General features: G+C 68.0%; 201 protein-coding genes, 1 tRNA gene and 9 pseudogenes (1 of these 211 only partly in view). 64 read left to right on the top strand and 147 right to left on the bottom strand.

Annotation, left to right across the window (positions count from 1 at the left end):
• The 6 genes from WS91_RS14835 to WS91_RS14805 all read left to right on the top strand — a co-directional run.
• Positions 1–94, top strand: partial view of an inorganic phosphate transporter gene (locus WS91_RS14835; protein ID WP_059647511.1) — the 3' end only. The gene continues 1,493 nt to the left of window position 1, outside the view; only the last 94 of its 1,587 coding nucleotides appear in the window; its start codon lies beyond the left edge, outside the window; it ends in the stop codon at positions 92–94.
• A gap of 127 nt (positions 95–221) precedes the next feature.
• A complete protein-coding gene (locus WS91_RS14830; protein WP_038743798.1) occupies positions 222–1,016 on the top strand; it encodes a 2OG-Fe(II) oxygenase in 795 nt (264 codons plus the stop codon).
• 598 nt (positions 1,017–1,614) lie between these two features.
• On the top strand, positions 1,615–3,222 hold the full coding sequence (locus WS91_RS14825; RefSeq protein WP_059670493.1) for an acyl-CoA ligase (AMP-forming), exosortase A system-associated: 1,608 nt from the start codon (positions 1,615–1,617) through the stop codon (positions 3,220–3,222).
• Positions 3,223–4,067: 845 nt separating this feature from the next.
• A complete protein-coding gene (locus tag WS91_RS14820; protein ID WP_038743794.1) occupies positions 4,068–4,745 on the top strand; it encodes a LuxR family transcriptional regulator in 678 nt (225 codons plus the stop codon).
• A 324-nt stretch (positions 4,746–5,069) separates the two neighbouring features.
• Positions 5,070–5,678: an acyl-homoserine-lactone synthase gene (locus tag WS91_RS14810; protein WP_038743790.1), complete on the top strand. Its 609-nt coding sequence runs from the start codon at positions 5,070–5,072 to the stop codon at positions 5,676–5,678.
• 505 nt (positions 5,679–6,183) lie between these two features.
• Positions 6,184–7,509 (top strand): NADH:flavin oxidoreductase/NADH oxidase family protein, encoded by a 1,326-nt coding sequence (locus WS91_RS14805; RefSeq protein ID WP_059670491.1) that lies wholly within the window; start codon positions 6,184–6,186, stop codon positions 7,507–7,509.
• 300 nt (positions 7,510–7,809) lie between these two features.
• Here WS91_RS14805 and WS91_RS14800 read toward each other — a convergent pair whose 3' ends face one another.
• From WS91_RS14800 to tauA, 3 genes are read right to left on the bottom strand one after another with little or no spacing between them, the layout of a single operon-like run.
• A complete protein-coding gene (locus WS91_RS14800) occupies positions 7,810–8,661 on the bottom strand; it encodes an ABC transporter permease subunit (protein ID WP_038743786.1) in 852 nt (283 codons plus the stop codon).
• Between the two features lie 2 nt (positions 8,662–8,663).
• Complete coding sequence (locus WS91_RS14795; protein ID WP_059576046.1) at positions 8,664–9,446, bottom strand: taurine ABC transporter ATP-binding protein; 783 nt, start codon at positions 9,444–9,446, stop codon at positions 8,664–8,666.
• Positions 9,447–9,466: 20 nt separating this feature from the next.
• Positions 9,467–10,477, bottom strand: coding sequence for a taurine ABC transporter substrate-binding protein (gene tauA, locus WS91_RS14790; RefSeq protein ID WP_038743780.1), 1,011 nt, complete (start codon positions 10,475–10,477; stop codon positions 9,467–9,469).
• On the opposite strand from tauA, the gene WS91_RS36850 reads away from it, so the two are divergent.
• The 4 genes from WS91_RS36850 (at position 10,476) to WS91_RS14770 (ending at position 14,132) form a co-directional block, all read left to right on the top strand.
• Entirely contained in the window at positions 10,476–10,793 is a 318-nt protein-coding gene (locus WS91_RS36850; RefSeq protein ID WP_231752028.1) for a hypothetical protein, read from the top strand. The genes tauA and WS91_RS36850 overlap by 2 nt on opposite strands.
• 36 nt (positions 10,794–10,829) lie before the next feature.
• Complete coding sequence (tauD, locus tag WS91_RS14785) at positions 10,830–11,666, top strand: taurine dioxygenase (protein ID WP_059670490.1); 837 nt, start codon at positions 10,830–10,832, stop codon at positions 11,664–11,666.
• A gap of 688 nt (positions 11,667–12,354) precedes the next feature.
• A complete protein-coding gene (locus WS91_RS14775) occupies positions 12,355–12,783 on the top strand; it encodes a helix-turn-helix transcriptional regulator (protein WP_059670531.1) in 429 nt (142 codons plus the stop codon).
• Positions 12,780–14,132, top strand: a complete 1,353-nt coding sequence (locus WS91_RS14770; RefSeq protein ID WP_059670530.1) for a type II toxin-antitoxin system HipA family toxin — start codon at positions 12,780–12,782, stop codon at positions 14,130–14,132. The genes WS91_RS14775 and WS91_RS14770 overlap by 4 nt, the downstream gene beginning before the upstream one ends.
• Positions 14,133–14,489: 357 nt before the next feature.
• On the opposite strand, the gene WS91_RS14760 is transcribed toward WS91_RS14770, so the two are convergent.
• Together WS91_RS14760 and WS91_RS14755 are read right to left on the bottom strand one after the other, a co-directional pair.
• Positions 14,490–14,933 (bottom strand): hypothetical protein, encoded by a 444-nt coding sequence (locus WS91_RS14760; RefSeq protein WP_038743769.1) that lies wholly within the window; start codon positions 14,931–14,933, stop codon positions 14,490–14,492.
• Positions 14,934–15,219: 286 nt separating this feature from the next.
• Positions 15,220–16,134: a LysR family transcriptional regulator gene (locus tag WS91_RS14755; RefSeq protein ID WP_059576058.1), complete on the bottom strand. Its 915-nt coding sequence runs from the start codon at positions 16,132–16,134 to the stop codon at positions 15,220–15,222.
• Positions 16,135–16,286: 152 nt separating this feature from the next.
• Between WS91_RS14755 and speB the strand changes: the two genes are divergently transcribed.
• Together speB and WS91_RS14745 are read left to right on the top strand one after the other, a co-directional pair.
• On the top strand, positions 16,287–17,243 hold the full coding sequence (speB, locus tag WS91_RS14750; protein ID WP_038743765.1) for an agmatinase: 957 nt from the start codon (positions 16,287–16,289) through the stop codon (positions 17,241–17,243).
• Between the two features lie 838 nt (positions 17,244–18,081).
• Positions 18,082–19,491, top strand: coding sequence for a hypothetical protein (locus WS91_RS14745; protein WP_038743762.1), 1,410 nt, complete (start codon positions 18,082–18,084; stop codon positions 19,489–19,491).
• Between the two features lie 762 nt (positions 19,492–20,253).
• Here WS91_RS14745 and WS91_RS36845 read toward each other — a convergent pair.
• Positions 20,254–20,595 carry a hypothetical protein gene (locus WS91_RS36845; RefSeq protein ID WP_059576478.1) on the bottom strand — a complete coding sequence of 114 codons (342 nt, stop codon included), beginning with the start codon at positions 20,593–20,595 and terminating at the stop codon, positions 20,254–20,256.
• A gap of 81 nt (positions 20,596–20,676) precedes the next feature.
• Between WS91_RS36845 and WS91_RS14735 the strand changes: the two genes are divergently transcribed.
• Entirely contained in the window at positions 20,677–21,477 is an 801-nt protein-coding gene (locus WS91_RS14735) for a hypothetical protein (protein WP_059670529.1), read from the top strand.
• A gap of 252 nt (positions 21,478–21,729) precedes the next feature.
• Complete coding sequence (locus WS91_RS14730) at positions 21,730–21,960, top strand: hypothetical protein (protein WP_038743759.1); 231 nt, start codon at positions 21,730–21,732, stop codon at positions 21,958–21,960.
• A 106-nt stretch (positions 21,961–22,066) separates the two neighbouring features.
• Here the strand turns inward: WS91_RS14730 and sctC are convergent, their stop codons facing one another.
• The 10 genes from sctC to WS91_RS14680 all read right to left on the bottom strand — a co-directional run bounded on the left by sctC (position 22,067) and on the right by WS91_RS14680 (position 33,647).
• Complete coding sequence (sctC, locus tag WS91_RS14725) at positions 22,067–23,872, bottom strand: type III secretion system outer membrane ring subunit SctC (RefSeq protein WP_059670488.1); 1,806 nt, start codon at positions 23,870–23,872, stop codon at positions 22,067–22,069.
• A 121-nt stretch (positions 23,873–23,993) separates the two neighbouring features.
• A complete protein-coding gene (pilV, locus tag WS91_RS14720; protein WP_059670487.1) occupies positions 23,994–25,679 on the bottom strand; it encodes a shufflon system plasmid conjugative transfer pilus tip adhesin PilV in 1,686 nt (561 codons plus the stop codon).
• Positions 25,679–26,158, bottom strand: a complete 480-nt coding sequence (gene pilM / locus WS91_RS14715) for a type IV pilus biogenesis protein PilM (protein ID WP_059670486.1) — start codon at positions 26,156–26,158, stop codon at positions 25,679–25,681. Before pilM ends, pilV begins: the two co-directional genes overlap by 1 nt.
• Before the next feature lie 39 nt (positions 26,159–26,197).
• Positions 26,198–26,749, bottom strand: a complete 552-nt coding sequence (locus tag WS91_RS14710) for a type 4 pilus major pilin (RefSeq protein WP_038743749.1) — start codon at positions 26,747–26,749, stop codon at positions 26,198–26,200.
• A 32-nt stretch (positions 26,750–26,781) separates the two neighbouring features.
• Positions 26,782–27,858, bottom strand: coding sequence for a type II secretion system F family protein (locus tag WS91_RS14705; protein WP_038743747.1), 1,077 nt, complete (start codon positions 27,856–27,858; stop codon positions 26,782–26,784).
• Positions 27,848–29,458, bottom strand: a complete 1,611-nt coding sequence (locus WS91_RS14700) for a GspE/PulE family protein (protein ID WP_059670485.1) — start codon at positions 29,456–29,458, stop codon at positions 27,848–27,850. Before WS91_RS14700 ends, WS91_RS14705 begins: the two co-directional genes overlap by 11 nt.
• On the bottom strand, positions 29,455–29,958 hold the full coding sequence (pilP, locus tag WS91_RS14695; RefSeq protein ID WP_059670484.1) for a type IV pilus biogenesis protein PilP: 504 nt from the start codon (positions 29,956–29,958) through the stop codon (positions 29,455–29,457). The genes WS91_RS14700 and pilP overlap by 4 nt, the downstream gene beginning before the upstream one ends.
• Before the next feature lie 13 nt (positions 29,959–29,971).
• Positions 29,972–31,261, bottom strand: a complete 1,290-nt coding sequence (pilO2, locus tag WS91_RS14690; protein ID WP_059647611.1) for a type 4b pilus protein PilO2 — start codon at positions 31,259–31,261, stop codon at positions 29,972–29,974.
• 11 nt (positions 31,262–31,272) lie between these two features.
• On the bottom strand, positions 31,273–33,021 hold the full coding sequence (gene pilN, locus WS91_RS14685) for a PilN family type IVB pilus formation outer membrane protein (RefSeq protein ID WP_059576088.1): 1,749 nt from the start codon (positions 33,019–33,021) through the stop codon (positions 31,273–31,275).
• The gene (locus WS91_RS14680) at positions 33,021–33,647 is read right to left on the bottom strand and encodes a toxin co-regulated pilus biosynthesis Q family protein (RefSeq protein WP_059670483.1); all 627 of its coding nucleotides are present in this window, start codon (positions 33,645–33,647) and stop codon (positions 33,021–33,023) included. The genes pilN and WS91_RS14680 overlap by 1 nt, the downstream gene beginning before the upstream one ends.
• A 311-nt stretch (positions 33,648–33,958) precedes the next feature.
• Between WS91_RS14680 and WS91_RS14675 the strand changes: the two genes are divergently transcribed.
• A complete protein-coding gene (locus tag WS91_RS14675; protein ID WP_038743733.1) occupies positions 33,959–35,065 on the top strand; it encodes a type IV pilus twitching motility protein PilT in 1,107 nt (368 codons plus the stop codon).
• A 1,135-nt stretch (positions 35,066–36,200) separates the two neighbouring features.
• Here the strand turns inward: WS91_RS14675 and WS91_RS38185 are convergent.
• The 4 genes and pseudogenes from WS91_RS38185 to WS91_RS14655 all read right to left on the bottom strand — a co-directional run.
• Positions 36,201–37,439 (bottom strand): annotated as a pseudogene (locus WS91_RS38185) (secretion protein); the annotation flags it as partial.
• On the bottom strand, positions 37,436–38,185 hold the full coding sequence (locus tag WS91_RS14665) for a response regulator transcription factor (RefSeq protein WP_038743729.1): 750 nt from the start codon (positions 38,183–38,185) through the stop codon (positions 37,436–37,438). The pseudogene WS91_RS38185 and the gene WS91_RS14665, both read right to left, overlap by 4 nt.
• Positions 38,186–38,236: 51 nt before the next feature.
• The gene (locus tag WS91_RS14660) at positions 38,237–39,277 is read right to left on the bottom strand and encodes a sensor histidine kinase (RefSeq protein ID WP_059670528.1); all 1,041 of its coding nucleotides are present in this window, start codon (positions 39,275–39,277) and stop codon (positions 38,237–38,239) included.
• 169 nt (positions 39,278–39,446) lie between these two features.
• Positions 39,447–40,094 carry a hypothetical protein gene (locus WS91_RS14655; protein WP_059670527.1) on the bottom strand — a complete coding sequence of 216 codons (648 nt, stop codon included), beginning with the start codon at positions 40,092–40,094 and terminating at the stop codon, positions 39,447–39,449.
• Positions 40,095–40,285: 191 nt separating this feature from the next.
• Between WS91_RS14655 and WS91_RS14650 the strand changes: the two genes are divergently transcribed.
• Positions 40,286–40,774: an HrpB1 family type III secretion system apparatus protein gene (locus WS91_RS14650; RefSeq protein ID WP_038743725.1), complete on the top strand. Its 489-nt coding sequence runs from the start codon at positions 40,286–40,288 to the stop codon at positions 40,772–40,774.
• A gap of 780 nt (positions 40,775–41,554) precedes the next feature.
• Here WS91_RS14650 and WS91_RS14640 read toward each other — a convergent pair.
• From WS91_RS14640 to sctU, 12 genes are all read right to left on the bottom strand, one after another.
• Positions 41,555–42,991: a helix-turn-helix transcriptional regulator gene (locus tag WS91_RS14640; RefSeq protein WP_059576104.1), complete on the bottom strand. Its 1,437-nt coding sequence runs from the start codon at positions 42,989–42,991 to the stop codon at positions 41,555–41,557.
• Positions 42,992–43,312: 321 nt separating this feature from the next.
• Entirely contained in the window at positions 43,313–43,768 is a 456-nt protein-coding gene (locus WS91_RS14635) for a CesT family type III secretion system chaperone (RefSeq protein ID WP_038743717.1), read from the bottom strand.
• 90 nt (positions 43,769–43,858) lie between these two features.
• Positions 43,859–44,050, bottom strand: a complete 192-nt coding sequence (locus WS91_RS14630; RefSeq protein ID WP_038743714.1) for a hypothetical protein — start codon at positions 44,048–44,050, stop codon at positions 43,859–43,861.
• 176 nt (positions 44,051–44,226) lie between these two features.
• Entirely contained in the window at positions 44,227–44,478 is a 252-nt protein-coding gene (locus WS91_RS14625) for a hypothetical protein (protein WP_059670480.1), read from the bottom strand.
• 27 nt (positions 44,479–44,505) lie between these two features.
• Entirely contained in the window at positions 44,506–45,504 is a 999-nt protein-coding gene (gene hrpD5 / locus WS91_RS14620) for an HrpD5 family protein (RefSeq protein ID WP_059670479.1), read from the bottom strand.
• A gap of 186 nt (positions 45,505–45,690) precedes the next feature.
• The gene (locus WS91_RS14615; protein ID WP_059670478.1) at positions 45,691–46,617 is read right to left on the bottom strand and encodes a hypothetical protein; all 927 of its coding nucleotides are present in this window, start codon (positions 46,615–46,617) and stop codon (positions 45,691–45,693) included.
• Positions 46,614–46,877 (bottom strand): type III secretion system export apparatus subunit SctS, encoded by a 264-nt coding sequence (gene sctS / locus WS91_RS14610; RefSeq protein ID WP_038743708.1) that lies wholly within the window; start codon positions 46,875–46,877, stop codon positions 46,614–46,616. Before sctS ends, WS91_RS14615 begins: the two co-directional genes overlap by 4 nt.
• Before the next feature lie 54 nt (positions 46,878–46,931).
• Positions 46,932–47,582, bottom strand: a complete 651-nt coding sequence (gene sctR, locus WS91_RS14605; RefSeq protein ID WP_038743706.1) for a type III secretion system export apparatus subunit SctR — start codon at positions 47,580–47,582, stop codon at positions 46,932–46,934.
• On the bottom strand, positions 47,569–48,837 hold the full coding sequence (gene sctQ / locus WS91_RS14600; protein WP_059576113.1) for a type III secretion system cytoplasmic ring protein SctQ: 1,269 nt from the start codon (positions 48,835–48,837) through the stop codon (positions 47,569–47,571). Before sctQ ends, sctR begins: the two co-directional genes overlap by 14 nt.
• Before the next feature lie 178 nt (positions 48,838–49,015).
• The gene (sctP, locus tag WS91_RS14595; RefSeq protein WP_059670477.1) at positions 49,016–49,624 is read right to left on the bottom strand and encodes a type III secretion system protein SctP; all 609 of its coding nucleotides are present in this window, start codon (positions 49,622–49,624) and stop codon (positions 49,016–49,018) included.
• Positions 49,621–51,693: a type III secretion system export apparatus subunit SctV gene (sctV, locus tag WS91_RS14590; protein ID WP_038743699.1), complete on the bottom strand. Its 2,073-nt coding sequence runs from the start codon at positions 51,691–51,693 to the stop codon at positions 49,621–49,623. Before sctV ends, sctP begins: the two co-directional genes overlap by 4 nt.
• Positions 51,690–52,772 carry a type III secretion system export apparatus subunit SctU gene (sctU, locus tag WS91_RS14585; RefSeq protein ID WP_059576118.1) on the bottom strand — a complete coding sequence of 361 codons (1,083 nt, stop codon included), beginning with the start codon at positions 52,770–52,772 and terminating at the stop codon, positions 51,690–51,692. Before sctU ends, sctV begins: the two co-directional genes overlap by 4 nt.
• A gap of 235 nt (positions 52,773–53,007) precedes the next feature.
• Between sctU and WS91_RS14575 the strand changes: the two genes are divergently transcribed.
• The 8 genes and pseudogenes from WS91_RS14575 (at position 53,008) to sctT (ending at position 59,037) form a co-directional block, all read left to right on the top strand.
• Positions 53,008–53,595 (top strand): HrpB1 family type III secretion system apparatus protein, encoded by a 588-nt coding sequence (locus WS91_RS14575; RefSeq protein ID WP_059670476.1) that lies wholly within the window; start codon positions 53,008–53,010, stop codon positions 53,593–53,595.
• Positions 53,596–53,608: 13 nt separating this feature from the next.
• On the top strand, positions 53,609–54,040 hold the full coding sequence (locus tag WS91_RS14570) for a type III secretion protein HrpB2 (protein WP_038743692.1): 432 nt from the start codon (positions 53,609–53,611) through the stop codon (positions 54,038–54,040).
• Between the two features lie 2 nt (positions 54,041–54,042).
• A pseudogene (sctJ, locus tag WS91_RS14565) lies at positions 54,043–54,846 on the top strand (type III secretion system inner membrane ring lipoprotein SctJ); the annotation flags it as partial.
• Positions 54,847–54,992: 146 nt separating this feature from the next.
• The gene (locus WS91_RS14560) at positions 54,993–55,685 is read left to right on the top strand and encodes a type III secretion protein HrpB4 (RefSeq protein ID WP_059670475.1); all 693 of its coding nucleotides are present in this window, start codon (positions 54,993–54,995) and stop codon (positions 55,683–55,685) included.
• Positions 55,670–56,386 (top strand): type III secretion system stator protein SctL, encoded by a 717-nt coding sequence (gene sctL / locus WS91_RS14555; RefSeq protein ID WP_059670474.1) that lies wholly within the window; start codon positions 55,670–55,672, stop codon positions 56,384–56,386. The genes WS91_RS14560 and sctL overlap by 16 nt, the downstream gene beginning before the upstream one ends.
• The gene (sctN, locus tag WS91_RS14550; protein ID WP_059670473.1) at positions 56,383–57,711 is read left to right on the top strand and encodes a type III secretion system ATPase SctN; all 1,329 of its coding nucleotides are present in this window, start codon (positions 56,383–56,385) and stop codon (positions 57,709–57,711) included. The genes sctL and sctN overlap by 4 nt, the downstream gene beginning before the upstream one ends.
• Positions 57,708–58,214, top strand: coding sequence for a type III secretion protein HrpB7 (locus tag WS91_RS14545; protein ID WP_059670472.1), 507 nt, complete (start codon positions 57,708–57,710; stop codon positions 58,212–58,214). Before sctN ends, WS91_RS14545 begins: the two co-directional genes overlap by 4 nt.
• 16 nt (positions 58,215–58,230) lie before the next feature.
• A complete protein-coding gene (gene sctT / locus WS91_RS14540) occupies positions 58,231–59,037 on the top strand; it encodes a type III secretion system export apparatus subunit SctT (RefSeq protein ID WP_038743681.1) in 807 nt (268 codons plus the stop codon).
• A gap of 232 nt (positions 59,038–59,269) precedes the next feature.
• Here sctT and WS91_RS14535 read toward each other — a convergent pair whose 3' ends face one another.
• The gene (locus tag WS91_RS14535) at positions 59,270–61,303 is read right to left on the bottom strand and encodes an SMI1/KNR4 family protein (RefSeq protein ID WP_059670471.1); all 2,034 of its coding nucleotides are present in this window, start codon (positions 61,301–61,303) and stop codon (positions 59,270–59,272) included.
• Positions 61,304–61,384: 81 nt separating this feature from the next.
• Positions 61,385–62,488 (bottom strand): NucA/NucB deoxyribonuclease domain-containing protein, encoded by a 1,104-nt coding sequence (locus tag WS91_RS14530; RefSeq protein WP_226377281.1) that lies wholly within the window; start codon positions 62,486–62,488, stop codon positions 61,385–61,387.
• Positions 62,489–62,516: 28 nt separating this feature from the next.
• Between WS91_RS14530 and WS91_RS35870 the strand changes: the two genes are divergently transcribed.
• Positions 62,517–63,116 (top strand): hypothetical protein, encoded by a 600-nt coding sequence (locus WS91_RS35870; protein ID WP_156432368.1) that lies wholly within the window; start codon positions 62,517–62,519, stop codon positions 63,114–63,116.
• Here WS91_RS35870 and WS91_RS14520 read toward each other — a convergent pair.
• The 5 genes and pseudogenes from WS91_RS14520 to WS91_RS14500 form a co-directional block, all read right to left on the bottom strand.
• Positions 63,037–64,062: pseudogene (locus WS91_RS14520) on the bottom strand (thiamine pyrophosphate-dependent enzyme). The gene WS91_RS35870 and the pseudogene WS91_RS14520 overlap by 80 nt on opposite strands.
• Positions 64,063–64,074: 12 nt before the next feature.
• Positions 64,075–65,406 (bottom strand): acetyl-CoA hydrolase/transferase family protein, encoded by a 1,332-nt coding sequence (locus WS91_RS14515; RefSeq protein ID WP_059576149.1) that lies wholly within the window; start codon positions 65,404–65,406, stop codon positions 64,075–64,077.
• A gap of 32 nt (positions 65,407–65,438) precedes the next feature.
• Positions 65,439–65,966: a (R)-specific enoyl-CoA hydratase RipB/Ich gene (gene ripB, locus WS91_RS14510; protein ID WP_038743674.1), complete on the bottom strand. Its 528-nt coding sequence runs from the start codon at positions 65,964–65,966 to the stop codon at positions 65,439–65,441.
• 31 nt (positions 65,967–65,997) lie between these two features.
• Entirely contained in the window at positions 65,998–66,867 is an 870-nt protein-coding gene (locus WS91_RS14505) for an aldolase/citrate lyase family protein (RefSeq protein WP_442854974.1), read from the bottom strand.
• Between the two features lie 103 nt (positions 66,868–66,970).
• Complete coding sequence (locus WS91_RS14500; RefSeq protein ID WP_059670469.1) at positions 66,971–67,882, bottom strand: LysR family transcriptional regulator; 912 nt, start codon at positions 67,880–67,882, stop codon at positions 66,971–66,973.
• 562 nt (positions 67,883–68,444) lie between these two features.
• Between WS91_RS14500 and WS91_RS14495 the strand changes: the two genes are divergently transcribed.
• Complete coding sequence (locus tag WS91_RS14495; protein WP_152611606.1) at positions 68,445–69,182, top strand: hypothetical protein; 738 nt, start codon at positions 68,445–68,447, stop codon at positions 69,180–69,182.
• 88 nt (positions 69,183–69,270) lie between these two features.
• On the opposite strand, the pseudogene WS91_RS14490 reads toward WS91_RS14495, so the two are convergent.
• Positions 69,271–69,885: pseudogene (locus tag WS91_RS14490) on the bottom strand (response regulator); the annotation flags it as partial.
• 146 nt (positions 69,886–70,031) lie between these two features.
• Positions 70,032–70,232: a hypothetical protein gene (locus WS91_RS35865; protein WP_156432367.1), complete on the bottom strand. Its 201-nt coding sequence runs from the start codon at positions 70,230–70,232 to the stop codon at positions 70,032–70,034.
• Between the two features lie 84 nt (positions 70,233–70,316).
• Between WS91_RS35865 and WS91_RS14485 the strand changes: the two genes are divergently transcribed.
• The 3 genes from WS91_RS14485 to WS91_RS14475 are packed head-to-tail and all read left to right on the top strand — an operon-like array spanning position 70,317 to position 73,808.
• Positions 70,317–72,737 carry an RICIN domain-containing protein gene (locus WS91_RS14485; RefSeq protein WP_059670468.1) on the top strand — a complete coding sequence of 807 codons (2,421 nt, stop codon included), beginning with the start codon at positions 70,317–70,319 and terminating at the stop codon, positions 72,735–72,737.
• Complete coding sequence (locus WS91_RS14480) at positions 72,734–73,207, top strand: hypothetical protein (RefSeq protein ID WP_059670467.1); 474 nt, start codon at positions 72,734–72,736, stop codon at positions 73,205–73,207. Before WS91_RS14485 ends, WS91_RS14480 begins: the two co-directional genes overlap by 4 nt.
• Entirely contained in the window at positions 73,194–73,808 is a 615-nt protein-coding gene (locus tag WS91_RS14475) for an SCO family protein (protein ID WP_059670466.1), read from the top strand. The genes WS91_RS14480 and WS91_RS14475 overlap by 14 nt, the downstream gene beginning before the upstream one ends.
• Positions 73,809–73,882: 74 nt before the next feature.
• Here WS91_RS14475 and WS91_RS14470 read toward each other — a convergent pair whose 3' ends face one another.
• Positions 73,883–74,884, bottom strand: a complete 1,002-nt coding sequence (locus WS91_RS14470) for a patatin-like phospholipase family protein (RefSeq protein WP_059670465.1) — start codon at positions 74,882–74,884, stop codon at positions 73,883–73,885.
• A gap of 715 nt (positions 74,885–75,599) precedes the next feature.
• Positions 75,600–77,966 carry a cytochrome P450/oxidoreductase gene (locus tag WS91_RS14460; RefSeq protein ID WP_059670463.1) on the bottom strand — a complete coding sequence of 789 codons (2,367 nt, stop codon included), beginning with the start codon at positions 77,964–77,966 and terminating at the stop codon, positions 75,600–75,602.
• A gap of 164 nt (positions 77,967–78,130) precedes the next feature.
• Between WS91_RS14460 and WS91_RS14455 the strand changes: the two are divergent.
• Positions 78,131–78,615, top strand: a pseudogene (locus tag WS91_RS14455) (helix-turn-helix domain-containing protein); the annotation flags it as partial.
• Between the two features lie 42 nt (positions 78,616–78,657).
• Here WS91_RS14455 and WS91_RS14450 read toward each other — a convergent pair.
• Positions 78,658–78,855 (bottom strand): annotated as a pseudogene (locus WS91_RS14450) (integrase core domain-containing protein); the annotation flags it as partial.
• Positions 78,856–78,884: 29 nt separating this feature from the next.
• Here WS91_RS14450 and WS91_RS14445 point away from each other — a divergent pair.
• Positions 78,885–79,439, top strand: a complete 555-nt coding sequence (locus WS91_RS14445) for a tyrosine-type recombinase/integrase (protein WP_226377280.1) — start codon at positions 78,885–78,887, stop codon at positions 79,437–79,439.
• Positions 79,440–79,517: 78 nt separating this feature from the next.
• Here the strand turns inward: WS91_RS14445 and WS91_RS35860 are convergent.
• From WS91_RS35860 to fdnG, 7 genes are all read right to left on the bottom strand, one after another.
• Positions 79,518–79,613 (bottom strand) — tRNA-Sec (locus tag WS91_RS35860).
• Positions 79,614–79,694: 81 nt separating this feature from the next.
• Positions 79,695–81,620, bottom strand: a complete 1,926-nt coding sequence (selB, locus tag WS91_RS14440; RefSeq protein ID WP_059670462.1) for a selenocysteine-specific translation elongation factor — start codon at positions 81,618–81,620, stop codon at positions 79,695–79,697.
• Positions 81,617–83,059, bottom strand: a complete 1,443-nt coding sequence (gene selA, locus WS91_RS14435) for an L-seryl-tRNA(Sec) selenium transferase (RefSeq protein ID WP_059670461.1) — start codon at positions 83,057–83,059, stop codon at positions 81,617–81,619. The genes selB and selA overlap by 4 nt, the downstream gene beginning before the upstream one ends.
• Entirely contained in the window at positions 83,056–84,015 is a 960-nt protein-coding gene (fdhE, locus tag WS91_RS14430; protein WP_038743646.1) for a formate dehydrogenase accessory protein FdhE, read from the bottom strand. Before fdhE ends, selA begins: the two co-directional genes overlap by 4 nt.
• Before the next feature lie 165 nt (positions 84,016–84,180).
• The gene (locus WS91_RS14425) at positions 84,181–84,807 is read right to left on the bottom strand and encodes a formate dehydrogenase subunit gamma (protein ID WP_038743643.1); all 627 of its coding nucleotides are present in this window, start codon (positions 84,805–84,807) and stop codon (positions 84,181–84,183) included.
• Positions 84,804–85,718, bottom strand: coding sequence for a formate dehydrogenase subunit beta (gene fdxH / locus WS91_RS14420; RefSeq protein ID WP_038743641.1), 915 nt, complete (start codon positions 85,716–85,718; stop codon positions 84,804–84,806). The genes WS91_RS14425 and fdxH overlap by 4 nt, the downstream gene beginning before the upstream one ends.
• 10 nt (positions 85,719–85,728) lie before the next feature.
• Positions 85,729–88,800 (bottom strand): formate dehydrogenase-N subunit alpha, encoded by a 3,072-nt coding sequence (gene fdnG / locus WS91_RS14415; protein WP_082717702.1) that lies wholly within the window; start codon positions 88,798–88,800, stop codon positions 85,729–85,731.
• Between the two features lie 526 nt (positions 88,801–89,326).
• On the opposite strand from fdnG, the gene WS91_RS37340 reads away from it, so the two are divergent.
• Complete coding sequence (locus WS91_RS37340) at positions 89,327–89,746, top strand: hypothetical protein (RefSeq protein WP_231752027.1); 420 nt, start codon at positions 89,327–89,329, stop codon at positions 89,744–89,746.
• A 37-nt stretch (positions 89,747–89,783) separates the two neighbouring features.
• Here the strand turns inward: WS91_RS37340 and WS91_RS14395 are convergent, their stop codons facing one another.
• The 17 genes from WS91_RS14395 to gvpA all read right to left on the bottom strand — a co-directional run bounded on the left by WS91_RS14395 (position 89,784) and on the right by gvpA (position 103,311).
• A complete protein-coding gene (locus WS91_RS14395) occupies positions 89,784–90,551 on the bottom strand; it encodes a YdcF family protein (protein WP_059647595.1) in 768 nt (255 codons plus the stop codon).
• A gap of 194 nt (positions 90,552–90,745) precedes the next feature.
• Entirely contained in the window at positions 90,746–91,684 is a 939-nt protein-coding gene (locus tag WS91_RS14390; protein WP_038743882.1) for an ABC transporter substrate-binding protein, read from the bottom strand.
• A 352-nt stretch (positions 91,685–92,036) separates the two neighbouring features.
• On the bottom strand, positions 92,037–94,241 hold the full coding sequence (locus tag WS91_RS37335) for an amino acid ABC transporter permease/ATP-binding protein (protein WP_231752026.1): 2,205 nt from the start codon (positions 94,239–94,241) through the stop codon (positions 92,037–92,039).
• A 112-nt stretch (positions 94,242–94,353) separates the two neighbouring features.
• Positions 94,354–95,676 (bottom strand): LLM class flavin-dependent oxidoreductase, encoded by a 1,323-nt coding sequence (locus WS91_RS14370; RefSeq protein WP_059670460.1) that lies wholly within the window; start codon positions 95,674–95,676, stop codon positions 94,354–94,356.
• Between the two features lie 63 nt (positions 95,677–95,739).
• The gene (locus WS91_RS14365; protein ID WP_059670459.1) at positions 95,740–96,741 is read right to left on the bottom strand and encodes an LLM class flavin-dependent oxidoreductase; all 1,002 of its coding nucleotides are present in this window, start codon (positions 96,739–96,741) and stop codon (positions 95,740–95,742) included.
• Positions 96,742–97,088: 347 nt separating this feature from the next.
• Positions 97,089–98,036: an ABC transporter substrate-binding protein gene (locus tag WS91_RS14360; protein ID WP_052144977.1), complete on the bottom strand. Its 948-nt coding sequence runs from the start codon at positions 98,034–98,036 to the stop codon at positions 97,089–97,091.
• Between the two features lie 78 nt (positions 98,037–98,114).
• Positions 98,115–98,666: a GNAT family N-acetyltransferase gene (locus WS91_RS14355; protein WP_038743627.1), complete on the bottom strand. Its 552-nt coding sequence runs from the start codon at positions 98,664–98,666 to the stop codon at positions 98,115–98,117.
• A 587-nt stretch (positions 98,667–99,253) separates the two neighbouring features.
• Positions 99,254–99,574, bottom strand: coding sequence for a gas vesicle protein (locus tag WS91_RS14350; protein ID WP_038743625.1), 321 nt, complete (start codon positions 99,572–99,574; stop codon positions 99,254–99,256).
• Positions 99,575–99,585: 11 nt separating this feature from the next.
• On the bottom strand, positions 99,586–99,948 hold the full coding sequence (locus tag WS91_RS14345) for a gas vesicle protein K (protein WP_038743874.1): 363 nt from the start codon (positions 99,946–99,948) through the stop codon (positions 99,586–99,588).
• Positions 99,945–100,202 carry a gas vesicle protein gene (locus tag WS91_RS14340; protein ID WP_226377278.1) on the bottom strand — a complete coding sequence of 86 codons (258 nt, stop codon included), beginning with the start codon at positions 100,200–100,202 and terminating at the stop codon, positions 99,945–99,947. The genes WS91_RS14345 and WS91_RS14340 overlap by 4 nt, the downstream gene beginning before the upstream one ends.
• A complete protein-coding gene (locus tag WS91_RS14335) occupies positions 100,199–100,426 on the bottom strand; it encodes a gas vesicle protein GvpG (protein ID WP_059670458.1) in 228 nt (75 codons plus the stop codon). The genes WS91_RS14340 and WS91_RS14335 overlap by 4 nt, the downstream gene beginning before the upstream one ends.
• Before the next feature lie 8 nt (positions 100,427–100,434).
• Positions 100,435–101,184, bottom strand: coding sequence for a GvpL/GvpF family gas vesicle protein (locus WS91_RS14330; RefSeq protein ID WP_059576212.1), 750 nt, complete (start codon positions 101,182–101,184; stop codon positions 100,435–100,437).
• On the bottom strand, positions 101,171–101,404 hold the full coding sequence (locus tag WS91_RS14325; protein WP_038743616.1) for a hypothetical protein: 234 nt from the start codon (positions 101,402–101,404) through the stop codon (positions 101,171–101,173). Before WS91_RS14325 ends, WS91_RS14330 begins: the two co-directional genes overlap by 14 nt.
• Positions 101,405–101,414: 10 nt before the next feature.
• Positions 101,415–101,690: a hypothetical protein gene (locus tag WS91_RS14320; protein WP_038743613.1), complete on the bottom strand. Its 276-nt coding sequence runs from the start codon at positions 101,688–101,690 to the stop codon at positions 101,415–101,417.
• Positions 101,691–101,693: 3 nt separating this feature from the next.
• Complete coding sequence (gene gvpN, locus WS91_RS14315) at positions 101,694–102,641, bottom strand: gas vesicle protein GvpN (RefSeq protein WP_226377277.1); 948 nt, start codon at positions 102,639–102,641, stop codon at positions 101,694–101,696.
• Between the two features lie 92 nt (positions 102,642–102,733).
• Positions 102,734–103,015, bottom strand: a complete 282-nt coding sequence (locus WS91_RS14310) for a hypothetical protein (protein WP_038743608.1) — start codon at positions 103,013–103,015, stop codon at positions 102,734–102,736.
• A 74-nt stretch (positions 103,016–103,089) separates the two neighbouring features.
• The gene (gene gvpA, locus WS91_RS14305) at positions 103,090–103,311 is read right to left on the bottom strand and encodes a gas vesicle structural protein GvpA (protein ID WP_010109838.1); all 222 of its coding nucleotides are present in this window, start codon (positions 103,309–103,311) and stop codon (positions 103,090–103,092) included.
• Between the two features lie 77 nt (positions 103,312–103,388).
• Here gvpA and WS91_RS35855 point away from each other — a divergent pair, with 77 nt between their 5' ends.
• The 7 genes from WS91_RS35855 (at position 103,389) to WS91_RS14275 (ending at position 109,989) form a co-directional block, all read left to right on the top strand.
• Positions 103,389–103,574 (top strand): hypothetical protein, encoded by a 186-nt coding sequence (locus WS91_RS35855; protein WP_145986863.1) that lies wholly within the window; start codon positions 103,389–103,391, stop codon positions 103,572–103,574.
• A gap of 213 nt (positions 103,575–103,787) precedes the next feature.
• Positions 103,788–104,390, top strand: a complete 603-nt coding sequence (locus WS91_RS14300) for a hypothetical protein (RefSeq protein ID WP_038743605.1) — start codon at positions 103,788–103,790, stop codon at positions 104,388–104,390.
• A gap of 13 nt (positions 104,391–104,403) precedes the next feature.
• On the top strand, positions 104,404–105,804 hold the full coding sequence (locus WS91_RS14295; RefSeq protein ID WP_059670457.1) for a sigma-54-dependent transcriptional regulator: 1,401 nt from the start codon (positions 104,404–104,406) through the stop codon (positions 105,802–105,804).
• Positions 105,788–106,297: an Hsp20/alpha crystallin family protein gene (locus WS91_RS14290; protein WP_038743601.1), complete on the top strand. Its 510-nt coding sequence runs from the start codon at positions 105,788–105,790 to the stop codon at positions 106,295–106,297. The genes WS91_RS14295 and WS91_RS14290 overlap by 17 nt, the downstream gene beginning before the upstream one ends.
• A gap of 7 nt (positions 106,298–106,304) precedes the next feature.
• Positions 106,305–108,446 (top strand): CDC48 family AAA ATPase, encoded by a 2,142-nt coding sequence (locus tag WS91_RS14285; protein ID WP_038743599.1) that lies wholly within the window; start codon positions 106,305–106,307, stop codon positions 108,444–108,446.
• Complete coding sequence (locus WS91_RS14280) at positions 108,443–109,243, top strand: GvpL/GvpF family gas vesicle protein (protein ID WP_059576215.1); 801 nt, start codon at positions 108,443–108,445, stop codon at positions 109,241–109,243. The genes WS91_RS14285 and WS91_RS14280 overlap by 4 nt, the downstream gene beginning before the upstream one ends.
• Positions 109,231–109,989, top strand: coding sequence for a GvpL/GvpF family gas vesicle protein (locus WS91_RS14275; protein ID WP_059670456.1), 759 nt, complete (start codon positions 109,231–109,233; stop codon positions 109,987–109,989). Before WS91_RS14280 ends, WS91_RS14275 begins: the two co-directional genes overlap by 13 nt.
• 299 nt (positions 109,990–110,288) lie before the next feature.
• Here the strand turns inward: WS91_RS14275 and WS91_RS14270 are convergent, their stop codons facing one another.
• On the bottom strand, positions 110,289–111,311 hold the full coding sequence (locus WS91_RS14270) for a succinylglutamate desuccinylase/aspartoacylase family protein (RefSeq protein WP_038743872.1): 1,023 nt from the start codon (positions 111,309–111,311) through the stop codon (positions 110,289–110,291).
• A 731-nt stretch (positions 111,312–112,042) separates the two neighbouring features.
• Here WS91_RS14270 and WS91_RS14265 point away from each other — a divergent pair.
• From WS91_RS14265 to WS91_RS37325, 3 genes are all read left to right on the top strand, one after another.
• Entirely contained in the window at positions 112,043–112,276 is a 234-nt protein-coding gene (locus tag WS91_RS14265) for a DUF7661 family protein (RefSeq protein WP_059576226.1), read from the top strand.
• Positions 112,277–112,502: 226 nt separating this feature from the next.
• A complete protein-coding gene (locus tag WS91_RS37330; RefSeq protein WP_059670455.1) occupies positions 112,503–113,450 on the top strand; it encodes a YihY/virulence factor BrkB family protein in 948 nt (315 codons plus the stop codon).
• 459 nt (positions 113,451–113,909) lie between these two features.
• Entirely contained in the window at positions 113,910–115,064 is a 1,155-nt protein-coding gene (locus WS91_RS37325; RefSeq protein WP_038743590.1) for a porin, read from the top strand.
• A gap of 2,189 nt (positions 115,065–117,253) precedes the next feature.
• Here WS91_RS37325 and WS91_RS14250 read toward each other — a convergent pair.
• Positions 117,254–117,697 (bottom strand): HU family DNA-binding protein, encoded by a 444-nt coding sequence (locus WS91_RS14250; protein WP_038743586.1) that lies wholly within the window; start codon positions 117,695–117,697, stop codon positions 117,254–117,256.
• Positions 117,698–117,971: 274 nt separating this feature from the next.
• Here WS91_RS14250 and WS91_RS14245 point away from each other — a divergent pair, with 274 nt between their 5' ends.
• Complete coding sequence (locus tag WS91_RS14245; RefSeq protein ID WP_052144976.1) at positions 117,972–119,099, top strand: acyltransferase family protein; 1,128 nt, start codon at positions 117,972–117,974, stop codon at positions 119,097–119,099.
• 831 nt (positions 119,100–119,930) lie between these two features.
• Here WS91_RS14245 and galU read toward each other — a convergent pair.
• Entirely contained in the window at positions 119,931–120,818 is an 888-nt protein-coding gene (gene galU / locus WS91_RS14240; protein ID WP_038743581.1) for a UTP--glucose-1-phosphate uridylyltransferase GalU, read from the bottom strand.
• A 275-nt stretch (positions 120,819–121,093) separates the two neighbouring features.
• Complete coding sequence (locus tag WS91_RS36840) at positions 121,094–121,237, bottom strand: hypothetical protein (RefSeq protein WP_009915643.1); 144 nt, start codon at positions 121,235–121,237, stop codon at positions 121,094–121,096.
• 218 nt (positions 121,238–121,455) lie between these two features.
• Between WS91_RS36840 and WS91_RS14235 the strand changes: the two genes are divergently transcribed.
• A complete protein-coding gene (locus tag WS91_RS14235; RefSeq protein ID WP_059670454.1) occupies positions 121,456–122,628 on the top strand; it encodes an acyltransferase family protein in 1,173 nt (390 codons plus the stop codon).
• A gap of 263 nt (positions 122,629–122,891) precedes the next feature.
• Here the strand turns inward: WS91_RS14235 and WS91_RS14230 are convergent, their stop codons facing one another.
• The 3 genes from WS91_RS14230 to WS91_RS14220 are packed head-to-tail and all read right to left on the bottom strand — an operon-like array spanning position 122,892 to position 129,028.
• Positions 122,892–125,354, bottom strand: a complete 2,463-nt coding sequence (locus tag WS91_RS14230; protein WP_059670453.1) for a glycosyltransferase — start codon at positions 125,352–125,354, stop codon at positions 122,892–122,894.
• Complete coding sequence (locus WS91_RS14225; RefSeq protein WP_038743574.1) at positions 125,351–126,817, bottom strand: oligosaccharide flippase family protein; 1,467 nt, start codon at positions 126,815–126,817, stop codon at positions 125,351–125,353. Before WS91_RS14225 ends, WS91_RS14230 begins: the two co-directional genes overlap by 4 nt.
• Positions 126,818–126,865: 48 nt before the next feature.
• Positions 126,866–129,028, bottom strand: a complete 2,163-nt coding sequence (locus WS91_RS14220) for a hypothetical protein (RefSeq protein WP_059670452.1) — start codon at positions 129,026–129,028, stop codon at positions 126,866–126,868.
• Positions 129,029–129,585: 557 nt separating this feature from the next.
• Here WS91_RS14220 and WS91_RS14215 point away from each other — a divergent pair.
• The 3 genes from WS91_RS14215 to WS91_RS14205 are packed head-to-tail and all read left to right on the top strand — an operon-like array spanning position 129,586 to position 132,680.
• Positions 129,586–130,647 (top strand): acyltransferase family protein, encoded by a 1,062-nt coding sequence (locus WS91_RS14215; protein ID WP_038743570.1) that lies wholly within the window; start codon positions 129,586–129,588, stop codon positions 130,645–130,647.
• A gap of 34 nt (positions 130,648–130,681) precedes the next feature.
• Complete coding sequence (gene gmd / locus WS91_RS14210; protein ID WP_059576252.1) at positions 130,682–131,725, top strand: GDP-mannose 4,6-dehydratase; 1,044 nt, start codon at positions 130,682–130,684, stop codon at positions 131,723–131,725.
• Positions 131,712–132,680, top strand: coding sequence for an NAD-dependent epimerase/dehydratase family protein (locus tag WS91_RS14205; protein ID WP_038743565.1), 969 nt, complete (start codon positions 131,712–131,714; stop codon positions 132,678–132,680). The genes gmd and WS91_RS14205 overlap by 14 nt, the downstream gene beginning before the upstream one ends.
• Here the strand turns inward: WS91_RS14205 and WS91_RS14200 are convergent.
• The 14 genes from WS91_RS14200 to asd all read right to left on the bottom strand — a co-directional run bounded on the left by WS91_RS14200 (position 132,665) and on the right by asd (position 148,503).
• Positions 132,665–133,042, bottom strand: a complete 378-nt coding sequence (locus WS91_RS14200) for a cupin domain-containing protein (RefSeq protein WP_059576255.1) — start codon at positions 133,040–133,042, stop codon at positions 132,665–132,667. The two genes, WS91_RS14205 and WS91_RS14200, sit on opposite strands and share 16 nt — an antisense overlap.
• A 234-nt stretch (positions 133,043–133,276) precedes the next feature.
• Complete coding sequence (locus WS91_RS14195; protein WP_197422242.1) at positions 133,277–134,548, bottom strand: O-succinylhomoserine sulfhydrylase; 1,272 nt, start codon at positions 134,546–134,548, stop codon at positions 133,277–133,279.
• Positions 134,549–134,724: 176 nt separating this feature from the next.
• The gene (purF, locus tag WS91_RS14190; RefSeq protein WP_038743561.1) at positions 134,725–136,260 is read right to left on the bottom strand and encodes an amidophosphoribosyltransferase; all 1,536 of its coding nucleotides are present in this window, start codon (positions 136,258–136,260) and stop codon (positions 134,725–134,727) included.
• Positions 136,261–136,312: 52 nt separating this feature from the next.
• Positions 136,313–136,807: a CvpA family protein gene (locus tag WS91_RS14185; RefSeq protein ID WP_038743559.1), complete on the bottom strand. Its 495-nt coding sequence runs from the start codon at positions 136,805–136,807 to the stop codon at positions 136,313–136,315.
• Between the two features lie 6 nt (positions 136,808–136,813).
• Positions 136,814–137,638 carry an SPOR domain-containing protein gene (locus WS91_RS14180; RefSeq protein ID WP_038743558.1) on the bottom strand — a complete coding sequence of 275 codons (825 nt, stop codon included), beginning with the start codon at positions 137,636–137,638 and terminating at the stop codon, positions 136,814–136,816.
• Between the two features lie 29 nt (positions 137,639–137,667).
• Entirely contained in the window at positions 137,668–138,981 is a 1,314-nt protein-coding gene (gene folC / locus WS91_RS14175; RefSeq protein WP_059670524.1) for a bifunctional tetrahydrofolate synthase/dihydrofolate synthase, read from the bottom strand.
• Positions 138,982–139,093: 112 nt separating this feature from the next.
• Positions 139,094–139,966 carry an acetyl-CoA carboxylase, carboxyltransferase subunit beta gene (accD, locus tag WS91_RS14170; RefSeq protein WP_038743556.1) on the bottom strand — a complete coding sequence of 291 codons (873 nt, stop codon included), beginning with the start codon at positions 139,964–139,966 and terminating at the stop codon, positions 139,094–139,096.
• 83 nt (positions 139,967–140,049) lie between these two features.
• Positions 140,050–140,865: a tryptophan synthase subunit alpha gene (gene trpA / locus WS91_RS14165; RefSeq protein ID WP_059576484.1), complete on the bottom strand. Its 816-nt coding sequence runs from the start codon at positions 140,863–140,865 to the stop codon at positions 140,050–140,052.
• Positions 140,866–140,906: 41 nt separating this feature from the next.
• On the bottom strand, positions 140,907–141,755 hold the full coding sequence (locus WS91_RS14160) for a DNA-methyltransferase (protein WP_059670451.1): 849 nt from the start codon (positions 141,753–141,755) through the stop codon (positions 140,907–140,909).
• 9 nt (positions 141,756–141,764) lie between these two features.
• The gene (gene trpB / locus WS91_RS14155; RefSeq protein WP_038743549.1) at positions 141,765–142,958 is read right to left on the bottom strand and encodes a tryptophan synthase subunit beta; all 1,194 of its coding nucleotides are present in this window, start codon (positions 142,956–142,958) and stop codon (positions 141,765–141,767) included.
• Positions 142,959–143,027: 69 nt separating this feature from the next.
• On the bottom strand, positions 143,028–143,759 hold the full coding sequence (locus tag WS91_RS14150; RefSeq protein ID WP_038743547.1) for a phosphoribosylanthranilate isomerase: 732 nt from the start codon (positions 143,757–143,759) through the stop codon (positions 143,028–143,030).
• Positions 143,756–144,568: a tRNA pseudouridine(38-40) synthase TruA gene (gene truA / locus WS91_RS14145; protein ID WP_059576273.1), complete on the bottom strand. Its 813-nt coding sequence runs from the start codon at positions 144,566–144,568 to the stop codon at positions 143,756–143,758. Before truA ends, WS91_RS14150 begins: the two co-directional genes overlap by 4 nt.
• Entirely contained in the window at positions 144,568–147,246 is a 2,679-nt protein-coding gene (locus tag WS91_RS14140) for a FimV/HubP family polar landmark protein (protein WP_059670450.1), read from the bottom strand. Before WS91_RS14140 ends, truA begins: the two co-directional genes overlap by 1 nt.
• A gap of 135 nt (positions 147,247–147,381) precedes the next feature.
• Positions 147,382–148,503, bottom strand: a complete 1,122-nt coding sequence (gene asd / locus WS91_RS14135) for an aspartate-semialdehyde dehydrogenase (protein ID WP_038743541.1) — start codon at positions 148,501–148,503, stop codon at positions 147,382–147,384.
• Between asd and WS91_RS14130 the strand changes: the two genes are divergently transcribed.
• A complete protein-coding gene (locus WS91_RS14130; RefSeq protein ID WP_038743539.1) occupies positions 148,502–148,660 on the top strand; it encodes a hypothetical protein in 159 nt (52 codons plus the stop codon). The genes asd and WS91_RS14130 overlap by 2 nt on opposite strands.
• A gap of 171 nt (positions 148,661–148,831) precedes the next feature.
• Here WS91_RS14130 and leuB read toward each other — a convergent pair whose 3' ends face one another.
• The 5 genes from leuB to WS91_RS14105 form a co-directional block, all read right to left on the bottom strand.
• Positions 148,832–149,899, bottom strand: a complete 1,068-nt coding sequence (gene leuB, locus WS91_RS14125; RefSeq protein ID WP_059576279.1) for a 3-isopropylmalate dehydrogenase — start codon at positions 149,897–149,899, stop codon at positions 148,832–148,834.
• A 91-nt stretch (positions 149,900–149,990) separates the two neighbouring features.
• Positions 149,991–150,641, bottom strand: a complete 651-nt coding sequence (gene leuD / locus WS91_RS14120) for a 3-isopropylmalate dehydratase small subunit (protein ID WP_038743535.1) — start codon at positions 150,639–150,641, stop codon at positions 149,991–149,993.
• A gap of 77 nt (positions 150,642–150,718) precedes the next feature.
• Entirely contained in the window at positions 150,719–150,868 is a 150-nt protein-coding gene (locus WS91_RS14115; protein ID WP_198170049.1) for an entericidin A/B family lipoprotein, read from the bottom strand.
• Positions 150,865–152,274 (bottom strand): 3-isopropylmalate dehydratase large subunit, encoded by a 1,410-nt coding sequence (leuC, locus tag WS91_RS14110; protein ID WP_059576282.1) that lies wholly within the window; start codon positions 152,272–152,274, stop codon positions 150,865–150,867. The genes WS91_RS14115 and leuC overlap by 4 nt, the downstream gene beginning before the upstream one ends.
• A 203-nt stretch (positions 152,275–152,477) precedes the next feature.
• Positions 152,478–153,005 (bottom strand): Lrp/AsnC family transcriptional regulator, encoded by a 528-nt coding sequence (locus WS91_RS14105; protein WP_059642276.1) that lies wholly within the window; start codon positions 153,003–153,005, stop codon positions 152,478–152,480.
• A 161-nt stretch (positions 153,006–153,166) separates the two neighbouring features.
• On the opposite strand from WS91_RS14105, the gene mdeB reads away from it, so the two are divergent.
• Positions 153,167–155,890, top strand: a complete 2,724-nt coding sequence (mdeB, locus tag WS91_RS14100; protein ID WP_059576286.1) for an alpha-ketoglutarate dehydrogenase — start codon at positions 153,167–153,169, stop codon at positions 155,888–155,890.
• 120 nt (positions 155,891–156,010) lie between these two features.
• Here mdeB and WS91_RS14095 read toward each other — a convergent pair whose 3' ends face one another.
• The 3 genes from WS91_RS14095 to WS91_RS14085 all read right to left on the bottom strand — a co-directional run bounded on the left by WS91_RS14095 (position 156,011) and on the right by WS91_RS14085 (position 158,477).
• Positions 156,011–157,255, bottom strand: coding sequence for a DUF1479 domain-containing protein (locus WS91_RS14095; RefSeq protein WP_059670449.1), 1,245 nt, complete (start codon positions 157,253–157,255; stop codon positions 156,011–156,013).
• A gap of 294 nt (positions 157,256–157,549) precedes the next feature.
• The gene (locus WS91_RS35845; protein ID WP_059576488.1) at positions 157,550–157,792 is read right to left on the bottom strand and encodes a hypothetical protein; all 243 of its coding nucleotides are present in this window, start codon (positions 157,790–157,792) and stop codon (positions 157,550–157,552) included.
• A gap of 295 nt (positions 157,793–158,087) precedes the next feature.
• The gene (locus WS91_RS14085) at positions 158,088–158,477 is read right to left on the bottom strand and encodes a VOC family protein (protein ID WP_038743521.1); all 390 of its coding nucleotides are present in this window, start codon (positions 158,475–158,477) and stop codon (positions 158,088–158,090) included.
• A gap of 75 nt (positions 158,478–158,552) precedes the next feature.
• Here WS91_RS14085 and WS91_RS14080 point away from each other — a divergent pair, with 75 nt between their 5' ends.
• Positions 158,553–159,524 (top strand): helix-turn-helix domain-containing protein, encoded by a 972-nt coding sequence (locus tag WS91_RS14080; protein ID WP_059670448.1) that lies wholly within the window; start codon positions 158,553–158,555, stop codon positions 159,522–159,524.
• Positions 159,525–159,615: 91 nt separating this feature from the next.
• On the opposite strand, the gene gltA is transcribed toward WS91_RS14080, so the two are convergent.
• From gltA to WS91_RS14045, 7 genes are all read right to left on the bottom strand, one after another.
• The gene (gltA, locus tag WS91_RS14075; protein ID WP_038743515.1) at positions 159,616–160,917 is read right to left on the bottom strand and encodes a citrate synthase; all 1,302 of its coding nucleotides are present in this window, start codon (positions 160,915–160,917) and stop codon (positions 159,616–159,618) included.
• A 52-nt stretch (positions 160,918–160,969) separates the two neighbouring features.
• The gene (locus WS91_RS14070; protein WP_004528990.1) at positions 160,970–161,242 is read right to left on the bottom strand and encodes an FAD assembly factor SdhE; all 273 of its coding nucleotides are present in this window, start codon (positions 161,240–161,242) and stop codon (positions 160,970–160,972) included.
• Position 161,243: 1 nt separating this feature from the next.
• Positions 161,244–161,945: a succinate dehydrogenase iron-sulfur subunit gene (locus WS91_RS14065; RefSeq protein WP_038743513.1), complete on the bottom strand. Its 702-nt coding sequence runs from the start codon at positions 161,943–161,945 to the stop codon at positions 161,244–161,246.
• Between the two features lie 21 nt (positions 161,946–161,966).
• Positions 161,967–163,742 (bottom strand): succinate dehydrogenase flavoprotein subunit, encoded by a 1,776-nt coding sequence (gene sdhA / locus WS91_RS14060; RefSeq protein ID WP_059576296.1) that lies wholly within the window; start codon positions 163,740–163,742, stop codon positions 161,967–161,969.
• A gap of 3 nt (positions 163,743–163,745) precedes the next feature.
• Positions 163,746–164,114, bottom strand: a complete 369-nt coding sequence (gene sdhD, locus WS91_RS14055) for a succinate dehydrogenase, hydrophobic membrane anchor protein (RefSeq protein ID WP_038743509.1) — start codon at positions 164,112–164,114, stop codon at positions 163,746–163,748.
• A gap of 4 nt (positions 164,115–164,118) precedes the next feature.
• Positions 164,119–164,535, bottom strand: coding sequence for a succinate dehydrogenase, cytochrome b556 subunit (sdhC, locus tag WS91_RS14050; protein ID WP_038743506.1), 417 nt, complete (start codon positions 164,533–164,535; stop codon positions 164,119–164,121).
• Positions 164,536–164,734: 199 nt separating this feature from the next.
• Positions 164,735–165,535, bottom strand: a complete 801-nt coding sequence (locus WS91_RS14045) for a GntR family transcriptional regulator (protein ID WP_081989283.1) — start codon at positions 165,533–165,535, stop codon at positions 164,735–164,737.
• Between the two features lie 298 nt (positions 165,536–165,833).
• On the opposite strand from WS91_RS14045, the gene WS91_RS14040 reads away from it, so the two are divergent.
• From WS91_RS14040 to acnA, 5 genes are all read left to right on the top strand, one after another.
• The gene (locus WS91_RS14040; RefSeq protein WP_038743502.1) at positions 165,834–166,817 is read left to right on the top strand and encodes a malate dehydrogenase; all 984 of its coding nucleotides are present in this window, start codon (positions 165,834–165,836) and stop codon (positions 166,815–166,817) included.
• Between the two features lie 200 nt (positions 166,818–167,017).
• The gene (locus WS91_RS14035; RefSeq protein ID WP_059670447.1) at positions 167,018–168,037 is read left to right on the top strand and encodes an HpcH/HpaI aldolase/citrate lyase family protein; all 1,020 of its coding nucleotides are present in this window, start codon (positions 167,018–167,020) and stop codon (positions 168,035–168,037) included.
• Between the two features lie 148 nt (positions 168,038–168,185).
• Positions 168,186–168,695, top strand: a complete 510-nt coding sequence (locus tag WS91_RS14030; RefSeq protein ID WP_038743498.1) for a hypothetical protein — start codon at positions 168,186–168,188, stop codon at positions 168,693–168,695.
• Positions 168,696–168,773: 78 nt separating this feature from the next.
• Positions 168,774–170,225 (top strand): bifunctional 2-methylcitrate dehydratase/aconitate hydratase, encoded by a 1,452-nt coding sequence (locus WS91_RS14025; protein ID WP_059670446.1) that lies wholly within the window; start codon positions 168,774–168,776, stop codon positions 170,223–170,225.
• Between the two features lie 47 nt (positions 170,226–170,272).
• Positions 170,273–172,990 carry an aconitate hydratase AcnA gene (acnA, locus tag WS91_RS14020; protein WP_038743494.1) on the top strand — a complete coding sequence of 906 codons (2,718 nt, stop codon included), beginning with the start codon at positions 170,273–170,275 and terminating at the stop codon, positions 172,988–172,990.
• A 242-nt stretch (positions 172,991–173,232) separates the two neighbouring features.
• Here the strand turns inward: acnA and WS91_RS14015 are convergent, their stop codons facing one another.
• From WS91_RS14015 to WS91_RS13985, 7 genes are all read right to left on the bottom strand, one after another.
• Positions 173,233–173,775 (bottom strand): AidA/PixA family protein, encoded by a 543-nt coding sequence (locus WS91_RS14015; protein WP_197422241.1) that lies wholly within the window; start codon positions 173,773–173,775, stop codon positions 173,233–173,235.
• A 130-nt stretch (positions 173,776–173,905) separates the two neighbouring features.
• On the bottom strand, positions 173,906–174,406 hold the full coding sequence (locus tag WS91_RS14010; protein WP_059670444.1) for an inclusion body family protein: 501 nt from the start codon (positions 174,404–174,406) through the stop codon (positions 173,906–173,908).
• Between the two features lie 294 nt (positions 174,407–174,700).
• Positions 174,701–175,075, bottom strand: coding sequence for a DUF2784 domain-containing protein (locus WS91_RS14005; RefSeq protein WP_059670523.1), 375 nt, complete (start codon positions 175,073–175,075; stop codon positions 174,701–174,703).
• A 489-nt stretch (positions 175,076–175,564) separates the two neighbouring features.
• Positions 175,565–175,999, bottom strand: a complete 435-nt coding sequence (locus WS91_RS14000; RefSeq protein WP_059642306.1) for a hypothetical protein — start codon at positions 175,997–175,999, stop codon at positions 175,565–175,567.
• 122 nt (positions 176,000–176,121) lie between these two features.
• On the bottom strand, positions 176,122–177,741 hold the full coding sequence (locus tag WS91_RS13995) for a tyrosinase family protein (RefSeq protein WP_059670443.1): 1,620 nt from the start codon (positions 177,739–177,741) through the stop codon (positions 176,122–176,124).
• A gap of 51 nt (positions 177,742–177,792) precedes the next feature.
• Positions 177,793–178,542: a DJ-1/PfpI family protein gene (locus WS91_RS13990; protein ID WP_038743485.1), complete on the bottom strand. Its 750-nt coding sequence runs from the start codon at positions 178,540–178,542 to the stop codon at positions 177,793–177,795.
• A complete protein-coding gene (locus WS91_RS13985) occupies positions 178,529–179,236 on the bottom strand; it encodes a hypothetical protein (protein ID WP_059670442.1) in 708 nt (235 codons plus the stop codon). Before WS91_RS13985 ends, WS91_RS13990 begins: the two co-directional genes overlap by 14 nt.
• A 368-nt stretch (positions 179,237–179,604) precedes the next feature.
• Between WS91_RS13985 and WS91_RS36835 the strand changes: the two genes are divergently transcribed.
• Together WS91_RS36835 and WS91_RS13980 are read left to right on the top strand one after the other, a co-directional pair.
• A complete protein-coding gene (locus WS91_RS36835; RefSeq protein ID WP_186448674.1) occupies positions 179,605–180,210 on the top strand; it encodes a hypothetical protein in 606 nt (201 codons plus the stop codon).
• A gap of 360 nt (positions 180,211–180,570) precedes the next feature.
• The gene (locus WS91_RS13980; RefSeq protein WP_059670441.1) at positions 180,571–182,319 is read left to right on the top strand and encodes a S53 family peptidase; all 1,749 of its coding nucleotides are present in this window, start codon (positions 180,571–180,573) and stop codon (positions 182,317–182,319) included.
• A 126-nt stretch (positions 182,320–182,445) separates the two neighbouring features.
• Here the strand turns inward: WS91_RS13980 and WS91_RS13975 are convergent, their stop codons facing one another.
• The 4 genes from WS91_RS13975 to WS91_RS13960 form a co-directional block, all read right to left on the bottom strand.
• Positions 182,446–183,285, bottom strand: coding sequence for an ABC transporter permease (locus tag WS91_RS13975; protein WP_038743860.1), 840 nt, complete (start codon positions 183,283–183,285; stop codon positions 182,446–182,448).
• Between the two features lie 28 nt (positions 183,286–183,313).
• Complete coding sequence (locus WS91_RS13970) at positions 183,314–184,573, bottom strand: ABC transporter permease (protein WP_059670522.1); 1,260 nt, start codon at positions 184,571–184,573, stop codon at positions 183,314–183,316.
• Between the two features lie 108 nt (positions 184,574–184,681).
• A complete protein-coding gene (locus WS91_RS13965) occupies positions 184,682–185,728 on the bottom strand; it encodes an ABC transporter substrate-binding protein (RefSeq protein ID WP_059670440.1) in 1,047 nt (348 codons plus the stop codon).
• A gap of 74 nt (positions 185,729–185,802) precedes the next feature.
• Positions 185,803–186,915, bottom strand: a complete 1,113-nt coding sequence (locus tag WS91_RS13960) for an ABC transporter ATP-binding protein (RefSeq protein WP_059670439.1) — start codon at positions 186,913–186,915, stop codon at positions 185,803–185,805.
• 108 nt (positions 186,916–187,023) lie between these two features.
• On the opposite strand from WS91_RS13960, the gene pdxR reads away from it, so the two are divergent.
• Positions 187,024–188,553, top strand: a complete 1,530-nt coding sequence (gene pdxR, locus WS91_RS13955; RefSeq protein ID WP_038743473.1) for a MocR-like pyridoxine biosynthesis transcription factor PdxR — start codon at positions 187,024–187,026, stop codon at positions 188,551–188,553.
• Between the two features lie 129 nt (positions 188,554–188,682).
• Here pdxR and WS91_RS13950 read toward each other — a convergent pair whose 3' ends face one another.
• The 5 genes from WS91_RS13950 to WS91_RS13930 form a co-directional block, all read right to left on the bottom strand.
• Positions 188,683–189,717, bottom strand: coding sequence for a lipase secretion chaperone (locus tag WS91_RS13950; RefSeq protein ID WP_038743470.1), 1,035 nt, complete (start codon positions 189,715–189,717; stop codon positions 188,683–188,685).
• A 3-nt stretch (positions 189,718–189,720) separates the two neighbouring features.
• A complete protein-coding gene (locus tag WS91_RS13945; protein WP_059576334.1) occupies positions 189,721–190,815 on the bottom strand; it encodes an esterase/lipase family protein in 1,095 nt (364 codons plus the stop codon).
• A 329-nt stretch (positions 190,816–191,144) separates the two neighbouring features.
• On the bottom strand, positions 191,145–193,337 hold the full coding sequence (locus tag WS91_RS13940; RefSeq protein WP_059670438.1) for a TonB-dependent copper receptor: 2,193 nt from the start codon (positions 193,335–193,337) through the stop codon (positions 191,145–191,147).
• Positions 193,338–193,424: 87 nt separating this feature from the next.
• Positions 193,425–193,814, bottom strand: coding sequence for a DUF2946 domain-containing protein (locus WS91_RS13935; RefSeq protein ID WP_038743464.1), 390 nt, complete (start codon positions 193,812–193,814; stop codon positions 193,425–193,427).
• Positions 193,815–194,109: 295 nt separating this feature from the next.
• Positions 194,110–194,646, bottom strand: coding sequence for a cytochrome b (locus WS91_RS13930; RefSeq protein ID WP_038743462.1), 537 nt, complete (start codon positions 194,644–194,646; stop codon positions 194,110–194,112).
• Between the two features lie 275 nt (positions 194,647–194,921).
• Here WS91_RS13930 and WS91_RS13925 point away from each other — a divergent pair, with 275 nt between their 5' ends.
• Complete coding sequence (locus WS91_RS13925; RefSeq protein WP_038743460.1) at positions 194,922–195,557, top strand: Pr6Pr family membrane protein; 636 nt, start codon at positions 194,922–194,924, stop codon at positions 195,555–195,557.
• 99 nt (positions 195,558–195,656) lie between these two features.
• On the opposite strand, the gene WS91_RS13920 is transcribed toward WS91_RS13925, so the two are convergent.
• The 4 genes from WS91_RS13920 to gndA all read right to left on the bottom strand — a co-directional run bounded on the left by WS91_RS13920 (position 195,657) and on the right by gndA (position 199,405).
• On the bottom strand, positions 195,657–196,406 hold the full coding sequence (locus WS91_RS13920; RefSeq protein ID WP_186448652.1) for a peptidoglycan DD-metalloendopeptidase family protein: 750 nt from the start codon (positions 196,404–196,406) through the stop codon (positions 195,657–195,659).
• A gap of 322 nt (positions 196,407–196,728) precedes the next feature.
• Positions 196,729–197,040 carry a cupin domain-containing protein gene (locus WS91_RS13915; protein WP_059576346.1) on the bottom strand — a complete coding sequence of 104 codons (312 nt, stop codon included), beginning with the start codon at positions 197,038–197,040 and terminating at the stop codon, positions 196,729–196,731.
• A gap of 417 nt (positions 197,041–197,457) precedes the next feature.
• The gene (locus WS91_RS13910; protein WP_038743454.1) at positions 197,458–197,790 is read right to left on the bottom strand and encodes a DUF4148 domain-containing protein; all 333 of its coding nucleotides are present in this window, start codon (positions 197,788–197,790) and stop codon (positions 197,458–197,460) included.
• 199 nt (positions 197,791–197,989) lie between these two features.
• The gene (gene gndA, locus WS91_RS13905; RefSeq protein ID WP_038743453.1) at positions 197,990–199,405 is read right to left on the bottom strand and encodes an NADP-dependent phosphogluconate dehydrogenase; all 1,416 of its coding nucleotides are present in this window, start codon (positions 199,403–199,405) and stop codon (positions 197,990–197,992) included.
• Here gndA and WS91_RS33150 point away from each other — a divergent pair.
• Positions 199,394–199,528, top strand: a pseudogene (locus WS91_RS33150) (6-phosphogluconate dehydrogenase); the annotation flags it as partial. The gene gndA and the pseudogene WS91_RS33150 overlap by 12 nt on opposite strands.
• Before the next feature lie 255 nt (positions 199,529–199,783).
• Here WS91_RS33150 and WS91_RS13900 read toward each other — a convergent pair.
• The 3 genes from WS91_RS13900 to WS91_RS13890 are packed head-to-tail and all read right to left on the bottom strand — an operon-like array spanning position 199,784 to position 202,800.
• Positions 199,784–200,419, bottom strand: a complete 636-nt coding sequence (locus tag WS91_RS13900; protein WP_059576350.1) for a DUF938 domain-containing protein — start codon at positions 200,417–200,419, stop codon at positions 199,784–199,786.
• Positions 200,420–200,449: 30 nt separating this feature from the next.
• Complete coding sequence (locus tag WS91_RS13895; RefSeq protein ID WP_059642341.1) at positions 200,450–201,379, bottom strand: NAD-dependent protein deacetylase; 930 nt, start codon at positions 201,377–201,379, stop codon at positions 200,450–200,452.
• Positions 201,376–202,800 (bottom strand): purine-cytosine permease family protein, encoded by a 1,425-nt coding sequence (locus WS91_RS13890; RefSeq protein WP_059642344.1) that lies wholly within the window; start codon positions 202,798–202,800, stop codon positions 201,376–201,378. Before WS91_RS13890 ends, WS91_RS13895 begins: the two co-directional genes overlap by 4 nt.
• 752 nt (positions 202,801–203,552) lie before the next feature.
• Here WS91_RS13890 and WS91_RS13885 point away from each other — a divergent pair.
• The 3 genes from WS91_RS13885 (at position 203,553) to WS91_RS13875 (ending at position 207,583) form a co-directional block, all read left to right on the top strand.
• Positions 203,553–205,541 carry an acyltransferase family protein gene (locus WS91_RS13885; RefSeq protein WP_063889427.1) on the top strand — a complete coding sequence of 663 codons (1,989 nt, stop codon included), beginning with the start codon at positions 203,553–203,555 and terminating at the stop codon, positions 205,539–205,541.
• A gap of 618 nt (positions 205,542–206,159) precedes the next feature.
• Positions 206,160–206,990 carry an SAM-dependent methyltransferase gene (locus tag WS91_RS13880; protein ID WP_059576362.1) on the top strand — a complete coding sequence of 277 codons (831 nt, stop codon included), beginning with the start codon at positions 206,160–206,162 and terminating at the stop codon, positions 206,988–206,990.
• A 242-nt stretch (positions 206,991–207,232) separates the two neighbouring features.
• A complete protein-coding gene (locus tag WS91_RS13875; protein ID WP_059670437.1) occupies positions 207,233–207,583 on the top strand; it encodes a hypothetical protein in 351 nt (116 codons plus the stop codon).
• Between the two features lie 382 nt (positions 207,584–207,965).
• On the opposite strand, the gene WS91_RS13870 is transcribed toward WS91_RS13875, so the two are convergent.
• From WS91_RS13870 to WS91_RS38175, 8 genes and pseudogenes are all read right to left on the bottom strand, one after another.
• A complete protein-coding gene (locus tag WS91_RS13870) occupies positions 207,966–208,721 on the bottom strand; it encodes a tail fiber assembly protein (protein WP_082758188.1) in 756 nt (251 codons plus the stop codon).
• 15 nt (positions 208,722–208,736) lie between these two features.
• A complete protein-coding gene (locus WS91_RS13865; RefSeq protein WP_059670436.1) occupies positions 208,737–210,695 on the bottom strand; it encodes a phage tail protein in 1,959 nt (652 codons plus the stop codon).
• Positions 210,695–211,276, bottom strand: coding sequence for a phage tail protein I (locus tag WS91_RS13860; protein ID WP_059576370.1), 582 nt, complete (start codon positions 211,274–211,276; stop codon positions 210,695–210,697). Before WS91_RS13860 ends, WS91_RS13865 begins: the two co-directional genes overlap by 1 nt.
• Complete coding sequence (locus tag WS91_RS13855) at positions 211,269–212,420, bottom strand: baseplate assembly protein (RefSeq protein ID WP_038743437.1); 1,152 nt, start codon at positions 212,418–212,420, stop codon at positions 211,269–211,271. Before WS91_RS13855 ends, WS91_RS13860 begins: the two co-directional genes overlap by 8 nt.
• Complete coding sequence (locus WS91_RS13850; protein ID WP_059670435.1) at positions 212,417–212,770, bottom strand: GPW/gp25 family protein; 354 nt, start codon at positions 212,768–212,770, stop codon at positions 212,417–212,419. Before WS91_RS13850 ends, WS91_RS13855 begins: the two co-directional genes overlap by 4 nt.
• 199 nt (positions 212,771–212,969) lie before the next feature.
• Positions 212,970–213,407: a phage tail assembly chaperone gene (locus WS91_RS13845; RefSeq protein ID WP_231752025.1), complete on the bottom strand. Its 438-nt coding sequence runs from the start codon at positions 213,405–213,407 to the stop codon at positions 212,970–212,972.
• 2 nt (positions 213,408–213,409) lie between these two features.
• Entirely contained in the window at positions 213,410–213,718 is a 309-nt protein-coding gene (locus WS91_RS38180) for a gp53-like domain-containing protein (RefSeq protein WP_442854583.1), read from the bottom strand.
• Positions 213,719–214,327: 609 nt separating this feature from the next.
• A pseudogene (locus WS91_RS38175) lies at positions 214,328–215,305 on the bottom strand (gp53-like domain-containing protein); the annotation flags it as partial.
• Positions 215,306–215,598: 293 nt separating this feature from the next.
• Between WS91_RS38175 and WS91_RS37755 the strand changes: the two are divergent.
• Positions 215,599–215,733, top strand: a complete 135-nt coding sequence (locus WS91_RS37755) for a hypothetical protein (RefSeq protein WP_269435050.1) — start codon at positions 215,599–215,601, stop codon at positions 215,731–215,733.
• A gap of 13 nt (positions 215,734–215,746) precedes the next feature.
• On the opposite strand, the gene WS91_RS13825 is transcribed toward WS91_RS37755, so the two are convergent.
• The 12 genes and pseudogenes from WS91_RS13825 to WS91_RS37320 form a co-directional block, all read right to left on the bottom strand.
• Entirely contained in the window at positions 215,747–216,349 is a 603-nt protein-coding gene (locus WS91_RS13825; protein WP_038743429.1) for a phage baseplate assembly protein V, read from the bottom strand.
• Entirely contained in the window at positions 216,346–217,566 is a 1,221-nt protein-coding gene (locus tag WS91_RS13820) for a phage late control D family protein (RefSeq protein ID WP_059670432.1), read from the bottom strand. The genes WS91_RS13825 and WS91_RS13820 overlap by 4 nt, the downstream gene beginning before the upstream one ends.
• The gene (locus tag WS91_RS13815) at positions 217,554–217,760 is read right to left on the bottom strand and encodes a tail protein X (protein ID WP_038743426.1); all 207 of its coding nucleotides are present in this window, start codon (positions 217,758–217,760) and stop codon (positions 217,554–217,556) included. The genes WS91_RS13820 and WS91_RS13815 overlap by 13 nt, the downstream gene beginning before the upstream one ends.
• A complete protein-coding gene (locus WS91_RS13810; RefSeq protein ID WP_038743424.1) occupies positions 217,760–218,662 on the bottom strand; it encodes a phage tail protein in 903 nt (300 codons plus the stop codon). Before WS91_RS13810 ends, WS91_RS13815 begins: the two co-directional genes overlap by 1 nt.
• Position 218,663: 1 nt before the next feature.
• Positions 218,664–221,222, bottom strand: coding sequence for a phage tail tape measure protein (locus WS91_RS13805; protein WP_059670431.1), 2,559 nt, complete (start codon positions 221,220–221,222; stop codon positions 218,664–218,666).
• 416 nt (positions 221,223–221,638) lie between these two features.
• Complete coding sequence (locus WS91_RS36830; protein WP_162836167.1) at positions 221,639–221,788, bottom strand: hypothetical protein; 150 nt, start codon at positions 221,786–221,788, stop codon at positions 221,639–221,641.
• The gene (locus WS91_RS13800; RefSeq protein WP_038743850.1) at positions 221,769–222,098 is read right to left on the bottom strand and encodes a phage tail assembly protein; all 330 of its coding nucleotides are present in this window, start codon (positions 222,096–222,098) and stop codon (positions 221,769–221,771) included. The genes WS91_RS36830 and WS91_RS13800 overlap by 20 nt, the downstream gene beginning before the upstream one ends.
• Before the next feature lie 467 nt (positions 222,099–222,565).
• Positions 222,566–223,090: a phage major tail tube protein gene (locus WS91_RS13795; protein WP_038743421.1), complete on the bottom strand. Its 525-nt coding sequence runs from the start codon at positions 223,088–223,090 to the stop codon at positions 222,566–222,568.
• Position 223,091: 1 nt separating this feature from the next.
• Positions 223,092–224,525 (bottom strand): phage tail sheath subtilisin-like domain-containing protein, encoded by a 1,434-nt coding sequence (locus WS91_RS13790; protein ID WP_038743419.1) that lies wholly within the window; start codon positions 224,523–224,525, stop codon positions 223,092–223,094.
• 4 nt (positions 224,526–224,529) lie between these two features.
• Positions 224,530–224,772 (bottom strand): hypothetical protein, encoded by a 243-nt coding sequence (locus WS91_RS13785; protein WP_059642369.1) that lies wholly within the window; start codon positions 224,770–224,772, stop codon positions 224,530–224,532.
• Entirely contained in the window at positions 224,769–225,233 is a 465-nt protein-coding gene (locus WS91_RS13780) for a Gp37 family protein (RefSeq protein WP_059670521.1), read from the bottom strand. The genes WS91_RS13785 and WS91_RS13780 overlap by 4 nt, the downstream gene beginning before the upstream one ends.
• Positions 225,234–226,087: 854 nt before the next feature.
• Positions 226,088–226,416, bottom strand: a pseudogene (locus tag WS91_RS37320) (hypothetical protein); the annotation flags it as partial.

The following is a 226,416-nucleotide window of genomic DNA, read 5'->3' as shown; positions in this document are numbered from 1 at the left end:
CGTGCGCAGCCTCGTGCTCGCCTGGGTGCTGACGCTGCCCGCCTCGATCGTCCTCGCGGGCGCGCTCTACTGGGGCTTCCACGCGCTGGTGTGACGCCGGATGACGGCTCGCCGCGCAAGCGCTCCGCATGAATTGCGGCGCAAGATTCGGAGCGCGACGCATCGACCGTTTCGCTAGACTGGCCGCATCGATCCATCCACGATGCAGCGAGGAAACGCCGATGAATGCGACGTTCGAACCACCCGCGACGCCCGCCCGCGCACACGACTCGGCGCACGCCCCGGTTTTACCCGTCGCATCGCGCGAGGCCGCGCTCGCGCAGCGAATCGACGCGCTCTCGTGGCGGCCGATCGAACAGGCCCTCGATCGCGACGGCCACGCGATCGTCCGCGGCCTGCTCGCGCGCCGCACGTGCGAAGCGCTCGCCGCGCTCTATGCGCGCGACGCGCTGTTCCGCAGCCGCGTGACGATGGCGCGGCACGGATTCGGGCGCGGCGAATACAAGTACTTCGGCTATCCGCTGCCGCGCTTGATTCAGGCGCTGCGCACGGCGCTCTATGCGCACCTCGCGCCGATCGCGAATCGCTGGCACGCGCAGATGCGCATCGATGCACGCTTTCCTCTCGAGCACGAACGATTCATCGAGCGCTGTCACGCCGCCGGACAGTTGCGCCCGACGCCGCTGCTATTGCGCTACCGCGAAGACGATTACAACTGCCTGCATCAGGATCTGTACGGCGAGCACGTGTTTCCGCTGCAGGCGGCGATCCTGCTGTCGGAACCCGGCGCCGATTTCACGGGCGGCGAATTCGTGATCACCGAGCAACGGCCGCGCATGCAATCGCGCGTCGACGTCGTGCCGCTCGAGCAAGGCGACGCGGTCATCTTCGCCGTGCACCATCGTCCGGTGCAAGGCGCGCGCGGCCCGTACCGGGTGAATCTTCGGCATGGCGTGAGCCGCTTGCGCGCCGGGCAGCGGCACACGCTCGGGATCATCTTTCACGACGCGTTGTGACACCCGCCGCGGGAAAGCACGCCGTATCGGGCCATGCATGCGCATCGATGCGCATGCCCCTCGACCTTTCCGATCTGCAAACGCAAAGCAGCCGACTCGAATGAATTGGTTGCGCACGCATCCATTTACCGGGACGCATGCGCATCGCACGAACATTCGATGCGACGGCGCAACCGCGTCGCCCGCACACGATTTCGCCATCGCGCCGACATGCGCCACGCGATCGCGCGGCATGCCCGCCCGTAAGAAACGCGCAACAGATTCGAAAGACTGTAACCATCGACAAGCGAGATTCGACAAGCGAGATTCATCAGGACAATTGACGATAGCGTCGAGCGGACGATCTCCTCCACGAAGGCGCACACGCATTTCGAATGTGCTAACGCGCCGTCGAGAAACGAAGCAAACGCGCCCGTCAGTGTTCGGCATCACCCCGTTCGGCAATTTGCCTCCATTCGCTGCCGCCGCTCGCGGCACCTATTCGCTACTCTTTCGGGCAGCCAGGATCGGCCGCGTTCGCGCGACGATCGTTAGCCACCGAAAGCCTCGCAGCATCGCTCGACGTGCGCCGCCCGTGTTTCTGAACGAAGGTGGAACCATGCGAAATTTCTTCGATCTGGTCGGACAAGCGGCGTGCCGCACGCCCGACGCCGAGGCACTCGTCGCGCGCGACGCTCGGCTGACCTATCTGGCGCTCGCCGCGCTCGGCCTGTCATTCGCCGAGCGATTGCGGGCGCTCGATATCGCGCCGGGCGAGCGGCTCGCGATCTTTCTCGACAAGCGCGTCGAGGCGGTCGTCGCGATGCTCGGCGCGGCCGCCGCGGGCGTGGTGTTCGTGCCGATCAATCCGGTTCTCAAGCCCGAGCAGGTCAATCACATCCTCGTCGACAGCGGCGCGCGCTGCCTCGTCACGTCGTCGCTGCGCGCGCGGATTCTCGGCGACGGCGTGCCCGCGAACATGCCGTACGTGATCCTGACCGACGCAAAAACGCAAGCGCCCGCGCCGCCGTCGCGCACGACGTATCTGCGATGGATACAGGCCGACGCGCCGCCCGAATCCGCGGCGCTCGCGCGCGCCAACGCGCAAACCTCGCTGCAAGCTGACACGATCGATACCGATCTCGCCGCGCTCCTCTACACGTCGGGCTCGACCGGCCGCCCGAAGGGCGTGATGCTGAGCCATCGCAATCTGCTCGAAGGCGCATGGAGCGTCGCGCAATACCTGCGCCACACGGCGGAGGATCGCATTCTCGCGGCGCTGCCGCTCAGCTTCGATGCCGGCCTCAGCCAGCTCACGACCGCGTGGGCCGCGAGCGCGACCGCCGTGCTGGTCGACTATCTGATGCCGGCGGACGTCGTCGACGCCTGCGTGCGCGAACGCATCACCGGCTTCGCGGGCGTGCCGCCGCTGTGGGCCCAGCTCTCGCGCGCCGCATGGCCCGACGACGCGCGCGCGCGACTGCGCTATTTCGCGAACACCGGCGGCCGCATGCCGCAACCGGTGCTGCGCGCACTGCGCGCGCTCTTCCCGAATGCGTCGCCGTATCTGATGTACGGGCTCACCGAAGCGTTCCGCTCGACCTACCTCGATCCCGCCGAAGTCGATCGCCGCCCCGATTCGATCGGCAAGGCGGTGCCGAACGCGCGGGTCCTCGTCGTGCGCGACGACGGCTCGCCGTGCGCGCCGAACGAGGTCGGCGAGCTGGTTCATGTCGGCGCGTGCGTGACGCTCGGCTATTGGAACGATTCCGAGCGCACCGCGTTTCGCTATCGGCCGTCGCCCGAGACGAAGCCGGGCGGCGCACGGCGTGAGACGGCCGTCTGGTCGGGCGATCTCGTGCGCCGCGACGACGACGGCTTCCTCTATTTCGTCTCCCGTAACGATGCGCAGATCAAGAGTTCCGGCTACCGGATCAGCCCGGAGGAGATCGAGGACGTCGCGCACGCGAGCGGTCTCGTCGCCGAAGCCGTCGCGCTCGGCGTGCCGCACGACGAGCTCGGCGAGGCGATCACGCTCGTCGTCGTGCCGCTGTGCGCCGAATCGTTCACGCCCGACGCGCTGCGCACGTGGTGCGCGAAGCAACTGCCGCCATACATGGTGCCGCACACGATCGCGGCGCGCGCGTCGCTGCTGCGCAATCCGAACGGAAAATTCGATCGCGTCGCGCTGCGCGCGGATGCCGCAAATCTCGTCGAATCGCTCTGACGGCCGGCCGCGCCGAGCGACCGTCGACGCGCGGCGCTTCGGGCGGTCGCGCCGCGCCGACCACGCCTCGCCGCGCCGCGCCGCGCGGTTCGATGCACGATGCGCGGGGCACGACCGTTGCCCGCCGCCGCATTCCGCCCGCCCGGCGTGCTGCAGCGCAATCACGGCCCGCAAGCGCACGCTCGGCAGCGGTGGCGTGGTCGCATCCCGATCGCTTCGGGTCCCGCCATTTCCCGGCGCCGGCTTGCGTTCCGCCACGAATATATTCGCTCCGCCATATTCCGGCGGAAAACAAGAATTCACCGCGCATCTAAAATCCTGATTCCACTCGAATATCCACTCGACACCATCCTTCACTGACAGCGAGTTGCCGAAACGATACGGCACTTACTGACGCATGCACAAAGACTTGTTCATGCGAAAATGAAATGAACTCGTCTATTGCATCGCACCAACGGTTTAAATTTCCGGCCGCCGAACCGGACGCGTCATGCCCCGCGGCCTCTCCTGCCGGATCGTTGCAGGCAGCGAAAAATATCCGAGCCGTTGAGATAAAAATATCGAACGTCATGCCGGAATAAATCTCAGATAATCCGAACGCCGCTCTTGCAATCGTTATTGCATTTGATATTATTTCCGGACAATTTCTACGTCATTGCGTTATCCGATTTTCATTGGCGACGCGTCCCCAACCCGGTACACGGCACTTCCGAAAGTCTTGATTTTCAATAACGGGGGCATGCAAATTGAGCAGGCTGCTTCAACGCGAATATCGAACAGGTGGAGACGACGGTGCGGGGTCGTCGTCCGGAGAAAGCGCTTCGACACCCACGTTCTCCGCCACCTTGCCGGAATCGCGCGACGTCCGCACGCTGATCGAGACTTTCAGGCAGGCGGCGCTGCAGATCGGCTATCAGCATCATGCAATCGTCGAGCTGACGGGCGCGTCGCATCCCGCGTCGATCAACGTCATCTCGCTGCACTATCCGTCCGAGTGGGTCGAGCACTATACCCGCAACGACTACTTCAACATCGATCCGGTGCATCGCGCGGCGTTCCGGTACAGCACGCCGTTCTCGTGGAGCGACATCGCGACGTCGAATCTGCGCGAGCGGCATCTGCTGACGGAAGCGGAGGACGCGGGCCTCGACCACGGCATCAGCATCCCGCTGCACCAGCCGCTCGGGCGCGTGCTGCTGGTCAGTCTGTCCGGCACCGCGCCCACGCACGACGCCGAGGCGAAGTGGCGCAACGCCTATCTGCTCGGCATGCAGTTCAATCTGCAGTTCCAGAGCATGCGGACGTCCCGTCCCATTCCGCCATCCGTTCACCTGACGGATCGCGAGCAGATATGCCTTACTTGGGTCGCGCGCGGCAAATCGTCGTGGGTCATCGCGAACATGCTCGACATCTCCAAGTACACGGTCGACTTCCACATCGAGAATGCGATGGACAAGCTCAACACGCGCAGCCGCACGTTCGCCGCCGTGAAGGCGACGCGGCAAGGGCTCATTTTTCCATGAACGCGCGCCTCGCCCCGATGCGTTAGCGCCGCCCGCATCATGCGCCGCCTCGCGCCGACGCGATGCAATCGATCAATTGCATCGCATTCCTGATCGAGCCGCGGCCGCCGTCTTTCCGAACGCCATCGCCGTCGCCATCGCCGCCGCCGTGCAGCGGCGAGGCCGGCCCGCATTCGTCGCCTGCAAGACGAGCGCGGCGAATCGCGGCGTCGCGGAACGGCCGCGGCCGCCGCACGCGCGTTCCTCGCAACCGCCACCGTTCATACGCGATCGCACGGGCCCTCCCTTCACCCCGGCGATCGATTCATCGGAGAACCAAGCGCCATGTCATACATCATCGCGGGCCGATTGGACGAACTGCCGCCCCACGTCCAGACCGATCTCGGCGCGTATCGCTACGACGTGTTCGTCCGTCGGCTCGGCTGGACGATCGCCGGCCACGCGCACGACGATCGTGCGGAATGGGACGAATTCGACGGTCCTTCGACGATCCACGTCGTCGCGCTCGACGATGCGCGCGGGATCTGCGGTTATGCGCGCTTGCTGCCGACGACGGGCCCGTATCTGCTGCGCGACGTATTTCCGCATCTGCTCGGCTCGGCGCCCGCGCCGCAATCGCCCGCGGTCTGGGAGATGTCGCGCTTCGCCGCATCGCGCCGGCGCCGCCGCACGACGGAGCGCCAGCCGCTCGGGATGGACTTCTTTCCGTCGGTGCTCGCCGTGGCCGCGTCGCTCGGCGCGACGCGCGTGGTCGGCGTGATGTCGCTGTCGATCGAGCGCCTTTACCGGCGCTCGGGCATCGCGCTGCAGCGCCTCGGCAACGCTGCGCCGTCCGCCGACGGCGGCGTTTCCGCATGCTCGGTCGATTTGCCGCGCCTCGCGTTCGCGCCGTTCGGCCGGTCGCAGTGCGCGTCGTGTCTGTCGATGCATTGACGTCGACGCGAGCGCGTCGCGGCGAGACGCGCGTCTTGTCGTTTTTGCCGATTTCTGCGCGCTCGACGCCCAATACGCGCGTTTGCGCCACGGCTCGCCGTTCGATGCCGCTTCGACGCGCCGCGATGCCACGCGCCGTCGAATTCGATGAACGCCTCTAACTTCGCCGGCCGCCAGTCGCGGCCGGCGACCGCGAACCCGCCGCGCGCTCCATGAATGCGCGGCGCTCGTCTTCCAGCGAGCCGCGCGCCCATGCGCCGCTGCCGCGCCGCCTCCGGCGCGAGTTCGCGCGTTGCGCGCAACCGCGCGTTATCGCACTGCGCACCACGCGAGCGACGCCTCGCGCCCAGGTTCCGCTCCGCTAGCGATCCAGCACCCCATCGACGTCCGCGTCACTCCGTCTTGACTCGGTTCCGATTTTGAACCTACGATCCAATCAATACATCACGCGATGTAACATTCGTCGATGGATAACTGACCGTCGACCCAACCGGAGCGTCACGACATGTCCCATCCGAATCCCGCTGCGGGCGCGTTGCTCGCCGAGCCGCTCACGTTGCCGAACGGCACCGTGCTGAAGAATCGCGTCGCGAAATCGGCGCTGAGCGAAGCGCTTTGCGGCCACGACGGCCGCGTGACGCCCCAGCTGATCGCGCTTTACCGGCGCTGGTCGAGCTCGGGCGCGGGGCTCCTCGTCACCGGCAACGTGATGATCGACAGCAAGGCGCTCGGCGAGCCCGGCAACGTCGTGATCGAGGACGAACGCGACCTGCCGCGGCTGCGCGAGTGGGCCACGGCCGCGAAGGCGCACGGCAGCGAGATCTGGATGCAGATCAATCACCCGGGCAAGCAGGCGATGCGCGGGCTCAACGAGCAGACCGTCGCGCCGTCGGCGATCGGCTTCGGCCCGAAGCTGGCTCGGTATTTCGCGGTGCCGCGCGCGCTGACGAGCGCCGAGATCGACGATCTGATCCGGCGCTACGGGACGGCGGCCGCCGTCGCGCAAAAGGCCGGCTTCACCGGCGTTCAGTTGCACGGCGCGCATGGCTACCTGATCAACCAGTTCCTGTCGCCGAAGCACAACCAGCGCACCGACGAATGGGGCGGCAGCGCGGAGAACCGCCGCCGCTTCGTGCTCGCGGTGTACGCGGAGGTGCGGCGCCGAGTCGGCCCCGACTTTCCGGTCGGCATCAAGCTCAATTCCGCCGACTTCCAGCACGGCGGCTTCACCGAGGACGAATCGCTCGACGTGATCCGCGCGCTCGCGCAGGCGGGCATCGATCTGATCGAGATCTCCGGCGGAACCTACGAGGTGCCCGTGATGCAGCTCGGCGACCGCAAGGCGTCGACGATCGCGCGCGAGGCGTATTTCCTCGCTTTCGCCGAAAAGGTGCGCGCGCAAGTGAAGGTGCCGCTGATGGTGACGGGCGGCTTCCGCAGCCTCGCCGGCATGGAAGCGCCGCTGCGCGGCGGCGCGCTCGACCTGATCGGCCTCGGGCGCATCCTCGCGATCGAGCCCGACGCGCCCGCGCGCCTGCTGCGCGGCGAGGAAACGCTGCACCGCGTGAAGCCGCTCAGCACCGGCGTCAAGTACTTCGACAGCCTCGGTTCGCTCGAGGTGACGTGGTACACGCGACAGCTCCACCGGATCGGCAAGGGCCGCAATCCGATTCCCGACGAGAACGCGCTGAAGTCGTTCCTGTTCGATCTGTCGTCGAAGGGCTGTGCGATCTTCAAGGCGCGCCGCCTGCGTGCTTCGTCATCCGAAACGTCGGCGGCGCACCGCTCGGGGACGTCGGTCGTCGGCGGTCAGCGGCACGACGCGCATTGAGCTGTACGACGCGCATTGAGCGGGGCGAGTCGCGTCGCGCGGCGTCGCCGGTCGGCGCGATGACGATACCGATTGACGATGCCGATGACAATTGCGATGAGATGACGATGACGCGCGGCGCTGGCCGCAGCGCTTGCGCGTCAGACATCGCGATCACGCGCGCAATCGGGTCTTCACATCAGTGTCGCTCGACGCTCGAGAACGGCGCCTCGCGAGCGGCGATCACCGCGCGGCATCGCCCCGTATCGCCCCGCATCGCCGGAACGAACGCGCCGCGCCGCCACGCCCGCACGAACCGAGCTATTCCGCCCGCCACGGCGTCAAGCGCCGCTGCAGCGCGCGCAAGCCGATTTCCAGCGCGAGCGCGATCGCGCCGATCACGAGAATCCCCGCGATCACGACGTCCGTCACGAGGAATCGCGACGCCGAGTACACCATGAAGCCCAACCCGCGCGTGGCCGCGATCAGCTCCGCCGCGACGAGCGTCGACCAGCCCGCGCCGAGCGCGATGCGCACGCCCGTCAGGATGTCCGGCAGCGCGCTCGGCAGCACGACGTGGCGCAGCAGCTTCACGCGCGTCGCGCCAAGCGAAGCGGCCGCGCGCAGGCGGCTCTCCGATACGCCGCTCGCGCCTGCGGCGGTCGCGATCGTCAGCGGCGCGAACATCGTCAGAAAGATCAGCAGGATCTTCGACGCATCGCCGATTCCGAACCAGACGACCATCAACGGCAAATACGCGAGCGGCGGAATCGGCCGGTAGAACTCGACGATCGGATCGACGACGCCGCGCACGATCCGGTTCGTCGCGATCAGGATGCCGGCCGGAATCGCGGTGACGACCGCAAGCGCGAACGCCGTCGCGATCCGCGACAGGCTCGCGAACACGTGCTGGCCGAGCGTCGCGTCGTCGAAGCCCTCGGTGCTCAGCGCGACGAGCTTGCGCAGCACCGCCTCGGGGCCCGGCAGCAACGCGGCCGACACCCATTCGAAGCGCGCCGCGAGCCACCAGCCGAGAACGAGCGCGGCCCATGTCGCGAACGCGGCCGCGTGGCCCGCGTGCATGCGCGGCCTGCGACGCGCTCGCGATGCCGCGGGCACGCCCGTCGAAGCATGCGGCACAGGAAAATCCCGATGCTGTTCGGTCGCGGCCAAAGTCAGACCTCCTCGGTTTCTCGCATCAATTGCTCGACGAGCGCGAGATGGATTTCGGTGAAGCGCGGATCGCTCTTGATCGAGCGCATCGATTCGCCGTTCGCGTAACGCCGCGCGAAGTCGAGCGAATGGCGCGCGACGATGCGCCCGGGCCGCGGCGACAGGATCAGCAGCTCGGTCGCGAGCAGCACCGCCTCCTCGACGCTGTGCGTGATCAGAAAAATCCCCTTGCCGGTCGCGCGCCACACGTCGAGCAGCAGCGTCTGCATGTGCTCGCGCGTGAGCGCATCGAGCGCGCCGAGCGGCTCGTCCATCAGCAGGAACGACGGGTCCGCTGCCAGCGCGCGCGCGAGCCCGACGCGCTGACGCATTCCGCCCGAGATCTCGTCGATGCGATGCTGCTCGAAGCCCGCGAGCTTCACGAGCCGCAGCACGTCGCGCGCACGCGCGTTTCGCGCATCGCGGCCGACGCCCTGCATCCGCAGGCCGAACGCGACGTTGTCGATCACGTTCAGCCACGGCATCAGCGCGTCGTCCTGAAACACGACGCCGCGATCGGCGCCCGGCCCCGCGACGGGCGCGCCGTCGGCTGTGACGCGGCCCGACGTCGGCCGCTGAAAGCCGGCAAGGAGCGACAGCAGCGTGCTCTTGCCGCAGCCGGACGCGCCGAGCGCGACGGCGATCTCGCCGCTGCCGACCGACATCGATACGTTATCGAGCGCCGTCAACGCGCCGCGGCGCGATTCGTAGACGACGGACACCTGTTGCGCGCAGAGCTTCGCCATGCCGATGCCGCCGCGTCGAATCAGCGCGCCGCGACCGATGCGCGGACGAACTGGTCCGTCACCGTCGGTCGATAGTCGGGCAGCACGCGGTCGATCTTGCGCTGCTCCTTCAGGAAACGCGCGGTCGACGCGATCGCGGCGGCCGTCCCTCCGCCGAGCAGTTCGGGCGACGCCTGCTCGGACGCGGTCGGATAGAGATTGCCGGCGAGCAGCTGCGGAATGTCGCCCGTCGTCGCGCCGCTCAGCCGCGAGATCGCGGCGACTTGCGGCGACGCGCTCGTCCACGCCTTTGCGTTCGCGCGATAGTCGGCGATCGCCTGCGTCGTCACGTTGACGAACTTCGATACGAAATCCGGATGCGCGCGCGCGAAATCGCTGCGCACCGCCCACAGATCGAACGTCGGCGCGCCCCACTTGCCGACTTGCGCCGAATCGACGAGCACCTTGCCGCCGCTCGCCTTCGCGCGGCCGAGCGCCGGGTCCCACGTGTAGGCTGCGTCGATCACGCCCCGCTCCCACGCGGCGACGATCTCGGTCGGCCCGAGATTCACGATCTTCACGCGCTGCGCATCGATGCCCCAATGCTTGAGCGCCGCGAGCAGCGCGTAGTGGCAGTTCGATGCGTAAGGCGTTGCGATCGTCTTGCCGACGAGATCGGCCGGCTTGTCGATGTGCGCGCCGCTGCGCACGACGAGCGCCTCGGACACGCCGGTGATCGCGTTCAGCACGACCGCCTGGATCGGCACGCCGCGCGACACGGCGGCGGTAAACGGGCTCTGCCCGACGTCGCCGATCTGCACGTCGCCGGACGCGAGCGCCGCGACGACGTCCGCGCCCGAATCGAAGCGGCGCCAGTTGATCTTCCAACCGGTGGCCTTCTCGTACGCGGCGCCCGCCTGCGCGAGCTTCGCCGGATCGGCGCCGTACTGATACGCGACGTTCACCGTGTCCGCATGGGCGAACTGCGCGTGAACCGCGGCGAAAGCGGCGACGGCGAAAGTCGTGGCGGCGAGGATGCGCTTGAGAATCATGAGGCCTTCCCTTCTTCTGGATGCGTTGAATTCGGATGGCCGTCGAGATTACCGGGATGCCCGTCGTCTGTTAAACAACGAAATCTGCGAAGGATATGAGACGGCGCATGCCGCGGCCGCGCCGGGCCCGCTGCAATCCCGGCGGGCGGATAAGCAATGCGCAATTCGTTGGTTCACCGTACGAATGCGTTTTGCGAGACTTGCCGGCTTTGCGCAACACGCGACATGCCGCACGCGGCGCGCGGGCGGCTGGCTGCGCAAGCCGCCGCTTCGCGGCGATTTCAAAGCGGTTTCAAAGCGGCTTCATAGCGCTTGATAGCGGCTTCAAAGCCGCATCGAACCCGGATCGACGATGACTCGACTGAAACTGACCCGACTGACGCCCGCGATCGGCGCGATCGTCGACAACGTGGACCTTGCGAACGCGGCCGACGGCGACTTGCACCGCGACATCCGCGACGCGCTCGCGCACCATCAGGTGCTGTTCTTCCGCGATCAGCGCCTGAGCGCCGCTCGGCATCGCGACTTCGCGGCCGGCTTCGGCGATCTGCACGTTCACCCGATCTATCCGTCGCATCCGCAGGCGCGCGAGATCATGGTGCTCGACAACGCCGTCTTCGACCTGAAGGACAACGCGATCTGGCATACGGACGTGACGTTCGTCGAGACGCCGCCGAGCGCGTCGATCCTCGCCGCGCGCACGCTGCCCGAGACGGGCGGCGACACGCTGTGGGGCAGCGGCTTCGCCGCGTACGGCGCGCTGTCCGATCGCGTGAAGATGCAGCTCGACGGCCTCACCGCGCAGCACGACTTCACGAAGTCGTTTCCGTTGAAGCGCTTCGGGCTCACCGCCGACGATCGCGCGCGCTGGGAGGACACGCGCATGAAGAATCCGCCCGTCACCCATCCCGTCGTGCGCACGCATCCGGAGAACGGCCGCAAGGCGCTGTTCGTCAACGAAGGCTTCACGACCGAGATCAACGAGCTGCCGGAAGAAGAAAGCGCGGCGCTGCTGCGCTTCCTGTTCGCCCACCAGTCGCGGCCCGAGTTCACGCTGCGCTGGCGCTGGCAGGCGGGCGACGTCGCATTTTGGGACAACCGCTCGACGATTCACTACGCGGTGAACGACTACGGCAGCGCGCATCGGGTGATGCATCGCGCGACGATCGTCGGCGACAGGCCGTATTGACGTGAAAAACGCGCGGCGCGCGCGAGCGCCGCAACGGCATCGCCGGCTTGCCGTTTTTTTCGATCTGACGATTTCGATCGCGAATCGCGCCGGGCGGCGGCACACGCCGGTGTGCGATTCGTTCAATTCGTGCGATTCGCACTTCGACCAGACGGGCGCCCCGTTGCGCCGCCGCTCGATCTCGTTCGATCCCGCTCGTGCTGCGCGTTCGCCTCCGGCCGTGCCCGGCGTCGATGCGAAAGCGCGAATGAAACCGATCGTCAGACTGTCAAAAAGCTGCGGATTATACGGGACGTAGCCGCTTGGAAGCGCATGGTCCATCGCAATTCTCGGCGCAAAACCGACGGCCTCGATGCAGCCCGAAATCGCTTGAAAACGGGGGCGACGCGTGAATCGTCGGACGCAAACGAAAAACCGCATGCACGCAAACGTTGCCGCGCGGACGGCGCATCGGCACGCGCGGCGCACCGCGACAAATCGACTCTCCCGCGCCGTCGCGCGACTTGCTACACGCCCACACAATCAACACTCATCATCCGGCATCCGGCATCCGGCATCCGGCATCCAAAAAAACAGACGACAATATGTTTTCTCGAAATACAACTCAAACCTTGTAAATTCGATTTACAGCATATAAACTGTTTTCTAAGATTACAGCGAATCCCTTGTATTTCAATCAGGTGCGCGCATGGCCATCACCATCGAACACGAGATCAAGACGCTCGACCAACTGCGGCCCATCCTGCGCGGCTTCCGCAAGGTGGCCGGGTTGACGCAGGCGATGGTCGCGAGCCGCCTCGGCGTCACGCAGCAGACGTATGCGCAATTCGAGGCGAATCCGGCGTCGGCGAGCGTCGAGCGGCTGTTCAAGGTGCTGCGCGTTCTCAACGTCGAGCTCACGCTCACCTACATCCACACCGCTTCCGCCAGGCCCGCCGCGAAGCAAGCCATCGCCTTGCCCGCGCGCAAGGCCGCGCAGGCTTCCGGAAGCGGGCGCGCCGCCGCCAAGCGCCCGGCGCCGCCCGCGAGCCAATCGATGCCCGCCCCGCGCGCCGCCGAGCGCCAGCCCCGCCCCGCACGCAAGCGCGCCGCCCCGAAGAAGCGGGAGGACTGGTGAGCGCCCGCCGCGCGCGCGCCACGCGCCTGCATCTGTGGATGAACGGCCTGCCCGTCGGCTACTGGGAGCATGCGCGCGACGGCGAGCGCCTCGTCTACTTCGACGAATGGATCGCCGATCCGCAGGGCCGCCCGCTATCGCTGTCGTTGCCGTTCACGCCGGGCAACCAGCCGTATCGCGGCCGGCTCGTCAGCGACTACTTCGACAACCTGCTGCCCGACAGCGAACCGATCCGGCGCCGCATCGCGATGCGCTACAGGACGGGCGGCACGTCGCCGTTCGAGCTGCTCGCGACGCTCGGCCGCGATTGCGTCGGCGCGCTGCAGATGCTGCCGCCCGACGAAGCGCCGGACGATCTCGAACGCATCCGCGGCCGCGCGCTCGCCGATGCGGACATCGCGCGGCTGCTGCGCGATATCACATCCGCGCCGCAAGCCGGGCAGCACGAGCCGCTCGACGATCTGCGCCTGTCGATCGCGGGCGCGCAGGAAAAGACCGCGCTGCTGCGCCATCGCGGCCGCTGGCTGCTGCCCGACGGCAGCACGCCGACCACGCATATCCTGAAGCTGCCGCTCGGGCTCGTCGGCAACCGGCGCGCCGACATGCGCACGTCGGTCGAAAACGAATGGCTGTGCTCGAAGATCGTCGCCGCGTACGGATTGCCGGTCGCGCATTGCGACATCGCGCACTTCGACGAGCAGAAGGCGCTCGTCGTCGAGCGCTTCGACCGCAGGCCGTCGAGCGACGCGCGCTGGATTCTGCGCCTGCCGCAGGAAGACATGTGCCAGGCGACGGGCACGTCCGCGCTCGACAAATATCAGGCCGACGGCGGGCCCGGCATCGAGGCGATCATGGACGTGCTCGCCGGCTCCGAGCACGCGGGCGACCGCCACGCGTTCTTCGCGTCGCAGATCGTGTTCTGGCTGCTCGCCGCGACCGACGGCCACGCGAAGAATTTCAGCATCGCGCATCTGCCCGGCAACCGCTATCGATCGACGCCGTTATACGACGTGCTGTCCGCGCATCCGGTGATCGGCCGGGGGGCGAACCGCTTGCCGGCGCAGCGCGTGCGGCTCGCGATGGGCGTGCGCGGCAAGCACGTCCATTACCTGATCCATCAGATCCAGCGGCGGCACTGGATCGCGCAGGGCCAGCGCGTCGGCTTCGCGCCCGCCGAGGTCGACGACATGATCGACGCGTTGACCGCGCGCACCGCAGGCGTCATCGACGAAGTGTCGGCCCGGCTGCCGCGCGATTTTCCGATGGACGTCGCCGATGCGACCTTCAGCGGGATGCTGCGCCTGAATGCGAAGCTCGCGGCCGAAACGGCGGCGCGGGCCTCGCGATGAGACGGCGCGATGAGGTGATTCGACGAGGTGATTCGACGAAGCGGCTCGACAAAGTGATTCGATGAAGCGCTGCGATGAGGCCGAGGCCGCGCGCGCCCGGCCCCGCGTACCGGCCGCAGGCGTTCTCGACGACGGCGACGATCGACGTCGTCGAGAACGTCGGACCCTCGCCGACCGGAAGAAACGCCGGAAAACTCGCCCGCTCATTCATCGCGCGCCGCCTTCGTCGCGACGACGCGCACGCGGCCGTCGCCCCCGGCCGCCGGCGGTGCCGCCCGCCCGTCCGATGCGGCCGCGCGAACGCGCGCCGCGCGTCGATCACCGCGCCGGCGCGGCGCGACGGCCCGAAGTCTCGACTCAAGTGGATTTGCGCTGCCCGGCATGCTGCTCGAACAGCCTGCGCACGATCAGCACGATGCCGCCGACTATGCAGACGAACACGAACCACAGCGCGAGCACGTAGCCGACGAGCTGCCAGAACTCGTCGGCGCGCGCATGCATCACGGCCGCGGAATAGCCGTCCGCGCTGCTCGCCGCGTCGACGTACGCGGCGCGGTACAGAAAGAACGACCGGCAGACCGCGCTGTCCGGCTGTGTCGCAGACAGCAGCGAGCCCGCCGGCATCGCGCGCACCGTCTCGCATTCCGGCGCCGCCATCCCGTCTACGATCGCCTGCTGGACCGGATGATCGACGATCGCGCCGATCCACGTCACCGCGACCGCGAACAGCGCGCTCAGGCCTACCGCATGAATCCACGCGGCCAGCCGTCGACTTCGACGACGCTCGCACCTGTGTTCCATCGCATTGCTCCGTTGCGATCCCGCCCGGCACGCAAAAGCGCGGCGCCGTCGGGACTCCATTCGCCCGAACGCATACTGCGTGCGGCCGCAGCAAATCGGTTTGATATGGCTCAAATGGACCGGGTCCACCCGCGCGCGCGGTCGCGAAAAGAAACCGGATCGCGCACCGTTGGGCCGCATCGATGCATTCGCGCGATCGAATCCCGTTCGACGCCACGGCAATCGCGCGGCCGTCGACGAACGCCGTCGCGCGTCGCGCGCCGCGCGCCGTTCGCGCGAGCGTCGCTCACGTGTGCGCCGCGTCGCCCCGGTGCGCGTCCATCAGATCGTCGAGAAACGCCTGCACGATCGGATCGCCCCGGCCGCGCCGCTGCGTGACCACGTGGAACGTCACGTCGTAGCGCAGCGCACCGGGGTTCAGCGCCTTGAGCAGCCCCTGCTTCACGTAGGGCGCGGCGAAATGCTGCGGCAGATAGCCGAGATGATGGCCGGACAGGATCAGCAGCGCGACGGCCTCCATGTTGTCGGCGTGCGCGGTGACGTTCGCGGGCGTCGTCGACAGCTCGGCTTCCGGCGACGGATAGGTTCGCCACGCCCACTCGGCATCCGCGACGCGCGCCGCCGAAAGCCGCCCCGCCCGCCCGAAGAGCGGATGGCCGCGCCCGCAATACGCGAGCTGACGCTCGACGAAGAGCGGCGCGTACTCGAGCGTCGGCACGCGGTGCCAGAAATAGCCGATCGCAACCTGAACGTCGCCGCTCAAGAGCCGCTCTTCGAGCTCGCCCGGCGGCCGCACCGAGATCACGAAGCGCACCGCCTCGTCGCGCTGCCTGAAGCGCGCGATCGCGCCGCTGATGCGCGCATTCGCGCTGATCGGCGTGTGGCCGATGAGGCCGATCGCGAGCGTGCCGACGAGCGTCTTGTCCATGTGCCGCGCTTCGCTGCTGAACGCATCGACGGCCGCGTACAGCTTCTTCGCGAGCGCATAGAAACGCTCGCCCTTCGTCGTCAGCCGAAAGCCGCTACGCCCGCGCTCGCACAGCCGGAAGCCGAGGCGCGTCTCGAGCGTCGCCAACTGCGAGCTGATCGTCGGCTGGCTGACGTTCAGCGCCGATTGCGCGACGCTCACGCCGCCTGCGTCGGCCACCGCGACGAACACGCGGATCAGCCGGAGGTCCAGGTCCGTCAGGGTGCCGAGCATGTTTTCTCCACGGCGCACGCCGCCGATACATAGAAGTTCATCGATGTAAACGTTGAATCTTCGTGATTCAAATTGACCTTTTGGCGACGTACAACGCTACCTGTTGTCACATATGGATGATACGACGCCACCAATACGAGAGGAGCAAGACGATGTCGAATCGCGACTTCCAGCCGCAAAGCGGCAACGCGATGCCCCGCTTCGGCGGCATCGCGACGATGATGCGGCTGCCGCAAGCGCCGAACGCCGCGGAGCTCGACGCATGCTTCGTCGGCGTGCCGTTCGATCTCGGCACGTCGAACCGCACGGGCGCGCGGTTCGGCCCGCGCCAGATCCGCTGCGAATCGGTGCTGCTGCGCCCGTACAACATGGCCACGCGCGCGGCGCCGTTCGATTCGCTGCGCATCGCCGACGTCGGCGACGTCGCGACGAACCCGTACAACCTCGCCGATTCGATCGCGCGGATCGAAGCGGCGTACGACGAGATCCTCGCGCACGGCTGCCGCCCGGTCACGCTCGGCGGCGACCACACGATCACGCTGCCGATCCTGCGCGCGATGCATCGCAGGCATGGGCGCGTCGGCCTCATCCACGTCGACGCGCACGCGGACGTCAACGACACGATGTTCGGCGAGAAGATCGCGCACGGCACGCCGTTTCGCCGCGCGGTCGAGGAAGGCCTGCTCGACTGCGGGCGCGTCGTGCAGATCGGCCTGCGCGGCACCGGCTACGCGGCCGAGGATTTCGACTGGTGCCGCGACCAGGGCTTTCGCGTCGTCCAGGCCGAGGCATGCTGGAACCGGTCGCTCGCGCCGCTGATGGACGAAGTGCGCTCGCGCGTGCAAGGCGGCCCCGTCTATCTGAGCTTCGACATCGACGGCATCGATCCCGCGTACGCGCCGGGCACGGGCACGCCGGAAATCGCCGGCCTCACGGTGCCGCAGGGCCTCGAGATCGTGCGCGGCGCGTGGGGGCTCGACATCGTCGGCGCCGATCTCGTCGAGGTCGCGCCGCCGTACGATCCGTTCGGCACCACCGCGCTGCTCGGCGCGAATCTCGCTTACGAGATGCTCTGCGTGCTGCCCGGCGTGAAGCGGCGCGCTTCGTAGCCGAGCGACGAAGCCTCCGGCCCGCGGACCGCGCACGCCGGGCACCCGGCTCGAAGCATGGCATCGCCGCGGCGCGGCATGCGAAGGCGCTCGCCTTGAACGCGAGACTTCGCCGCCCGCCTTCGGCGATTGGCGTGCGGCGATTGGCGTTCGGCGGCCCGTTCGCGAACACGCATCGGCCGTCGTCAATGCATCGACACGCCGATAAGTTGAGGCAATGCAGCCGGCGCGATCGCCGCGCATGCGATCAAGGATCGCGAGAACCGGCAGCGCGGCCTGCGTCGCCTCGACCGGATGAAGATCGCGTTCGCATTCTCCAAGGCGCGGGCGAACGAGCGCGCCGCTCTCCCTTATTGGCTTGCCGAATCGCGCATCGAACGCCCGCATCGCGCACGACGTCCGGCCGGAGGCACGAAGTCGCGAGGTCGCGAGGTCGCGAGGTCATGGGGTCACGGGGTCACGGGGTCACGGGGTCACGGGGTCACGGGGTCACGAGGTCACGAGGTCACGGGGTCGCGAGGTCACGGAGTCACGGAGTCACAGAGTCACCAGGATGCGGGTGCGCGGGGTCGATCTCGCGGCCTCACCCCGGCCGCGACAGCCCACGCCCCCGCGCGCCGCCACGCTCCCGGCATCCCGCATCGACCACGCCGCCCGCGCGCCGCCCCCGGGCGAGCTTTCCGAGCCGCCCGCAACACCCCGATCCCATCGCCATGCATCCGCCGGCGGCACCGATTCCACCTGCCAACCCGAATCCGAAACTTTCCCGCCCCTTTTTTCTCCGGCAAACGTATGATGATTGCCGCGCGTCAAGCGCGCTCACACGCTAGGAGACCCTATGAAAAGACTGAAATACGCTGCAGCACTATTGACCGCGGCGGCAATGAGCCCGTCGTGGTCGCAACCGCCGACCATCGCCGCGCAATCGCACGTTTCCGGCATCAGCAAGGCGGAGCCGACGAAAATCGGCGAGCAGCTCGCCGCGCGCCGCGCGTCGCTGCCGAACCTGCCGCGGCCGTTGCCGACGCTGTCCGCCAGCACGATCCGGCAGGCCGGCTCGCGCGCGTCGCTCGCGACGCGGCAATCGACGCTCGGCGCGCCGGCCGCCGCGACCGCCGCCACCGTCGCGCCGCCCGTCGCGGGCTGCACCGACGTGACGATCGGCGCCGCGTACAACGCGCCCACCGCGCCCGCCGGCCAGTCCGACTGCTTCCAGTTCGTCGCGCCGAGCGCGACGAAGATCGTCGCGTACGTCGTGAACCTGCCGGCAAACGAACAACACGACGCGCATCTCGTGCAGGTCAACGAAGACGGCTCGTGGACCGTGCTCGACAGCCAGGCCGACCTGTCGCCGAACAAGGTCGTCGAGGCGATCCCGAACGGCCCGGTGCGCCTCTTGCTGCTCGTGAGCGCGCAGCAGGGCGCGGGCAACGCGACGTTCCAGTTCCAGGTGTACGGCACGACGGGCTACGACAGCTACGAGCCGAACGATTCGATCCTGCATCCGACGCGGCTGACCGGCAACCAGCAGATCAACGCGAACCTCGACACGGTCGCGGACTTCGACTACTACGCGGTGCAAGTGCCTTCGACGCAAACGACGAATTACGTGACGTTCAAGGGCGCGGGCACGCAAACGGCCGAGCTCGAAACCGCGCCGAACACGTGGGCCACGCTCGCGTCGGGCACGCCGTACAACATCACGTCGCCGGCGGGCGCGACGCTGATGTTCCGCGTCTACGACAAGGGCGCGACGGCACCCGCCGCGCAAGCCTACACGCTGCGCGTGTCGGACGGCGCGGGCACCGCGGGCTTCTATCGCTTCCTCGACAACGAGAACATCACGCATCTCGTGCGCGGCACCGAGAACGTCGCGCGGGTGGTGTCGGCGGGCGTCATCGCGTGGGACTCGACGGGCAACGTGCGCCTGCCGCCGGGCGAGCGCGTCTGGGTGCGCGCATACGACGGCGCGAGCCAGAACGGCCCCTACACGCTGTTGACGGAAACGTCGGGCTACACCGATGCGAACGGCAACCTACTGATCGACCTGAACGTCGGCCAGTGTCAGGGCCTCGGCAGCATGACCGGCGACTTCCATACGATGTCGGTGCCATCCGATCGTTGGCGAATCACCTACAACCCGTATGCGGTCGCCGTGGCTTCTCTCGACAACGGTCAAACGCCCAAAAGCTCGTCGCAAATGCACTTCACGCACATCTGCACCGAACTATATCTCGGCCGCAAGTAAACATGAAAAAGGCGGTTCGCACTCGCCGACCCGCCTGACATGACGCATGAGGCCGGTCGGCGCACCCCGCGCCGGTCGGCCGCTCGACACCGTCCCTGCGACGGGCGCCGTCGAACCGGCCAGCGCATGCTCCGCGCGAGACCGAATGCGAGCGCTGCGCTCACCGGCATCGATCGGCGTTCGATCGACGTTCGATCGGCGCTCGGTCGACGATTTCATGCGATCGCCGAACGCGTCGAAGGCGCTTACATGCGCCGAGCGTGCCGCTCGAGCCGATGATCGATGGCCAATCCATTGACTTGCACATCGGGCTTGCGCATCGCGCCGCACACCTCGTCATGACGCGCAACGGCGCGGCTCCGTCGCGAATCGCCACGCCGTTGCACATGCCGCGCGACACGCGCCCTCTTCCTCGCCCCCATTCACGATCCGCACGGCGGGCGTCGATCGCCTGTTGGCGATCGCGCACGCCGATTTCGCATTCGCGATCGCGCGATCGCGACCATGCATTCGCGACCATGCATTCGTGATCGCCCATTCGTGATCGCGCAAACGCATACGCGCAAACGCCCACGCCTTCCCGCGTCTGGCTTCACCGAACGAAGCCGCACATCCGCGTCGAACCGTTCGGCCGCGCCGTTCACTCGCACCGCGGACGACGGATAGCCTGCACGCACAAACGCCGAACGTGCGGATTCGCGACGCCCCGCACGGTGCGCCGCGAATCCGCACGCCATCGAACATCGGCGCCGCAAGCGGCCGTCATCCCGGCTTGCCGCTCAGTTCCTTCAATCCCTTGATCACGCCGAGCAGCGCGCGGCCGTGCTCTTCCGAGCCGTCCCACGCCTCGACGATCGCCTCGCGCAGCAAATCGTTGTACGGGGCCGAAAGCCGGCCCGACTGACGCGCCTCGACGCCGTAGAAACTGCATAGCTTATTGAATGACCCGCTCCTGCGCAGCCGACGCCCGCTCGACGACCTGAGTCGCGAGACGGTGGGCTGACTGACGCCCGAAAGCCTAGCTATTTCGCTGGACGAGCGGGTATCGGCCAGCAGCCGGCTCAATAGGTCCTGAACAGAAAAATGTCTCTTAGGGGCTTCCATAGTATGCATTATACATATACATTAACGCCTAATGAATTGATCGTCGAAGCTGGCGGTCGGCCGCATTCCGAGAAAGAGTTGATGACACTGAAACACCTGCCCCCGACGTTTTGCTGGACCAAGATCGGTAACGAGTCCGGCGAGGAACTCCCGACCATCGTGCTGAGAAAGGAATGGGAGCGCCGGTTGGGAGGCGGGCGGTTTCTGTGGGGCATCGGCCAGCCGCTCGGCAACAGCGCGCAGATTGCCGCGCATCGAACGGGCTCGCTGATCGCGCTGTTCTCGCCGGCGTCGAGCAAGGCGCGGCCGGCGGAAAGAAAACCGGAAGACGTGCTGCTATGGAACGCGTGGATCGATGCGGGCGGCCAGGTGCGTCAGTTGCCGCCGCACACGTTCATCACGAGCCGCGCGACGCTGCCTTCGGGGCGCCGCCGCGAGCATTACTACGCGCTCGTGTGCGCATCGCCGACCGAGCTCAGCATCGGCACGCGCCTGCGCGTGCATCCCGATCACCTGCGCAGCGTGAGCACCGGCAAGGTGCTCGGCGCCGCGCAAAGCGCGGCGGTCGTCGATTGCGTCGGCCGCGAAGCCGAGCAAACGGGCAAGCGCTATCCGCTCGCGCTGTCGGTCGAGCTCGAGGCGCCGTACTTCGTGCGGCTCACGCAGCCGAGCATGCTGAAGGCGCGCGATCTCGCGGACATCACGAAGGCGACGCGCGACGGCGATTTCGGCACGTTCGTCGAGCAGGTCACGCGTCTGCGCAGCCGGCCCGCCGCCGAGCAGGCGCGCGGGTTCACGCGGGATCTGTTCGATTTGCCGCCCGTCGAGGCCGTCGCGCCGTTCGGCGGCGCGGCCCACGCGCAGGCAAGCCATGCGTGGTGACGCAACGGGCGCCTGAGCGCGCCGGACGCGCGGCGCGCGGCGACTCATGAAAGGTCACGTCGTTGGCGTGCGTCGGCGGTTGGTCGCCATTCGACCATGACGGCCCGATCGGAACGCGCAGCGATCCGGCACGCGGGCCCGCTCGCGGCGGCCGACGATGCGGTTGCATTCGGTGGCTCGCGCCGATGCGCGTCGCGCGATGCGAGCGCTTGCCGTCGGCTTGTCATGTTTGGCAACAGAGGAGCAGCGTCCATGTCGACCATCCCGCATTCACGGGAAGCCCAGGCCGCACAACGTTTCTTCGAGGCGACGCGCAACGTCGACCTCGCCTTTCGCGCCGTTCGCGGCGACGCGGACGATACGACCTCGAGCATCGAATACGCGGCCGCCGTGTCGCGCCTCGATCGCGCGCTCGACGAGCTCGCCCGGGCTCAGGCGCTGTTCGATTCGGCGGTGCGCTTGCGGGCGCGCAAGCGCAATTAGTCTTCGCGTCGCCGGCGTCGGCCATGCTCGATGCCGCGCCGCGCCCGGCGTGAATCGCGCGGCGGCCGCCAGCCGGCGCGAAGCGCCCGCGCCACGCCGCGCCTGCTCAAGGCTCGATCACGCGCGGCGTGACGAGAAAGAGCCGCTCGCTATGGCTGTCCTGCTTGTCGGTCGAGCGGAACAGCGCGCCGACGAGCGGCAGCTTCGAGAGCACCGGCACGCCCGACAGCGTGCTCGAGCGCGCATCCACCTTGTAGCCCGCGATCAGCAGCGCCTGCCCCTGCTCGATGAACGCCTGCGTGTTGATCTCGTTCGACACGATCACCGGAATGTTGTCGACCGTCTGCTGCGACAGCTCGCCGTCGACGATCCGCACGTCGAGCTTGATCTGCGTGCGTCCGCCCTCCTCGACGACCATCGGCAGCACGCGCAGCGACACGCCCGTCGAGATGCTGTACAGGTCGGCCGACGTGTAGCCCGCGACGCGCACGAAGAACTGCTTCTTGTTGTCCATCACCGCCTCGACGTTGTCGAGCGTCGTGACTTTCGGGCTCGCGTCGGTGCGCGCCTGGTTCGACGATTCGAGCGCGTTGATCCGCGCGAGCAGATAGCGGCCCGCGTCGCCGAGCACGGCCGTCAGCGACAGGCCGAGCGGGCTCGCCGGCACGCCGGCCGAATCGTTGCCGGGCAGCGTGATCGAACCGAACGTCGGATTCAGCGAGCCGCTCGCATACGCGTTCTGCGACGTGAGCCCCGTGCCCGTCTGCAAATCGACGTGGCTGTTGTGCGCGCGCCAGTCGACGCCGAGCTGCCTGAGCGCGCCTTCGTCGATCTCGATGATGCGCGCCTCGATCTCGATGAGGCGCGGCTTCACGTCGAGCAGCGCGATCAGGTCCGGGTACTGCGCCATGTGCTCGGGCGCGTCGCGCACGAGAATCGAGTTCGTGCGCGGATCGGGCTGGATCACCGGCAGGTCGGCCGCGTCGCTCGCGCCCGCGGGCACGGCGCTCGCGCCGCCGAGCGCGTCGGGCGCGCGCGCCGCGCCCGGATTCGCGATCGCCGCGGCGATCATCCCGCCAGGACGCGGATCGCTCCCCTGGCCGCCGAGGCCGCCCGCCGGCATGCCCGCGCCGTCGCCCGCCTGCGCGGCCTGCATGTACGGCGGCAGCGGCGGCAAAGGCGGCACGCCGCTGCGTCCGCCGCCGAGATCCGTCATCGGCGCGGCGCGGCCGATCGGCTTGCCGACCGTCGTCTGCGACGCATGCCTGCCTTCGCCCGGGTGATACATCCGGTTCAGCAGCGATGCGACGCCCGGCATCGTCACGGTCGTGCCGTCGACGTTCACGTCGCGATCGGCGGCCCATGCGTGCTTGAGCGTGAACACGCGGATCGTCGTGCCGCCCGTGCGCGCGGAATTCTCGTCGAGCCGCGCGGCGACGCTCGTCACGAGCTCGACGTAGCGCGGCGGCCCCGCGACGAGCGCGGTGCGCTGCTGCGCGTTGTAGGTGACCGGATAGCGCGCGTCGGCAACCTTCATCTGCTCGAGCAGGTCGCGCAGGTCGCCCGTGTTCGCGTGATCGAGCTTCACGAGCGTGCTCTTCATGTCGCTCGCGGGCGTCACGTACAGCACGGTGCCGTCGTAGTACCAGACGAAGCCGAACGATGCGGCGAGCGCGTCGAGGAAGCGCTGCGGCGACATCTTCATCTTGCCGCTGACGGCGCCGCTCACGCCCGGCGCGACGTTCGCCGCGACGTTCTGGCTCGCGGCGAGATCGCGCAGCACGTCCTTCACGTCCTTGCCTTGCGCCGCGTACTGAATTTCGGCGCTGCGCCAGCGAACCGGCGCGGCGTGGGCGGAAAGGCTCGCGAGCGAGCACAGCAGGGGCAGCAAAACGGAAATCTTGGCCTTCATGGGTCCGTCCGGAGGGGGCGCGCACCGTCGGTCGATCAGACGGATCGCGCGCCGCGAATGGGAGACCCCCGCAGTTAACCGCAGCCGCGCGCGGCGAATGCTGCGCGCGGCGAAGGCCCGTTCAATAGAACGAATTGACGGTCCAGCCCGTGACGAGCGGCGTCTGGAGGAATGTATGACCGCCGCTGCAATAGGTGGACTGCCACGGCGTCTTCGCGTAGCTGTCGTACGTCGCCCATTTGCTCGCGAGCCTGACCACGTATCCGCCGCGCGGCTCGGCGGCCTGGTTCAGCGTGACGTTGATCGTCGCGGCGTCCTCGATCAGCTTCGTCGACTGCGCCTCGCCGTGCGCGATCACCTTGTTGCCCTGCACGTCGATGATTTCGACGACGAGCCGCATCTGCCCTTCGCGCCCCTTCAGGTCGCACGTCGCATAGCTCATGTGCATGTACGCGCTCACCGAAATGAGCCCGTTGTTGTCGAGCTTCACGCGCCGGTCGATCGTGTACGTGTACGTGCCGTCCGCTTCGTACGTGATGAGCGATCCGTTCGGATAGGGACCGGCGTAGGTGCTCGAGCATTGCGGGAAATCGGTCGCGCCGGGCGTCGCCATCAGGATCTGGCAGTCCATGTCGGTGCCGCCGATCTTGATTCCCGATTGCGGCAGCCATATGCCGTTCTGGCACGACAGCACCTGCCCGTCCTGGCCCATCGACACGAGTCCCGCGTTCTGCCGCAGAGGATCGGGCGAGCACGGCGTGTTGACGACGACGCTGCCCGTGATCTCGAGCCGATTCGCCGCGACGATGCCGGGCACGATCATGTTGCCGTCGCGGTCCACCGCGAGCGCCTGCCAGCCGCCGCCTGTCCACGCGTACGCGCGGAACGTGTCGAGCGTGAGGCGCACGTCGCCGGCTTCGTTCGATGCGTCGTCGGGCAGGGTGCCGGCCGTGGCGACGGGACTCTTCCAGTGCCCGCCCGCGCCGCGCCACACGCCGTTGCTGCAGCTCAGCAGATTGCCGGCCGCGTCGGCGCCGAGCTTGCCGTTCGCGAAGCCGCCGGCCGTTCCGCAGTTCGCCGCATCCGCGCTGCCTTCCACGAACGTGTGCGTGAGCCAGATCGGCACCTGCATCGCGTTCGCCTCCGGATGGCCGCCGACGCCGACGCGATACAGATAATCGCTGTTGATCTGCTGGCCCGGGCCGTTGAAGAAGATTTCGTTCGCGAGATGGCCGGCGTTCGGCGGCGCGGCGTCGGCCGGATCGCACGTGGGCGAGCTGCCGCCGAGGTACGCGCCGAGCGGCATGCGCCACGCGTCGAACGCGCCGCGCGCCTCCGCCGGCACGCGCGCGCCGATCGAGCCGCCGCCCGGCCCCGCGCTCGCGGCGACGAGCCCGAGCTCCTTGTCGCCGATCGTCTCGCCGCCCGTCGTCACGACGAGCGCGTCGAGCCCGGCGCCGCTCGCGGTCCGCTTGACGAGCACGCACGTATGCTGGCCGTACGCGTTCGCCGGTCGCAGCGCGGCGGGCAGATCGTTCGTCGCCTGCAAATCGGCGAGCGTCATCACGACGGGCGCCTGCGTGTTCGCGCGCTGCAGCCACGCGTCGTAGTCGCGCTTGAGCGCGCGCGTGGCCGCGGCGGTCACCTGCGCCTGGTATTGCGCGGCCTGCTGCGCGCGCACGTCGTCGAGCGACGTATCCACCAACATCGCGATGCCGGCGAGCATCAGCGCGGCGATCGCGAGCGCGCCGAGCATCTCGATCAGCGCGAAGCCGCGCGCGCGGCGGCGGGAAGACGCGAAGCGCATCAGTACGCTTGCCCCATCCACACCGGCAAGCCGTTCGCGATCGTCAGCCCGGCGGGCAACGGCACGCCGTTCGCCGGCACGTTCGGATTCGCGTAGCCGGGACGCACGATCGCGTTGCGATACGCGACGCCCGCGAACAGCGAGCCGTCCGCGAGCGTCGCGATCTCGCCCGCGATGTTCACGGGCGGCGCCGACGCCGCGTACGCGACGACGGTTCCGTTCTCGACATAGTTGCGCCACAGCGGGTTCGCGCCCGGATACCACGCCGGAAACGCGAGTTGCGCGTTCGGCACCGCGCCGCGCGTGCCCGGATGCGTGCGCGCGTAATCGAGCGCGGCCTGGCGGTAGACGGCGAGGTTGTCGGCGAGCGCTTGCGCGGTGCGCGACGGTTGCAGCGCGGCAACGGCGAACGGGCCCTGCAGCGTCGCGTAGACGGCGGCGAGCGCTGCGAAGGCGAGCGCGGCGGCTAAGGCGTACATGAGCGGCGGCGTGGACGGTGGAAAAAAACTCGGGCGGCGTCAGTTCGACTTCCAAACGATCGTGACGGTGCCGGTGCAAGCGCCCGTCGCCTCGGTCGGCGCAACCGGATAGCTCACGGCTTTCTCGCCGACTTTGGCCGACAACCAGTTTCCGCCGGCGGTCAGCGTATTGATGCAGACGTCGCGCGGAACGTTCGTGTACTCGACGGTGAAAGTCTGTCCCGCCCCCGTCACCGTGACGGTGCCGCCCCACGTATTCGAGACGGCATCGTTGTCGCCGGTGGGCAGCGTGTTCGGAAACACCTTCGCGGCGATGAGATTCGCATTCAGCGACTCACTCCCGTAGTTGTTCACCTGCCCCATATAAAGCTTCTTGGTCCCCGTCTGAATCGCATTCAGCTCCTCGGCGAGCCGGTTCGTATTCGCGCTCGAAAACGCCGACCCGAGCAGCGCGATCGCGCCGACGATCACGATCGCCGCGACGCCGAGATACGCGATGCTCTCGAGCAGCGACGCGCCGCGCTCCTTGCGGTGGCGTCGGCAGAACGCCGGTTCGCGTCGATAGGCGGGGTGGGCAGCGAGTGGTTTCATGTTGGTTTCTCCTGGATTGAAAATGCGCGGCGTCAATGCATCGCGCGCGTCATCGCGGCGATTTCCTGCTGGATGCCGAAGAAGCCCGTCACGAGCCAGCCGATCAGCATCGCGAGCACGACGATCGCGGCGCCGTTCAGCACGCGCATCTGCGCGGCGATCCGCGCGACGCCCTCTTCGAGCCACTCGTCGGCGAGCATCTTGAGCGCCGCGTCGAAGCCGCCGTATTCGGCGTAGATGCACAGATCCTCGACGATCTCGCGCGACGGAAACTGATAGCCGGCGTTGAGCAGCGCCTCGCCGGCGTTGAGGCCCGACTTCACGCCGACGAGCGTGTCGTCGATCCGCTCGCGCAGCCACGGCCCCGCGACCACGCCGATCTTGAGCAGCGCCTTCTCGACGGTGACGCCCGACGCCTGCAGCGCCGAGAACGCGATCAGGAAGCCGCTGCCCGCGACGAGCCGGTAGATCGAATAAGGCGGCACGCGGTCCGCGTAGATGCGCAGCGGGCCGCGCCAGCGCGGCAGCGACCACGCGAGCGCGACGAGCGCCGCGGCGAGCGCCGCGACGACGGCGAGCATCCAGCCCTGCACGAACAGCGACATCAGATAGAGCGAGCGCGCGGCGCCGCGCCAGTGCGACGGATCGGCGATCAGCGCGAATTTCGGGATGACGTGCGTGCCGAACAGGTACAGATAGCCGATCACCATCACGACGAGCCCGACCGGATACGCGAGCCCGCCCGTGACCGCGCGGCGGATCTTGCGGCTCGACTGCACGATGTCGGCGACCGACGCGAGCGCGTCCTCGATGCGCCCCGCCTGCTCGCCCGCCGCGACGATCATCTGCTCGGTGGCGGGCACCCACGCGCCCATCGCCTCAGACAGCATCCCGCCGTTCTGCACCGCGAGCCGCCAGTCGGACAGCACGATCGCGAGCGGTTCGCGCGGCTTGCGGCCCTCGCGCGACGCGCGCCATTCGAGCTCCTCGAGCACCTTGAGGAGCGGCAGCCCGTTGCCGAGCATCTTCGCGATCTTCCGATACACGCGCAGCCGCTCGTCGGCGTTCAGGCAGAGCTTCGCCCAGCGGCGATTCAGCTCAAGTGCCATAGCTGAATCCGACCAGCGACAGCTGCTGCCGCGCTTCGCCCGCCGCCGGCGCGAGCGTGCCGACGACCCGCTCGACGCCGCGCGGATCGACGAGCCCCGCCGCGATCTTGTGCAGCGCGTGCTCGGCGAGCGTCACCCCGCCGAGCGTGCGGGTCCAGTATTCGAGCGCGCCGGCCTTGTCGCCTTCGCGCAGGAACTCGAACAGCCGCGCATCCGGCAGGATCACTTCGGCGACGACCGTGCGGCCGATCGTGCCGACCGAGCCGCAATGCGCGCAGCCGTCGCCCGCGATGCACGCGTCCTGCATCCGGCCGTCGAGCGCGCCGCGCAGCCGCGCGAAGAGGCCCGGCTCGATGCGGTCGGGATGATCGACGAGCCGCAGCTTGCAATGCGGGCACAGCAGCTTCACGAGACGCTGGCTGACGAGGCCGGAAATCACCGTGTGATCGGTAACCATCCGTGCGTGCAGGCCGAGATCGATCAGGCGGTCGGCGATCGCGAGCGCGCTGTTCGCGTGCACGGTCGTCCACACCTGATGGCCCGTCATCGACGCGCGCAGCGCCGTCTGCCCGGATGCGCGATCGCGGATCTCGCCGATCATGATCGTGTCCGGGTCGAGCCGCATCGCGTTCGTGATCGCCGCCGCGAACGCGAGCGCGCGGGCCTCCTCGGTCGGCGCGTTCGCGACCGGCGTCTGCACCGCGCCGTCGATCGGGTATTCGATCGGGTCCTCGACGGTGATCACGTGCAGGCTGCCGCGCGATTCGTCGATCTGCGCGGCGAGCGTGCGCTGCAGCGTCGTCGATTTGCCGGAGCCCGTCGGCCCGCTGATGATGTTCATCCCGTGCGGCTGCGCGCGCAGCGCGCGGAACGCCGCGACGTGCCCGGGCGCGAAGCCGAGCGCCGCGAGATCGGTCGCGTCGCCCGCGTCGTTGTAGAGCAGCCGCAGCACCATCAGGCTGCCTTCGCTCGTCGGCGTCGTCGCGATCCGCACGCCGTACAGGTCGTCCGGCAGCTTGTCGCGGTCGCCGATGCTCGCGTCCTGCCGCTCGCTCGGCCGGTAGCTGTTGTCCGACACGGTCGTCATCGCGCCGTACAGCGTCGCGAGCAGCCGCTCGCCGTGCTCGCGCGTGTGCTCGTTCACACGCGCGAGCTCGTTGTGCACGCGGAAGTAGACCTCGGTGCTGAAGCGGCGCACGCGAATGTGGATGTCGGATGCGCGCTCGCGGCACGCGCGGCCGATCAGCTCCTTCGCGAGCACCTGCATCACCGTGTGATCGAGCCGCTCGCCGCCGCCCGCGGCGTTTTGCCGGTACGCCTCGCGCACCTGCATCAGCGTCGCGGGCGTCGGCCGGTACGGCCGGCCCATCCGGTCGAGCCGCGCGCGATACGACAGCACGAACGGATTCATCTCGTGGCCTTCGGCGATGAGCAGCCGCCCGTCGTCGAGCAGGCAGACGAACTTGCGCTCCTCGACGCTCGCGGCGAAGTCGCCCGCTTCGCTGACGGCGCGCGGGCCGCGCGGCGGCGCGGCGTCGGCAACGACGGGCGGCGTCGCGCGCACGGCCGACGCGTCGGGTCGTTGCGCGTCCTGGCTCATGATCCGCTCGCGGGCAGGGAAGGCAGCGAGGGCAGCGTCGGCAGCGGCGCGGCCGCGTCGGCCGGCAGCGACGGATTGCCCGCGTAAGAAGGCGACGGCGACGCCGTCGACAGCCGGACCGTGCGCCCGCGATTCGACACGACGACCGCGCGCGGCCCGATCGCGACGACGCGCCCGCCATCCGGCAGCGCGTCGCCGCGCTGTACTTCGAATTCGGCGCCGCCGTTCATCCGCAGCGTCGCGAACGCGCGCTTGCCGACGCCCTCGATCGCCGTCACCTCGAACTGCCCGGCCGGCGCGCCGCCGCGCACGCGTGCGAGCTGCGCGGCCCGCTCGGCCACCTGCTGCTCGGTCTCGAGCTTCTTCAACTGCGCCTGCAGCAGCACCGTCTCGCTTTGCAGTTGCGTGAGCCGCGCGGCGGTCGCGCCGCCGTCGTCGGACGGCAGGCCCCCCGCCGCGCGCGCGGCGCCGGCGAGCAGCGCGGCGCCAAGCGCGCACATCGATCGGACGCGACTATTTCGCATAGAGCACTCCTTCGAGAGTCCACTGATTGTTCTGATAAGCGATGCGCTGCACGCGCAACCCCGGCACGTCGATCGCGCGCATGAACTCGGGCGGCGCGAGGCCGCCCAGGCTCGCGTTGAACCGGTACGCGCGCCACGCGGGCGCGGCGGCCGCCTGCTGCGCGAGATTCGCGAGCGGCGCGTGCGACGATCGATCGGGAAGCAGCCGGTCCAGTTTAGCGGCCGCATCCAGCATTTGGAGACGCGACAGAAGCTGTGTCCTGACAGCCGAATCGTCGACGAGCGGCGTGTCGTCCGCCGTCGGTGCGGTGAGCGGCACGTCGAGCGTCGCGCGCTCTCCGTCGGTGGCGACGATGGCGGCGGGCTGCTCGGCGAGCAGGTAGCGCACGTTCGAGCCGTTGCGCGCCCACGCGTAGCGCGCTGTGCCCGGCGTGCATTCGTAGCGCTCGAGCCGCCAGCCGCCCGGCGCGAGCCGCCCGAAACGCGTCGCGCACGCGCGTGAGAACGCGATCGCATCGGGCAGCGTCGCCCACGGATGCGCGACGGGCTCGCTCTTCGCCTGCCGCGCGGCGAGCTCCGCGCGCACGCGCGCGAGCGCCGCCTCGCGCTCCTCGGCCTCGACCTTCGCGCGATGATGCCAATACGCGAGCAGGCCGCCGCCCGCGACGCACACGGCGGCCGCCGCGATCAGCGCGGTGCGCGGCGGCAAGCGCCGCTCGACCGGCCGCAGCGCCCACCAGCGCTCGGTGCGCGGCCGGCCGCCGCGGCGCGGCAGCAGCTCGTCGAGCCGCTTCGGCTGAAAATTCTGGAAGCCCTGCCTCTCGAGCTCCGGCTCGCCGATCACGACGTTCCAGCCGCCCCACGCGTAATCGGTATGCAGCCGCTCGAGCGCTTCCTCGCGGCTGCCGACCCAGTCGCCGTTCGGCATGAACGCGTGGTCGCGCACCGCGAAATACGCCCAGCGCCCGTCGGGCAGCGCGAACGCGCCGAGCCAGTTCGGCGCGGGCTGGCGCCGCCCGTTGTAGAACGCGCCTTCGAGCGCGATCGCGCGCGACACCATCGCGCCGAGCGACAGATGCCCGGGCGCGAAGCCGTCGCGCGTGTTCGCATAGCCGGCCGCCGCGACGCCGCGATCGATCCGCAGCACCATCAGGTCGAACTTCAGCTTCTTCGCGAGCTCGACCGCTTCGGCGCGCAGCTCGTTGCGCCTCGACAGCGATTGCCAGAACAGCCCGCCGACGAAGCGCTGGCGGCCGATTTGAATCACTTGCGCGCTCATCGCTGGCTCCGTCACGCGCCGCCGCGCTGCGTGACGGGCGTGATCAGGATCACGATCACCTCGCGCGAGCGCTGCGCCTCGTAGCCGCCGCCGAGCGCGATCATCTTCGGCACGCCGACGCCGCGCTCGTCGAGCGAATCGTTCGCGCCTTCGTAGCCGCTGATGACGAGCGTCTCGCCGGACTTCATCGCGACGCGCTGCAGGAAGTTGCGCATGTCGACGTCGGGCGTCTGGATGCGCGTCGCGTCGCGGCCCGCGCTGCTCGACACTTCCTTCAGCTCGAGCAGCGACGAGATGTTCGTCGAGAACTGCAGCATCACGGTGCCGTCGTCGAGCACGTGCGGCAGCAGCGTCATGTTGAAGCCGGTCGTCACGGTGCCCGGCGTGAGCGCCGTCGACGAGCCGACGTTCGCGGTGTTCGTCGTCGACACCGACGCGAGATAGCCCGTCTGCGTCGCGACCTGCACGGGCACCGGCTGGTTGTTGAGCGTCGTGACCGACGCCGACGTCTTGCGCCGCACCGTGCCCTGCTGCGACAGCGCGCGAATCAGCAGCTTCGTGCCGTTGAAGCGGCTCGTCGGGCTGAGCACCGTCGCGGACAGATCGGCCGGCGCGAGCGACACCGGCTTGAACGGATTGGCGATGTCGAATCCCGCCGACACCGTCTTGTAGACGAGGGACCAGTCGATGCCGTAGGCGTCGCCCGCATTCAGCGACACGCTGAGCACGGTCACGTTGAGCAGCACCTGCCGCGACAGCGACCGGTTCTGCTGCGCCATGAACGCGGCGACGCGCTCGAGCACGTCGGGCGTGTCGGTCACCGAGATCGAGCCGGTCGCGGGCGACGAAACCGAGCTGCCGTAGCGCGAAAGCATCGACTGGATCGCGCTTTGCAGCCCGTTGAACACCGACAGCTGCGAATTCACCGCGGTGTTCGCCGTGTTGTTCGCGGTGAGGCCCGTCGTGCCGGAGCCGGCGCCGTTCGCGCCGCCGCCCGAGCCGCCCGCCTGCGAGCCGCCCGACGCGCCGTCGCTCGTCGCCCCGCTCACCACCGACGCGTTCAGCGACGAGTCGCCGGGAATCGCGTTGACCTGGAACGTGCGCGTATCGGTGAAGAAGAAGCGGATCGTCCCCTGCTCGAATTTCCAGAACACGCCGAAGCGCGCGCACGCCGCGTCGAGCAGGCCGCTCAGCGTGCCGCCCGCGTACAGGATGCGCACCGCCGCGAACGACGTGCCGCCGCCGTCCGCGCCCGCGCCGCCGCCCGCCTTGCCGACGCCCGACGGCGCGCCGCCCGGCATCCCGGGCGGCAGCGGCGGCATCGAGCGCTCGCCCGCCGCGTTGAGAAACACGCTCGCGCCGCGCGCCGCGCCGTCCGCGCCGCCGCCGTGCTGCGAACGCGCGGCCGCCTGCTGCGCGCTCGCGGCGACCTGCGTCGGCACCTGCGTGAGCCGCGTGATCTGCTCGGCGAATTCGGATAACGAAGAGACCGAGCGATCGAACGAAGCCGGCTCGTCGAAGAGCGCGGGCAGCTGTTCGCTGCTTCGCAGCTTGACGGCGCCCGCCGACACCCATAGCCCGTTGTCGACGACGACGGGCGCGAGCGCATGCACGGTGTTTTCGCCTTCGGACGCGCGCTTGAGGAGTGTGTCCGACGCGCTCGAATCGCGGTGCGCGTCCCGCTCGATGCCGCCGCGCAGCCCGGTGCAGCCGGCGAGCAGCACGGCGGCCAGAAACGAAATGGCGAAATAGACGCGCATCAGCCCGCTCCTTGCGCGACGACGCGCAACACGTGATTGCCTTGATAGAGAATCGCCTGGATCGGCGTCGACGTGCGGCCGAGACTCGCGACGAGCGCTTGCAGCGCATCCTCGAACGAGCCGCGCAGCGTCGCCTGCGCATCGATGCTGAAATCGACGGGCGCATCCCAGACGAGCTGCCAGCCCGCCGTGCGCGCCCATCGCGACAAGACGCCGCGAATCGTGCCGTCGGACGTGCGTACGTCCCAGAGATACTCGTTCAGGACGTGCCCGTTTGGGACGTGCCCGTTCGGGACATGCCCGTTCGGGACGTGCCCGTTCGGGACGGAGCGCGCCGTGGGCTGCGCGGCGGTCGCAGGCGCGAGCGCGGGCGTGGTCGCGGCGGCCGGCACCGCCGTCTCGGGCGACGCGTCCGCGCCCGGCGCGGACACGGCGGACGCCGGCTGCGGCGGCGCGCGAAAGACATCGGCTCGCTGCGCCGTCAGCGGCGCGTGATCGAAGCGCCCGGCGGATGCATCGCCCGATGCCGGATCGGTGCCGGCGGGCGGACCGCTCGCCGCGCAATCGGTTGCAAAGAGCGCGATCGCGATGGACGCGGCCGCGGCGACCGTAGCGCCGTGCATCATGTTTTTCCTCGTTACTCGACTGCCGTCGTGCGCCGCTGGCCCCCGCGCTTTGCCGCTCGACGATCCCGGATGCCGCGCCCGACGCATCGGGCTGCCTTCGCGACCGGAAATGGCTTTCCGGACCCGGGATTACCTCGGCTTTACATAATAGGTCTGCGCACGCAGTCGCATTATTGAATTGATTATTGCGCGGCAAATATACCCCGAATAGTTTGACAAAAGCTAGTTGGCATGCAAAATTCAATAGATCATTCAATTTCCCACTCGCCGCGCGCAATGCGCCGCCCATTCCATTCATTCGAATCGCCAAGATGAACCAGCATCCCGCCGCCGCCCCGCTGCGCGATCTCGCGGGCGAAGTGCTCGGCCTGATCGACCTGAAGCAGATGTTCACCGACATCCACATCGAGCAAGACCGCCCCGTCACGATCAAGACGCCGCGCGGCTGGATCGAGACGAGCGACGAACCGGTGCTCCTCGACGACATGCGGCCGCTGCTCGACGCGATCGACGAGCATTGGGAGAACGCGCTGCGCCAGGGCACGCTCGATCGCCCGTTCGTCCTCACGCGCTGCCGGCTGCGCTGCCACGTGTATCGCGCGGGCGGCGGCCGCAAGATCGTGATCTCGATGCGCCGCCTGCCGCTCGCGCCGCTGCCGCTCGAGGAGCTCGGCCTGCCCGTGTACGTGCGCTCGATGCTCGACAACACGAAGGGCATCATCCTCGTCACCGGCCCGACGGGCTCGGGCAAGACGACGACGATCGCGTCGCTGCTCGAGCACGTCAACGCGACGCGCAACACGCATATCGTCACGATCGAGGAGCCGATCGAATACTATCTGGAGCGCCGCCAGTCGATCATCTCGCAGCGCGAAGTGCCGACCGACACGCCGAATTTTCCGCACGGGCTGCGCGAGGCGCTGCGGCAGAAGCCGGACGTCGTGATGGTGGGCGAGGTGCGCGACGCGCAGACGGCCGACACGCTGCTGCAGGCGGGCGAATCCGGGCACCTCGTGCTCGCGACGATGCACACGGGCAGCGCGGTCAGCGCGCTCAACAAGCTGCTGTCGTTCTTTCCGGCAGGCGAGCGCGACCGGCACGCGGTCGCGCTCGCCGAATCGCTGATCGGCATCGTCTGCCAGAGCCTCGTGCCGAGCGCGGACGGCGAGAGTCTCGTGCTCGCGAGCGAGCTGCTGTTCAACAACAACAACCAGGTCGCCAAGCTGATCGCGGACCCGGCGAAGCTGCACCTCGTCAACGAATTCCTGCGGCGCCGGGAGGACAACATGTCGCGCTCGCTGAACGACGATCTCGCCTCGCTCGCGGCGCGCAACCGGATCACGACGAAAGACGCGTTACGGGCAACTTACAATCGGCTCGAACTGCATGAAATGATGCAGTCCATTGTTAATCGTTAGATGCATGCGCATCCGATCCGGCATTTTTATATGCCGATCTAAAATCGAAAAAAAATCATATAAACAAGCCCGATCCCGCGTTAATCGACTGGTCGCATTAATTTCAAAAGACGATTGCGGCGGCGAGCCCGAATCGTGCGCGATCGTCGCTTGATAATGTGCGGAATTTGCATCAATTGCCGAGCAGGCGCGTCTGACTCCTGAGGCCGAGGCCGAGGCCGTCCGGCAGCGACGAAAGCGGCGTGGGCGTGGGCGGGCGTGAAGACGGATGCGCCCGCGCCGACGGCTTCGTGGCGGCGAGCGCCGCCTTGGCTGTGGCTGTGGCTGTGGCTGTGGCTGTGGCTGTGGCTGTGGCTGTGGCTGTGGCTGTGGCTGTGGCTGTGGTTGCGGATGCAGGTGCGGGTGCGGCTTCGATTGCGGCTTCGGGTGCCGTTGCGCGTGCGGGTGCAGGTGCGCTCACGTGTGCCATGGCCGGCGCGTCTCGCGCCGATGCCGGCGCGCCCGACGACGCCGGCCGCGACACGAGCGCCGAATCCGTCGTCATCACGCGCGGCGTCACCAGCACGAGCCGCCGCGCGCCGCGCCCGGAGGCAAGCGGCAGCGCCACCGCCGCGCACTCCCCTGCCGCGAGCGTCACGCTCGACGTGGCTTCGCCCAGCGTTGCTTCGCCCGACGTCGTATCGACCGATGTCGCTTCGCCCGGCGAAAGCGCGCCGACCGAGCGGCCGCCGCCATCCTCGCGGCGCTCGACGATCCGCATGTCGAGCGCGTAGCGGCCCGCCTGCGCGGTCTCGCGCGGCGTGACGCGCATCGCGAAACCGCTTCTCCGCGAGTCGAGCGTTCGCACGTCGCCGTCATTCGACGGGACGAACGCCTGCCGCAGACGGCCGAAATCCGCGTTGCCGTCGGGAAGCGTCAATGTCGAGCCGTCGACGTCGATCGATGCCGCACCGCGCGCGGCGAGTTCGGCGACGCGTACACGCGCCTGCGCGCAGCCGTCCGTCGCGATCGCGATGCGCGGCGCGGATGCGCTGGCGGGTTTGGACGATCCGGGTGCGCCGGCGGCGTTGGACGCGCCGGATGCGGCCGGCGTCCCATTTACGGCGGCTGCGGCGGTTGCGCGAGACGCGCCGGATGTGCTGGACGTGCTGGACGTGCTGGATGTGCTGGATGTGCTGGATGTGCTGGATGTGCTGGATGTGCTGGACGTGCTGGACGTGCTGGACGTGCTGGACGTGCTGGACGTGCTGGACGTGCTGGATGTGCTGGATGTGCTGGATGTGCTGGACGTACTGGACATGCCGGACGTGCTAGACGTGCCGGACGCGCTGGACATGCCGAACATGCCGGTTACGGCGGATGCGCGACGCGAATCCGCCGCACCCGACGCCGCCGACGATTCCGCTCGCCCCGGCGAACGCGAAGCATCGCGCGCATCGCCCGCCGCGCGCGATGCCGCGGAGGCCCGCACGTCGTCGCGCCACCGCAACCCCAGCGCATCGAGCTGCGCGGGCGCGAGCGTCGCGCCGAACGCGTCGATCCGTATCGGCGCGGGCAGCGTGTCGAGCTGCGCGACGAGCCGCGCGTCGTGCGCGAGGCGCGCGGGCACGTCGCGGATCAACACGGTGTTCGAGCGCGCGTCCGCGCCGACGATCGGCAGCGACGCGGTGAATTCGCGCACGCCCGGCACCGCGCGCGGTGCCGCGCCCTCCGCTTCAAGCCGCCGGCGCAGCCGCGTCGCGAGCCCCGGCAGCGACGCGTCGCCCCCATCGTCCCCATCGCCAACGTCGACGCGCACGTCGCGATCGGCCGCCGCGCGCGCGCGCAGCCGGAACGCGCGCGTCTCGGTTCGCACGCGCGCCTGCGCGGCCACGTCGAGCGCACGCGCGGCGGCCAGCACGAGCGCGACGTAGCGCGGCGGGCCGGCGGCCCGCACGATCCGCGCCGCGTCGTCATAAGCGGGCCGCCAGCGCCCGTCGACGATCCGCTGCCGAGCGAGCGTCGCGCGCAGCTCGGCGGGCGTCGCGTAATTGAGCCGCACCGCCGCGCGCCCGAACGCATCGGGCGCGACGAGTTGCAGCACCGCGCCGTCGTAATACCACGCAAGCCCGCATGTGCGCGCGACCCAGTCGACGAAACGCTGCGCGGGCAGCGCGTCGCGCACGTCGAGCCGGCACGGCGTGCGCGCGTCGACGTCGATTGCGACACCCGAACGGCGGCTCAGCTCGCTCAACGCGTCGACGGCGCTCACCGCCCCGACGCGATAGTCGAAGCGCGCGAGCGGCCACGCGAGCGGCACCGCTCGCAGCGCCGGCGCATGGCCCGCGAGCGCGAGCGCCACGGCGGCAGCCGATGCGGCCGCGCGCCGCGTCACGATGCGCGATCCGTCGATTCCGCGTCCGCGCCCAGGTTGAGGCGATAGCCGGTCGCATACGCCGCGTGCACGGTCCAGCCGATGCCCGCCGCCTTCAGCCGGCTGCGCAGCCGGCTCACGTACATGTCGACCGAGCGGGTTTGCGCGCACGCGTCCGCGCCCCACACGAGCCGCAGCAGGTCCTGCCGCTGCACGACCGCGCCCGGATGCTCGGCCAGATGCCAGAGAATGTCGAATTCCTTCGCGCTGAACGCGTGCGACGCGCCGCCGTCGGACACCGTCAGCGTCGCGCGCGACAGCACGTAGCGGCCGAGCGGCATGCGAGCGCTATCGGCCGACAGCGCCGCGAAGCGCCGCAGCAGCGCGCGCACGCGCGCGAGCAGCGTCTGCTTTTCGAGCGGCTTGACGAGGAAGTCGTCCGCGCCGGCGTCAAGAATCTTGACGATGTCCTCTTCGTCCGAATGCACGGTCTGGAAGATCACCGGCACGATCGAGCGCGCGCGGCCGCGCACCCATGCGAGCAGCCGCTCGCCCGTCATCCCGGGAAGATCCCAGTCGAGAAGCAGCAGATCGGCCCAGCTGTCGCCGAGAAAGCGCCGCGCGGCGAGCCCGTCCTCGAACGCCTCGACGCGGTAGCCCTCGGCCTTGAGCCACGTGACGAGCAGCGTGCGCTGCACCGGATCGTCCTCGACGACGACGATCTGCTTGGGCTGCTGCACGGTGCGCTGCATGTTCGGTTCGGACATCGCGAAATTATGGGTCGTCAAGCGAAAAAACGAGAAAACGCGCGCCGCCGCTCAGCCGTCCGGCGCGACGCTCGCGCGCCAGCGCGCGATGCCCTCGGGCACGACGGGCGCCGCGCCGAGCGCCGGCGCGAGCGTCGGCAGGCGCATCACGAACGACGTGCCCGCGCCGCGATTCGATTCCGCGTGCAGCGTGCCCGCATGCGCGGCGACCACCTGCGCGGCGAGCTGCAGGCCGAGGCCGAAGCCCATCGAGCCGCGCTTCGCGAGCGGCGCGAAATCCGTCATCCGAGCGTCCGGCGCGAGGCCCGGCAGGCCGCCCGCCCAATCGCGGATCGTCACTTCCGCGTGCGCGTCGCGCACGTGCAGCCGGATCTCGACGCGCGCGCCCTGCCGCGACGCCTGCACCGCATTGTCGATCAGATTCTGCAGCGCGCGGGCGACAAATACGCGCGCGCCGCGCAACCACAGCGGCGCGGCGTCGTCGAGCCAGAGCTGCAACGCGACGCCGCGATAGACGGCCGCCACTTCGAGCTTCGGCACGAGCTCGCGCAGCATCCCGCGCAGATCGAAGCGCACGAAATGGCGTTGCCGCAAATCGTCCGCCGCCGACGCGACAAGATAGTCCTGACCGAGCAGCAGCGCATGCCGCGCGAGCTGCGCGATCCGTTCGAGGCCGCCGCACGCGGCGAACGCGTCGGGATCGGCGTCGTGCAGCTGGGTCAGCGCGAGGATCGAATTCTGCGGCGAACGCAGGTCGTGCGCGAGAAAACGCAGCGACGCGACGCGCTCGTCGAGCGCGCGGCGCAGCGGCGTGACGTCGGCGACCGTGACCGTCGCCGCGATCGCCTGATCGCGCTCGACCGGTTGCAGCGTGAGCCACAGGATCGCGTCGTCGGTCTCGAATTCGAGTCCTTGTGCGAGCGCCTCGAAGAGCGCGGCGGCGTCCGCGCCCGCCGCGTCGCCGAGCACCGCGCGCAGCGGCAATCCGGCGGGCAGCGCGCGGCCGAACAGCGCGCGCGCGCGCGCGGTGGCCGCGACGATCGCGCCGTCGCGGTCGAGCGCGAGCGTGCCCCACGCCTGCCGGTCCTGCATCATCTGGAAGATTCGGGCATCGGCCCCGTGCGGCGCGCTCAAGTTCGACTCCGGCGGACGTTCGGTTCCGCGTATGTTTGGACGGGCCGCGACGCGGCGGCGCGAGCGCGCAGTGTGTACCGATTCGAAAGCGCTTGTCCAGTGCCGCCGCGCCGCGTCGCCCGCGCGCTCAGAAGTCGGCCTTCTGCTTGAGGTCGCCCGCGCTCACCGTCACTTCGTCCGGCGTGAACTCCATGTTGCCGCCCGCGCCGCGCTTGCCCACATGCGCGTTCACGAACGGATTGCCGCCCGACTCGAGACGCTCCAGCTCCTTCGTCGCGCCGGCGTTCAGCTTCACATTGCCGTCCTTGTCGACGACGCCGACCGAATTATTGCTGCCGTTGTACAGGTTGCCCTGCGAGTCCATCTTCAGGTGCAACGCCTCGCCGCCCGCCTTCGTGTTCAGCTTCACGTCGCGCAGGTCCTCGCCGGGCTTGCCGCCCGCAGGCGGCGTCGCGTGGTTCGTCGGGCCGTTGTTGCCGGCCGGCGTGTCGTCGTTCGAATCGCCGCCGATGTTCGTGTCGTCGCCGCCGCCCGAATCGCCCTGCATCAGCAGTTCCTCGATTTCGTGGAGCAGTTCCTCGATCTTCCGATCGCGGCTGCTCGGCGAAGTCGACGAAGTGTGGAACTGCGACGGATGGAGAGTCTGCAACGAAATGCCGTTAACGCTCATGATCGTCTCGCTATGAATGTGAATCGACTGAGGGAAAGGGAAAAGAACGCGCGCGGCCTTGCTGCGCCCGCGGTTCGTCAACAAGCTTAGGCGGCGCGCCCTCATGCGCCGCGAAGCGGGCGAAGCGGCGTCGCGGCGGACGAAACGACGGGTCGCGCGCCGCGCGCCGCCGCCGCCGCCGCGCGACACGGCGCGGTTCGCCGCGCGCGACGGCGCTTCGCGCGCACCGCCCGCTCGTTCGCGCGCAACGGCGATCATCGTCGCCGGGTCATCTCTACTCGACGCATCCCACCGACATGGCGATCAAACCGTGCAACAAGGCCGCGTTGCGCGCGCTGCTCTCGGCCTTCTCGGCCGGGCTGCGCGCGAACGCGCACGCGGACCTCGACGAACTGCTGCTTGCGCTGCGCGCGTTGCAGCCGCGGAACGCCGCGGTCGACCTGTGCGACGTGCGGCTGCGGATCAGCCGGCGCGACTGGATCGGCGCGCTGCACATCCTGCGCACGCTCGAGGAGCAGGAACGCGGCACGCCGCTGTGCTCGGCGTTGCAGAGCTGGTGCCTGTTCGCGCTGCGGGACGACGACTGGCGGCGCTATGCGCAGACCGTGCTGCTGTCGGGGGATCGGGCGTCGACGGCGCTCGTCGGGCGATTCCTGAAGGTGAACGAGCTCGCGGCGAGCGACCGGGGCGAACACGACGACGATGTCGCCGCGCGCGTCTCGCAGTTGCTGCGGCTCGATCGGTATCAATGGGCGCGGCACGTGCATGCGAGCGGGATGGGGTGACGGGCGGTTGGGTTCGTTGTTCGTTGTTCGTTGTTCGTTGTTCGTTGTTCGTTGTTCGTTGTTCGTTGTTCTACGTTTTTCGTTCTACGTCTCTCGTTTGCCGGTTTCGTCTTGCAGTTCGCGGTGTGCGTGTGTGCGGTTCGCGGTTCGCGACAGATTTCCCATACGCCGCAGCAAACGAGATCGCTCGAAATCGGCAACGCGCATCATGGCAAGCCTCGCGTCCGCGATCGACGCGCATCGCACACTCGAATGCGATTTCCGCGAATGCACGCGACGTTCGCCGTCACGAATTCGTCGCTCGGCCGCGACTTCCGCGCCCATGATCGAACATGTCGAAACAAGCGGGTTCGCCCGAAATCCGCAACGCGCGTTAAGCCGAAGCAAACGTCGGTGATCGGCACGCGGCGCAAACATCCGCGCAAATGCGGATTTCGCGGATTTCGCGGATGTCGCGGATGTCGCGGAAAGCACGCATAGCGCAGAAAGACATCGCATCCGGCTTCGCACGACGCCCGCGCAAACGAAGCCCGTCCGCGGCATGCGTGACGCGGCCCGGCCCGTCGAGGGCGGCGCGCGCGCCGCGAACGCGTTGCGCGCGCGGCATCGCCGGCGGCGCCGCACCGGCCGTCGCGCCAGACTTCCCGCAAGGAGAAACGGCCGATGGACGCCACACGACCAGCGCCCCGGCCCCATCGGCCTCGCTCGCTGCGCAGGCCCGCCCCATGCACGACGATCGGCCGGCGCGACGCGGCGAGCGCCGCCGCCCGCCGCGCGACTTCACCGATCGATCGTCTGCGACGGCGCCTCGTCGAACATCCGCCGATAGCCGTTCACGAGCGTCGACCGATGCCGGATGCCCCAGCGGCTTGCGATCTCGAGCACGCTCGCGGCGCGCGGCGCGTCGGACAGCAGCTCGCCGCGAATCCGCTCCATCCGCTGCCGCCTGATCAGCTCGCTCGGCGACAGCCCGAGATACGTCTTGAACGCCGCCTGCAATGCGCGCTCGGTCACGTCGATGTGCGCGGCGATCTCCCGCACCGACAGGTCGCGCTGGTCGAGCCGCTCCATCAGATAGCGATACGCGCGCCGGTACTTGCCGGGCAGCCGCGCGCTGACGTCGTCGCTCGGTGCGGCCGCGTGCGTGCCGCAGCGTGCGATCGCGAGCGCCGGGGCGAGCGCCGCGCCGTCGGAGCGCACGTGCCGAACGGACGCGAGCGCATAGCGCGCGTACAGCGACGACGATTCGCGAATCCGCCCCTGCTGCTCGCGCACCTTCGCCGCGCAGTACAGATAATCGAGCGTCCAGCGCACGTGCGACCCGCAGCGCCCGGCCGCGTCGCGATACGGCGCGATCATCGCGTCGGCGACGTTCGGCGCGTGGCCGGCGAGCGCGGCGAGCGCGACTTCGAGGCGCACGCTGCGCTGATAGTCGGCGAGGCCCGCCTTCGCGCACCAGCTCACGTGCGCGTCGATGCGCGCGAGCGCCGCGTGGTCGCCGGCCGCGAGCGCGCGCGCCTGCCGCATGTAGTCGACGCGCCTCCGCAGCAGCGGCGGCGCGGCGTCGGCTGCCGCCGACGCGCCCGCCTGCGCGAACGCGGACGGCGGCAGATCGGCGAGCGTCGAGCGCCAGTAGACGTGATCGCCGAGCGCGTCGGCGCGGCCGATCTGGTATTGCAGCAACAAATCCGCGCGCAGCGCGCCCGCGAGCTGAAGCCAGCGCGGATCGGCGTCGCGGGCGGCCGCGTCGAGCACGTCGAGCGTCGCCATCGCGTCCTCGGCGCGGCCGAGATGATGCATGACGACGCACGTGCCGACGAGGCTCTCGAGCTTCTGCTCGACGCTCGCCGCGCGATCGTCCGCGATCCGCTGGAAGCCCGCCTGCGCGATGCCGAAGCGGTTCTGGAAAAACGCCTGCCAGCTCGCGTTGCGGCAGGTCATCACGCGCGTCTGGTCGCGCGATTCGCGCAGCAGCTTCTGCGCGCGGCGGAACGTGTCCTCGGCTTCCTCGAAGCGGCCAAGCACGAGCTGGATGTCCGCATACGCGTGGACGTCGCGCACGTCGACGGCGAGGCCGCCCGGCTCGGCGTCGCAGCGCGCGGCGACGAACGCGGCCGCTTCGGCGAAGCGGCCGTCGAGCACGCGCGCCGCATACGCGCCGTTGGACGAAGGATTGGCGAGCGCGGCGGCGGCGGCGAAATGGAGTGTGGAAAACATGGCGGGTCCTCCCGGCAGGCGGTTTCGAATACGAAGATGTCAGGCTCGATCCGCGCGCCGCGCCGCCGCTCGTCGCGGGGCGCAGCGCGTGGATGCGTGCCGCTATCGTCTCGTCCGGGCCGAATCCGCGCAGCAGTTTGTGACGTTCCGTTACGATTGCCCGGATTGCCGGATTGCCGGATTGCCCGGATTGCCGGGGTCGCCCGGGTCGCCCGGGTCGCCCGGGTCGCCCGGATCGCCCGGATCGCCGGGATCGCCGGGGTCGTCGGAATTGCCGGAATAGCTGCGATTACCGCGCTTGCCGCCCGGCGCCGCGCCCCGCTACACCCGCAGCCAGAAATATTCGCCGGACGCGATCCCGCCGAACATCTCGTCGCCCGACTCGATGATGTTCTGCCGCCAGTAGCGGCCGTGCTCCGCGTAGTGCGCGAACAGATCGGCGAGCGTCTCGCCCGTCACGTCCGGCGTGAGCGGCAGCCGCATCAGCAGCACGATGCCGCCCGTGTCCGCGTCGATTCCGAGCTGCGCCTGGTCCTGCGCATAGATCAGCAGGTTCGCCTCGAGCAGCAGCCGGTACACCGCGAGCGTGCGCCCCGCGCTGACGATCCCGTAATGAAAGTTCACGTACATCGATTCCGGATCGTCTTCGAAATATTCGAGCCGCACGTCGAAACCCTCGACTTCGATCGAGCGCGTTTCGAGCACATGGTCGACATCCGGCAAATCGACGATCGCGCAAACCTCGGCGATGATTCCCTCGTAGTGTTCCTGGCTCATGGCTGCTCCATTCCGGCATCCGGCACGCCGCAAAAAAACAGCCGGCGCACGCAGCGCCGGCTGTCCAACACGCGTCGTGCGGCGGCGAACTTACTGAATCTTCTCCGCGCCTTTTTGAATCAGGCCCACGGCGGCCTTCTTCACCTCCATCTCCGATTGCGCGATCGTCATCTTCATTTGGTTCTCGGCCATCTTGTTCATCGCCGCAATGCCCGCATCGGTGCTGTTGCCTGCACTAAACAGGGCTCCGCCCGCTTGCAACGCCGTATTAATGATGCTCATGGTCAACACTCCATAGATAGTGCGTGCGTACACGCATCGACAGAAATCCGGCGCAGCCGATCCTTATTGCACATCGCTCGGCCCGCCGCTTTTTTGCCGCGCAGCGTGAGGCGGCGCCGGACGCGGCTCGCGCCGCATCGCTTGCCGCCGCACGCCGCGCGGCGAAACCGTGGCCGCTACGCGGCCGCCGCGTTCGCCTCGTGCAGCGTCGCGACGATCCGCTGCGCCGCGAGCAAGCCGCGATAAATCTTCTGCATCGCATCGCGATCGAACTCGCTCGCGGCTTGCGCGGTGGCCGCGCTCACGCGCTCGGCCGTCTCGCCGAGCGCCCGGCGCAGCGCGCCGATGCGCGCGGCCGCGTCGGGCGCGGCGAGCGCCTGCTCGAGCGGTCCGCAATCGTCCGCTGCCCGTTCCAATGCTTCGTACATGCCGCTTCTCCCGTTGGTTGAGGCCTGTCAGTTGAGGTTCGGCGCGCCGTCGGCCGGCGCGCCCGCAAACACGTGCTTCACGCCGTCCGGCGTCTCGATGTAGCGCACGTCGCCGATCTCGAGCATCCCCGAGTACGCGACGGGCACGGGCGCGTCGCCCGACTGCCGCGCGTCGATTTCGATCGCGCGCACGTTCGGCCCGACGTCCGCGCGCACCCGGTCGACCGCCGCGCGCAGTTGCGCGACGTTCGGCACGACGCCCGACACGAGAAAGCGCCCCTGCCCCGCGTAGGCGACCGTCGCGCCCGGCACGCCGAGCGATTCGCCGATGCTCTGCGCATCGTCCTGCGCGACGTCGTACCGGCGCTCGACGCGATGCACGGCGAGCCGGTCGAGCAGCTTGCGTGCGGCAAGGTCGTCGGCGGGCGTCGCGACCATCCCGCTGACGGCGACCATCGCGCCGCGCGGCGCCGCGTGCAGCTCCGTGTAGCCCGCGCGCCCGAGCTCACCGCCGATGCGCGTCGCGAGCGCATCCGCCGTCTCGACCGCGGGCGGCGCGCCCGGATGCGCGCTCGCGAGCATCGCGCCCATCGCGAGAAGGCCGGCGACGAGCGCGCCGCCCGCCGCCGCGCACGCCGCGAGCTTGCGCTGCGCGCCGCGCCTTGCCGCGTCGGCGCCGGGCGGCGGCGCCCACAATGTCGCGAGCAGGTCGAGATCGCTCGGCCACTCGCCGTCCGCGGGCCCAACGCAGAGCGCCGTCTCGCCGAACGGCACCGGCACGAAGTCGAGCATCAGGAGCGGCGAGCCGTCGGCGTCGAACGGATCGGCGGCCGTCTCCGGCGGCGCGCTCGCCGCCCGCCGCGCGCGCGTTGCGCCGCGCGCGTCGATCGACAGCAACAGATCGCCGTCGCGCCAGTCGGTGATGCGAATCTCCGCGTCCTCGCCCGCGCCGATCCGGTGCTCGCCGGCGTCGAGCGCGATTTCCGCGCCGGCGTGCAAACCGGTCAAGATCCGCAGCAGCTTCATCGGTTGCTCCTTGTCCTTGCATCGTGCGTTTCATTGGCATCGATCGAATCGATCGCGATCCGTGCGTCGCTTCGATCGCGCCGCGTCGTTCGTCGATGTAGCCAGAATAGTTCGATGCGGTGCCGCGGTTCGTGCGTCGCGCGAATTCGCCGCCGCGTTTGCGAAGCGCCGCCCGCGCCGCGACGCTCACGATCGCGGCCGCGGCGCGCCACGCTGTGCGGCCCGCTGTGTCGCCCGCTGTGCAACCCGCTCAATCGCGGATACGCCGCCGCGCAGCGTCTGCACACTCGCGATCGCGCGAGCGAGCTGCGCATTCGTCGACGGCCGCTCCGCGTTGAACACCATCAGCGGCAGCAGCAGGTAGTGCGTGCTCGCGCGGTCGCCGCGCTCGGCCGCCGCATCGCGCGGCGCGGCGCGCACGCTTCGCGTCGCGTCGAGCAGCAACTGCTTCACCCCGCTCCAGCCGATCGGCGTCCACGGCCCGGTGCGCAGGCGGGCGGCGAGCAGGTCCGCGCTGTGACTCAGCAGCGCCGCCGTGATGCGCGCGCCCGGCTCCGCGTCGACACGCCGGCCGAGCTGAAGCAACGTATCGGCCCACAGATGCCGCAGCGCCTGCTCGCGCTCGGCGGCACCTGCCGGCGTGCGCGCGAGGTCGGCGAGCGCACGCTGCGCGGGCGCGAGCGCCGGCCGCGTGCGCGCCGCGCGCACGCGCGGCAGCGCAAGGACGCTCGCCGATTCGCCGTCGCGCTCCTCCTGCTCGCGCTGCTGCCCTCCGCCGCCCCGGCCGCCCGACTGCCGGTCGCGCTCGTCATGCGGCGCGACGTGCGCATGCGGCACCGACGATTCGTCGCCGCCGTCGAACGCTTCAGACCGGCTATCGGCGCGGCGACGCCCGCGCGAACCCGCCGCCGCCGCCCGCGCGCGCGGCTTCAGCTTCGCGAGCATCTGGCTGCGCGCGGCGATCACGCTCGCCTGATAGCCGTTCGAATACGTAAAGCGCGTGCCGTACTTGCCGTAGGTCGTCGCGACGCGCGCGCGCGCCGGCCGGCGCCGCCTCGGATCGGGCTTCGCCGCGTGGAGTGCTTGCGCGATCGCGCGCGTGATGCGGCTCATGACGGCACCGCCGCGGACAAGAGCTGCTGCGCGAAATGCAGGATCTCGGCGGCCGCCCACGGCCCGGCGATCGCAACCGTCACCGTCACCGCGACGAGCTTCACGCCGTACGAGATGCTCTGCTCCTGCAGCGACGTGATCGCCTGCAGGAACGAGATCGCGAGGCCGGATGCGGCCGCGACGAGCACGACGGGCAGCGAGATGTAGAGACACAGCATCATGCCTTGCGACGTGAGCCGGATCAGGTCGTCGATTTCCATCGGGCGAATCTCCTCGGAATCGGTAAGCGGTAAGCGGTAAGCGGTAAGCGTGAATCAGGAATAGGTCAGCACGAGGCCGTGCACGAGCGTCGACCAGCCGTCCATCACGACGAACAGCATCAGCTTGAACGGGATCGCGACGTTGGTCGGCTGCACCTGGTTCATCCCCATCGACATCAGCACGTTCGCGATCACGAGATCGACGATGATGAACGCGATGTACAGGATGAAGCCGATGCGAAACGCGTCGGTCATCTGCGCGAGCGTGAACGCGGGCGCGAGCACGATCAGATCGTCTGCGCGCAGTTGCGCGGCCGCGGCCTTCGGCCAGACCACCGACGCGGAGCGCAGGAAGAAGCGCTTCTCGCGCTCGCGCGAGTGCGCGGCGAGGAACTGGCGGAACGGCTCCTTCGCCGCGCCGAACGCCTGCAGCATCGCCTGCGTCGGCTGCGGCGACAGCGCCTGCCCCTGCAGCTGCTGCTGCGCGGCGAATCCGATCGGCGCCATGATGTACAGCGACACGAGGATCGCGATGCCGTTGAGCACCATGTTCGGCGGAACCTGCTGCACGCCGAGCGCGTTGCGCAACAGCCCGAGCACGACGACGACTTTCGCGTACGACGTGACCACCATCGCGATGAACGGCACCATGCTCATCACGAGCACGGCGATCAGGAGGCCGGTGATGTCGTTAAACTGAACCATCGTCGCCCGCCATCCGGTCGATCCGCACGCCGAGATGCGCGCCCACCGCGACGAGCCTGCCGCCGCCGATCGCCTGGCCGTACGCGACGAGCCGCACCGGCACGTCGCGCGCGGCGAGCGGCAGCTCGAGCACGTAGCCCGGGCGCAGCGCGGCCAGCTCGGCGATCGACAGCGACAGCGTGTCGATCTCGACGTGCACGGGCAGAGCGACGTCGCCGAGGGCGGCCGCCTCGGGCGCGGCGGGCGGCGCGTCTTCGCCCGGCGATGCGGGTGGCGAAGTGGGTGGCGCAGCGGTCAGCGAAGCGGTTGGTGAAGCGGCTGCTGAAGTGGCCGGAGAAACCGCCGGTAAAGCGGCTTGTGAATCGGCCGGAAAATCTGCCGGCGAATCCGCCGCCAAGTCGCCCGCGACGATCGGCTCGTCGAGATCGTCGGCGGTGTCGGGCGTTTCGGTCATCGTCATCGTGGTTCCCTCGATCAGAACGGTTGCGTGCCATTGCGTCGCGCCGCGCGCACCCCACCACGCGTGCAGCGGGCCCGAGCGCGCGCCGCCGAGCGCGGACGGCACCATGTCCAGCAGCACGTCGCCCGGCCGCAGGCTACGCAGCACCGCGAGCGGCAGCGCGCGCGAGCCGAGCCGCACACGGCCGGGCAGACGCACGCGCGCGAGCGCGCCCGTCGCCGCGCCGCGCGGCCGCTCGCGTGGCAGCCGCGCCGCGAGCGCGTCGAGCCACGGCGTCTGCGCATCGAGCAGCGCGCAGCGCATCGGCATGCCGTCGAGCGCGAACGTCAACACGCAGCGCGTCGCGTCGAGCGCCGCCGCAGGCGCGGCGCGCAGCCCGCCGATCGTCACGCCGGCGAGCCCCGCCGCCGCGAACGCGGCGACGAGCGGCGCGAGCAGCGTCGACGCGAGCGCGGTGCGCAGCGACAGGCTCGCGTCGTCGCCGCGCGCATCCAGCGCAGGCGCCGCGACGACGTCGAGCGCCGGAAACGCCGCGAGGTCGATCGCGACGCGCGCGCTCGCGCCGTTCAATCGCAGATCGAGCACGCCGGGGCGCTCGAAGCGCGGCCGCTCGTGCGTCGCCGCGCGCCAGTCGGACAACGTCGGAAAGCGCGCGAGCCACGCGGCGAGCCGCGCGTCGGCGATCAGGCGCGCGAGCGCCGCGTCGAACGCGCTGCACGCGGGCAGCGGCAGCGCGGCGTCGATGCCGGGCGGCGCGGCGGTGTCGGGTTCCAGTTCGATCGGCTCGGTATCCATCGTCGCGGATAGTCGGGTTTGCTTACGGGTTTGCTTACGGGTTCGCTTGCGGGTTCGCCTGCGGGTTCGCTTGCGGGTTTGCTTACGGGTTTGCTTACGGGTTTGCTTACGGGTTTGCTTACGGGTTTGCTTACGGGTTTGCTTACGGGTTTACTTGCGGGTCCGGCTACGCGCTTGCTCAGCCCACGTCGATCTCGATCGTGCGCGGCGCGCCGCAATGCGCGAGCAGCGTGTCGAGTCGCGCGTGCAGGGTCGCGCCATGCGTGCAGAGTAAGTGCCGCGTCGCCGCGTCCGGCGTCTCGAACCGAAGCCGCAAGTCGAAACGCGAAAGAACGAGATGCAGCACCGTGTCCGGCAGCAGCGCGGGCGCGAGCGGCAGGCTGATCGCCCACTGGCTTCCCGCGTCGTCGCCGCACAGCGCGGCGATCTCGGCCGCGAGCGCCTCGGCGACGCGCACCATCCGCTCGCGCTGCGCGAACACCTGATTGACGAACGCGCCGGAGCCCGCGCACGCGCGCGCCATCGCCTCGCGCCCGGCCGCATCCGGCAGCGCGGCCGGATCGCGCTCGATCGGCGGCGGCGCGCCGTCGCGCCATGGCGGCGATGCGTCGCGCCGCCGTTCGTCGCCGGCCGACGCGCGCTCGCCGGCCGGCGCGACGCGCGCGCGCCGCAGCAATTGCGCATAGTCGAAACCCCGCCGCGCCGTGTGCGCCGGGAACGCGCCGTCCGGCCCGGAGGCCGGCTCGCCCGCGATGATCCGCACCGGCCTCAGATCGGCGGCGCTCATGCGTGCGCCGCCGTCGGCATCGTCACGCGGCCGACCGGCTGCAATTCGACCTGGTCGCCGAGCTCCTGATACGAATAGACGGGCAACCAGCCGAGCCGCGCCTCGATCATCCGCCGCGTGTAGCGGCGCACGTCCATCGACGTGACGAGCGCGACGTCGTCGCGCGGCGTCTCGCCGACGAACGACGCGACGCTGTCGACGAGATAGCGCACCTGCTCGGGCGGCAGCGCGAGGAAGTTGCCCGCGGGCGTCTGCTTGATCGACTGCCGGATGTGCTGCTCGACCGGCAAGTCGAGCAGCACGGCCGGCAGCCGTCGCGCGCCGCGCGCCGCGCGATACGCGAGATAGCGCGACAGGTCGCCGCGCACGTATTCGGCGAGCATCAGCATGTCCTTCTCCTTCGGCCCCCACGCGACGAGGCTCTCCATGATGTCGCGCGCGTTGCGGATCGGGATGTGCTCTTCGAGCAGGCGGCGCAGCACATCCGCGATCCGCTGCGTCGGCAGCGCCTTCTGCACTTCGGCGACGAGCCCCGGATAATCGGCGCCGAGCTGATCGAGAATCCATTGGGTTTCCTGAATGCCGAGGAACAGATGCGCGTTGCGCCGGAGCAGCGCGATCGTCTCGTGCGCGATCACCTGCTCGGCGCGCCATGCGCGCGCGCCGGCCGGCACCGCCTTGTCGTCGATCCAGTAGCTCTCGGCGAGGCCGCCCGCGGGCCCGCGCTTCGTGCAGCGGCCGGCGAGCGCCGCATCCGACGCCGCGTCGGGCAGCATCGTCTGGTCGGCCGGCAGTTCGAGCCGCGCCTGCGGCACGTCGCGCATCAGGATCTCGCACGTCGCCTCGGGCAGCGCGCCGCTCGTCCACAGCGTGATGCCGGGAAACGGCAGCCCCTGCTCCTCCTGCAGCTTCGCGCGCTCCTCGTCGAACGCGCGATCGAGCGCGGCGGGCGCGAGCCGCGCGACGAGATCCGGCGCGACGCGCACGCCGATCGCGCACGTGAAGAGCGGCGCGCGCGGCAGGATCGACGGCGTGCCGCTCTTCGCGCCCGCGCGCTGCAGCGCGATCACCGGCTCGCCGCGCGCGGCCGTGCGGCGCGCGCCCTTCTGCAGCCGGTAGCCGGCGAACGCGAGCGTGGCCGACAGCAGCGCGAACAGCGCGGCCGGAAAGCCCGGCACGGCAGCGAAGCCGATCAGCAGCACCGCCGCGAAATACAGCGCGCGATGGCTGCCGCCGAGCTGCCGCGCGATCTCCGAGCCGAGCGACGCACCTTCGCCCTCGTCGTGATCGTCGGCGACGCGCGTGATCATCACGCCCGCCGCGACCGAGATCAGCAGCGACGGAATCTGCGACACCATCGCGTCGCCGACCGACAGGATCGAGAAGCGGTTCGCCGCTTCCCCCGCCGTCATCCCGTGATACATCACGCCGATCGCGATGCCCGCGACGATGTTCACGAGCGTGATGATGAGCCCCGCGATCGCGTCGCCCTTGACGAACTTCATCGCGCCGTCCATCCCGCCGTGCAACTGGCTCTCCTTCGCGAGCGTCGCGCGCTTGCGGCGCGCCTCGTCGGGCGTCAGGATGTTCGCGCGCAGGTCCGCGTCGATGCTCATCTGCTTGCCGGGCATCGCGTCGAGCGTGAAGCGCGCGCCGACTTCGGCGACGCGCTCCGAGCCCTTCGCGATCACGATGAACTGTACCGTCGTGATGATCAGGAACACGACGAGGCCGACGACGAGATTGCCGCCGACGACGAGCTCGCCGAAGCTCTCGATGATGTCGCCCGCGTTCGCGTGCAGCAGGATCGACTTCGTCGACGCGATGTTCAGCGATAGCCGGTACAGCGTCGTGAACAGCAGGACCGACGGAAACACCGACAGCGACACGATGCTGCCGACGTACATCGTCACCATCAGCAGCGTGACGCTGATCGCAATGTTGACGCCGAGCAGCACGTCGATCACCTCGGGCGGCAGCGGCAGGATCATCAGCGACACGATCGCGACGACCAGCACCGTGATGCCGACCTCGCCGCCGGCGGGAAGCTTGAGGGTTTTCAGCGTCATGACGACCTCGCGGAGGGAACGACGGCGGCGGCGCGCGTGGGCGCGACCGATTCGACCCAGCGCAGGATCGCGGCCACCGTTTCGAACAGTTCTTCGGGAATCGCCGCGTCGCGCTCGATGCGGTACAGCGCGCGCGCGACCGGCGGATTGCCGACGATCGGCACGCCGAGCGCGTGCGCGTGACGGCGCAGCGCGAGCGCGCCGTCGTCGACGGCTTTCTCGATCACGCGCGGCAGCGGATGCTCGTCGGGCGCGTAGCGGATCGCGACCGCGTAGTGCGTCGGGTTGACGACGAGCACGCTCGCCTGCCCGACGTTCTGCCGCGCGGGTGCGCTCGTCGCGATCTCGCGCGCGAGGCGGCGGCGCTCGCCCTTCGTGTGCGGATCGCCTTCGCTTTCCTTGTGCTCGCGCTTCGCCTCTTCCTTCGTCATCCGGTTGTCGCGGATGAACATCACGCGCGCGATCTTGTAATCGGCCGCCGCGAACACCGTGACGACGAGCGCGACGACGCCGAACAGCTTCATCAGCACCGTCCACAGCACGCGCGACAGTTGCGGCGTCGCTTCGTACACGCTCGCGACGACGAGCGGAAACAGCGACGTCATCATCTTCCAGATCACGCACGCGAGCACCACCGCCTTGACGATCATCTTCACGAGCTCGAGCAGCGACTTCAGCGAGAAGATCCGCTTGATGCCCGCCATCGGATTGATCGCGTCGAACTTCGGCATCACGGGCTCGAGCGTGACCATGAAACCCGCCTGCGGCGCCTGCGACGCGACGCCCGCGACGATCGCCGCGGCGGCGAACGGCAGCATCGTCAGCGCGGCGCTCGCGGCGAGGTCGTGCAGCGCGGCGAGCGTCGCCTGCGGCGTGCGCTCGCCGTGCACGAAATCGAGCGCGGTGCGCATCGCGCGCACGAGGCCGCCCGTCAGCATCGATTCGCCCGCCGTCAGCACGCCGATCGCGGCCGCGAGCGTCACCGCGTCCGCGACGTCCTTGCTTTTCGCGACCTGCCCCTTCTCGCGGGCCTTCTTCAGCTTGCGCTCGGAAGGCTCTTCGGTTTTCTCTTCGGCCATCGCCGCCGTTCCTGTCGAGAGTCGGACACGGTGCGTACGTTAATGGCGCGGCGCGCCGCGCGCGCGCGCCGGCCCGAAGCCGCGCCGCCCGACGCGAAGCGCGCGCGGCGCTTCGCATCGCATGCGCGCGCTTCGCGTCGGCGGCCGAGCGGCCGCCCCGCGCTGCTACCTTGCGCCCCATACGCTTTTCCATCAACGACATGCGCCGCTCGCGCGGCGACACGGAGCGCACACCATGGACGAATCCCGGCCGACCTATCTGCGATGCAGCCAAGCGGCGCTGAACGAACTGATCGACGCCGCGAGCCTGGCGCTCGGCGGCGCGCTCGGCGGCCCGGCCGCCGATCCCTACGACATCGGCCTGCTGATCGACGCGCTGCGCGTGCTCGCGCCGCAATTGCCCGCCGCCGACATGTTCGACGGCATGCTGCACGTCGCGCTCGGCAATTTCGACGACGCCGTGCGCGTGTTCGCGGAAATCGCGAGCGGCGCGACGAACGCGATCTACGGCAAGGCGCTGCTCGCGTTCGCGCTGCAACTGAAGCGCGATCCGCAATGGCGGATCGCCGCCGACGAGGTGCTCGCGGCGGGCAGCCCCGCGCAGGCCGTCGCGCTCGTGCGCGCGCTCGAGCGGCAGCACGACGTGATGCTCGCGAAGGAGCGCGCGGAGCGCACGGGCGTCTGGGAGTTGCCCGAATCGGGCGCGGCCGCGCGCGGCGACGCGGCCGATGCGCCGAGCGCGAATCCCGCAAGCCCCGCGAATCCCGCGGGCGGCTTCGACGCGCAGGCCGCGTTCGCACATCGGCAATATCTGCGTCTTTGACGAGGAGGCCCGCATGACCGCTCCGCTTTCCCCGACCGACCTGACCCGCGCGCTCGACGCCGCGTTCTCCGACGCGGCGGCGCCCGGCGGCCCGGCGGCTGCGACGACCACGGCCGGCACGGCGGCGCACGACGTCCCGGCCGACGTCGCCGGCCGCTTCCAGGCGCTGATGTCGAACGCGACGCCCGCGCCGCCCGTCGCGCCTGCGCACGACGCGAGCGCAATCGCGAAGCTCGTCGAGACGTCGGACGCCGCGATCAGGCAGGTGCTCGACAACGCCGCCTATTTGAGCCGGCACGCGAGCGAGCTGCCGATGAGCCAGATGTTCGCGGCGTCGATCCAGGCGTCGGCCGAGGCCACCGCGATGCAGATCGATCTGCAGGCGAAGATGAGCGTCGTCACGTCGACGAAGGACGCGATCGGCTCACTGATGAAGAACCAGTAACCATGAAACGACTCCATCTCCCGATCGCCGCCGCGCGCGGCCGGCGCGCCGCCCGGCTCGCCGCGCTCGTCGCATGCGCGATGCTCGCCGCCGGCTGCCGGCAGGAGCTTTACGGCGGCCTCGCCGAGCGCGACTGCAACGAGATGATGGCCGCGCTGCTGCAAACCGGCGTCGACGCGCAGAAGAAGACGCCCGACGGCGGCAAGACCTGGACGCTCGCCGTCGACGACAAGCAGATCGTCAAAGCGATGGAAGTGCTGCGCGCGCGCGGGCTGCCCGCGGCGCGCTACGACGATCTCGGCGCGCTCTTCAAGAAGGACGGCCTCGTGTCGACGCCGACCGAGGAGCGCGTGCGCTTCATCTACGGCGTGTCGCAGGAGCTGTCGGACACGCTGTCGAAGATCGACGGCGTCGTCGTCGCGCGCGTGCACATCGTGCTGCCGAACAACGATCCGCTCGCGCAGGTCGCGAAGCCGTCGTCGGCGTCGGTGTTCATCAAGTACCGGCCGAACGCGAATCTCGCGACGCTCACGCCGCAGATCAAGAACCTCGTCGTCCATAGCGTCGAAGGGCTCACGTACGACGAAGTGAGCGTCACGTCGGTCGCGGCCGATCCGGTCGATCTCGTGCCGGCCGCGCAGCCGGGCGCGCGGGACTCCGGCGGCGCGACGCTCATCGGCGTGCTCGCCGCCGTCATCGTGTGCGCCGCGCTCGCGGCCGCGGGCGGCGCGCTGTGGTGGCGCGCGCGCAGGCACGGCGGCGCGGGGGCTGGCGCGGGCGGTCTCGCCGCGCGGCTGCGCGGCGGCAATGGCGGCGGCCGCGGCAATGGCAATGGCAATGGCGGTGGCGGTGGTGGCGGTGGTGGCGGTGGTGGCAATGGCGGTGGTGGCCGTGGCGGCAGCGGTGGCAGCGGCGCGAAAGCCGCCGCCGCGTCTCGGCAGGCCGGCGCGCGATGAGCGGCGGCACGCCGGTTGCAAGCGTCGCGAGCGTCGCGGCAAGGGCGGCATGGCTTGCCGGCTACGACGCGAACGCGCGACGCGCGGCGGACTGGATTCACGCGAGCTGGCACGGCGCGCTCGCGCCGCTCGTCGCCGCGACGCGCGAGCGCGCGCCCGCGCTGCGCGCCGCATGCTCGCTGCTGCTGCTGCGTGCAGTGGGAGCCTCGTCGCCGCCGCTCGACGGCTTCGATGCGCCCGCGGACCGGCTCGCCGCGCTGCCCGTGGCCGACGCGCTGCGGCTGTTGCGCCTGCGCGCGCTGCTGTCGCGGCGCACCGAGCTGCGTCACTGGATCGACCGCGCGAGCCGCGAGCGGCTCGCCGGCTGGGTCGGCGCCGACGGCTGCCGCGCGCTCGCCGCGCTCACGGCGCTGCCCGACGCGCCGCGCGCGCGCGGCCTCGATCGCCGCGCGCCGATCACGCCGCTTGCGCAACTGTCCGGCGACGACATCGCATGGGAAGGCTGGTGCCTGTTCGAGCGCGAACGGGTCTGGTCGCCCAAGGGGCCGGCGCGCATCGTGCGCCTCGCGTTGCCGCGCGAGCGCGCGCGCGCGCCGTGGATCGAACACGCGGCGGCGGACGCGGACGGCGCGACGCTGCTCGCGCGCCTGCCGTCGCTGTATCCGGAGTGGTCATGGCTTTTTGGCTGAAGAACCGACAGATTCCGCTCGCCGACGATTGCTGCATCGACGCGCCGCACGGCGTGCTGCGCCGCGACGCGTTCGAGACGGTTCAAGCGCTCGACGCCGCGCTCGACGCGCTCGCGGCGCAACGCGACGCCGTGCTGCGCGCGGCCCGCGACGAAGCCGAACGGATCGCCGCCCGCGCGCGCGCGCAGGCCGACGCGCTCGTCGAAGCGGCGCGGCGCGAGCACGACAGCGCTTATGCGCGCGGCTACGACGCGGGCCGCGCGCAGGCGATCGCCGACTGGCACGCGCAGGCGGCCGATTCGTTCGAGCAGGAGCGGCGCGTGCGCGACCGGATGCGCGAGCGGCTCGCGGAGCTCGTCGCCGCCGCCGTCCAGCAGATGGTGCGCGCGGAGGACGCGCGCGGCCTCTTCGCGCGCGCGGCGCAGACGGTCGAGCGCGTCGTCGCCGGCGCCAGCTATCTGACGGTGCGCGTGTGCGAAACCGATTACGACGCCGCGCGCGAGCAGTTCGGGTTCGTCGCCGACGCGTGGCGCCGGCAGGGCCGCAACGTGCCCGTCGACGTCGTCGTCGAGCCGCGCGTCGCGCCCGGCACCTGCGTATGCGAATCCGATTTCGGCACCGTCGACGCGAGCCTCGACACGCAACTGAACGCGATCCGCGCGGCGCTCGCCCGCGCGCTCGACGACGCGAGCCGCGCATGAACGCGCTGACCGATCTGTCCCGCGTCGCCGACGCGATGGCCGCGCGGCTCGCGATCGAGCCCGCCGTCGGCATGACGGGCAAGGTGCTCGAAGTGATCGGCACGCTCGTGCGCGTCGTCGGCCTCGAAGCGACGCTCGGCGAGCTGTGCGAGCTGCGCAGCGCCTCGGGCGCGCTGCTCCAGCATGCGGAAGTCGTCGGCTTCACGCGCAACGTCGCGCTGCTCTCGCCGTTCGGCGCGCTCGGCGAGATCAATCGCGGCACGCGCGTTGTCGGCCTGCGCCGGCCGCTGTCGGTGAGGGTGGGCGACGGCGTTCTCGGGCGCGTGATCGACAGCTTCGGCGAGCCGATCGACGGGCGCGGCCCGCTCGACTGCGACGCGCTGCGCCCCGTGCTCGCGCCGCCGCCGAACCCGATGTCGCGGCGCATGGTGGACGCGTCGCTCGCGACCGGCGTGCGCATCGTCGACGGCCTGATCACGCTCGGCGAAGGGCAGCGGATGGGCATCTTCGCGCCCGCCGGCGTCGGCAAGAGCACGCTGCTCGGCATGTTCGCGCGCGGCGCATCGTGCGACGTCAACGTGATCGCGCTGATCGGCGAGCGCGGCCGCGAAGTGCGCGAATTCGTCGAGCTGATCATGGGCGAGGACGGCATGGCGCGCTCGGTCGTCGTGTGCGCGACGTCCGACCGCTCGTCGATCGAGCGCGCGAAGGCCGCGTACGCGGCCACCGCGATCGCCGAGCATTTTCGCGACCAGGGCAAGCGCGTGCTGCTGATGATGGATTCGCTCACGCGCTTCGCGCGCGCGGGCCGCGAGATCGGCCTCGCGGCCGGCGAGCCGCCCGCGCGGCGCGGCTTCCCGCCTTCCGTGTTCGCCGAGCTGCCGCGCCTGCTCGAGCGCACCGGGATGGGCGAGCGCGGCTCGATCACCGCGCTCTACACGGTGCTCGCCGAGGACGATTCCGGCAGCGATCCGATCGCCGAGGAAGTGCGCGGCATTCTCGACGGCCACATCATCCTGTCGCGCGAGATCGCCGCGCGCAACCAGTATCCGGCGATCGACGTGCTCGGCAGCCTGTCGCGGATCATGCCGCAGGTCGCGACGCGCGAGCACGTCGGCGCGGCGGGCCGGCTGCGCCGGCTGCTCGCGAAGCACCGCGAGATCGAGACGCTCCTGCAGCTCGGCGAATACCAGGCGGGCAGCGATCCAGCGGCCGACGAAGCGGTCGCGAAGATCGACCGGGTCCGCGCGTTCCTCAACCAGCGCACCGACGAGCACTCGCCGACCGACGCGACGCTCGCCGCGCTGCACGCGCTCGTCCAATGACGTGCCGCAAGCAGCGCGCCTTCGAGACGCTGCTCGCGCGCCGCGAGCAGCGCGGCGCGAAGCTGCGCGCGGAGCAAGGCGCGCTGCGCGCCGAACGTGACGCGGCGGCGGCCGAGCTCGCGCGGTGCGAAGCGCACGCGCATGCGAAGCGCGATGCGGCGAACCGCTACGCGGCGCGCGTCGACGCGATGGCGGCCGGCCGCGCGCCGTTCGCGATCGGCGACTACGCGGCGTGCCGCCGCTATCGCGACGCGCTGCTCGACGAGCACGCGCTCGCGCACGCGCAATGCGCACGCCTGCGCGCGGCGCTGCAGGCGAAGGCCGACGCGCTCGCCGCGGCCGCGCGCCGGATCGCCCGCAACGATGCGCAGATCGACGTCGTGCGCGAGCGCATCCGACGGCTCGCACGCGCGGCCGAGGCGGCCGCCGAGGACGCGCAGGACGAGGAAATCGAGGAAGGCGCGCTCGCACGCCGGCTCGCGGCCGCGCGGGCATCGAACTAGGAGCCCGGACATCGGCATGACGACCTACGACATCTTTCCGTTGCAGCACCTCGGCGACGAATTCATCGGCTTCATCGTGCTGCTCGCGCTGTCGAGCGAGCGGCTGCTCGTGATCATGACGATCCTGCCCGCGACCGCCGACAACGTGATGAAAGGCCCGCTGCGCAGCGGCGCGGCGGCGCTCTGGTGCCTGTTCGTCGCGTGCGGCCAGCAGGCGCTGATTCCGCAGCTGCGCGGCGCGTTCCTCGTGTTCGCCTGCGCGAAGGAGGCCGTGATCGGGCTCGTGCTCGGCATCGCGGCGTCCACCGTGTTCTGGGCCGCCGAGGCGATCGGCACCTACGTCGACGACGTCGCCGGCTTCAACAACGTGCAGATGCAGAACCCGAGCTCGGGCACGCAGACCTCGCTGATGGCGACATTGTTCGGGCAGCTGACGATCGCTGCGTTCTGGATGCTGGGCGGCATGACGTTCCTGCTCGGCGCGCTGTACGAATCGTATGCGTGGTGGCCGCTCGGCTCGTTCGATCCGGTGCCCGCACCGCTGCTCGCGCTGTTCGCGCAGGCGCGGCTCGACATGCTGATGAACATGATCGCGCGGATCGCCGCGCCGATGATGGCGATGCTGCTGCTCGTCGACCTGGGCCTCGCGTTCGTCTCGCGATCCGCGCAGAAGCTCGATCCGATGTCGGTCGGCCAGCCGCTCAAGGGCGCGATCGCGGTGCTGATCGTCGCGGTGCTGGCGGGGAATTTCGTGACCGAGATGCGCGGGCAGATTTCGCTGGCGGGGCTTGCGCAGCAGGTGAGGCAGCTCGCCGGTCATTAGCGGGGAATCGGCAGCGCGATCGACAGCGGAGAAGAGACGAAATCAAAGGCGCCGCCATCCGGCCGGCCCGCCGTCCGCTGCCGGGCGCGACGCGACGTTGCGGAATTCGACGCGCACGCGGCCGAAAAAACGAAGGCCGACGCCGCGCGACGAACCGCCGGCGCGCCGCGCTGCGCTCATTCGCCGCCCGGGGCCGGCGGCGCATCGGCGCGCCGCGAATCGCCGGCGAACGTCAGCGCGCGCCCCGCTCGTCCGCCACGTGAGCGAGCCATTCGACAAAATCCCGCGCAACGCGCTCGCGCCGCTCGTCATCGTGCCAGACCCGTATCACCTGCCCGACGGTTCCGCCTTCGGCGGGATCGAGATCGAGACACAAATGATTGCCGCCGCCGTCGTGCGTGAACGGAATCCACTTGAGGTTGTACCAGTCGTCCTTGATGCCCGCGTCGGGCTCGGACGTCATGTCGTCGAAATCGCCGCCGGCCACGAGGCCTTTCCAGATCGACCATTGCGCGACGATCTCGCGCGCGCTCAGGAGCGCGTCGTTCTCGGCGAACACCGCGCCCGCATCGGCCTGGCCGTCGTGAATCCGCAGGCTTTCGACGAATGCGGGCGGCAGCGTCACGCCGAGCGCCGCATGCATCGCATCGATTTCGCCGGCCGGCGCCGGTCCGTTGAGTCCGCCCGGCAAACGGCTGCGATCGGCGGCGAACCAGTCGTCGAGCTGATTCCAGACGACGCGAAGATCGGCGCTCGCGGCGGCCGCATCCGAAGCGGCGGAAGCGGCGGAAGCGGTCGCGACGGCGGCGCAAGGCAACGGCTGCGCCGCCGGCGCGGCGGCCGGCAACGCGTCGAGCGGCGCCGCATCCGGCCCGGCGCGATCGAGCCGCAGAAACTGAACCGCGCTGCCGGCCGGCAACGGCGCCTGCCCAGCCGGAATCGCGACGAGCACGCTGGCCTGAGCGACGCCGCGGATCGGCCCGTCGCCTTGAGACGGCAGCAGCCGGACAATCGGTTCGCCGTTGGCGCCGCGGCGCAGATTGCCCCATTGCATGCCATTGAGCTCGGCATGGCGCTCGACGTCGTGCGCGATCGCGCCGGTTTCCCAATCCGGTCCCGGCCGCGCAACGTGCTCGAGCAAATCGAGCACGTGCGACACGACGGCGTGCGTCAGCATCGCCACCGCGCTCGTATGGCCGGGCAGGTTGATCAGCGTCGCCTGGTCGTAGAACGTCAGCGCCAGCGTCCCGTGCGGCGTGCCGTCGGACCGCGTCAGCGCAACCGTCTCCCTCTTCGGCGGCGAGCGATCGTCGCTGCGACCAAAATTGAAGCGCCCAGCCGGCGTTTGCTTGATCTCGACGGACGAGCGCTCCGTCGAGTACATCATCTGCGCATTCAGCCCGAGATCCTGAAACGGCGGCGCCGCCGGCAATCCCGCGCCGACGATCAGATCGTAGCGTTGCGAGAGCTCGACGAGCTTCCGCTTGAATGCGTATTCGTCGCGCTGCACATCGGGCGATGGCTGCGTCATGTCCGGCGGCGCGAGATATTCGACGCTCGGCGCGTCGTACCCCCACCGCCGCAGCATCGCGCGGATGTACGGCCCGCGCGTGTCCGGCCGTTGCCATGTTTCGCGCGCTTCGCCTGGCGGCACCTGATCGTAGCCGACGATCACGACGCCGATGCGCGGGCGCTTCGTCACCGCGATCTCGCGCACGCCCGCGGCGATCAGCGCGGCCTGCCGCTCGGCGGTGATCCGCCCGCCCTTCGGCAGCAGCACGTCCCCTTTCCGGTATTCGCTGCCCGGCGCGATCACGTGATGGCCGGGCGGCACCGGAGCCTGAAACCGCAGGTAAGACTTCTCGCCCCGATACGTCACCTGATGCCCGGACTTCGGCACGATCGCGTCGGCGTTTTCCGGCAACGGGAAATAGGCGGGTATGTCGACCGCCCGCCGCACGCCGATCGCGCGAGCCGCCGGGCTGCTCGTGCGCGACGCGAGCACGCGCCGGGTGAACTCGAAGTCGAGCTCGACCGGCTCGCGACGAGACGCGCGCGCCGTATCGGACGCGCGCAGCGCAAAGCCTTCGGATGCGGCGAGCGCAACGGACGGTACGTCTTCGACGGCGATCAGGTCGGCGGCGGCCACGCGCAGCAGCGCATCCTCGATCGCTACCGTCTCGCTTTGCATTGCCCCCGGGACTGCCCGTTGGCACCATTGATAAGCCTGATTGAGCCAGGCGGGAAAATTCGCGTGTTCGCTCATGGAATTCTTCAGGTGCGATGCCGCGGTTCGCGCAAGGAGACGGCGAACCACGGCATCGTCGGTGCTGTTTTTCTATGTGAGTCAGCGTTTCGACGCGGCCTGCGAACCCACGTCGACGTAAAACTCCTCGCTATCCAGCACACGCTGGTTCAAATAGAAGTTGCCGAGATACGCACCGGCGCGGCGATTGTCGCTCGCGTCGATACGCTTGACCGACACTTCGTTGTCCCGTGCGCCTTCCTGTGTCGCGGCGAACGGATATTCGTCGCAGTCGCAATCCGTCGGCGTTTCCTCCGGATCGCCCGTGAACGTGCATTGCCCCGTGACCGAACCGTACTTCACGACGCACTGCTGCTTCGAATTGCTGCGGTTGGCGCGACGCCAGTCCGCATCGCGCGTGCGCTTGAGCGGCTTCGACTCCCAAGTGTCCGGGAAGATTGTGCCATCTCCTCGCGACACGAACTTGCCCGGACTGCCCGCCGCCTGCGCCTCGCGAATATGGATCGCGGATTCGTCGACGTCGAGATTCTCGGCGGTGATGGTGCGCAGTACGGCGGGCGCGTCCGGATAGACGCAGCCTTGCGTGCCGCTCTTCGCGAGCCCGACGTCGCATCGAATATCGGGAATGTAGCCCGCTCCCGCATACGAGCTCACGCTCGCGCCGTTCTCGAACGAATCGCCCGATCTGGCGACGCGGTACTCGATGGTCGGACGGATCAACTGCGGATTGTCGCCGCCCATGTTCGGCGTGATCGCCACCGGCACTTCGCTGGACAAGCCGCCGATCGCGAGCGGCACCCCCGCGTTCGGCGCGACCGTGCATGCCGGGCCGCATTCGACGACCGGCTTGATCATCACGCCGCCCGGATTGCCGGAAATCGCGCGCGCGCGGAACCGGAACTTCAAGGTCCACGCGAGCTGGTTCGACGGATTGTCGGAATACGCATACGCGTCGATGGCGACGCGGCCGATCTCGCTGTTCTGATCGTCCTTGACCACGTATTCGAGCGGAGACGACTTCTGACAGTGAGCGCCGCGGCTCAGCAATGCGTCTTTCGTCCGTTCGGCGCTGACGGCCGTACAGATCGGCGAAACGTCCGTGGCGCTTTCGGCATGCGCCTGCATCGCCGCGACGCACAGAATCGCGCCGGCAAAAACCTGGCCCAACCGGGTTCGATGATTCACATCCCCTCCTGACCAACAAGTAATCGAAATGAAATTTTTGTTGCGCATCGAATTTAACGATTCATTCGATCGAAATAGAACTGTCAGGTTTGTCAGGAATGTAAATATTCCGGATTGCGTGAAGGCGCGGTATTTTTTCCCGGAAAGATCAGGAATATCGGCCGCCGCGTCTTATTGTTCAAATACGCGAAAACGCCGGCGAAGCTCGGCTCATGGGGCGCGCGCCGCCCGTCTTCGGGCTCGGTCCGGCACGTCGAACGAATGGCGACGATGCCGGCGCGGCATTTTCGAATCACGCGATGGCGATATTCGATTCGAATTGCTCGACGTGTTCATCGCGATTCGCATTCGTATCGGCGTCGAATTCGAGACCGATATCGAAGCCGATATCGATCTCGAATTCCGGTCGACGCCTCGCGATATCCCAGGGATGCCAAATCATGAGCAGGCCGACGCCGACAGCGGCAGGCGCGCCGGACGATTCATCGTATCGATCGCCGCGCCCGCGCTCGACGAGGCGGCTTCGCGGCGAAGCCGCCTTCGCCGCGTCACCGCGGATTCGTCTGCGCGAGCTCGAGCATTTCGTCGCCGCGCCCGCTCGGCACCGCACGCAGCATGGACAAGCTGAATCCCTTCGCATGCGCCCATTCGATCTTCGGCGGCATCGCATGCTCGCGCTTGTCCGTGACGACGTCGAGGAGCGCCGGCCCCGGATGCGCGAGCAGCTTGCCGGGCGCGTCGGGCGGCGCCCGCGATTCGGTCACGCGCAAGCGGTAAAGGCCCGCGCCCGTCGCGACCGCCGCGAAATCGGTCTCGTGCAGATCGGTGCCCGTATCCAGATAGCCGCCCGCCTTCATTTCCATCGCGACGAAGCCGAGCGAGCCGTTGATGTAGGCGATCACCTTGATCGGCAAATCGAGCCGGCGCGCGCTCGGCAGATCGCCGAGCAGCATCGGCAGTCCGCCGCAGCCGGACAGCGACACGACCTGCCGGCCCGGATGCGCGGCCTGCGCGCCGAGCGCCTGCGGCAGCGCGTTCGCCGTCGAGCCGTGATTGAACGAGCCGTGCAGCCGCCTGCGGCCGCTCATCGTCAGATAGCGCGCCGCCCACAGCGTCGGCGTGCCGACGTCGGCCGCGAAGATCGCATCGGCGGCGGCGAGCTCGTCGACGACGCGCGTCAGATATTGCGGATGGATCGGCCGTCCGGCGGGCGACGGCCGCGCCAGCTCGTCGAGCCCGTCGCGCGCCGACGCGTAATAGGAATCTGCGCGGCGATCGCGGGCACCGGCACGTGATTGCGATGACAGTCGAACAGGCCGTTGATCAGATGCAGATTGCCCGGCCCGCAACTGCCGGCGCACACCGCGAGCCGGCCGGTTTCCGCCGCCTCGGCGCCCGCGGCGAAGGCCGCCGTTTTCTCATGGCGCGTATGCATCCAGCGAATGCCGCCGATTCGGCGCAGGCTTGTCGGACAATCCGTTCAGGCTGTCGCCCGTCACGCCCCAGATCCTCGTGACGCCGGCGGCGGCCGGCGTCGGCGTCGGCGCGAGGTAATCGGCAATCGCGCTTGCCATGCGATCCTCCGTTCAAATCAAGTGCAATCCGCGTGCGTGCGCGGCCAATTCGTCGCGGAAATCGGGATGCGCGAGACGGATCAGCGCGTTCGCCCGCTCGGTCGACGACAAGCCCTTCAGGTTCGCCACGCCGTATTCGGTCACGACGAGGTGCGTGTCGGTGCGCGGCGTCGTGACGGGCCCCGTCAGCCGCGCGACGATCTTCGAGACCGCGCCGCCCGCGGCGGTCGAGTGAAACGCGAGGATCGATTTCCCGCCGCGCGACGCGTACGCGCCGCGCACGAAATCGAGCTGCCCGCCCGACGCGCTGTACTGATGGCCGTTGACGTGCTCGGAATTGCACGCGCCCGTCAAGTCCATCTCGATCGTCGAGTTCACGGAGATCATGTTGTCGTTGCGCGCGATGTTGCAGGGATCGTTCACGTAATCGACCGGATGGCTCTCGAGCGCCGGATTGTCGTGGATGAAATCGTACATCGCGCGGTCGCCCATCGCGAACGTAAACACCGACTTGCCCCGGTTGAGCGTCTTGCGGCTGTTGTCGACGACGCCGCGCCGTATCAGTTCGACGAGCCCCGGCGTCAGCAGCTCGGTGTGGATGCCGAGATGCCGGTGGCCGACGAGCGCGCCGCACACCGCGTTCGGCAGCGCGCCGATTCCCATTTGCAGGCACGCGCCCTCCGTCACGAGCTCCGCGATCTGCTCGCCGATCACGCGATCGAGCGCGCCGCCCGGCTTCGGAGTCAGTTCCGGCAGCGGATGGCTCGATTCGACGATCGCGTCCACTTCCGACACGTGCAGCAGCGAATCGCCGAACACGCGCGGCATGTTCGGGTTGACTTCGACGATCAGCCGGCGCGCGGCGCGCGCGACCGAGCTCGTGTAGTCGTTGTTCGTGCCGAACGTGAAATAGCCGTTGCGGTCCATCGGCGACACCATCACGAGCATCGCGTCGACGTCGACGTGATCGGCGAACAGCCGCGGCGACTGGCTGAACGAATTCGGCACGAAGAACACCACCTTGCGGCCGCCGTCCGCTTCGCCGAGCTTCACGAGCTCGCGCTCGGGCTGCCCCATGAACATGCAGTGCGGCAGAATCCGCCCCATCAGCGAATAGCGCAGCAGCGTCTCGCGCAGGAACGCTTCCGCATGAAAGTAGTACACGCGCAGTTCGTCGACGTCGCCCGCTTCCGCGCGGGCGGCGAGCGCGGCGAGCAGCGCCGGCGGCTGCGCCATCGCCATGCCGAGCGCGATCGACGAGCCGCTTCGCACCGCCGACACCGCGCGATCCGGCGACGTCAGCTTCCCCGTATAGATTTCCTTCACGTCACGATCCTTCTGCATCCCGAACCTCCTCGGCGTTCCGTTTCAGTCGTTCAGTAATTGGCGTCGGCTTCCGGCGAAAGGCCGCGCTTGTAGATCAGCATCGTGCGTTCGAACGACATCACGATGACACCGTGCTGATTGACGCCCGTCGTCTCGACAGTCACGATTCCCTGCGTCGGCCGGCTCTTCGATTCGCGGCGCGACAGCACCCTCGATTCGGCGTAGAGCGTATCGCCCGCGAACACCGGGGCTCTCGCCCTCACCTGGTCCCAGCCGAGATTCGCGACCACCTTCGCGCTGACGGTGCGCACGCTCATGCCGGTCAGCAGCGCGAGCGTGAACGTGCTGTCGACGAGCAGCTTCCGCCACTCGGTCTTCGCCGCGTATTCGGCGTCGAAGTGCACCTGCTGCGTGTTCATCGTCAGCAGCGTCATCCAGATGTTGTCGACGTCCGTGATCGTGCGGCCCGGGCGATGCTCGTAGACGTTGCCGGGCTCGAAGTCCTCGAAATACAGGCCGGATGTCTCGCGAAACCGCTTGTCGCCGATTTGCCGATAGGCGGGAATCGTCGTGCTCATGCTCGTCTCCTCGTCAAAGAAAAGGGTGGCGTCAGCGCGCGGCGGCCAGGACGTCCCGGGCCTCGCGCGCGATCGCTTCGTCGACCATGCGGCCGTCGACGGCGGCCGCGCCTTGCAACGCCACGCCGATCACGCGGCGCGCCCACGCGATCCGCTGCGGCGACGGCGTGAACGCCGCGTTGATCGGCGCGACGTGAAACGGATGAATCGCCGCCTTGCCGCGAAAGCCGTTGTGCACGGCGAACGCGAGATCGGCGTCGAGCGCGGCCGCGTCGCGCAGCGCGAAACAGGGCGCGTCGAGCGCGGCGACGCCGCAAGGCGCGCAGGCCGCGGCGATGCGCACGCGCGCGATCTGCAGCGCGAGCGCGTCGGGCTGCGCGGCGACGTCGGATGCGTAATCGGCCGCGCCGAACATCAGCGCTTCGATCGACGCCGACGCGCGCGCGATCGCGCCGGCCTGCTCGACGCCCGCCGCGGACTCGATCGTCGCGACGAAACGGGGCGCCCTGCCCGCGTCGCGCAAGAGTGCATCGAGACGAGCGATCCGCTCGGGCGACTCGACCTTCGGGACGACGATGAAATCGGGCAGGCGCGGCGCGTCGATCAGCATGCCGATATCCGCGTGGCCGGCGACGGAATCGGGCGCGTTGATGCGCACGGCCGACGCCGGCCGCGCTTCGGCCGGCTCGCCCGCCAGCCACGCACGCGCGTGGTCGCGCGCACGCTGCTTGTCGGCGGCCGAGACCGAATCCTCGAGATCGACGATCAGCACGTGCGCACCGCATTCGCGCGCTTTCGCAAAGCGATCCGGGCGCGTGGCCGGCGTAAACAGCCAGCTGCGCGGCCGACTGTACGGCCGGCTGAGCGATGCGGGCATGGCTGCGTCGTGTGGAACGGGCATGGTCAAGGCTCCTCGCTGAACGAAACAACGAGTTCATTGTCGCCACCCGGCCCGCGCGCGGCAATGCGGCATTATCGGGGGCAGCCTTCGGGAAACCGGAAGGCTAGCGGCGTCGCGCGAACGTCCTGCCGCTTTCGACGAGATGGCCGAGCAATTGCCGCGCATACGTCGGCAACGCGTCGACGTCCGCGACGCACACTTTCATTTCGCGCAGCGCCCAATCGTCGCGCAGCACGAGCGTCTTGATCGACATCGTCCGCTTGCAGCGCCGTGCGGCCGATTCGGGCACCACCGACACGCCGACGCCGTTTTCGACGAGACGGCAGATCGCGTCGAAGCTGCGCAGTTGAATGCGCGGCTTGAGCCGCCGATGCCGTTCGCGCGCATGCGCTTCGAGATAGGTTTGGATCGCCGCGCCCGCCGCGTAGCCGACGAAATCGTAATCGAGCAGCGTCTCGAACGACACGTCGCGCGCGGCCGCGAATTCCGGCTGCGACGCGGGCACGACCGCGCACAGGCGATCGGTCGCGAACGGAAAGCTCCGCAGCCCGTCGACGTGCTCGCCCGCCGCGACGATCCCGATGTCGGCCACGCCTTCGACGAGCGCCTCGACGATCTCGTGGCTGAGCATTTCCTCGAGCTCGATGCTCACGTTGCGATGCTGAGCGAGAAAGCGCGCAACGGGGCCGGGCAGGAATTCGGTGAGCGCGTTGGTGTTGGTCAGAAGGCGCACCGTGCCGCGCAAGCCGTTCGCGAATTCGCCGAGATCGTCGGTGAGGCGCTGCATCGATGCGAGCGTCGCGCGCGCATGGCGCAACAGCGTGTGCCCCGCTTCGGTGGGTTTCACGCCGAGCCGTTCGCGCACGAGGAGCGGCACGCCGGCCGTCTCCTCCATCTGCTTGATGCGCCCGCTCGCCGAGCCCAGCGCCAGATTGACCCGGCTCGCGCCGTGCGTGATGCTGCCGGCCTCGACGACGGCCACGAACAGACGCAGATCGGTGATGTCGAAACGCATGCGCCCTCCCGGATCGACGAGCCTACGGATGAGTCGAAGGCTGGCCTCGACTGTCGGGCATTGTGAACGACAGCCGGCGTTTTCACAATCGGCGTGACGGGTACGCGCGAAGCAGGTCGGCGTCCGACGTTGCCGTGTCGAAAATGCATCGCACATGCATCGCGAGCGCGGCGCAAACGCATCGCGAACGTCACGCGCGCCGCATCGCGCAACGCCGCAGATCCCGCGCGCACTACGCTCGTGCCTTTCGCAACCAGGAGCGCGTACGCCCGCGCGTCGAGGTCGGCCAAGCCGAGAACCGACCCGCCTTGCTCCGGCATCATCGATGTGCGGGTGCGCACATCGTCGATTCGCTTTCGGCCTTCGTGTCGTTCGTCACGCGGCGAGTCTCCATTTCGTTTTCGCCGGCGATGGCACAATGCTCGAACCAAGCTTTTTTTCGAATCGCGGCCATGGTCTCCGACACTGGAAAATACGCAACGCGGGATCAAGTCTGTTTTCGCGAGCGCTTGAGATTCGATACATCGCACCGGCCCCCACCTTCAACCTCGGGAGATCCAAATTGAGCGACAGCAGCGAAAGCGCGGCAAAGGGATTGGGCTTGTTCTCGACGCTGCAAGCCGCAACGGAGCTCAGATTCTTTTTTCTGTCGGTGGCGTTCACGCTGCTCACCGACAACGCACTCGTTTGGACTCACCAGCCGGGAATCATGGCGATCGCCGGCGATCCCGAATTGATGTCGAGAGCCAATCTTCCGATCAAGATCATTCTCATATTCGTGGGATTTTCATTCCTGTCGTCGATCGCCCTCCCGCTGTTGGCCGCATTCGTCGACGCCATTTATCTCGCGACGATCGGAAGCTGGCTGACGAGCCTCCACTCATACCTCGACGTCAAGACAGGCGCGCTGGAGCGCAGCGCCCGCCGGCGTCACGATTGCGTGAGCCCGATCGAACTCCGGGACGAGGCTCATCTGACCAAGGACAAATACTATCTCGACCTCTATAAGGATCATCAGGAGAAGCTCGGCGACGATCGAAAGAACACCATGCGGTTCGCCCTGTACGCTTTCTATTGCCTGACGATGCTCTGCTGGAACGCGTATCTCGGCTGGACGCCGGAGAACACCCTCTCGATCGTGTTCTCGACATTCCTCGGGGACAAGACCTACGTGTTCTACGCGATACTCATCTTCTTCGTGATGTTCGTGTCGCGCTTCCACGAGAAATGGGAGCCGAACTGGATCTACTGCCCGTCGCTCTATCGCAAGATCACGGACGCCGAGAATCATCGAAGGTAGCGAGCCGCGCGAGCGCGATCGAGACAAGCTTGAGCCGCATGATTCGAGCAACCGTGGCACCGGAATCGCGTCTCGGTGCGACACGTCAGTCGAGGAGCCGCGCCGTCCGCCGGATCGCTTCGACGCGCGCCTGCACCTGCGCTTCGAGCCCCGCGTTGAACGTGCGCAACGCGTCGTTCTGCGCACGCGTGAGCGCGTCGAGGCGCGCCGCTTCGCGATGCAGGCGTTGCTGCTCGATCGCCTGCTCGACGGTCATCAGCAGATCGTGATCGTCCCAAGGCTTCGTCAGATAACGGTAGACGCCGGCCTCGTTGATCGCGCGCACCGCCGAATCGATTTCCGAATAGCCGGTCAGCAGAATGCGCATCGCGTCCGGCCGGCACTCGCGCGAGCGCGCAAGAAACGCCGCGCCGCTCATCCGCGGCATCCGCATGTCGGAGACGATCAGATCGACCGCGTGCTCGGCCAGCGCGCGTAGAGTGCAGCGTCGCCGCTGTCGGCGGTGAGCACGCGGTAGCGCTTCGGCCGAAGCACGCGCTCGAGCGACGACAGCACGCTCGGCTCGTCGTCGACGAGCAGCACGACCGGCGCGCGCGGCGGGCGCGTCGCTCGCCGCGCGCGCCGGCCGTGCGTCGTCTTCCCCGGCGGACTCGTTGCGCTCTGTCGACATCGAAGGACTGCTTGCTTTCAAGCGTTCGCTCATGGTGCCCTCGTCCCCGATCTTTCTTTTTCCTTGGATAACGGCACGACGCGTCTTCTCATGCACTAGGGAAAACGCGCGAATGGCGGCACGCGAAATCGCGAAATCCCGGCGGCCCGGAATTTCGGATTTTTTCAGCGTCGGCTGAATTATTTAAACAGATATTTCACGCCGGAAATGGGAAATCGGGTTTTCCCATTTATGACCGGAACAGGCTTCGTTGCTTGTTGCTTTTCCCTTTTTATCCTTGTCGCCCGCCGATCGAGATCGACGCGCGCACCGCGCTCCCGTTCGCCGAACGCCGCCGCGCCGCCGCGCCTGCGAACGATCAACCGAACGCGCGATTCCATTCGCGATTCAGTCATGCGCCGAACAGTCGAATCCGATTCGGCCACTTTTAATACGCCGCGGGAAAAACATATGACGAGGCGGAGATGCACTTCTTTCGATTCGCGTGGCGTCGCGCACAATATTGGCTGTGCTTATTGGTCGCCGGCTTCTTGCTGCCGCAAGGCGCGCTCGCGGCCGTCACGGCCTCGTATTCGGACATCGTCGGCGCGGACAGCGGACTGTGCGTGTCCGCCGCCGGCAACTCGACCGCGTCGGGCGCGGGCATCGTGCAGACGTCGTGCGCGGGCCTCAATAACACGACGTGGTCGTTCGTCCCCGTCGGCAGCCGTTATCACATCGTGCTGCAAGGCAGCGGCCTGTGCCTGAACGTGCCCGGCGGCTCGCTCGCGAGCGGCACGCGACTGATCCAGTATGCATGTCAGAACAGCAGCATGACCAACGATCAATGGACGATCGTCGCGGTCGGCTCGAGCTACCGGATCGTGTCCGCGTCGAGCGGCATGTGCGTGAACGTCAGCGGCGCATCGCGCGCGGGCGGCGCGGCGCTGATCCAGTATCCGTGCCAAAGCGCGGGCGCGCTCAACGACCAGTTCAACGTGTACTTGCCCGTCGTCGCGTTCACCAACGTCGCGGCGGCGAGCAGCAATCTTTGCATGAGCGTCAGTGGCGGATCGACGGCCGCCGCCGCGCCGGTCGTGCAGGGCGCATGCTCGAATCAGGGCGGCACGAGCTGGTCGCTGCTGCCGGCCGGCAGCGGCTATCACGTCGTGTCGCAAAGCACCGGGCAATGCCTGAACGTGTCCGGCGCAAACACGACGAGCGGCACGCCGCTCATTCAGTACCCCTGTCAGGGCGACGCGCAGACCAACGATCAATGGACGGTCGTTCCCGTCGGATCGAAGTACCGGCTGATCTCGGTGTCGAGCGGCATGTGCGCGAACGTGAGCGGCGGCTCGCTGTCGTCGGGCGCGCCACTGATCCAGTATCCGTGCCAGGACGCGAACGCGCTCAACGATCAGTTCGCGCTCAGCCTGCCGCAGTCGTTCCCGGTCACGCTGCCGTCCGCGTGGAGCCCGGTGATTCCGCTGCCCGTCAATCCGATCGGCCTCGCGAACACGCCGAACGGCAAGCTCGTGATGTGGTCGGCGGATCAGCAGTTCAGCTTTCAGAACGACGTCGGCGGCAAGACGACGCAAACGCAAACCGCCGTGTTCGATCCGGCGACGAATCAGGCGACGCCATATCTCGAAACGTCGGCGGGCTCGGACATGTTCTGCCCCGGCACCGCGATGCTGCCGGACGGCCGGCTGCTCGTGAACGGCGGCGACAGCAGCCCGAAGACGACGCTCTACGACTGGTCGAGCAACACGTGGAGCGCGGCGGCGACGATGAACATCGCGCGCGGCTATCAGGGCGACACGCTGCTGTCGAACGGCTCGGTGCTCACGCTCGGCGGCTCGTGGAGCGGCGGCCAGGGCGGCAAGACCGCCGAGGTGTGGACGAACGGCGGCGCGTGGACGCTGCTGCCCGGCGTGCCGGAGACGAATATCGTCGGCCCGGACCCGCAGGGCATCTATCGCGGCGACAACCACCTGTGGCTGTTCGCACAAGGCAACGGCACCGTGTTCCATGCGGGGCCGAGCTCGCAGATGAACTGGATCTCGACGAACGGCGGCGGCGCGATTCAGTCGGCAGGCATGCGCGGCGTCGATCCGTTCAGCATCAACGGCACCGCGTCGCTGTACGACGTCGGCAAGATCCTGAAAGTGGGCGGCGCGAAATCGTATCAGCAGAACGGCAGCGTCACGACCTACGCGTCGAATTCGGTCTATCAGATCGACATCACGCGCGGGCCGAATCAGCCGGCGGCGGTGCAGCGCCTGAACGGCATGACTTACCAGCGCGCGTTCGCGAACAGCGTGATCTTGCCGAACGGCAACATCGTGATGATCGGCGGCCAGAGCGTGCCGATGCCGTTCACCGACACGACCGCGATCATGGTTCCCGAAATATGGGACCCCGCGACGCAGCGCTTCAATCTGCTCAAGCCGATGCAGACGCCGCGCACCTATCACAGCACGGCGATCCTGATGCCGGACGGCCGCGTGTTCGCGGGCGGCGGCGGCCAGTGCGGCGCCGGCTGCGCGATGAATCACCTGAACGCGGAGATCCTGACGCCGCCGTACCTGCTCAACGCCGACGGCACGCCGGCGCAGCGGCCGGCGATCGTGTCGGCGCCGACGTCGGCGGGCCTCGGCACGTCGATCAGCGTGTCGACGCAGGGGCCGGTGACGTCGTTCGTGCTGATGCGCCTGTCGTCCGTCACGCATTCGACGAACAACGACCAGCGGCGCATTCCGCTCGCGATGACGTCCTCCGGCGCAACGAGCTACCGGCTCGCGATTCCCGCCGATCCCGGCATCGTCCTGCCCGGCTACTACATGCTGTTCGCGCTGAACGCGCAGGGCGTGCCGAGCGTGTCGACGTCGATCCGGATCTCGTGACGATGCTCGGCGACCAGCGCGCGCGCCGCGCATCATCGACGGGACTCGCGCTGACGCTCGTGCTTGCGCTCGCGTGGCCCGGCCACGCGGCGCACGCGAACGATCTCGCGGCGCGCGGCCGTGCGTTGTTCGGAGGCGACGCGCGGCTGCAGGGGCGACTGCCGATGCATCCCGGCGATCTGCCCGCGCCGCTCGTGCGCTGCGCGAACTGTCACGCGGCGGGCGCGGGCGCCGCGGTGCCGAATTCGATTGCACCGCGCCTCACGCGCATGTGGCTCGGCGATTTGCAGAGCCGGCGCGGCGGCCCGCCGAGCCGCTACGATCGCGATGCGTTCTGCGCGCTGCTGCGCACCGGGCTCGATCCGGCCTACGTATTGATCAATGTCGAAATGCCGCGCTACCGCATCGGCGAGCGCGATTGCACCGCGCTCTGGACCTTTCTGAACGAGACGCCGCATGAGCGCCGATGAAATCCGGATGCAACGGCGCGCGCTGCTCGCCGCCGCGCTCGGCGCATCGCTCGCGCCGGCGCTGCCCGCGCTCGCGGCGACAGAACGCGCACGGCCGCCGGCCGGCCAAAGCGGCTATCACGGCGGCCTGATCGCGCCGCCCGTGCCGGCGCCCGACATGCCGCTGCGCACGGCGGACGGCCGCGCAACCCGCCTGCGCGCGCTGCTCGCCGGCCGCGTTACCGCGCTGCAGCTGTTCTACACGGGCTGCTCGTCGACGTGCCCGATCCAGGGCGCCGTGTTCCGGCGCGTGCAAACGCTGCTCGGCCCGCATCCGAAGCCGGACATCCAGTTGCTGTCGCTCAGCATCAGCCCGCTCGAAGACACGCCGCGGCGAATGCAAGCGTGGCTCGCCCGCTTCGGCGCGCGTCCCGGCTGGATCGCCGCCGCGCCCGGGCTGAAGGATGTCGACGCGCTGCAGGCGTTCTTCGGCGGCGGCCGCACGGGTCTCGACAATCACGCCACGCAGGTGCAGATGATCGATCGGCGCGGCGAGCTGGTTTGGCGAACTTACGAATTGCCGTCGCCGGAGACGATCGCGGCGCTGCTCGGCAACGCGTGACGGCGACGGCGCGCGGAATCATTCGGGTCGCGCCGAGCGCATGGCGAACCGCGGCGCGCACGCCGTCAACGCCGTCAACGCCAGTTCGCGTCGACCCACTGGCAAACGCTCTCCCACTCGGGCGTCGCCATGTACGCGAGCGTTTCGCTCTCCAGCCGAGCGGCCATGCGCCAGTCGTCGAGTTCCACGGCATCGCCCAACGCGAGATTGGCGCGCCGGTAGCATCCGCCGAGCAATTGCGCCGCCTGCTGCGTCGCGAGCATCGTCGTCGTATCGAACGTCAGCCCGAGCAGCGCCGCCGCCGGTACGCCGTTGCTCGCGAACGGCCAGAACCATGTCGTCACGCCCCATCCGAGCGGGTCGCCGACGGCGTCCGGACGAACGCCCTCACGACTGACGCCCGTGCCGAGCGACAGCACGCGCAAATTGCCGAGGTCACCGCCGAGGCCGCTCGCGAGCACCTCGGAGACGGCGGTCATCGACGGATTGTTCGCGAATACGCCGCCGTCCGCGAAATAGCCGAGCAGCGGCACTTCGTACGGCGGAAAATACGAAGGCGCGGCCGACGTGGCGAGCGCCGCGTCGACGAGACTCACGTGGCGATATGCATTGCCGCTCGCGTTCGAGAACGTGCAGGCGGTCCAGCCCTGCATCGCCGGGTCCCACAAGCGCGCCGAATTGACGACGATCAGGCGGCGCAACTCGCTCAGATCCCCGCCGCGCAGCAGTTCCTGCGCGATGCGTTTGAGCCCCGTGTTCACGTACTTGCATGCGAGAAGCCCCGGCCCGGCCAGCGCGTCGACAGCCGCGGCGTTCGTTGCGAGCGCCGCCCTCTGTTCGAGCCACGCGCCGTTCTCCTGGAATATCTCCGCGCCTCGCCTTCTGTAGACGTCGACGACTTGCGAGATCGGCACGCCGCGCGCAAGCGCGAGCGCGATCAGGCCGCCCGTCGACGTGCCGGCGAAGCCGTCCGTCCTCGCAAGCATCCCGCTGCGTCGATCGAGATCCTGAATGAGCAAGGCGGTGATCAATCCCCTGATGCCGCCACCGTCGCAACTGAGAATCTTGAAGGCCATCGCAGTTCTCCTCGGCTCGTGAAATGAATGCGCGGATGCCGTCGAACGGACGAACGCGCGCTTCGCCGCCGCGACGCGCTCGTCGGCGAGGCGACGCGACGTCCGCGGCGCGTTTTCGCGCCGGATGCGGTGCGCATCCGGCGACCGGCGCGCGTCGGCATCGCCGCGCCAATCCGGTCCGGCATTTCATCCGGCTCAATTAGCGGCTTCGCTTCGTCGGCAGCGAAGGCTCGACAGCCGGATTCGCCGGTGATTCGCCGGTGCGCGATCGGAAAACCCGGCCGGTCCAAACCGGCTGCCGTCGGCCGGTTTCAGCGCCGTTTGCCGATATTCGTCTTGCCTTTCCTCGTCTCGTTCGAATCGCGACGAATCACGGCCAATCGCGGCGATGCGTATTCTTAAATTAGGATGCGCAAGCCGCTTTGACCAGGCCGCAGCCCGACAGATTCGACGCGCCTCGTGCCTTGCGCGATGCGTTCGCGCGCCGCGCAAGGCACGCCTCGCCGACGCCCGGCATGCGCTTTCGCCGCGCCGCGCGCGCCGTGCTTCACCACGCCCGCGCACGCGGCGAAAGCGCATCGCCGCCGACGCGGCCCCCCGTTGCCCTCGCCATCCCGCTGCGCGCCGAAGCGGCTGTTGTCGAGCCTTTCCTGCACGCGCGCTCGCGCGTCGTCTCCTCGTCGTCGCCCGTCCTGCGCCGGGGCGGCCAGCCCCGCTACAGTTCGAGCACGAGCCGCCCGCGCTTCGCGCGCGAGCAGCACGCCATCATCCGCGTGTTCGCCGCGCGCTCGCTCGCGCTCAGCACGCTGTCGCGATGGTCGACTTCGCCCGCGAGCACGCGCACCTCGCACGCGCCGCACAGCCCCTCCTCGCAATCGCTCTGCACGTCGACGTTCGCGGCGCGCAGCGTCGCAAGCAGCGTCCGGTTCGAGGGCACCGTCAGCGTGAGGCCCGAATCCGCCAGCTCGACTTCGAACGGCTGCTCGGCGGCCGGATCGACGCGCGGCGCGCCGGCCGCGAAATGCTCGACGCGCAGCGCGTCCGCCGGCCAGCGCGACGCGCATGCGGCCAGCGCGTCGAGCATCCGCGCCGGCCCGCACGCATAAACCTGCGTGCCGGGCGCGACATCGAGCGCGGCGAAATCGTGGCGCGCGCCTTCGTCCGATACGTGCAAGCGCAGCCGGTCGCCGTGCAGCGCGGCGAGCTCGCCGACGAACGCCATCGTTCGCCGGCTGCGCCCGCTGTAATGCAACGTGTAGTCGATGCCGCGCGCACGCGCTTCCCGCGCGATCGCACCGATCGGCGTGATGCCGATGCCGCCCGCGATCAGGACCGCACGGCGCGCATGCGCGTCGAGCCGAAAGTGATTGCGCGGCCCGCGAATCCTCACGCGCATGCCGGGCCGCAGCCGCTCGTGCATCCAGGCGGAGCCGCCCCGGCTCGCCGGCTCGCGCAGCACGGCGATCTCGTACGCGCCGCGCTCGTCCGGATCGCCGCATAGCGAATACTGACGCGAAAGGCCGGTGTCGCCGCACTCGACGTCGATGTGCGCGCCCGCGCTCCAGCGCGGCAGCGGCGCGCCGTCGGGCGCGGCGAGACGCACACGCAGAATGCCCTCGGCCACGGCCGTCACGCTGTCGACGCGCATCGCGCGCCCCGCGCCGCGCGCGCCCGATTCGCCGATCCGCACGGCCAGCGCGGACCGCCGCGCGTGCGCCCGCCGCCGCTCCGGATTCTCGGCCGGGTTCCATTCGACCCGCAGATGCTCCGGACCGCGAAACGACGTGTTCGGCACATACGTAAAGCGTTGCTCGGCAAGCCGCATGTGCGGCAGGCGACGTGTCAGCTCGTCGATGAAGATCTGCATCTCCATTCGCGCGAGATGCTTGCCCATGCATTGATGCGAGCCGTAGCCGAACGTCAGGTGATCGGCGGGATTGTCGCGATGAATGTCGAACAGGTCCGGATCGGCGAAGTGGCGCTCGTCGCGATTCGCCGACGACGTGACGATCAGCAGTTTCGCGCCGGCCGGAATCGCGACGCCGCCGACCGTCGCATCGCACGTCGCGAGCCGCCGCCACGCGGCGATCGATCCGTTGTGGCGCAGGCATTCGTCGACCGCGTTCGGGATCAGCGACGCGTCATCGCAAAGCTCGCGCCATGCGTGCGGGTGTTGCAGCAGCAGCTTCAGCGCATTCGCGGCGGCGTTCGCGGTGGTCTCGTGCGCGGCGACGATGCCCGCCATCATCATCGAATGCAGATACGAATCGGTGACGACGTCCGGATGCTCGCGCTGCATGCGGATGCCGAACTGCATCCAGCCGGGCCCCGACGGATCTTCGCGCATCTTGTCGAGCACCTTGCCCGCGTAGCGCCAGAACTGCCCGACCGCCTGCGCGACCGCAACCTGCTCCTCCGGCCGCGGACAGCCCCACGTATTGACCGTGTGCGCGATCGAGTATCGGCGCAGCGTGTCCATGTCCTCCTCGGGCACGCCGAGGAAATGCAGCGCGACCGTGAGCGGCACTTCCCACAGCATCTGGTCGACGAGATCCGCGCGACCGTCGTCGATGAAGCGGTCGACGTATTCGCGCGCGAGCCGCCGCACCATCGGCTCGTGCGCGCGCAGTGCATCGGGCGTGAAAGGCTCGATCAGCAGGCGCCGGCGCGCCATGTGCGCGGGCTCGTCCTCGTTGACGAGCGTGCGGTTCATCGCATAGCCGTACGACGCGAGCACCGCGTTCGCTTCCGCTCCCGTCGGCGTGATCTTCTCGAGCGCGATCGACGGGCTGAACGTCCGGTTGTCGCGAAAGATCGCCTTGATGTCGTCGTAGCGCGCGACGACCCAGTAGCCGAGCTTCGGGCTGTAGAACACGGGCTCCTGCTCGCGCGCCCAGCGCACGTATTCGGGCGGGTCCTGCTGATAGGCGTCGCAGAACGGATCGAACGCCGCCGCCCCGGCGCTCGCCGGGCACCCGGCCGGGCGCGGCGCGCCGGAGGGCGACGCGGCGTGAAACGGACACGGCGCGGCGAGCGAAGCCGATGCGGATGCGGATGCGGATGCGGATGCGACATTCGTCATCGCGGTCCTCCAATTGAGGAATGACGTTTTGCGTAACCCTGGTGCGCATTGCGCAATCATAGATCGGGATCAACGTGCATCGCATTCCTATCGTAGTCACGCGGGTAGTCACGCGGCCGGGGCGGCGTCCGCTCGCCGCCGGTGACACGCACTACGATCGCCGGATGACGAAAAAGGCCTCTACCCTGAAACCCGCGAAGACGATCCGCTCCCGCGCGCGCCGCACCTGAGCCGGCCGTCGACGCGCCCGCGCCGCGCGAGCGGCGGCAACGCGTGCAGGCGGCCGCCACGGGCATGGCGGTGCTCACGGGACTCGCGCGGCTCGGCTGGCGCGCGACGCTGACGGCGCTCGCGGCGCACGTCGACGAAAGCGCCGCGAAAGTGCATCGCCATCTGGCGAGCCTGATCGAGGAAGGATTCGTATCGCAGGACAGCGGCACGCGGCAGGACTACCTCGGCACCGAGGCACTGCAGATCGGCGTCGCCGCGATGCGCGAGGCCGAGCCGATCCGCGCGGCTGCGTGAGACGCTCGCGCTGACGTGCTTCATCGCGGTGATGGGCAATCGCGGGCCGACGATCCTGCGCATCGAGGAGCCGGGGCTGCCCGTGATCGTCAACGTGCGCGCGGGAGAGGTGGCCTCACTCGTTCGGACAGGTTTCTGAGATTTTTAAGTGGAACGTCCGAGGCAATCATGCGGCCGATTTGATCGCAGGCAGCGTCGCGAAGTATGCCTCATCCGGCGTCTGATCCGCCAGGCTCGAATGGGGCCGTTTCCGGTTGTACAGCTCGATGTAGTCGCCGATGGAGCGCCGAGCATGGCTGACCGACTCGTAGGCCCGCAGGTAAATCTCTTCGTACTTGATGCTGCGCCAACTTCGCACGCGAAATCGGAATGACAAAGGCGGCGAATCCCTGCTTGGGAATCAAGAAATACAGCGAGTCGGGGCGCGATGTGTACGTGGAAGATGACCTGTTCCGAAAAGTCTACGACCATGCGGATCAGCCGACACGCGACGCAATGGACCTCGCCTACCTGACTGACCAGCGACCGCAGGATACCTTGCTGCATGACGAGCGCGATATCCATGACAACTTCCTGCACATCGATCAGGGCAAGACCGGCAAGAAGCTCAGAATGGAGGTGACGGGCGAGCTTATGGCCGTGATCAATCGCATTCGCGCCCGCAAAGCCGGATACAAGATTGTCAGCACCGCGCTAGTCGTCAACGAGAAAGGCGAACGAATGACGCTCGATACTCTTCGACGACGCTTCCGCGACGCCAGAAGAAAAGCCGGCGTGCGCGACAACGAATTCCAATTTCGAGGTCTGCGGGCGAAGGCTGGCACCGACAAGACGGACAGCACGGGCGATATTCGCCAAGCACAAAGGCAGCTCGGGCACACTTCGGTCACCATGACGGAGCACTATGTTCGCAATCGCCGCGGCGACAAGGTGAAGCCGACGAAATAACGGAATTGCGGAAAAGAATGACATTTGCGGAACTGAATTGCTTCGAATCCCGATTGCGCAATTTCCCGCAACGCCTTATGGCGGAAGACAGCCGGAGTCGAACCGACCTGGCGCGGGCTGACCGCACCAACTGGGTTTGAAGCCCAGCCGCACCACCGGATACGAATGCCTTCCTGCGAGAACGGAAACGGGAGCGGACATGAAGCATGCCGTCCCGTCGAGATCCGTTGCGAACTACACACGCCCGGAACCGGGCTACTGCGAACCGATCAACAATCGGCTGTCGGCCCGCAACCAGTGAAGATCGCGGTGGAAGCGAGTATACCCAACGCGATCGAAGAACTCGAGAATTTGAATTGCCCGCTTGCGGCCGAGGCCCGTCGCATTGCGAAACGTCGCCGCGTCGAGCGAGCCGCCGCGCTCGTCCGCGAGCCGCGCGATCAATCGCGCGAGCTCCGCGATCACGTCGCGGTGATAGAACAGATCGCGCACGACCTGCTGCACGTCGCCCCGCCGCGCGAGCTTGCGCAGCAGCGCGCGCACCGCGTCCTCCGCCGCGCCCGTCGCCGCCGCGTGATCGCGCACCCACGGCGGATCGTAGCGGCCCGCCGCGACGAGCGGCAGCAAGCGCCCGGCCAACGCTTCCTCGTTCGCGTCGAAGCTCACCGCGTGCGACGGCAGATGCAGCCATGGCCCGCTGCGCGCAACCGCGCCGTCCGCGATCAGCGCGTCTGTCAGCGCGCGCCACAATGCGTCGTCCGCGAGCGGCGCCGCGATCCGGCGCAGCCGCGCGACGTCCGGCCCCTGCTCGTCCGGCGAGCGCTGGTGAAACGTCGCGAGCGCGTCGAGCGCGCGCGCGCGCAGCGCGTCCCAATGCCGGCGCGCGACGACGCGCGCTTGGTCCGCATGCTTGCCCGGCGACGCGACGTTCACCGCATCGGCGGGCAGCGTCCACGCCTGCGCCGGCAAGCCGGTCAGGTGCATCAGCGTCGCGCGCGTGATGCCGAGCGGCGCTTCGTCGAGCAGCGCGTCGAGGCGGCCTTCGTCGAGCCACGTCGCAAGCGCGTCGAGCCATGCGCGCCGCGCGCTCGTGCGCCGCTTGCGCGCGGGGCCAAACGGATCGAGCACGCGGCCGCCGCCGACCGTGCGCGTCGCCTGCGCGTTGCGCACGATGAAGCGCTCGCCCGGCACCGCGAACACCGGCTCCGAGAAATTCAGTTGCGCACGCGCGCGCTGGCCGGGCCCGAGTGCGTCGCCGTCGAGCAGCGCGACATGCGCGACGCGGTGCAGCGTGCCGAGATGCACGTGCAGCGGCGTCCAGTGCGAGATCGTCAGGTCGGCGTCCGGCGTCAGCGTCAGCTCGACGTCGATACGCGGCGACAGCGCCGCGAGCCGCGGATCGACGATCGCATCGCCGCGCGCGAGCGCCGCCTTGTCGATGCCCGCGAGGTTCAGCGCGCAGCGCTCGCCCGCATGGCCGACGTCGGTCGCGCGGTTCTGCGCATGGATGCTGCGCACGCGCACCGATTCGCCCGTGCGCGCGACGGCGAGCGTATCGCCCGTGCTCACGCGCCCCGCGAACGCGGTCCCGGTCACGACGGTGCCCTGCCCCGCGAGCGTGAACACGCGGTCGACCGCGAGCCTGAACAGGCCATCGTCGCGCCGCGCGCGCCATGCGAGCGCCGTATCGCGCAGATGCGCGTTCAGCGCGGCGACGCCCGCGTCGCCCGCCTCGGTCGCGCGCGTCTCGAAGATCGGCGCGCCGGCGAGCGGCGAGGTCGCGAGCCACGCGCGGATCTCGTCGCGCACCTGCGCGATGCGCGCCGCGTCGGCGCGATCGCATTTGGTCAGCGCGACCGCGCCGCGCGCCACGCCGAGCAATTGCAGAATCGCGAGATGCTCGCGCGTTTGCGGCATCACGCCGTCGTCGGCGGCGATCACGACGAGCGCGAAGTCGATCCCGCACGCGCCCGCCGCCATCGTATGCACGAGCTTCTCGTGGCCGGGCACGTCGATGAAGCCGAGCACGTCGCCGTTCGGCAGCGGCGTGTACGCGTAACCGAGCTCGATCGAGATGCCGCGCGCCTTCTCTTCCTTCAGCCGATCGGTGTCGACGCCCGTGAGCGCGCGCACGAGCGTCGTCTTGCCGTGATCGATGTGGCCTGCGGTTCCGACGATCATGCGGGCGTGTCCGTCGAGGCTTGCGCGCACTGCGCGACGAGCGCGGCTTCGTCGTCGGCTTCGAGGCAGCGCAGGTCGAGCCGCAGCGCGTCGTCGGCGATGCGGCCGAGCACCGGACGCGGCCAGCCGCGCAGGCGCTTCTCGAGCTGCGCGAGCGCGCGGCCGCTGCGCTTGCCGTCGCTCGCGCGCACGACGAGGCCGCAGCTCGGTAATTGATCGACGGGCAGCGCGCCGCTGCCGATCTGGCTGAACATCGGCTCGACGTTCACGACGAATGCCGCGCCGATCGCCTGTTGCAGCACCGGGCGCACGCGCTCGGCCGCCGCCGCGATGTCCGCCTGCGCGCGCGTGAGGAGCCGCAGCGTCGTCAGCCGCTCGCGCAGGAATTCCGGCGCCTGGTACAGGCGCAGCACCGGCTCGAGCGCGGCGAGCGTCAGCTTGCCGACGCGCAGCGCGCGCTTGAGCGGATGCTTCTTGATCTTCGCGATCAGATCGCGCCGCCCGACGACGAGGCCCGCCTGCGGGCCGCCGAGCAGCTTGTCGCCGCTGAACGTGACGAGGTCGGCGCCCGCTTCGACGGTCTCGCGCACCGTCGTCTCCTTCGGCAAGCCCCAGCGCGTCAGGTCGACGAGCGTGCCGCTGCCGAGATCGACGGCCACGGGCAGCCCGCGCTCGCGCGCGAGCGGCGCGAGTTCCTGCAGCGTCACTTCCTTCGTGAAGCCGCTGATCGCGTAATTGCTGCAATGCACTTTCATCAGGAGCGCGGTGCGCGGCCCGATCGCGTCCGCATAGTCCCTCAGATGCGTGCGATTCGTCGTGCCGACCTCGCGCAGCTTCGCGCCCGCGCGGCTCATGATGTCGGGAATGCGAAACGCGCCGCCGATCTCCACGAGCTCGCCGCGCGATACGATCACCTCCTTCTTCGGCGCGAGCGCGGACAGCGCGAGCAGCACGGCGGCCGCGTTGTTGTTGACGACGGTGGCGGCATCGGCGCCCGTCAGCTCGCAGACGAGCTCGTCGATCAGATCGTCGCGGTCGCCGCGGCGGCCGGTCGCGAGATCGAATTCGAGATTCATCGGCTGCGTGAGCGCCTGCACGACCGCGCGCACCGCTTCGTCCGGCAGCAGCGCGCGCCCGAGATTCGTGTGCAGCACGGTGCCCGTCAGGTTGAACACCGCGCGCAGCGCGCCCGCCGCGTCCGCCGCGAGACGCGCGCGCACGTCGGCCGCGATCCGCGCGTCGTCGAGCGCGCCGGCCGCGGCCGGATCGCGGCGCGCGGCGTCGCGCCACGCGTCGAGCGACGCGCGCACCGCGGCGAGCGCGCGCGTGCGTCCGTATTCGTCGATGAGCGGCTTCACGTCGGGCGACGACAGCACGCGCTCGACCGACGGCACGCGCGCGAGCAGCTCGTTCAGTTCGTTCGCGCCCGGTCCGCTCACGTCCGCTCTTCTCCCGCGGCGTCGGCCGGCAGGTCCGGCCACAGCAGCGGATTCGGCGACGCGCGCCGGTAGCCCGCCTCGCCCATCAGCAGATCGAGCGTGAGGCTCGCGAGATCGTCCGCGAGCGGCTCGACGTCGTAGTCCTTCTCCTGATAGCCGATCTTCCGATACGTGTGGCACTCGTCGCACGACTCGGCCTTGATCGCTTCGCTGCCGCCTTCGATCCCGTGATACGCGATCCCCTTCGTCGAATCGCAGTGCGAGCACTTCGTGCGAACCATGTGCCATTCGCTCGAGCACAGCCCGCACTGGAGGAAGCGGTAGCCCTGATACTGGCCGCCGACGCGCACGATGCTCGCCACCGGCTGCGCGCCGCACACGGGGCAAAGGCCGGGCTGCTCGAGATAAGGAACGTCGGCGGGCGCGATGCGGCTCGCGAGCGCGGTCCACACCACCTGCAACGCGGCCATCAGGAACGGCGCCGACGCCGGGTCGATTTCGGCGAAGCGCTGCGCGAGGAGCGCGTCGGCCTGCGCGTCGAGCCCCGCGGGCGCGCGCAGCCGCAGCCCGTCGATCAGCTTCGCGAGCGGCGGATTCACGAGGCCCGCGCGCTCGACGCGGTCGAGCAGGCCTTGCAGCACGTCGCGCCAGCGCGGATCGCGCTCGCCGCCGAGCGCCGGCGCGAGCGGCATCGAATGATGTTGCGCCCGCTCGATCGCGTCCCGCGCGGGCGCGTTCGGCTCGAACGTCTGCACGAGTTCGTGCTGCGCGTCGGCGACGGCCGCCATCAGCCGCAGGTAGCCCGAGATCGGGTTCAGGTCCGCGAGCTCGCGCAGCCGCGCGGCGCGCGCGGCGAACACGGCGCCGCGCTCGGGCATGCGCACGCGCGGAATGGCCGAATGATCGAGCGATGCGATTTCGCTCGGTTCGAGAATGCGTTGGGTTGGGTCAGTCACGTGAGTGCCCTAAAAAAACAAGCGCCGAATCGTCGGCGCTTTCTTGTTGTGTCTGCCGTGCGCGCGCCCGCCGGGCCGCTCATGCGGCCGGCGGGCGTCACGAGTCGCGCGGCGCGCGCGCAAAGTCCGCTTGCGCGCCGTGCGCCGGCATCGTGCGATGCGTCGCTACTTCACGCTCTCGCGAAACCACTTCGGATGGTGCTTTCTCGCCCAGCCGACGGTCACGGTGCCGCGCACCATCGCGCCGATCGAGCCCTTCACCCACAGCGCCGCGTACACGTGCACGACGATGCCGACGATCAGAACGAACGCCGCCGCCGCATGCACGACGGCCGCCGCGCGAATCACGCCGATCGGAAAGTAGAACGAGAAATAGCGCCGCCAGATCACGATCCCGGAAACGAGCAGCAACAAGAGGCACGCCACCATCGCGAAGAATAGCAGCTTCTGCCCCGCGTTATAGCGGCCCACCTCCGGCAGCTTCTCCTCGCGGTTCGCGAGCACGTCGTCCATCTGCCGCAGCCACTGGCGATCGCCCGCGTCGAGCAGGTTGTGATGCCAGTAGCGCACGGCCATCACCGCGAACGACACGAACATCACGAGGCCTGCGAACGGATGCAGAATCCGCGTCCACTGCCCGCCGCCGAACAGCGCCGTCATCCAGAACATCGACGGATGGAACAGCGCGAGCCCGGACAGCGCGAGCAGCACGAACGAGATCGCGGTGATCCAGTGGTTCGAGCGCTCGTTCGCCGTGTAGCGGACGATCAGGTTGGGGTCGTCATGCTTCATTTCGCGTCCTCCTCGATGCGGCGCGCGTCGTCGCGGGCGGCGGCTTCCTCTTCGTCCGTCACTTCGTTCGGGCCGACGCGCGTGTAGTGGAAGAAGCCGGCGAGCGCGGACAACGCGATGCCCGCGACCGCGAGCGGCTTCGCGATGCCCTTCCACAGCTTCACCATCGGGCTGATCGACGGGTTGTCGGGCAGGCCGTGATACAGCGACGGCTTGTCCGCGTGGTGCAGCACGTACATCACGTGCGTGCCGCCGACGCCCGCCGGATCGTACAGCCCCGCGTGCTCGAAGCCGCGTCCCTTCAGATCGGCGACGCGCTCGGCCGCGTGCCGCTTCATGTCGTCCTTCGTGCCGAACACGATCGCGCCCGTCGGGCAGGTCTTCACGCATGCGGGCTCCTGGCCGACCGCGACGCGGTCCGAGCACAGCGTGCACTTGTACGCGCGATTGTCCTGTTTCGAGATCCGCGGGATGTTGAACGGGCAGCCGGTCACGCAATAGCCGCAGCCGATGCAGTTCTCCTCGTGGAAATCGACGATCCCGTTGTTGTACTGAACGATCGCGCCCGGCGACGGGCACGCCTTCAGGCAGCCCGGGTCCTCGCAGTGCATGCAGCCGTCCTTGCGGATCAGCCACTCGAGGTCGCCCGCCGGGTTCTCGTATTCGGAGAAACGCATCACCGTCCACGAGTGCTCCGACAGATCGGCCGGGTTGTCGTAGACGCCCACGTTCGTGCCGACTTCGTCGCGCAGGTCGTTCCATTCCATGCAAGCCGTCTGACACGCCTTGCAGCCGATGCACTTCGACACGTCGATCAGCTTCGCGACGCTGCCCGTCACCGGCTCGCGCGCGGTGGGCGGCGGCGTCGTGGTGGCCGAGACGCGCTTGATATCGAGCGATTGCAATGCCATCTCTTTCCCCTTACGCCTTTTCGACCTTCACCAGGAACGACTTGAATTCCGGTGTGTACGAGTTGCCGTCGCCGACGGACGGAGTCAGGGTGTTCGCGAGATAGCCGGGCTTCGTCAACCCCTTGAAGCCCCAATGCAACGGAATGCCGACCGTCTGCACCTTGCGGCCGTCGACCGTCAGCGGCTTGATCCGCTTCGTGACGAGCGCGACCGCGACGATGTGCCCGCGGTTCGACGACACCTTCACGCGCTCGCCGTGCGCGACGCCGATCTCCTTCGCGAGATCCTCGCCGATCTCGACGAACTGCTCGGGCTGGATGATCGCGTTCAGCCGCGCATGCTTCGTCCAGTAATGGAAGTGCTCGGTCAGGCGATACGTCGTCGCGACGTGCGGGAACGTGTCGACCTTGCCGAACGCCGCCCGATCGTCCGGGAACACGCGGGCGGCCGGGTTGTTCAGCGCCCGCGGGTTGTTCGGATGCAGCGGGTTCGCGGCGAGCGGCGTCTCGAACGGCTCGTAGTGCTCGGGGAACGGACCTTCGTTCATCCCGGCGCGCGCGAAGAAGCGTGCGACGCCTTCCGGGTTCATGATGAACGGCCCCATGCCGGTTTCGGGCGGCTCGTCGGCCTTGTAGTCGGGAATGTCCGGGCCCGTCCACGCACGGCCGTTCCAGCCGATCAGCTTGCGCGTCGGGTCGAACGGCTTGCCGCTCACGTCGCACGACGCGCGGTTGTACAGAATCCGCCGGTTCGCGGGCCACGCCCACGCCCAGCCGAGCGTCTGGCCGATGCCCGTCGGATCGGCGTTGTCGCGCCGCGCCATCTGGTTGCCCGCTTGCGTCCACGCGCCGCAGAAGATCCAGCAGCCGCTCGACGTCGTGCCGTCGTCCTTCAGCTGCGCGAAGCCGGCGAGTTGCTCGCCCTTCTTCACGAGCGTCTTCGACGCGTCCTTCGGATCGGGCAGGTCCGCCAGCGCGCGGCCGTTGAACTCCATCGCGAGCTCTTCGGGCGTCGGGCTTTCCGGGTTCGCGTACGGCCAGCTCAGATTGACGATCGGATCGGGGTACTTGCCGCCGTCCTTCCTGTACATGTCGCGCATCCGCAGGAAGATCCCCGACATGATCTCGAGGTCGCTCTTCGCCTGGCCCGGCGGCTCCGCGCCCTGCCAGTGCCATTGCAGCACGCGGCCGGAGTTGACGAGCGAGCCGCGCTCTTCCGCGAAGCACGACGTCGGCAGCCGGAACACCTCGGTCTGGATCGTCGACGAATCGACGTCGTTGAAATCGCCGTGGTTCTTCCAGAACTCGGACGTCTCGGTCGCGAGCGGGTCCATGATCACGAGCCACTTGAGCTTCGCGAGCGCCTCGGAGGTCTTGCGCTTCGACGGCGCCGCCGCGAGCGGATTGAAGCCCTGGCAGATATAGCCGTTCATCTTGCCCGCGTGCATCAGCTCGATCGTCTGCAGCAGGTCGTACTGCTTGTCGAGCTTCGGCAGATAGTCGTAGCCCCAGTTGTTCTCGGCGCCGACCGCATCGCCCCACCAGGCTTTCATGAAGCTCACGTGGAACGCGCGGTAGTTCTTCCAGTAGCTCAGCTGGTTAGGCCGCAGCGGCTGCTGCGCGCGCTTCTGGATGTACGCGTCGAAATCCTGCTCGGCCTGCATCGGCAGCGTCATGTAGCCCGGCAGCAGGTTCGACATCAGCCCGAGGTCGGTGAGCCCCTGGATGTTCGAGTGGCCGCGCAGCGCGTTCATGCCGCCGCCCGCGATGCCGATGTTGCCGAGCAGCAGCTGCACCATCGCGCCCGTGCGGATCATCTGCGCGCCGACCGAGTGATGCGTCCAGCCGAGCGCGTACAGGATCGTGCCGGCGCGGCCGGGCACGGCCGTCGTCGCGAGCATCTCGCACACCTTGAGGAACTTGTCCTTCGGCGTGCCGCAGATCTTCTCGACCATCTCCGGCGTGTAGCGCGAGTAGTGCTGCTTGAGCAGGTTGTAGACGCAGCGCGGGTGCGCAAGCGTGTCGTCGACCTTCACGAAGCCGTCGTCGCCGCGCTCGTAGTCCCACGTCGACTTGTCCGGGTACGCGTGCTTGTCCGCGTCGTAGCCGGAATAGATGCCGTCGTCGAACGCGAAGTCCTCGCGAACGATGAACGAGAAATCCGTGTAGTGCTTGACGTACTCGTGCTGGATCTTGTCGTTCGTCAGCAGGTAGTTGATGATCCCGCCGAGGAATGCGATGTCCGTGCCGGTTCGAATCGGCGCGTAATAGTCGGCGACCGATGCGGTGCGCGTGAAGCGCGGATCGACGACGACGAGGCGCGCGTTGCGATGCGCCTTCGCTTCCGTGACCCATTTGAATCCGCAAGGGTGCGCCTCGGCGGCGTTGCCGCCCATCACGAGAATCACGTCCGCGTTCTTGATGTCGACCCAATGGTTCGTCATCGCGCCACGGCCAAACGTCGGGGCAAGACCTGCCACCGTCGGGCCATGTCAGACACGAGCCTGGTTGTCGAACGCGAGCATCCCCATGCTGCGCACGGTCTTGTGCGTCAGATAGCCGACTTCGTTGCTGCCCGCCGAAGCGGCCAGCATGCCCGTCGTGAGCCAGCGGTTGACCTTCATGCCGTCGTCCGTCGTCTCGACGAAGTTCGCGTCGCGGTCCGCCTTCATCAGCTTCGCGATCCGGTCGAGCGCGTCGCTCCACGAGATCGGCGCCCACTTGTCGGAGCCGGCCGCGCGATACTCGGGCTGCGTGAGGCGACTCGGGCTATGGATGAAGTCGATGAGGCTCGCGCCCTTCGGGCACAGCGTGCCGCGGTTGACCGGATGGTCGGGATCGCCCTCGATGTGGATGATGCTCGACGTGGCGTTTTTCGCGCCGTCGCCGAGGCTGTACATCAGTATCCCGCAACCGACCGAGCAGTAGGGGCAGGTGTTGCGGGTTTCGACAGTGCGCGCCAGCTTGTATTGGCGGACCTCGGCGAGCGCTTCGGCCGGTGAGAAGCCCATCAGGGCTAGACTCGAGCCGGCGAGCGTCGTCGCGGACAGCTTCAGGAACTGGCGCCGGGACAGTTGGAGCATGGTGGTCTCGGGCTGGTTGTATTGAAGGGGAACGGTTTGATTGGACGTCGTTGCGTTGCTGGGGTTACGAATGCGTGATTGCGGGCGGCGCGGGCGCGCGGCGCGGCGGCGACGGACCGCACTGTCTATCTATCGTCTTTCCTTTATATGACAACGTGACAGAATCGGATAGCGGAACCGTCACCAATAAGGGAAAACCATTTCTTACACGGCGCAAGGTTATCAGATCACGCGAAACCGCGGCGTGTCACGCGGGGATCGCGCGCACCGGCACAGCGGCCGCGCCGCTCGAGCCGGCGCCGTGGGCCGTGCCGCGAGCGGCGCGCCCGCGTGCCGGGAGATCGTCGCGGCCGGATTTCTCGGGCTTGCCGAAATGCCGGAATGCCTGGCTACCGGTTACGGCCTTCGGCCGGCACGGCGAGCGCCCTCTCGGCACGCCACTCCGGCACGTTTACGGCATCCGCCACGAAATATTGACGGTCGCGTCAATTTCGTCAACAACATCCCCCAGGGCGGCGCGACACAGGTGCGCGTCTGGGGAAACGTCGCCGGACAGGGCGCGGGCTACGCCGGCTACGCTCCGAACTTCATCGGCTACGACCCGGACAACCGGGCCAACAACCACGGCTGGTCGTCGACGGCCGACGTCGGCCCGACCTCGAGGACCGACCGCCGCTGCACGTCGCAAACCGTCGCGACGAGCGTCACGCGGCCGTCGGGCTCGGACATCGCGATCGCGGTGCCCGAGTATTGCGAGGCGCGCGGCGGCGTCGTGCCGAGAAACGACCGCGTGCCGGGCGCGGCGACCGTCGTCGAGCCCGTCGACCACCGGAACGCGACGCATGCGGGAGAAACGCACGTGTGGCGCGAAACGGCCGATCAGCGCGACAACGACATGCTGATCGACTCGATCAAGCTGACGTTCACGCCCGCCTATCCGAAGTGAAGCGCCGCGTCGCGGCGGCGCGCGAACGGGCGGCGCATCACGCGTCGCCCGGCTGCGTTCTCGCGGGGTTCCAGCCGAGCGCGTCGTAGAGCCGGTAGCGCGCGATGCCGAGATATTCGTGCAGCGCGAGATCGGCGAGCGAGAAGTTGTAGGCGAGCGGCAACGGGAACGACACCGCTTGCAGGTACTCGGCGCGCACGCCAATCGCGGCCACGCCGAAGTGCGCGAAATACAGCGCGCTGCGCCGCAAGTGGACGCCCGACGTCACGAGCAGCACGCGGTCCGCGCGATAGCCGGCCAGCACGGCGCGCGTGAATTGCGCGTTCTGCCACGTGTTCATGCTGCGCGGCTCGGCCAGCACGTCGGCGGCATCGATGCCGAGCCCGATCAGCGCGTCGCGATAGACGCTCGCCTCCGGCACGCCGTTGCCGCGCGCGTCGCCGCCGCTCACGACGACCTTGCAATCGGCGCCCGCGCGCGCCTTGCGGCAGCCGCGATAAAGGCTCGCCGCCTCGACCACCCGCGAATACGAAAACGTGCCGGGCTCGACCGCGCCCGTCGCGGCGATCTTCTCGGTGCCGAGGCCGAGCATCACGATCGCGTTGCGCTCGCCCCATTCGATCGCCGGGCGCGCCGCGTACGGCGCTTGCAGGTGGCGCAGCAACCACGCGGGCGCGGGGCCGCAGCCGATCGCGAAGAACGCGGCGACGGACGCGGCGAACAGCGCCCGGCTCGCACGGCGACGCTTCGCGAGCCGCAACAGCGCGGCGGCGGCGGCGACGGCCGTCAGCAGCGCGAGCGTCATGCGACGGCCGCCGGGGCGAAGGCGGCAACGGGCGAGCGTGGCCACGGGCGCGGGCGGCGAGGCGCGGCGGGCCGGGCTGCCGGGCGAATCGTTGATCGGGAGAAGCGGGGCATGGCGGCGCTCGAGCGACGAAGAGGGTCACGATTATGCGACGGGCGAACCCACGAAGCCAGCGCCGCACGCGCCGCGCGCGCTCAAAACGACGGCAACCCCGGCGGATTCGTTTCCGACTCGTCGACCGCCTCCGACAGCAGCCCCCATCGCGCGAGCGCCTGCCGGTACTTGCCGCTGCGGATCAGATCGTTGGTCGCGAGCGTGAGCGCGTCGGCGAGGCCGCTGCCCTTGCGCGTCGCGATCGCGACGTCCGCCTTGACCGGCCAGCCCGCGTTCACGTTGCCGACGCAGCGGATCTTGCCGTCGCGCGCCGCCTGGTACGCGAGCGTCGCGTTCGGATTCAGCTCGGCGTCCGCGCGCCCGGACAGCAGCGCGACGCGCGACGCGCCGTCGTCGTCGAAGTACAGCACGTCGGCCGGCCGGAGCCCCCGCGCGACGTTGCGCCGGTTCCATTCGAGCAGGATGCGCTCCTGGCTCGTCCCCGATCCGGTGATGATCCGCAATCCCGCGACGTCCTTCGGCTCGGCGATCCGCGCGATCGGGCTCGCGGCCCTCACATAGAAGCCGTGCAGGCCGAGCCGGTAGGTCGTGAAATCGAACTTCTCCTTGCGCTTCTCGGTGACGCCGACGTTCGAAATCACCGCATCGTACTTGCCGGCGCTCAGCCCGAGCGGCCAGTCGGCCCACGCGACGGGCAGAAGCGCGAGCCGCCGGCCGAGCGCGTCGGCGATCAGTTGCGCGTAGTCCGGGTCCGCGCCGACGACCGTGCGCGCGTCGGTCGCAAATGTCGCGACGGGCGGCGCGTGCGGCGCGATCGCGACGGTGAACGCGCCGTCGGCGACCCAGCGGTAGCGTCGCGCCGCGTCGGCCGCCGCCGGATCGCGCGCCGTGCGCACGCGGCCCGCCTGGCGCGGATCGAGATCGACCGCGATGCCGGCCGCGCGCGCGCCGAACGGCGCCGCGGCGAAGGCGGCCGCGAGCGTCGCCGCGCCGCCGATGAACGTGCGTCGGTCGATCATCGCGCCCGCGCCTGCGATGCGTTCGGCTCAGCGCGGCACGACGCGCGCGCGCTCGGCCACGCGATGCGGCCGCGCTTGGCGACGTCGCCGCGACCGCGGCCGCCGACCTCGGCGCGACGCGGCCCCGCATTCTCGGCCGCCGCAGACCGCGCCGCGAGCCCGGTCGGCCGGCCGCCGCCCGCAACGCTGCCTTCAACGCCGCCCGCAACGCCATCGCCGCCGCGATCCGCATCGCCGCGCCGCGTCACGCGGCGTGGAGCACCGGCGTCGCTTCGCGCAACGCCGGCACGACGACGGCCTGCGCAATCGCCGTCGCTGCCGAGCCCCGCGCCCGCCCGCCGCCGCGCCGTCATCACAGCACCTTCGACAGGAACGCGCGCGTGCGCGGATGCGCCGGCGCGCCGAGTACCTGCGCGGGCGGCCCCGCTTCGATGATCCGGCCGCGCTCCATGAACAGGACCGTGTCCGCGACCTCGCGCGCGAAGCCGATCTCGTGCGTGACGATGACGAGCGTCGTCCCCGAGCGCGCGAGCTCCTTGATCACGTCGAGCACTTCGTTGACGAGCTCCGGATCGAGCGCGGACGTCGGCTCGTCGAACAGCAGCACCTTCGGCCGCAGCGCGAGCGCCCGCGCGATCGCGACGCGCTGCTGCTGGCCGCCCGACAGCCGGCGCGGATACGCGTCGGCCTTCGCCGCGAGGCCGACGCGCGCGAGCAGCTCGCGCGCGACGCGCTCGGCTTCGGCGCGCGTCGCGCGCCCCGACGCGACGGGCGCCTCGACGACGTTCTCGAGCACGGTGAGGTGCGGGAACAGATTGAAGTTCTGAAACACCATGCCGACGTCGACGCGCCGGCGCAGCACGTCCTTCTCCTTCAGCTCGTACAGCGTGTCGCCGTCGCGGCGATAGCCGATCAGCTCGCCGTCGATGTCGATGAAGCCGCCGTCGACGCGCTCCAGGTGGTTGATCGTGCGCAGCAGCGTCGATTTGCCGGAACCGGACTGGCCGAGGATCACGGTGACGCTGCCCGCCGGCGCGACGAACGACACGTCGTCGAGCACCTTGTGCTGGCCGAAGCTCTTCGATACGCGATGGACGGCGACCTCGCCGCCGCGCCGCCCGCTCGCCCAGGCGCGCGCGGCGGCCGGCGAGCTTGCCTCGGCGCGTGCAGGCGATGCGGCGGGCGAAGCCGAGGCGTTCGGCGCGGCAAGCGTCGACGCGTCCGGGGCGTCCGGAACATTTGAAGCATTCGGCGCTTTCGTAGCCGGCCAAGCAGCGGACTCGGACGATCCCCCCCCGCCGAACGTAGCGGAAACTTCCGAAACGCCCGACGCGCCGAGCGCCGCCGCCCTCGCCCCGCCCGCCGATCCGGCCGACGCCTTTTCGCCGTGCGCGAATCCCGCGCCGAAAGCCGACGCGTCGCCGGCCGAGTGCGCGCCGTTCTCCGCGCCGCGCCTCGCCCATTTCGCCCATTTCGCCGATCTCGCGCCTCTCGCCGCGCCCGCGCCGTCCGCGCCGTCCGCGCCGTCCGCGCTGTCCGCGCTGTCCACACCGTCCGTTGCCGCTGCCGCCGCCGCCGCGTCCGCCGCGCGCCCGCGCCACCGCCACCGCGCATCCGCCAGCTTCGCGACGAACGCCGCCAGCGGCGAGCGCCCCGGATTGCGCACGGCGCCGCGCGCATAGCGACGCTCGACCTGCACCTGCACGATCGACAACACGGTCAGGATGATCAGATACCAGACCGTCGCGACCATCAGCAGCGGAATCACGTCGAGGTTGCGCCGATAGATCACCTGCACCGTGTAGAAAAGTTCCGGCATCGCGAGCACGTACACCATCGACGTGCCCTTCGCGAGCGAGATCAGATCGTTGAACGCGACGGGCAGGAACGCGCGCATCGCCTGCGGCAGCACGATGCGCGTCGCCTGCCGCGCGCGCGGCAGGCCGAGCGCGGCGGCCGCCTCGAGCTGGCCCTGATCGACCGACAGGATGCCGCCGCGAATCCCCTCGGCCGCGAACGCCGCGTGATTGAGCGTCAGGCCGAGCACCGCCGCGCAAAACGGGCTGATCAGGTCGGTGGTCGCGACGTCCGCGAACGTGATTCCGGTGAACGGCACGCCGAACCGCACGTGGTCGTACAGATAGCCGAGATTGTTGAGGATCAGCAGCAGCACGATGAGCGGAATCGAGCGGAACAGCCAGATGAACGCCCACGCGCACGCGGCGAGAAGCGGCGAGCGCGACACGCGTGCGAGCGCGAGCGGCACGCCGAGCGCGAAGCCGAACAGCGCGCCGAGGGCGGTCAGCAGCAGCGTGCGCGCAAGCCCCGACAGCACCGGCTCGGACAGGAACCATTCGGCGAAAACCGGCCAGCCCCATTGCGGATTGCCGAGCACCGAATTCAGCATGAGCGCAATCAGCACGACGGCGAGCACGGTGCCCGCCGTGCGCGCGCGATAGCGGGCCGGCACGATCCGGAAACGCGGCGCGGCGCCGCGCGCCGCAGGGATGCCTGGCGTCGGCAGCGCGCCGCCGACGGCGTGAGTGATGTCGCTCATGGTCGTGGTTCCTTGCTGAATCGATGGCGTGCCGCGCGGATGCCCGGCGCGGCGCCGCGCGCACGCGGCGAGAAACGCGCGCGGCTCGCGTCGGCGCGCCGCACAGCCGCCGTCATGCGACTTCCGCCGCCGCGTGGCGGCTTTCCTTGCGCGGCAGGCCAAGGTGATCGCGCAGCGTGCTGCCGGCGAGCGTGCGCCGGTAGCGGCCGCGCGCCTCGAGCGCCGGAATCACGAACTCGACGAAATCGTCGAGCCCCTGCGCCTGCACCGCGAAGCCGAGGATGAAGCCGTCGGCCGCGCCCGCGTCGATCCAGCGGATCAGCGCGTCGGCGACGTCTTGCGCCGCGCCGATGAACTGCGGACGCGGCGTCGCGACGGCAAGCGCCGTCTCGCGCAGCGTGAGCCCCTTCGCGCGCGCGTCGGCCTTGATGCGATCGGTCGTCGAGCGAAAGCTGTTGCGGCCGATGTCGCCGAGCGCCGGGAACGGCGCGTCGAGCGGGTACTGCGTGAAATCGTGATGGTCGAAGTAGCGGCCGAGGTACGCGAGCGCGTCGTCGATCGTCAGCAGATCGCGGATCGCGCGGTACTTGTCCTCCGCTTCGGCCGCCGTGCGCCCGACGATCGGCCCGATGCCGGGGAAGATCTTCACGTCGCCGGCACGGCGGCCGTGCGCGAGCGCGCTGTCCTTCACGCGCTGCGTGAACGCGCGCGTCTCGTCGAGCGACGGCGAATGCGTGAACACCGCGTCCGCGTACTTGCCCGCGAGCGCGATCCCCGCGTCCGACGAGCCCGCCTGAAAGATCACCGGCTGCCCCTGCGGCGAGCGCTGGATGTTCAGCGGCCCGGCGACCTGGAAGAACCGGCCCGCGTGATCGAGCGCGTGCAGCTTGTCCCGGTCGAAGAAGCGGCCGCTCGCGCGGTCGCGCACGAACGCGTCGTCGTCCCAGCTGTCCCACAGGCCCTGCGCGACGCTCAGGTATTCGTCGGCGATCTCGTAGCGCAGCTCGTGCTCCGGATGCTTCGTGCCGTAGTTCTTCGCGGTGCCTTCGAGCGGCGTCGTCACGACGTTCCAGCCGGCGCGGCCGCCGCTCAGCAGATCGAGCGACGCGAACTGCCGCGCGACCGTAAACGGCTCGCTGTACGACGTCGACACGGTGCCCGCGAGGCCGATCTTCGACGTCGCGGCCGCGAGCGCGGACAAGAGCGAGATCGGCTCGAAGCGGTTCAGGAAATGCGGGATCGACTTCTCGTTGATGTAGAGGCCGTCGGCCACGAACGCGAACGCGATGCCGTTCGCCTCCGCCTTGCGCGCGACGCGCAGCATGAAATCGAGATTGACGCTCGCGTCGGGCGGATTGCTCGGATGCCGCCACGCGTTCATGTGGCTGCCGGCGCCTTGCAGCATGATGCCGAAGGGAATCGAGGACTGGGTCATGGCGAGGATCGGTGTCGTTGGAATCGCACAAAGGCGCGCAGCCGCGGCGCGCCGCTCGAATGCTCAGGTCCGCGCGGACTGGCGGTCGCGCGCGAGCAGCTCGACGGACGCGAGCCGCGCCGGATAGTGCGTGACCGGCGAATCGACGACGAACTCGCCGACGCCGTAGCGGCGCGCGAGCGCGTCGAGCTCGCGGTGCACGTCGTGCGGCGCGCCCGCGATCACGTGCGGACGCAGCTCGTCGATCCGGTAATCGGTCGCGCCGCTCTGGCGCGCGAACTCGGCCGCCGCCTGCGCGCTGCCGAGATTGACGCTCTGGCCGCCCGCGAGCTTCAGCTTGAAGATCCGCAGCGCGCCGATGAGCCGCTCCGCCTCGCCCTTCGTCGGCGCCGCGACCGCGTACAGCGCGAGGAGCGGCGCGCGCCCGCTCGCGCTGCGGTACGCGTCGAGCGAACGCTCGACGTTGGCCTCGTCGCCGTTGAAGTGCCCGGCGTAGCAGAACTGCCAGCCGAGCCGCGCGGCGAGCGCGGCGCTCTCGGGCGAGCCGCCGAGCAGCACGCGCTCGGGCGCCACGGGCGGCACCGGCAGCGCGACCGCGCCGGCCAGCGGATGATCCTCGGCGACGCCCCAGCGCAGGAACGCGTCGAGCTCGGCGAGCTGATCGGCGAACGCGGGCTTGTGCGGCTTGTCGTGCAGCGACTGCAGCGCGCGCGTCGTCAGCGGCAAACCGCCCGGCGCCTTGCCGACGCCGAGATCGACGCGCCCCGGCGCGAGCGACGCGAGCAGCTTGAACGTCTCGGCAACCTTGAACGGGCTGTAGTGCTGAAGCATCACGCCGCCGGAGCCGACGCGAATGCGCGACGTGTGCGCGAGCACGTGCGACACGACGATCTCGGGCGCGGAGCTCGCGAGCCCCGGCGCGCCGTGGTGCTCGGCGATCCAGATGCGCCGATAGCCGAGCGCCTCGGCGCGCTGCGCGAGCGCGACCGTGAAACGCAGCGCGTCGGCCGCCGTCGCGCCTTCGGCGATCGGGCTCTTGTCCAGCAGCGATAACGAATAAGACATGGCGGGTGCGAATGCTGGCTACGGGAAATGAATCGGGAAAACGGACGATGCGGTGACGCGATGCAAGCGTCCGGCTCTGCGGCCCGGCGCGCCCGCGCGATCGGACGGCTTCGCCGAACGGTTTCGCATGGACGGCTGCGCCGGATTTCGCATGGGCGGCTGCGCCGAACCGCCTTGCCGGACGGCTTCACCGCGCGACTTCGTCAATCAACGCCACGGCGCGACACGATGAAGCGGCTTCGCGTGGCGGAGGCCGTTCTGTTCGCGTCGCGCCGGCGTCGCGCGTGTCGCTGGCGTCGCGCGTGTTCGTCGAGCTTCGCGAACGGCCGTCGCGCAGGCATCGCGCATCACGTCTTCGGCAAGCCCGGCGGATTCGTCCGAGACGCGTCGATCGCCTCGGAACCGAGACTCCAGCGGTCGAGCACGCGGCGGTACGCGCCGTTCCTGATGAAATCGTTGATCGCGATCGTGAACGGCTCGGCGAGGCCGCTGCCCCTGCGCGTCGTGACCGCGATGTCCGCCGTGCGCGGCCAGCCGCCGCTCACGGCGCCGACGAGCTTCGTCCGGTGCTGCTGCGCGGCCTGGTACGCGAGCACCGAGTTCACGCTGAAGATCGCGTCCGCGCGGCCCGCCTGCAGCGCGACGTTCTTCACCGCGTGATCGTCGTAATACTGGACCGTGACGGGCTTGAGCCCGTGCGCGACGTTCTCGCGATCCCATTCGAGCAGGATCTTTTCCTGGTTGGTGCCGGCGTCGGTGATCACGCGCAGGCCCGCGACGTCCTTCGGCTCCTTGATCGACGCGATCTTGCTGTCGGACTTCACGTAGAAGCCGACCTGATCCTTGCGATACGTCGAGAAATCGAACTTCGCCTTGCGCTCCTCGGTCACGGTCACGTTCGACAGCACCGCGTCGACGCGGCCCGATTCGAGCGCGAGCGGCCAGTCGGCCCACGCGAGCGCGACGATCTTCAGCTTGCGGCCGAGGCTGTCGGCGAGCAGTTGCGCGAGATCGGCGTCGAAGCCGACGACGGTGCGCGCATCGGTCGCGTACGAACTGATGGGCGGCTGGCTCGGCGCGATGCCGATGGTCAGCGCGTCGGGCTCGGCGAACTTGAACGCTGCGGGCAGCGCGCGGATCACGGTCTCGTCGCGCGCGCCGCGCACGCGGCCCGGCTGCCCGGGGCTCAGATCGAACGTGACGGCGAACGCCGCCGCGCTCGCGCCGATCAGCACGGCGGCGGCCACCGCGCGCGCGGCGGATCGGACGAATGGCTTCGTGTATTGCAATGTCATCGACGATTCCTGTTGGTGGCGAATGTGGTGTCGTTTTCGATGCGACATGCCGGTGTGAGCCGCGGGCCGCGCATCGCGTCATTCGACCGGCGCGGCCGGCACGGGCGCGCGCAGGTCGCCGAGCGTGTCGGCGCGGCGCGGCTCGATCAGATCCTTGCCGAACGGCAGATGCACGTAGATCTCGGGGTCGACGTCGCGATCGAACAGCGCCGCGTAACCGGCGTCGAGATACAGCGCCCATGCCTCCGGCTGCCGGAAGCCCGTCGTCAGATAGACGCGCCGATAGCCTTGCCGCGCCGCGCGCAGCTCGAGTTCGCGGACCACGCGCCGCGCGAGCCCCTGGCGCCGCAGATCGGCGCGCGTCCAGATCCGCTTGAGCTCCGCCGTCTGCGCGTCGTAGCGCTTGAAGGCGCCGCCGCCGATCGTCTCGCCGTCGCGGATCAGCAGGATGAACGCGCCTTCGGGCGGCGCGAACAGCTCGGCCGGATAGCGCGCGAGCTCCGCTTCCGCGGACGCGAGGCTGTCGGGCCGATACGCGCGGTAGCGCGCCGCGTATTCGTCGATCAGCGCGTCGATCAGTGGCTTCGCGCGCGCGTCGTGCGGCGCGGTGTCGATAATGCTGTCGGTCATGGCGAGGTCGTCGGAGGCGAACGGTCGCGCGCGGCCGGCGCCGCCGGCATGACGGCTCGCCGCCTTCGGCGCGCCCGTTCGTTCTGCGGAACAAGGGCAGCGGCGTGTTCGTCGCGTTCGGACGCGCGCCCGTGTCGCCCGGCGCGCGCTCGTCGCGACGTCATCCCGCTGCCATGTCCGTCACCTTAGCGTTTCGACTCGCAAAGGCTAACCAAGCAATTTCGATATCGATATCGGCGGCCGCGTAGCAAGGATTTCGGGGAAGCGGACAGCGCCGGCGCGAGCCCGTGCGACGTGGCGCGCGGCGGGCGAAACCGGGCCGGCGTCGAAGAAAGCGCCATTGGAAAGACGCATGGCGCGTGGCCGACGCGCGCGGCGCGCCATGATCCGGCGATGCGACCGGCCGGGCACGGCAGCGATGCCGGCCACCGACCATCCGGCGCGTCAGCGTTGCGGCGCGAACGGCGCGAAGAGCGCTTCGCCGCGCACGGACGAACGCCGTCCGCTCGCGGCGCCGGAAAAATCCGGCGCGCTCACGCCCGCCCTTCGATCCGCTCCGATGTCGCGTGCGCCGCGCGGCGCGCGCGTCACCGACGCCCTGCGTCGGCGTGCGCGGCGGCCCCCGCCGCGACGTCGACGGCGGCGGTCCGGCCCGGCAGCGCGGATCGCGCTCTGTCCGGCCCCAGAAAGAACGAATCGGCGTTCCACCAGTCGACGCCGAGTTCCCTCGCCTTATCGACGGAGCAGACCAGCAGCCGGATGCGGATCGTCAGAAGCTCGACGTCGACCAGATTGATGCGGATGTCTCCGGTAATGACGACGCCCTTGTCGAGCACGCGCTCGAGCAGATCGGCCACGGTCGTACTGGAAACGCTGTGCGGCGGCGAAGCGGTGCGTGGCTGGCTCATTGGATGGGCTCTCAAAAAAGACGGCCGAGCGGGCCGAGATCGAGATTCAGATCGGCATCGGTGAAGCCGAACTGCCCGGCGAGCCGCTCGATCTCCTCGGCCTGCCGCATCAGCGCGAGCCCCAACCGCTCGATTTCGTCATCGTTCAGGCTGCCGGCCTCGATTCGCCGCAACGCCTGCCGTTCGAGCAGTTCGTGCAAGAGCTTCATCAGCGCCAGAACGAGCTTCGCGAGGCCGTTGCCCGCGGAAGCGGCCGCGACGTCGACGCGTTGCGTCGCGCGTGGCGGCGGCGCCTGTTGCTGCGCCAGCGCTTGTTCCAGCGCGGCGGCGAGTGCGGCGGCGTTCGATACCGCCGCCGCGTGCGGCGCATTCATCGGCATTCCTCTTCGCGTGACATCGCGCGGCCGGCCAACGCGGTTTCCACCGAAGTCAGAAGGAGGCGCAGATGCAAATAGAGCAGATCGACGTCGGCTACCGACACGACCACCTGCGCGGAAATCACCGCGCCCTTGTTGAGAATCCGGTCCAGCGACTCGCACAGCGACAGCCGCTGCGCGAGCTCGGCCGGCACGGGTTCGCCGTCCGCGCTGCGCACGGCATGAAACGGCGGCGAGCAAGGCGATGTCACGGCGTTTCCAGGCTGTCCAGGCGATCGAGCAACGCCCGCTCGCGCGACTCGAATTCGGCCTCGTCGATCTGGCCGAATTCGAGTTCGCGATAGAGCTCGACGAGCGCCGCCTTGGTCGTCTCGATGTCGGCGATCGTCTCGTCCTCGGCGGCCTGCGCGATCTCCTCGAAAATCCAGAACATGCCCTTGATCGGCGCGGCGAGCAGGTTATCGAGAATGAACATGGCACCCTTCACAGACTCATGTTGAGATTGACGAAATGGTGAGGCGGGCACGGTCCGCTGTATTTCAGCGTCAGCGAATCGTCGAGAACGCGCGACGCGGCGGCCACGCCCGACTCGAACCGGCCGAGCTCGGCGTTTCGCACGAGGCAGGTCAAGCGCAGGATTTCCGTCTCGTGCCGCAGCGGATCGCGCCGGATCTCCTTGCAGCACGCGTCGAGCGCCTCGTCCACGCTTGCCGCATGGCGCGCCCGCTCTTCGTTCAGCACGCGCTCGAAGCGGCTGCCCAACTCGATCTTGTCGTCGCGCGTGGCCGCGCCGCCGAGCGCCAGCATGGCGTCGCGCGCGGCCTTCAGATCGGGGCGAACGTCGATCAGATGGCGAAAGAGATCCGGCACGTCCCAGTTCAGGCGCACGCTCATTTCCACGTGGCCCACGAGCCGCGCGAGTTCGCCGGCGAGCGCCGTCCGGTGCTTCTTGAGCATCCTGCGCAGCGCGACTTCGCTCGTCGCGATCGTGCCGAACGCCACCGGCAGCACGGTGCCGGCGGCCGCGAGGCTCTGGATCACCGTGTGATGAGCGAGCAAGTGGCGCCGCTCGGGACGGACCTTCGCGAGCCCCGTATCGCTGACGATCACCGCGACATCGCCGTCGGTCAGTGCATGGACGGCCGTTCCGCCTATCCCGGGCGGAAGGCTCGGCGGCACGTCCCGCGCATGCTGGACGCCGTACAGATAGCGGGCGCCGCTATGGCTGGTCATGCTGCACCTCGCGCGAGGCCGGCTTGCGCATGGCGGGCTGCGCGCCGTGAGGCACGATCACGGAGGCTTCCTGGAGACGGACGGACTCGACGCAGCCTTCGACGATGTCCACCATCAGCAGCGAATGGCAAACCCAGCAACGCAGCGCGCCGTGGTATCGGGCGTACGAATCGTCGTCGACCTCGATCTGGTGCCCGCAGGAAATGCAGTTGATATGCATGATGTCCCTCTCAATATCGGATCTGGAACGATCCGCGGATGTCGCCCGTCTGAGGCGCTTCGTTTTCGATCGCCGCATGCAGCCTGGCCTTTTCCCGGTCCAGATCGGCGATCCGGCCATCGACGGCGGCGATGCGCCGCAGCGCGGCTTGCCGCTCGATGTTCCGCCGGCTTTTCTCCATTTCGATGCACGAAATCCGCATGTACATGCTGTGCACCGGCATCGGCGTCATGCCGGGCGTATGTCGAGCACGAATGTCGTGCACCCCTTTTCTCGGAATCGGCATGATTCATCTCCGCGCTTTCGTGCGCCGGCCTGCTTGACGGGTAGCCTGCGGGACGGGCTCCAGGTCCACCCCGAGGATGTCCCTGCAGGCCCATAGGTAGCCGGCGTTCTCGCGCGTCGCCTCGCCGCCGCAATACGCGAGCGCACGTGCGAGCGCGATGGCCGCCCGGAGGCTGGGATGGTGGCCGCTCTCGTCGGCGTCGCGCAGCCGGCGGGTGAGATCGACGATGCGCTCCGCGTCCGCGCGCGCGATTTCGGAGCGGGCCCGGACGATCTCGACCTCCGTCTCGCGGTCGTAGTGCCCCACCTGGATCGTGATCAGCCGGCCCATCAACGCGTTCTGCGTCTTGTGCACGCCCACATACTCTTCCGGATTCGACGTGAAGATCGCGCGAAAGCCCGGATGCACCGTCAGATAACCGGCGCCCGTCATGCGATTGGGCAAGTTCAGGATGCCTTCCGACAATACCGGCAGCAGCGCGTTGTTCGCTTCCGGCCGGGATCGGTTGAATTCGTCGTAAATGAGCGTGAGACCGTGCTGGCAAGCCGTCGTCAGGCGATTGTCGATCCAGGTCGTGGTCATTTCCTCCTCGGTCTTGACCACCGAATGGATGAAGTTGTCGACCACCCGCGAGCGGCGGTATCCGGCGCCGCGGCCAACGAGGTCGGCACTGCCGAGTTCGTCGTCGCCGTGCATCAGCACGACTTGCCGACCGAGCTGAGCGGCGATGTGGAACGCGAGCGTGGTCTTGCCGGTGCCCGACGGCCCCGCGAGATGCACTCCGTAGCCCGCGCCGAGATACGTCAGCGCACGTTCGGTGAGATTGCGAACGGCGGGCGTCTGCACGAACTCGGCACTCGCTTCCAATCGCACCCTGTCTCGAGTGCCGCCATCGCCATTCGCGCCGCGCGCCGCTGCAACCAGTTCCGGCGGTGGGGCGAGATCGGTCATGATTCCCTCCAGTTATCGGAAAGCATCGGCAGGCGCAGCGGTCGGCCAAGCGCATCGTATCGGCGGGCCGCCGCGCCCGGTCGCAAACGGCCCTAGCCTCGCCAGGCGCGGTGGGCTCCCCTCAGATCGGCGTCGAACGAGCGTCGGAGATCACGCACGCGCTCGACCAGGTCCGTCACGAATGCAGTTCGGGCGTCGCGCGCTTGGCTGAACATGCCGGCATTGGCCAGATGCAGTTGCCGCAGCAGTTGGGCGACTTCCGTTCGCAGGTCCTCGCGCGAATCCGCCAGCTTCTGCAGCAGTCTCTGCCGCTCCCTGTGGCCCGCCGTGACTTCCTGATGCAGGCGGGCCATGTCTTGCGTCAAGCTGTTCATGGCTGTTCCTTTCGAGGCCGACCGCTTTACCGCGGCCGGAAACCAAGTTGCCCGCCATGCGGCGGCAACGTCGGTCACGCTGCTGGCGCTGCGGCAGTCGCGGTCAGACCGATTGCTTCGGCATACTTGAGATAGGTTTCGACCGATGCAATGACGACGCGGGCTTCGATCGAAAGCAGCTCGATGCCGACGAGCGACACCTTCGCCCACACGTCGATGACGATGCCCTTGTCGAGAATGCGATCGACAACTTCGGCCAGGCTCGACGAGTCAGTCGATTTCTGCACTTTGGCCATGATGGCCTCCTTGCGATGCGTTGATAGGAAAAGACCTTTGCGCTGCAGGAGCAGGCTACGCCCTCAAAGCAACCCCCATGCCGGAGCGTGCCGCTTCGCGCGCGAATGTCGTCGCGCGAGCCTTCGCCGGGCGCGCGGCGCCAATGGCCGACAGCCTGGAATCGCGATGCAGGAAAAATCGCCGCCAAATCCGCCGTTCGAGACAATGCGCCGGCATCGCGATTTTTCATTTTTGTATTTCGATCAATATCGAAATCGATTGAAGCGCCGTTTGCGCAAACGCGCATATCCGGCATATGGAAGCGGCGTCGCGGTATGGAAAGCGTTCCATGGAATGCTATCCATACCGCCCTCGAAGCGAGACCCACGCGCCGCGCAAATGCTGCCGCAGACGGCCGGCTTATTTCCTATGATGACAATTGCAGCATGGGTTGGACGCCATGCAAAGAAACGGAAAATCGCAAAGGGGAGCGGCCATGTCCGACAGCAGCCGCACATTGATTTATATCCCGATTCTCCATACCGGCATCGACATGGGGCAAGCCGCACCGCTTCTCGCCGACGCCGCGCAAACCACACTCGGCGCGAACGCGTGGCGACGCCGCGCACTCGATATCGAGCACATGTGGGACGGCATCGAAGCGGCCATTCCTCGGCTCGGCCTCGATCTGAAATCCCTGCACATCTATCAGGACGGCTTGCCGGTATGCGGCCACGAGCTCGAGATCGTCGACGACCTCGCGAAGGCCGGCAGCCGCAATCATCGCTTGCTGCAGACGCTGAGTCGCGAAGGCGCGACGATCGTCGGCACCGAAGCGCCGGAATTGCTGGTGGAGGAATACGAGCTCGCATGGCGGCTGCTCAACGCCGCTTCCGCGGACGGGCAGCGAACCGACGTCGAGAACCGGCTCGCGTCCGACATGCTGCAGCGACGCGACCGGTTCATCGCGCATCGAATCGACGAGACGCTGCCGGCGGGCGGCACCGGCATGCTGTTCGTCGGCGCGCTGCACCGCGTGGCCCCCCTGCTGCCGCCCGATCTGGCTGTGAGCTATCCGCTCGGCAGCCCGGCGATCTGACGCGACGAACGTCATGAACTCGGTTCCAAGTGCGCTGCCGGCGCGCGTGCTGATCGTCAACGAGCCGATTTTCGGCTCGCGGCTGACGCAGCTGCTGCGCGGCGCGGGCCTCGACGCCGTGTCCGCGCAAACCGGCTACGCGGCGCTCCGAACCCTGGAGCAGCAGCGCTCCGATGCGGTGGTGCTCGACGACCGCCTGCTGGACATGAGCGGGCTCGACCTGCTGCACGCGATCCGGCGGCAGACGCCGCAGATGCCGGCGGTGGTGCTCACCGACCAGCCGGACGTGCAGGGCGCGATCGGCGCAATGCGCGAGGGCGTCCAGGACTGCGTGTCGAAGTCGGTCGACGACGACGTCCTGATGAGCGCGATCCGAACGGCGCTCACGAACGGCGGCGGCCGGAGCAGCGAGCCTTCGGTGGCCGCCAGCCTGTGCGAGAGCATGGGGCCGAGCGAAGCCGTCGCCCGCCTGATCGCACGGATCGGGCTCGTGGCGAAAAGCACGTTTTCAGTGCTGATCCTCGGCGAAAGCGGCGCGGGCAAGGAACTGGTTGCACGCGCGATCCACCGCGGCAGCGGACGGCGCGCGGCGCCGTTCGTCGCGATCGACTGCGGCGCGATACCGGAGCAGCTGCTCGAATCGGAACTCTACGGCTACGAAAAAGGCGCGTTCACCGGCGCGGCCATCGCCAAGCCCGGCAAGTTCTCGGCGGCGAACCGCGGCACGCTGTTTCTCGACGAGATCGCCAACCTGCCGCTCGCGTCGCAAGCGAAGCTGCTGCGCGTGATCCAGGAGCGCACGCTGTATCGTGTGGGCGGCAACACGCCGTTGCCGCTGGACGTGCGCATCGTCGCCGCCGCCAACGAAGACGTCGAGCAAAAGGCGCTCGAAGGCGGCTTCCGCAGCGACCTCTTCTTCAGGCTGTCCGAATTCGTGATTCACGTCCCGCCGCTGCGCGAACGGCGCGACGACATCCTCTACCTCGCGCAGCACTTCGCCGCGCAAACCTGCGCGGAACTGGACAAGCCCGCCGTCACGTTCGCCGACGCCACCTGCGAGCTCTTGCTGAATCACCCGTGGACGGGCAACGTCCGGCAGTTGCGCAACTCGATCCGGCAAGCCGTTCTCGTCGCCGGCGATGTCGTGCAGCCGGCTCACCTCAATATCGCATCGTCCGGCAAGCACGCGGCGCCGCTGACGGAATTCGGCTGGGAAGGACTGTCCCTGAAGGAGGTGGTACGACGCAATATCGCCGACATCGAGCGGCGGGTCATCGAACAGGTGTTGCAGGCGACGCACGGCAACAAGGCCCAAGCGGCACGAGTCTTGCAAGTCGACTACAAGACCATCCATTCGAAGGTCAAGGAATACCGCATCGAATTCCGAGGAGTCGACGATGAAGACCAAGCGTGACGGAGCGAAAGAATCGGCCAGTGGCTTCGAAGGCATCATGTCGGGCATCGTGAACCTGGTGGAGAAGCTCAACGAACTGGCCCAGACCGGCAATGAACTTCAGTTGCTGAAGGAGCGCGCGACCGATGCGGGCATCCGCGGTGTCTACGGCATCAACATCAAGGTCGGCTTGGGACAGGACAAGGACCGAGTCTCGGTCGAGCCGTTCGGCAACATCCGCAAGGACAAATCCGGCCACGCGGTGGTGCAGGAAGTCATCGAGCCGATCGTGGACGTGTTCGAGGAGAGCGACCATACGCTCGTGGTGGCCGAGATGCCGGGCGTGAGCCTGGAAGACGTGAGACTCGATGTCCAGGACGACGTGCTCACGATCGTCGCCGAGCACCGCCCCAAGAAATACATCAAGGAAGTGCAGTTGCCGCGCCCGTACACGCGCGACCAGATGCAGTTCGGGTGCAACAACGGGATTCTCGAAATCCGGTGCACGGACTGAGGCGACCATGGACAAAGCGGAACAGACCGGGCTCGAGCTCCGCGTGACGGAGGGCAACGCCCGCGACGTCGGGCGCGCGCTCGCGCGCATGGGGCCGGAGGACCTCATCCTGCTGGACGCGGCCGTGGGCGACCTGGTCGAGGTGCGCGGCAAGCGCGCCACCGTATGCAAGGCGATGCTCGCGCACAAGGAGCTGCGCGCCCAGTCGCGCGTGCAGTTGGACGGCGTCGTGCGCGGCAACGCGGGCGCCGCCATCGACGAGACCGTCACGCTGAAAAAGGTGGCCGCGCGTGCGGCGAACCTGGTGCAGCTGACCCCCATCAACGCCGCCCCCGCGCCGGGCGATCTCGACTACATCGCGGGCCTGCTCGACGGCCTGCCGGTGATCGAGGGCGACCGCATCCGCGCGACGCTGTTCGGCAGCCGCAACGCGGATTTCAAGGTGACGAGCTGCACGCCGCGCGGACCGGTGCTGATCGGCCCGAACACCGAGCTGTCGATCGGGCGGCCCGCGAAAGGCGAACCCGCGGTGGTCGCCCCGTCGCTGTCGTACGAGGATGTCGGCGGCCTCAAGCCGCAATTGATGCGCATCCGCGAAATGATCGAGCTGCCGCTGCGCTATCCCGAAGTCTTCGAGCGGCTCGGCGTCGACGCGCCCAAAGGGGTGTTGCTGTACGGCCCGCCGGGCTGCGGCAAGACGCTGATCGCACGGGCCATCGCGCACGAATGCGACGCCGCCTTCTTCTCGGTGTCGGGCCCCGAAGTCATCCACAAGTTCTACGGCGAATCGGAGGCGCACCTGCGCAAGATCTTCGAGGAAGCCGCGCGCAAGGCGCCCGCCATCGTTTTTCTGGACGAAATCGACGCGATCGCGCCCAAGCGCGAAACGGTCGTCGGCGAGGTGGAAAAGCGCGTGGTCGCGCAGCTGCTGGCGTTGATGGACGGGCTGAACGGCCGCCAGCAAGTCATCGTGATCGCCGCCACCAATCTGCCGAACGCGCTCGATCCGGCGTTGCGCCGGCCGGGCCGTTTCGATCGCGAGATCGCGATTCCGATTCCCGATCGCAACGGCCGTCTCGAAGTGCTCGAAATCCACAGTCGCGGCATGCCGCTCGCGGCCGACGTCGACCTGGATCGTCTCGCCGACATCACGCACGGTTTCGTCGGCGCGGATCTCGAGGCGCTGTGCAAGGAGGCGGCCATGCTTTGCCTGCGCCGGCTCATGTCGACACTCGATCTCGGCCTGCGCACGATTTCCTACGAGCAGCTCGATCGCCTCGTCGTGAACATGGACGATTTCCTGTCCGCGCTGGCCGAGATCGACCCGTCGGCGATTCGCGAAGTCTTCGTCGAGGTTCCCAACGTGCGCTGGGAGGACGTCGGCGGCCTCGGCAACGCGAAGGCGCAGTTGATCGAGGCGCTGGAGTGGCCGCTCAGGTATCCGGAGCTGCTGACTCGCGCGGGCGCCAAGCCCTCCAAGGGCATCTTGCTCGTCGGCCCGCCCGGTTGCGGCAAGACCTGGCTCGCGAAAGCCGCGGCCAACGAGTGCGGCGTCAATTTCATTCCGGTCAAAGGGCCGGAGTTGATGTCGAAATACATCGGCGAATCGGAAAAAGGCGTGCGCGACGTGTTCCGCAAAGCGCGGCACGCGGCGCCCTGCTTGCTGTTTTTCGACGAAATCGATGCGCTCGCGCCCCGACGCGGCGAAGGCGCCAGCGGCGCGCACGTGCCGGAGCGCCTGTTGTCGCAGTTTCTGGCCGAATTCGACGGCATCGAGGAGCTCAAAGGCGTGATGGTGCTCGCCGCCACGAACCGCATCGACATGCTCGATCCGGCCGTGCTGCGGCCCGGCCGCTTCGACGAGATCGTCGAGATCGCGCTGCCCGACCCGGCCGCGCGCCGCGAGATTTTCGACGTGCACCTGCGCCGCAAGCCGCTCGCCGCCGACGTGACCGGCGACTGGCTGGCGGAGGCGAGCAGCGGGTTCTCCGCGGCCGAGATCGCGTCGGTATGCCGCCGCGCGGCGCTGTCGGCGGTGCGGCGCGCGCTCGCCGCGGACATCCGCGATCCAGCGCGGCTGCACCTGAGCGCCGCGGACCTGGACGATGCGATCCAGGAAGCAAGCCAGCGGCGCAAGCAAACGCAATGAACGCCGCCCTTTATCTGTTTTGCTTCGCGCGCGCCGAGCGCCTCGCCCCGGCATGGGCGACGAGGCCGCCTGGCGAGCCGCGGCTGCAACTGCTGCGCGACGGGGATCTGGCCGCGGTGCTCTGCGACGCGTCGCGCAGCGAGTTTGCCGGAGCCGACGCCGAGCGGCGGCTGACGGACCCGGCCTGGATCGCCGGCCGCGTGGCCATTCATGCCGCGGTGATCGAGTGGACGATGCGATATTCGCCGGTCTTTCCGGCCCAGTTCGGCGCGCTGTTTTCCAGTGCCGACCGGGTCATCGCATCGATGCAAAGCGCTCACGCGCACATCAGCCGCGTTCTCGATCTCGTCGACGGCAAGACGGAGTGGGCGGTCAAAGGCTGGCTCGATCGGCGAGCGGCCACCGACTCGCAAGCCGCGCTGCTTCGCGCCGAAGAACCCGAATGGGCCGCCCGCGCGACGGGCACCCATTATCTGCGCGAGCGGCAGCTTCAGGCCCGGGCCGGGCACAATTTGCGCGGCTGGCTCGAGCAAAGCGTGCCGCCCGTCTCGGCGCGATTGCAGCGCCACGCGGTGCAGATGTGCAGCCGGCCGTCGCGGGCCTCGGATTCACCGAACGAAATCGTCGCGAACTGGGCGTTCCTCGTGCGAAACCGCGATGTCCAGGCATTCCGTCGGCAAGCGAAAGCCGTCGACGCCGAGTTCGCCGCACGGGGATTGCATTTCGACTTTTCCGGGCCCTGGCCGCCGTACAGCTTTTGCGCCCCGCTCGCCGAAGAGACGACATGGTCTGGCTGACCTACGCCGTGCTGACGCAGAAGGGTTCCTTCGCGCTGCCGTCGGGCGTGGACGGCGCACGGCTCGAAATCGTGGACGGCGCGCACCTGCGCACCGTCGTCTCGGAGCACGCTCGGGCGCCATCCGCGACGATACCGGCGGCGCTCGCGTTCGGCGAGACCGTGGCGACGCTCTTCCGGCACGGCGCCGTCGTGCCGATGCGCTTTCCCACTTGCCTCGACGACAAGCGAGCCGTGCGCGAGTGGCTCGACGACGAAAGCGATACGTATCGCGATCTACTGCAGCGAATCGACGGCTGCGTCGAAATGGGGCTGAGATTTCGGCCTCCCGACGAGCGGCACGCGCGGCCGCACCCGCAAGCAGGCGGCCCCGGCCACGCCTATCTTGCCGCTCGCGCGGCGCCCAATTCCGTCGCGCTGTCGCACGGGGAACGCATCGCGGCGGCGCTTCGCGACCTGTACCGCGACTGGCGGTTCGACGGACAGGTGGAAGGCTTCGCGAGCCTGTGCTTTCTCGTTAGGCAAGCGACGCTCGACGATTTCGTCGAGCGATGCCGGCAAACGGCGCGCCGCACCGCCTTGCCGCTCTATGTGTCCGGCCCATGGCCGCCGTACAGCTTCGCCGCGGGTGAGCGGGCGTCGGCAGCGGAGCCGCCGCGCGCGTTCGGACCGACGAGTCGCCCGTCGATCGCCGCATCGAGATCCGAAAACGGCGCGGGTCGAGAAAGGGACGGCCGCGCGCCTTGAAAGCCTCGAGCGGATTGCCGAACGGCCCGCCCTGACGCGCGCGGCGAGACGCGGGACGCAGCATGCGATTCGCCGCCGTGCGCCGTGCAATTCGCGATTCGCGTCTCTTCACGTTGCCCATCGCGGGCAGTCACGCGCCAGCGCCCGACGTAAGGCGTAAGAGGCGCAGGGCGCAGGGCACCGCAGCGTGTCGCGATGCGTGGCGCGCCGTCGCGACGTCAGCCGCATCGAATCCTCCGCGACGCGTTCGCGTCGCCACGCTCGCCCGGGCGCCCGCACCCGCACCCGCACCCGCACGATCACGCCGACGCGTCGTCTTGCGCTAGCTGAAACAGGCAATCGCCGCGCCGCACCTGCGCGGGCACGCGCTTGCAGACGACTTCGCCGTCGCTCGCGAAGCACTGCGTGACGGGCTCGCGCAGCGGCGTATCGGGAAAATGGATCAGCGCGGCGGGCTGCCCCGCGTGCACGCGCGCGCCGAGCTCGACGAGCGGCTCGTAGAGCCCCCTGTCGTACGCATAGACATAGTGATGCGCGCCGCCCACCCGCATGAAGCGTGTCGTCGCGGGCGGATTGTCCGGCACGAGCGGGCCGCGCAGCGCGCCGACGAAACCGAGAAAATGCAGCAGCCCGCGACGCGCGTCGCGGATCAACGCCGGGTCGGCCATGCCGCCGCCGCCCAGTTCGGTCAGGATCGAGATCGCGCCCTGCCGGCGCGCGGCCGACGACGCATGCACCGGATTCGGCGCGTGCAGGAACGCGCGCGGCAGGCCGAACGCGGCGAGCAACTCGCGTACGCGCGCGCGCTCCGCCGCGTCGCGCGGCTCGAGCGCGAGCATGTTGCCGCCTCGATAGAGCAGCGAGCTGCCGCCCGAATGCAGATCGATCAAATACTGCGCGCGCGGCAGCAGCGTGTGCTCGATGTAGTCGGCGATCACGGCGGTCGGCGCGCCGGCGGGGTCGCCGGGGAAGCTGCGGTTCAGGTTGCCGCCGTCGATCGGCGACACGCGCGCGCCGGCGTCCGCCGCCGGAAAGTTCGCCATCGGCAGGAAGATCAACTGCCCGGCGACATGCGCCGCATCGATCTCCCGCACGATGCGCGACACGACGATCTGCCCTTCGTACTCGTCGCCGTGATTGCCGGCCATCACGAGCACGACGGGGCCGCTGCCGTTGCGGATCGACACGACCGGAATCGGAATCCATCCGTACGCCGAACGATGGACCGAGTGCGGCAGGCGCAGATAGCCGGCATGCTTGCCGTTCGCGTCGAGATCGACTTCGCTGCGGATGGGATTTCGAAAGCGGGAGGTGTCGGTCATGGTCGGCATCGGCCTGCGGCGGCCTGGGCGGGAACGGGATGGTGTCATGAAGCTTACCGGCAATCGCCGGCGAACGCTCGGGGCGGCGGCACGCGGCACGCCGTTGCCGTTGCCGTTGCCGTTGCCGTGCCGCGGTGCGGTGGTGCCGCGGTGCGGTGCCGCCGCATTGCCGGCGACGCTCCGGCAGCGCGGCGCGCGACAGCCCCGCCGCCGTTGCGATTGGCGTCGGCGTTGCATTTGCCGAGCATGTTTCGGCGGTGCGTTGGTCGCTGCATGTCGCTGCATGTCGCTGCATGTCGCTGCATGTCGCGGGCGTTGCGGGCGTTGCGGGCGTTGCGGGCGTTGCGGGCGTCAGCAGCGTATCGCAACGCCGCGTCGGCGGAAACGACGAATGCGTTCCATCGTTATGCGCCACACGATGCTTTGCATAGCGCATGCACGGCATCGACGCCGCCGAGCACGTCGAGCGCATCCGCAGCATCCGCAACATCCGCAGCAACCGGAGCAGCCGGAGAATGGAGAACATCAAACCCGTCGAATGCACCGACGCATCGAGCGCATCACAGGGCGATTTTCTGCTAACGTCGCGTTGCGGCCGCGTTCGCGTCGAGCAAGCGCGCGCCGCGGCAAGAACGCCATCGTTCGCGCAGCGCGCGTACAGGCATGAAAGCCGCGCGAACGATCACCGCGGCTCACGAGGCCGAAACGCCCAACCTTCGGGAGCCCCACGCATGACGACTCTCCGCTTCGACGTATTCGGCAAGCAGATCCTCGTCGAACGCGCGCAGGATCGCTGGGTGCCTTTCTATCCCGGCTCGGACGGCAAGCGTCGTCCCGCGCATTTCGTCATTCCCGATTTCCTCGAAGCCGAAGAACTCGGCCAATATCTCGGCGACCTGTTTCACGAAAGCGCGACGCCCGACAACGGCGACGTCCGGCGTCTCGATCTGCCCGAGCCCGATTGACCGCGCGGCGAGCGGCGGCCGCCTCCGCGCCCGCAACGGCGAACCGCGACGGCACGTGCCCGCCGCCCCGAAGGCGCAGCAAAGCCACGCGCGTCCGGCCCCTGCGCCCCGTGCCGTCGCCCGTGTTCGCCGGATTGAATAAACTTTTCTCATCGGCCGGCGTCCGACGCAAGAACGGCAAACGACTCCGGCGCGCCCACCATGTTCGCGCCCGTACGCGCAATCCATGAAACCCTTGATTCCACAGCAACCACACAAGCTCGTCCGCCACAACGTCAACTGGGCGGTCAACGCGTTCAAACGCTTCTCCTCCGACCGCTGCGCCGCGATGGCCGCGAGCATCGCGTTCTATTCGGCGTTCTCGCTCGCGCCGACGCTCGTGATGGTGATCGCGGTCGCCGGCTGGTTCTTCGGCGCCGACGCCGCGCGCGGCGAGGTATTCAGCCACGTGCACGAGCTGATCGGCAACGAGGCGGCGGCCGGCGTGCAGACGATCGTCGAGAGCGCGCACCGCAGCGGCAGCCGCGGCGGCCTCGCGGCGCTGATCTCGTTCGCGATGCTCGCGCTCGGCGCATCGGCGACGTTCGCGTCGCTCAACACGGCGCTCAGCGTGATCTGGCCCGCCACCAGCACACGCGCATCCTCGGTGCTCGGCCTCGTGCGGGTGCGGCTGATCTCGTTCGGGCTGGTGCTCGGCGTCGCGTTCCTGCTGATCGTGTCGCTCGTGCTCGACACCGCGATCACGTTCATCGGCCGCTGGCTGTGGGGCGCGTCGCCGTACGTCGTGATCGGCAATCTGCTGCAGTTCTCGATCGGCATCGCAGTGCTCGCGTTCGCGTTCGGCACGCTGATGAAGTTCCTGCCGGACGCACGCGTATCGAATCGCGACGCGATGACGGGCGGCATCGTCTCCGCCGTGCTGTTCTCGGCGGGCAAGAAGCTGTTCGCGCTGTACCTCGCGCACGCGGGCACCGCGAGCGCGTTCGGCGCGGCGGGATCGTTCGCGGTGCTGCTGATGTGGCTGTACTTCTCGGCCGCGGTGCTGCTGCTCGGCGCGGAGTTCGCGGCGGCGCGCGGCGCGGCGCACGCGTCGGACGCCCTCTCGGCCGAGGCCGAGGCCGAAGCCGAAATCGGCGGAAAGGCCGCGACGGCACGCAGCGACTCGCGCGATTGACGCGCCAAACCGCCGCCTCTCTCGGTACGGCCCGCTCCTTACGCCCGCCTTTCCGGTTCTTGCGCGCACGCAAACGTTCGGCTCGACGCATCCGCGCACCGAGCGCCACGACGCAACCGCGTCGCGCCGCATCCGGTCGAGGCCGCCGCGCGCACATCGATCGCCGCCGTGGTTCGCCTCGCACGCGCAAACGTTTGCCCACCTAGATTTCGTTGCAGAAACAGGCCGAAAAGGCATGGCTACACGGGGGCAACGTTCGTTTCCGCAACAATCGCACCGCAACAATCTTCCGGTGCTCCCCGAATCGAAACAATCTCTTATCTAGTTGATATAAAACGACTTTCCGTCGCTGTCACCTTTTTGAGACACTTTATTTTTTTGGATTTCTTGCGTCTGGTGCAGTGCGCTATTCTCCAATCCGCAACAAATAACGACTCACTCGCGTGGAGAAATAACTCGATGAAGAAACTTGCTCTGTCTACCCTCTCGCTCGCCCTGCTGGGCGCCGCCGGTGCAGCTCAGGCTCAAAGCAGCGTCACGCTGTATGGCGTGATTGACACGTCGATCACCTACGTCCACGGCAACGATGGCAAGGCCAACAACGCGTGGCTGATGGGCAGCGGCAACCTGCAAGGCAGCCGCTGGGGCCTGAAGGGCACCGAAGACCTCGGCGCCGGCCTGAAGGCGATCTTCCAGTTGGAAAACGGCTTCAACTCGAACGACGGCACGCTCGGCCAAGGCAAGCGCATGTTCGGCCGCCAGGCGTTCGTCGGTCTGCAAAGCGATCAATACGGCACGCTGACGCTCGGCCGCCAGTACGATCCGCTCGTCGACCTGGTTCAGCCGGTCACCGCGGACAACTACTTCGGCAGCCTGTTCGCCACGCCGGGCGACGTCGACAACAACGACAACAGCCTGCGCGTGAACAACACGGTCAAGTACACGTCGCCCGTGTTCGCCGGCTTCCAGTTCGAAGCCCTGTACGGCTTCAGCGGCATCGCGGGTTCGCCCGGCCAAGGCCAGACGTGGTCGGCAGCCGCCGCTTACAACAACGGCCCGATCGGCGTCGCCGCCGGCTATTTCTACACGTCGAACCCGTCGCCGGCGAGCGGCGTGCGCTCGACGTGGAGCGGTTCGTCCGACGCGATCTTCGACGGCGCGATCAACTCCGGCTACACGAGCGCGAAGTCGATCGGCATCGCCCAAGTGGCAGGCCAGTACGTGTTCGGCCCGGTCACGGTCGGCCTCGGCTACAGCAACTCGCAATACAAGCCGGACGGCTTCTCGGGCTTCTCGTCGACCGAGAAGTACAACACGGGCCGCGGCTTCGTGACGTACCAGGCGACGCCGGCAATACTGCTCGGCCTCGGCTATGCATACACGAAGGCGAGCGGCGACACCGATGCGAAGTACCACCAAGTGTCGCTCGGCGCGGACTACGCGCTGTCCAAGCGCACGGACGTGTACCTCGCCGGCGCCTACCAGCACGCGAGCGGCACGCAGCGCCTCGACGCGACGACGACGCAATCGGCGCAAGCATCGATCGGCTCGTACGGCGTCAACGGTACGAAGTCGCAAGAGATGGTCGCGCTCGGCCTGCGCCACAAGTTCTAAGCGCAGCTGCGGGCAGCGGCTCGGCGGCGCCTTCGGGCGTCGCGGGCCGCGACCGCAAAGCCGGCCCGAACGCCCATGCGGACGGCCGGCTTGATGAGATGGCCGAAACAGCCCGATCGGCTTACGCTGATCGGGCTGTTTCCTTTTGGGGGACCGTCATGGAGACGGCATCGCCGATCGGGATCGATCCGGGCGAGCATGGCTCCTGTTTGCATGCACATGGCTGCGTCGGGCCGCAAGGCTTTTCGCAAGAGGATTACGCGCAGCGAGCGCTATACGCGCTCCGATGGCTTCGGTCAGGCTCCTGAGGCCTGCGCCCCTGCGCCTCGCTCGCGGCGCCGGCAAGGCCGCCATGGCGCGCCCGTGAGCCCTCGGCTTCACCGCCGCGAGCCGGCCGACGCGCGACGCAGCCGGCGACGAGTCGAGAACGGAAGAGTCGACCGGCAAGATGCGCCGTCGCGTCCTGTTGTCAAGTCATCCCGTCGATCTGTCGATCTGTCGATCTGTCGATCTGTCGATCTGTCGGTCTGTCGGTCTGTCGGTCTGTCGGTCTGTCGGTCTGTCGGTCTGTCGGTCTGCCGGTCTGCCGGTCTGCCGGTCTGCCGGTCAGTTGCCGCACACGCTTTCCGCGCAGCAAATCTCCGAGCGCGACCGCGCGGTCGATGGGTTCCCGGCAGCGCCTCCATATGCCGCTCGCCGGTGTTGCGCGACGCCGCGCCGATCGTATGCCGACGCTTCATCACATCTGACCGGATATGAGCCGGCTTGCTCGACGAACGCAGGATCGATCGACCATCAATCGCCGTGGCGGCTGCCGATGCAAGCCTTTCATCCGCGCCTTCCGGCTCCGCGAGTACGCAACCAATCGACGACATCAATGATCGCCCGGCGCCCATCGGCCTTGCCGCGATCGCGCGGCATGCGCGACACCTCCGCCCGGCGCCGCATGCGTTCCGTGGCCACATGTCCCGGGCGTCAGCCGCATGCATGAATTCGGTCGCGTGCCTGCATGACGCTCGCGAACGGCGCAAAACGCCATGCCGAACTTGCGCCGGCACTTCATTGCACCGCGCCACATACGTCCCGGCACGCCCGACGCGTCCGGCATCGATCGACGATTCAGGCGTTCGGCTGCCGACGGACGGTGCAGCGCATGCGCGTGCCGATTCGACGCAAACGACGCCGCGCGACGACGACCGTCGTCGTTCGCAATCGGGCCGCGCGCGGTTTCGCGCTCGCGCGAGCTGCGTCACGGAACCACGCGCGTCACCTCCCGATCGCTCCGTGCAGCGCGTTGCCGATGCAAGCGCGAAGCGAGGCGCTTGGCGGCGCGCCTCCCCCCCGCACGCAATCTCGAAATGAATCCGCGTCGCATGCGTGTACGTCGTGTGCCGCGCATCGATGTGTCGTCGACGCTCGCAGGTCGATGCTCGCAGGTCGACACCAGCAGGCCGACACTCGCAGATCGCGCACGCCGGCCGCCGATCGCCACGCGCTCGCCGCACCGGCTCATTCGACCGTCGACGACTCGGCGCTTCGATCGCTCGGCGGCCGTTTCACCAAGCAGCCGGCGCTCAGCTCGCTCTTGCGTGCGCCGCACGACGCACGCGGAACGTCACGCTGCCGGCAGCCCGCCGTCGAGCATCACGCGACGACATGGCATCGCATCGTCACGGCATCGGCCCGTCGATCGGCGGCAATCGAGAGACGCATGTCTCGCTGTCTCGCCGCGACGTCTCCGCGATCGCCGCTACCGGCTACGTCAGACAATGTCCATTCGCGACGGCATTCGACGGCATTCGCGGCGCTCGCGCGTGACCGGCTGCGCATCGCCAGCCGCCTTCCTCGCCGCTTCCTCGCCGCTTCCTCGCCCCTTCCTCGCGCCTCGTCGCATCGAGGCGGACTATCGCGGCACCGCACCGCGTCGCGTCCAATCACGCCGAACCACTCCGAATCAGGCCGAATCGCGCCGCAGCACGTCCGCGCGCGCATGTCCACGTCTGCACGCCCGCACGCCCGCACGTCTACACGTCTACACGTCCGCACACCCATGCGCCCACACGGCATCGCATCACGCCACATCACGTCACGCCGCGCACAGACAAAAAAATCCCCGCGCGCTTTCGCACGCGGGGACTTTTTCGGACTATCGCAGCTACCGGACGATTCCGGCAAGCCGCACGCCGTCCTTACGCTGCCGCGTCCTTCAGCTTCTTCAGCGCGCGAGCCTTCACGCGCACGCTGGCCGGCTTCGCCGGGAACCAGCGCTCTTCGCCCGTGAACGGGTCCTTGCCGAAGCGCTTCTTCTTCGCCGGCACGGCTTGCGCCGTGATCTTCAGCAGACCCGGCAGCGTGAACTCGCCTGCGCCCTTCTTGTGGATCGAGCCCAGCACGACGTTCTCGAGTGCCGCGAGCACTGCCTTGACAGCCTTCAGTTCGACGGTCGCGCGCTCGGCGATGTGCGTTGCGAGCGAAGCCTTCGTGAACTTGTCCTTCAGCGGCGTCGGAGCGGCGGGCGCCTTCGCGACAGCCTTCTTGGCCACTACTTTCTTCGCGGGCGCTGCTTTTTTGGCAGCCACTTTCTTGGCCGGTGCGGCAGCCTTCTTAGCCACCTTTTTTGCGGAAGTCGCCATGTTTCTCCTACCAGGTGTGGTCGTTGGATACACGAAGCGCGCGACATGCGAGCTTCAACGCCGGATTCTACAAGCGCCGCGCCGCTTCGTGCAGCACTTTTATGCGTTATCCACGGGTTTCCCGCAGGTTTTGTTGCGCGCCGCTGACTACGGAAGTCGTTTCGACCCGTGCGCGCAGCGCTTTTTGCGTCGCGCATCGATTCGCTCGAGCGAATTATGTTCGACATTTGCATTCCTATACTGTCCGCCGGCATCGCATCGTTTGGGATTTGGAATGCGCGCAGTCAAACACGTTAGAGGGCTCGACGGTTTGCGCGCCGTCGCCGTCACACTCGTCTTCCTGTCGCACCGCGCGCACTTCGGCGCGCTCGACGTCGGCCAGATCGGCGTCTGGACGTTCTTCCTCATCAGCGGCTTGCTGATCGTCGGCGAGCTGCACCGCAGCCGGCTCGCGATCGAGCGCGGCGCATCGTGCCGCCGCTACGCGTTCTGGCTGTTCGCGGGCAAGCGCGCGCTGCGCATCCTGCCCGTCTACTATCTGCTGCTCGCCGCGCTCGCGATCGCGCATCACCACCTCTATCAGCACGACGTCGACCTCGGGCTGCGCTGGCATGCGGTGTTTCTGTCGGACTATTGGATCGGCGCCGTCAAGGAGGGCTGGCCAGGCACCACGTCGCATTTCTGGAGCCTCGCCGTCGAACAGCAGTTCTACCTGATCGCGCCGATCGCGCTGCTCTCCACCCGCGCGTCGCGCCATCTCGCGCTGTGCGCGGCGGCCATCGCGCTCGCCGCGGCCGCGCATCTACTGCTCTATCTGCAACACGCGTCGCCCGTGCTCATTTACGCGTTCTCGCCGTGGAATTTCGCGTTGATCGCGCTCGGCGGCGTCGGCGGCATTCTGCGCAGCGGCGGCGTGACCGCGCCCGAAGGCGTGCTCGGCACGCTGATGCCGTGGGCCGGCGCGGCGGGCGTCGCGTTCTGCTCGACGCTGACACTGTGGGCCGCGCCGCTTTCCGCGACGGCGAGCGGCCTCGCGGACATCGGCCTCGGCGTGTCGATCGGCATCGTGCTGTTCTGGATCGTGAGCCGTCCCGAACATCCGGCCGTCGCGCTGCTCGAATGGGCCCCGATCGCGTACCTCGGCACGATCAGCTACGGTTTCTATCTGTTTCACAACCTGATCCCGGAGCGCATCGGCGTGATGCCGCGCATCTACGAGCGGCTACGCGTGCCGCATTCGCTGCAGGACATACTGCCTGAAATCCTGCAGTTCGCGCTGTCCGTGCTGCTCGCGCACCTTTCATGGCAGTACCTGGAAAAGCGTGTGCTCGACTACAAGAAGCCGCTCGAAGCCGCCTTGCGGCGGCGGTTCGCGCCGCGCGAGCGCGCGGCCGCGCGGTGACGGACGCGACGCGCTCGCGGCGGCCAAGGGCCGTTGCGAGCCGCGTCGTACAGCAAACGCATGCGACACGAACGCGCGGTCGCGCGGTGACAGGCGTCGATCGGACGCGCGCGACATGCGGACTACCGTGCGGAGACCACCGCGTGCGGGCAGCCGCGTGCGGGCGGCGCGTCGGTGGCGGCGCGGTCGAATCGGTGCGCGACTGCGGCGCGGGCCGCGATCGGCGCGTCGATGCACACGCACACCGCGCCACGCATGGCGAGGCAGGCTTCGGATGACGAACGGCGGATCGGTCGGGACGGAGAGTTGGGACGCGCGCCCGCATACACGCATACACGCATACACGCATACACGCATGCGCGACCGCGCGACCTCGGGTCCGTTCGCTCGACGTCGCCCCGCTCGGCGCGATGACGCCATCCTGCTGCGAATCGCGGTTCAAGCGCGGCTTTACGCTGCGCCGCCCGCGATCATGCGTTCATTCCGGCAGCGCTCGCGTTTCGGCTAGCGGCAACGTCGCGACGCGGTCGCGATGAAGCGGGATCAATCGGCGGAATGCCGGACAGCCGCCGCGGGCGAGCGATGTCAGTCGGCACGCGGTTGCATGGCGATACCCTGCTTGCGGCCGACGATCTCCACCGGCAAGCAGCCACGGCCACCCTGCCGCTCGAAAGCCGTTCGAATTCGGGACGCCCGCGCGCGGCCGCGCCGCCTTGCATCGCCGTGCGCCCCAGACACAACCCAGACACAAAAATGCCCCGGCTCGTGCGAACCGGGGCGAACGGAACAACCACCACACACCTTGGACGTCAGAATCAGAAGACGGGGATGCTAAGCAACCGCGGCGAGCGCCGGCAGGCAGTTGCGCAGGTACGCCTCGAATTCGCGGCCCACTTCCGGATGCCGGAGCGCGAGCTCGACGGTCGCCTTCAGGTAGCCGAGCTTGCTGCCGCAGTCGAAGCGGGTGCCGTAATAGCGGTATGCAAGCACCTGCTCCTCGGTCAGCAGCGACTGCACCGCGTCCGTCAGCTGCAGCTCGCCGCCCGCGCCCGGCTTGATCTTGCGCAGATGATCGAAGATGCTCGGCATCAGCACGTAGCGCCCGACGACGCCGAGATTCGACGGCGCATGCTCGGGCGCCGGCTTCTCGATGATGCCCGACAGCTTGATGATGTCCTCTTCCCACTCGCGGCCTTCGACGACGCCGTACGAGCGGCTGTCTTCACGCTCGATCGTCTCGACGCCGATCACCGAGCTGTGATAGTGGTTGAAGACGTCGACGAGTTGCTTGAGCACCGGCTGGTCGCCGTGCAGCAGATCGTCGGCGAGGATCACCGCGAACGGCTCGCCGTGCACGAGCTTCTCCGCGCACAGCACCGCGTGGCCGAGGCCGAGCGCGGCCGCCTGGCGCACGTAGAAGCAATCGACATGGCTCGGCTTGATGCCGCGCACGAGCTCGAGCAGCTTCTCCTTGCCCCGCGCCTCGAGCTCGGACTCGATCTCGAACGACTTGTCGAAGTGATCCTCGATCGCGCGCTTGCTGCGCCCCGTCACGAAGATCATCTCGGTGATGCCCGCGTTGATCGCCTCTTCGACCGCATACTGAATCAGCGGCTTGTCGACGACCGGCAGCATTTCCTTGGGACTCGCCTTGGTGGCGGGCAAAAACCGTGTGCCGAGACCGGCAACGGGGAACACGGCTTTGGTGACTTTCAACATGATCGCATCCCGAAAGTGTTGACGATTGGCCGGGCGTCACATGTCGGGGTCGCACGCCGCGCGCCGCTTCGCTCGACGAACGATGCGCATCGGCATCCGACGCGCCGGCAAAACATCAATCTGAATAAAAGTCTGCTGGACGCGGTTCCACTTTCATTAATATGAAAGGGCCGCCCGGATATAGGCATATTCGGATAATCGTCGCGAAGTCGGTCGATCTTGCCGGCCTGCCGGGTGCTTCGCGACAATTTACCGATTCGATCCGGCACGTTCAATTATTCGAACTCCTCCGAATAAGGCGCGCCGCCGCGGCCAAAGCCGAAGCGGTTGATCGGCTCGTTCTTCAGCGCGTCCCGATACGCCGACAACACGGCCATGACGAGCAGTACGGCGCCGCTTGCGATCCAATGCATGTCCATCGTGGGCTCCTTCCTTCAATCGACATGGGATCTCAAGCTATCAGAAAAAAATCGATAAATAATTTGCCTCCATGCCGCAACGTGAAAAGCGTTACGAACGGATACGATTAATTACATTTATTCGGAAAGCGATTTTTTTATTCTCCCGCCCGGATTTCTTGCGGATTACGATCGAATGGCGCCATTTGCGCCTTTCTCATTGCAAGGAACCGGACCGCATGAATGCTTCGAGCGTGACGCCGGGTGCGCGGCCGCCCGCCACCGACCACAAGGAACACCTGATCGACGCGCTGCGAGGCTTCGCCGCGCTGCTCGTCGCGTATTTCCACTGCCGTCAGGTCGTGTGGGTCGGAATGCAGAGCTTCCATCGGACGTATGGCCACGCGCTGGACCCGAGCGTGATCGTCGGCTATCTGACGTTCCCGTTCGCGTGGGGCTCGGCCGGCGTGCCGATCTTCTTCGTGATCAGCGGCTATTGCATCCATCGCAATGCCGCGCTCAAGCTCGCCGCCGATCCGTCGTACCGGCTCAACGCGCCGAATTTCTGGGCGCGCCGCTTCGCGCGGATCTACCCGGTGCTGCTCGCCGCGCTCATCGCGACGCTCGTGCTCGATTCGATCAGCCTGCAGTTCGAGCCCGTCAGCCACAAGATCCGCGACATCGGGCTCGCGTCGTTCGTCGTCAACCTGCTGTCGCTGCAGGGCGTCGCGGGCTACACGTACGGGTCGAACGGCGCGCTGTGGACGCTGTCGCTCGAAGTGCAGTTCTACGTGATCTACCCGCTCCTCTTCGCGGCGCGACGCCGCTTCGGGATGCTGCCTGTCGTCGTCGCGATCGCACTCGTCAACGCCGCGTCGGCATGGCTGCTCGAACGGCACGATCTGCAGTTCTTCACGTCGTACTGGCTGTCGTGGACGGTCGGCGCGTGGATCGCCGACGTTCGCGCGCAGCGCGACGCGCACGCCGCGCACGCCCCGTCGCGGCTCTGGTACGTGGCCGCGGCGGCGGGCGTCGCGCTCGGCTGCGTCGCGTTCCACTTCGGGCAATACGCCGCGTTCCAGCTTTGGGCGGCAGGCTTCGCGTGCTATCTGTACGCGGCGCTCGCGCGGCCCGTGTCGGCGTCCGCGCCGATGCGGGCGCTGTCTTGGTTCGGCAATTTCAGCTATTCGCTGTACCTGATCCATCTGCCGTTCTTCGTGTGCCTCGCGTCGGTGCTGTATCGCTCGCAGTTGCAGTTGTCGATCTGGCCGTCGCTCATGTTCATCGCGGCCGTCATCCCCGTCGCGTATCTGTTCTATCGAATGTTCGAGTTGCCGGCGATGCGCTGGTCGACGAACCTCAAGCCGAAGCGTGCCGTCGCGGCGGCCGCGCAGCAGCGGATGCCGGTTTGACGGACGGCACGGGCCGCGCGGGTGGTACGGGTGGTACGGGTGGTACGGGTGGTACGGGTGGTACGGGTGGTACGGGTGGTGCGGGTGGTGCGGGTGGTGCGGGTGGTGCGGGTGGTCGCGCTCGGCACCTCATCGCATCGACGCGCGCCGTCACGCGCCAGCACATGCCGACATGGCAAGCGACAAACGACAAGCGAGTCGCACAAGAGCCCGCGCCGACCCGCCCGAACCCCGCCCGACCGTCCGCTCACGGCGAACCGGTTTCACCGCCGCCGCGCAGTCTCGACGAGAATCCGCTCGACCTGCTCGACATAGGTCCGCGTACCGAAACGGCTCACCGCCGTGTCGTAACCGCTCGCGACGAGCCGCTCGCACAGCACCGCATCGGTGCGCAGCGCGGCGAGCGCATCGGCGAGCGCATGAGCGTCGCCGGGCTCGCAGAGCAGGCCGTTCACGTCGTCGTCGACGATCTCGACGACGCCGCCCGCGCGCGCCGCGACGACCGGCCGCTTCGCGAGCATTCCCTCGACGATCACGCGGCCGAACGGCTCGGGCGTGATCGACGTGTGCGCGACGACGTCAACCGCCTTCATGCACGCGGCGACGTCGCGCTGAAAGCCGAGGAAATGCACGCGCTCGCCAAGCCCGTGCAGCGCGACGAAGCCGCGCAGCTCGGCCGCGTATTCGTCCTCGCCGAACAGCGGCGCGCCGACGAGCGCGACGTGCATGTCCGGATAGAGCCGCGCCGCCTCGAGCAGCACGTGCTGCCCCTTCCAGTGCGCGAGCCGGCTGAACGAGCCGACGATCCACGCATCGGCCGGCAGGCCGAAGCGCACGCGCAGCGCGGCCTGGCGCACCGGTTCCAGCGCGACGAACGGCTCGGCCGAGATCCCGTTGAAGACGACCTGCACCGCGCGGCGATCGAAGCCCGTCAGCGCGAGGAACGCCTGCGCGGACGCGTCCGAGTTCGCGATCACGCGCGTCACGCCGAGCCGCGCGCATTGCTTGATCGCGAGCCGCTGCTTCGGGCCGAAATGCGCGTCGCTGACGATGTCGCGCAAATGCCAGACGACCGGCTTGCGCGCGAGCCGCCCGGCAAGCGCGCCGACCACCATCGCGCGCTGCGTGTTCGCGTAGATCACGTCGAACTCGCGCGCGCGGCGCGCCACCTCGCGCACGAGCGCGAGCAGGCTGCCCGCCGCGCGCAGCGACACGCCGCCCTGCTTGTGCACGCCCGCTAGCGCGCGCTGCCCGACGACGTCGACATGCACGCCCGCTTCGTCGAGCGCCGCGCGAAACGGGCCGTCGTCGAACAGCACGACGTCGGCCGAATCGCGCAGATGCTTCATGATCTCGAGCAGCGACAGCTCGGCGCCGCCCAGCACGCCGCTCTGGTCGAGCACGAGCGTCTTCAGGCCGCTCGCCGCGAGCGCCGCGCGGCCGCTCGGCCGCGTCGCGTCCGCGCGCTTCGCGCGCGCCTGCGCGTTCGGCAGGAGCGCATCGATCTGCGCGACGAAGCGCCGGCGGAAATGCGCGGCGGAGAACCGCTCGGCGTTCGCGCGACAGTCCTCCGGCGTGAAACGGCCCGGCGCACGCTCGAAATCGTCGACCGCTTCGACGATCGCGCGCACGCTCTGCTCGTCGAAGAACACGCCGGTCGGCCGTTCGTGCGACGCCGCGTCGCGCACCGTCTCGAGCGCGCCGCCCTTGCCGAACGCGATGACGGGCGTGCCGCACGCCTGCGCCTCGACGACCGAGATCCCGAAATCCTCCTCGGCTGCGAACACGAACCCTTTCGCGCGGCGCATCCGGTCCTGCAGCACCGAGAACGGCTGATAGCCCATGATTTCGACGTTCGGCGCGGCCTTCGCGCGGATCTTGCGCATGTCGGGGCCGTCGCCGATCACGACGAGCCGCCGCTCGGGCATCTGCGCGAACGCGTCGACGATCAGATCGATTTTCTTGTACGGCACCATCCGCGACGCGGTCAGATAGAAGTCTTCCTTGTGCGTCGACAGCGTGAACGCGTCCACGTCGACGGGCGGAAACACGACCGCCGCGTCGCGCTGATAGACCTTGTGGATGCGCCGCGCGATGAACGCCGAGTTCGCGACGAAGCGGTCGACCGAATTCGACGTGCGCACGTCCCAGTTGCGGATGTAATGCAGGATCAGCCGCGCGAGCGCCGATTTGACCCCGCGCGTCAACTGCGATTGTTCGAGGTACTGATGCTGCAGGTCCCACGCATAGCGGATCGGCGAATGCACGTAGCTCACGTGCACCTGGTCCGGCCCGGTGAGAATGCCCTTCGCGACCGCATGGCTGCTCGAAATGACGAGATCGTAAGCGGACACGTCGAGCTGCTCGATCGCGAGCGGCATCAGCGGCAGGTAGCTGCGGTACTTGGTGCGCGCGTACGGCAGCTTCTGGATGAACGACGTCGTGACCGGCTTGCCGCGCAGGAACGTGCGGTCGTCGAGAAAATCGACGAGGCTGAAGAGATCCGCGTCCGGAAAGCACGCGACGATCTGCTCGAGCACGCGCTCGGCGCCCGCGTAGGTGACGAGCCAGTCATGGACGATCGCGACGCGCAGCGGCCGGGCCGCATCGCGCGCACGGAGCGGGGGCGGCGGCGCATCGGCGACGCGCGCGTCGCGCGCGGCGCGCTCGACGTCCTGGAACGTCGCGGCGCGTTGCAACGGATGTTCTGCAAGATCGCGATTCATACGCTCTTCCTCGAGTTCAGGCGCACGAGCACGCTGCGCGCGAGCGCGCGCATGCCGGGCGTCATCGTGATCGACCAGCCGACGTTCAGCGCGACCGCCGCCGCGCATCCGGCGATCGCGGCGGCCAGGCCCGGCAGCGCGGGCGCGACGTACAGGCTCGCCAGCAGGAATGCGAGGTGCGCGAACATGTCGAGCGCGATCGCGCGCATCCGGATCGCGGACAGATACAGCAGCACGCCGTAATCGACGAGCGCGCGCGCCGCGACGACGACGGCCGCGCCGATCAGCCCGAAATGATGGATGCCGACCCACAGCGCGCCGACGAAGAACGGCATCTGCACGAGGCCCGCGGCCGCCGCGCGCGCAGGGTTGACCTGCGACTGGATCAGGATGCGCGTGACGCTCGCCTGGCCGACGAGCCACACGCTGATCACGAGCACGCGCCCGACGGGCGCCGACAGCTCCGCGAGATCCCTGCCGACCCACAGCGCGAGAAACGGCCCGAGCGCGAAGATCGCGGCAATCGCGATCGGCGTGAACACGCCGTTCAGGAATTCGAGCGACTGCTTGACGAGCGTGTCCGCGTGATCGCGCCCGAGCGCCGACAGCCGCGGAAACAGCGTGCGCACGAGCGCGTTCGGCAGCATGTTCAGGCGCGTGACGAGGTTCTGCGGCACCGTGTAATACGTGACGTACTTCGCGCCGAGCCCGGCGCCGAGCATCACGCGGTCGAGCGTGTCGGCGATCATGCTCGTCGTGCTCGCGATCAGCATCCAGCCGCCGAAATTGAAGAGCCCTTTCGCGGTGCCGAGCTGCGGCGGCTCGATCCTGCGGATGCCGAGCACCTTCATGCTCGCCGCGCCGAGCATCACGGCGGCGATCAAGCGCGCGCCGACGGCCGCCGCGAGCACGACCTGCAGCGTCGGCGCGACGAGCCACGCGGCGAAGAGCGGCATCAGCTGGAACAGGAACGTGCCGATCGTCTGGTTCGTGTTGAACACGCCGAAACGCTCGGCGCCGTTGATCGCGCCCGCGAACACCCACGACACGTTCGCGAGCGGAATCGCGAGCGCGAGCCACGGCAGCGCGAGATACACCTCGTGCTGCAGTTCGACCGACACTTTCGTGAAGTACGCGGTGTACAGGAACGCGCCGAAGTAGATCAGAAGGCCGCCCGCGATCCCGGTCGCGAGATTGAGCCAGAACGCGCTCCAGAACACGCGCGCGCTCTCTTTCGCGTCGCCGCTCGCGAGCGCCTTCGAGATGTGGTTCTGCGCGGCCATGCTCATGCCGAGATCGAGGATTCCGAAATAGCCGATCAGCGTCCACACGAGGCTCACGACGCCGTAGCGCTCGACGCCGAGCGCCTTGATGTACGCGGGCACCGTCACGAGCGACACGAAAGTCGGCAAGATCAATCCGAAGAAATTGATCGCGACGTTCTTCAGAATGCCTTTATCCATGGCCGCGCCGCCCCGCTGCGTTCGCGGCCGCTTTCGCCGCTGCGCCGATCATTGCGGCCTCCATCGATACATCATCACCTTGCCGCGCGCGTCCTCCTCGACGAAGATCAGGTATTCGCCGTTCTCGCGCCGGTATGCGCTGATGCCGAACGGCACGTCGACCCAGCCGGACGCGCGCCCCACTTCCGGCCCCGGCTTGATCACGCCGAGTTCGCGGCCGCTGTCCTTGTCGTACACGTGCACGGTGCCGACCGGCTCGACGCCGAACAGATAGCGCCCCTCGAGCGTCAGCCCGATCAGCGTGAAGATCGGCTTCGCGTCGAGCTGCCACGGCAGCGAAACCTGGTAGCGCACGACGGGCGTGCCGCTCGACCACTTGTCGAAGCGCACGAGCACGCGCCCCACCTCCTTCGACAGGCCGCCCACGCGCGGCGCGTCGGCCGTGTAGCCCGTCACGTACAGCGTGTCGCTCGACGCGTCGTACAGCGCGCGGCGCAGCTCGGTAAACGGCGCGGGCGTCGGATACGTCGTCAGCTTGTCGTACGAGTAGATCGGGTTGCCGGCCTTGTCGAGCCCGCCGAAACGAAAGCGCCGGATGCCGCGCGTGTCGCTCGTGCGCCAGATGTCGCCGCTCGTGTCGACCCACCAGCCCCAGCCGCCCGCCATGCCCTTGCCGGTCGTGTTCAGCTCGAATTCGCCTTCGTCGAAGCGGCCGTTGCCGTTCGCGTCGCGCCAGATCCAGTCGCCGCCCGACGGCCGGTTCGGCACCTTGTCGACGGGCCGCGCGCGCCCGGCGAGCAGCCCCGACGGAATCGCGGTCTCGCCGTCGCGCTTCGCATCGAAGCGGTAGATCTTCAGATGATCCGCGTGCATGTCGGTCAGATAGAGGAACGTGCGGCCGGCGACCTTGCGCGCGAACGGCATGCCGGGCCATTGATCGGTGTTGAACACCGGATCGTCCGGATACTTGAAGCGGTTCGACAGGAATCCCGCATATTTCCATTCCTTGCCGACGGGCTTCGACAGATCGAGCTCGAAGCGCTTGTTGCCGGTGTAGACGCTGTTCGGGCGGCCCGGATCGATCCACGCGCCGTCGACGAACAACAGGCCCTGCACCTGCCAGCGCAGCCGGCCGTCGGGCGCGTAGCTCTCGAGCGTGCTGCCGAGCCCCGCGCCGATCGTGCCGTGGCGCGGGCCGATGCCGTTCGTCGCGACGTAGACGTTGCCCGCGCGATCCACGCCGACGCCCGTCAGCCCGTTGAAGCGCTGCGGCCCCGGCCGTCCCGCGTAGCCCGAGAAGATGCCGCCGCGCTCGCCGAGCGTGCCGGACATCGCATAGCCGCCGTCGGCGGGTTTCGAGAAGATCAGGATCTGCTGGCGCGGGCCGTTGTCGGCGATCAGCACGCGGCCCTTCGCGTCGGCCGCGACGTCCACGGCGTCGGTGCCCGGCGGCAGCTCGGGCGCGTCGTCGATCGCGCGGCCGTCGGGGCGCACGTGCGCGAGCTTCGCCGGGCCGTTCACCGTGTCGGTCAGCAGCCACAGCGTGCCGTCGCCCGCGAGCGCGATCCGGCCCGGCTCGTGCGCGCTCCACGAGCCTTTTTTCTGCATCGTCTGCGCGTCGTACACGCCGACGGTGTCGTGCAGCGGATCGGTCGCGTACAGCACGCTGTCGTTCGCGGCGAGCCCCGCGACTTCCGCGCGCGTGTCGGTCGGCACGTCGTTGACCATCAGGAAGCTCGCCGCGAGCTTCGCGCGCGCATCGCCCGCCTTCGCGCCGCGAAACGGCGCGGCCTGCTTCACGTCGCCGATCTCGCGGCGCGAGATCCCGTACCACTGCCGGCCCTTGTCCGGCCAGATGCCCGGCGAGACGAGCCGCCCTTTCTCGTTGCCGACCGCGATCGCCACGTACGCATAGCGGCCGTTGACCGCGATCGCGCTGCCGCCCGCGTTGCCCCAGCCGTGCGTGCCGCCCGCGAAGCCGAGCATCTTGCCGTCCTGATAGACGCTCGCCTCCGCGCCGCTCTCGTCCCATGGCGCGTTCGTGTACACCTTGCCGTCGGGCGTGACCGCGATCGCGCGAATGTCGATCTGCGTCCACGTGCCGTCGCCGTAACCATAGGTATTGCCGATCCACGACGTCGTCGCGGGCAGCACGTTCTCCGCCTGCGCGGCGCCCGCGAACGCCGCCGCCGCGCACGCCGCCACTCCCATTAGCATCAAACGTCGCAAAACGCCTCTCCCTTCGACCGTGACGAAACGCCGGCGCGCGTCCGGCGCAAATGCGAGCCAAACGCGCGAAACGCTCGTGCGTTTGCGACGCATGCACGCATCGCAAAATAGGTTTCAAACGATGCGAAGCAGGTTACAAGCAAAAATATTCACAAGAAATTTGGAAATATTTGCGGATATTTCGATGTGCAATCGCGTATCGAATGATCGTTTCTAGCCGTTTCATGCGGCCCTGCGCCGGCAGGAACGACCGGCGGCCCGCGCCGGCCGCGTAGGAAATGCCGCACTGCGATGTGCGCACGATAAAAAAGATCGGAATCGAATTTCACGCCGCGTTCGCCGCTCACGCGGCCGCCCCGGTCGCCGCGCCGTATCGGAGAAAGTCGAACGAATCTCGGCGCGTTTTTTTGCCGATTTCTTTTCCCTAGAATCGATTTCAGTTCGATCTTTCATTTATTTCAGCGGATGCACGATGATCCGAGCGACGGAAGCGCCGCGCGCGGCCCGCATCGAATCGTCGTCGTCCGCACCCGCGCCCGATGACGACTCGCGATACGCTCGTTGCCCCGCCCGCCCACGCCGGCCGCATCGTCCAGCTCGACGGCCTGCGTGCGTTCGCCGTGCTCGCCGTGTTCTTCCAGCATGCGCTCAAGGCGCCGCTCTGGATCGGCGTCGATCTCTTCTTCGTGCTGAGCGGCCTGCTCATCACCGGCATCCTGCTCGAGCGCAAGGCGCGCGGCGAATCGTACTTCGGCTACTTCTACGCGCGCCGCGTGCGCCGCATCCTGCCGCCGTATCTGCTGCTGCTCGTCGCGTCGTCGCTGCTGTTCGGCGTCGAGTGGGCCAGGCACTGGCCTTGGTATGCGTTCTTCTCGACGAACATCGGCCTGTCGCTCGGCGGCATCGGGCACGAAAGCCTGAACGTACTGTGGTCGCTCGCCGTCGAGGAGCAGTTCTACATCTTCTGGCCGTTCGTCGTGCTGCTCGTTCCCGAGCGCGCGCTCGCGTGGGTCGCGGCCGCGCTGATCGCCGCCGCGCCGCTTTTGCGCGCGATCGCGACGCCGTGGTTCGATTCGTTCTGGCCGATCTACTACCTGACGCCGTTCCGGATGGATCTGCTCGCCGCGGGCGCGCTCATCGCCGTCGTGCTGCGCCGCGACCGCCGCGCGCTCGAGCCGTACTACGGCGCGGCGATCGCCGCCGCCTGCGCGGCGCTCGCCGTGCTCGCGTGGCTGCATCTGTCGTATCCGCGCTTTCGCGCGGCGAACACGCCGCTTTCCAATGCGACGCTCTACAGCATCTCGCTCGTGCTCTGCACGTCGATCGTCGTGATCGCGCTGCGCGGCCGCGGCCTCGTGCAGCGCGTGCTGACGAATCCGGCGCTCGTCTATGTCGGCACGGTCAGCTACACGATCTATCTGGTCCACCTGAGCGTGCTGTACGCGCTCTGGCCGCTGCATCTGAACCGCTACCTGACGGCGGCGCTCGCGTTCGGCATCACGCTCGCGTACGCGAGCGCGAGCTGGTACGGCTTCGAGCGGCGCCTGACGCGCGGCGCGCCCCGGCTGGCGCTCGCGGGCGCCGCGCGCGCGTCCGCATGATCCGATTCCCCCATCGTTCGATTAGGAAACCGCAATGACCCAAGCACGCAAGGCGATCATCACCGGGATAACGGGCCAGGACGGCGCTTATCTGACGAAGCTCCTGCTCGACAAGGGCTACGAAGTCGTCGGCACGTATCGCCGCACGAGCTCGGTCAACTTCTGGCGCATCGCCGAACTGGGCGTCGACAAGCATCCGAACCTGACGCTCGTCGAGCACGATCTAACCGATCTCGGTTCGAGCCTGCGCCTCATCGAACGGACCCGGCCGGGCGAGCTGTACAACCTCGCCGCGCAGAGCTTCGTCGGCGTGTCGTTCGACCAACCGACGACGACGGCCGACGTCACGGGCCTCGGCGCGCTGAACCTGCTCGAGGCGATTCGCATCGTGAACCCGAAGACGCGCTATTACCAGGCGTCGACGTCGGAGATGTTCGGCAAGGTGCAGGCGATTCCGCAGACCGAGAGCACGCCGTTCTATCCGCGCAGCCCGTACGGCGTCGCGAAGCTGTTCGCGCACTGGACGACGGTCAATTACCGCGAGTCGTACGGCATCTTCGGCTCGAGCGGCATCCTGTTCAATCACGAGTCGCCGCTGCGCGGCCGCGAGTTCGTCACGCGCAAGATCACCGACACCGTCGCGAAGATCAAGCTCGGCAAGGCGAGCCGGCTCGAGCTCGGCAACATGGACGCAAAGCGCGATTGGGGCTTCGCGCTCGAATACGTGGAAGGAATGTGGCGAATGCTACAGGTGGACGAGCCCGACACCTACGTGCTCGCGACGAACCGCACCGAGACGGTGCGCGATTTCGTGCGGATGGCGTTCGCGGCGGCGGGCTATCAACTCGAATGGAGCGGCAAGGCCGAGGACGAGCGCGGAATCGACACCGCGACGGGCAACGTGCTCGTGTCGGTGAATCCGAAGTTCTACCGCCCCGCCGAAGTCGATCTGCTGATCGGCTGTGCGGACAAGGCGAAGGAAAAGCTCGGCTGGACGCCGCAGACGACGCTCGAAGCGCTGTGCCGTATGATGGTCGAGGCCGACATCACGCGCAACAGTCACCATGAAACCTTCTGAACCCGGCGCGCGTCGCGCGCTCGTCACCGGCATCGCAGGCTTCACCGGGCGCCATCTCGCCGCACGCCTCGAAGCGGACGGCTACGACGTGTGGGGCACGGTCGCCCCCAACACCGACGTGCTCGGCGATCCGCTGCTGCGGCGCTGGCGATGCGTGAAGGCGGATCTGCTCGACGTCGACTCGCTGCACGCGGCGGTCGCCGATGCCCGGCCGCACGCGGTCGTGCATCTCGCGGCGCGCGCGCATGTCGCGCACGGCAATCCGCAGGATACGTACCTCGTCAACGTGGTCGGCACGCGCAACCTGCTCGCGTCGCTCGAGGGCCTCGACACGCGCCCGAACGCGGTGCTGCTCGCAAGCAGCGCGAACGTCTACGGCAATGCGCCGACCGAAGTGCTCGATGAAACGACGCCGCCGTCGCCGGCGAACGACTACGCGGTCAGCAAGCTCGCGATGGAATACATGGCGAGGCTCTGGTTCGACCGCCTGCCGATCGTGATCGCGCGACCGTTCAACTACACGGGCGTCGGCCAGAGCGACGCGTATCTGCTGCCGAAGCTCGTCGCGCACTACGCGCGCGGCGAGTCGCGCATCTCGCTGGGCAATCTCGACGTGAGCCGCGATTTCTCCGACGTGCGCGACATCGTCGACGCGTACGCGCGGCTCATCGACGCCGCGCCGGCGGGCGAGACGTTCAACGTATGCGCGGAGCGCGGCTATGCGTTGAAAGAGGTGCTGGCGATGCTCGCGCGTATCGCAGGCTACGTGATCGCCGTCAGCGTCGATCCGCGCTTCGTGCGCGCGAACGAAGTGAAGAAGCTGGTCGGTTCGCGGCAGAAGCTGCGCGGCGCGATCGGCGACACGCACCGCACGCCGCTCGACGAAACGCTGCGATGGATGTACGACGACATGCGCTCGACAATCGTCGCGCGCGAGGGTCAGCCGGCCAGCTGAGCGTCGATGCTCTTCGCGAGCGGCCGCGGCGTGTCGCCCGTGTGCAGCGTCGCGACGGTCTCGATCAGCGCGATCCCGCACGCTTCCCCGGCGACCGGGTTGTGCATCGTGTGCTTCGGCACGATGCAGAAGTCGCCCGCGTTCAGCACGACGTCGCGATCCTCGAATCGAATGCGCAAGCTGCCGTAGACGACGTGGAACATCTCGTCCTCGTCGGCGTGCTTGTGCCATGTGAATTCGCCCTTCAGCTTCGCGACCTTCACGTACTGATCGTTCACGCGCCCGACGACGCGCGGCGACCAGTATTCGGCCACGTCGCGCAACGCCGCTTCGAAATTGATGCCGATGCCGGCCTGAAACATGGGGACGCTTCTGGTTCGATGCATTCGAACGGCCAGCTTAGCAGTTGGCGCGAACGCGCCGAAGGCGGCGCGTCGCGGCCCGGTGCGGTGTGTCGCGGCTCGCTCCCACGCGTCGCGCGGCACCGCGCGAAGCGAAGCAAGGCGAAACAAAGCGAAGCGATGCGAAGCAAGGCGATGCGGCTCGACGCGCGCGCCACGCGCCATGCATGCGTGCGCGCCGCAAGATTTTCAGCGTCAGCCCTCGAGCCCCCGCGCGAGATCGTCGCGAATGTCCGCCGGGTCCTCCAGCCCGACCGCAAGCCGGATCAGCCCCTCGGTGATCCCCGCCGCCTCGCGCGCCTGAGGCGTGATGCGGCTGTGCGTCGTCGTCGCCGGATGCGTGATCGTCGTGCGCGTGTCGCCGAGATTCGCGGTGATCGACACGATCTTCGTGCCGTCGATCACGCGCCATGCGTTCGCGCGCTGCTGCTCGGGCGTGTCGCCCTTCAGCTCGAACGACACGACCGAGCCGCCCGACTTCTGCTGGCGCTTCGCGAGCGCGTATTGCGGATGCGATTCGAGCCCCGGATAGAACACGCGCTTGACGGCCGGATGCGCCTCGAGCCAGCGAGCGATCTCGAGCGCGTTCTCCGATTGCCGGTTCACGCGCAGCGACAGCGTCTCCATGCCCTTGAGCAGCACCCACGCGTTGAACGCGGACAGCGTCGGCCCCGCGGTGCGCACGAACGGGAACACCTTCTCCATGATGAACGCCTTCGAGCCGACGAGCGCGCCGCCGAGCACGCGGCCCTGGCCGTCGAGGAACTTGGTCGCCGAGTGCATCACGACGTCCGCGCCGAGCTTGAGCGGCTGCTGCAGCACCGGGCTGCAGAAACAGTTGTCGACGACGAACAGCGCGTTCGCCGCCTTCGCGATCTTGCCGATCGCCTCGATGTCGGCGAGCTCGGTCATCGGGTTCGACGGCGTCTCGAGGAAGAACATCTTCGTCTCGGGGCGCACGGCGGCACGCCATGCGTCGAGATCGGCCGGATCGACGAACGTCGTCTCGATGCCGAACTTCGCGAAGATCTGCCCGAACAGCCCGAGCGTCGAGCCGAACAGGCTGCGCGAGCTGACGAGGTGGTCGCCCGCCTGCAACGCGGCCATCACGACCGACGTGATCGCCGCCATCCCGGACGCGGTCGCGATGCACGCCTCGCCGCCCTCGAGCGCCGCGAGGCGATTCTGGAACATCGTGACGGTCGGGTTCGTGAAGCGCGAGTACGTGTAATAGTCTTCCGAATGCTTGAAGCGCTCGGCCGCCTCGGCCGCGCTCGCGTAGCAAAAGCTCGACGTCAGGAAGAGCGCTTCCGAATGTTCGTTGAATTCGCTGCGCAGCGTGCCCGAGCGCACGGCGAGCGTGTCGAAGTTGAGAGAATCGTCCATGTTCCGTTCATCCGTTTTCAAGCGCATCGCCGCCGTGCGCGCCGCGCGGCGAATGCGCAGACCAACAAAAAGCCCGCTCATGCGTCGGCATCAGCGGGCTTAGTGTGCGGTACGAACAGCTATCGACTCGGGCCGGCGTGGCGCTGCTCGCCGGCCTTCGCTTTAGCTGTTTTGGGTTGCCCCGCGTCCGCAAGCTGAAATCAAATCGACGCAAGGCCTCATCGTATCACGCCTTTTCGGTCATGTGCGCGGGGCGCTCACTCGACCGACAGCTGCAGGTTCATCTGCGAGCGCTCGGCGCCTTCGCCGTTCGAATCGCGATCGGCCTGCGACGCGGGCGCGAGACGCGCGCGCTCGATCGCGTCGAGATACTCGGGCGTGACGTCGCCCGTGATGTACTCGCCGTCGAAGCACGACGCCTCGAAGCGCTCGAGCGACGGATTGATGTCGCGCACCGCGCGGCGCAGATCGTCGACGTCCTGATAGATCAGGTAATCCGCGCCGATGATCTTCGCGACTTCCTCGTCGGTGCGGCCGTGCGCGACGAGCTCGCCGCGCGTCGGCATGTCGATGCCGTAGACGTTCGGGAACTTCACGGGCGGCGCCGCCGACGCGAAGATCACCGACTTCGCGCCCGCGTCGCGCGCCATCTGCACGATCTCGTGCGACGTGGTGCCGCGCACGATCGAATCGTCGACGATCAGCACGTGCTTGTCCTTGAACTCGATGCTCATCGCGTTGAGCTTCTGGCGCACCGACTTCTTGCGCACCGCCTGGCCCGGCATGATGAACGTGCGGCCGACGTAGCGGTTCTTGAAGAAGCCTTCGCGGTACTCGACGCCGAGCTTCGCCGCCACCTGCATCGCCGCCGGCCGCGACGAATCGGGAATCGGCATCACGACGTCGATCGGCACGTTCGGCAGCTCGCGCTTGACCTTCTCGGCGAGGTAGTCGCCCATGCGCAGGCGGACGTTGTACACAGGCACGCCGTCGAGGCACGAATCCGGACGCGCGAGGTACACGTACTCGAACATGCACGGGTTCAGGCTCGGCTTGTCCGCGCACTGGCGGCTGTGGAACTTGCCGTTCACGTCGATGAAGACCGCCTCGCCCGGCTGCACGTCGCGAACGAACTCGAAGCCGATGCCCTCCACCGCGACCGATTCCGACGCGACGATCCACTCGGTGCCCTGCTCGGTCTCGAGCTTGCCGATGCAAAGCGGGCGGATGCCGAACGGATCGCGGAACGCGAGCAGGCCGCAGCCCGCGATCAGCGACACGATCGCGTACGAACCGTGCGCGCGGCGGTGCACGCCCGCGACCGCCTTGAACAGCGAATCCGGATCGAGCTCGAGGCCCGTCGTCGACAGTTGCAGCTCGTGCGCGAGCACGTTCAGCAGCACTTCGCTGTCGGAATTCGTGTTGATGTGGCGGCGGTCAATCCGGAACATCTCGTCCTTCAACTGTTGCCAGTTCGTCAGATTGCCGTTGTGCGCGAGGATGATGCCGAACGGCGCGTTCACGTAGAACGGTTGCGCTTCGGCTTCGCTCGACGCGGAGCCCGCCGTCGGATAACGGACCTGACCGATCCCGGCCGTGCCGGGCAGGCTGCGCATGTTGCGCGTGCGGAACACGTCGCGCACCATGCCGTTCGCCTTGTACATGTGGAAATTGCTGCCGTCCGCCGTCGCGATGCCCGCCGCGTCCTGACCGCGGTGCTGCAGCAGCAGCAGGCTGTCATAGACGAGCTGGTTGACCGGAGACTGGGAGATAACGCCTACGATGCCGCACATGGCATGTCCTTCAACGATACAAAAAACGGTTCGGTCGGTGCGCTCGCGCGGATCAGACGTGAATGTACGCAGCGAGCCCGTCGGGCAAGAGCGGCTTCAGCTCGCGCACGCCCTGTTCGGCGAACGGACGCAACAACGCGTCGCGCCAGAAATCCTGTTTCGGCAGCTCGGTCAAGCCGGCCCCGGCGACGAGCAGCAGCACGAGCAGCACGCCGCGCACGAGGCCGAACATCATGCCGAGCGACCGGTCGACGCCGCCCAGGCCCGTCGCCTGCGCGATCCGCGACAGCAACGCGTTCGCGACGCCCGCGACGAGCACGACGCCGATGACGATCAACGCGAACGCGACGGCCCACTGAGTCAACGCGCCGCCCGGCCAAGTCGCCGGAATGTAGGGCAGCACGACGCCGACGAATCGGCACGCGATCAAAAATGCGGCGATCCAGCCGATCAGGCCGAAGATCTCGCCGACGAAGCCGCGCCACGCGCCGCGCATCGCCGACAGACCGATCACCAGCAGGACGGCGTAATCGAAAGCGGTCAGCATCGCCCTTTACTGCGTGAGGCCCGCTTCGCGCACCTTCGCGATCGCGGAGGAGGCGGCCGCGCGATCGGCGAACGGCCCCGCGCGCAACAGTGTAGCCGTACTGCCGTCGGCCTGCTTGCGATGCTCGACATACGCGGGCACGCCCGCCGCTTTCAACTTCGCCGCCCAGTCGCGGGCGGTCGCGTCGTCGCGAAACGAGCCGAGCTGCAGCGCGAAGCGCGCGCCGGGCGGCGATGCGGGCGACGACGCGTCGCCGTCGGCCGAGGCGCGCGCCGCCGCGGCATCCTGCGACGGCTGCGCGGCCGGCTTCTGCGCGGCGCTCGGCGCCTTCGCGGCGGCGGTTTGCGTGTGCTTCGCGTCCTGCGTGTGCTTCGCGTCCGTCTTCGCGGTCGCGACGGGCGCGGGCGCCGGCGCTGGCGCGGCGGGCGCGACGCTCGCGGTCGCGGCCGTTTCGGACGCGGGCGGCTCGTCGTGCGCGACGCCCGCCTGGAGGTCCGACGCGTCTTCGTCGTTCGCGGCGGCCGCCTGGTGCGACGGACGGTTCGGAATGTCGATCTGGACGTCGTCGGTGACGGGCTTCGGATGCGAATCGAGCACCATCGGCAGCACGATCACCGCGGCGACGACGAGCGCGATCGCGCCGACGAGGCGCCGGCGCGCGCGTTGTTTTTCAGGAAGGGTCGGATCGAGCAGCAGTGCGTCGGTGTCGGGCCGCTCGGTGCGGCGCGACCGGCGCTCCACGCGTTCGGTGCGCACGGTCCGGGCGCCGGACCGCGACCCGCGCCTTTGCGGCGCGTCGTCCTCTTTCTTGCCGAACGAGAAAATTCCCATGTATGGCTGAACCCGAAGCTACTCGTCAGTCAGTGGTCATGGCGGCGGTCCACGACGGGCATCACGCCCGCTACCGTGTAGAAGCTACCGAAAACCAAGATTCTATCATTGTCGGATGCGCTTTTTAGTGCATCGAGGAACGCGTCGGCCGGACTCGCGTGGCGCGTGACGCTGTGCTGCGCGCCGCTCTCGACGCCCGCGCCGCGCAGCACGCGCTCCAGCACGTCAGCCGACGCGGCGCGCGGCAACGGCAGGTCGGTCAGATGCCAGTGATCGATCGAGCCCTTCAGGCGCGCGACGATTCCGGCGAGATCCTTGTCGGCCATCGCGCCGAACACCGCGTGCGTGTACGGGTAGTAGCCCATGCTGTCGAGATTCTGCGCAAGCACCGCGGCCGCGTGCGGGTTGTGCGCGACGTCGAGCAGCACGAGCGGCTTGCCGGGCAGCACCTGGAAGCGCCCCGGCAACTCGACGTTCGCGAGCCCGAGCCGGATGTCCTGCGCGGACACGGGCAGACGCTCGCGCAGCGCCTCGAGCGCGGCGAGCGCGGCCGATACGTTGAGCAGCTGGTTCGCGCCGCGCAGCGCCGGATACGCGAGCGCCGGATAGCGCTTGTCGCGGCCGACGTACGTCCATTGCTGGCGCTCGCTGCCCGGCTGCGTCGCGAAGCGGAAGTCGCGCCCGACGAGCCAGAGGTCCGCGCCGATCGCCGCCGCGTGGTCGACGAGCGTCTGCGGCGGCGCCGGGTCGCCGCAGATCGCGGGCTTGCCGGCGCGGAAGATGCCCGCCTTCTCGAACGCGATCTTCTCGCGGGTGTCGCCGAGGTATTCGATGTGGTCGACGTCGATGCTCGTCACGATCGCGCAATCGGTGTCGATCACGTTGACCGCGTCGAGCCGGCCGCCGAGCCCGACTTCGAGGATCACCGCGTCGAGCCCGCGCGACGCGAACAGGTGCATGATCGCGAGCGTCGTGAACTCGAAATACGTGAGCGACACCGGCTCCGGCAGGCTCGTGCGCGCCGCCTCGACCGCCTCGAAGTGCGGAAGCAGCTCGGCGTCCTCGACGATCCGCCCGTCGATGCGCGCGCGCTCGTTAAAGCGCAGCAGATGCGGCGACGTGTGGCAGCCGACCTTATAGCCCGCGCGCACGAGAATCGTCTCGACGAACGCGCAGGTCGAGCCCTTGCCGTTCGTGCCGCCGACGGTGACCACCGGGCACGCGAACGCGAGCTTCAGCGCGTCCTTGACCTGGCCGATGCGGGTCAGGCCCATGTCGATGCCGACGGGATGCGCGCTTTCGAGATGCGAGAGCCACGCGTCGAGAGTGGGAAAAGTGCTCATCGAATTCAACTGCGAGTCAAAGCGGCGAGTCCGGGAGAATCCGCCGAAAAAACAAACGCGCCGCTCGGCGCAAGCCGAGCGACGCGCGGTGGTGCGATCATGCGCGCGGCCGTCAAGCCAGCGCGTCGGCCGGCTGGCGCTGCAAGAGCGCGAGCAGTTGCGCGATCTCGTCGCGCATCTTGCGGCGGTCGACGATCATGTCGATCGCGCCCGTCGTCAGCAGGAACTCGGCGCGCTGGAAGCCTTCCGGCAGCTTCTCGCGCACCGTCTGCTCGATCACGCGCGGGCCCGCGAAGCCGATCAGCGCCTTCGGCTCGGCGATCACGACGTCGCCCAAGAACGCGAAGCTCGCCGACACGCCGCCCATCGTCGGATCGGTCAGCACCGAAATGAACGGCAGCTTCGCCTCGGAGAGCTTCGTCAGCATCGCGGTGGTCTTCGCCATTTGCATCAGCGACAGCAGGCTTTCCTGCATCCGCGCGCCGCCCGACGCGGTGAAGCAGATGAACGGCACCTGCTGCTCGAGCGCGTTCTGCGCGCCGCGCACGAAGCGCTCGCCGACGACCGAGCCCATCGAGCCGCCCATGAACGAGAACTCGAAGCACGCGGCGACCACGGGCAGCGTGTGGATCGCGCCGCCCATCACGACCATCGCGTCGGTCTCGCCCGTCTCGTCCATCGCTTCCTTCAGACGATCAGGATACTTGCGGCTGTCCTTGAACTTCAGCGAATCGACCGGCACGATCTCCTGGCCGATCTCGTAGCGGCCCTCCGGATCGAGCAGCGCGTCGAGGCGCTCGCGCGCGCCGATCCGCATGTGGTGATCGCACTTCGGGCACACGTGCTGATTCGCGTCGACGTCGTTGCGGTACAGCACCGCTTCGCACGACGGGCACTTGACCCACAGGCCCTCGGGAATCCCCTTGCGGCTTTTCGGATCGGTCTGCTTGATCTTCGGCGGCAACAGTTTGTCGAGCCAGCTCATCGTATGGTTTCCTGTTCGGTGGCGGGCCGGGCGTTCTGCCCCCGGCCCGCGGTCAGCTTGTGTTGACGTGTCCCGCGCGTCGCTTACGCGGCCGGCTCGGCCGCGCCGTCGATCGCGGCGCGCAGCTCGGCGACGAACGCCTCGAGTTCGGCGGCGGCGTTCTCCGGCGCGGCCTGCTCCAGCAACTGGACGAGGCGGCTGCCGATCACGACGGCGTCCGCCACCTCGGCCACCGCGCGCGCCGTCGCGGCGTCGCGGATGCCGAAACCGACCCCGATCGGCAGCGGCACGCGCGACTTGATGGCCGGGATTTTACCCGCAATGCTGGAAACATCCAGATTTCCGGCGCCCGTCACGCCCTTGAGCGATACATAGTAGACGTAGCCGCTCGCCACGTGGCCGACGGCGGCGATCCGGTCGTCGGTCGACGTCGGCGCGAGCAGGAAAATCGGATCGATGCCCGCCGCGCGCATCTTCGCGGCGAAATCGTGCGATTCCTCCGGAGGATAGTCGACGACGAGCACGCCGTCGACGCCCGCGTCGCGCGCGGCCGCGGCAAACGCGTCCTCGCCCATCCGCTCGATCGGATTCGCATAGCCCATCAGCACGACGGGCGTCTTCTGGTCGCGCTCGCGGAAGCGCTTCACGTCGCCGAGCACGCCGGCGAGCGTCACGCCCTTCGCGAGCGCGCGCTCGGACGAGCGCTGGATCACGGGGCCGTCCGCCATCGGGTCGGAGAACGGCACGCCGAGCTCGATCACGTCGGCGCCGCCTTCGGCGAGCGCGTGCATCAGCTCGACCGTCTTCGCCGGATCGGGATCGCCCGCGGTGATGAACGGAATCAGCCCTTTACGGCCTTGGGCGGCGAGTGCGGCGAAGGTGTTCTGAATACGGGACATGGTTTTTTCCAAATCGTACGCTATCGCGCGCGCGGCGACGCTCACGCGTCGATCGGCGCCGCGAGCGCCGCCACGCGCTCGCGCGCGATCGCGCAATAGCTTTCGTTGATCTCGTAGCCGACGAAGCCGCGCCGCTGCCGCGCGCAGGCCACCGCGGTCGTGCCGCTGCCCATGAACGGATCGAGCACGCGGCCGCCCGGCGGGCAGCTCGCGAGCACCATCCGCTCGATGATCTCGAGCGGCTTCTGGGTCGGATGGTCGACCCGCTCCGCATGCTGGCGATGCAGGCGCGACACGGACCACACGTCCTTCGGGTTGTAGCCGAGCTCGAGCCACTTGCTGCCTTCGAACAGCTTGCGCGAGCGCGCCTTCTTCGTATCGGCGTCGTATGGGATGCGAACCGGATCGAGATCGAAGTAATAGCCCTTCGACACCGCGAAAAAGCCGATGTTGTCGTGCACCGACGTGAAGCGGCGCGTCGTGCCGCCCATGCTCGGCACGCGCCGGTCCCAGATGATCTCGTTGATCATCGTGAGCCTCGTCTTCAGGAAGCTGAAGATCTCGGGCGCGTACTGCCACGTGCAGAACACGTACATCGAGCCGGTGGACTTGAGCTTCGGAATCGCGAGTTCGAGCCACTCGCGCGTCCACGCGAGGTGGTCGTCGCCGGAGCGCTTGTCCGAGTCGTTGCCGTAATCCTTGCCGAGCCCGTACGGCGGATCGGCGACGATCAGGTCGATCGACGCGTCCGGCAGGCTCGCGGCTTCAGTCAGGAAATCGCGGTTGATGAGTTCGATGCCGGCCGGCAGCGCGCGAGCGGCGTCCGCGGCCGGAACCGCTTCCGCCCCGCTCGCCGCGCCGCCCGCCGGCTCTTCGATCAGGTCACGCATCGTTCGGGTTCAGAGCGCGATGCCCGATCGCTCGGCGACCGTGTGCATGTCCTTGTCGCCGCGGCCCGACAGGTTGACGAGCAGGACTTTGTCCTTCGGCAGCGTCGGCGCGAGCTTCGTCGCATACGCGATCGCGTGGCTCGATTCGAGCGCCGGGATGATCCCCTCGATCCGGCAGCAGTCGTGGAACGCCTTCAGCGCTTCGTCGTCGGTGATGCCGACGTACTGCGCGCGGCCGCTGTCCTTCAACCACGCGTGCTCGGGGCCGACGCCCGGATAGTCGAGGCCCGCCGACACCGAGTGCGTCTCGATGATCTGGCCGTTGTCGTCCTGCAGCAGGTACGTGCGGTTGCCGTGCAGCACGCCGGGGCTGCCGGCGATCAGCGACGCCGCGTGATGGCCCGTGTCGAGGCCGTCGCCCGCCGCCTCGACGCCGATCAGCTGCACCGATTGATCGTCGATGTACGGATAGAAGATGCCCATCGCGTTCGAGCCGCCGCCGACGCACGCGATCACCGCGTCCGGCTGCCGCCCGGCGAGCTCGGGCATCTGCACCTTGCACTCGTCGCCGATCACGCGCTGGAAGTCGCGCACCATCATCGGATACGGGTGCGGGCCCGCGACCGTGCCGATGATGTAGAACGTGTTCTCGATGTTCGTGACCCAGTCGCGCATCGCTTCGTTGAGCGCGTCCTTCAGCGTGCGCGAGCCGGATTCGACGGGCACGACGGTCGCGCCGAGCAGCTTCATCCGATAGACGTTCGCGGCCTGGCGGCGCACGTCTTCCGCGCCCATGTAGACGACGCACTCCATGCCGAAGCGCGCGCAGATCGTCGCGGTCGCGACGCCGTGCTGGCCCGCGCCCGTCTCGGCGATCACCCGCTTCTTGCCCATCCGCTTCGCGAGCAGCGCCTGGCCGATCACGTTGTTCACCTTGTGCGCGCCCGTGTGGTTCAGGTCTTCGCGCTTCAGGTAGATCTGCGCGCCGCCGAGCGTGTCGCTCCAGCGCTGCGCGTGATAGATCGGCGACGGACGGCCGACGAAATGCTTCAGTTCGCGGTTGTACTCGGCGACGAAGTCGGGGTCGTTCTTGAATTTCTCGTACGCGGCGCGCAGCTCGTCGAGCGCGTGAATCAGCGTTTCGGCGACGAACACGCCGCCATATGGGCCGAAATGGCCACGATCATCGGGAAGGTTGTACATGACGTCACTCTCGGTTCGACCGCGCGGCGCGCCGGTTCTCGTTTCCGGCGCCCGCCGCGCGGGCTGGCATCACCCGGCGTCCGCGTCGCGCACCGCGCGCACGAACGCCGCCATGCGGGCGCGATCCTTCACGCCCTTCGCGCCCGGCGTTTCGATGCCGCTCGAGACATCGACCGCGAACGGGCGCACCTGACGGATCGCATCACCGACGTTTTGCGCGTTCAACCCACCACTCAAAACGGCCCGACGCGCGAGCTCTGCTGGGATAAGTGACCAATCGAAGACCTTGCCGCTGCCGCCGTAGTGCTCGACGAGGGTGTCGAACAACAAGCCGCGTGCTGCCGAATAGTGAAGAGCCGATTCTACCAAATCGGCCGGCCTGGCCGCCACGCCCACGCGCAGCGCGCGCAGCCACGGCAGGCGCGCCGCGGCGGCGAGCGACGCGCATTGCGCGGGCGTCTCGTCGCCGTGGAATTGCAGCAGCGTGAGCGGCACTTCGTTCGCGACGCGCGCGATCTCGTCCTCGGTCGAATTGACGAACAATCCGACGACCGACACGAACGGCGGCACGCGCGCGGCAAGCGCGGCCGCCTGGTCGATCGTCACGGCGCGCGGACTTTTCGGGTAGAACACGAGGCCGATCGCGTCGGCGCCCAGCTCGGCCGCCCAATCGACGTCGCCGGGCTTCGACAGCCCGCAGAGCTTGATCCGCGTGCGCGGCGGCGGCGCGGCGGCAAGCACGTCGTCGCGCGCACCCGCGGCGAGCGTATCGTCCATTGTCTTCGTCTTGTCGGTCATCATGGTCGTCCGTCCAGATCGGCCCACACGCTGCTCCACGGCACGCTGCCGAGCTGCGCGGGCGGCACCGCGAATTCGGCCGGATAGCCGACGTGCGCGAGATAGAGCCCTTCGGGCATGAAGGTCGGCGCCGCGCAGTCGCGGTCCCGGCTTTCGAGCACTTGCGCGAGCCACGACGCCGGATAGCGGCCGCGCCCCACCGCGACGAGGCAGCCCATCAGGTTGCGCACCATGTGGTGCAGGAACGCGTTCGCGCGGAAGCGGAAATGGATGAAATCGCCGTCGGGGCGGATGCCGATCTGGTACAGATGCTTGACGGGCGACTTCGCCTGGCACTCCGACGAACGGAACGCCGAGAAATCGTGCTCGCCGACGAGGTGCTCGGCGGCTTCGCGCATCGCATCGACGTCGAGCGGCATGTGGACCCAGCCCGCGCGTGCGGCGAGCATCGGCGAGCGCACCGGATGCACGTACAGCGCATAGTAATAGGTGCGCTCGAACGCCGCGAAGCGCGCGTGGAACGTGTCCGGCATCGGCTTCGCCCATTGCACGGCGACCGTCGGCGGCAGGAACGCGTTCGTGCCGCGCACCCACGAGAAATCCGCGCGATCGAGCTCCGTGTCGAAATGGACGACCTGGCCGAGGCCGTGCACGCCGGTATCGGTGCGGCCCGCGACCGTCGTGTGCAGCGAGGTCTGCGCGAATTCGGCGAGCGCCCGCTCGAGCACGTCCTGGACAGTCTTGCCGTGCGGCTGCGACTGCCAGCCGCAGAACGCCGCGCCGTCGTATTGAATGCCGAGTGCGATTCTCATCACGACAGATCGGCGAGCTTGGCGAGCATCACGCGCGCTTCGTCGCGCGTGTCGGCGTGACCGGCTTCGATCACCTCGTGCAACAGCGTGCGCGCGCCGGCAAGATCGCCGAGCTCGACGTATTCGGACGCGAGCTCGAGCTTGTTGCGCGCGATCTTCGCGAGCGCCTCGGGCGTGAATGCCGGCAGCGACGCGCTCGGGCCAGCCGGCAGTTCCAGATCGAAGTCGAGGTTCAGCGCGCCGAATTGCGCGACGCCGAGCGGCGGCAAGTTCGGGGACGGGGACTGCGATGGCGCGGCCGGCTCGCGGGCCGGTTCGCTGCTCGACGACGCCGGCACCGGCGCGGGTGCAGCGGACGCTGCGCCGGGCTGCGCAGCCGCCGGCGGCGGCTCGACATGTGCGGTCAACGGCGCGTTCGGCAGTTCGATGCTCGGCACGGCGGCCTCGTGCGGCACGGCGGCTTGCTGCGGCACGGCGCCGGCCTGCCGCTGCGCGTGCGCCTGCTCGTGCGCCCGCTCGTGCACATCCGGCGCCGCTCCGATCAGCGTCGGCGCTTGCGGCTCCGTCGCTTCGGCGCGAGCCGCCTGCTGACCGGCGGAATGCGTCGAGCCCGCTTCCGTCGCGAACGATCGCGGCTCGGTCGATCGCGCATCCTGCCCCCGCGCGGCTTCGCCCAGCGGTTCGATCGCCGACGACTCAGCCGCCCGCGCTACCGTTTCGGCAGGCTCGATTCCGCCCGGCGGCGTGGCATGCAGCGGCTCGGCAACCCATGGGCGGGCCGCATGCATTTCATCGTCGAACGGTTCGCCCTCATTCCGATCCGCCACCGGCTTTGCTTCGCCAAGCGCTCCCGCTTCACGCGGCGCTTCCGCGCCAATCGGCCGATGCGCGTCGGCTTGACCGTTAGTTGCATCCTGGGAGGCATTCGAACCCGCCGGTTCGACAGGTTGCGATTGCACTTCTTGGCCGATGTCGTCAGGCGCCGACTCGCGCGGCGGCAGCGGCATATCGAGGCTGTCGAGCGCGGCGATCGCGTCGCGCGGGAACGCCTGTCGCCATGCGTACGGCGCCGGCTTCGCGCCGGTCGGCGGGACGCCCGCCTCGGCCGCCGATTCGGCCGCCGATTTGGCCGCGAACGGCGCGCTGCCACGCTCGTCCGCCTGCGGCATCTTCAGCGTCAACGGCTCGGCTGCTCGCGCATGCGGCTCGCGAGCCGGCTCGAGGTCCGGGCCGGCCGCCGACGACGACATCGATTCGCCCTTCGCCGACGCCTTGTCGGTTTCGACGGACGGCACGATCGGCAATGCGTGCCGAGCAGCCGCGTTCGCGCCCTGTTCGCCCGCTTCGTGCGTCTTTTCCGCCGCTTCGGGTTCGGCCGGCGCGCCGGCAATGGCCGCGACCGCATCCGGATCGAGCGCCGGGGCCGGCGTGAACGCGCCCGGCTCGATCGCGTCAGCGGACGGCCCCTTCTTGCGCCGGCGCAGCGCGAAGCCCGCGATCAGCGCGACGACGGCCGCGCCCACCGCGATCGCGGCGCCCATGTTGAACGGCGCCTGCGGCGCCGTCGCGCGCGGCGATACGCTCGCGGGCGACGTCACGGCCGGCGCGGAAGCGGCGTTCGTCGCCGGTCCAGCGGCAGATCCGACCGCGGCCTCTGAGCCCGCCGTTTCGGAGCCTGCGGTTTCGGAGCCGGCCACCGCGGACGTCGCCGCCCCAGCCTCGGCACCAGCCTGCGATTTCTGCGCGCTTCCGGCGGCGGGCGCCGGCGGCGGAGCAAGGTTCGCGGCGGGCTTGCCGATCCCGTGCTTCTGCAACTCCATCAGGACGCGATTCTTCAACGCGAGCAATTGCTGCAGGCTCGACGGCCGCGCTTGCGATGCGCCCGTCGCGGCCTGCGTTGCCGAGCCCGAAGGCATCTGATTTGCGGCGCCGGGAGCGAGCAGCGCCTCCGCGCCCGCCACCGACGCGCCGTTCGCCCCCGCCGGCGCTTGCTGGATCGAGCCGCTCCAGACGTGCGCGCTGGCGACACCGGACGAAGCGGCGGGCGCCGCTGCCTGAGCGGCCGCGGACGAAGCATGCGCCGACGCCGCGCCGGGCGCCGACTCGCCGTTCACGGTCGACGCGGAACCGGCTGCGCCGGAAGCCGCCAACGCCGCCAATGACGTTGCGCCGCTTGCCGCGGCGACGTGCGACGCCGCCGACGTCGCCACCGGATGCGAGGCCGCTGCGGCCGACCCGGCCGACGCGGCCGCATGCGACGCCGCGAGCGCCGCCGACGCGAGCGCGCCGCCCGCCGCCGCGCCGCTTGCGGCCACGCCGGCCGCCGCGCCCGTCGCGTCGAGCGCGGGCACCGTCAATTGCGCGCCGATCTTCAAGCGGCTCGGATCGCGCTTCATGAACGCCTGCGGATTCGCGTCGAAGAGCGCGCGGCCCGCGCGGGCCAGCACGGCGGGATCGTGCGACTGCGTGACGGCGACAGCAATGTCGTTGAGCGACTGGCCGGGTCGCACGGTGATCGTGAGCGGCGCGGCCTGGTCGCCCGCGGCGGCGCTCGCCGCATCGGGCGCCGCGTGCGCAGCCGTCGCGCCGGCGAGCGCGAGGATGGCGACCGCGACGGCGCGTCGCGCGCTCGGCAGGCCATCGGAGATCGTCGTCGAAGAAAGGAATCGAAGCGTCATCGGCTTGGTCGCCGCGGCGTTACGCGGCCTGGGTTCGCGTTTGGAATAAGACAAAATCGGACCGCAAATAAAAAAAGCGTCGCGTGAAACGCGACGCTTTCGGGTTGTGTACGCGTCGTAATCGCGTAGTTTACTTTACTTGTCGAGCAGAATGCGCAGCATCCGGCGCAGCGGCTCGGCCGCACCCCACAACAATTGATCGCCGACGGTAAATGCCGACAGGTATTCGCCACCCATCGCGAGCTTGCGCAGGCGGCCGACCGGCACCGACAGCGTGCCCGTCACCTTCGCCGGCGACAGATCGCGCATCGACGCTTCGCGCTCGTTCGGCACGACCTTCACCCAGTCGTTCGCCGACGCGAGGATGCCGTTGATCTCGTCGAGCGGCACGTCCTTGTTCAGCTTGATCGTGAGCGCCTGCGAGTGGCAGCGCATCGCGCCGATCCGCACGCACAGGCCGTCGACCGGAATCGAGCCCGGCTCGCCCATCGCCGGCTTGCCGAGGATCTTGTTCGTTTCCGCGCCGCCCTTCCATTCTTCCTTCGACATCCCGTTGCCGAGATCCTTGTCGATCCACGGAATCAGCGAGCCCGCGAGCGGCACGCCGAACTGGCTCGTCGGCATCGCGTCGCTCGTCATCGCGGCGAGCACGCGGCGATCGATGTCGAGGATCGCCGACGCCGGATCGGCGAGCTGCGCCGCAACCGCGCCGTTCAGCGTGCCCATCTGCGCGAGCAGCTCGCGCATGTTCTGCGCGCCCGCGCCCGACGCGGCCTGGTACGTCATCGCCGTCATCCAGTCGACGAGGTTCTCGCGGAACAAGCCGCCCAGCGCCATCAGCATCAGGCTGACCGTGCAGTTGCCGCCGATGAAGTTCTTCGTGCCGTTGACGAGCGCGTCCTTGATCACGTTCAGGTTCACCGGATCGAGGATGATCACCGCGTCGTCCTTCATCCGCAGCGACGACGCCGCGTCGATCCAGTAGCCGTTCCAGCCGGCCGCGCGCAGCTTCGGGAACACGTCGTTCGTGTAGTCGCCGCCCTGGCACGTGATGACGACGTCGCACTTCTTCAGGTCGTCGATGCTCGTCGCATCCTTGAGCGTGGTCTCGTTTTTCGCGAACGACGGCGCCTTGCCGCCCGCGTTGCTGGTGCTGAAAAACACCGGCTCGATCAGATCGAAATCGCCTTCTTCCTGCATGCGCTGCATCAGCACGCTGCCGACCATGCCGCGCCAACCTACGAGACCTACGTTCATGACTAACCCTTTGCTGGAGCTTCCCCGCCTTTTCCGCCCCCGGCGCGACCGCGCGGGGAAACAGGCGGGCACGACGGACGACGATCAGATTTTCGTGATCGTTTTCGTGATGATGATTTTGCCGATGACGATGGCGCGCGCACCCGCACGGGCTTGATTGCCGTGGAGTTTCGAGACCGGGGAGATCAGGGAAGTCGCCATCGTTCGAGTCTACACAAACCTCGGTGGCCGCACAACGGCCGCTAAAACCGGACGGACCCCGTTTTCGGAGCCGCCCGTCCTTGTTGCGACGACGCGCCGCGTCGAACGCGCGGCGCGCTCGCGGCGCTTACAGCGCCGCGACGACCGCGTCGCCCATCGTCGCCGTGCCGACCTTGTTGCAGCCCGGCGTCGCGATGTCGCCCGTCCGGTAACCCGCCTCGAGCACCTTCCTGACCGCACGCTCGATCCGGTCCGCCTGCTCGGCGCGGTTCAGCGAATAGCGCAGCAGCATCGCGGCCGACAGGATCGTCGCGAGCGGGTTCGCGACGCCCTTGCCCGCGATGTCCGGCGCGGAGCCGTGCGACGGCTCGTACAAGCCCTTGTTGTTCTTGTCGAGCGACGCCGACGGCAGCATGCCGATCGAGCCCGTCAGCATCGACGCCTCGTCCGACAGGATGTCGCCGAACATGTTGCCCGTCACGATCACGTCGAACTGCTTCGGCGCCTTCGCGAGCTGCATCGCCGCGTTGTCGACGTACATGTGCGACAGCTCGACGTCCGCGTATTCCTTCGATACGTCGATCATCACGTCGCGCCAGAACTGCGACGTCTCCAGCACGTTCGACTTGTCGACCGACAGCAGCTTCTTCTGCCGCTTGCGCGCGGCCTGGAACGCGACGTGCGCGATGCGGCGCACTTCCGGCTCCGAATAGCGCATCGTGTCGAAGCCCTCGCGCGCGCCGGCGAACGGGCCGTCCGGCGCCGCGCGCACGCCGCGCGGCTGGCCGAAGTAGATGTCGCCGTTCAGCTCGCGCACGATCAGGATGTCGAGGCCCGCGACCAGCTCGGGCTTGAGCGGCGACGCGTCGACGAGCTGCGGATAGCAGATCGCCGGCCGGAAGTTCGCGAACAGCTCGAGATGCTTGCGCAGCCCGAGGATCGCCTGCTCGGGGCGCAGCGCGCGCTCGAGCGAGTCGTATTTCCAGTCGCCGACCGAGCCGAACAGGATCGCGTCCGCTTCCTTCGCCAGCTTCAGCGTCGCATCCGGCAGCGGATGGCCGCTCGCCTCGTAGCCGGCGCCGCCGACGGGCGCGGTTTCGAGCTCGAATTTCTCGTCGAGCGCGTTCAGCACCTTCACCGCTTCGTTGACGATTTCCGGACCGATGCCGTCGCCGGGCAGCACTGCAATCTTCATGCGAAATTCCTGACTAGATGGAGGATTGGTTTCGGGCGAAGCGAGCGCGCCGCCGTGCCCGGCCGCGCGCTCGCGCGAGAAACGAAGAACGTCAGCCGATCAGCCGGTTGTTGAGCCACGGCTGCTTCGCGAGCCGCTCGGCTTCGAACTGGCGGATCTTGTCCGCGTGGCGAAGCGTGAGCCCGATGTCGTCGAAGCCGTTCACGAGGCAGTACTTGCGGAACGCGGTGATCTCGAACGGATACTCGCGGCCGTCCGGCGCGCGCACGACCTGCGCCTGCAGATCGATCGTCAGCTGATAGCCGTTGAACGCGTACGTCTCGTTGAACAGATGGTCGACCTGCTGCTCGCTCAGCACGATCGGCAGCAGGCCGTTCTTGTAGCAGTTGTTGAAGAAGATGTCGGCGAAGCTCGGCGCGACGATCGCGCGAAAGCCGTACTGCTGCAGCGCCCACGGCGCGTGCTCGCGCGAGCTGCCGCAGCCGAAGTTCTTGCGCGCGAGCAGGATCGACGCGCCCTGGTAGCGCGGCTGGTTCAGCACGAAATCCGGATTGAGCGGCCGCTTCGAGTTGTCCTGGCCGGGCTCGCCGTGATCGAGATAGCGCCACTCGTCGAACGCGTTCGGGCCGAAGCCCGTGCGCTTGATCGACTTCAGGAACTGCTTCGGAATGATCGCGTCGGTGTCAACGTTCTCGCGATCGAGCGGCGCCACGACGCCGGTATGCACATTGAATTTTTCCATGATCCGTCAACCAGATTGGAGGCCGGCCGCGCGGGCCGGCGAAATCGAATCCCGAGTCGGCGCGCTCGCGCGCGCCGTCAGTCCGCCGCGCGCTTGATCGCGCGGCCGGCGGCGTTGATGTCCTCTCCCATGCCCGCGACCGTGTTGCAGCCGGCAAGGCCGAGCACGAAGCCCGTCAGCGCGAGCAAGGCGGCGACGCGCCGGAAGATCGAAGCCTTCATGCTCACCCCAGCTTGCGAATGTCGACGAAGTGGCCTTCGATCGCCGCCGCCGCCGCCATCGCCGGGCTGACGAGGTGCGTGCGGCCGCCCTGGCCCTGCCGGCCTTCGAAGTTGCGGTTCGACGTCGACGCGCAGCGCTCGCCCGGCTCGAGCCGGTCGGCGTTCATCGCGAGGCACATCGAGCAGCCCGGCTCGCGCCATTCGAAGCCGGCTTCCGTGAACACCTTGTCGAGCCCTTCGCGCTCGGCCTGCGCCTTCACGAGGCCCGAGCCCGGCACGACCATCGCGAGCCGCACGTTCGACGCGACGCGGCGATTCAGCTTCTTCACCACGTACGCGGCCGCGCGGATGTCCTCGATGCGCGCGTTCGTGCACGAGCCGATGAAGATCTTGTCGACCTTGATCGCCTCGATCGGCGTGTCCGGCGTGAGCGCCATGTACGCGAGCGCGCGCTCCATCGCGTCGCGCTTGACCGGGTCCTTTTCACGCTCGGGATCGGGCACGCGGCCGTCGATCGACGTGACCATCTCCGGCGACGTGCCCCACGTGACCTGCGGCACGATCTCGGCCGCGTTCAGCTCGACGACGCGGTCGAACTGCGCGCCTTCGTCGGACGTGAACTGGCGCCAGTACTCGACGGCTTGATCCCATTCCGCGCCCGTCGGCACGAACGGGCGGCCCTTCAGGTACTCGACCGTCGTGTCGTCGACGGCGACCATGCCGGCGCGCGCGCCCGCTTCGATCGCCATGTTGCAGACCGTCATCCGGCCTTCCATCGACAGCGCGCGGATCGTCGAGCCGCCGAATTCGATCGCGTAGCCGGTGCCGCCCGCGGTGCCGATCCTGCCGATGATCGCGAGCACGATGTCCTTCGCGGTGCAGCCGCGCGGCAACTGGCCCTCGACCTTCACGAGCATGTTCTTGCTCTTTTTCTGCAGCAGCGTCTGCGTCGCGAGCACATGCTCGACTTCCGACGTGCCGATGCCGTGCGCGAGCGCGCCGAACGCGCCGTGCGTCGACGTGTGCGAATCGCCGCACACGATCGTCATGCCCGGCAGCGTCGCGCCCTGCTCCGGGCCGATGATGTGCACGATGCCCTGGCGCACGTCGTTCATCTTGAACTGGGTGATGCCGAACGCGTCGCAGTTCGCGTCGAGCGTGTCGACCTGCAGCTTCGACACCGGATCGGCGATGCCGTGGCTGCGGTCCGTCGTCGGCACGTTGTGATCGGACACCGCGAGATTCGCGCTGATTCGCCACACCGGGCGCTGCGCGAGCTTCAGCCCCTCGAACGCCTGCGGGCTCGTGACTTCGTGCAGCAACTGGCGATCGATGTAGAGCAATGCGGTGCCGTCCTCTTCGGTGTGGACGACGTGCGAATTCCACAATTTGTCGTAGAGAGTCTGTGCCATGGGTATGCGGGGTCGTTATAACGGCGAACAAGCGTTCGATGCGCTCGATTATGCCACGCGACGCGCGCATTTTTATACCAGGCAAACGAAAAAACCTATAAAAAACAGTGAGTTGAGTGGTACAGCCGATACGGGTATCAGGATTACCCGGCAATATTCGGATGCGCGCGCAGCGCCGCAGACGCACGCGCGAGCGGCGTCGCTCACACCCATTCGTTCGATTCGTCGTCGCCGCCCGCGAGCGTGAGCCCGCCCGCGGGCAGCGGCAGCGCGGTCCGGTAGCGGACTTGCTTGAGCGCGAAGCTCGACCGGATGTTCGACACGCCGGGGATCGTCGTCAACTGATCGAGGATGAACCGCTCGAGGCTCTTCATGCTCGGCACGACGACGCGCAGCAGGTAATCGGCGTCGCCCGACATCAGATAGCACTCCATCACCTCGGGCCGCTTGTCGATCGCTTCTTCGAAGCGGCGCAGCGCGTCCTCGACCTGCTTTTCGAGGCTCACCTGGATGAACACGTTGATCCGCAGCCCGAGCGGCTCCGGATTCAGCAGCGTCACCTGTTGCTTGATGAGGCCGAGCTTCTCGAGCGCGCGGACGCGGTTGAAGCACGGCGTCGGCGACAGATTCACCGCGCGCGCGAGCTCGGCGTTCGTGATCCGCGCGTTCTGCTGCAGTTGGTTGAGGATGCCGATGTCGATCCGGTCCAGCCGGCGGGAAGGAGCGCTCATAGTGCAAATCTTCTGAAAACGACGATTTTTCAGGAATTACCACGTTACACGAAACCAAAATTCGAGCCAAAAGAGATGCACATTCTGCGGCGCGGTGGATAACCTTGACGGCTGTTGCTGCCGTTGTCGCTTCCCAGTTTCCGCCCCGCCCGGAGCCCCGCATGAACGACTTATCGAACGGTATTCGCCCGGTCAGCACGGCCGCGCGCCGCCACGACGACACCGATCCGCAGGAAACCGCCGAATGGCTCGACGCGCTCGACGGCGTCGTCGAGCATGCGGGCGCCGAGCGCGCGCAGTTCCTGCTCGCGCAGCTCGCCGAGCACGCGGCGCGCCGCCGGCTCGCCGCGCCGCACGCGAACGCGACGCCGTACGTGAACACGATCCCGCTCGACGCGCAGCCGCCGTATCCGGGCGACCTGGAGCTCGAAGCGCGCCTCGCGGCGGTGCTGCGCTGGAACGCGCTCGCGATGGTGGTCCGCGCGAACCGCGCATACGGCGAACTCGGCGGGCACATCGCGAGCTACGCGTCGGCGGCCGATCTGTTCGAGGTCGGTTTCAACCACTTCTTTCGCGCCGCGGGCGGCGCGTCGGGCGGCGATCTCGTCTACTTCCAGCCGCATTCGTCGCCGGGCGTCTATGCGCGCGCGTTCCTCGAAGGCTTCCTGAGCGAGTCGCAGCTCGAGCACTACCGGCGCGAGATCTCCGGGCCGGGCCTGTGCTCGTATCCGCATCCGTGGCTGATGCCCGACTTCTGGCAGTTCCCGACGGGCTCGATGGGCATCGGCCCGATCAACGCGATCTATCAGGCGCGCTTCATGCGCTATCTGCAAAACCGCGGCCTCCTGCGCACCGACGGCCGCAAGGTGTGGGGCTTCTTCGGCGACGGCGAGATGGACGAGCCCGAATCGATCGGCGCGCTGTCGCTCGCCGCGCGCGAGGGGCTCGACAATCTCGTGTTCGTGATCAACTGCAACCTGCAGCGGCTCGACGGCCCGGTGCGCGGCAACGGCCGCATCGTCGACGAGCTCGAATCGCAGTTCGCGGGCGCCGGATGGAACGTGATCAAGGTGCTGTGGGGCTCGGACTGGGACGCGCTCTTCGCGCGCGACGCGACGGGCGCGCTCGCGCGCGCGTTCGCGCAGACCGTCGACGGCCAGTTCCAGACCTTCTCCGCGAACGACGGCGCATACAACCGCGCACGCTTCTTCGGCCAGGACGACGCGCTTGCTTCGCTCGTCGCGCATCTGCGCGACGAGGACATCGACCGGCTGCGCCGCGGCGGCCATGACGCGCGCAAGCTGTACGCCGCATACGACAGCGCGCTGCGGCACGAGGGCCGGCCGACCGTGATCCTCGCGAAGACGATGAAGGGCTTCGGCATGGGCGCGATCGGCCAGGGCCGGATGACCACTCATCAGCAGAAGAAGCTCGACGTCGAGCACCTGCTCGCGTTCCGCGACCGTTTCCGGCTGCCGCTGTCCGACGACGACGTCGAGCAGCTCCGGTTCTACAAGCCCGCGCAAGACAGCCCGGAGATGCGATATCTGCATGCGCGCCGGGCTGCCCTGGGAGGCTGCCTGCCCAGAAGGCGGGCGGCGGCGGCGACGGCCATGACCGTGCCGTCGTTGCCTTCCTGGGGGCAATTCGCGCTCGACGCCGACGGCCGCGAGATGTCGACGACGATGGCGATCGTGCGGATGCTGGGCGGCCTGCTGAAGGACGCGGCGCTCGGGCCTCGCATCGTGCCCGTCGTGGCCGACGAGGCGCGAACGTTCGGGATGGCGAACCTGTTCCGGCAGGTCGGCATCTACTCGCCGCTCGGCCAGCGCTACGAGCCGGAAGACCTCGGCTCGATGCTCTACTACCGCGAGGACACGCGCGGACAGATCCTCGAGGAAGGGATTTCGGAGGCGGGCGCGATGTCGTCGTGGATCGCCGCCGCGACGTCGTACAGCGTGCACGACCTGCCGATGCTGCCGTTCTACATCTATTACTCGATGTTCGGCTTCCAGCGGATCGGCGACCTGATCTGGGCCGCCGCCGACCAGCGCGCGCGCGGCTTCCTGATCGGCGCGACGTCCGGCAAGACGACGCTCGGCGGCGAAGGGCTCCAGCACCAGGACGGCACGAGCCATCTCGCCGCGTCGACGGTGCCGAACTGCCGCGCGTGGGACCCGGCGTTCGCGTACGAAGTCGCGGTGATCGTCGACGAAGGGATGCGCGAGATGGTCGAGCGGCAGCGCGACACGTTCTACTACCTGACCGTCACGAACGAGAACTATGCGCAGCCGTCGCTGCCCGCGGCGCGCGCCGACGCGGTGCGCGACGGCGTTCTCAAGGGCATGTACCCGCTCGACGCGGCGGCGCTGCCCGCCGCGCGCGTGCAGTTGCTCGGCTCGGGCGCGATCCTCGGCGAGGTGCTGGCGGCCGCGCGCATGTTGCGCGACGACTGGCAAATCGACGCGGCCGTCTGGAGCGTGACGAGCTTCACCGAGCTGCAGCGCGACGGCATCGCGGCCGAGCGCGCGCAGCGCCTCTTCGACGCCGACGAAGCGCACGAACCCGCGACGCCCTACGTCACGTCGGCGCTCGCCGCGACGCAAGGGCCCGTGATCGCCGCGACCGACTATGCGCGCGCGCTGCCCGAGCTGATCCGCGCGTACGTGCCGCGCCGCTACGTGACGCTCGGCACCGACGGCTTCGGCCGCAGCGACACGCGCCAGGCGCTGCGCGCGTTCTTCGAGGTCGATCGCGCGTCGATCGTGATCGCCGCGCTGCACGCGCTCGCCGACGACGGGATTGCGACGCGCGCCGTCGTGCGCGATGCGATCGCGCGGTACGGCAAGCAGGACGCGTCGCGCACGCCGCCGTGGGAACGGTGACGGTGCCGGCGAGGCGCGTGCGGGCCGGCGCATCTCGACGACAAACGGACGACGGACGCGGCGGCGGCGACGCGTCGGCGCGACGGCACGAATCGGCGGCGCGCCCCCCGCCGCCGCGATTCACGAGCCGAACCCCATCTGCTCGCGCCCCAGCTCGGTCAAATCGCCCGCCTGGGCACGCCCGGCGAAATCGGTCTCGAAGTGATCGGCCGGAAAATCCGGCGGGCTCTCGCCGCGCAGGAAGCTCGGCAACTGCCGCTTCAGATACGCGTCGTTCTTCGCGCAGCCGGGCGCCGACGCGATGTACATCACGTTGCTGTAGCCCGTCCCGCGATGCGCGTCCTCGACCGCGTGCACGACGTCGCCGTGCCAGAACACCGCGTCGCCCGGCTGCATCTGCGGAATCGGCACGAGCGCGGCGAGCAGCGGCGCATGCCACGCCGGCAGCACCGACAGCGCGCGGCCCGGCTGCGCGCCGCACAGGTCGTCGTCCGGCACGTCGTCCTGCAGCGCGCGCAGCACGACGTAGGCCATCGCGTTCGCGATCGGGATCAACTGCAGCGTGCCGTCGCCCGGCCCTTGCGGCGTCAGCGCGGTCCAGCCCTGAAACGTGCGGAACATCGAGCAGACGGCGGGCGACGGAATCTCCTCGACGTCCGGCCGGAACGCCGCGTCGAACGGATCGTACGCGCGCCAGTCGCCCGCGAGCACGTGCCGATAGACGCGCCGGAAATTCGTCCCGAGCCAGCGCTCGACGGAGCCGCCGTCGACGTGCGGCGACAGCCCGAGCGACGACGAGCCCGGCGGCCGCCGGCGGATGCGGTCCGCGTAGGCCGGCACGCGCGCCGGATCGAAATGCACGCGCCCTTCGCTCTGCGCGCGCCACAGACGGTTCAGGAACACGCGCGCCTGCGTCAGCTCGGGCGACTGGCGCGCGGCGATCTGCGGCTTCGACCAGTAGATGCCGTAGATCTGCGGCTTGCTCGACGCGAGCGTGCCGAAATAGCGGTCCTCGGCGCGATGCGCGAGCTTGTCGTCGAGCCGGTTCGACTCGACGTACGCGGCGATCTCGTCGTTCCAGTCGCTCGCCCGCCGTTCGTCGAACACGCCGCGAATCACGCACGCGCCGCGCGTTCTCAACGCGGCTAGCGACGCCGGATCGACGCGGCCGGCGGCAATGTCGGCGAAGCGCAGCACGGCGATCGTGTCACGGCCTTGCGCGCGATCGGTCAGGATCGCGTCGGCCTGCCGCGCGATTTCGCCTTCGAGCTCGCGAAACACCCGAGCGCGGTTCGGCAGCGCGGCGCGCAGCACCGCTTTCGTCGTGCGGATCGCCGCCGGGAGGTCGTCGATAGGGAACGGCATCGGGTGTCTCCTGGATCGGGTTCTGGATGGTGCGGCGTGCTTTGACGCGCCCATTCAGCGTAGATCGCCCGATCCGCTCGAAGCGATGCAATCGCGCCGACTATCGATACGATGACGCCAATCGCCCGGACAGGCGTCCGGCGAAGGCCCACGTGACGGCCGCGCAGCTCGGCGCGGGCGTGGAAGCGGCGACGCGTGCGCGACGGCACGACTCGCGCCGTCGCGACGAACGCACCCGGTGGACCGCGGGCGGCTTGTCCGCCGCCGCTCGCGTGGAGAAATCGCGCCGCGCGATCAGCGCGCCATCGTCGGCGGCGCGAACATGTAGTGTTCGCTCGAGAACATCGCCGCGCGATGCTCGTCGCACAGCGATCGGGCCGTCTCGCGCGAACGGGGCGTGCTCGACGCCGCCGCGGCGTTGTAGGCGGCCATCGCGACGAGCGCGCGCACCCAGCCTGACGACGCGCCGTCCTGCGCATGGACGGGGACGGGCTGCGCCCATTGCCGGCAGTCGGCCGCCGCCGATCGCTCAGGCATCGCACGCGCGGCCCTCAGCACGTTGTCCTCGGCAACGCCGGCGGCCGCGCCCTCGATCGACAGTGAACAGGCCAACGCCGCCACAAGCCCCATTGCGCGCATATGCCGTACCCCGCAAGAAAAATGTAATGTCGCCATTCTAGACGCGTGCGCACGGCGCCGTTTGCCATTTTGCCGCGCGCGGCGACGGCCGCTCTCCCGCGCATGCGAGCGCCGTCGCCGCGCGCGCGGCGGCCGTCGAAAGATCTTGCGAACACGTGCTCGCGTTCCCGCCGCCGTTCGGCGGCGCGCACACTTACTCCGGCTCGTGGCAGCATACGCACAGCTTGTTGCCGTCGAGATCGCGAAAGTACGCGCCGTAGTAGTTCGGATGGTAATGAGGCCGCAAGCCGGGCGCGCCTTCGCTCGCGCCGCCCGCCTGCAGCGCGAGCGCGTACACGCGGTCCACTGTCGCGCGGTCGGCCGCGAGGAACGCGGTCATCTGGCCGTTGCCGGGCGCGGGCGGCGCGCCGTCGAACGGCCGGCCGATCAGGAACAGCGGACGCGGCGCATCGACGGGCTTCCAACCCGTCCAGCCGTGCGGATCGCGAAACTTGAGCTCGAGCCGCAGCGCGTCCATCAACGGCTCATAGAACGCGAAAGCGCGTTCGATATCGGTTACGCCCATGCAGACATGTGAAAACATTCGCGTGCCTCCCGTGTCGTCGAGATTCGGCGATGATGCCACGCGCGCGCGCCGCGCGAGCGGACGGAGGCCTGCGTGAAGCCGCGCTACGAACGGGTCGCGATCCCCGACGGCTGCTCGGTCCGCGTCTTTCGGCGCCGGCTCGCGCAGATTCCGTACGAATGGCATCACCACCCCGAATACGAGCTGACGCTCACGCTGAACAGCCGCGGCAAGCGCTTCGTCGGCGATCATGCCGCCGATTACGCGGGCGACGACCTCGTGCTCGTGCCGCCGAACCTGCCGCATACGTGGGCGTCGGACGAGCGTATCGATCCGGATGCGCCGCTCGTCGCGCTCGTCGTGTGGTTCGACGGCGACTGGGCGCAGCGCGTCGCCGCCTGCTGCCCCGAATTCGCCGGCCTGCGCACGCTGCTGCGCCGGGCCGCGCCCGGGCTCGCGTTCGGGCCCGACGCCACGGCCGAGGTGCGCGCGCGGCTGCCCGCGCTCGTCGATCGCGCGCCGCGCGTGCGGCTCGCGGCCGCGCTCGACGTGCTCGCTTTGCTCGCCGACGCGCCGGCGACGCCGCTCGCGACCGCCGCCGCCTACCGCGCCGCCGACGACGCGGCGCTCGCGCCCGAAGCCGAGCGGCTCGACCGCGTGCTCGATCTGCTCGACCGCCGCTTTCACGAGCCGCTGCGCGTCGCCGAGCTCGCGGCGGTCGCGCACCTGTCCGAGCGCTCGCTGCAGCGGCGCTTCGCGCAACACGTCGGCGAAAGCATCGGCCGCTATCTGCAGCGGCTGCGGCTCGCGCACGCGGCGCGGTTGCTCGCGTCGACCGGCTGGCCCGTGTCGCTCGTCGCGACACGCTCCGGCTACGCGAATCTCGCGAACTTCAACCGCCAGTTTCTCGCCGCGCGCCGGATGACGCCGCGCGCCTACCGGCAGTTCCTCGCCGGGCCCGGCCGCACGCCCGACGAAGCGCCCGCGCGCGACGCAAGCATCGACGTGCGCCCGCCTTCGCTCGAGCGCGGCTCGTCTAGCGGCAAAACGCGTCGCCGAAAATAAAACACCCCGACGGGCGAACCGTCGGGGTGTTCGATGCAGCGTGGTGCGCGGCGGGCTAGCCGCACGCCACGCACGCCGCGCAAGCCGTCGATCAGCGCTGACCGATCGGCTTCGCCGTACGCGGCGTTTCGCCGATGAACAGCTGCCGCGGACGGCCGATCTTCTGCTCGGGATCGGCGATCATCTCGTTCCACTGCGCGATCCAGCCCACCGTACGCGCCATCGCGAAGATGCAGGTGAACATCGAAGTCGGGATGCCCAGCGCGCGCTGGACGATGCCCGAGTAGAAGTCGACGTTCGGGTACAGCTTGCGCGACACGAAGTATTCGTCTTCCAGCGCGATCTTCTCGAGCTGCATCGCGAGCTTGAACAGCGGGTCGTCGTGCAGGCCCAGCTCGTTCAGCACTTCGTAGCACGTTTCGCGCATCAGCTTCGCGCGCGGATCGTAGTTCTTGTACACGCGGTGGCCGAAGCCCATCAGCTTCACGCCCGAGTTCTTGTCCTTCACCTGCTTGATGAACTCGGGAATGTTGTCCGGCGTGCCGATCTGCTCGAGCATGTTGAGCGCGGCTTCGTTCGCGCCGCCGTGCGCCGGGCCCCACAGACACGCGATGCCGGCCGCGATACACGCGAACGGGTTCGCGCCCGACGAGCCCGCGAGACGGACCGTCGACGTCGACGCGTTCTGCTCGTGGTCGGCGTGCAGGATCAGGATGCGGTCGAGCGCGCGCACGAGCACGTCGTTGACCTGGTATTCCTCGCACGGGTTCGCGAACATCATGCGCATGAAGTTCGCGCTGTACGACAGATTGTTCTGCGGATACACGAACGGCTGGCCGATGCTGTACTTGTACGCCATCGCGACGAGCGTCGGCAGCTTCGCGATCATGCGGATCGCCGACACTTCACGGTGGCGCGGATCGTTGATGTCGAGCGAGTCGTGGTAGAACGCGGACAGCGCGCCGACCGCGGCGACGAGGATCGCCATCGGGTGCGCGTCGCGGCGGAAGCCGCGGAAGAAGAACTGCATCTGCTCGTGCACCATCGTGTGCTTCGTGACGGTGGCGACGAACTCCTTCTTCTGCGCCTCGTTCGGCAGCTCGCCCTTCAGCAGCAGATAGCAGGATTCGAGGAAGTCCGCGTTCTCGGCGAGATTGTCGATCGGGTAGCCGCGATACAGCAGCTCGCCCTTGTCGCCGTCGATGTACGTGATCGCCGAGTTGCACGACGCCGTCGACATGAAGCCCGGGTCATACGTGAACTTGCCGGTCTGGCCGTACAGCTTGCGGATATCGATCACGTCCGGGCCCATCGTCCCCTTGTAGATCGGCAGTTCGACGCTCGGCGAATTATCGCTGAACGATAGCGTGGCTTTAACATCAGACGGGGTCATGACACATCCTCAATCGAAAATAGAAACGGATTCGATAACGGGCACAACGCTCTCAAACGCTGCGCAGCATCTCCAGCAGCCTGGACATGTCCGGGCCGGCAAGGTCGCCTTCTGGTTCCTTGCGCGCGAGCAGCAAGTCCATCAGGTCGTTGTCGCTTAGATCCAGCAGGCGCGACAGTGCGCTCACGTCTGCGTCGCTGAGGTCGTGCTCGTGTCTGGCAAAGAAACGCTCGAAAATCAGATCGTTCTCCAGCAGACCGCGCCGCGCGCGCCAGCGAAGCCGCGCGCGGCGATGCGGGTCGGATTGATGCGACGATTCGCTCATGTCAGACCGCGCGGCGCACCATCAATTCCTTGATCTTGCCGATCGCCTTCGTCGGGTTCAGGCCCTTCGGGCACACGTCGACGCAGTTCATGATCGTATGGCAGCGGAACAGACGGTACGGATCGTCGAGGTTGTCGAGGCGCTCGCCCGTCGCGCGATCGCGGCTGTCCGCGATGAAGCGATACGCCTGCAAGAGGCCCGCCGGGCCGACGAACTTGTCCGGATTCCACCAGAAGCTCGGGCACGACGTCGAGCAGCTCGCGCACAGAATGCACTCGTACAGGCCGTCGAGCTCGTCGCGCTCTTCCGGCGACTGCAGACGCTCCTTCTCGGGCGGCGGCTCGTCGTTGATCAGGTACGGACGGATCGAATGGTACTGGTTGAAGAACTGCGTGAAGTCGCAGATCAGGTCGCGCACGACGGGCAGGCCCGGCAACGGACGCAGCACGATCTTCTGCGGCAGGTCGTTCAGGTTCGTCAGGCACGCGAGGCCGTTCTTGCCGTTGATGTTCATCGCGTCCGATCCGCACACGCCTTCGCGGCACGAGCGGCGGAACGACAGCGTCTCGTCGACCGACTTCAGCTTGACGAGCGCGTCGAGCAGCATCCGCTCGTGCTGGATCTCCAGCTCGTACGACTGCATGCGCGGCGCGGCGTCCTTGTCCGGATCGTAGCGGTAGATTTCGAAAATGCGTTTGGCCATTTCAGATTCCTTTGCGCTGGCTTAGAACGTACGCGCCTTCGGCGGCACGGACTCGACCGTCAGCGGCTTCATTTGGACGGGCTTGTAGTCGAGGCGATCGCCTTCGCTGTACCAGAGCGTGTGGCGCAGCCAGTTCTCGTCGTCGCGGTGCTCGTAGTCGCTGTGCGCGTGCGCGCCGCGGCTTTCCTTGCGCGCTTCCGCCGACACCATCGTCGCGCGCGCGACCTCGATCAGGTTCGCGAGCTCGAGCGCTTCGACACGCGCGGTGTTGAACACCTTCGACTTGTCCTTCAGGTGGACGTTGGCGGCGCGCTCCGTCAGGCCCGCCATCTGCTCGACGCCTTCCTCGAGCAGCGCGGACGTGCGGAACACGCCGGCGTGCTTCTGCATCGTCGCGCGGATGTCGTTCGCGATGTCCTGCGTGTACTCGCCCGACGTCGACTTCTCGAGCTTCGCGAGGCGCGACAGCGAGAATTCGGCGGCGTCCGCGGGCAGCGGCTTGTGCTCCTTCTGGTTCTTCACGTGCTCGACGATGTGGTTGCCGGCCGCGCGGCCGAACACCACGAGGTCGAGCAGCGAGTTCGTGCCGAGACGGTTCGCGCCGTGCACGGACACGCACGAGCATTCGCCCACCGCGTAGAAGCCGTTGACCGGCTCCTTGTGGTCGCGCGACGTGCCGACGACCTGGCCGTGAATGTTGGTCGGAATGCCGCCCATCTGGTAGTGGATCGTCGGGACGACCGGAATCGGTTCCTTGATGCAGTCGACGTTCGCGAACTTCAGCGCGATCTCGCGGATCGACGGCAGACGCTTCATGATCGTCTCGGCGCCGATGTGCGACAGGTCGAGCAGCACGTGATCCTTGTTCGGGCCGACGCCGCGGCCTTCCTTGATTTCCTGGTCCATCGAGCGCGACACGAAATCGCGCGGCGCCAGATCCTTCAGCGTCGGCGCATAGCGCTCCATGAAGCGCTCGCCGTTCGCGTTGCGCAGGATGCCGCCTTCGCCGCGCACGCCTTCGGTGATCAGCACGCCCGCGCCGGCCACGCCGGTCGGGTGGAATTGCCAGAATTCCATGTCCTGCAGCGCGATGCCCGAACGCGCGGCCATGCCGAGGCCGTCGCCCGTGTTGATGAACGCGTTGGTCGACGCCGCGAAGATCCGGCCCGCGCCGCCCGTGGCGAACAACGTGGTCTTGCCTTCGAGGATGTAGACGTCGCCCGTTTCCATTTCGAGGGCCGTCACGCCGAGCACGTCGCCGTCCGCGTCGCGAATCAGGTCGAGCGCCATCCATTCGACGAAGAACTGCGTCTTCGCCGCGACGTTCTGCTGATACAGCGTGTGCAGCAGCGCGTGGCCGGTGCGGTCGGCCGCCGCGCACGCGCGCTGCACCGGCTTCTCGCCGTAGTTCGCGGTGTGGCCGCCGAACGGACGCTGATAGATCGTGCCGTCGGCGTTACGGTCGAACGGCATGCCGAAGTGCTCGAGCTCGTACACGACGTTCGGCGCTTCGCGACACATGAATTCGATCGCGTCCTGGTCGCCGAGCCAGTCGGAGCCCTTGATCGTGTCGTAGAAGTGGTAGTGCCAGTTGTCTTCGCTCATGTTGCCGAGCGACGCGCCGATCCCGCCTTGCGCGGCGACCGTGTGCGAACGGGTCGGGAACACTTTCGACAACACGCAGACGGAGAGGCCCGCGCGCGACAGTTGCAGCGACGCGCGCATCCCCGAGCCGCCCGCGCCGACGATCACCACGTCGAACTTGCGACGCGGCAGGGAAGTTTTGATTGCAGCCATTCTTTAAACTCTCCAGAGAATCTGCGCAGCGTAGCCCGCGCACGCGAGCAGCCAGACGATGGTCAGCGATTGCAGCAGCAGGCGCACACCGACGGGCTTGACGTAGTCCATCCAGATGTCGCGCACGCCGACCCACGCGTGATAGAAGAGCGAAAGCAGCGTGACGAAGGTCGCGAGCTTCATCCATTGCGTCGCGAAGATCGACGCCCAGCCCTCATACGAGAAATCGCGCGCGGTGAAGAACCAGACGAGCAGAATGACGGTGTAGATCGCCATCACGCAGGCGGTGACGCGCTGCGCGAGCCAGTCGCGCAGACCATAGTGAGCGCCGACGACGAGGCGCTTCGAGCCGATACGGTTATTCGCTGCCATTTTCTTAGAATGCTCCGAACAGTTTGAGCGCGACGGCGATCGTGAGAATGCTCGACACCGCGAGCACGACGACCGACGTCTTCTTGCCGCGTTCCTTCGACACCGCGTCGTGGTTCATGTCCATCAGCAGATGGCGAATCCCGGCGCAGAAGTGGAACAGGAACGCCCACGACAGCGCGAGGACGATCAGCTTGACGATGATGTTGGAGAGGAACGCCTTGAAGACCTCGAAGCTGAGTTCGGACGTCAGGCTCTGGTCGAAGAGGTATAGCAGGAAAGGAAGGAACAGGAACAGCAGAGCGCCGCTGACCCGGTGCAGAATCGAAACCCGAGCCGCGAGCGGCATACGGTACTTGAGCGTGATGTCGCCGAACCCGATGTTCCGGTACTCCGGCCTCGGCTTTCTTACTGTTTCAGACATGCTAGACCCCTACTATGTTGTCACACTAATCCGTGATTTTAGCGCCTTTTTATTTCGCGCTGCAGCGAAAGCTCTGCTCTGGAGCGTTGCATTTCACGGTATAAACGCTTCACGAAACGTGCTACGCACATGGGGCACGCAATTACCTGTCGTTTCGCCTTACCTTGATTCAGGCTACGCCTTACCCTGAACCCGAATGTCAGCTCAAATCGTTCTGATAGTAGTACCCGGTTGTGACATACCATCCGCGCCGCACTTCGACGGGACGATCGCCATACGTGTACGACACGCGCTCGACCGACAAGAGCGGGAAGCCGGGCGGCACGCCGAGCAGATCCGCGACGGCGGGCTCGGCCGCGATCGCGCGGATCTTCTCGCTCGCGCGGATCATCCGGGTGCCGAACTCGCTCTCGAACATCGCGTAGAGCGGCCCCTTGTAATCGCTCAGGCGCTCGAACGTGAGCCCGCGGAACATCGCGCCCGGCAGCCAGATCTCGTCGAGCACCGTGTCGACGCCGTCGAACTCGAGCACGCGCCGCACCTGGACGACGGGGTCGGCCGGCTTCAGGTCGAGCTGGCGCGCGATCTCGGCGGGCGCGCGCATCCGCCGGCATTCGAGCAGGCGGCTCACGTGCGGATGCTCGGCGCCGTCGTCGGCAAGCAGGCGCAGAAACCGGAATTGCGCGCGTTCCTCGCTGTGGGTCGCGACGAACGTGCCCTTGCCCTGGCGGCGCACGAGCAGGTTGTCGGCCGCGAGCTCGTCGATCGCCTTGCGCACGGTGCCCTGGCTTACCTTGTAGCGGCCAGCGAGCTCCACTTCGCTCGGGATAATCTCGCCGGGCTTCCACTCGCCCGCCTCGAGGCTCTGCGTGATGAGCGCCTTGATCTGCTGATAGAGCGGGCTGAAAGTCGGCGAAGGCGCGGCCGCGGCCTCGCCGCCGGGCTGCGTGGAGCCGGCCTGGCCGTTCGGATTGGGTGCGCTCGCCTGATTGGAAGTCATGGCGCGCATTTCATCACGAATCGCGCTTTTCCGTCTAGAATTTTCCCTGCAAAACATCTGTCTTATATAAGACATAAGATACTGTTTGACTTTACCCGTGCCGGCTCCTAAACTCCGGGGCGAGCAAGGGTTCGCGGGGCTGCGGCGCGTCCCGGGCCACGTGCCTCTGCCTATCTTCAGGCGTCGTCGCGCATGCATGCCGCGAGTCCTCCGCCCTGCTTTAAAGCAACGCTTCGCGTAACGCGCATAAAATGGCGTTTTCCCTAGCGTCCCACGCTCAATGTCCTGGAGATTTTCAATGGCTAAGCCCGCAAAGCGCGTTGCCGTCACCGGCGCCGCAGGTCAAATCGCTTACTCGCTGCTGTTCCGCATCGCGAACGGCGACCTGCTCGGCAAGGATCAGCCGGTCATCCTGCAACTGCTCGACCTCCCGCAAGCTCAAGCCGCCGTCAAAGGCGTCGTGATGGAACTCGACGACTGCGCGTTCCCGCTGCTCGCGGGCGTCGTGATCACGGACGACCCGAAGGTCGCGTTCAAGGACGCCGACGTCGCGCTGCTGGTCGGCGCCCGTCCGCGCTCGAAGGGCATGGAGCGCAAGGATCTGCTGTCGGCGAACGCCGAGATCTTCACGGTCCAGGGCGCGGCGCTGAACGCGGTCGCGAGCCGCGACGTGAAGGTGCTCGTCGTCGGCAACCCGGCGAACACCAACGCGTACATCGCGATGAAGTCGGCGCCGGATCTGCCGAAGAAGAACTTCACCGCGATGCTGCGCCTCGACCACAACCGCGCGCTGTCGCAGCTCGCCGCGAAGTCGGGCAAGCCGGTCGCGTCGATCGAGAAGCTCGCCGTGTGGGGCAACCACTCGCCGACGATGTACCCCGACTTCCGCTTCGCGACCGCCGAAGGCGAATCGCTGCTGAAGCTGATCAACGACGACGTCTGGAACCGCGACACGTTCATCCCGACCGTCGGCAAGCGCGGCGCGGCGATCATCGAGGCGCGCGGCCTGTCGTCGGCGGCGTCGGCGGCGAACGCGGCGATCGACCACGTGCGCGACTGGGTGCTCGGCACGAACGGCAAGTGGGTCACGATGGGCATTCCGTCGGACGGCTCGTACGGCATCCCCGAGGACATCATCTACGGCGTGCCCGTCACCTGTGAAAACGGCGAGTACAAGCGTATCGAAGGCCTCGAGATCGACGCGTTCTCGCGCGAGAAGATGGACGGCACGCTCGCCGAGCTGCTCGAAGAGCGCGACGGCGTCGCCCACCTGCTGAAGTAAAGCGCTTCGTCCGGGCCCGCCGCGCCGCGGCGGCCCGGACGGCCGGCGAGCCGGGCGTCGCGCCCGGCCGCGCCGGCCACCCGAATCGATCCGATTCGCACGGGCTTTACGCCCGGCGCCGCACGCCGGCCGCCGTCGCAGAGCCCGCACGAATCCGATTTTCACGCTGGCCCCGATCCTGACCTGACGCAGAAGAACCGATGTCCGCGCTCACTCCCGCAGAAGTGCTCTACGAAGGCGTTGCGCCGCCCGCGATCCCGCCATGCTGCGACCATTACGCGGGCAGCGAAAAGCTGATGCTGAAATCGCTCGCGCTGCAGGCGGAGCTCGGCCCCGTCTTCGACATCACGCTCGACTGCGAGGACGGCGCGGCCGTCGGCCGCGAGGCCGAGCACGCGGCGCTCGTCGCGGCGCTCGTCGGCGGCGATGCGAACCGCTTCGGGCGCGTCGGCGCCCGGATTCACGACATTTCCCATGCCCACTGGCGCGACGACGTCCGCATCATCCTGCGCGCGGCGCGCCCGCCCGCCTACCTGACGCTGCCGAAGGTCGGCGGCGCGGCCGACGCGGCCGAGATGTGCGCGTTCATCGAGGCTTCGCGCGTCGAGCTCGGCATCGCGCAGACGATCCCCGTCGACGTGCTGATCGAGACGCACGGCGCGCTCGCCGACGCCGCGCGGATCGCCGCGCTGCCGGGCGTCGCGACGCTGAGCTTCGGCCTGATGGACTTCGTGTCCGCGCATCACGGCGCGATCCCGGACGACGCGATGCGCGCGCCCGGCCAGTTCGACCATCCGCTCGTGCGCCGCGCGAAGCTCGAGATCGCGGCCGCGTGCCATGCGCACGGCAAGACGCCGTCGCACAACGTGACGACCGAGGTGCGCGAGATGCGCGTCGTCGCGAGCGACGCGCGCCGCGCGCGCGAGGAATTCGGCTATACGCGGATGTGGAGCATCCATCCCGCGCAGATCCGCGAGATCGTCGCGGCGTTCGCGCCGCGCGCGGGCGAAATTGCGCGCGCGACCGAGATCCTGCTCGCCGCGCAGGCCGCCGACTGGGGGCCGACGCGCCACGGCGACGCGCTGCACGACCGCGCGAGCTACCGGTACTACTGGTCGGTGCTGCGCCGCGCGCGCGCGGCCGGCCAGCCGCTGCCGGCCGCATCGGCGCCGCTCTTTCGCGGCGAAGACGAACGCACGACGGGGCAACACGAACGATGAACGGTGCACGGGGCGCAAAAACTGAATTCGACGGGCCAAATAGGTGAAAATAGCGGCCGCTGCGCGCTTCCGGGGCGCGTGCAGTTCAACCCGGTGGACGAGCTGTGCGTCCGCCCTTTCAACCGATTAAACGTAAGGTTCTGACTCCATGAAGAAACTGCTGATCGCCACCGTCATCGGCGCTCTGTCCGCTACGATGCTCGCCGCGGCGCCGAGCGCGTTCGCTCAGGATTCGTCCACCACCGCGAAGAAGGCCACGCCGAAGCGCCCCGCGCCGAAGCGTCACCTGATCCCGCGCAGCAAGAAGGCGCAGGCGCGCGCCGCCGCGAAGACCGATCCGATGCCGGAAGGCGCGGTCAAATGGTCGTGCAAGGACGGCCTTTCGTACGACCTGGCCGGAGACATGAAGCGCGACCAGATCGTCACGGTCCACTGGGCCAACAAGAATTACAAGCTGCCGCGCCAGCAGACGACGACGGGCGCGGACGTGTTCTACGACCCGGCAAGCGGCATGAAGCTCGTCGTGATCCCGACGAAGGGCATGCTCTTCAGCGACAAGGACGACAGCCGCCTCGCCGACGAGTGCCAGACGCCCGAAATGGCGGCCGGCAACGCCGTCGCGCCGACCCAGTCGAACGAGCTGAAGCCGGCGAACTGAGGTCGATCCCGACAGCAACCATCTTGCATGGGACCAGAGTCGGCGCCGAAGCGCCAACACTGGTCGACAGGAGCTTCGATGTCCGCCCCGATCCCGAACGTCCGGCCAGAGCCGGATTCAGTGCTAGTCGATATCGCCGACTACGTGCTGAACCATCGCATCGACAGTGCGCTCGCGCTCGAAACCGCGCGCCACTGCCTGATCGATACGCTCGGGTGCGGGCTCGAAGCGCTGTCGTATCCCGCCTGCACCAAGCTGCTGGGGCCAATCGTGCCGGGCACGATCGTGCCGCACGGCGCGAAGGTGCCCGGCACGCCATTCCAGCTCGATCCGGTGCAGGCCGCGTTCAACATCGGCGCGGCGATCCGCTGGCTCGACTTCAACGACACCTGGCTCGCGGCCGAATGGGGCCACCCGTCCGACAACCTCGGCGGCATCCTCGCGACGGCCGACTGGCTGTCGCGCACCGCGATCGCGGCCGGCAAGCGTCCGCTCGCGATGAAGGACGTGCTCGTCGCGATGATCCACGCGCACGAGATCCAGGGCTGCCTCGCGCTCGAGAATTCGTTCAACCAGGTCGGCCTCGACCACGTGCTGCTCGTGAAGGTCGCGTCGACCGCGGCCGTCGGCCGCCTGCTCGGCCTCACGCGCGACGAGCTGATCAACGCGCTGTCGCTCGCGTTCGTCGACGGCCAGGCGCTGCGCACTTACCGCCACGCGCCGAACACCGGCTCGCGCAAGTCGTGGGCGGCGGGCGACGCGACCTCGCGCGCGGTGCGCCTCGCGCTGATCGCGAAGACGGGCGAGATGGGCTATCCGTCCGCGCTCACCGCGAAGACCTGGGGCTTTTACGACGTGTCGTTCGGCGGCAGGCCGTTCCGCTTCCAGCGCCCGTACGGCACGTACGTGATGGAAAACGTGCTGTTCAAGATTTCGTATCCGGCCGAATTCCACGCGCAGACGGCCGTCGAGGCCGCGATGGCGCTGCACGCGCAGCTCGCGGCCGCCGGCCGCTCGACGGACGAGATCCGCCGCATCACGGTGCGCACGCACGCGGCGGCGATCCGCATCATCGACAAGCAAGGACCGCTCGCGAACCCGGCCGATCGCGATCACTGCATCCAGTACATGATCGCCGTGCCGCTGCTGTTCGGCCGCCTCACGGCCGCCGACTACGAGGACGCGGTCGCGGCCGATCCGCGGATCGACGCGTTGCGCGCGAAGATCGCGTGCGTCGAGGACCCGCAGTTCACGAAGGATTACCACGATCCGACGAGGCGCTCGATCGCGAACGCGCTCGCGGTCGAGTTCGACGACGGATCGACGCTCGCCGAAGTGGCGGTCGACTATCCGATCGGCCACATGCGGCGGCGCGCCGACGGGATTCCGCTCCTCATCGACAAGTTCAGGGCGAATCTCGCGCGCCGGTTCCCGGCGAAGCAGCAACAAGCGATTCTCGACGTGTCGCTGGACCAGGCAAAGCTCGAAGCGATGCCGGTCGATGAGTACGTCGATCTGTATGTGATCTAGCCGTCAAATACAGAGTTCTTTCCTAGCCTTAAACCCAGGAAATCACCATGGCCCACAATCTCCACAAAACACTCAAGGAATTCGACAGCGGTTCCGGCAAAGGCAAGTTCTACTCGCTGCCGAAGCTCGGCAAGGAACTGAAGACGAAGATCGAGCGCCTGCCGGTCTCGATCCGCATCGTGCTCGAATCCGTGCTGCGCAACTACGACGGCAAGAAGATCACGGAAGAGCACATCGAGCAGCTCGCCAACTGGAAGCCGAACGCGAAGCGCGTCGACGAAATTCCGTTCGTCGTGTCGCGCGTCGTGCTGCAGGACTTCACGGGCGTGCCGCTGCTCGCCGACATCGCGGCCATGCGCGGCGTCGCGAAGCGCGCGGGCAAGAATCCGAAGAAGATCGAGCCGCTCGTGCCGGTGGATCTCGTCGTCGACCACTCGGTGCAGATCGACTACTTCCGCCAGAAGGACGCGCTCGACCTGAACATGAAACTGGAATTCCAGCGCAACAACGAGCGCTACCAGTTCATGAAGTGGGGCATGCAGGCGTTCGACACGTTCAAGGTCGTGCCGCCGGGCGTCGGCATCGTTCACCAGGTGAACCTCGAGTACCTCGCGCGCGGCGTCCACAAGAAGAAGGACGACGGCGACGCCGTCTACTACCCTGACACGCTCGTCGGCACCGACAGCCACACGACGATGATCAACGGCATCGGCGTGGTCGGCTGGGGCGTGGGCGGCATCGAGGCGGAAGCCGGCATGCTCGGCCAGCCGGTGTACTTCCTCACGCCCGACGTCGTCGGCGTCGAGCTGAAGGGCAAGCTGCGCGAAGGCGTGACGGCCACCGACCTCGTGCTCACGATCACCGAAATGCTCCGCAAGGAGAAGGTCGTCGGCAAGTTCGTCGAATTCTTCGGCGAAGGCACGAAGACGCTCGCGCTGCCGGACCGCGCGACGATCGCGAACATGGCGCCGGAATACGGCGCGACGATGGGCTTCTTCCCGGTCGACGAGAAGACGATCGACTACTTCAAGGGCACGGGCCGCACGAAGGCGGAAATCGCCGCGTTCGAGAACTACTTCAAGGCGCAGGACCTGTTCGGCATTCCGAAGGCGGGCGAGATCGACTACACGAAGACGCTGACGCTGGATCTGGCGAGCGTCGCGCCGTCGCTGGCGGGCCCGAAGCGTCCGCAGGACCGCATCGAGATCGGCAACGTCAAGTCGACGTTCACCGATCTGTTCTCGAAGCCCGTCGCGGAAAACGGCTTCGCGAAGAAGGCGGACGACCTCGCCGCCGAGTACAAGACGAGCAACGGCGTCGCCGTGAAGAACGGCGACGTGCTGATCGCCGCGATCACGTCGTGCACCAACACGTCGAACCCGAGCGTGCTGCTCGCCGCCGGCCTGCTCGCGAAGAAGGCCGTCGAAGCGGGCCTCACCGTCGCGCCGCACATCAAGACGTCGCTCGCGCCGGGATCGCGCATCGTCACCGAATACCTGACGAAGACGGGCCTGCTGCCCTACCTCGCGAAGCTCGGCTTCGAAGTCGCCGCGTACGGCTGCACGACCTGTATCGGCAACGCGGGCGACCTGACGCCCGAGCTGAACGAAGCGATCACGAAGAACGACGTCGTCGCGGCGGCCGTGCTGTCGGGCAACCGCAACTTCGAAGCGCGCATCCACCCGAACATCCGCGCGAACTTCCTCGCGTCGCCGCCGCTCGTCGTCGCGTACGCGATCGCCGGCAACATCACGAAGGATCTGATGACCGAGCCGGTCGGCCAGGGCAAGGGCGGCCGCGACATCTACCTCGGCGACATCTGGCCGACGAGCGAGGAAGTCCACGCGCTGCTCAAGTACGCGCTCGATCCGAAGAAGTTCGAGGAGAACTACGCGCAGCTCACGAAGAAGGGCGACCTCTGGAGCAAGATCGAGGGCGAATCGGGCCAGGTCTACGACTGGCCGAAGTCGACGTACATCGCGGAGCCGCCGTTCTTCGGCACGGAATTCTCGATGGAGCCGGCCGACGAGATCGTCACGGTCAAGGGCGCGCGCGCGCTCGGCATCTTCGGCGATTCCGTCACGACCGACCACATCAGCCCGGCAGGCTCGATCAAGGAAGATTCGCCGGCGGGCAAGTGGCTGAAGGAGAACGGCGTGCAGAAGGCCGACTTCAACAGCTACGGCTCGCGCCGCGGCAACCATGACGTGATGATGCGCGGCACGTTCGCGAACGTCCGGATCAAGAACCTGATGATCCCGGCGAAGGCCGACGGCTCGCGCGTCGAGGGCGGCCTGACGATCCACCAGCCGAGCGGCGAACAGCTGTCGATCTACGACGCGGCGATGAAGTACGTCGCTGCCGACACGCCGACCGTCGTGTTCGCGGGCGAGGAATACGGCACGGGCTCGTCGCGCGACTGGGCCGCGAAGGGCACGCAGTTGCTCGGCGTGAAGGCCGTGATCGCACGCAGCTTCGAGCGTATCCACCGTTCGAACCTCGTCGGCATGGGCGTGCTGCCGCTGCAGTTCAAGGGCTCGGACAGCATCCAGTCGCTCGGCATCACCGGCGACGAAACGTACGACATCGAAGGGCTCGGCGACGACTTCAAGCCGCAACAGGACGTCACGCTCGTGATCCATCGCAAGAACGGCGAAACGAAGCGCGTGCCGGTGCTGCTGCGCATCGATACGCCGATCGAAGTCGACTACTACAAGCACGGCGGCATCCTGCCGTTCGTGCTGCGCTCGCTGCTCGCAGCGTAAGCATCCTGTTTTTGCAGGGGCCGCGCAACGCAGCAATGCGTGCGCGGTCGATTTGAAGCCCGGCCTGGCCGGGCTTTTTTTTCAAGCGCCGCCGCGCATGCTTCGAGCGGCCGGCACATGGCCTCGCAGCGCATAGGCATAGGCATCGACATCGGCATCCGCGTCGACACCTCCTGCGCACGCTCGCCGGCACCCGCGAGCGTCGCGAACGCCCCGCGCGCCACGATCCGTTTGCGCGCCGACTACGACGACTCGTCGCCGCGCGCCTCGATCCGGACCCGCCACGTAAAGTGCGCCAGCGACGTGCATGCGCGATCGGCGATCATGAAATCCACGTCGCAATCGGTCGAGCCGACAGCCACGATCGGCACGCGCCAGACATGCTCGATGACGTCCCGCGTTTCCGGATGCTCCGGATCACCCGGATTCGGCACGACGATCGTCGCGTCGCGCGTCAGCAGCTCGATCGGGCCGACGACGCCCGCATCGTCGGGCGTCATTCGATAGAACAGCACGCGCTTCTCGCCCAGATACGACAGCGCGCCATCGCGCAGATGAAGCGCGTCGCCGGGCATGAGCGGCGCGACAATCCGCCCGTCGTCGCGGCCGAGCGCCGGCTCGGCGCCGCCGCGAATCACGTAGAGATATTTGCTGTCGACAGGCGTCGGCACATCCGGATCGAGACTCGCATCCGGATAGGCGCCGAGCAGCGTCTCGACGTCGGCGATCACGAGCACGTCGAAGAACCGCCCCCGATCATCGACGGATTGATTGGGTTCAGCCATGACCACCTCGCAGCGGAATCGGCGCAAGCGCCGCGCCCGTTCACGCATGCGCGATCGCACCACGCAGCGCGACGTCGACGGCGACCGGCGGAATCGGATTCCCGCCCTCGCGAGCAAGAACGCATCGACGTCAGTACTTGATCGTGATGAACGGGTCCCACTGATGGCAACCGCAAATCTGGCACCGGCGGTCGAGAATCATGAACTGGAAGTGATACGTCACGCTCCCGCGCTTCAGCACTTCGGACGACCAGAAGTAGTTCCGCACCGTCTGGCATTTCGGTTTCGTCGGGTCCGACGTGTTCGGCACCGGCAGCGACGTCTCCGCCATGCGCGGCGTCGGCGTCGTGATCAGATCGCTGCCCTGGTCGGCGACGAACTTGTAGAAGATCACCGGCTTTTCGAAGCCGAGCGAGATGCTCTGCTCGCGCCACCGGATCAGGTCGCCGACCTCCGCCTTCAGATTCAGCTCGCCGCCGGCCTGCCCCGAGATCGCGTTATCGTTGTTGGTGATCATGTAAATGTACTTCGGATCGCTTAGCAACGGATTCGCCGAATTCATCGCATTCGGATGATTCTGCAGGATGGTTTCCGGATCGACTGCGACGAGCACATCGGTCACACGTGACATGGCGCCTCCAAGTAGTCATGGGTAGCCAGTCAACGCGAACATGCGTGTCGACGATCGAATCGCATCCTACGTATGACGAAACATTCGCATGCCGCATCCATCGAGGTACGAACCGCCGGCGGCTGCGTCCAACTACGAAAGCTCACAGGCGCGTTTTGCCGATATTCGGCATCGGCGCCGCTCGCTCAACGAAGACGCGCATCGATGCCGTCGACGATCCGGTCTGCGATCTGTTCTGTGATCGCCGGTCGGCCGCGCATGCAACGGGTCGAACGGGTGCTGCCGTTGCGGCAACTATCGGTTCCTGCGCGCGGGAATCCGGCGCCACGCGAGCCACACGATCAGCGCGAACAGCACGTATGCGACGGTGAACACCCACGCCGGCAAGTCGTAGTACAGCAGCCGTCCGACCCAGCGCTGCACGAAGCCCTGCGCGCTCGGCCCGCCGGCGCGGAGCCGATCTTCGAGCACGGTCAGCGGGCAATCGATGCCGAGCGCCGCCAGCGCGGCGACCACGCCGATCGCGAGCAGATGCACGAGCCGGAACGTCCGGTCGCGCACCCATCGCCAGCCGAGCGCGGCGCCCGCCCAGATCGCGACGAGCCCGCCGACGATGAACAGCACGATCAGCGCATGCACGACGAGTACGGTATCGGCGAGCCAGGTCATCGCGTCCTTTGCCGCGGCGGCGGGCGTTTCGCGCGGGCGGGCGCCGCGCATCGAGGCGCCGCCCCGCCTCGGTCATTCGTTCCAACGACGTCGGCGCGTGGCCGAGGCGGCGGCAACCGGCCACGTCGATTCCCCATCCGATGACGGCGGGAAGACGAACCGGATCGTTCAATACGCGCGCCGCGGCAAGAGAGGAGCCGCCGTGTCGCGCCGTGCCGCGCACGGGCGTCTTGGCATCCGCCTAAGAAGCATACGCCGATGCCCGAGCGCATCGACTCGGCGCTCGACGGCCGGCTTCGACGATCCGCAGGGACTCTGCGACGGCATCGCGCCCGCGCACGTTTGCGCCGCGCACGGGCGGGAGAAAGTGATGAGCGTTGAACGGCCCCGCGACGCGCCGACATGCCGACATGCCGACGCGTGCGAGGCCGGCGCCTGGCCCGGCCGAGCCCGCCGCCGTTGACAGGCGAGAATCGGTCGATTCGGCCGTCAGCTCGCCGGCTTGTCGAGCACCGCGTACCACGAGCACACGACGCCCGCGGGCGCGACGCCGCCCGCTCCATTCGAATGCGGCGCGGTGCGCACGATCGAGCCGGCGAGCGCGGGCCGCTGCTTGACGCCGTTCGGCCAAGCCGGGCTCAGGTAGCCGACATAGTCGTAGATCCACTCCTCGCCGCCCACTTTGCCGCGCCCCTGGAACCTCACGGTATTGGGCGCGCCGTAGTCGATGTAGCCGCTCAGCGTCAGCTCCCAGCCGTCGCCGTAGATGCGCCCCTTGAAGACGCCCATCGGTGCCTTGTCGATCTGGATGTTCGCGCGGCCGAACTCCAGCTTGTCGAAATCCTTCGACAAGTCGGGATTGTTGATCAAGCTGCGGTACGTCCAGATGCCCGCCAGGCTGCCGATTTCCGGGTCGTAGCTCATGTTCGCCCTCCTTGGTCGCGCCCGGCTCGGCTGTTGGGCCGAGCCCGGGTGCATACGTAAAAGAATCGCCGGCGAAGATGCGAGCGACATCGCCGCCGTCGTTCGGCCGCACTCGGCCGCCTTCAGTCGCTCACCTCGAACCGCGGCTGCAACGAGGACACCGCATCGATGGCCGCCTTCGCCGCACTCGGCACGCCGCCGCCGCGATGGATGATTTCCACCCGGAACACCGCTTTCGGCACGTCGTCGGCCGGAATCATGCTCAGCGGGAAGTGCGCGACGACGTCCAGATGCGTCAGGCAGTTCGCGCAATGCACGACGTTCCAGCGGCTCAGGATCGCCTGGTGGCCGACGTAATACTCGCGCGTCTTGCCGTTCGGATCGGCCACCGTCGCGTACACCTTCATCACGAACGAACCCTGGAATTGCGCACGATCGATGCCCGTCACCGTCAGCTTCTTCGTGCTGTTTCCACTCGGCGCGGCCAGCATCGTCTGCTTCAGCTCGGACGTGACGTCGTCGAGCGAGCCCGGGCCGTACGTGAATCCGAGCTGGTGCTCGATGTTGACGCAGTCCTCGGACGTGTAGATTCCGCCGTCGGGCTTCTTGAACGGATTGAGCGGCGTCTGGAGGTTGAGCGACTCGCCGGGGGCGAAGCCGGGCGTCGGGCCCTGCGAATCGCTCGCGTTCGTGCCCGGGTAGTTGCGGATGATGTCGAGATGGTCGGTATGGCCCGTCTGCTTCTGCCAGACCCAGAACATGCGATCGACATTGCAGTGATGGAAGAAGAAGATCGGGTCCATGCCGGCCGTGTTGTTCTCTCCCATGTCGCCGTTCGCGCCGGCGATCTGCCCGACTTCGTCGCCGGGCCCGCCGCCGAAATCGAAGCCGCCGACGGCCAGATGGATGTCGTTGTGCGGCGATTCGACGGGCGTGACGAGGCCCGGGTTCGAGCTGTTCCACACGGACGCCGAAGTCGTGTTGGAAAACACCGTGTAATTCGGCGCGGACAGGCAGCGGATGTATTCTGCATAGACGCCGTCGCGAGTCGGATTGGGATCGTCCGGCGTCGGCGAGTTGCCCTTCAGCCACGCCTTCACGTTGCTGTTGAGCAGTTCGGCGTTCTGCTCCGGCGACGGGAATTTCGCGTTGTGGATCTTCGTCTGCTCGAGCGCCTCCGGCGTTCCGACGAGGCCGGACAGCGGATAGCGCACCGTGACGTACCCCTTCGGCTTCTCGTAGATGTTGCCGTCGCCCGGCAGGCGATCCGACAGCGCTTCGGGCAACACGAACGAGCGCAGCGGATTGTCGATCTTCTTGCCGTCCAGCTCGAACGTCTCCTGGGTCAGGATCGACGGGATGCCGTGCTCGAGCGTGTACTTGTCCGTTTCGTCCCAGAACGGCATCGACACGCCCGGCACGATGCTCTGCAGCGCTTCCTCGAGCTTGTAGACGTACACCCGGTGCCAGGTCGGGAACAGCACGTTGCCGTGGTTGCAATAGCCGCCCCAGTACGGATAGATGTCCTCGGGCGGCAGATCGTCGACCGGCTTCCGATACTGGAACGGCTCGCCGTGATAGCCGCCGAGCGAGAAGAACGATTTCAAATCCGACGCCGGCAACGCCTGGATGCCGGCCCACGCGCGCACGAGATCCTCGAGCGGCTTCTTCTCGCCCTTGTCGTACAGCTTCTGAAGATCGCGCACCGACCGGCGCACTCTCAATCCATTCACGTTGGACATGTCCACTCCTTCTGTCGTGTAGCGCTGCGGGCCCTCGGCGTGCCGCGGGATTCACCGATGACCGAGCCGTTCGGCGAGCACCCGGGCGATGGTCTGCGCCATGCCGGGAAACGCGCACGTGCCGCCCTCGCCCGGCGCGAGCACGGGCGGGCGAGCGACTGAAGGATCGCCATCGGAAAATGGGGGAATGGGGTTGTACTGGATGCTGAGCTGGACCTTGCGGGCGACGAGCTCGCCGGACAGCAGCGCGATGATTTGCAGCGCTTCATCGAGCCCCGACGATATGCCGCCGCCCGTGATGCGCGTGCGATCGACGACGTAGCGCGGATAGCCCGGCACCACGTCGATGCGCGGAAACAGCGCGAGGCAGGAGCGAAACGCCCAATGCGTGGTCGCCTTGTAGCCGTCCAGATAACCGGCCGCGGCGGCGAGCAGCGCGCCCTCGCACACCGAAGCCGCATAGTCCGCCAACGCCGCCTGCCGCGCCAGGAAATCCATGCGCGCCGAATCGAGCATCAGGCGCTGCAACTCGGCGGGCTCGCCCCCCGGCACCCAGAGCAGATCGATGTGCTCGCAATCGCGAAAGCTCGGCAGATCGCCGCCGAGCGTCACACGGTCGCGCGTCGTGATGGACGGCCCGTCGAGCGAGATCAGGTGCGTTTCGCGACGCGGCGCGTCGGGGTTCACGTCGGGCTCGATCCGCGCCATCCAGTCGAACAGTTCGTGCGGCACCGCGACGTCGAGCAGATCCACGCCGTCATAGACGACGATGCCGATTCGATAGAGATCAGTTGATCGCATGGCTTGCCCTCGTTGTCTTCATCGCATCGACCATCGCCCGCGTCGCCGCGTGATGGAACATCATGCCGACCAGCATCGAGCAGACGAGCCCGTGCGCGCCCCACGGCCAGCCTGCCAGATCGGCCCATGTCTTCAGCAGCATCGCCGACAGGTTCATCGCGAACATCATCGTGCCGAGCGCGACGGCGACGTCGACGATCCGCCTCGGCAAGCGGACTCGCCGCTTTCGCTCGCCGCGCGCGCCGCACAGGATGCTCAACCCGAGCATCGCCGCAGTCGTGAACGGGAACAGGCGAACGTGCAGCGCCCAGCCCTCGACGAAAGACGCGCCGCTGCACAACGCGAGCACCGCTTCCGGATAGGTCGACGCGAAATCCGCCAGCAGTGCGCCGCTCAACGCGATCGCGCCCGCTATCGGCGACACGTCGGGCGACACGTCGGGCGACACGTCGGGCAACACGTCGCCCGGCACATCGGGCATTGCGTCGTGCGACACGTCGGCGCGCGCGTCGGGGCAAGCGCGCATCGCCCCGACGCCGGCGAACGCGATCGCGGCCACCGCGTTCCATGGCGAGAACAACGGCGCGTGCGACACGGCGACGGGCAGCACGCAAGCGGCCCAGCCCGCGAACGCGTGCCAGGCGGCGCGCGACGAGCGTGCCCGAACGAAGCCGATGCTGGATGCGCGGAACATCTGAAGATCCCCGTCATGTATTTTTCGTGTGGCACGACCGCATCCGTGCGTCGTCGTGATTCGGGTCGTGCGATTTCCGCCAGCGGCGCTTGTCTCGTCGAAGACGGGTGCCGCGCACGACCTTGTTCGACGACGAAGCATTCGCGCCAAGTCATTGCGCGTCGAATCGATCAAGCCAGGCGTGCATGCGGCTTCGTCCGCGACGAGCGTCCCGTGCGAGGCAGATATCGTCGATGCGTGCGGCCCCGTTTCGTCGGCGTTCCGGCTTTTGTCTTCTCCTTCTGCTTCCGGTTCGGTGGGGTCTCGCCGACGCGGTTGAGCGCACTCGCGCAGCGCGTCGCGAAATCGCCGGCGGCCGCACGGATGCGATGCTTCGTCGAAGGCCGTCCGGCCTTTCCCCGATCGTTCGTTCGAATGCCGAAGCATCGCCGTTCGACGCATTCCAGATCAATCTAGACGGCGGCAAAGCGAATACCCAACTGCCAGAATTGGTAGGCGCGATCGGCGCGGTGCGCCGCCGATCGCGCCCGCGCCGCCCGCGCCCTCTTCACGTAATGGACGTACCGCTCACGCGCGGCATGCGGGCGTCGGCATGCGTCCCGCGCGCACGGATATCGAAAGTCTTCCTAACGATGCGCTTCGTTAAAAAGTCCTCACGGCGAGCGCATGCGTTGGCGTCGGCGCGCCTGCGTCGATGCGTCAAACATCAGACCAAGGGAAAACCCTATAATGAGCGCTTCGGCGCGCAATGCATCCAGTCACTCGCGCCCATGTATCGAGCCACGCGCGGAGGCAGGTTCCGCGCCATTTGTCGACGCGGCCGTTGCCGCGAATCCGTCATGAAGCGAATCGGTGCGTTCTTCATCGCGAGCTGGTCAGCGGCCGCGATGCTCTACCTGGGACGGCACTCGGTGCCGATGATCGCGATGAGCGGCATCGTCGTGTTCGCCGGTTTCGACCTGCTTCGTCCGTGAGCCACGGCGGCGCGCAGGCGCGCATCGGCAACGGCGTTTATCGACGCCGTGCTGTCGGCCCCGCCCGTCGCCACGACGCAAACTACTAGAAGACCCCGTCGAAAATCAGAGATGTCGCGCGCACGCGTCACACTCTTTCATTCATCATCCTAATAAATTTCATTCGCCGTCCTTTTTCCTTTCATCATCCGTTCATCACTCAGATAGTGAACGGGCGTGTCATTTTTTCTCTGTCAACAGTGACAGCTATTCGAACTGTCAGTTACCGGACAGCGGAGTGCTCGCATACGCTTAGCGCGCTCTCGTCCCCACAAGGGACAGAGCTTGACAACGTCGCACTCTCTCAAAAGGACACACTCGATGAACAGGACCGCCGATTTTGCACTCACCCTCTCCCCGCTGTGCAGGCGCCTTGCCTGCGTGTGGCCGCTCGCGTTCGCCGCCGGCGTCGCATACGGCGCGACGGATTGGGTCGATACGCACACCCAAGCTTTCTTGAATCACGCGCAGATCGAGACGCTCGCCCGCAACGCGAACGCCGCGTCGCTCGAAGTCGCGCCCGGCGAAGCGGCGCACGTCGTGGTCAGCCTGAAGCTGCGCAATGCCGAGCAACTGAAGGCCGTCGCGCGCAACGTCAACGATCCGCATAGCTCGCAGTACCGGCAATTCATCACGAGCGCGCAGTTCCTGTCGAACTACGCGCCCACCAACGCGCAGGTGAAACAAGTCGTCGACTATCTGCGCAAGAGCGGCTTCGTCGACATTCGCGTCGCGCCGAACCGCATGCTAGTCTCCGCGCGCGGCACCGCGGGCACGGTGAAGCAAGCGTTCAACACGTCGCTCGTGCACTTCGAATACGCGGGCCGCTCGGGCTTTGCGAACGCGTCGAGCGCGCAAGTGCCGCGCGCGCTCGGCGATGTCGTCGGCTCCGTGCTCGGCCTGCAGAACGTCGCGCGCGCGCGGCCGCTCTCGAAGATCGGCGCGATCGCGAAGCCGCAGGCGCTCGCGTCCGGCACGGCGACGGGCCACTATCCGTCTGAATTCCCCGCGCTCTACGACGCGACCGGCGTGCCGACCGCAACGAACGCGACGGTCGGCATCATGACGATCGGCGGCGTGTCGCAAGCGTTGTCGGATCTGCAGCAGTTCACGAGCGCGAACGGCTATCCGGACGTGTCGACGCAAACCGTGCAGACCAACGGCTCAGGCGGCAACTACGGCGACGATCAGGAAGGCCAGGGCGAATGGGATCTCGACAGCCAGTCGATCGTCGGCTCCGCGGGCGGTCAGGTCGGACAACTGATCTTCTACATGGCCGACCTCAACGCGTCGGGCAACACCGGCCTCACGCAGGCGTTCAACCAGGCCGTGTCGGACAATGCGGCGAAAGTGATCAACGTGTCGCTCGGCTGGTGCGAGACCGACGCGAACGCCGACGGCACGCTCTCCGCCGAGGAGCAGATCTTCACGCAGGCGGCCGCGCAGGGCCAGACGTTCGCGGTGTCGTCGGGCGACGAAGGCGTCTACGAATGCAACAACCGCGGCTATCCGGACGGTTCGAACTACTCGGTATCGTGGCCCGCGTCGTCACCGCACGTGCTCGCGATCGGCGGCACGACGCTCTACACGTCGTCGTCGGGCGCGTTCTCGAACGAGACCGTGTGGAACGAAGGGCTCGACGGCAACGGCAAGCTGTGGGCGACGGGCGGCGGCATCAGCACGATCCTGCCGAATCCGTCGTGGCAGTCGGGCAGCCACCGCAAACTGCCCGACGTGTCGTTCGACGCCGCGCAAAGCACCGGCGCCTACATCTACAACTACGGCCAGTTGCAGCAGATCGGCGGCACGAGCCTGTCCGCGCCGATCTTCAGCGGCTTCTGGGCGCGAATCCTGTCGGCGAACGGCGCGAACCTCGGCTTCCCGGCCGCGCGCTTCTATCACTCGATCCTGACGCACGCGTCGCTCGTGCGCTACGACATCACGTCCGGCAACAACGGCTATCAGGGCTACGGCTACAACGCGTCGAAGGGCTGGGACTACCCGACCGGCTGGGGCAGCATCGACATCTCGAACCTGAACCAACTGATCCGCTCGGGCGGCTTCAATTGAACCGGCGTTCGTGGGCGAGCGCGGCGCGCAACCGCGCGGCGCTCGATTGACGGCAGGCGGCAGGCGACAAGCGACAAGCGCGGCGCGACCGGAGGCGCGCCGCGCCTGCTTCCGAATACCACGGCCTCAACTCACCGCGCGCTTCGCATTGCGCCCGCGCAGCCATTCGAGCGCAAGCAGCAGACAGGTCGAGAACACGATGAGGATCGTCGCGAGCGCGGCGATCGTCGGGCTGATGTTCTCGCGAATGCCGGTGAACATCTGGCGCGGCAGCGTCGTCTGGTCGGCGCCCGCGAGGAACAGCGTGACGACCACTTCGTCGAACGACGTCGCGAACGCGAACAGCGCGCCCGACATCACGCCCGGCGCGATCACGGGCAGCGTCACGCGAAAGAACGTCGTCAGCGGATTCGCGCCGAGCGACAGGCTCGCACGCACGAGATTCTGGTTGAATCCCTGCAGCGTCGCCGCGACGGTCGTCACGACGAACGGCACGCCGAGCGCCGCATGCGCGCAGATGAGCCCCGTGTACGTGTTCGCGAGGCCGAGCGGCGCGAAGAACAGATACATGCCGACGCCCACCACGACGACGGGCACGATCATCGGCGACAGCAGCACCGCCATCAGCAGGCCCTTGCCGCGAAAGTCCGCCTTCGTGAGGCCGATCGCGGCGAGCGTGCCGAGCACGGTGGCGACGAGCGTCGCCGCCGGCGCGACGATGAAGCTGTTCTTCGCGGCCATCCGCCACTCGTCGGACGCGAGCAGGTTCTCGTACCAGCGCATCGAGAAGCCCGGCATCGGATAGACGAGGAACGTGCTCGACGAGAACGACAGCGGCACGATCGCGAGCACGGGCAGGATCAGATACAGCAGCGTCAGCACGACGAGGCCGCGCAGCGCGAAATACCACGCGCGCTCGACCACCGACATGTGCGGCGCAAAGAGCGGCTTCGCAAGCAGTTTCATGTTCGTTTCCCTGTTCACCCGTCTTCGCTCAACCGAGGCTCGGTTGCGAACGCGTGAAGCGGCCGTACACCGCGTAAAGCACGAGCGTCGCGGCGAGCAACAGGCCGCCGAGCGCGCACGCCATCCCCCAGTTGATCGTCACGTTCGTGAAGTACGCGACGTAGTAGCTGACCATCTGATCATTCGGACCGCCAAGCAATGCGGGCGTGATGTAGTAGCCGATCGCGAGGATGAACACGAGCAGCGCGCCCGCGCCCACGCCCGGATAGGTCTCTGGCACGTACACGCGCCAGAACGCGGCGAACGGATGGCTGCCGAGCGACACGGCCGCGCGCTGATAGCTCGGCGGAATCGACTTCATCACGCTGTAGAGCGGCAGGATCATGAACGGCAGCAAGATGTGCGTCATCGAGATGTACACGCCGACGCGATTGAACAGCAGCGCGAGCGGCTGCGAGATCAGCCCGACGTCGATCAGCGCGCGATTGACGAGCCCCTCGCTTTGCAGCAGCACGATCCACGCGGCCACGCGCACGAGCACCGACGTCCAGAACGGAATCAGCACGAGAATCATCGCGAGATTCGCGCGGCGCTCGGGCAACGTCGAGATCCAGTATGCGAGCGGATAACCGAGCGCGAGCGCGAACAGCGTGACCGCGAAGCCGATCAGCAGCGTGCGGCCGAAGATCGCGAGATAGATCGCTTGATCGGGATCGGCGGGCACGACGCTGCCGAAGCCGTCCTGCCGGTGGTCGAGCGCCGCGAGCAGATAGAACGGCGAATAGCGGCTGCCGTTCTTCGCGATCGCCTGCCAGTACGCCGGATCGCCCCAGCGCTCGTCGAGCTCGATCAGCTTCGCGCGTACCTGGGCCGGCGCGAGCGGCGCGTTTGCGTCACGCGTCAACGGCATCGCGCGCGCGGTCTTCGCGACGAGCGACCGATAGCCGGGAATCTCGGTGTTCAGGCGTCGCGCGAGCGCGCCCATCGCCTCGCCGTCGGCGATCCGCGTGAGGTCGGCGGCAAGCGCCGCGTACGCGGCATCGGCAGGCGGCGCCTTGCGGTCCCAGCTCGACAGCGCGGCCACCGTGTGCGGCAGCGCGGTCGCGATCTCGGGATTCTGCACGGCGCGCGTGAGCAGCGCGCCGATCGGCACCACGAACACGAGCAGCAGGAATATCGCGAGCGGCGCGACGAGCAAGAGCGCCGTCGCGCGCTTCCTGGCCTCGGCCGCTTTCAGTTCACGCTTGAGCGATTGAGCCGGCGGCGCCGACTGCGTAGCGATCGTCATCGTATTCAACGGTTGTCTCCGGCCGAAACGCCGTTCGAAGGAACGCCGCGCGCGCCGCACCATGATCGCGGCGCGCGCGGCCGGTGGCTTCATCGGCTCATGCGGCCGTCACTTCGACGCCCACGCGGCGAAGCGCTGCTCGAGCTCGTCGCCGTGATCGGTCCAGAACGTGATGTTCTGCAGTACCGCGTTCTTGCCGTTCGCCGGCGAATTCGGCAGGTTCGCAAGCGTCTTCGCGTCGAGCGCCTTGATCGCGGCGACGTTCGCGGGGCCGTACGAGATGTGCTGCGCATAGGCCTGCTGCGGCTTAGGCGAGAGCGTGTACGCGATGTACTGCTCGGCGAGCGCCTTGTTCGGCGAGCCTTTGGGAATCGCCCAGTAGTCCAGATCGTAGATGCTGCCGCTCCAGACGACCTTGAGGTTCTTCCCTTCCTTTTGCGCGGCGCCGATCCGGCCGTTGTACGCGGTCGACATCACCACATCGCCCGCGACGAGAAACTGCGGCGGCTGCGCGCCCGCCTCCCACCACTGGATGTTCGGCTTCAGCTCGTCGAGCTTCTTGAACGCGCGGTCCTGGCCCGCCTTCGTCGCGAGCGCCTTGTAGACGTCCTTCGGCGCGACGCCGTCCGCCATCAGCGCGAACTCGAGGTTGTAGCGCGCGCCCTTGCGCATCCCGCGCTTGCCCGGGAATTTCTTCACGTCCCAGAAATCGGCCCAGCCGGCGGGCGCGCTCTTCAGCTTGTCCGCGTTGTACGCAAGCGCCGTCGACCAGACGAAGAAACCGACGCCGCACGTTTGCGGCGATTCGGGAATCAGATCGGACTGCTTTGCGATCTTCGTCCAGTCGAGCTTCTCGTACAGCCCTTCGTCGCAGCCGCGATTCAGATCGCCCGATTCGACCTCGACGACGTCCCAGTTCACGTGCTTCGCCTCGACCATCGCCTTCACCTTCGCCTGCTCGCCGTTGTACTCGACGGCCGTGACCTTGTTGCCGGTCGCCTTCTCGAACGGCTGGTTGAACGCGGCCTTCTGCGCGTCGCCGTTCGCGCCGCCGAAGTTGACGACGGTCAGCTCGGCCGCGCCCGCCGCCGTGCAGAACGCGGCGAGCGACAGCAGCGCGACCGCGCGGCGCGGCGTGGAGAACGTGTGGTCCATGATGTTTCCTCTCGTGACAGGTGATGAAGCGTGGTTGTTGTGCGAAACGCGATGCGTGGCGCCCGGCCTCGCGATCATGCGAAAACCCGCAGATGCTCGGGCCGGAACTCGAGCGAGATCGGCGCGCCCGGCGTGAACGCGTCGAGCGCGCCCGTGCCGAGCGGCACCTTGACGAAGCATTCGTCCTGCCCCGGCAGCGCGCAGCGCATCCGCACGTGGTCGCCGAAGTAGATGAGACTGCGCGCTTCGCCGGACAGCGCGTTTGCCGCACCGTTTGCCGCACCGTTCGCCGCGCGGCCGCCGCCCGGCGCGACGCTCATCCGCTCGGGGCGGATGCACGCGACGCCCGCCGCGCCCGCTTGCGCGCTGCCTGCGTTCAGGCCGACGAGACGCGTGCCGTCGTCGAGCCGGAATTCGCAGAACTCGCCGTTCACGCTCGCGACGGTGCCGCGCAGCCGGTTGCTGTCGCCGATGAAATTCGCGACGAATTCGTTGCACGGCGATTCATAGAGCCGATCGACGGTGTCGAGCTGCTGCACGACGCCCTTGTCGAACACCGCGACGCGATCGGACATCGTCAGCGCCTCGCCCTGATCGTGCGTCACGTAGACGAAGGTCAGCCCGAGCTTTTCGTGCAGCGCCTTCAGTTCGTACTGCATGTGTTCGCGCAGTTGCTTGTCGAGCGCGCCGAGCGGTTCGTCCATCAGCACGAGCTTCGGCTCGAACACGAGCGCGCGCGCGAGCGCGATCCGCTGCTGCTGGCCGCCCGACAGCTGCGCCGGATAGCGCTTCGCGAAGCGCTCCATCCGCACCATCTCGAGCGCGGCGGCGACGCGCGTCTTGCGCTCGGCGGCGGGCATCCGGCGCACGCTCAGCGGATAGTCGACGTTCTGCGCGACGGTCAGATGAGGAAAGAGCGCGTAATTCTGGAACACCATGCCGATGTGGCGCTTATGCGGCGGCACGTGGTTCAGCAGCTCGCCGTCGAGGCGAATCTCGCCGCCCGTCGGGAATTCGAAACCCGCGAGCATCATCAGGCACGTGGTCTTGCCCGAGCCGGACGGCCCGAGCAGCGTCAGGAATTCGCCGCGCCGGATGTCCAGATCGAGCGATTTGACGACGAGCGTTTCGCCGTCGTAGGTCTTGCGCACGCCGCGAAAGCTGACGATCGCATCATCGGTCTTCATCGTCCCGTCCCCTTTTCGTCCTGGCTCGATATTTCGAGATGCGATTCACTATACGGCGCACACGGTCCTACAATAGGGAACCATTTCAATATTTTCGGTAGAACCACTTTGGACACCGTGATCCTCTCCGACTGGCTCGCCGCGCGGCTCGAGCGGCACTCGGCCGAGCCGATGTACCGGCAACTGCTGCGCTTGATGCAGCAGGCGATCCTGTCGGGGGAGCTCACGCCCGGCACCAAGCTGCCGAGCTCGCGCACGCTCGCGACCGATCTCGCGATCGCGCGCAATACCGTGCTGCACGTGTACGACCAGTTGACGACCGAAGGCTACGTGCTGACGACGACGGGCAGCGGCACCTACGTCGCCGATACGCGCCCCGACGCCGCGGCGATGCGCGCACAAGCCGGCGCGCACACGCACGCGTCGGACGAGTCGCTCGCCGCGCGGCAGCGCGCGCACGGCGCGCTGTCGACGCGCGGCGCGCAGCTCATCGAGCACGCGGGCGTGTCGCGCCGCCAGTGGGGGGCGTTCATGCCGGGCGTGCCTGACGTGTCGGAGTTTCCGGCGCGCACGTGGAGCCGCTTGCAGGCGCGGCTGTGGAAGGAAGCGAATCCCGAGCTGCTCACCTACGCGCCGGGCGGCGGCTACCGGCCGCTGCGCCGGGCGCTGTCGGACTATCTGCGCGTCGCGCGCTCAGTCAAATGCTCGCCCGACCAGATCATCATCACGACCGGAATTCATCAGTCGATCGACCTGTCGGTGCGGCTCCTCGCGGACGTCGGCGATCGCGCGTGGGTCGAGGAGCCATGCTACTGGGGCGTGCGCAGCGTGCTGCAAGCGGCGGGCCTCGTGCTCGCGCCCGTGCCCGTCGATCACGAAGGGCTCGCGCCGCGCGCGCAGGATCTGAAGCATCCGCCGCGGCTCGCGCTCGTCACGCCGTCGCATCAATATCCGCTCGGCATGGTGATGAGCCTCGCACGGCGGCGGATGCTGCTCGAATATGCACGGCAGCATCAATGCTGGATCATCGAGGACGATTACGACAGCGAGTTCCGCTACGGCAGCCGGCCGCTCGCGTCGCTGCAGGGGCTCGACGACGCGGGCCGCGTGATCTACGTCGGCAGCCTCGGCAAGATGCTGTTCCCGAGCCTGCGGCTCGGCTACATGGTGGTGCCCGAGCATCTCGTCGAAACGTTCAGGACGGGGCTGTCCGAGCTGTATCGCGAAGGACAGTTGATGCAACAGGCGGTGCTCGCCGAGTTCATCATGGACGGCTATCTGACGTCGCACGTGCGCCGGATGCGCGCGCTGTACGGCGAGCGCCGGCAGTTGCTGATCGATGCGATCCGCGCGCGCTTCGGCGACGCGCTGCCGGTGATGGGCGACGAAGCGGGCCTGCACCTCGTGATCGGACTGCCGAACGGCTGCGATGATCGTGCGATCACGCAAACCGCGTTCGACGCGGGCGTGATCGTGCGTCCGCTCACCACGTATTACAACCATGCGCAGACGGCGCGCGAGGGCTTGCTGCTCGGCTATGCGTGCGTGCCGAACGAGCGGATCGCGCCTGCGTTCGATACGCTCGCGCAAACAATCGAAGTGCATCTGGATCGAAGCGGGAAGCGGCGTGTCGCGTGATGTGCGTGATGTGCGTGATGCGCGTGATGCGCGGCAGACGCGGCATAACCGGGCACGCGCGCGCCCCGCTCTCGAACGAGGGATGCGCACACGCACGCGCGCATGCCGCATGCGCGCGTGCCCGACGCGCTATTGCGTCTGCGTCGCCGCGCCGCCGCGATCGAGCGACGCCGCGCGCAGCGCCTCGCCCGGCTCCGTGAAATAGCGCTGCCGCAGCTGCGCGACCTGCGCGTCGCGATCCTGCGGCGCCAGATTCTGCGCATCGATCTGCGCGCGCTGCGCCGCATACTCGTCGTACTTCGCACGCCACGCGTCATTCGCCTGCTGCATCTTCGCGACGCGATCCGCGGCTTGCGCGCCGAGCGATTGCGCGAGCTGCGCGCGCATTTCGTCGGGCGACGCCCCCGACTTCTGCAGTTGCGCGATCTGCGCGATCGCATCCTTCTGCTGCTTTTCACGCGCGAGCTCGGTGCGTTGATCGAGCGGCAACTGCTGCTCGAGCGCCGCGAGGCGCGCGGCCTTCTGCGCATCCGTCAGCGACGCGTCCTGCATGATCCTCAACCGCGCGAGATCGTAGCGCTGCCGCTGCTGCTCGGCGCCGAAGAACGGCGCGCTCCAGTCGCCGAGCGTGCGGCTCGCGATCGACGCGCGCTGATCGAGCGCGAGCTGCATCGTCGCGAGATCGAACTTGTTGCCGGGCGCGCCGCCGTCCGGCAGCTTCGCGAGCTCGGCGAGATATGCGCGATAGCGTTTCCACACGTCGAGCGCCTCGCCCTGCGCGACCGTGCCGTCGAGCTGCGCGGCGATCTCGCGCGAGACGAGCGCATCGAGCGCCTGCGGGCTCAGCTCGTTCTGCGCGCTCAGGCAGTAATCGAAGAAGTCGCGCACCGCGCGCACTTTTGCGAGATGGCCTTGCGCATCGAGCGGCAAATGCGGCGCGGACGAGCCCGCCAGCGACTTCGGCAGCGCGTTCGCGCCGGAACCCGCATCGGCGCCCGCCGCCGCGACGGCGGGCGCCGATGCGGCGGCGGCGGGCGCGACGCCGGCCGCGCCGGCATCGTGCTTCGCCGGCGCGCCGACGACGTACCAAACCGCGCCGGCCGCAACGACGCCGGCCGCCCCATAGAGCGCGACGCGTCGCGCGATGCCGCCTTCACCCTTCATCGATCACACACCCTGCGTCTTCAGCCGGTTCGCATGCGTGCGGATCACCGCAACCGGGTCTTCCGCATACGCGCCGCGCACGCCGAGCAGCTGATTGATCTCGTCGAGGTGATTCCACTTGTAGCTCGTGCTGAGCACCTGGCCGTACAGCGAGCTGCAACGCGACACGAGTCCGTCGTTCGCGCCGGAACCGCGATTGATCATCACCGTGCCGGAGCCGAGCATCGCGAGCGTCGACGGATCGAGCGCATTCGCCGGATCGACGACCGGAATCGTGCTCGTATCGGTCGCGCCCGTCACGCCGAGAATCGACACCGTCGGCTGAATCGCCGTGCCGCCCCACGAATACAGCAGATGCGTGTTGCCGCCGACCGTCTCGGTCGGCGCGCCCGTCTGGCACGAGCCCGGCGCGCCGAGCCCCGCGCTCGGATAGTTCTGGTTGTAGGTTGCGGTCTGCGCCGTCGTGAGCGTCTTCAGCGCGGCGAGCGCGTTCTGGTTCGTGTTGTTGTTGCTGCTCGTCAGGATGCCGAACACATTGACGAACGCGGCGATCACCGACGACGACAGGCCCGTCGGATCGTAAGCCAGCACGGTCTGCACGAAGTCGGCGAACTCCGAGCCTCGATGCGGCGTGCCGATCGTCGTCACCGACGCGACGAGCTGCGGCGCGACCGCAGCAACGTAGCGCGAGGTGAGCCCGCCCTGGCTGTGGCCGATCAGGTTCACCTTCGACGCGCCCGTCGCGGCGAGCACCTGCTGCACGTACGCGAGCAGTTGCTCGCCGCGGCCGTTCGGCCCGTCGTCGCTCTGGAAGCCGGACAGGTTCGCGACGTAGACGGTCGCGCCGTGCGCCTGCAGATCTTCCTGGATGCCGTACCAATATTCGAGAACGTTCGCGTATTTGTCGGTGCCGGTCAGGCCGTGCACGAGGATGATCGGGTATTTGGTCGCCGCGTAGGTGTCCACGGCTGTCGTCGCCGCCGCGGCGGATTGCATGCCTGCAAGCGAGAGGAAGGTTCCGATGCTCGCGGCGGGCGCCGCGCTCATCGCGAATGCAACGGCTGCCGCTACTGCTTTGGATCGCATCGATCTGGCCATGTACGTCTCCTGTTGTTTGAATCGTATCGGATGGGGATATCGCTTCTGTTCGCATGACTACGTTTCGCACCGCGCGAAGACGCAGCCCGCACGCCGACACAGTTGCACGGCCCAACGATGCTGCCTAGGGCTCGATGACGATCTTTGACGATTTAAACGAACGCCCCCCTGCGTCGGCTAACGGAGTGAAGCATGCCTAACGAAAATTTTCCGTCGGTTAGACGCGGCTCTCTAATCGATTGACGCTAGCGGCGATGCGAAGCGGGTAGACCGCCCGCATCGCGGATGCTGCACCGCGATGCGAGGGAAAGGAAGGGACCGGCGAAAGCTTAGAGCTTGGTGCTCAAGCGGACCCAGGCGGTGCGGCCGGGCTCCGTGACGGGCATGTTCGCCGGGTAGCCGAAGCCGGCGTTGCCCGCGAGGTTCAGGTGCTCCGCATAAGCCTTGTCGAGCACGTTGTCGATGCCGACCGAGATCTGCACCGCCTTGCTCACGTTGTACTGCGCGTGCAGCGACAGCACGCCGAAACCGGCGCTCGGGCCGAAGTCCTTGCCGACGACGTTGCCCTCGTTCAGGGCATAGCGATGTTGCGGCGCAACGACTCGCCACAACCCGCCCGCCGACCACGGCCCGCGCGAGTATTCGACGCCCAAGCGCGCTTCGAGCGGCGGCATCTGCGGCAGCGGCGCGCCGCTTTGCACGTTGCGTCCCCACGCATACGCGAGCGACGCGTCGAAGCGCCACGGCGCGAGCGGTCGCCACGAAGCGCCGACTTCGCCGCCCATGATCTGCGCGTTGACGTTCGTCGCCTGGGTCGTCTGCCCCATCGGGCCCGTCGCGTAGTCGAACAGGATGAAATCCTGCACGTAGCCCGCATACGCGGACACCCACGCGTCCAGCTTGTCGCTCTTGTACTGCGCGCCGACGTCGAGCTGCGTCGTCTTCTCGGGCTCGATCGCCGAGAACGCGTTGACCGATCCGGCGGGCCCGCGCTTCGCCGAGAACAGTTCCCAATAATCAGGAAAGCGTTCCGTGTGACCGATTCCCGCGTACCACGTGACGGGCAGCGACGCGAGATCGCGCTCGTAGCGCACGAAGCCGCTCGGCAGCACGCGCGAGCGCAGATCGTCGAACGTCGGGTTGCGCATGCTCATCATCATGCCGCTGATCATCGCGCGCTTGTCGCGCGCAGCCGCGTAATCGATTCGCGCGCCGCCGATCACGCGCGACGCATCGCTCGCATACCAGGTCAGCTCGCCGAACGCGCCCGCGTTCCACATGTTCGCCTGCGGATTCCACGGCATGTCGCCGTAGTTCTGCATTCCCATCGCCGAGCGCGAATCGAGGCGGTTCGACTGCGCGTCGACGCCCGTCACGAGCTTGAACGCGTCGGTGAAGCGCAGCGTCGCCGCGACGCGCGCGCCGAACGTGCGGCGACGCACTTCGGACGCCATGCGCATCGGCATGCTGCTCGTCGGATCGGGCATGCGCAGCGTGTAGTTGTCCATCACGTGATCGGCTTCGTTGTAGAAGACCTGCGCCTCGATCCGGTCGAGCACGTCGCCGATGTGCTTCTTGTCGAACTTCAAGCCGAACGTCTCGCGCCGGAAGTGCGCGCCGTCCATCCCACGGCCCGCGTAGCGCGCGTAGCCGTCGCCCGTGCCCGCCGTCAGCTCGAGCCGCGTGTTGTCGTCGGGCGTCCAGCCGAGCGCCGCGTCGGCATTCCATTTGTCCCACTGCGACGGCACCGTGCGGCCGTTGCCGTCCTCGTAATCCTGCGAATGCGCGTGGTTCGCGCTCACGCGGCCGTAGAAGTCCGGCGTGCCGGCCGTCACGTCGACGTTCTGGTCGTTGCGCCCGAACGAGCCGCCCACGACGCTGCCCTCGAAGCGCATGCCCGGCGTCTTGAAGCGCGGCGTCACGCGCTCGAACAGTACCGTGCCGGCGGACGCGCCCGGTCCGTACAAGACGGTCTGCGGCCCCTTGACGACCGTCACCTTGTCATAGCTCTCGGGCGCGATGTACGACGTCGGCGCGTCCATCCGGCCTGGGCACGCGCCGAGCGTCGGCATGCCGTTCGCGACGATGTTCAGGCGCGAGCCGAACATCCCGCGCAGCACCGGATCGCCGTTCGTGCCGCCGCTGCGGATCGACGCGAAGCCGGGAATCGTCTTCAGATAATCGGCGCCGTCGCTCGCGGGCAGCGGCTGGCGCGGCGTTTTCGGATCGGTGACGACGACGAGCGGCGTCGATTCGGGCGCCGCGACGACCTCGATCGTCGGCAGCACGGGCGCGTCCGCCGGCGTGCTGGTCGGCGTATTGCTCGTCGTGCTGCTCGTCGTGCTGCTCGTCGCGCCGGCCGCATCGTGCCGGTGTCCCGGCCCGGCCGTCTGCGCGACGGCCGGCGCGAGGTGGAAGGCGCCCGCCGCGAGCGCGGGGACGGTCAGGCTGATCGCGCGCCGCCGGCGGCGCGCACGGTCTCCACGCGCGGCGTGCGCGTGACACAAGAACTTGGATGTCATGAATCGAAACTCGAAAGACGCCCCTTCCGCGCGATCGTCGGATCGAACGGATGCGGGGACGGCATGAATGGAAATGAAATCAGGCGTTCAGGCGTCTTTCGGCGGGGCGCGCGGATAGGCGCGCGTGTAGCGCTCGAGCGAAGGCTCGACTGCGCGAGAGAAGACGGCCGGCGCGACGGCCGCCACGTGCGCGGAGAAGACGGAGGGCGCGGCCACGCCGATCGCCGGGCCGTGCGCGAAGAATGCGCAATATCCGCAGGCGTCGAGATGCAGCGCATGGTGCGCGCCGCCGTGCGCTGCATCGCCCGGCGCGACGCCCGCTTCGACCGCCCGAGCGTGGTGCTCGTCGCCGCAGATCACGGCATCGGAACGCGCGGCGAGCCGCGCGTTCGCCTGCGAGACGAGCGGCGCGACGATCGCCAACCAGATCGCAAGCATGCCCAGCCAGGCAGTCAGTTTGCGGAATCGGTTGGACATGGCGCGGTGTTGCGTAAAGGAAATGTAAAGCCGCCCGAATGTTACAGAATGTTTGCGGGCTTGGATAGCGCGAAACGGTCGCGGTCGCGGTCTCCGCCGCAGGCGCAGGCGCCGTCGCCGTCGCCGTCGCAGGTGCAGGTGCAGGTGCAGTCGCGGGTGCGGGTGCGGGTGCGGGTGCGGGTGCGGGTGCGGGTGCGGGTGCGGGGCTGCAGCGGCTGCGGGGCTGCAGCTGCGCGCCAGCCGCGCACGCGCATCGTTGCATCCGCAACGATGCGCGCCGTGAAGACCAAGCGCGTCAGAACGTCATTCTGCGCAGCGTCTCGTCGCGCTTCACGAAGTGATGCCAGAGCGCGGCGAGCGCGTGCAGGCCGATCACGTAATAGAACACGTTGCCGATCAATTCGTGCGCTTCCTTGATCGCCGGGCGCAGGCCCGGATTCGGGCTGAACAGCGTGAACGACCAGTCGATCCATGCGAGCGTCACGGGCTTGCCGCCGAAGTTCAGCGTCATGATGCCGAGAAGCGGCTGCGCCACGATGAACACGTACAGCGCGAGATGCGCGAGCTTCGCGAGCAGCGCGAGCCACGCCGGCTGCGGCAATTCGTCCGGCGCGCGGCTCGCGAAGCGCCAGACGATCCGCAGCGCCGCAAACGCCAGCACGAGCGCGCCGGCAAGGTAATGGACGTTCGACCAGAACACCCGGCTGTCGGTGCCCTTCGGCCCGCGCACCTCGATCGCGAGATACGCGAGCGCGACGAGCAGGAAGATCGCCCAATGGAAGAAGACGGCGGGACGGTTGTAGCGCGCCTGGCCGGCAAGGATGCGATTCATGATTCGTCTCGTTCGTATTGAGGGGGACCACTGCATCGCGCGCCGTATCGCGCGCGACGTCATCGGATTGTAATGACGCGCGATGCGTGGGCCATGCGGCTGAATCAAGTTTCCGCGCGATCGCGGGCCGAGGATCGCCGCTCGCATGACGCTCAGGCTCGGGTAGAGCCGCATGTCGGTGTAGCGATGCTTGAACTATTCTCGATTCAATATTCGAGCGGTCGGGCACGGTTGTGCCACGACGCCCGCGTCATCGCAACACGCAAGGCCCCATCATGCAGAAAGCCGCTTTTGTCTCAGCCTACAGGCTCGCTGGCTGCGGGCTGATCCTTTCCGCGACGTGCCATAGCATCGCACTCAGATGGAACGCGCCGACCTTTCGGCTCGACAATTTCCTTAGCTACTTCACCCAACTCAGCAGCCTGTACACGGCCATCGTGCTGCTCGCGGGCCTGTGGCTCGCGGCGAAGCCGCCGTCACGACGATACGAGTCCGCGCGCGGCGCCGTCGTGCTCTACATGGCGATCACGGGCATCGTCTACGAGTTGCTGCTTGCGCATCTGGACGCGGTGCATCACGCGACGCCTTATTACACGAACTGGATCTTGCATCGGATCATACCGGTCGCGGTGTTTCTCGACTGGCTGTACGTCGCGCCGCGCGTGCGGATCGACTGGTCGCAGCTCGCGCGCTGGCTTGCGTTTCCGGTCGCGTATCTCGGCTATACGCTCGTGCGCGGCGCGCTCATCGACTGGTATCCGTATCCGTTCGTCGATCCGCGCACGCACGGCTATATGATGGTCGCCGCGTACAGCGGCGCGATCGCGGCGGGCAGCCTCGGATTCGCCGCGCTGATCGTGCTGCTCGGCAACCGTGCCGGCTCGCTCGCGCCGCAGACGGAGCACGCCTGACGACGTTGCCGCGCATTCGCGCGCCGCGGATCGCCGGCCCGACGCGGCAGCGCCGCGAAGCAGGCCGCGCTCCGCTCGGCAAGCGGCGCGCGCGGCCGTTCAGTAGCCGTTACGTGGCAGCAGCCCGAGCGGATCGACGGCCTTGCCGTTGCGCCGCACTTCGAACTCGAACGTCGAGCGGCCGCTCGCGTCGGTCGACATCTCCGCAACCGGCTCGCCCGCGCTCACCGCGTCGCCCTCGCTGACGAGCAGCTTCTCGTTGTGCCCGTACGCGGTGATGAGCCCGTTCTCGTGCTTCAGGATCACGAGCGGACCATAGGCGGCAACGCCCGATCCTGCATACACGACGCGCCCGGGCGCGGCGGCGCGCACCGTGCGGTCGCCGCCCGTCGCCGTGATTACGATTCCGTGGTTCTTGCCGGCGCCGAACGGCGCTGTCACGGTGCCGTGCGCGGGCCACGCGAGCGCCGGCGCAGCCGCTTCCGGCTGCGCGGCGGCGGGCGGCGGCGCAAGCGTCGTCGTGCTCGGCGGCGGCGCGACGCGCAGCACCTGGCCGGGCGCCAACATGTCGGTCGGCGCCAGGTGGTTCCAGCTCGCGATATCCAGCGTGCGCTGCCCGAACGCGGACGCGATGCTCGCGAGCGTATCGCCCGAATTCACACGGTAATAGCCGGCCAGCACGCCGGACGATGCGCGTGGCGCCGGCTGCTGCGGCACGTGCGTCGGTTGCCACGAATCGGTCCACGGCGTCACCGTGCAACCGCCGACGAGTGCCGCGCCCGCCGCGACGAGCATCGCGCGCACCGTCCAGCCCACGTCGGGCCGTTCGACGAACAGAATTCTTCTCAAGCGTACCTCCATCAATTCACTTCACTGCGGCCACGCGCCCCACCGTTCCGACCTTCGCGCGCGATCGGCCAAATCGCATCGGGCCGAGCCGCGCAAGCCGCCCCGAGTCCGACCAGGCCATATCGAGCCCGGCCGGGCAGGCGAGGCCGCGTCACGCCGAACGGCGTCCGGCCACACCGCGTCATGCCGAGCCGCGTCCTGCGAACCGGGCCGCAACCGGCCGCATGGGGCCGACATGCATCGGGACGAACCGCGCCCGGCCGCGCTGCGCTCGACCGGGCCAGCGCACCGCGAATCGCGACCTGGCCATCCCGATCGGACCTCAAACGCTGCCTTCGGTTTCGACGACGAGAATCCGCGCCTCGCCGATCGGGCACGCGACGTGTTCCGTCCCCGTCGACGCGAAGAAAATGTCGCCCGCGTCGAGAACGGCCACCTGCTCGCCGCCGGCGTCGCGATAGCGCATCTCGACCTGGCCGTCGAGCACGACGAACACCTCCTCGCCGTCGTTCACGTGCCATTTGTACGGCTGATCCGTCCAATGCAGGCGGGTCGTGATGCCGCGCATGTTGGCGATGTCGACGGCGCCCCACGCGCGCGGCGCGGTGAAACTCTTGCTGCGGATGATCTTCATGGGCAGGTCCGTGGGCGTCGCCGCGGCCGGTGCGACGATTGCACGGCCCAGCCGGACGGATAGTAACTCGCCCGACCTGCCCGATGTAAATTGCCCGGGGTCGGCCGGTCGGCCAACCCTGTCCGGCAAGCAGCGCTTGCGCGCCGCGAGGAGCGGCGTCGCGCCAACAACTGCCGGCCCGTCGGCCGCCCGGATCGGGTCGGGCCGCGTATGCCGTATATGAATGCCCTGGCCTTTGGGCCGCGCCGAAACAGCACCCGACGCCGGCCGGCGCGCCGCCGCGCATTTTCCCGCCCCAAAAGACTCAGCCCGCGCGCTCCATCGAATGGAACGCGCGGGCTGAGTGGACTGCCATGCGCCGGCCTGGATTCGCCGCGCCCGCGTTCAACCGCGGCGCGCGACGGACGACCGTGCCGCTCAACGGCCCTTGTAGACCGGTGCGCCGTCGGCGATGCGCTTGACCTTGTTCGGCGCGCCGGCTTCGGCGGCGGCCGCCGGCTGGGCACCGTAACCGCTCGTGTCGGCTTGCGCGGCAACATTTTGTTGGCCGTGGATCTTGGCTTCCGCAGCCTGGATTTCCTCGGGGTAATTCACGCGGTCGGCGGCCGGGTTGTAACCCGCTTGCTCGAGCTGGATCAGCTCGGCCTTGACTTGCGCGCGAGTCACCGGCCCGTTCGATTGCTGAGCGAACGAAACGGCGGGAACGGCGAGAGCGGCGGCAACTGCGACGGTAGCGATAAGCGATTTCATGATCAAACCTCCGTGACTTTTTTTGCTTCGCCGCAAGCACCATGCGAGCAGCGATTAATCACAGTCTAGTCACGGACACACTTAGGGAAAACCATGGATCAACGAAAACACTGTTTCGCGAGAGACAACAATCACCGCCTCACTCTAGAGAAACCCTACTAATAACAGTGGCGAGTGCAACAATTACCGATCCCAGGTGTCATTCGGCCCAGTTCGCGTGGAAGCTACCCGGCTTGTCGGTGCGCTCGAACGTGTGCGCGCCGAAGAAATCGCGCTGCGCCTGCACCAGGTTCGCCGGCAGGCGCGCCGACCGATAGCTGTCGAAGTACGCAACCGCCGACGCGAACGCCGGCACGGGCACGCCCGCCTTCACCGCGGCGATCACGACGTCGCGCAGCGCGGACTGGTAGTTCGCGGCGATGTCCTGGAAGTACGGATCGAGCAGCAGATTCGCGAGCGCGGCGTTCTTCGCGTATGCGTCCGTGATCTTCTGCAGGAAGCGCGCGCGGATGATGCAGCCCGCCCGGAAGATCTTCGCGATCGCGCCGAGATCGAGATTCCAGCCGTATTCCTTCGACGCCGTGTCGAGCTGCGCGAAGCCTTGCGCGTACGAGATCACCTTCGACAGATACAGCGCGCGGCGCACCGATTCGACGAACGCGGCGCGATCGCCTTCGAGCGGCGCGGGCGCCGGCCCCGTCAGCACTTCGCTCGCGGCGACGCGCTGATCCTTCAGCGACGACAGCACACGCGCGAACACCGATTCGGTGATGAGCGGCAGCGGCACGCCGAGGTCGAGCGCGTTCTGGCTCGTCCACTTGCCCGTGCCCTTCTGCGCGGCGCGGTCGAGAATCACGTCGACGAGGTGCTTGCCGGTCTCGTCGTCCTTCTTGCCGAAGATCTTCGCGGTGATCTCGATCAGGTAGCTGTCGAGCTCGCCCTGATTCCATTCGGTGTAGACCGCGCCGAGCTCGTCGTTGGTCAAGCCCGCGACCTGCTTGAGCACCGCGTAGCTCTCCGCGATCAGCTGCATGTCGCCGTATTCGATGCCGTTGTGGACCATCTTCACATAGTGGCCCGCGCCGTCCGGCCCCATGTACGCGACGCACGGCTCGCCGTCGGCGGGCGCCTTCGCGGCGATTTGCTTGAGAATCGGCTCGACGAGATCGTACGCGTCGCGCTGGCCGCCCGGCATGATCGACGGGCCGCGCAGCGCGCCCTCCTCGCCGCCCGACACGCCCGTGCCGATGAAGTGCAGGCCCGCCTGCGCAAGCTCCTGGTTGCGGCGGATCGTGTCGGTGAAGTGCGTGTTGCCGCCGTCGATCAGCACGTCGCCCTTGTCGAGCAGCGGCTTGAGCGCCGCGATCGTTGCATCGGTCGCTTCGCCCGCCTTCACCATCAGGAGGATGCGGCGCGGCGTCTCGAGCGACGCGACGAACTCCTCGAGCGTGTGGGTCGGCACGAGCTTGCGATCGGGAAATTCGGCGATCAGTTCGTCGGTCTTCTCGCGGCTGCGGTTGTAGACCGACACCGCATAGCCACGGCTTTCGATATTCAAGGCCAAATTGCGCCCCATCACCGCGAGACCGACCACACCGATTGCTTGTTTACCCATTGTTCAATTCTCCGGAAAAAACAGGGCGCGACCCACCGGGGCCGCGCGCATAGGCGCAAGGATAAGGGAAACCGCGCGAGTGCGCCCGGGAACGGGAGGCGTTCGGAGACGATTCGGCGGCGATCGATCACCCGCGCGGCGGCGGCTAAAGGACCGTTCGACTGTGGCTCGACGGCGGTTCGACGCGGGTTACGCGCGTCGATCCAGCGTGAAACGACGCCGCGTCGGCGGCATTGCGGCGTCGCTTCGGGGTGCTTCCGAGTATGTGCGTGAACGGATCGCGTTGCGCCCGCGACGACCGAAGGGCCACGCCGCTACGCTCGCGTCGCGCTCGCGCGCTCGACCCTCGCGCGAGCGCCGCGATGCCGCACCCGCGCATCACGAGCCTGAATCACGCGCCTGCGTGCGCTTGCGGAACACGACGCTCAGATTGTTCGCCGGCATCTCCACGATCTCGTCGAGCGCGAGGCCCGCCGCCCGCCCGAGCTCGACCACCGCCTCCAGATCGCGCACGCCCCACGCCGGATGGCGGCCGCGCAGTTGCGCATCGAACCGCGCGTTCGATTCGGCCGTGTGCGCGCCGCCCCGGCGATACGGCCCGTACAGATACAGCACGCCGCCGTCGGGCAGCAGGCGCGCCGCGCCGTCGAAAAGCGCGCACGCGGCCGCCCACGGCGCGATGTGGATCATGTTGATGCAGACGATCGCATCGGCGGCGGCGAGCGGCCACGGCTCGGCGCATACGTCGAGCGCGAGCGGCGCGCGCAGGTTCGGCAGCGCGGCATCGGCCGCCCACGCGTCAATCGACGCGCGCGCGGCGGCTTCGGTGTCGGTCGGCTGCCAGACGAGGTCGGGCAACGCGGCCGCGAAATGCACCGCGTGCTGGCCAGTGCCGCTCGCGATCTCGAGCACGGTGCCCCGCGCGGGCAGCACGCGCTTGAGCACGTCGAGAATCGGCTCGCGATTGCGTTCGGCGGCGGGCGCCCATTGGCGCGAAGCGGAATCGATCGGCATGACGAAGCGAAACGGTGTGCGTCGGATATGTCAAACGTGAGGCGAGCCGCGCGCATCGCACGCGCCGCTTGCCGCGAGCCCGAGACGAGCGGCGAGCGCCGCGAGCGTCTGCCCGCACGACGCTTCGACCTTCAGTGTCAGCAGCGGATCGGCGCGCGTGTGCCCGAGATTGATCGCGGCGATCGGCTTGCGCCGATCGTCCGCCCACACGCAGAACCGGTAGCCGGAATACACCATCAGCGACGAGCCCGCGACGAGCATCGCGTCCGCCTCCTCGAGCGAACGCGCGGCGGCCGCCACGCGCTCGCGCGGCACGTTCTCGCCGAAGAACACGACGGCCGGCTTCAGCAGCCCGCCGCACGCGGGGCACGCGGGCACGCGAAACGTGTCGAGCGCGCGCCATTCGAGATGCGCGTCGCCGTCGGCGGCCGGCTCCGCTTCGGCATCGAGCAATGCGGGATTGTCCGCTTCGAGAATGTGCTGGATCGCCGCGCGCGCGTGATGCGCGCCGCAATCGAGGCAGGTGACGCCGCCGATGCCGCCGTGCAGCTCGACGACGTCGGCGCTGCCCGCGCGCTGATGCAGCCCGTCGACGTTCTGCGTGACGAGCCGCGCGATCCGCCCCGCCGCGCCGAGGCTCGCGAGCGCATGATGCGACGCGTTCGGCTGCGCGCGCCCGACCACCGGCCAGCCGAGCATGCTGCGCGCCCAATAACGGCGGCGCGCGTGATCGGATTCGAGAAACTCGCGGTACTGGATCGGCTGCGAGCGCATCCATGCGCCGTTGCGGTCGCGATAGCCGGGAATGCCGGAATCGGTGCTGATGCCCGCGCCAGTCAGCACGAAAAGGCGCGGATGGCGCTCGACGAACGCGTGCAGCGCGTCGAGCGCGTGCGATTCGGCTGGGGGAGCCGCGCCCGAAGGCGAAAGCGGCGGCGACGAAACGGCGGAATCGGTCATGACAAAGAGGGCTCATCCGGCAGGATCAACCGCTCGGGGACGTGCGCGGTCTGCCTGCGTGCCGTCACATAATACAGAACGCCGGGCACGACGAGGCCGATGATCCACGAAATGTCGGTGCCGCCCAGCTTCGCGACGAGCGGCCCGGTATAGAACTCGGTCGCGATGAACGGCATCTGCACGAGCACGCCGAGCGCGTAGACCGACACGCCCGCGACGTTCCAGCGCCCGTAGCGGCCGTCGGGATCGTAGAGGGCGGGCACGTCGTAGCGCTCCTTCGTCACCCAGTAGAAATCGACGAGGTTGATCGCGCTCCACGGCGTGAAGAACGCGAGCAAGAACAAGATGAATGCGGAGAAGTCCTTCAGGAACGCGTGACGGCCGACGAGCGCGAGCCACGCAACCGCGGCGACCATCGTGAGCACGTATGCCATGCGCGCGCGCTGTGAGATCTGCGCGCGCCCGGAAAAACCGGTGACGATCGTCGCGACCGACATCACGCTGCCGTACGCGTTGAGCGTCGTGATCGTCAGCTTGCCGAACGCAATCGCGAAATAGAGCAGCGCGGCCGCCGCGCCGCCCGCGCCGAGGCTCACGATGAACTGCACTTCGTGGCCGGCGAACTGCTTGCCCGCGAGCGCCGCGGCGAATACGCCGAACACCATCGACGCCTGCGCGCCGAGCACCGAGCCGAGGCCGATCGCCCAGAACGTGCGGCGCGCGGACGTCGCGCGCGGCAAATAGCGCGAGTAATCGGCGACGTACGGCCCATACGCGATCTGCCACGACGCGGACAGCGAAATCGCAAGCAGGAAGCTCGCCAGCGAGAAATGCCGGATCGCGAGCAGCGCGCCGATGTCGTGCCCGGCGAGGAGCCGCGCGAACATGTAGACGAACGCGATCACGCCGACCACGCTCGACACGCGGCCGAGCGCGTGAATCGTCCGGTAGCCGAACACCGCGAGCACGACGACGACAGCGATGAACGCAAAGATGCCGACCGTGTCGTCGACGCCGACGAGTTGCGCGAGCGCCTGGCCGGCGAGCACGGTGCCGCTCGCGGAGAAGCCGACGTACATCAGGCAGACGAGCACGAGCGGAATCACCGCGCCGTAGATGCCGAACTGCACGCGGCTCGAGATCATCTGCGGCAGGCCGAGCTGCGGGCCCTGCGCGCCGTGCAGCGCCATCACCGCGCCGCCGAGCAACTGGCCGAGCGCGAGCCCGACGAGCGACCAGAACACGTCGCCGCCCAGCACGACCGCGAGCGCGCCGGTGACAATCGCCGTTACCTGCAGATTCGCGCCGAGCCAAAGCGTGAACTGGCTCGACAGCTTGCCGTGACGTTCGTGGTCGGGAATGTAATCGATCGTGCGGCGCTCGCGCAGCGGGCGGCGTTGAGCGTCGATGGCGTTCGGCATGGTGGCGGGTCCGGGAATGGTCTGAGGTTCGGAGCGCTCACCCTAACCGCCCAAAATTGTATAGACAACTCTTTCGGAGGCTCGGGTTTATACCGAGGCAGGCGATCGCGCACCACACCTTTATCGGACGATGCAACGTACGCTGCGGCAAAGTTCGTTGTCGTTCAAGACGCCGATCGAGTGCGAATTTCATCGTCTTTCATTCCATTCGCCCACCAAGGGCTGAGCGTCGTTTCGACATTCAACCGGCAAGCACGTGCACGATCGCGCGCCGACTCGACGAGCGCACATCGATAACCATTTGTCGAAGGAATGAATTTGCAGGAAACAAGAAACGTGATTGTTTGATTTTTACGTTCGGGAGCCAATCTCGGCATTCGTGACTTCGAATTTACTTCACATATGAATTTCGGTTATTTCGCGAAGCATGAAACAAAATCATCGACATGTATCGGCCGTTGAACGGTCGGCTCACTCGCCGTCACGACACGATTCGCCGGCTCGGTTCATTTCGATATAAGGAGCGCTCGACAATCCGCCTTATCCCGCCGAAATAAATGTGTAAGAAATATTCCGAACACATCCCCCTAACCATCCCGGTTTCCTAAAGGATCGAACATCATTACATATGAAGTTATTACATTTCATTACAATTTAAGAGGTGCCAATCGCAGTGGGAATGGCATGATTCCGCACGAGGGACGAAGCAGCTCACTATTCGCATTACAAATAGATTACCCCTCCGACCCGTTATGTCCAACACCCCCCCGAAAGTTTCGTCACTGATATACCGGCCTGACATCGATGGATTACGCGCAATAGCCGTCACGTCGGTTTTGCTTTTCCACGCATTTCCCGGAGTGGTTTCGGGCGGATTCGTCGGCGTCGATATTTTCTTCGTCATCTCGGGATATCTGATCACGAGCATCCTCGTCGACGAAGTACGCGGCAATCGGTTCAGCATCGCCACGTTCTATGCGCGTCGCGCGCGCCGGATCTTCCCCGCGCTGGTCGCCGTGCTCGCGACGGTCCTGGTGATAGGCTGGGGCGTGCTCGTCACGGACGAGTTGCGCGAGCTCGGCAAACACATAGCCGCGGGCGCGGGCTTCGTATCGAATCTCGTGCTGTGGAGCGAGACGGGATATTTCGATCGCGCGGCGGAATTCAAACCGCTGCTGCATCTGTGGTCGCTCGGCGTCGAAGAGCAGTTCTACATCTTGTGGCCGCTGGCGCTCGCCCTGACGCACCGGAGCCGCGCAGCGCTCGTGGCGACCGTCATGCTGATCTTCTCGGCGTCCTTCGCGCTGAACATCGGCCTCGTCGCCAATCACCCGTCCGCGGCGTTCTTTTCGCCCTTCACACGCTTCTGGGAGTTGATGATCGGAAGCATGCTGACGCTCGACGCGGATAGGCTGCAGCGCGCGCCGCGTGCGCTGCGCAGTCTCGCGTCGATCGTCGGCGCCATCCTGTGCGCAATCGCCGTGTTCGGCCTGAATGGCGCACAAAGCTATCCCGGCTGGCGCGCGCTGCTGCCGACGCTCGGCGCGGCACTGCTGATCGCGGGCGGCGTCAACGGCTTCGCGAACCAGGCGCTCAAACGCCCGATCATGGTGTGGATCGGCAAGATCAGCTATCCGCTGTATCTGTGGCACTGGCCGTTGCTGTCGTTCGCGGCGATCGTCGCCGGCGCCCAACCCGCTGCACCGGTGCGCACCGCATTGCTGCTCGCGAGCGTACTGCTCGCGTGGCTGACCTATCGGCTCATCGAAACGCCCGTGCGGCATCACACGAACCGGATGATCGCCATCGCCACACCGAGTTGCGCACTGCTCGTCGCAGGTTCGATCGGCGCATTCGTCTTTCTAGCGGCGCCGCAGGCTCCAAGCCAGCTCTACAGCCGATACGGCGACATTGCGACAGCAACGCACGGCGCGGGCCACGAGTTCATCAGCACCGACTGCGGCATCGCCGAAAACGATCTGAAGGGCGCCGTATGCGCATTCGACAAACGCAACACGCCGCGATTCGCGATGATCGGCGACAGCAAGGCGGAAGCCGTCATCTGGGGATTCCTAAGAGAATCGCAGCCCGACTCGCGCTGGAAGTTCTTCGATCGTAGCGGATGTGTACCGTTGACAGGTATCGTGCGCACGTCGTCGTATGCCGACGACAATCCGAAGGATTGCACGCAGTTCGCGCAACTGGAAATACAACACGTTGCAGCCGACCCCAACATCAAGCTTGTGACCATCGCCACGGCGAGCCGCATGCTGTTTGGCCCCGACTATGCAAATGCGCAGACGCTCGCGCCCGACAAGCAAGGACCGTTACACGGCCTCGACGGCACGATTCGCGTGCTCGAAGGCGCCGGCAAACGCGTGGCCCTGCTCGTGGACAATCCGACGCTGCCAGACCCGCACGATTGCATGGAAAGAAGCGCGATGCGATACCGGATCGTCCGAGCGCTCGCGTCGCCGAACGAGAACGCATGCACGCTCAGCTATCGCAAACATCTCGAGACGACGAAAGAATATCGGGTGCTGGTCGACCAATTGCAAAAGAACCACCCGAATCTCCTGGTTCTGGACGCAACGCCGATCCTGTGCGATATCCGTAACGACACATGCCCAATCAGCAAGGACGGCAACTACCTCTACAGCTACGGCGACCACGTATCCGATTATGCGAGCACGCTGATCGCGCACGCGTTCCTTCCCAAGCTGGTCGAGGCCGTCCGCTGATTCACTCGCGCCGCACGGTATGGGTCCGCTCGCCACGCCGAAGCAGCCGTCCATCGTTTCGCCGCCAGAAGCACTCGCGTGAAATCGAAGCAGTGCATTCGATGCCAACGCAACCAAGGAAAAGCGCGGATGCCTGAGTTGAACGACTGTCGATACATTCTCGCAGCGGCGGCGCGTCGCGCCGACATCGCCAGCCTCCTTCGCATGCTCCGCGCGCGGACGAACCGCTTCCCGCCGAAAGCGCGCCATCGTCCGGCGTCCCTTGAGAACCGAGGGGGCCTCGTGAAATATTCAGTTCGACGCGTACGGTCAACGCAGAGGTATTCACGCCGATCGCGTTCCGGCACGCCCAGTCGCCAAACGTTCGACCAGCGTGCAGCACACCGCGAATGACGTCGCGCGCACGGCTCGTCATGCGGTCATGTGCGTGTACCGGCGAATGCCTTTGATTTCCGTTGCACGGTTGAGGCGAACATCGAAAGTCCGACTTGCCCGATTTGTCTTTTTCGATGTCCGGCCTCACTCGTCGCGACATTGAAGGTCGAACGCCTGTGGGCGTTCGGCTGGAACATGCTACTCAGATATCCAACCTGCAGCAGAACAGTGTGGAGCTTGCGTATGACTAGCGACTGGTCGATCGAAACCATCCGCGATCCGCTTTACCGAACCAAGTTCGTGACCGTACCGGACATCGTCGATGAATGGCTGTCCGAAACCGGTGGCGTCTACAAGAAAGATGTCCTCGAGTTCGGCTGCGGCGAAGGCACGATGGCGCTCGGAATGGCATTGAGAAAGGATGTGCAGCGAGTCGTCGGCGTAGAAATTCTGGACGTGCACGAACAATGCCTGCCGATCGCGCGGCGCGAAATCGGCCTGCACGCGCTCCCGGACAATCTGTTCTTGCGGCGGATCACACCGGGCGCGGATCTCACGTGCTTCGGCGATTTCGACGTCGTCTATACGTGGTCGGTTTTCGAGCATGTGTCGCAAGACATGCTGATGCGATCTCTCGCATCGATCAAATCAGCACTCAAGCCGGGCGGATCGTTCTTTCTGCAGATCTCCCCGCTATTTTATTCGCCGAACGGATCACACATGGGACCGTGGATACCGGAACCTTGGGCGCACCTGTCGATGCCATTGGATGACTTTCACGAGCGCCTTCTGCAGGCGCCGCAGACGCCCGCCCATGTTCGATCGGAATGGTCGGTCTACATCCCGCTGACGGCGGATGTCGAAGCTGAGCGAGCGGCGCTTTGGGAAACGTATGCGACGCTGAACAAGATCACGGCCCCACAACTCTGCCGCCTCATCGAAGAAGCGGGTTTCCGGATCGTTCGCGACTATCGCACGAAGACGGACCTGCCGATTCCGAAGGCACTGTCCGACATTTATCACGAAGACGTGCTGACCACCGAGCAAATCGTCCTGCTAATGCAGCATCGTTGAAATTCGCATTCAGCCGTGCGAATGATCAAGCAGGCCCCGTGCCTGATTCGGATGCCGAATCGCAAAGTCATTTCAGCGTGATTTCGCCTTTCCATCTCACATTGCCTTTGGGGCAATGAAGACCAGTTTCCGGAACGGAGCGTATCCCGACATTGCGCTATCATTGCAAAAAAATGAAGTTAAATGCAATGAACAGGCGCGCGACGATTCTACGGGGACTGAAATTTCGAGGCGCGGTTGGAGTGGAGATCGCGCCGCTCGACAAACCGCTGGTTACACGCGATATGGGCGAAGTGTTATACGTCGACCATGCAGATACGGCAACACTGAAGCGGAAATATCGACGCGATGCCGCCATTCGGCACGATGCGATCGTCGACATAGACGGTGTCTGGGGCGAAAACACACTGAGCGAAGCAATCGGCGGCCCGAAAGTCGACTACATCGTCGCATCGCATGTGATCGGACACGTGCCCGATCTCGTCACATGGTTGATCGAACTGGATTCCGTGCTCGCGCCTGCGGGACAGGTACGCCTGGCGATTCTCGACATGCGGTTCACGTTCGGGAGGTATCCGGATATTCGTGTGTGAGGCCGCCTGAAGCCCCGCGCAATATCCCCCCACCCCCGCACGCGACAAATCCCCGAGCGCCGCATTTCCTCACCCCGCAACACAATTGCGGCACGCTCGCCCGTCGCCGCCTCTCCTCCGGATGCGCCGGCCGTCGACGCTCGCCTGCGATTGCCTCGCGCGATGCCGTCGCAATGCGCACGTATTCAAAAGGCCGAAGCCGGCTCGACGGCTCGAGGCGGCCGCCTGACCGCCCGTCGCCGGCTTTGCCCCCGTCGCGAACCGCGCCGCATCGCGGCGGCTTCGCTCACGGCGCCGGTTGACCGGCCAGCCCCGCAGCGGCGGCGACGCGATCCGCCGGATCGGCCTGCGCGCCCTGCCAGCCCGGGGCAACCGAGTCTGCCTATGCGCCCTGCCCGCCGAGGGCAACCGAGTCGGCCTGCGCGCCCTGCGTGCCCGGGGCAACCGAGTCGGCCTGCGCGCCCCGCCCGCCCGGGGCAGCCGAATCGGCCAGCTCGCCGCCAGCCGCCGCTTGCTCCTTCTCCTCCTCCTTCTCCTCCCGAAGCACCGCATCGACCTCCTTGCGGATCGCCTCCTCATCCGGTTCCGCCGGCCACGCGAGCGAAGCCGGGAAATCCGCGGCCTCCACGACGCGCACGAGCTTCATCTGATACTGCGCCCATGCGTCGAAGAGCGCGCGCTCGAACGCGTCGAGTTGCCCCGCCGCGAGCGCGTCGGCCTTGCCGAGATTCTTCGCGCGCGCCTTCTCCATGCGCGACATGAACGCGTTCATCGCCGCCTGCCGCTCCTTGCGCGCGACGACAGCCGCGTCGACCACCCACGTCCCGTCGCGCCACACGTATTCGTCCGACGGCCGCGGCGCCGTCGTCAGGCCCGCGTCCTCCGGCGTCACGCCCGCCTTCGTGATCTCGGCGGGCGCGCCGGTGTCGGTGCGGTACAGGCGTACGCCGCGATAGTCGGGCAGCAGCACCCAGTCGCCGTCCTTCCAGAACGGCCAAGTCATCGGCGCGCGCTCGGGCAGCGGCTTCGTCTCACAGAACGCGGGAATCAGCCAGCGCGTCGGGTTCATCGGGTCGATGTCGGCCAGAAAGCTGATCACGTATTGGCCGGTCAAGTTGTCGTATTGATTGCAAAGCACGTCGTTCTCCTCAAATTAGTAAGCGCGAATCATCGCGAGCACGGCCAGGTTGCGCGGGCGCGTTTCGTTGCCGCCGTCGGCCGCGACGTGAATCGCATGGCTGTGAGCGCCGGAGCCGCCGATGCCGATGTTGTGCGCATGCGTCCCCGCACCTTCCGTGTTGAATTCATGGTTGTGGCCGCCCGACGGTGACGTGTAAGCCCACGGATTGTCGTTGTCCACGCCGCCGTGCGAGCCGGCCTGTCCCTGCGAATGCGCGCCCCAAGGCTGAACGTTCGCCTCCGAGTAAGGCGCGATGTGCTGGTGTTCGCCAACGCTCCCCGTCCATCCATGGTGGCCGTGCCAGCCCTGGTTGTCCGTCCATGCGTTGTGGCTGTGATCGCCGACGCCGTCCGCCGACGCGCCGTGCGCATGCGACCGGTTCTGACTGTCCTGCCACGTGCCGATCTTTCGATCGACGTCGCCGCCTCGGCCGTCGTCCCAGCATCGCAGGAACTCGCCGCGAAGCTCGGGAATCCGGAAGGTCGTCGCGCCGTCGCCGTCCGTGAAGCATCCCCAGTTCGCGGAAGCACCGCCCCAGTTGTTCTCGGCGACCAACGCGCCGCTCGCCTGCGCATATGCCCACAGCGCCGGGTAGTCCGCACGTTTGAGCAGTGCGCCATTGCATTTGAGATAACCGGCGCGCGCGCTCGTGCGCATTTCGAAGACGATCTGACCGATCATCGCCGATGCAACTTCGCCGGCAACCCATTGCGTTGTCGCAAAGCGGTTCGACCGATCGGTGGCGTCCGGGTGGCTGCCGAACGCCGGCCTATCGAAATACGTGCCTTCCGGCGAGAAATGCACGGTCTGAATGCCGTTGTTGGATACGCCGAAATGCCCGTCGGCCATGTGGAACAGGCCGGTGTCCGGCGCGCCGGCGTTCGCAAACGTCAGCGACGGAAACGCCACCGAGCCTTCGGCGAGCACGACGCGCGCGCCCGGATCGAGCTTCAGATCGCCCTTCAACGCGCCGCCGCGGTTCAGGTCGAGCGGCGTCAGAGTGCCTTCGTGCCAGACGGCCTTGCCGTCGACGCGGAACGTGCGGTCGCCAAACATGTACTGGTACGAGCCGATCGTCGGCGACCACCAGCCCGTCGAATCCTTGCTCGTGTAGAAATAGCCGTCGACGGGCCCGAGCTTGACGTGCCCTTCGGCCGTGTTTCGGCCGACCGTCAGATCCCCCGCGACGTTCGCCGCCCCGCCGAACACCGCGCCGGCTCCGCTGCCGTCGACGACCACCTTCCCGCTCTCGAGCGACCACGAGAGCGGCCGCCAGTCGTTCCACGAGCCGAGCGGGTCGCCCTTCTTCGTCGACAGCAGATAGACGGACACGTCGTCGTTGCGGATGAACGCGCCGTACTGGTTGCCGCACGCGCGCAACTGGCCGCCGTCGCCGCGGTCGAGCCCGCCCGCGATCATGCCGTTCGACGCCGACGCGTTGCCGCGCACCTGCAGCGCATCGCGGCCATTGTCGTCGGACGTGCCGATGAGCGTGCGCCCTTCCTTCGTCACGCGCACGCGCTCGGCATTGCCGGTCACGAGCACCACCGGGCCCGCCGCGCCGACGCGCGCGCCGCCGTCGCCCGACAGCACGACGGCCGGCTGCCCCTGCGACGCGAGCTGCAGCACGCCGTCGCTCGGCGAGAACATGCCGGTATCCGGATCGTTCGCGAAGCCGAAGCCCGCGTTGCGCTCGTTGTGCGGCGTGGCCGGGCCGGTCTTGCCGAGCAGCGGGCCCTCCATCGTGTCGCCGGCCTTCAGCACGCGGCCCTTGTCGCGGCGCTCGATGTCATCCTTCAGGTAACGCGTGCGGTTGACGAGTTGATTCGCCTGACGATTCGAAATGCCGTCCGGCCCGCCCTCGACGGGATCGGACGTCTCGATCTGGTAAATGTCTTCCTCCCACTTGGAGGTTTCGACTAGCTTGGACATTAGCTGCTCCCATGGTTGTACTGTCCGTCGTAGCGCGCGGCGCCGTTGTAGCGCACGGGCACTTCGCGGTATTCGAGGCTCGCGAGTTCACAGCGCGCCGGCGCGAACGCGGCGAGCGTCGCGCGCAGCAGCGCGGCCTGGTCGTTCGTGATCGCGCGGTCGCGCAGGATCACGCGGTACACCGCCCACAGGCCCGGATCGCCGTGCACCATCCAGCCGTTGTAGCGGCGCTTGCCGTCGTACGACACGCGCGCGATGTTCTCGACGAGTTCCACTTCGCCGAAGCCGAGCCGCCGGATCACTTCGCGCACCGCCCACGGCGTGCCCTTGTAGCGATGCAGCTCGATCGCGCCCTTGATGAGCGCGCGGCGCGCGTCGTCGGATTCGGCAAGGCTCCAGCCGTCCTCGCCCATCACCGAGAACTGCTCGGCAAGATGCGGCAGCGCCGTCGCGTCGACGCTGTCGATCAGGTAGACGAGGATCGGCGACAGATCGATGTTGTCGTGCCGCGCGGCGAGCTGCGCGAGCGCCGCGAAGCGGCGGTCCCTCGCGAGCGGCGGCGGCAACAGGGTGTCAGCCATGCGCGACTCCGGTCGCGACCACCGACACGCTCGTGCAGCGCGCCCATTCGTCGCCGGCGAGCACGCGCAGCGCGAGGCCGTTCAGGTCGACGTCGTAGACGCCCCGCACCTGCAGCGCGGCCGTGAGCTGCGCGGGCACGATGTCGCGGCCAAGGCCCGCCGAGCGGTTCGCGCGATACGCGTTCGCCGCGGCGCGCGCCTGCGCGAGCACGGTGCCCGCGTCGGCGTCCTTGTACAGCGTGAGGCGCGCGTCGATCGCGTAGTCGACGGGCTTCGGCGCGCGCACCTCGACGAAATCGGTGAGCGGGCGCTTCTTCTCGTCGTCGAGCGCTTGCGCGACGAGCGCGAGGATGTCGTCGCCGGGCAGGCCGGTGTCGACGAGCGGATGCACGCGCACGCTGCCGGGCGGCACGCCGTTGACCGACACGAGCCGGCCGTCGCGCGCCGCCATTTCGGGGCCGATCACGCTCACGTCGACGATCGACTGGTGCGCGCTCTTCGCATGGAACACGTATGCGAGCCGCGGGCCCGCGGTGCTGAACGCCTCGGGCGCGAGCTGGATGCGCTCGCGCAGCCGTTCGGTCTCCTCTTCTTCGTAGCCGTTCGCGCTCGTCTGCGTGTTCGCGACGCTCACGTCGACGTCGCCGAGATCGTCGACGAGCGAGTTGATCTGGCCCGGCTGCCAGCCGTTGCCGAGCGCGCCGGCGGTGTCGCAGGTCGCGGCGACGTCGATCGACGTGCGGCCGGCCGCGAGCACCGCGTCGGCGTCGGTGGCGAACGACACGCCGCCGTCGCTCGTCTCGACGCGCGTGCCGGCCGCGATCAGCAGGTTCGACGCGAGCGGCGCGTCGAGCGAGAAGCGCACGACGGTCTTCGCGGGCTGCGCGGGCAGGCGCGTGACGCCGACGAGCTGGCCGAGATAGTCGATCATCGGCGCGCGCGCGAACGCGACGAGATTCTGCTTCGCCGCTTCCTGCACGCCGACGCGCACGAGGGTTTCGCGGTACGCGACGATGTCGATCAGCACGCGCTCGACTTGCGCCGGATACAGCGTCTTGCCGGTGCGCGCTTCGTATTCGGCGATGATGTCGGCCGTGATCGCCTGCGGATCGCGGTCGATGAAATTCGGTTCGGATAGGGTCATCGGGGCACCTCGGTTTCGCGGATCACGCCGTCGGCGAGCCGCCATTGCACGCGCAGCGTTTCGTGCGCCGCGTCGATCGCCGGCATCACGCGAACCACCTCGCAGCGCGGCTCCCAACGGCGGATCGCGTCGACGGCTTCGCGCACGAGGTGCGGCGTCGCCCGATCGATCGGCATGTCGAGATAGAGGCTCAGGTTCGAGCCGAAGTCGGGCCGGTGCGGGTCGCGCCCCTTCGGGGTGCCGAGAATCACGCGGATGGCCTGATCGATGTCGGCAACGCCTTCGACGACGTCGTCGCGGCCGAGGGCGGGTTGCCAGTGAACGGAGGTGATGTCGGTTAGCCGGGTCATGCGCTCATGTTGCCGCGCGGCCGGGCGAAGGGATATTAACGAAGCTTAAAAGCGCGCGGCGAGCGCGGAGGAAGCGCGAGACGCGCAGGGCGGGGGCGGCACGTCGTCGTCCGGCGCCATGGCTGCGCGACGCTTCGTCGTGACGGAACGCACGGGGCCGCCGCGATGCAGCCGGCTGCCTCGTCCGTGTTCCCGTTCGCTACGCCGCTGTCGCGACGCATGCCGGCGGCATCGGCAGATCGACGTTCGGCCAGCGCGACGCTTCACCGAGGTTGCGCAGCGCCTGCCGGTATCGCAGCAGCTGCGCGTACTCGTCGGGCGTCAGCGTCGTGCCGTCGCCGAGCGCCTGTTCGTCCCGGTGGCGCGACGTGAGCCAGTCGGTCGCGGCGAGCGCCGCATCGCGCGCCGCGCGCTTCGCGTCGGCGAGCTGCTTGCGCGTGGGCTTCTCGGGGTCGACGAGGAGCGGATGGCCGTCCGCCGTCACCGCCATCGTCTTGCCCGCCGCCGCGCCCGCGAGCAGCATCGCGTGCTGCTCCGGCGTGATCTCGACGAACGTCAGGCCGTCCGGCTTCGATCGTTCGTCGCAGAAGGTTCGAATGAATCCCAATGTGTCGTATCCGGCCAAGATTCGCGTCATCGTCATTTCCCCGTTGCGTGCCAATAGACGAGCCAGCCGGGATACGTTCCGCCCGTCTCGTTGAAAGCCCTCAATTTCACGCCGTCCTGCGTCATGCTTCCGTGGATGACGATCACCATCGCGGCGCCAAGGCCCACGTGATTCGCTGCCACGTTGAAACAAGCGTTGGGAAAGCGCTTCGGAAAGACGACGTTGATATCCCCGTTCGCATCCGTCACGCCCTGCCCCCATTGCTCGATCTTGCCGGTGGGCGAACGCTCGTAGCCGGTCGGCCCGTGGCTGAACTCGAATGCGCCGTTGTTGATCGTCATCAGCGGAGAGCCGGCCATCATCTCCCACTGATAAACCGCCGAGATCAGCGCCCAGTCGCCCGGCAGCAGCGTGAAGCTCGTCACTGTCGACGACAGCGAGCCGCCAGACGGTCCGAAGAATATGTCGCCGCCCTGCCGCGAAATCGTCTTGGGCATCGAGCCGGAGTTCATGAACAGAAACGTCGCGCCTCTTTTCACCGCCGAGTAAAGCGGCAGCACGACGCTCGCGCCGTCGTTCAACGAGATTGCCGACCCCGCCTGCGCCGGCGTCAGCGTGGTCGCGGCGTCGAGCACCATGATCGCCTGAAAATTGCCGAGCGCGCGCTGCACGAACGCCGTCGTCGCGATGTTTGGGCTGCTGTCGAATTGGGGAACAGTCTGTGTAGCAGCTCCGTAGACGTATCTCAGTGCGACAGTGCCGCCGCAAATGTCCCATTCCCCTCCGCGAGAGAACAATTCCAGCGTGTCGCCCGAATGCAGCATGATCGACGACGACTTGCCAGTCGCGTACGACCAGATGAAATCGTTGCCCTGCGTCGCGACAGTCTGATCGACACCGGATTGGTTGACGAATGCCACCTTTCCGCCCGCCGCGATGCTAGCGCCGGCCGGGAGGTTCGTCGTGAACGACGAAGTCCCGTTGAGCTCGATGATGTTGCCGACGTTGCCGCTGGTCAATGTGGTTGCTGCGTTGATGACAGCACTCCCGGAATAACTTCCGAGCGCGCGTTGCACGAACGCCGTCGTCGCGAGCTTGGCGGAGTTGTCGAACTGGGGAGGTGTCGTCCAGTTCGGACCAGCCATTGCCGATGCAAACGGCAGTTGCGCGCTGCCGCCAGCTGCAATCCACTGAGTCGGCGGAACCGCTACGAGCAGCAAGCTGTCGCCCGATGCCAATGTCACGCTCGGATTCCCCCCGTTCAAGAGGATCGTGTCGGTCCCGTCGCGAGTGATCGTCAAGGGGGCGGTGCTGCTGTTGTTGAACAAGAACGTGCCGCCGAGCGGCATGGCCGACGTGGATGGCAAGGTGAACGTCGACGCGGTGCCCCCCCAGAAATTGACGCAGCTTCCCGCTTGCGACGCCGTGAGCTTCTGCGACGAGGTGTACGACGCGAAATTGACATTCCCGAGCGCGCGCTGCACGAACTCGGTCGTCGCCATTTTCGTGCTGCTGTCGAACGGAGCCGGCGTTGGCCCTTTCGGCGCGCCGGTGAACGTCGGGGAATCAAGCGGAGCCTTCCGAGACAATGCGTTCGTCATCGTCGTCGCGAAATTCGGATCATTTCCGAGCGCGTTCGCGAGCTCGTTCAACGTGTCGAGCGTTGCAGGAGACTGGCCGACGAGCGCCGCGATCCGGTCCGCGAGATCGACCTTCGTCGCGTACTGCGGATGCGGATCGGCGGCGGCGGCGTGCCCGCTCAAGCCGGATTGCGACTGCTCGACCTGCTGCTTCAGGTAAAGCGTGCGATTGCCGAGCTGCTTGGCCTGACGGTTCGAGATGCCGTTCGGCCCGCCTTCGACAGGATCGGACATCTCGATCTGGTAGATCTCTTCTTCCCACTTGGAAGTTTCGACTAGCTTGGACATAGGCTGCTCCTGAGGTTGTACTACCCGTCGTCAAGCGCGGCGCCGCCGGATTTCACGGCGCCGCGCGGAAAGCTGCGCACACGCGTTCGCCGTGCATCGCCACCGATGCGCGCGCGATTGCGGATGCGAATGCAAATTCAGATGCCGATGGATGCGGACCGGAACGTGCGCGCGGCGCGTGCGAAGCGCGGCTCCGCCCGGTCGATCGGCACGTCGAGAAGAGAATGAGTCGGAACCGGCCCGCGCTCGGGCCTGCGTGGATCGCGGCGCTTCGGGATGCGAAGCATCGCGCGATGGGCCTGGTCGATGCCGGCAACGCGAACGACGAAATCGTCGCGCCCGAGGGCGGGCTGCCGGTGCACGGAGAGGATGTCGGTAAGCCGGGTCATGCGCTCATGGTGCCGCGCGCCCGGCTCGGAGGATATTAAAGTGTCTTAAAACTCAATGCGAGTGGTGATTCGAGTTGCCGCCCGCATCCATGATCGCGCCCGTCGCGTCGATGTCGCCGTCGACCTTCACGTTGCCCGCGATGCTCGCGCCGCCGCCGCCCGAGCCGGTCATCCCGCCTTCGTAGGTCAGCTTGCCCTTGACCGTCACGTTCGCGGAAAACTCCGTCTCGGGCGCGATGACCGTCACCTTCGCGCCCGCGCGCAGCACGATCTCGGCGCCCGCGTCGACGACGACCTGCGCCATTCCGCGGCACGCGAGCACGTGCGTCGCGCGATCGTATTCGAGCGTCGCGCCGTCCTTGAAGCGCGCGACGAATTTGTTCGGATCGCTAACGGGCGGCTTGTCGGCGGCCGAGTAGACCGCGCCGAGAATCACGCCGTCCTCGCCGCGGCCGTCCATCAGCACCGCAACCTGCTCGCCTTCGTCGTAGGTCCAGCAGCACTGGTCGTTCTGCGTCTTCGGATACGCGATCGGCAGCCACATCGTGCGCAGGTTGCCGAGGTCCGCGAGCCGCACGCGCGCGAAGCCGGGCTTCGACGCGCTCACCGTGCCGAAGCGCACGGTCGCGCCGAATGCGTCGAGCGTGTCGTTCATTGCTTGTCCTTCGTCTGGTTGGATGACGGATCGGCCGCGCCGTAGGCGATCAGCGGCTTCGCGGATGGCTTCCGAGCGGGCTGCGTGCCTGCCTGCGCGCCGCCGTCGGGCCGCGCGTCGCGCGACGCGCGCTTCACCTCGATCTCGGTCGTGTAGCCGCCGCCGCGATCGATCCGGTGGCGCGCCGTCTCGATCAGATATTTGCCCGACAGCCGCCCGTAGCCCGTCAGCTCGATCGCGTTGCCGGCGACGAGCCGCGTGTTGCCGTCGAGCTCGAACGTGCCCGTCGTCCGCTGCAGGTTCGCGCGGTCGAGCGCGGCCTGCGTGCGCGCCTCGAGCGTCGCCTTCGAGCCCGCGCGCGCGGTCACGCGCAGCGTGTCGGCGCTCGTGTCGCGGCCGGACGACGCCGGCGCGCCGGATTCGCCGGCCGCGCCGGATTGGGCGGCCGCGCCGGCCACGTCGATCTTGCCGTCCTTCACGCCGTACACGATGAGCTTCTTCGTCGCCGGATTGTGATAGCCGCCCTTCGCGGCCGCGTAGACGTCCTTGATCTTGTCGGTGAGGCGAATCGATTTCAGATCGCCGCGCGTGAAGCGCAGCGCCGCGTCGGCGTCGCGCAGGTCCGCGAGCTCGGTGAATACGAGCGTGCGGCCGACGATCTTGAACGCGTAGCCGTACTCACGCGCGAGCCGCGCGAGGAACGCGACGTCGGGCTCCTCGTACTGCGTGATGCGGTCGATCCGGATCTCGCGGATCTTGCCCGTCAGCGTGAGCCGGTTGCGCTTCGCGACGCGCGCGGCGATCGCGGCGAGCGTGGTGCGCTCGTACGGCTTCGAGCGGTCCGTGCGCAGCGGCGCGGCGACGCCTGTCGCGAGCGCGCGGATCGTCACCGTCGACGGCGGATCGTCGAACGACAGCTCGTCGATCTCGAAACGCCCGCACGGCAAGAGCGGCGCGCCGACGTAGCCGATCCGCAGCGTGAGCGCGTCGCCCTTGCCCGGATACCACGCGTCGCGCCAGCGGCCGTCGGCGTCCTCGAGCACGACTTCGATCTCGTCCGACTGGCCTGACAGGAAATCCGTGTACGCGACCGACGTCACGTACGGCGCGACGTCGGTCGTGATGTTCTTCTGCTCGTAGGTCAGCATGAAGGTCGGGCGCGGCACGTCGGCGACGCCCGGCGGCAGCAGCGCCGCAAGCGGGTTCAGCGCTTCCATGGCGGCAGGTCCTCGGACAGTTCGGCGCGCGCGATCACCGGAATCGACAGCGCGAGGCCGCTCGGCAGTAGCGGCGTGATCGGCACGTCGGGGTTCGCCGCGATGATCCGCTCGTACGCGAACGGATCGCCGTAGTAGCGATGGGCGAGCTGATCCCAGCGCTCGCCTTCGGTCGTGACATGGGTCAGAAACATCAGATCCTCCGTGTGGCGACGGCCGCCGCGAGCTTGCTCACGCTCGGCGCGGCCGAGGCGATCGCGTCGACGGCGTTCGACAGCTCGCGCGCGGCGGTGTCCACGGCGTCGCCGATCGTGTCGAGCGTCGCGTTCGCGAGCGGCTTGTACGCGGCCTGCACCGCAACCGCGGCGTCGTGGCTCGCGCGCAGGATGTTCGCGGCGTCCGGAATGTGCGCGGTCACGGCCGCGACGGCCGGCGAGAGCTTCTCGAGCGGCTCGGCCGCGCGCTTGATGTCGAGCAGCACGCCGGGCGCGCGGCCGAGCGCCGCGATCGGATCGTGCCTGAACTCGCGCACGACGCTCACCGCGTCCGAAGCGGTGCGCAGCGCGGCCTGCGCCTGCGACGCGTACGACACGACCTGCCGCACCGCGCCGCGCACGGTGTTGATCGCCGATTTGACGTCGGCGGCCGTCTGCGACACCGCCTGCGCGGCGGCGGGCGGCACCTTCGGCTGCACCGCGGGCGGCGCGAGCGCGGTCAGCTTCTCGCCGACGTATTCCTTCAGCGTGATCGACGCGTCGAGCGCGAGCACCGCGCCGGAAGGCTCGCTCTGCTTGTGCGTCGCCTGGACTTCGGTCAGCACGAACCAGCCCTTGTAGTCGCCGTTGCCGAACACGAGCGCCATCGCCTGGCCCGCGCGCTGCGCGTTGCGCAGCTTCGCGAGCTCGGCTTCGGGATCGCAGAAGCGATAGTGAAACGACAGTGCGATGCGGATCTCGTCGAGCCGGTCCGCGATCCGTTGCAGACGCGGCTTGCCGTCGATCAGCGCATGCTCCGCGTAGTCGGCGCCGAACGTCGCGTCGAAGCCGTCGAAGTAGCCGACCAAATCGAATGGGATGTCACCGAGCACGGCGAACATATCAACCTCCGTAAGCGCGCCGCGCGCGTTGCGCGACGACGCGTTCCATCATTTTTTCGAGCTCGCGCAGCGACAGGTTCAGCGCGCGGCCAACCTGCTCGCCAACGCTCGCGCCCGAGCCGCCCTGCACCGTGATGTTCGGCGCGAAGTGAATCGACACGCCGTTCGCCGCGCCCGCGCCTGCCATGCCCGCCGCGTGCGCGCCGGCGAGCGGCATGCCGGCGCGCGCGGCGTCGATGCGCTTCAGCGAGGCGGCGGCGGCCGTCTGCGTCGCCATGCTCGCGGCCGCGCGCGCGGGCAGCTCGGCCGCGCCCCGGACGCCGAGCGCCGCGCCTTGCGCGATGTTCTCGCCGTAGCCCATGAAGACGCGCGACGGCGAATGAATGCCGAGCACGCTCGCGAACCACGATTTCATCGACCCGGCAAAGCCGACCACCGCCGCCTTCGCCGCGCCGAACCGCTCGTTCAAGCCGTTCAGCAAGCCTTCGACGATGGCGCGGCCGATCGACATGAATCGCTCGGGCAGCGCCTTGAGGCCGTCCCACAGCGTCGTGAGCCTGTCGCGCGCGATGGCGACAAACCTCGTGAGGACCGGGCCGATGCGGTTCCAGTTGCGGTAGATCAGATAGCCCGCGACCGCGATGCCCGTCAGCACGAGGCCGATCGGCGTCGTCACCATGGCGCGGCCGACCCACAGCAGCGCGCGGCCCGCCGTCATCAGCCCGCGCGCGAGGCCGCTCCCGAGCACACGGCCGGCCGTCGCGCCGGCGCGCGCGAGCGTGGTCAGCGAGCCGAGCGCGATCGCGCCGAGACTGCGCGCGAAACCGAGCACGCGGCCGCCCGCCGCGAGCATCGAGCGGCCCGCGCCGAGCGCGATCGCGCGCGCGCGGTTGAGGCCCGCGGCGAGCTTGTCCGCCGCGCCCGCGTTCATGCCGCCGAGCTGGAACAGCGTCGACAACCGCGCGCCGCCGCGCAGCAGCGAGCGCAGCAGCGTCCACTTCGCCGCGAGCGTCGACAGCGCGGTGCCGAGCGCGTTGAGCGGCGTCTTCACGAGCACGTTCATCGCGAGGCCCGCGCCGAGCGTCGCGCCGCGCATCGCGATCGACGCGGCCGCGAGACCGACAACGCCGCGAATCGCATTCGGATGCGCGGCCGCGAACACGCCGACCTGAGCGACCATCGGCGACAGCAGGTTCATCACGTCGGTCAGCGGCGGCAGCAGCGTGCGGCCGACCGTCTCGCCGAGGCCGTCGATCTGCGTCTGCAGATTGCCCCATGCGGCGCTCGCCGTCTGGATTCGGCGCGCGTAGTCTTCGTCGAGCGCGCCCGCCGCCTGCTCGCCGCCCATCGCCTGCTTGTTCGCCTGGTACTTGCCCCAGTTCTCGCGCATCGCGAGCAGGTGATCGACCGCGCGCGTGTCCTGAAACAGCTCGCTCATCCCGAAGCGCTCGATCAGCTTGCGCTGCGCGCCGACGTCGCCGCGCGCGCCGGCGCGCTTCCATTCGCTGGCGAAACCTTCGCCGCGCGACGCGATGAACTTGCGCGCGATCTCGAGCGACGCCTCGTACTCCGAATAACCGGCGCCGACGATGTTCGCCATCGATTTCCTGTAATCGACGCCGGCCTTCTCGTACGCCTTCGCGGTCGATGGCGAGGTCATCTGCTTGAGCCACGCCTGCATGTTCGCCGCGGCGTCCTCGCCGGACGCCGCACCCTCGCGGCCCACTGCGAGGCTCGCGACGATCTGCGACAGCGCCTGCTGCCCGGTCACGCCCTGCGCGGCGAACGACGACGCGAGATCCGGCATCGCCTTCACGACGTCGGCGAGCTTCATGTGGCCGAGCCCGCCGCCGTATGCGGCGCGGCTGAACGCGTCCTTCAGCGCGGCGTCGCCCTTGATGCCGAGCGTCTCCGACAGCGCGTACGACATGCCGGCGACGTCCTTGACGTCCGCGCCCGACGCGATCGCGACCTGGCCGAGCAGACGCGACTGACGGCCGGCTTCGGCCGCGCTCATGCCGCCGCCGATCAGCACGCCCGCGCCTTCGATCAGCGCGCCGTGCTTCGCGCCGGTCGCGCGCGCCGCGTCGCGGATCGCGTCGCCGAGCTTCCGCTCGTCGGCGCGCGACAGGCCGCCATCGATCGCCACGCCGCGCAGCGCCGCCTGGAAATCCGCTGCACGCGTGAGTGCGCCGACGATCGGCGCGGCGATGGTCTTCGTGATTGCGGACAACTCGCCGAGCTTCGCCACGTATTGGCCGCGCTGGTCGCCGAGCGCCGCGCCGCGCGCGATTCGCGCGTCGAGCGCCGCATGGCGCGCCTGCGCCCGGTCGATCGCGCGGCCGAGCTGCTCGTACTGCGCGCGCAGCTCGCTGACGTCGCGCAGCGGATGCGCGATCGCGCGCGCCATCGCCCCGCCGAGGCGATCGTGTTTTCCACGCAGCGCGTCCGCGACGCGCCCGAGGTCTTCCAGCGTCGCCTTCGCGCTCGATAGCGCAGCGCCGACGCCGCCGGACGCCGCCGCGCCGTTTCTGATTCCGATGTAAATGTCGCTTGCCATGTCTGTCCTGCCCGTTGCGACGCGCGCGGAGATCGCCGCCCGCCGTTCGATGCTTGCCGTTCGATGGTTGCCGTTCGATGCTTGCCGTTCGATGCTTGCCGTTCGATGCTTGCCGTTCGATGCTTGCCGCTCGATGGTTACCGTTCGATGCTTGCCGCTCGATGCTTGCCGCTCGATGCCTGCCGCTCGATGGTTGCCGTTCGATGCTTGCCGTTCGATGCTTGCCGCTCGATGGTTACCGTTCGATGCTTGCCGCTCGATGCCTGCCGTTCGATGCCTGCCGCTCGATGGTTACCGTTCGATGCTTGCCGTTCGATTCCTGCCGCTCAATGCTCGTCGCTCGATGCCCGCCGCCCGCCGCGCGGCGCCGTGCGATGCAGTGCATAGCGCTCAGCGCTGCGCGGTCTCGCCGTTCGCTACGACGCGCCCATCGCATCGTTGCGCCGCTTGATCTCCCGCTCGGCGGCGTCGATCCAGTGCCAGTAGTCGTCAAGATCGAGTTCCGCGATCTCGGACGGCTGCATCTTCAGCACCAGCAGCAGCACCTCATCGAGCGGCCTCAGCATCGCGTCCGTCGATTCGGCCGGCGCGCCCGGCTTCGCTTGCCGCGGCGCTCGCATCGATTGCGGCATCGCGCTCCTCGACCATGTCGCGAAAGGAGTCGGCGAGCTGCTTCGCATCGGCGAGATCGAGCTCGCCGATATCCTCGACGGTGAGACCCGTCAGGCGTGCGAACAGAAAATCCTCCTGTTCGCCGGCGTCGCTGCTGTATTTGGCGGCGGCGGCCATGTCCTTGCGCTTGCCGCGACGCAGCGTGAGCGTCGACACGGTTTCGCCGGTCGCGAGCTTCAGGGGGTGTTTGAGGGTGATGATCATCGTGTGCTCCGTTGGGATCGAGAGCACATTGTCGGGCGCGGCCCCGGCGAGGGCTTTTGAAGACGGCTAAAAAAAGACCCGCCGAAGCGGGTCGAACCGGAAAGGCCGGGACGTGAATCGTGGGTCGTGAATCGTCGATCGTGATTCGCGCGCCGTGAGCCGCGCGCTGCGGGCCGCAGATCGCGAGCCGCGAATTGCGGATTGCGCCGCGTGTCGGGGTGTTGATGCGGTGATGCGGTGATGCGTCAGCGTGTCAGCGTGTCAGCGTGTCGACGCTTTGACGTTTCGACGTTTCAATGTTTCAACGTTTCAACGCTTCAACGTTTCAACGCTTCAACGCTTCAACGCTTCAACGCTTCAACGCTTCAACGCTTCAACGCTTCAACGTTCCGCGCATCGTACATCGCCCGTCGCACGCTGCGCAGCCCGCGGCGCGCATCGCACGCGCCGTGAGCCGCCCGCCGCACTCAACCGCCGATATTCGCGCGGAAGTCCGACAGCATGTCAACGCCGTCGACGCGGAAGATGTTCGCGAGATAGTCGAGCTCGAGCACTTCCTGCCCGTCGATCACCTGCTTCACGTAGGTCGCGCCGAACGACGAGCTGAAATCCGCGTTCTCGTGCTGCTTGAACGTGCCGAGCGGATTCTTCTTGAACATCACGGTCAGGTACGTGACGAGGCTCACTTCCTGCACGCGGCCCTGCGCGCCGTACGTCTCGATGTTCGAGCGGCACTGAAGCTGCACGGCCCGGAACGGGTTCGCCATCGCGCGCGCGACGTCGGCGTAAAGCGAGTTCCACTTGATCTCGCCTTCGAGCTTGTCGAGCCCGCCCGGCAGCTCGACCTTGCCGATCATGCCGAGCGCCTTGTGCTCGGCCATGATCGCCTGGATATCCGGCAGCTTGATTTCCTCGGCCTTGCCGAGCATCGAGTTGCCGTTCACGTAGACGTTCGCGTTCGTGATGCGATTGATCTTGATGCCGCCTGCCATGTCAGTTGCCTCCCTTCAGCGTGAGCAGATATTCCGAGGTGATCTCGGTTTCGTACGTGAGGCGCTCGAGCGGGGGCGGCACCGTGTACTTGTAGTTGATCAGAAGATGGCCCGCCGACAGTTCCTCCTTCGGGTTGCGCGCCGGATCGAACCACGCCTTGAAGCCGAGCAGCGCGCCGTCGCCGATCAGCTTGCGGCCGAAGCCGTTCACCGATTCGACGAGCGAATCGATGAGCGCCTGGTCGATCGGCATGTCGATGTACTGCTGGCTGAAATAGCGCAGCGACTCGTTGATCACGTCGCCCGTGCGGCGCACGTTCTCGAAGTTGCGCATGTGCGTGACGGTCGGCCACGCGGCGGTGCGGTTGCCCCACAGGCGCAGGCCCGAGCCGTACGAGTTGAACACGGTCGTGATCCCCTGCTCGTTCAGCAGATTCACTTCGGACTGCGGATCGTCGATCATCGCCGACAGCGGGCGCTCCACGCCCGTCACGCCGACGAGCTGCTGGTTCGAGCTCGACCACCAGTAGCCCTTGTCGAGATCGACGCGCGCGCGCAGCGCCGCCGCGCGCGACGACAGCGGCTCGAGGCGCTCGGCGTTGGCCGCCGGATCGTAGACCTTCACGTGCGGGTAGCAGAGGCGCACGCGCTCGCTCGACGTGTTGAAGTTGATCGAGCCGGCCGGGCCGCGGCCCGCCAGCGCCTGCGCGAACGTCGTGCCGACGGGCGCGTCGACGTACGCGATCGCGCCGAGCTGGCCCGCCGTCGCCTCGAGCTCCGCCGCGACCGAGTTCTGCGTGCAGTAGCCGGGCGCGATCAGGATCTTCGCGAAATAGCCGAACAGGTTGTACGTGTCCTTCAGCGCCTTCATGCCGGTGCGGATGCCCGCCGCGTTGACCGCGCCGATGATGTCGGCCGCCGTCACCTTGGTCGGATCGGCGTACTCGTAGGCGGCCTTCGCGGTCGCCGCGCCCGCCGGGATCGCGCCCGTCTTCAGTCGCGTGATCACGCCCGTCACCGGGTCGAGCGAGAAATCGACGCCGGCTGCGTACGTCGTGTTGCCGTTCTCGCTCTTCAGAACGAGGTTCGACGCGGCCGGGTGGGCGAGCGTCGCGCGGCCGGTCGCCGCGTCGAACGTCACGCCCTCGGCGTCGATCACGCTCTTGTGGAGCTTCGGATCGAGCACGTTGATCACGATCACCGTGCCCGCGCCGTAGTCGTAGACGGCGTCGAGCGCCTGCGGGATCGTGAAGCCCGCGAGCTGCGGGCCGAACTGCGCGCCGTCGCGGTCGGACAGCGACTGGATCGGCTTGTTCACGGGGCCCGTCGGCGCGGTGCCGATCAGGCCGATCACGGCGGATTTGACGACCTTCACCGGCCGCGAGCCGTTTTCGGTCTCGATGGTTTCGACGCCATGCAGATAATTTGCCGCCATCGTTTTATGCTCCCTTCGATGCCGCATCGTTCGACGCGGCTTGCGGTTGGTCGTCCGCGACGCGTTCGCGCGCGGGCTCGTCGTGCGCCGCGACCGGGCGCAGATGGCCCAGCGCGAGCAGCGTCTTCGTGTATTCGTGCTGCTCGGGCAGCTCGACCGGCGCGCCCGGATGCAGCATCGCTTCACGGATTTCCGTGCCGTCTTGCAGCGAGACGCCGCTGATCGGGCCGCTGTACAGGTACTTCATGGTTTCTCCTCGTAGGTAACTTCGGTCAACAACGGGCCGTCGACCGGCTCGGCCTCCTCGACGATCACCGCATCGGCGGCGAACTCGATCGCATAGCGCCACTCGCTGTCGGTGCGGCCGGCGAACCGTTCGGCGGCCGCCGCGAGCTTCTCGCCGTCGGGCAGCGCGAAGCCGACGAGCGCGCGGCGCACGCCGTCGAGCGCGTCGAGCGCGCCGCCGCGGCCGGCGAGCTGCCGGGACACGACAGTCACGGCGAACTTCGCGCGGCGCGGCTGCACGATCGCCACGGTGTCGACGCGCGTGTCGTACTCGCTGCCCGCGTAGCCGGCGAGCAGCGCGCCGACGGGATGCGTCAGCGCGTACGCATCCGGCGGCGCGGGGAAATGCTCGACGGCGAGCTCCGGCAGCGCCCGGCTCAGCCGCGCGACGAGCGCGTCGATCTTCTCTTGCGTGGTCGCCATCAGATGCGCTCCCGGCGGGTGGCGCCGCACGCGGCGACAGCGCGCCGCGACGCGCATCGCGCGATCGCGGGGGACGCCGTCGCGGCGTGGGTGTTTTGGGTTTTCTGGTGTAACGCGCGTGTGTGCGGTTGCGAGGCGGTGGGGGCCTGCGGGTGCGTTTGCGTTTGCGTTTGCGTTTGCGTTTGCGTTTGCGTTTGCGTTTGCACTTGCACTTGCACTTGCACTTGCACTTGCACTTGCACTTGCACTTGCACTTGCACTTGCACTTGCGTATGCGTATGCACTTGCGCATGCGTATGCACGTGTACTTCCACTTTCGTATGCGTACGCTTATGCGTTTGTGCTCGTGCTCGTGCTCGTGCTCGTGGTTGTGGTTGTGGTTGTTGTTGTGCTTGTGCTTGTGCTTGTGCTTGCACTTGCGTATGCAACAGCGTTCGAGCTTGCGTGTGCGCTTGCGTCAACACTTGCATGCGCGCTCGCATCGGCGCTTGCCCATGCGCCCGCATGCTGACGGGCGCGCCGCGCATCGCATGCGCGCCTGCGCAGCCGGCGCTGCCGGCCTGCGTGTCGCGATTGAAGTGGTGAGGTGCAGTAGCGTTCATGCCGCCCATCATCGGGCGGCGAGCGCTGGGGGTCTTTTAATCGGCTTTATGATTGCGCGCCGATTGCGACGGCCTCGGCGCTTCGATGACGATCCTCGCGCGCGGGATGTGGACGGCTCACCGGCAACGCGTCGAGGCCTTTATAAACCTTTACGGGACGATGCGGCGGTGCCATGAAGGACATTGCGCGTCCGAGCGCTCCGGGAAGGCTCCTGCAGGGATTTTGGGTTGATGACGCGCGGCGGACTGCGGTCAATGTAGATGTCGTTTGGCCCGCGCGCAAGCATCGGCGCGCGGTCGTCGATCGACGGTCGGTGGTCGGTGGTCGGTGGTCGACCGTCGGTGGTCGGTGGTTGATTGCCTGCGCTCGTCATTAGTCGATCGACGCACGATGCCTAGCGAGACGGCTTCGCGAGGAACATTCTGCGCTCGTTGTTCGTTTTCCGTCATCTGGCGCGTGACGTTCGTTGTTGAGTGTTCGGTGTTCGGTGTTCGGTGTTCGGTGTTCGGCGTTCGGCGTTCGGCGTTCGGCGTTCGGCGTTCGGCGTTCGGCGTTCGGCGTTCGGCGTTCGGCGTTCGGC

Origin of the sequence: Burkholderia sp. MSMB1498, assembly GCF_001526245.1 — a bacterium.
Taxonomy (GTDB): Bacteria; Pseudomonadota; Gammaproteobacteria; order Burkholderiales; family Burkholderiaceae; genus Burkholderia; species Burkholderia savannae.
The sequence above is the reverse complement of the archived record's forward strand: the minus strand, read 5'-3'. Positions and strand labels throughout refer to the sequence as shown.

Excerpts from the sequence above, each read along its gene's own strand:
- leuD (WP_038743535.1), bottom strand. The coding sequence starts at position 150,641 with ATGGAAAAATTCAATGTGCATACCGGCGTCGTGGCGCCGCTCGATCGC.
- WS91_RS13865 (WP_059670436.1), bottom strand. The coding sequence starts at position 210,695 with ATGTCCAAGCTAGTCGAAACCTCCAAGTGGGAGGAAGACATTTACCAG.
- WS91_RS14230 (WP_059670453.1), bottom strand. The coding sequence starts at position 125,354 with ATGAATCGCGATCTTGCAGAACATCCGTTGCAACGCGCCGCGACGTTC.
- WS91_RS35865 (WP_156432367.1), bottom strand. The coding sequence starts at position 70,232 with ATGGAATCGCGCGTTCGGTTGATCGTTCGCAGGCGCGGCGGCGCGGCG.
- WS91_RS14290 (WP_038743601.1), top strand. The coding sequence starts at position 105,788 with ATGAAGACCAAGCGTGACGGAGCGAAAGAATCGGCCAGTGGCTTCGAA.
- WS91_RS14015 (WP_197422241.1), bottom strand. The coding sequence starts at position 173,775 with ATGGCTGAACCCAATCAATCCGTCGATGATCGGGGGCGGTTCTTCGAC.
- WS91_RS13985 (WP_059670442.1), bottom strand. The coding sequence starts at position 179,236 with ATGTTCCGCGCATCCAGCATCGGCTTCGTTCGGGCACGCTCGTCGCGC.
- trpB (WP_038743549.1), bottom strand. The coding sequence starts at position 142,958 with ATGTACAACCTTCCCGATGATCGTGGCCATTTCGGCCCATATGGCGGC.
- WS91_RS14215 (WP_038743570.1), top strand. The coding sequence starts at position 129,586 with ATGACGACTCGCGATACGCTCGTTGCCCCGCCCGCCCACGCCGGCCGC.
- WS91_RS14310 (WP_038743608.1), bottom strand. The coding sequence starts at position 103,015 with ATGAACAGCTTGACGCAAGACATGGCCCGCCTGCATCAGGAAGTCACG.
- WS91_RS14395 (WP_059647595.1), bottom strand. The coding sequence starts at position 90,551 with ATGACGCTCGCGCTGCTGACGGCCGTCGCCGCCGCCGCCGCGCTGTTG.
- hrpD5 (WP_059670479.1), bottom strand. The coding sequence starts at position 45,504 with ATGAAGCTGCTGCGGATCTTGACCGGTTTGCACGCCGGCGCGGAAATC.
- WS91_RS14040 (WP_038743502.1), top strand. The coding sequence starts at position 165,834 with ATGGCTAAGCCCGCAAAGCGCGTTGCCGTCACCGGCGCCGCAGGTCAA.
- pilN (WP_059576088.1), bottom strand. The coding sequence starts at position 33,021 with ATGCGCGTCTATTTCGCCATTTCGTTTCTGGCCGCCGTGCTGCTCGCC.
- WS91_RS14500 (WP_059670469.1), bottom strand. The coding sequence starts at position 67,882 with ATGCGTTTCGACATCACCGATCTGCGTCTGTTCGTGGCCGTCGTCGAG.
- WS91_RS36830 (WP_162836167.1), bottom strand. The coding sequence starts at position 221,788 with ATGCTGAGGCCGCTCGATGAGGTGCTGCTGCTGGTGCTGAAGATGCAG.
- WS91_RS14625 (WP_059670480.1), bottom strand. The coding sequence starts at position 44,478 with ATGTACGAAGCATTGGAACGGGCAGCGGACGATTGCGGACCGCTCGAG.
- trpA (WP_059576484.1), bottom strand. The coding sequence starts at position 140,865 with ATGTCCCGTATTCAGAACACCTTCGCCGCACTCGCCGCCCAAGGCCGT.
- WS91_RS14030 (WP_038743498.1), top strand. The coding sequence starts at position 168,186 with ATGAAGAAACTGCTGATCGCCACCGTCATCGGCGCTCTGTCCGCTACG.
- WS91_RS13995 (WP_059670443.1), bottom strand. The coding sequence starts at position 177,741 with ATGTCCAACGTGAATGGATTGAGAGTGCGCCGGTCGGTGCGCGATCTT.
- WS91_RS13890 (WP_059642344.1), bottom strand. The coding sequence starts at position 202,800 with ATGCCGAACGCCATCGACGCTCAACGCCGCCCGCTGCGCGAGCGCCGC.
- WS91_RS14345 (WP_038743874.1), bottom strand. The coding sequence starts at position 99,948 with ATGAATGCGCCGCACGCGGCGGCGGTATCGAACGCCGCCGCACTCGCC.
- WS91_RS14025 (WP_059670446.1), top strand. The coding sequence starts at position 168,774 with ATGTCCGCCCCGATCCCGAACGTCCGGCCAGAGCCGGATTCAGTGCTA.
- tauA (WP_038743780.1), bottom strand. The coding sequence starts at position 10,477 with ATGATTCTCAAGCGCATCCTCGCCGCCACGACTTTCGCCGTCGCCGCT.
- WS91_RS14655 (WP_059670527.1), bottom strand. The coding sequence starts at position 40,094 with ATGAGGGCGCGCCGCCTAAGCTTGTTGACGAACCGCGGGCGCAGCAAG.
- WS91_RS35870 (WP_156432368.1), top strand. The coding sequence starts at position 62,517 with ATGAAATTTTTGTTGCGCATCGAATTTAACGATTCATTCGATCGAAAT.
- WS91_RS14265 (WP_059576226.1), top strand. The coding sequence starts at position 112,043 with ATGACGACTCTCCGCTTCGACGTATTCGGCAAGCAGATCCTCGTCGAA.
- WS91_RS14730 (WP_038743759.1), top strand. The coding sequence starts at position 21,730 with ATGTCGACCATCCCGCATTCACGGGAAGCCCAGGCCGCACAACGTTTC.
- WS91_RS14285 (WP_038743599.1), top strand. The coding sequence starts at position 106,305 with ATGGACAAAGCGGAACAGACCGGGCTCGAGCTCCGCGTGACGGAGGGC.
- WS91_RS14370 (WP_059670460.1), bottom strand. The coding sequence starts at position 95,676 with ATGACCCAGTCCTCGATTCCCTTCGGCATCATGCTGCAAGGCGCCGGC.
- sctC (WP_059670488.1), bottom strand. The coding sequence starts at position 23,872 with ATGAAGGCCAAGATTTCCGTTTTGCTGCCCCTGCTGTGCTCGCTCGCG.
- WS91_RS13800 (WP_038743850.1), bottom strand. The coding sequence starts at position 222,098 with ATGATCATCACCCTCAAACACCCCCTGAAGCTCGCGACCGGCGAAACC.
- WS91_RS14650 (WP_038743725.1), top strand. The coding sequence starts at position 40,286 with ATGGCGATCAAACCGTGCAACAAGGCCGCGTTGCGCGCGCTGCTCTCG.
- WS91_RS37335 (WP_231752026.1), bottom strand. The coding sequence starts at position 94,241 with ATGAGCGACATCACTCACGCCGTCGGCGGCGCGCTGCCGACGCCAGGC.
- sctQ (WP_059576113.1), bottom strand. The coding sequence starts at position 48,837 with ATGGATACCGAGCCGATCGAACTGGAACCCGACACCGCCGCGCCGCCC.
- WS91_RS13935 (WP_038743464.1), bottom strand. The coding sequence starts at position 193,814 with ATGTCCAACCGATTCCGCAAACTGACTGCCTGGCTGGGCATGCTTGCG.
- WS91_RS14350 (WP_038743625.1), bottom strand. The coding sequence starts at position 99,574 with ATGAGCCAGCCACGCACCGCTTCGCCGCCGCACAGCGTTTCCAGTACG.
- WS91_RS14150 (WP_038743547.1), bottom strand. The coding sequence starts at position 143,759 with ATGATGACCGACAAGACGAAGACAATGGACGATACGCTCGCCGCGGGT.
- WS91_RS13960 (WP_059670439.1), bottom strand. The coding sequence starts at position 186,915 with ATGAAGACCGATGATGCGATCGTCAGCTTTCGCGGCGTGCGCAAGACC.
- WS91_RS14810 (WP_038743790.1), top strand. The coding sequence starts at position 5,070 with ATGTCATACATCATCGCGGGCCGATTGGACGAACTGCCGCCCCACGTC.
- WS91_RS14360 (WP_052144977.1), bottom strand. The coding sequence starts at position 98,036 with ATGACATTGCAATACACGAAGCCATTCGTCCGATCCGCCGCGCGCGCG.
- WS91_RS14660 (WP_059670528.1), bottom strand. The coding sequence starts at position 39,277 with ATGCAGGACCGGCAGGCGTGGGGCACGCTCGCGCTCGACCGCGACGGC.
- WS91_RS13965 (WP_059670440.1), bottom strand. The coding sequence starts at position 185,728 with ATGGACCACACGTTCTCCACGCCGCGCCGCGCGGTCGCGCTGCTGTCG.
- WS91_RS36835 (WP_186448674.1), top strand. The coding sequence starts at position 179,605 with ATGCTTCGTCGAAGGCCGTCCGGCCTTTCCCCGATCGTTCGTTCGAAT.
- WS91_RS36845 (WP_059576478.1), bottom strand. The coding sequence starts at position 20,595 with ATGGAAGCCCCTAAGAGACATTTTTCTGTTCAGGACCTATTGAGCCGG.
- WS91_RS14070 (WP_004528990.1), bottom strand. The coding sequence starts at position 161,242 with ATGAGCGAATCGTCGCATCAATCCGACCCGCATCGCCGCGCGCGGCTT.
- asd (WP_038743541.1), bottom strand. The coding sequence starts at position 148,503 with ATGAACGTAGGTCTCGTAGGTTGGCGCGGCATGGTCGGCAGCGTGCTG.
- WS91_RS14710 (WP_038743749.1), bottom strand. The coding sequence starts at position 26,749 with ATGAAACCACTCGCTGCCCACCCCGCCTATCGACGCGAACCGGCGTTC.
- WS91_RS14035 (WP_059670447.1), top strand. The coding sequence starts at position 167,018 with ATGTCCGCGCTCACTCCCGCAGAAGTGCTCTACGAAGGCGTTGCGCCG.
- WS91_RS13790 (WP_038743419.1), bottom strand. The coding sequence starts at position 224,525 with ATGGCGGCAAATTATCTGCATGGCGTCGAAACCATCGAGACCGAAAAC.
- WS91_RS14635 (WP_038743717.1), bottom strand. The coding sequence starts at position 43,768 with ATGAGCCAGGAACACTACGAGGGAATCATCGCCGAGGTTTGCGCGATC.
- truA (WP_059576273.1), bottom strand. The coding sequence starts at position 144,568 with ATGAGAATCGCACTCGGCATTCAATACGACGGCGCGGCGTTCTGCGGC.
- WS91_RS14355 (WP_038743627.1), bottom strand. The coding sequence starts at position 98,666 with ATGACCGACAGCATTATCGACACCGCGCCGCACGACGCGCGCGCGAAG.
- WS91_RS35845 (WP_059576488.1), bottom strand. The coding sequence starts at position 157,792 with ATGCCTGAGCGATCGGCGGCGGCCGACTGCCGGCAATGGGCGCAGCCC.
- gndA (WP_038743453.1), bottom strand. The coding sequence starts at position 199,405 with ATGGGTAAACAAGCAATCGGTGTGGTCGGTCTCGCGGTGATGGGGCGC.
- sctS (WP_038743708.1), bottom strand. The coding sequence starts at position 46,877 with ATGGAAATCGACGACCTGATCCGGCTCACGTCGCAAGGCATGATGCTG.
- WS91_RS13845 (WP_231752025.1), bottom strand. The coding sequence starts at position 213,407 with ATGACGCGAATCTTGGCCGGATACGACACATTGGGATTCATTCGAACC.
- WS91_RS13795 (WP_038743421.1), bottom strand. The coding sequence starts at position 223,090 with ATGGCAGGCGGCATCAAGATCAATCGCATCACGAACGCGAACGTCTAC.
- WS91_RS14795 (WP_059576046.1), bottom strand. The coding sequence starts at position 9,446 with ATGGCGAAGCTCTGCGCGCAACAGGTGTCCGTCGTCTACGAATCGCGC.
- WS91_RS14560 (WP_059670475.1), top strand. The coding sequence starts at position 54,993 with ATGAGCGGCGGCACGCCGGTTGCAAGCGTCGCGAGCGTCGCGGCAAGG.
- gmd (WP_059576252.1), top strand. The coding sequence starts at position 130,682 with ATGACCCAAGCACGCAAGGCGATCATCACCGGGATAACGGGCCAGGAC.
- sctP (WP_059670477.1), bottom strand. The coding sequence starts at position 49,624 with ATGAGCGCCGCCGATCTGAGGCCGGTGCGGATCATCGCGGGCGAGCCG.
- WS91_RS13950 (WP_038743470.1), bottom strand. The coding sequence starts at position 189,717 with ATGAAGGGTGAAGGCGGCATCGCGCGACGCGTCGCGCTCTATGGGGCG.
- WS91_RS14130 (WP_038743539.1), top strand. The coding sequence starts at position 148,502 with ATGACTAACCCTTTGCTGGAGCTTCCCCGCCTTTTCCGCCCCCGGCGC.
- WS91_RS14085 (WP_038743521.1), bottom strand. The coding sequence starts at position 158,477 with ATGTTTTCACATGTCTGCATGGGCGTAACCGATATCGAACGCGCTTTC.
- sctL (WP_059670474.1), top strand. The coding sequence starts at position 55,670 with ATGGCTTTTTGGCTGAAGAACCGACAGATTCCGCTCGCCGACGATTGC.
- WS91_RS14425 (WP_038743643.1), bottom strand. The coding sequence starts at position 84,807 with ATGAAGCATGACGACCCCAACCTGATCGTCCGCTACACGGCGAACGAG.
- WS91_RS13975 (WP_038743860.1), bottom strand. The coding sequence starts at position 183,285 with ATGAAACTGCTTGCGAAGCCGCTCTTTGCGCCGCACATGTCGGTGGTC.
- WS91_RS14545 (WP_059670472.1), top strand. The coding sequence starts at position 57,708 with ATGACGTGCCGCAAGCAGCGCGCCTTCGAGACGCTGCTCGCGCGCCGC.
- leuC (WP_059576282.1), bottom strand. The coding sequence starts at position 152,274 with ATGGCACAGACTCTCTACGACAAATTGTGGAATTCGCACGTCGTCCAC.
- WS91_RS13880 (WP_059576362.1), top strand. The coding sequence starts at position 206,160 with ATGACTAGCGACTGGTCGATCGAAACCATCCGCGATCCGCTTTACCGA.
- WS91_RS13945 (WP_059576334.1), bottom strand. The coding sequence starts at position 190,815 with ATGGCCAGATCGATGCGATCCAAAGCAGTAGCGGCAGCCGTTGCATTC.
- ripB (WP_038743674.1), bottom strand. The coding sequence starts at position 65,966 with ATGAGCACGACGATTCCCGCCTATCGGCAAATCGGCGACAAGCGGTTT.
- WS91_RS14140 (WP_059670450.1), bottom strand. The coding sequence starts at position 147,246 with ATGACGCTTCGATTCCTTTCTTCGACGACGATCTCCGATGGCCTGCCG.
- WS91_RS37755 (WP_269435050.1), top strand. The coding sequence starts at position 215,599 with ATGGGCCTGGTCGATGCCGGCAACGCGAACGACGAAATCGTCGCGCCC.
- WS91_RS13895 (WP_059642341.1), bottom strand. The coding sequence starts at position 201,379 with ATGACCGATTCCGCCGTTTCGTCGCCGCCGCTTTCGCCTTCGGGCGCG.
- fdxH (WP_038743641.1), bottom strand. The coding sequence starts at position 85,718 with ATGGCATTGCAATCGCTCGATATCAAGCGCGTCTCGGCCACCACGACG.
- WS91_RS14470 (WP_059670465.1), bottom strand. The coding sequence starts at position 74,884 with ATGGCCTTCAAGATTCTCAGTTGCGACGGTGGCGGCATCAGGGGATTG.
- WS91_RS14320 (WP_038743613.1), bottom strand. The coding sequence starts at position 101,690 with ATGCCGATTCCGAGAAAAGGGGTGCACGACATTCGTGCTCGACATACG.
- WS91_RS14205 (WP_038743565.1), top strand. The coding sequence starts at position 131,712 with ATGAAACCTTCTGAACCCGGCGCGCGTCGCGCGCTCGTCACCGGCATC.
- WS91_RS14245 (WP_052144976.1), top strand. The coding sequence starts at position 117,972 with ATGCGCGCAGTCAAACACGTTAGAGGGCTCGACGGTTTGCGCGCCGTC.
- WS91_RS14180 (WP_038743558.1), bottom strand. The coding sequence starts at position 137,638 with ATGGGAATTTTCTCGTTCGGCAAGAAAGAGGACGACGCGCCGCAAAGG.
- pilO2 (WP_059647611.1), bottom strand. The coding sequence starts at position 31,261 with ATGAGCGCGCAAGTGATTCAAATCGGCCGCCAGCGCTTCGTCGGCGGG.
- WS91_RS14675 (WP_038743733.1), top strand. The coding sequence starts at position 33,959 with ATGAACCAGCATCCCGCCGCCGCCCCGCTGCGCGATCTCGCGGGCGAA.
- WS91_RS13930 (WP_038743462.1), bottom strand. The coding sequence starts at position 194,646 with ATGAATCGCATCCTTGCCGGCCAGGCGCGCTACAACCGTCCCGCCGTC.
- WS91_RS14045 (WP_081989283.1), bottom strand. The coding sequence starts at position 165,535 with ATGACTTCCAATCAGGCGAGCGCACCCAATCCGAACGGCCAGGCCGGC.
- WS91_RS14705 (WP_038743747.1), bottom strand. The coding sequence starts at position 27,858 with ATGGCACTTGAGCTGAATCGCCGCTGGGCGAAGCTCTGCCTGAACGCC.
- WS91_RS13910 (WP_038743454.1), bottom strand. The coding sequence starts at position 197,790 with ATGAAATCGCTTATCGCTACCGTCGCAGTTGCCGCCGCTCTCGCCGTT.
- WS91_RS13970 (WP_059670522.1), bottom strand. The coding sequence starts at position 184,573 with ATGACGATCGCTACGCAGTCGGCGCCGCCGGCTCAATCGCTCAAGCGT.
- sdhC (WP_038743506.1), bottom strand. The coding sequence starts at position 164,535 with ATGTCTGAAACAGTAAGAAAGCCGAGGCCGGAGTACCGGAACATCGGG.
- WS91_RS14575 (WP_059670476.1), top strand. The coding sequence starts at position 53,008 with ATGGACGAATCCCGGCCGACCTATCTGCGATGCAGCCAAGCGGCGCTG.
- WS91_RS14825 (WP_059670493.1), top strand. The coding sequence starts at position 1,615 with ATGCGAAATTTCTTCGATCTGGTCGGACAAGCGGCGTGCCGCACGCCC.
- WS91_RS13915 (WP_059576346.1), bottom strand. The coding sequence starts at position 197,040 with ATGAAGATCATCCGCAGCAAGAGTTTCACCGCGCCGCGCGCGTGGGGC.
- WS91_RS14735 (WP_059670529.1), top strand. The coding sequence starts at position 20,677 with ATGACACTGAAACACCTGCCCCCGACGTTTTGCTGGACCAAGATCGGT.
- WS91_RS37325 (WP_038743590.1), top strand. The coding sequence starts at position 113,910 with ATGAAGAAACTTGCTCTGTCTACCCTCTCGCTCGCCCTGCTGGGCGCC.
- WS91_RS14325 (WP_038743616.1), bottom strand. The coding sequence starts at position 101,404 with ATGCATATCAACTGCATTTCCTGCGGGCACCAGATCGAGGTCGACGAC.
- WS91_RS14200 (WP_059576255.1), bottom strand. The coding sequence starts at position 133,042 with ATGTTTCAGGCCGGCATCGGCATCAATTTCGAAGCGGCGTTGCGCGAC.
- WS91_RS14095 (WP_059670449.1), bottom strand. The coding sequence starts at position 157,255 with ATGCCGTTCCCTATCGACGACCTCCCGGCGGCGATCCGCACGACGAAA.
- gvpN (WP_226377277.1), bottom strand. The coding sequence starts at position 102,641 with ATGACCGATCTCGCCCCACCGCCGGAACTGGTTGCAGCGGCGCGCGGC.
- WS91_RS13940 (WP_059670438.1), bottom strand. The coding sequence starts at position 193,337 with ATGACATCCAAGTTCTTGTGTCACGCGCACGCCGCGCGTGGAGACCGT.
- WS91_RS14235 (WP_059670454.1), top strand. The coding sequence starts at position 121,456 with ATGAATGCTTCGAGCGTGACGCCGGGTGCGCGGCCGCCCGCCACCGAC.
- WS91_RS13925 (WP_038743460.1), top strand. The coding sequence starts at position 194,922 with ATGCAGAAAGCCGCTTTTGTCTCAGCCTACAGGCTCGCTGGCTGCGGG.
- WS91_RS13885 (WP_063889427.1), top strand. The coding sequence starts at position 203,553 with ATGTCCAACACCCCCCCGAAAGTTTCGTCACTGATATACCGGCCTGAC.
- WS91_RS14760 (WP_038743769.1), bottom strand. The coding sequence starts at position 14,933 with ATGGAACACAGGTGCGAGCGTCGTCGAAGTCGACGGCTGGCCGCGTGG.
- sdhD (WP_038743509.1), bottom strand. The coding sequence starts at position 164,114 with ATGGCAGCGAATAACCGTATCGGCTCGAAGCGCCTCGTCGTCGGCGCT.
- WS91_RS14000 (WP_059642306.1), bottom strand. The coding sequence starts at position 175,999 with ATGAGCTACGACCCGGAAATCGGCAGCCTGGCGGGCATCTGGACGTAC.
- sctN (WP_059670473.1), top strand. The coding sequence starts at position 56,383 with ATGAACGCGCTGACCGATCTGTCCCGCGTCGCCGACGCGATGGCCGCG.
- galU (WP_038743581.1), bottom strand. The coding sequence starts at position 120,818 with ATGTTGAAAGTCACCAAAGCCGTGTTCCCCGTTGCCGGTCTCGGCACA.
- WS91_RS35855 (WP_145986863.1), top strand. The coding sequence starts at position 103,389 with ATGCCGGAGCGTGCCGCTTCGCGCGCGAATGTCGTCGCGCGAGCCTTC.
- speB (WP_038743765.1), top strand. The coding sequence starts at position 16,287 with ATGTCGAATCGCGACTTCCAGCCGCAAAGCGGCAACGCGATGCCCCGC.
- WS91_RS14065 (WP_038743513.1), bottom strand. The coding sequence starts at position 161,945 with ATGGCCAAACGCATTTTCGAAATCTACCGCTACGATCCGGACAAGGAC.
- WS91_RS14295 (WP_059670457.1), top strand. The coding sequence starts at position 104,404 with ATGAACTCGGTTCCAAGTGCGCTGCCGGCGCGCGTGCTGATCGTCAAC.
- WS91_RS14755 (WP_059576058.1), bottom strand. The coding sequence starts at position 16,134 with ATGCTCGGCACCCTGACGGACCTGGACCTCCGGCTGATCCGCGTGTTC.
- WS91_RS13805 (WP_059670431.1), bottom strand. The coding sequence starts at position 221,222 with ATGGCAAGCGACATTTACATCGGAATCAGAAACGGCGCGGCGGCGTCC.
- gltA (WP_038743515.1), bottom strand. The coding sequence starts at position 160,917 with ATGACCCCGTCTGATGTTAAAGCCACGCTATCGTTCAGCGATAATTCG.
- WS91_RS13780 (WP_059670521.1), bottom strand. The coding sequence starts at position 225,233 with ATGGCGACCACGCAAGAGAAGATCGACGCGCTCGTCGCGCGGCTGAGC.
- WS91_RS14390 (WP_038743882.1), bottom strand. The coding sequence starts at position 91,684 with ATGATCGACCGACGCACGTTCATCGGCGGCGCGGCGACGCTCGCGGCC.
- WS91_RS14805 (WP_059670491.1), top strand. The coding sequence starts at position 6,184 with ATGTCCCATCCGAATCCCGCTGCGGGCGCGTTGCTCGCCGAGCCGCTC.
- accD (WP_038743556.1), bottom strand. The coding sequence starts at position 139,966 with ATGAGCTGGCTCGACAAACTGTTGCCGCCGAAGATCAAGCAGACCGAT.
- WS91_RS14535 (WP_059670471.1), bottom strand. The coding sequence starts at position 61,303 with ATGAGCGAACACGCGAATTTTCCCGCCTGGCTCAATCAGGCTTATCAA.
- WS91_RS14300 (WP_038743605.1), top strand. The coding sequence starts at position 103,788 with ATGTCCGACAGCAGCCGCACATTGATTTATATCCCGATTCTCCATACC.
- WS91_RS13815 (WP_038743426.1), bottom strand. The coding sequence starts at position 217,760 with ATGTTTCTGACCCATGTCACGACCGAAGGCGAGCGCTGGGATCAGCTC.
- acnA (WP_038743494.1), top strand. The coding sequence starts at position 170,273 with ATGGCCCACAATCTCCACAAAACACTCAAGGAATTCGACAGCGGTTCC.
- leuB (WP_059576279.1), bottom strand. The coding sequence starts at position 149,899 with ATGAAGATTGCAGTGCTGCCCGGCGACGGCATCGGTCCGGAAATCGTC.
- sctR (WP_038743706.1), bottom strand. The coding sequence starts at position 47,582 with ATGGTTCAGTTTAACGACATCACCGGCCTCCTGATCGCCGTGCTCGTG.
- WS91_RS13820 (WP_059670432.1), bottom strand. The coding sequence starts at position 217,566 with ATGGAAGCGCTGAACCCGCTTGCGGCGCTGCTGCCGCCGGGCGTCGCC.
- WS91_RS36840 (WP_009915643.1), bottom strand. The coding sequence starts at position 121,237 with ATGGACATGCATTGGATCGCAAGCGGCGCCGTACTGCTCGTCATGGCC.
- WS91_RS13900 (WP_059576350.1), bottom strand. The coding sequence starts at position 200,419 with ATGCCGATCGATTCCGCTTCGCGCCAATGGGCGCCCGCCGCCGAACGC.
- WS91_RS37330 (WP_059670455.1), top strand. The coding sequence starts at position 112,503 with ATGAAACCCTTGATTCCACAGCAACCACACAAGCTCGTCCGCCACAAC.
- WS91_RS14515 (WP_059576149.1), bottom strand. The coding sequence starts at position 65,406 with ATGCAGAAGGATCGTGACGTGAAGGAAATCTATACGGGGAAGCTGACG.
- WS91_RS13855 (WP_038743437.1), bottom strand. The coding sequence starts at position 212,420 with ATGACCCTATCCGAACCGAATTTCATCGACCGCGATCCGCAGGCGATC.
- gvpA (WP_010109838.1), bottom strand. The coding sequence starts at position 103,311 with ATGGCCAAAGTGCAGAAATCGACTGACTCGTCGAGCCTGGCCGAAGTT.
- pilV (WP_059670487.1), bottom strand. The coding sequence starts at position 25,679 with ATGCGCTTCGCGTCTTCCCGCCGCCGCGCGCGCGGCTTCGCGCTGATC.
- WS91_RS36850 (WP_231752028.1), top strand. The coding sequence starts at position 10,476 with ATGAGGCCTTCCCTTCTTCTGGATGCGTTGAATTCGGATGGCCGTCGA.
- WS91_RS14775 (WP_059670531.1), top strand. The coding sequence starts at position 12,355 with ATGGCCATCACCATCGAACACGAGATCAAGACGCTCGACCAACTGCGG.
- WS91_RS13785 (WP_059642369.1), bottom strand. The coding sequence starts at position 224,772 with ATGAAGTACCTGTACAGCGGCCCGATCAGCGGCGTCTCGCTGCAAGAC.
- sctT (WP_038743681.1), top strand. The coding sequence starts at position 58,231 with ATGACGACCTACGACATCTTTCCGTTGCAGCACCTCGGCGACGAATTC.
- folC (WP_059670524.1), bottom strand. The coding sequence starts at position 138,981 with ATGAGCACTTTTCCCACTCTCGACGCGTGGCTCTCGCATCTCGAAAGC.
- WS91_RS14105 (WP_059642276.1), bottom strand. The coding sequence starts at position 153,005 with ATGAGCGCTCCTTCCCGCCGGCTGGACCGGATCGACATCGGCATCCTC.
- mdeB (WP_059576286.1), top strand. The coding sequence starts at position 153,167 with ATGAACGACTTATCGAACGGTATTCGCCCGGTCAGCACGGCCGCGCGC.
- WS91_RS14485 (WP_059670468.1), top strand. The coding sequence starts at position 70,317 with ATGCACTTCTTTCGATTCGCGTGGCGTCGCGCACAATATTGGCTGTGC.
- WS91_RS14570 (WP_038743692.1), top strand. The coding sequence starts at position 53,609 with ATGACCGCTCCGCTTTCCCCGACCGACCTGACCCGCGCGCTCGACGCC.
- WS91_RS14505 (WP_442854974.1), bottom strand. The coding sequence starts at position 66,867 with ATGCCCGTTCCACACGACGCAGCCATGCCCGCATCGCTCAGCCGGCCG.
- WS91_RS14185 (WP_038743559.1), bottom strand. The coding sequence starts at position 136,807 with ATGCTGACCGCTTTCGATTACGCCGTCCTGCTGGTGATCGGTCTGTCG.
- pilM (WP_059670486.1), bottom strand. The coding sequence starts at position 26,158 with ATGTACGCCTTAGCCGCCGCGCTCGCCTTCGCAGCGCTCGCCGCCGTC.
- sctU (WP_059576118.1), bottom strand. The coding sequence starts at position 52,772 with ATGGCCGAAGAGAAAACCGAAGAGCCTTCCGAGCGCAAGCTGAAGAAG.
- sctV (WP_038743699.1), bottom strand. The coding sequence starts at position 51,693 with ATGACGCTGAAAACCCTCAAGCTTCCCGCCGGCGGCGAGGTCGGCATC.
- WS91_RS14195 (WP_197422242.1), bottom strand. The coding sequence starts at position 134,548 with ATGAGCGGGCTTTTTGTTGGTCTGCGCATTCGCCGCGCGGCGCGCACG.
- sdhA (WP_059576296.1), bottom strand. The coding sequence starts at position 163,742 with ATGGCTGCAATCAAAACTTCCCTGCCGCGTCGCAAGTTCGACGTGGTG.
- WS91_RS14475 (WP_059670466.1), top strand. The coding sequence starts at position 73,194 with ATGAGCGCCGATGAAATCCGGATGCAACGGCGCGCGCTGCTCGCCGCC.
- tauD (WP_059670490.1), top strand. The coding sequence starts at position 10,830 with ATGACTCGACTGAAACTGACCCGACTGACGCCCGCGATCGGCGCGATC.
- WS91_RS14460 (WP_059670463.1), bottom strand. The coding sequence starts at position 77,966 with ATGACGAATGTCGCATCCGCATCCGCATCCGCATCCGCATCGGCTTCG.
- WS91_RS13810 (WP_038743424.1), bottom strand. The coding sequence starts at position 218,662 with ATGTTCGCCGTGCTCGGTGACATCCCATTCGATTTGGTCGGCTACTTC.
- WS91_RS13825 (WP_038743429.1), bottom strand. The coding sequence starts at position 216,349 with ATGAACGACACGCTCGACGCATTCGGCGCGACCGTGCGCTTCGGCACG.
- WS91_RS13980 (WP_059670441.1), top strand. The coding sequence starts at position 180,571 with ATGAACAGGACCGCCGATTTTGCACTCACCCTCTCCCCGCTGTGCAGG.
- purF (WP_038743561.1), bottom strand. The coding sequence starts at position 136,260 with ATGTGCGGCATCGTAGGCGTTATCTCCCAGTCTCCGGTCAACCAGCTC.
- WS91_RS13990 (WP_038743485.1), bottom strand. The coding sequence starts at position 178,542 with ATGCGATCAACTGATCTCTATCGAATCGGCATCGTCGTCTATGACGGC.
- WS91_RS14220 (WP_059670452.1), bottom strand. The coding sequence starts at position 129,028 with ATGGGAGTGGCGGCGTGCGCGGCGGCGGCGTTCGCGGGCGCCGCGCAG.
- WS91_RS14160 (WP_059670451.1), bottom strand. The coding sequence starts at position 141,755 with ATGCGTGACCTGATCGAAGAGCCGGCGGGCGGCGCGGCGAGCGGGGCG.
- WS91_RS14830 (WP_038743798.1), top strand. The coding sequence starts at position 222 with ATGAATGCGACGTTCGAACCACCCGCGACGCCCGCCCGCGCACACGAC.
- WS91_RS14615 (WP_059670478.1), bottom strand. The coding sequence starts at position 46,617 with ATGAGCCGCATCACGCGCGCGATCGCGCAAGCACTCCACGCGGCGAAG.
- WS91_RS14280 (WP_059576215.1), top strand. The coding sequence starts at position 108,443 with ATGAACGCCGCCCTTTATCTGTTTTGCTTCGCGCGCGCCGAGCGCCTC.
- WS91_RS14630 (WP_038743714.1), bottom strand. The coding sequence starts at position 44,050 with ATGAGCATCATTAATACGGCGTTGCAAGCGGGCGGAGCCCTGTTTAGT.
- WS91_RS38180 (WP_442854583.1), bottom strand. The coding sequence starts at position 213,718 with ATGACGATCAACAACGGCGCATTCGAGTTCAGCCACGGGCCGACCGGC.
- WS91_RS14640 (WP_059576104.1), bottom strand. The coding sequence starts at position 42,991 with ATGTTTTCCACACTCCATTTCGCCGCCGCCGCCGCGCTCGCCAATCCT.
- WS91_RS14335 (WP_059670458.1), bottom strand. The coding sequence starts at position 100,426 with ATGTTCATTCTCGATAACCTGCTCGCCGCGCCGATCAAGGGCATGTTC.
- WS91_RS14680 (WP_059670483.1), bottom strand. The coding sequence starts at position 33,647 with ATGATGCACGGCGCTACGGTCGCCGCGGCCGCGTCCATCGCGATCGCG.
- WS91_RS13850 (WP_059670435.1), bottom strand. The coding sequence starts at position 212,770 with ATGACCCGGCTAACCGACATCACCTCCGTTCACTGGCAACCCGCCCTC.
- WS91_RS14275 (WP_059670456.1), top strand. The coding sequence starts at position 109,231 with ATGGTCTGGCTGACCTACGCCGTGCTGACGCAGAAGGGTTCCTTCGCG.
- WS91_RS14005 (WP_059670523.1), bottom strand. The coding sequence starts at position 175,075 with ATGACCTGGCTCGCCGATACCGTACTCGTCGTGCATGCGCTGATCGTG.
- WS91_RS14745 (WP_038743762.1), top strand. The coding sequence starts at position 18,082 with ATGAAAAGACTGAAATACGCTGCAGCACTATTGACCGCGGCGGCAATG.
- pilP (WP_059670484.1), bottom strand. The coding sequence starts at position 29,958 with ATGTGCGCGCTTGGCGCCGCGCTGCTCGCCGGCGCCGCGCGCGCGGCG.
- WS91_RS14270 (WP_038743872.1), bottom strand. The coding sequence starts at position 111,311 with ATGACCGACACCTCCCGCTTTCGAAATCCCATCCGCAGCGAAGTCGAT.
- WS91_RS14365 (WP_059670459.1), bottom strand. The coding sequence starts at position 96,741 with ATGTCTTATTCGTTATCGCTGCTGGACAAGAGCCCGATCGCCGAAGGC.
- WS91_RS14250 (WP_038743586.1), bottom strand. The coding sequence starts at position 117,697 with ATGGCGACTTCCGCAAAAAAGGTGGCTAAGAAGGCTGCCGCACCGGCC.
- WS91_RS14665 (WP_038743729.1), bottom strand. The coding sequence starts at position 38,185 with ATGTCCGAACCGAACATGCAGCGCACCGTGCAGCAGCCCAAGCAGATC.
- WS91_RS13860 (WP_059576370.1), bottom strand. The coding sequence starts at position 211,276 with ATGGCTGACACCCTGTTGCCGCCGCCGCTCGCGAGGGACCGCCGCTTC.
- WS91_RS14330 (WP_059576212.1), bottom strand. The coding sequence starts at position 101,184 with ATGACCAGCCATAGCGGCGCCCGCTATCTGTACGGCGTCCAGCATGCG.
- selB (WP_059670462.1), bottom strand. The coding sequence starts at position 81,620 with ATGATCGTCGGAACCGCAGGCCACATCGATCACGGCAAGACGACGCTC.
- WS91_RS14700 (WP_059670485.1), bottom strand. The coding sequence starts at position 29,458 with ATGAGCCAGGACGCGCAACGACCCGACGCGTCGGCCGTGCGCGCGACG.
- WS91_RS14010 (WP_059670444.1), bottom strand. The coding sequence starts at position 174,406 with ATGTCACGTGTGACCGATGTGCTCGTCGCAGTCGATCCGGAAACCATC.
- WS91_RS14225 (WP_038743574.1), bottom strand. The coding sequence starts at position 126,817 with ATGGATAAAGGCATTCTGAAGAACGTCGCGATCAATTTCTTCGGATTG.